General features: G+C 68.5%; 211 protein-coding genes, 2 tRNA genes and 2 riboswitches (2 of these 215 cut by a window edge). Of the genes, 88 read left to right on the top strand and 125 right to left on the bottom strand.

All coding sequences use genetic code 11. The features are described from left to right. Together AC5RUK_RS06210 and AC5RUK_RS06205 are read left to right on the top strand one after the other, a co-directional pair. Positions 1-699: the 3' portion of an amino acid ABC transporter permease gene (locus tag AC5RUK_RS06210; protein WP_493989469.1), read on the top strand. Its footprint begins 87 nt before the window's first position; only the last 699 of its 786 coding nucleotides appear in the window; the start codon falls outside the window, past its left edge; the stop codon is at positions 697-699. Positions 700-703: 4 nt separating this feature from the next. Next, the gene (locus AC5RUK_RS06205; protein WP_494151661.1) at positions 704-1459 is read left to right on the top strand and encodes an amino acid ABC transporter ATP-binding protein; all 756 of its coding nucleotides are present in this window, start codon (positions 704-706) and stop codon (positions 1457-1459) included. Positions 1460-1465: 6 nt separating this feature from the next. Here AC5RUK_RS06205 and menD read toward each other — a convergent pair whose 3' ends face one another. From menD to AC5RUK_RS06190, 3 genes are all read right to left on the bottom strand, one after another. Then, a complete protein-coding gene (gene menD, locus AC5RUK_RS06200; RefSeq protein WP_494151660.1) occupies positions 1466-3292 on the bottom strand; it encodes a 2-succinyl-5-enolpyruvyl-6-hydroxy-3-cyclohexene-1-carboxylate synthase in 1827 nt (608 codons plus the stop codon). Between the two features lie 70 nt (positions 3293-3362). Continuing rightward, the gene (locus AC5RUK_RS06195; protein ID WP_494151659.1) at positions 3363-5435 is read right to left on the bottom strand and encodes a PhoX family protein; all 2073 of its coding nucleotides are present in this window, start codon (positions 5433-5435) and stop codon (positions 3363-3365) included. A gap of 329 nt (positions 5436-5764) precedes the next feature. Continuing rightward, on the bottom strand, positions 5765-7186 hold the full coding sequence (locus AC5RUK_RS06190) for an HNH endonuclease signature motif containing protein (RefSeq protein ID WP_494151658.1): 1422 nt from the start codon (positions 7184-7186) through the stop codon (positions 5765-5767). A gap of 2 nt (positions 7187-7188) precedes the next feature. On the opposite strand from AC5RUK_RS06190, the gene AC5RUK_RS06185 reads away from it, so the two are divergent. Continuing rightward, a complete protein-coding gene (locus AC5RUK_RS06185) occupies positions 7189-7530 on the top strand; it encodes a hypothetical protein (protein WP_494151657.1) in 342 nt (113 codons plus the stop codon). 689 nt (positions 7531-8219) lie between these two features. Here the strand turns inward: AC5RUK_RS06185 and AC5RUK_RS06180 are convergent. Further along, positions 8220-9251, bottom strand: coding sequence for an o-succinylbenzoate synthase (locus AC5RUK_RS06180; RefSeq protein ID WP_494151656.1), 1032 nt, complete (start codon positions 9249-9251; stop codon positions 8220-8222). 67 nt (positions 9252-9318) lie between these two features. Between AC5RUK_RS06180 and AC5RUK_RS06175 the strand changes: the two genes are divergently transcribed. Then, positions 9319-10230: a phosphatase PAP2 family protein gene (locus AC5RUK_RS06175; RefSeq protein ID WP_494151655.1), complete on the top strand. Its 912-nt coding sequence runs from the start codon at positions 9319-9321 to the stop codon at positions 10228-10230. Between the two features lie 75 nt (positions 10231-10305). Further along, on the top strand, positions 10306-10878 hold the full coding sequence (locus tag AC5RUK_RS06170; protein WP_493989476.1) for a GNAT family N-acetyltransferase: 573 nt from the start codon (positions 10306-10308) through the stop codon (positions 10876-10878). A 52-nt stretch (positions 10879-10930) separates the two neighbouring features. Here AC5RUK_RS06170 and AC5RUK_RS06165 read toward each other — a convergent pair whose 3' ends face one another. The 5 genes from AC5RUK_RS06165 to pdhA form a co-directional block, all read right to left on the bottom strand. After that, a complete protein-coding gene (locus AC5RUK_RS06165) occupies positions 10931-11794 on the bottom strand; it encodes an MBL fold metallo-hydrolase (protein ID WP_494107570.1) in 864 nt (287 codons plus the stop codon). A gap of 143 nt (positions 11795-11937) precedes the next feature. Beyond that, complete coding sequence (locus AC5RUK_RS06160; RefSeq protein ID WP_494107569.1) at positions 11938-12153, bottom strand: hypothetical protein; 216 nt, start codon at positions 12151-12153, stop codon at positions 11938-11940. Between the two features lie 167 nt (positions 12154-12320). After that, positions 12321-13910: a dihydrolipoamide acetyltransferase family protein gene (locus tag AC5RUK_RS06155; RefSeq protein ID WP_494107568.1), complete on the bottom strand. Its 1590-nt coding sequence runs from the start codon at positions 13908-13910 to the stop codon at positions 12321-12323. Between the two features lie 2 nt (positions 13911-13912). Continuing rightward, positions 13913-14959 carry an alpha-ketoacid dehydrogenase subunit beta gene (locus AC5RUK_RS06150; protein WP_493989479.1) on the bottom strand — a complete coding sequence of 349 codons (1047 nt, stop codon included), beginning with the start codon at positions 14957-14959 and terminating at the stop codon, positions 13913-13915. Positions 14960-14987: 28 nt separating this feature from the next. Further along, positions 14988-16148 carry a pyruvate dehydrogenase (acetyl-transferring) E1 component subunit alpha gene (gene pdhA, locus AC5RUK_RS06145; RefSeq protein ID WP_494151654.1) on the bottom strand — a complete coding sequence of 387 codons (1161 nt, stop codon included), beginning with the start codon at positions 16146-16148 and terminating at the stop codon, positions 14988-14990. Positions 16149-16379: 231 nt separating this feature from the next. On the opposite strand from pdhA, the gene AC5RUK_RS06140 reads away from it, so the two are divergent. Then, on the top strand, positions 16380-16841 hold the full coding sequence (locus tag AC5RUK_RS06140) for an Lrp/AsnC family transcriptional regulator (protein ID WP_493989481.1): 462 nt from the start codon (positions 16380-16382) through the stop codon (positions 16839-16841). A gap of 58 nt (positions 16842-16899) precedes the next feature. Here AC5RUK_RS06140 and AC5RUK_RS06135 read toward each other — a convergent pair whose 3' ends face one another. From AC5RUK_RS06135 to paaA, 8 genes are all read right to left on the bottom strand, one after another. Then, positions 16900-17535 (bottom strand): dihydrofolate reductase family protein, encoded by a 636-nt coding sequence (locus AC5RUK_RS06135; RefSeq protein ID WP_494151653.1) that lies wholly within the window; start codon positions 17533-17535, stop codon positions 16900-16902. A gap of 92 nt (positions 17536-17627) precedes the next feature. Next, on the bottom strand, positions 17628-18584 hold the full coding sequence (locus AC5RUK_RS06130) for a 2-hydroxyacid dehydrogenase (RefSeq protein WP_494151652.1): 957 nt from the start codon (positions 18582-18584) through the stop codon (positions 17628-17630). Between the two features lie 98 nt (positions 18585-18682). Continuing rightward, positions 18683-19450 (bottom strand): enoyl-CoA hydratase/isomerase family protein, encoded by a 768-nt coding sequence (locus tag AC5RUK_RS06125; protein ID WP_494151916.1) that lies wholly within the window; start codon positions 19448-19450, stop codon positions 18683-18685. 86 nt (positions 19451-19536) lie between these two features. Further along, positions 19537-20691, bottom strand: a complete 1155-nt coding sequence (gene paaE, locus AC5RUK_RS06120; protein WP_494151651.1) for a 1,2-phenylacetyl-CoA epoxidase subunit PaaE — start codon at positions 20689-20691, stop codon at positions 19537-19539. After that, the gene (paaD, locus tag AC5RUK_RS06115; RefSeq protein WP_494151650.1) at positions 20692-21228 is read right to left on the bottom strand and encodes a 1,2-phenylacetyl-CoA epoxidase subunit PaaD; all 537 of its coding nucleotides are present in this window, start codon (positions 21226-21228) and stop codon (positions 20692-20694) included. Positions 21229-21260: 32 nt separating this feature from the next. Next, on the bottom strand, positions 21261-22088 hold the full coding sequence (gene paaC / locus AC5RUK_RS06110; protein ID WP_494151649.1) for a 1,2-phenylacetyl-CoA epoxidase subunit PaaC: 828 nt from the start codon (positions 22086-22088) through the stop codon (positions 21261-21263). Then, positions 22085-22414 carry a 1,2-phenylacetyl-CoA epoxidase subunit PaaB gene (gene paaB / locus AC5RUK_RS06105; protein ID WP_493989646.1) on the bottom strand — a complete coding sequence of 110 codons (330 nt, stop codon included), beginning with the start codon at positions 22412-22414 and terminating at the stop codon, positions 22085-22087. Before paaB ends, paaC begins: the two co-directional genes overlap by 4 nt. Before the next feature lie 24 nt (positions 22415-22438). Then, positions 22439-23431 (bottom strand): 1,2-phenylacetyl-CoA epoxidase subunit PaaA, encoded by a 993-nt coding sequence (gene paaA, locus AC5RUK_RS06100; protein ID WP_494151648.1) that lies wholly within the window; start codon positions 23429-23431, stop codon positions 22439-22441. Positions 23432-23682: 251 nt separating this feature from the next. Here paaA and AC5RUK_RS06095 point away from each other — a divergent pair, with 251 nt between their 5' ends. From AC5RUK_RS06095 to AC5RUK_RS06070, 6 genes are all read left to right on the top strand, one after another. Further along, a complete protein-coding gene (locus AC5RUK_RS06095) occupies positions 23683-25875 on the top strand; it encodes a S9 family peptidase (protein WP_494151647.1) in 2193 nt (730 codons plus the stop codon). A gap of 90 nt (positions 25876-25965) precedes the next feature. Beyond that, positions 25966-26469, top strand: a complete 504-nt coding sequence (locus tag AC5RUK_RS06090; RefSeq protein ID WP_494151646.1) for a hotdog fold thioesterase — start codon at positions 25966-25968, stop codon at positions 26467-26469. Positions 26470-26549: 80 nt separating this feature from the next. Further along, positions 26550-27887, top strand: coding sequence for a phenylacetate--CoA ligase PaaK (paaK, locus tag AC5RUK_RS06085; RefSeq protein ID WP_494151645.1), 1338 nt, complete (start codon positions 26550-26552; stop codon positions 27885-27887). Between the two features lie 88 nt (positions 27888-27975). Then, positions 27976-28605 carry a TetR/AcrR family transcriptional regulator gene (locus AC5RUK_RS06080; RefSeq protein WP_494107560.1) on the top strand — a complete coding sequence of 210 codons (630 nt, stop codon included), beginning with the start codon at positions 27976-27978 and terminating at the stop codon, positions 28603-28605. A 124-nt stretch (positions 28606-28729) separates the two neighbouring features. After that, positions 28730-29395: a hypothetical protein gene (locus tag AC5RUK_RS06075; RefSeq protein ID WP_494151644.1), complete on the top strand. Its 666-nt coding sequence runs from the start codon at positions 28730-28732 to the stop codon at positions 29393-29395. Between the two features lie 23 nt (positions 29396-29418). Beyond that, positions 29419-30141 (top strand): nicotinamide mononucleotide transporter, encoded by a 723-nt coding sequence (locus AC5RUK_RS06070; protein ID WP_494151643.1) that lies wholly within the window; start codon positions 29419-29421, stop codon positions 30139-30141. Here AC5RUK_RS06070 and paaZ read toward each other — a convergent pair. The 6 genes from paaZ to AC5RUK_RS06040 all read right to left on the bottom strand — a co-directional run bounded on the left by paaZ (position 30122) and on the right by AC5RUK_RS06040 (position 36803). Continuing rightward, entirely contained in the window at positions 30122-32191 is a 2070-nt protein-coding gene (gene paaZ / locus AC5RUK_RS06065; protein WP_494151642.1) for a phenylacetic acid degradation bifunctional protein PaaZ, read from the bottom strand. The genes AC5RUK_RS06070 and paaZ overlap by 20 nt on opposite strands. Before the next feature lie 137 nt (positions 32192-32328). Then, positions 32329-33069, bottom strand: coding sequence for a tyrosine-protein phosphatase (locus tag AC5RUK_RS06060; RefSeq protein WP_493989495.1), 741 nt, complete (start codon positions 33067-33069; stop codon positions 32329-32331). 142 nt (positions 33070-33211) lie between these two features. Further along, a complete protein-coding gene (locus tag AC5RUK_RS06055) occupies positions 33212-34084 on the bottom strand; it encodes a 3-hydroxyacyl-CoA dehydrogenase family protein (RefSeq protein WP_494151641.1) in 873 nt (290 codons plus the stop codon). Continuing rightward, positions 34081-34941 (bottom strand): enoyl-CoA hydratase/isomerase family protein, encoded by an 861-nt coding sequence (locus tag AC5RUK_RS06050; protein ID WP_494107556.1) that lies wholly within the window; start codon positions 34939-34941, stop codon positions 34081-34083. The genes AC5RUK_RS06055 and AC5RUK_RS06050 overlap by 4 nt, the downstream gene beginning before the upstream one ends. Further along, positions 34941-36152 (bottom strand): thiolase family protein, encoded by a 1212-nt coding sequence (locus tag AC5RUK_RS06045; RefSeq protein ID WP_493989497.1) that lies wholly within the window; start codon positions 36150-36152, stop codon positions 34941-34943. Before AC5RUK_RS06045 ends, AC5RUK_RS06050 begins: the two co-directional genes overlap by 1 nt. Before the next feature lie 177 nt (positions 36153-36329). Beyond that, positions 36330-36803 (bottom strand): SRPBCC family protein, encoded by a 474-nt coding sequence (locus AC5RUK_RS06040; RefSeq protein ID WP_494151640.1) that lies wholly within the window; start codon positions 36801-36803, stop codon positions 36330-36332. A 206-nt stretch (positions 36804-37009) separates the two neighbouring features. Between AC5RUK_RS06040 and AC5RUK_RS06035 the strand changes: the two genes are divergently transcribed. From AC5RUK_RS06035 to AC5RUK_RS06025, 3 genes are all read left to right on the top strand, one after another. Beyond that, positions 37010-37927, top strand: coding sequence for a 1,4-dihydroxy-2-naphthoyl-CoA synthase (locus tag AC5RUK_RS06035; RefSeq protein ID WP_493989648.1), 918 nt, complete (start codon positions 37010-37012; stop codon positions 37925-37927). Between the two features lie 10 nt (positions 37928-37937). Then, the gene (locus tag AC5RUK_RS06030; RefSeq protein ID WP_494151639.1) at positions 37938-39095 is read left to right on the top strand and encodes an AMP-binding protein; all 1158 of its coding nucleotides are present in this window, start codon (positions 37938-37940) and stop codon (positions 39093-39095) included. Between the two features lie 123 nt (positions 39096-39218). Further along, the gene (locus tag AC5RUK_RS06025) at positions 39219-40100 is read left to right on the top strand and encodes a 1,4-dihydroxy-2-naphthoate polyprenyltransferase (protein WP_494107553.1); all 882 of its coding nucleotides are present in this window, start codon (positions 39219-39221) and stop codon (positions 40098-40100) included. A gap of 46 nt (positions 40101-40146) precedes the next feature. Here AC5RUK_RS06025 and AC5RUK_RS06020 read toward each other — a convergent pair whose 3' ends face one another. After that, positions 40147-40494 (bottom strand): DUF4229 domain-containing protein, encoded by a 348-nt coding sequence (locus AC5RUK_RS06020; RefSeq protein WP_493989500.1) that lies wholly within the window; start codon positions 40492-40494, stop codon positions 40147-40149. 86 nt (positions 40495-40580) lie between these two features. Here AC5RUK_RS06020 and AC5RUK_RS06015 point away from each other — a divergent pair, with 86 nt between their 5' ends. Next, positions 40581-40997, top strand: coding sequence for a PLD nuclease N-terminal domain-containing protein (locus AC5RUK_RS06015; protein WP_493989501.1), 417 nt, complete (start codon positions 40581-40583; stop codon positions 40995-40997). Positions 40998-41130: 133 nt separating this feature from the next. Here AC5RUK_RS06015 and ccsB read toward each other — a convergent pair whose 3' ends face one another. The 5 genes from ccsB to AC5RUK_RS05990 all read right to left on the bottom strand — a co-directional run bounded on the left by ccsB (position 41131) and on the right by AC5RUK_RS05990 (position 46077). Then, a complete protein-coding gene (ccsB, locus tag AC5RUK_RS06010; protein WP_493989502.1) occupies positions 41131-42183 on the bottom strand; it encodes a c-type cytochrome biogenesis protein CcsB in 1053 nt (350 codons plus the stop codon). A 14-nt stretch (positions 42184-42197) separates the two neighbouring features. Next, the gene (resB, locus tag AC5RUK_RS06005) at positions 42198-43781 is read right to left on the bottom strand and encodes a cytochrome c biogenesis protein ResB (RefSeq protein ID WP_494151915.1); all 1584 of its coding nucleotides are present in this window, start codon (positions 43779-43781) and stop codon (positions 42198-42200) included. A 173-nt stretch (positions 43782-43954) separates the two neighbouring features. Then, on the bottom strand, positions 43955-44743 hold the full coding sequence (locus tag AC5RUK_RS06000; protein WP_493989504.1) for a cytochrome c biogenesis CcdA family protein: 789 nt from the start codon (positions 44741-44743) through the stop codon (positions 43955-43957). Between the two features lie 2 nt (positions 44744-44745). After that, complete coding sequence (locus tag AC5RUK_RS05995) at positions 44746-45360, bottom strand: TlpA family protein disulfide reductase (protein WP_493989505.1); 615 nt, start codon at positions 45358-45360, stop codon at positions 44746-44748. A 54-nt stretch (positions 45361-45414) separates the two neighbouring features. Further along, the gene (locus AC5RUK_RS05990) at positions 45415-46077 is read right to left on the bottom strand and encodes a histidine phosphatase family protein (protein WP_493989506.1); all 663 of its coding nucleotides are present in this window, start codon (positions 46075-46077) and stop codon (positions 45415-45417) included. Between the two features lie 292 nt (positions 46078-46369). On the opposite strand from AC5RUK_RS05990, the gene AC5RUK_RS05985 reads away from it, so the two are divergent. Beyond that, on the top strand, positions 46370-47179 hold the full coding sequence (locus tag AC5RUK_RS05985) for a hypothetical protein (protein ID WP_494151638.1): 810 nt from the start codon (positions 46370-46372) through the stop codon (positions 47177-47179). A 61-nt stretch (positions 47180-47240) separates the two neighbouring features. Here AC5RUK_RS05985 and AC5RUK_RS05980 read toward each other — a convergent pair whose 3' ends face one another. Then, positions 47241-47918, bottom strand: coding sequence for a redox-sensing transcriptional repressor Rex (locus AC5RUK_RS05980; protein WP_493989508.1), 678 nt, complete (start codon positions 47916-47918; stop codon positions 47241-47243). Between the two features lie 166 nt (positions 47919-48084). Further along, positions 48085-48345 carry a glutaredoxin family protein gene (locus AC5RUK_RS05975; protein ID WP_493989509.1) on the bottom strand — a complete coding sequence of 87 codons (261 nt, stop codon included), beginning with the start codon at positions 48343-48345 and terminating at the stop codon, positions 48085-48087. Between the two features lie 76 nt (positions 48346-48421). Between AC5RUK_RS05975 and AC5RUK_RS05970 the strand changes: the two genes are divergently transcribed. Continuing rightward, positions 48422-49240: an HAD family hydrolase gene (locus AC5RUK_RS05970; RefSeq protein WP_494151637.1), complete on the top strand. Its 819-nt coding sequence runs from the start codon at positions 48422-48424 to the stop codon at positions 49238-49240. A 128-nt stretch (positions 49241-49368) separates the two neighbouring features. Here AC5RUK_RS05970 and AC5RUK_RS05965 read toward each other — a convergent pair whose 3' ends face one another. From AC5RUK_RS05965 to AC5RUK_RS05935, 7 genes are all read right to left on the bottom strand, one after another. Next, the gene (locus AC5RUK_RS05965; RefSeq protein WP_003792170.1) at positions 49369-49467 is read right to left on the bottom strand and encodes a 30S ribosomal protein bS22; all 99 of its coding nucleotides are present in this window, start codon (positions 49465-49467) and stop codon (positions 49369-49371) included. 159 nt (positions 49468-49626) lie between these two features. Next, on the bottom strand, positions 49627-49839 hold the full coding sequence (locus AC5RUK_RS05960) for a helix-turn-helix domain-containing protein (protein ID WP_493978048.1): 213 nt from the start codon (positions 49837-49839) through the stop codon (positions 49627-49629). A gap of 153 nt (positions 49840-49992) precedes the next feature. Next, positions 49993-51159: a 3-deoxy-7-phosphoheptulonate synthase gene (locus tag AC5RUK_RS05955; RefSeq protein ID WP_494151636.1), complete on the bottom strand. Its 1167-nt coding sequence runs from the start codon at positions 51157-51159 to the stop codon at positions 49993-49995. 418 nt (positions 51160-51577) lie between these two features. Next, the gene (locus tag AC5RUK_RS05950) at positions 51578-52459 is read right to left on the bottom strand and encodes an N-acetylglucosamine kinase (RefSeq protein ID WP_494151635.1); all 882 of its coding nucleotides are present in this window, start codon (positions 52457-52459) and stop codon (positions 51578-51580) included. Positions 52460-52619: 160 nt separating this feature from the next. Further along, positions 52620-53960: an NADP-specific glutamate dehydrogenase gene (gene gdhA, locus AC5RUK_RS05945; RefSeq protein WP_493989513.1), complete on the bottom strand. Its 1341-nt coding sequence runs from the start codon at positions 53958-53960 to the stop codon at positions 52620-52622. A 364-nt stretch (positions 53961-54324) separates the two neighbouring features. Further along, positions 54325-54804, bottom strand: coding sequence for an ArsR/SmtB family transcription factor (locus tag AC5RUK_RS05940; RefSeq protein WP_494151634.1), 480 nt, complete (start codon positions 54802-54804; stop codon positions 54325-54327). A gap of 153 nt (positions 54805-54957) precedes the next feature. After that, entirely contained in the window at positions 54958-56160 is a 1203-nt protein-coding gene (locus tag AC5RUK_RS05935) for an acetoin utilization protein AcuC (RefSeq protein ID WP_494107543.1), read from the bottom strand. A 122-nt stretch (positions 56161-56282) separates the two neighbouring features. Here AC5RUK_RS05935 and AC5RUK_RS05930 point away from each other — a divergent pair, with 122 nt between their 5' ends. After that, positions 56283-57695, top strand: a complete 1413-nt coding sequence (locus tag AC5RUK_RS05930; RefSeq protein WP_494107542.1) for a TrkH family potassium uptake protein — start codon at positions 56283-56285, stop codon at positions 57693-57695. A 40-nt stretch (positions 57696-57735) separates the two neighbouring features. Further along, the gene (locus AC5RUK_RS05925) at positions 57736-58374 is read left to right on the top strand and encodes a potassium channel family protein (RefSeq protein ID WP_493989649.1); all 639 of its coding nucleotides are present in this window, start codon (positions 57736-57738) and stop codon (positions 58372-58374) included. 42 nt (positions 58375-58416) lie between these two features. On the opposite strand, the gene proC is transcribed toward AC5RUK_RS05925, so the two are convergent. The 5 genes from proC to AC5RUK_RS05900 form a co-directional block, all read right to left on the bottom strand. Next, entirely contained in the window at positions 58417-59277 is an 861-nt protein-coding gene (gene proC, locus AC5RUK_RS05920; RefSeq protein WP_494151633.1) for a pyrroline-5-carboxylate reductase, read from the bottom strand. Positions 59278-59607: 330 nt separating this feature from the next. Beyond that, entirely contained in the window at positions 59608-60624 is a 1017-nt protein-coding gene (locus tag AC5RUK_RS05915; protein WP_493989518.1) for a Ppx/GppA phosphatase family protein, read from the bottom strand. Between the two features lie 91 nt (positions 60625-60715). Then, complete coding sequence (gene topA / locus AC5RUK_RS05910; RefSeq protein ID WP_494151632.1) at positions 60716-63436, bottom strand: type I DNA topoisomerase; 2721 nt, start codon at positions 63434-63436, stop codon at positions 60716-60718. 179 nt (positions 63437-63615) lie between these two features. Beyond that, positions 63616-64269 carry an ArsR/SmtB family transcription factor gene (locus AC5RUK_RS05905; protein ID WP_493989520.1) on the bottom strand — a complete coding sequence of 218 codons (654 nt, stop codon included), beginning with the start codon at positions 64267-64269 and terminating at the stop codon, positions 63616-63618. Between the two features lie 79 nt (positions 64270-64348). Continuing rightward, entirely contained in the window at positions 64349-65959 is a 1611-nt protein-coding gene (locus AC5RUK_RS05900; RefSeq protein WP_494151631.1) for a DUF7059 domain-containing protein, read from the bottom strand. A gap of 140 nt (positions 65960-66099) precedes the next feature. Between AC5RUK_RS05900 and AC5RUK_RS05895 the strand changes: the two genes are divergently transcribed. Next, positions 66100-66678: a GNAT family N-acetyltransferase gene (locus AC5RUK_RS05895; RefSeq protein WP_494151630.1), complete on the top strand. Its 579-nt coding sequence runs from the start codon at positions 66100-66102 to the stop codon at positions 66676-66678. A gap of 165 nt (positions 66679-66843) precedes the next feature. On the opposite strand, the gene trhO is transcribed toward AC5RUK_RS05895, so the two are convergent. Next, positions 66844-67746 (bottom strand): oxygen-dependent tRNA uridine(34) hydroxylase TrhO, encoded by a 903-nt coding sequence (gene trhO, locus AC5RUK_RS05890; RefSeq protein ID WP_494151629.1) that lies wholly within the window; start codon positions 67744-67746, stop codon positions 66844-66846. 97 nt (positions 67747-67843) lie between these two features. On the opposite strand from trhO, the gene AC5RUK_RS05885 reads away from it, so the two are divergent. After that, positions 67844-68518, top strand: coding sequence for a GNAT family N-acetyltransferase (locus AC5RUK_RS05885; RefSeq protein WP_493989524.1), 675 nt, complete (start codon positions 67844-67846; stop codon positions 68516-68518). Positions 68519-68672: 154 nt separating this feature from the next. Further along, complete coding sequence (locus AC5RUK_RS05880; RefSeq protein ID WP_494151628.1) at positions 68673-71027, top strand: DEAD/DEAH box helicase; 2355 nt, start codon at positions 68673-68675, stop codon at positions 71025-71027. A 29-nt stretch (positions 71028-71056) separates the two neighbouring features. Here the strand turns inward: AC5RUK_RS05880 and AC5RUK_RS05875 are convergent, their stop codons facing one another. From AC5RUK_RS05875 to ssd, 7 genes are all read right to left on the bottom strand, one after another. Beyond that, entirely contained in the window at positions 71057-71530 is a 474-nt protein-coding gene (locus tag AC5RUK_RS05875) for an Rv3654c family TadE-like protein (RefSeq protein WP_494151627.1), read from the bottom strand. Beyond that, positions 71517-71960 (bottom strand): TadE family type IV pilus minor pilin, encoded by a 444-nt coding sequence (locus tag AC5RUK_RS05870; protein ID WP_494151626.1) that lies wholly within the window; start codon positions 71958-71960, stop codon positions 71517-71519. The genes AC5RUK_RS05875 and AC5RUK_RS05870 overlap by 14 nt, the downstream gene beginning before the upstream one ends. Positions 71961-71963: 3 nt before the next feature. Next, complete coding sequence (locus AC5RUK_RS05865) at positions 71964-72407, bottom strand: DUF4244 domain-containing protein (protein ID WP_494151625.1); 444 nt, start codon at positions 72405-72407, stop codon at positions 71964-71966. 127 nt (positions 72408-72534) lie between these two features. After that, positions 72535-73098: a type II secretion system F family protein gene (locus AC5RUK_RS05860; protein ID WP_493989528.1), complete on the bottom strand. Its 564-nt coding sequence runs from the start codon at positions 73096-73098 to the stop codon at positions 72535-72537. After that, positions 73095-73370, bottom strand: coding sequence for a hypothetical protein (locus tag AC5RUK_RS05855; protein ID WP_494151624.1), 276 nt, complete (start codon positions 73368-73370; stop codon positions 73095-73097). Before AC5RUK_RS05855 ends, AC5RUK_RS05860 begins: the two co-directional genes overlap by 4 nt. A 527-nt stretch (positions 73371-73897) precedes the next feature. Further along, on the bottom strand, positions 73898-75064 hold the full coding sequence (locus AC5RUK_RS05850) for a TadA family conjugal transfer-associated ATPase (RefSeq protein WP_494151623.1): 1167 nt from the start codon (positions 75062-75064) through the stop codon (positions 73898-73900). Next, the gene (gene ssd / locus AC5RUK_RS05845; RefSeq protein WP_494151622.1) at positions 75061-76173 is read right to left on the bottom strand and encodes a septum site-determining protein Ssd; all 1113 of its coding nucleotides are present in this window, start codon (positions 76171-76173) and stop codon (positions 75061-75063) included. Before ssd ends, AC5RUK_RS05850 begins: the two co-directional genes overlap by 4 nt. Positions 76174-76289: 116 nt before the next feature. Here ssd and AC5RUK_RS05840 point away from each other — a divergent pair, with 116 nt between their 5' ends. Further along, positions 76290-77990: a bifunctional 3'-5' exonuclease/DNA polymerase gene (locus AC5RUK_RS05840; RefSeq protein ID WP_494151914.1), complete on the top strand. Its 1701-nt coding sequence runs from the start codon at positions 76290-76292 to the stop codon at positions 77988-77990. Between the two features lie 50 nt (positions 77991-78040). On the opposite strand, the gene AC5RUK_RS05835 is transcribed toward AC5RUK_RS05840, so the two are convergent. Genes AC5RUK_RS05835 through AC5RUK_RS05825 form a run of 3 tightly spaced genes read right to left on the bottom strand, consistent with a single transcriptional unit; the run spans position 78041 to position 81118 of the window. Further along, positions 78041-78745, bottom strand: a complete 705-nt coding sequence (locus AC5RUK_RS05835) for an NUDIX hydrolase (RefSeq protein WP_494107531.1) — start codon at positions 78743-78745, stop codon at positions 78041-78043. Between the two features lie 2 nt (positions 78746-78747). Beyond that, positions 78748-79563: an endonuclease III gene (nth, locus tag AC5RUK_RS05830; RefSeq protein ID WP_494151621.1), complete on the bottom strand. Its 816-nt coding sequence runs from the start codon at positions 79561-79563 to the stop codon at positions 78748-78750. Next, positions 79556-81118, bottom strand: a complete 1563-nt coding sequence (locus tag AC5RUK_RS05825; RefSeq protein ID WP_494151620.1) for a hypothetical protein — start codon at positions 81116-81118, stop codon at positions 79556-79558. Before AC5RUK_RS05825 ends, nth begins: the two co-directional genes overlap by 8 nt. Before the next feature lie 324 nt (positions 81119-81442). Between AC5RUK_RS05825 and acs the strand changes: the two genes are divergently transcribed. The 3 genes from acs to AC5RUK_RS05810 all read left to right on the top strand — a co-directional run bounded on the left by acs (position 81443) and on the right by AC5RUK_RS05810 (position 85123). Beyond that, positions 81443-83434: an acetate--CoA ligase gene (gene acs, locus AC5RUK_RS05820; RefSeq protein ID WP_494151619.1), complete on the top strand. Its 1992-nt coding sequence runs from the start codon at positions 81443-81445 to the stop codon at positions 83432-83434. A 138-nt stretch (positions 83435-83572) separates the two neighbouring features. Then, positions 83573-84025 (top strand): type II 3-dehydroquinate dehydratase, encoded by a 453-nt coding sequence (gene aroQ, locus AC5RUK_RS05815; protein ID WP_493989536.1) that lies wholly within the window; start codon positions 83573-83575, stop codon positions 84023-84025. Positions 84026-84043: 18 nt separating this feature from the next. Further along, positions 84044-85123, top strand: a complete 1080-nt coding sequence (locus AC5RUK_RS05810) for a DUF2332 domain-containing protein (RefSeq protein WP_494151618.1) — start codon at positions 84044-84046, stop codon at positions 85121-85123. On the opposite strand, the gene AC5RUK_RS05805 is transcribed toward AC5RUK_RS05810, so the two are convergent. Next, entirely contained in the window at positions 85120-86304 is a 1185-nt protein-coding gene (locus tag AC5RUK_RS05805; RefSeq protein ID WP_494151913.1) for a MarP family serine protease, read from the bottom strand. The two genes, AC5RUK_RS05810 and AC5RUK_RS05805, sit on opposite strands and share 4 nt — an antisense overlap. A 249-nt stretch (positions 86305-86553) precedes the next feature. On the opposite strand from AC5RUK_RS05805, the gene AC5RUK_RS05800 reads away from it, so the two are divergent. Continuing rightward, on the top strand, positions 86554-87231 hold the full coding sequence (locus tag AC5RUK_RS05800) for a Crp/Fnr family transcriptional regulator (RefSeq protein ID WP_493966729.1): 678 nt from the start codon (positions 86554-86556) through the stop codon (positions 87229-87231). Between the two features lie 157 nt (positions 87232-87388). On the opposite strand, the gene AC5RUK_RS05795 is transcribed toward AC5RUK_RS05800, so the two are convergent. From AC5RUK_RS05795 to sp36, 3 genes are read right to left on the bottom strand one after another with little or no spacing between them, the layout of a single operon-like run. Further along, the gene (locus AC5RUK_RS05795) at positions 87389-88321 is read right to left on the bottom strand and encodes an NUDIX hydrolase (protein ID WP_493989538.1); all 933 of its coding nucleotides are present in this window, start codon (positions 88319-88321) and stop codon (positions 87389-87391) included. Continuing rightward, positions 88305-88799 (bottom strand): RidA family protein, encoded by a 495-nt coding sequence (locus tag AC5RUK_RS05790; RefSeq protein ID WP_493989539.1) that lies wholly within the window; start codon positions 88797-88799, stop codon positions 88305-88307. Before AC5RUK_RS05790 ends, AC5RUK_RS05795 begins: the two co-directional genes overlap by 17 nt. 2 nt (positions 88800-88801) lie before the next feature. After that, on the bottom strand, positions 88802-88957 hold the full coding sequence (gene sp36 / locus AC5RUK_RS05785; RefSeq protein ID WP_493978079.1) for a Sp36 family protein: 156 nt from the start codon (positions 88955-88957) through the stop codon (positions 88802-88804). Positions 88958-88994: 37 nt separating this feature from the next. Here sp36 and AC5RUK_RS05780 point away from each other — a divergent pair, with 37 nt between their 5' ends. Then, positions 88995-91280 (top strand): transglycosylase domain-containing protein, encoded by a 2286-nt coding sequence (locus AC5RUK_RS05780; protein WP_493989540.1) that lies wholly within the window; start codon positions 88995-88997, stop codon positions 91278-91280. Between the two features lie 2 nt (positions 91281-91282). Then, a complete protein-coding gene (locus AC5RUK_RS05775; RefSeq protein ID WP_493989541.1) occupies positions 91283-92263 on the top strand; it encodes a metallophosphoesterase in 981 nt (326 codons plus the stop codon). A gap of 300 nt (positions 92264-92563) precedes the next feature. Here the strand turns inward: AC5RUK_RS05775 and AC5RUK_RS05770 are convergent, their stop codons facing one another. Both AC5RUK_RS05770 and AC5RUK_RS05765 read right to left on the bottom strand, forming a co-directional pair. Continuing rightward, on the bottom strand, positions 92564-94315 hold the full coding sequence (locus tag AC5RUK_RS05770; RefSeq protein ID WP_494151617.1) for an HNH endonuclease signature motif containing protein: 1752 nt from the start codon (positions 94313-94315) through the stop codon (positions 92564-92566). A 321-nt stretch (positions 94316-94636) separates the two neighbouring features. Then, a complete protein-coding gene (locus tag AC5RUK_RS05765; RefSeq protein WP_494151616.1) occupies positions 94637-95269 on the bottom strand; it encodes a nicotinamide mononucleotide transporter in 633 nt (210 codons plus the stop codon). 161 nt (positions 95270-95430) lie between these two features. On the opposite strand from AC5RUK_RS05765, the gene AC5RUK_RS05760 reads away from it, so the two are divergent. The 6 genes from AC5RUK_RS05760 (at position 95431) to AC5RUK_RS05735 (ending at position 102373) form a co-directional block, all read left to right on the top strand. Continuing rightward, on the top strand, positions 95431-97227 hold the full coding sequence (locus AC5RUK_RS05760) for an ABC transporter ATP-binding protein (protein ID WP_494151615.1): 1797 nt from the start codon (positions 95431-95433) through the stop codon (positions 97225-97227). Then, positions 97224-99032 carry an ABC transporter ATP-binding protein gene (locus AC5RUK_RS05755; protein WP_494151614.1) on the top strand — a complete coding sequence of 603 codons (1809 nt, stop codon included), beginning with the start codon at positions 97224-97226 and terminating at the stop codon, positions 99030-99032. Before AC5RUK_RS05760 ends, AC5RUK_RS05755 begins: the two co-directional genes overlap by 4 nt. Positions 99033-99132: 100 nt before the next feature. Beyond that, positions 99133-99209, top strand: a tRNA-Pro gene (locus tag AC5RUK_RS05750). A 119-nt stretch (positions 99210-99328) separates the two neighbouring features. Beyond that, positions 99329-100486 carry an FAD-dependent monooxygenase gene (locus AC5RUK_RS05745; RefSeq protein ID WP_494107517.1) on the top strand — a complete coding sequence of 386 codons (1158 nt, stop codon included), beginning with the start codon at positions 99329-99331 and terminating at the stop codon, positions 100484-100486. Between the two features lie 87 nt (positions 100487-100573). After that, entirely contained in the window at positions 100574-101137 is a 564-nt protein-coding gene (locus AC5RUK_RS05740) for a hypothetical protein (protein ID WP_493989548.1), read from the top strand. Positions 101138-101239: 102 nt separating this feature from the next. After that, positions 101240-102373: an AI-2E family transporter gene (locus AC5RUK_RS05735; RefSeq protein ID WP_494151613.1), complete on the top strand. Its 1134-nt coding sequence runs from the start codon at positions 101240-101242 to the stop codon at positions 102371-102373. Positions 102374-102389: 16 nt separating this feature from the next. Here the strand turns inward: AC5RUK_RS05735 and AC5RUK_RS05730 are convergent, their stop codons facing one another. Together AC5RUK_RS05730 and purD are read right to left on the bottom strand one after the other, a co-directional pair. Beyond that, positions 102390-103346 carry a phosphoribosylaminoimidazolesuccinocarboxamide synthase gene (locus AC5RUK_RS05730; protein WP_494151612.1) on the bottom strand — a complete coding sequence of 319 codons (957 nt, stop codon included), beginning with the start codon at positions 103344-103346 and terminating at the stop codon, positions 102390-102392. Between the two features lie 13 nt (positions 103347-103359). Further along, positions 103360-104673, bottom strand: a complete 1314-nt coding sequence (gene purD, locus AC5RUK_RS05725) for a phosphoribosylamine--glycine ligase (RefSeq protein ID WP_494107513.1) — start codon at positions 104671-104673, stop codon at positions 103360-103362. Between the two features lie 67 nt (positions 104674-104740). On the opposite strand from purD, the gene AC5RUK_RS05720 reads away from it, so the two are divergent. The 10 genes from AC5RUK_RS05720 to AC5RUK_RS05675 all read left to right on the top strand — a co-directional run bounded on the left by AC5RUK_RS05720 (position 104741) and on the right by AC5RUK_RS05675 (position 113917). After that, positions 104741-105745 (top strand): asparaginase, encoded by a 1005-nt coding sequence (locus AC5RUK_RS05720; protein ID WP_494151611.1) that lies wholly within the window; start codon positions 104741-104743, stop codon positions 105743-105745. An 18-nt stretch (positions 105746-105763) separates the two neighbouring features. Then, entirely contained in the window at positions 105764-106126 is a 363-nt protein-coding gene (locus tag AC5RUK_RS05715; protein ID WP_493989553.1) for a sterol carrier family protein, read from the top strand. Positions 106127-106136: 10 nt separating this feature from the next. Further along, positions 106137-106592 (top strand): hypothetical protein, encoded by a 456-nt coding sequence (locus tag AC5RUK_RS05710; protein WP_494107511.1) that lies wholly within the window; start codon positions 106137-106139, stop codon positions 106590-106592. A 72-nt stretch (positions 106593-106664) separates the two neighbouring features. Continuing rightward, positions 106665-108218 carry an amidophosphoribosyltransferase gene (gene purF, locus AC5RUK_RS05705; RefSeq protein WP_493989555.1) on the top strand — a complete coding sequence of 518 codons (1554 nt, stop codon included), beginning with the start codon at positions 106665-106667 and terminating at the stop codon, positions 108216-108218. Then, complete coding sequence (gene purM / locus AC5RUK_RS05700; protein ID WP_494107510.1) at positions 108215-109330, top strand: phosphoribosylformylglycinamidine cyclo-ligase; 1116 nt, start codon at positions 108215-108217, stop codon at positions 109328-109330. The genes purF and purM overlap by 4 nt, the downstream gene beginning before the upstream one ends. Before the next feature lie 104 nt (positions 109331-109434). Continuing rightward, on the top strand, positions 109435-109920 hold the full coding sequence (locus AC5RUK_RS05695) for a 2'-5' RNA ligase family protein (protein WP_494107509.1): 486 nt from the start codon (positions 109435-109437) through the stop codon (positions 109918-109920). Between the two features lie 85 nt (positions 109921-110005). Further along, positions 110006-111556 carry a molybdopterin-dependent oxidoreductase gene (locus AC5RUK_RS05690; RefSeq protein ID WP_494107508.1) on the top strand — a complete coding sequence of 517 codons (1551 nt, stop codon included), beginning with the start codon at positions 110006-110008 and terminating at the stop codon, positions 111554-111556. A 135-nt stretch (positions 111557-111691) separates the two neighbouring features. Continuing rightward, entirely contained in the window at positions 111692-112381 is a 690-nt protein-coding gene (locus tag AC5RUK_RS05685; protein WP_493989559.1) for a fasciclin domain-containing protein, read from the top strand. 166 nt (positions 112382-112547) lie between these two features. Beyond that, a complete protein-coding gene (gene sigK, locus AC5RUK_RS05680) occupies positions 112548-113129 on the top strand; it encodes an ECF RNA polymerase sigma factor SigK (protein WP_493989652.1) in 582 nt (193 codons plus the stop codon). Further along, positions 113129-113917 (top strand): anti-sigma factor, encoded by a 789-nt coding sequence (locus tag AC5RUK_RS05675; protein WP_494107507.1) that lies wholly within the window; start codon positions 113129-113131, stop codon positions 113915-113917. Before sigK ends, AC5RUK_RS05675 begins: the two co-directional genes overlap by 1 nt. Positions 113918-114093: 176 nt before the next feature. Here the strand turns inward: AC5RUK_RS05675 and AC5RUK_RS05670 are convergent, their stop codons facing one another. After that, entirely contained in the window at positions 114094-114324 is a 231-nt protein-coding gene (locus AC5RUK_RS05670; RefSeq protein ID WP_494107506.1) for a DUF3073 domain-containing protein, read from the bottom strand. Between the two features lie 263 nt (positions 114325-114587). Between AC5RUK_RS05670 and AC5RUK_RS05665 the strand changes: the two genes are divergently transcribed. Beyond that, on the top strand, positions 114588-115781 hold the full coding sequence (locus tag AC5RUK_RS05665) for a septum formation family protein (protein ID WP_494107505.1): 1194 nt from the start codon (positions 114588-114590) through the stop codon (positions 115779-115781). Between the two features lie 80 nt (positions 115782-115861). Here AC5RUK_RS05665 and clpB read toward each other — a convergent pair whose 3' ends face one another. Next, complete coding sequence (clpB, locus tag AC5RUK_RS05660) at positions 115862-118486, bottom strand: ATP-dependent chaperone ClpB (protein WP_494107504.1); 2625 nt, start codon at positions 118484-118486, stop codon at positions 115862-115864. Positions 118487-118700: 214 nt separating this feature from the next. Between clpB and AC5RUK_RS05655 the strand changes: the two genes are divergently transcribed. Then, positions 118701-119237 carry a GNAT family N-acetyltransferase gene (locus AC5RUK_RS05655; RefSeq protein ID WP_494107503.1) on the top strand — a complete coding sequence of 179 codons (537 nt, stop codon included), beginning with the start codon at positions 118701-118703 and terminating at the stop codon, positions 119235-119237. Positions 119238-119256: 19 nt separating this feature from the next. Next, the gene (locus AC5RUK_RS05650) at positions 119257-119814 is read left to right on the top strand and encodes a HutD/Ves family protein (RefSeq protein ID WP_494107502.1); all 558 of its coding nucleotides are present in this window, start codon (positions 119257-119259) and stop codon (positions 119812-119814) included. A gap of 32 nt (positions 119815-119846) precedes the next feature. On the opposite strand, the gene AC5RUK_RS05645 is transcribed toward AC5RUK_RS05650, so the two are convergent. Continuing rightward, positions 119847-120413 carry a YceI family protein gene (locus tag AC5RUK_RS05645; RefSeq protein ID WP_493989566.1) on the bottom strand — a complete coding sequence of 189 codons (567 nt, stop codon included), beginning with the start codon at positions 120411-120413 and terminating at the stop codon, positions 119847-119849. A gap of 229 nt (positions 120414-120642) precedes the next feature. On the opposite strand from AC5RUK_RS05645, the gene AC5RUK_RS05640 reads away from it, so the two are divergent. Then, positions 120643-121113: a pyridoxamine 5'-phosphate oxidase family protein gene (locus tag AC5RUK_RS05640; RefSeq protein WP_494107501.1), complete on the top strand. Its 471-nt coding sequence runs from the start codon at positions 120643-120645 to the stop codon at positions 121111-121113. Positions 121114-121166: 53 nt separating this feature from the next. On the opposite strand, the gene AC5RUK_RS05635 is transcribed toward AC5RUK_RS05640, so the two are convergent. Together AC5RUK_RS05635 and AC5RUK_RS05630 are read right to left on the bottom strand one after the other, a co-directional pair. Next, positions 121167-121598: a YccF domain-containing protein gene (locus tag AC5RUK_RS05635; RefSeq protein WP_493989568.1), complete on the bottom strand. Its 432-nt coding sequence runs from the start codon at positions 121596-121598 to the stop codon at positions 121167-121169. Between the two features lie 221 nt (positions 121599-121819). After that, entirely contained in the window at positions 121820-123529 is a 1710-nt protein-coding gene (locus tag AC5RUK_RS05630) for a DEAD/DEAH box helicase (RefSeq protein WP_494107500.1), read from the bottom strand. A 237-nt stretch (positions 123530-123766) separates the two neighbouring features. On the opposite strand from AC5RUK_RS05630, the gene trmB reads away from it, so the two are divergent. Beyond that, complete coding sequence (gene trmB, locus AC5RUK_RS05625; protein WP_493989570.1) at positions 123767-124678, top strand: tRNA (guanosine(46)-N7)-methyltransferase TrmB; 912 nt, start codon at positions 123767-123769, stop codon at positions 124676-124678. Positions 124679-124711: 33 nt separating this feature from the next. Here trmB and AC5RUK_RS05620 read toward each other — a convergent pair whose 3' ends face one another. Both AC5RUK_RS05620 and AC5RUK_RS05615 read right to left on the bottom strand, forming a co-directional pair. After that, complete coding sequence (locus AC5RUK_RS05620) at positions 124712-125371, bottom strand: anti-sigma factor family protein (RefSeq protein ID WP_493989571.1); 660 nt, start codon at positions 125369-125371, stop codon at positions 124712-124714. Then, positions 125368-125865 (bottom strand): sigma-70 family RNA polymerase sigma factor, encoded by a 498-nt coding sequence (locus tag AC5RUK_RS05615; RefSeq protein WP_493989572.1) that lies wholly within the window; start codon positions 125863-125865, stop codon positions 125368-125370. Before AC5RUK_RS05615 ends, AC5RUK_RS05620 begins: the two co-directional genes overlap by 4 nt. Before the next feature lie 282 nt (positions 125866-126147). On the opposite strand from AC5RUK_RS05615, the gene AC5RUK_RS05610 reads away from it, so the two are divergent. Then, positions 126148-126708: a COG4315 family predicted lipoprotein gene (locus tag AC5RUK_RS05610; protein ID WP_494107499.1), complete on the top strand. Its 561-nt coding sequence runs from the start codon at positions 126148-126150 to the stop codon at positions 126706-126708. Positions 126709-126790: 82 nt separating this feature from the next. Here AC5RUK_RS05610 and AC5RUK_RS05605 read toward each other — a convergent pair whose 3' ends face one another. From AC5RUK_RS05605 to dnaK, 4 genes are all read right to left on the bottom strand, one after another. Continuing rightward, entirely contained in the window at positions 126791-127213 is a 423-nt protein-coding gene (locus tag AC5RUK_RS05605; protein ID WP_493978112.1) for a heat shock protein transcriptional repressor HspR, read from the bottom strand. Between the two features lie 69 nt (positions 127214-127282). Then, positions 127283-128254: a DnaJ C-terminal domain-containing protein gene (locus AC5RUK_RS05600; protein WP_493989574.1), complete on the bottom strand. Its 972-nt coding sequence runs from the start codon at positions 128252-128254 to the stop codon at positions 127283-127285. Between the two features lie 132 nt (positions 128255-128386). Next, entirely contained in the window at positions 128387-129052 is a 666-nt protein-coding gene (locus AC5RUK_RS05595) for a nucleotide exchange factor GrpE (protein WP_494151610.1), read from the bottom strand. A gap of 2 nt (positions 129053-129054) precedes the next feature. After that, positions 129055-130929: a molecular chaperone DnaK gene (dnaK, locus tag AC5RUK_RS05590; protein ID WP_493989576.1), complete on the bottom strand. Its 1875-nt coding sequence runs from the start codon at positions 130927-130929 to the stop codon at positions 129055-129057. A 346-nt stretch (positions 130930-131275) separates the two neighbouring features. On the opposite strand from dnaK, the gene AC5RUK_RS05585 reads away from it, so the two are divergent. The 6 genes from AC5RUK_RS05585 (at position 131276) to AC5RUK_RS05560 (ending at position 138306) form a co-directional block, all read left to right on the top strand. After that, the gene (locus AC5RUK_RS05585; protein WP_493989577.1) at positions 131276-132082 is read left to right on the top strand and encodes a class I SAM-dependent methyltransferase; all 807 of its coding nucleotides are present in this window, start codon (positions 131276-131278) and stop codon (positions 132080-132082) included. A gap of 27 nt (positions 132083-132109) precedes the next feature. Further along, positions 132110-133687, top strand: a complete 1578-nt coding sequence (locus tag AC5RUK_RS05580) for a phytoene desaturase family protein (RefSeq protein ID WP_494151609.1) — start codon at positions 132110-132112, stop codon at positions 133685-133687. 35 nt (positions 133688-133722) lie between these two features. Then, a complete protein-coding gene (locus AC5RUK_RS05575; protein WP_494151608.1) occupies positions 133723-134343 on the top strand; it encodes a LysE family transporter in 621 nt (206 codons plus the stop codon). Positions 134344-134473: 130 nt separating this feature from the next. Next, the gene (pabB, locus tag AC5RUK_RS05570) at positions 134474-136501 is read left to right on the top strand and encodes an aminodeoxychorismate synthase component I (protein WP_494151607.1); all 2028 of its coding nucleotides are present in this window, start codon (positions 134474-134476) and stop codon (positions 136499-136501) included. Between the two features lie 62 nt (positions 136502-136563). After that, positions 136564-137544 (top strand): GlxA family transcriptional regulator, encoded by a 981-nt coding sequence (locus tag AC5RUK_RS05565; protein ID WP_494151606.1) that lies wholly within the window; start codon positions 136564-136566, stop codon positions 137542-137544. Positions 137545-137667: 123 nt separating this feature from the next. Further along, on the top strand, positions 137668-138306 hold the full coding sequence (locus AC5RUK_RS05560; protein WP_493989582.1) for an HD domain-containing protein: 639 nt from the start codon (positions 137668-137670) through the stop codon (positions 138304-138306). Positions 138307-138395: 89 nt separating this feature from the next. Here AC5RUK_RS05560 and cls read toward each other — a convergent pair whose 3' ends face one another. Further along, positions 138396-139874, bottom strand: coding sequence for a cardiolipin synthase (gene cls / locus AC5RUK_RS05555; RefSeq protein WP_494151605.1), 1479 nt, complete (start codon positions 139872-139874; stop codon positions 138396-138398). Between the two features lie 86 nt (positions 139875-139960). Here cls and AC5RUK_RS05550 point away from each other — a divergent pair, with 86 nt between their 5' ends. Further along, positions 139961-140836 carry an aminodeoxychorismate lyase gene (locus AC5RUK_RS05550; protein WP_494151604.1) on the top strand — a complete coding sequence of 292 codons (876 nt, stop codon included), beginning with the start codon at positions 139961-139963 and terminating at the stop codon, positions 140834-140836. A gap of 215 nt (positions 140837-141051) precedes the next feature. Then, positions 141052-142227, top strand: coding sequence for a zinc-dependent alcohol dehydrogenase (locus AC5RUK_RS05545; RefSeq protein WP_494151603.1), 1176 nt, complete (start codon positions 141052-141054; stop codon positions 142225-142227). Between the two features lie 61 nt (positions 142228-142288). Here AC5RUK_RS05545 and AC5RUK_RS05540 read toward each other — a convergent pair whose 3' ends face one another. Genes AC5RUK_RS05540 through AC5RUK_RS05530 form a run of 3 tightly spaced genes read right to left on the bottom strand, consistent with a single transcriptional unit; the run spans position 142289 to position 145229 of the window. Continuing rightward, the gene (locus tag AC5RUK_RS05540) at positions 142289-143080 is read right to left on the bottom strand and encodes an energy-coupling factor transporter transmembrane component T family protein (RefSeq protein WP_494151912.1); all 792 of its coding nucleotides are present in this window, start codon (positions 143078-143080) and stop codon (positions 142289-142291) included. Between the two features lie 2 nt (positions 143081-143082). Beyond that, positions 143083-144600: an ABC transporter ATP-binding protein gene (locus AC5RUK_RS05535; protein ID WP_494151602.1), complete on the bottom strand. Its 1518-nt coding sequence runs from the start codon at positions 144598-144600 to the stop codon at positions 143083-143085. Between the two features lie 8 nt (positions 144601-144608). Further along, on the bottom strand, positions 144609-145229 hold the full coding sequence (locus AC5RUK_RS05530; RefSeq protein WP_493989588.1) for an ECF transporter S component: 621 nt from the start codon (positions 145227-145229) through the stop codon (positions 144609-144611). A gap of 43 nt (positions 145230-145272) precedes the next feature. Then, a riboswitch (TPP riboswitch) is annotated at positions 145273-145406 on the bottom strand. Between the two features lie 170 nt (positions 145407-145576). Between AC5RUK_RS05530 and AC5RUK_RS05525 the strand changes: the two genes are divergently transcribed. Further along, positions 145577-145837, top strand: coding sequence for a DUF4235 domain-containing protein (locus AC5RUK_RS05525; protein ID WP_493989589.1), 261 nt, complete (start codon positions 145577-145579; stop codon positions 145835-145837). A 150-nt stretch (positions 145838-145987) separates the two neighbouring features. Here the strand turns inward: AC5RUK_RS05525 and mnhG are convergent, their stop codons facing one another. The 6 genes from mnhG to AC5RUK_RS05495 are packed head-to-tail and all read right to left on the bottom strand — an operon-like array spanning position 145988 to position 152431. Beyond that, positions 145988-146512, bottom strand: a complete 525-nt coding sequence (mnhG, locus tag AC5RUK_RS05520) for a monovalent cation/H(+) antiporter subunit G (protein ID WP_494151601.1) — start codon at positions 146510-146512, stop codon at positions 145988-145990. Beyond that, the gene (locus tag AC5RUK_RS05515; RefSeq protein ID WP_493989591.1) at positions 146502-146786 is read right to left on the bottom strand and encodes an MrpF/PhaF family protein; all 285 of its coding nucleotides are present in this window, start codon (positions 146784-146786) and stop codon (positions 146502-146504) included. The genes mnhG and AC5RUK_RS05515 overlap by 11 nt, the downstream gene beginning before the upstream one ends. Further along, positions 146783-147343: a Na+/H+ antiporter subunit E gene (locus AC5RUK_RS05510; protein WP_493989592.1), complete on the bottom strand. Its 561-nt coding sequence runs from the start codon at positions 147341-147343 to the stop codon at positions 146783-146785. The genes AC5RUK_RS05515 and AC5RUK_RS05510 overlap by 4 nt, the downstream gene beginning before the upstream one ends. Then, positions 147340-148962, bottom strand: a complete 1623-nt coding sequence (locus AC5RUK_RS05505; protein WP_493989593.1) for a Na+/H+ antiporter subunit D — start codon at positions 148960-148962, stop codon at positions 147340-147342. The genes AC5RUK_RS05510 and AC5RUK_RS05505 overlap by 4 nt, the downstream gene beginning before the upstream one ends. Continuing rightward, complete coding sequence (locus AC5RUK_RS05500) at positions 148959-149432, bottom strand: Na(+)/H(+) antiporter subunit C (RefSeq protein ID WP_493989594.1); 474 nt, start codon at positions 149430-149432, stop codon at positions 148959-148961. The genes AC5RUK_RS05505 and AC5RUK_RS05500 overlap by 4 nt, the downstream gene beginning before the upstream one ends. Then, on the bottom strand, positions 149429-152431 hold the full coding sequence (locus AC5RUK_RS05495) for a Na+/H+ antiporter subunit A (protein ID WP_494151911.1): 3003 nt from the start codon (positions 152429-152431) through the stop codon (positions 149429-149431). The genes AC5RUK_RS05500 and AC5RUK_RS05495 overlap by 4 nt, the downstream gene beginning before the upstream one ends. A 217-nt stretch (positions 152432-152648) precedes the next feature. Between AC5RUK_RS05495 and AC5RUK_RS05490 the strand changes: the two genes are divergently transcribed. After that, positions 152649-154025 (top strand): MFS transporter, encoded by a 1377-nt coding sequence (locus AC5RUK_RS05490; RefSeq protein WP_493989595.1) that lies wholly within the window; start codon positions 152649-152651, stop codon positions 154023-154025. A gap of 25 nt (positions 154026-154050) precedes the next feature. On the opposite strand, the gene dcd is transcribed toward AC5RUK_RS05490, so the two are convergent. The 4 genes from dcd to AC5RUK_RS05470 form a co-directional block, all read right to left on the bottom strand. Then, the gene (dcd, locus tag AC5RUK_RS05485; protein ID WP_494121139.1) at positions 154051-154632 is read right to left on the bottom strand and encodes a dCTP deaminase; all 582 of its coding nucleotides are present in this window, start codon (positions 154630-154632) and stop codon (positions 154051-154053) included. A 201-nt stretch (positions 154633-154833) separates the two neighbouring features. Continuing rightward, entirely contained in the window at positions 154834-155691 is an 858-nt protein-coding gene (gene kynA, locus AC5RUK_RS05480) for a tryptophan 2,3-dioxygenase (protein WP_494151600.1), read from the bottom strand. A 94-nt stretch (positions 155692-155785) separates the two neighbouring features. Next, positions 155786-156403: a DinB family protein gene (locus AC5RUK_RS05475; RefSeq protein ID WP_494107483.1), complete on the bottom strand. Its 618-nt coding sequence runs from the start codon at positions 156401-156403 to the stop codon at positions 155786-155788. A 51-nt stretch (positions 156404-156454) separates the two neighbouring features. After that, a complete protein-coding gene (locus AC5RUK_RS05470) occupies positions 156455-157270 on the bottom strand; it encodes a DUF1684 domain-containing protein (protein WP_494107482.1) in 816 nt (271 codons plus the stop codon). Between the two features lie 221 nt (positions 157271-157491). Here AC5RUK_RS05470 and AC5RUK_RS05465 point away from each other — a divergent pair, with 221 nt between their 5' ends. The 5 genes from AC5RUK_RS05465 to AC5RUK_RS05445 all read left to right on the top strand — a co-directional run bounded on the left by AC5RUK_RS05465 (position 157492) and on the right by AC5RUK_RS05445 (position 162068). Beyond that, positions 157492-158811: an extracellular solute-binding protein gene (locus tag AC5RUK_RS05465; protein WP_493989600.1), complete on the top strand. Its 1320-nt coding sequence runs from the start codon at positions 157492-157494 to the stop codon at positions 158809-158811. A 23-nt stretch (positions 158812-158834) separates the two neighbouring features. Further along, positions 158835-159785, top strand: a complete 951-nt coding sequence (locus tag AC5RUK_RS05460; RefSeq protein WP_494121499.1) for a carbohydrate ABC transporter permease — start codon at positions 158835-158837, stop codon at positions 159783-159785. Further along, positions 159785-160627: a carbohydrate ABC transporter permease gene (locus AC5RUK_RS05455; protein WP_493989601.1), complete on the top strand. Its 843-nt coding sequence runs from the start codon at positions 159785-159787 to the stop codon at positions 160625-160627. Before AC5RUK_RS05460 ends, AC5RUK_RS05455 begins: the two co-directional genes overlap by 1 nt. Before the next feature lie 24 nt (positions 160628-160651). Beyond that, positions 160652-161920: an ABC transporter ATP-binding protein gene (locus tag AC5RUK_RS05450; protein WP_493989602.1), complete on the top strand. Its 1269-nt coding sequence runs from the start codon at positions 160652-160654 to the stop codon at positions 161918-161920. Positions 161921-161994: 74 nt separating this feature from the next. Further along, positions 161995-162068 (top strand) — tRNA-Gly (locus AC5RUK_RS05445). Between the two features lie 72 nt (positions 162069-162140). Here AC5RUK_RS05445 and AC5RUK_RS05440 read toward each other — a convergent pair. After that, positions 162141-163019, bottom strand: a complete 879-nt coding sequence (locus AC5RUK_RS05440; protein ID WP_494151599.1) for a hypothetical protein — start codon at positions 163017-163019, stop codon at positions 162141-162143. Between the two features lie 137 nt (positions 163020-163156). Here AC5RUK_RS05440 and panD point away from each other — a divergent pair, with 137 nt between their 5' ends. After that, positions 163157-163573, top strand: coding sequence for an aspartate 1-decarboxylase (panD, locus tag AC5RUK_RS05435; protein ID WP_494107479.1), 417 nt, complete (start codon positions 163157-163159; stop codon positions 163571-163573). A 9-nt stretch (positions 163574-163582) separates the two neighbouring features. On the opposite strand, the gene AC5RUK_RS05430 is transcribed toward panD, so the two are convergent. Further along, positions 163583-164062, bottom strand: coding sequence for a nucleoside deaminase (locus AC5RUK_RS05430; RefSeq protein ID WP_493989605.1), 480 nt, complete (start codon positions 164060-164062; stop codon positions 163583-163585). 114 nt (positions 164063-164176) lie between these two features. Here AC5RUK_RS05430 and AC5RUK_RS05425 point away from each other — a divergent pair, with 114 nt between their 5' ends. Beyond that, positions 164177-165163: a hypothetical protein gene (locus AC5RUK_RS05425; protein WP_494151598.1), complete on the top strand. Its 987-nt coding sequence runs from the start codon at positions 164177-164179 to the stop codon at positions 165161-165163. An 80-nt stretch (positions 165164-165243) separates the two neighbouring features. Here the strand turns inward: AC5RUK_RS05425 and AC5RUK_RS05420 are convergent, their stop codons facing one another. The 16 genes from AC5RUK_RS05420 to AC5RUK_RS05345 all read right to left on the bottom strand — a co-directional run bounded on the left by AC5RUK_RS05420 (position 165244) and on the right by AC5RUK_RS05345 (position 180095). Further along, on the bottom strand, positions 165244-167283 hold the full coding sequence (locus AC5RUK_RS05420) for an NHL domain-containing thioredoxin family protein (protein ID WP_493989607.1): 2040 nt from the start codon (positions 167281-167283) through the stop codon (positions 165244-165246). Next, positions 167280-169481 carry a bifunctional copper resistance protein CopD/cytochrome c oxidase assembly protein gene (locus AC5RUK_RS05415; RefSeq protein ID WP_493989608.1) on the bottom strand — a complete coding sequence of 734 codons (2202 nt, stop codon included), beginning with the start codon at positions 169479-169481 and terminating at the stop codon, positions 167280-167282. Before AC5RUK_RS05415 ends, AC5RUK_RS05420 begins: the two co-directional genes overlap by 4 nt. After that, the gene (locus AC5RUK_RS05410) at positions 169474-170151 is read right to left on the bottom strand and encodes a copper resistance CopC family protein (RefSeq protein ID WP_494151597.1); all 678 of its coding nucleotides are present in this window, start codon (positions 170149-170151) and stop codon (positions 169474-169476) included. The genes AC5RUK_RS05415 and AC5RUK_RS05410 overlap by 8 nt, the downstream gene beginning before the upstream one ends. 36 nt (positions 170152-170187) lie before the next feature. Continuing rightward, a complete protein-coding gene (locus AC5RUK_RS05405; RefSeq protein WP_494107476.1) occupies positions 170188-170799 on the bottom strand; it encodes a hypothetical protein in 612 nt (203 codons plus the stop codon). Between the two features lie 147 nt (positions 170800-170946). Further along, positions 170947-171231 (bottom strand): HU family DNA-binding protein, encoded by a 285-nt coding sequence (locus AC5RUK_RS05400; RefSeq protein WP_493989611.1) that lies wholly within the window; start codon positions 171229-171231, stop codon positions 170947-170949. Positions 171232-171584: 353 nt separating this feature from the next. Next, positions 171585-171890: a 30S ribosomal protein S14 gene (gene rpsN / locus AC5RUK_RS05395; protein WP_493939214.1), complete on the bottom strand. Its 306-nt coding sequence runs from the start codon at positions 171888-171890 to the stop codon at positions 171585-171587. Positions 171891-171892: 2 nt separating this feature from the next. After that, positions 171893-172060 carry a 50S ribosomal protein L33 gene (gene rpmG / locus AC5RUK_RS05390; RefSeq protein ID WP_127512989.1) on the bottom strand — a complete coding sequence of 56 codons (168 nt, stop codon included), beginning with the start codon at positions 172058-172060 and terminating at the stop codon, positions 171893-171895. Next, positions 172060-172296, bottom strand: a complete 237-nt coding sequence (gene rpmB / locus AC5RUK_RS05385) for a 50S ribosomal protein L28 (RefSeq protein WP_136785732.1) — start codon at positions 172294-172296, stop codon at positions 172060-172062. The genes rpmG and rpmB overlap by 1 nt, the downstream gene beginning before the upstream one ends. Positions 172297-172709: 413 nt before the next feature. Continuing rightward, on the bottom strand, positions 172710-173201 hold the full coding sequence (locus AC5RUK_RS05380; RefSeq protein ID WP_493989612.1) for a MarR family winged helix-turn-helix transcriptional regulator: 492 nt from the start codon (positions 173199-173201) through the stop codon (positions 172710-172712). Between the two features lie 121 nt (positions 173202-173322). After that, positions 173323-174105 (bottom strand): SGNH/GDSL hydrolase family protein, encoded by a 783-nt coding sequence (locus AC5RUK_RS05375; RefSeq protein ID WP_493989613.1) that lies wholly within the window; start codon positions 174103-174105, stop codon positions 173323-173325. Between the two features lie 96 nt (positions 174106-174201). Beyond that, entirely contained in the window at positions 174202-174537 is a 336-nt protein-coding gene (locus AC5RUK_RS05370; RefSeq protein ID WP_493989614.1) for a YnfA family protein, read from the bottom strand. A gap of 39 nt (positions 174538-174576) precedes the next feature. Then, positions 174577-175932, bottom strand: a complete 1356-nt coding sequence (locus AC5RUK_RS05365; RefSeq protein ID WP_494151596.1) for a transaminase — start codon at positions 175930-175932, stop codon at positions 174577-174579. A 32-nt stretch (positions 175933-175964) separates the two neighbouring features. Next, positions 175965-176762, bottom strand: coding sequence for an ABC transporter permease (locus tag AC5RUK_RS05360; protein WP_494151595.1), 798 nt, complete (start codon positions 176760-176762; stop codon positions 175965-175967). Positions 176763-176773: 11 nt separating this feature from the next. Further along, positions 176774-177709, bottom strand: coding sequence for an ABC transporter permease (locus AC5RUK_RS05355; protein ID WP_494151594.1), 936 nt, complete (start codon positions 177707-177709; stop codon positions 176774-176776). Further along, positions 177709-178872, bottom strand: coding sequence for an ABC transporter ATP-binding protein (locus AC5RUK_RS05350; RefSeq protein WP_494151593.1), 1164 nt, complete (start codon positions 178870-178872; stop codon positions 177709-177711). The genes AC5RUK_RS05355 and AC5RUK_RS05350 overlap by 1 nt, the downstream gene beginning before the upstream one ends. Further along, on the bottom strand, positions 178872-180095 hold the full coding sequence (locus tag AC5RUK_RS05345; protein WP_494151592.1) for an ABC transporter substrate-binding protein: 1224 nt from the start codon (positions 180093-180095) through the stop codon (positions 178872-178874). The genes AC5RUK_RS05350 and AC5RUK_RS05345 overlap by 1 nt, the downstream gene beginning before the upstream one ends. Positions 180096-180464: 369 nt before the next feature. On the opposite strand from AC5RUK_RS05345, the gene AC5RUK_RS05340 reads away from it, so the two are divergent. Next, positions 180465-180959, top strand: a complete 495-nt coding sequence (locus AC5RUK_RS05340) for an Lrp/AsnC family transcriptional regulator (RefSeq protein ID WP_493989620.1) — start codon at positions 180465-180467, stop codon at positions 180957-180959. 74 nt (positions 180960-181033) lie between these two features. Beyond that, positions 181034-182422 carry an aspartate aminotransferase family protein gene (locus tag AC5RUK_RS05335; RefSeq protein ID WP_494151910.1) on the top strand — a complete coding sequence of 463 codons (1389 nt, stop codon included), beginning with the start codon at positions 181034-181036 and terminating at the stop codon, positions 182420-182422. Positions 182423-182635: 213 nt separating this feature from the next. Here AC5RUK_RS05335 and AC5RUK_RS05330 read toward each other — a convergent pair whose 3' ends face one another. From AC5RUK_RS05330 to AC5RUK_RS05315, 4 genes are all read right to left on the bottom strand, one after another. Continuing rightward, complete coding sequence (locus tag AC5RUK_RS05330; protein ID WP_494151591.1) at positions 182636-183685, bottom strand: siderophore-interacting protein; 1050 nt, start codon at positions 183683-183685, stop codon at positions 182636-182638. Between the two features lie 99 nt (positions 183686-183784). Continuing rightward, complete coding sequence (locus AC5RUK_RS05325) at positions 183785-184654, bottom strand: ABC transporter ATP-binding protein (RefSeq protein ID WP_494151590.1); 870 nt, start codon at positions 184652-184654, stop codon at positions 183785-183787. Further along, on the bottom strand, positions 184655-185641 hold the full coding sequence (locus tag AC5RUK_RS05320) for a FecCD family ABC transporter permease (RefSeq protein WP_494151909.1): 987 nt from the start codon (positions 185639-185641) through the stop codon (positions 184655-184657). Positions 185642-185868: 227 nt separating this feature from the next. Further along, positions 185869-186984 carry a FecCD family ABC transporter permease gene (locus tag AC5RUK_RS05315; protein ID WP_494151589.1) on the bottom strand — a complete coding sequence of 372 codons (1116 nt, stop codon included), beginning with the start codon at positions 186982-186984 and terminating at the stop codon, positions 185869-185871. Positions 186985-187157: 173 nt separating this feature from the next. Here AC5RUK_RS05315 and AC5RUK_RS05310 point away from each other — a divergent pair, with 173 nt between their 5' ends. Beyond that, positions 187158-187901 carry an alpha/beta fold hydrolase gene (locus tag AC5RUK_RS05310; protein WP_494107467.1) on the top strand — a complete coding sequence of 248 codons (744 nt, stop codon included), beginning with the start codon at positions 187158-187160 and terminating at the stop codon, positions 187899-187901. A 62-nt stretch (positions 187902-187963) separates the two neighbouring features. Here AC5RUK_RS05310 and AC5RUK_RS05305 read toward each other — a convergent pair whose 3' ends face one another. Continuing rightward, positions 187964-189001, bottom strand: a complete 1038-nt coding sequence (locus AC5RUK_RS05305; RefSeq protein WP_494107466.1) for an LLM class flavin-dependent oxidoreductase — start codon at positions 188999-189001, stop codon at positions 187964-187966. Between the two features lie 164 nt (positions 189002-189165). Here AC5RUK_RS05305 and AC5RUK_RS05300 point away from each other — a divergent pair, with 164 nt between their 5' ends. Further along, on the top strand, positions 189166-191199 hold the full coding sequence (locus AC5RUK_RS05300) for an acyl-CoA dehydrogenase family protein (protein WP_494107465.1): 2034 nt from the start codon (positions 189166-189168) through the stop codon (positions 191197-191199). A gap of 13 nt (positions 191200-191212) precedes the next feature. Here the strand turns inward: AC5RUK_RS05300 and AC5RUK_RS05295 are convergent, their stop codons facing one another. Together AC5RUK_RS05295 and AC5RUK_RS05290 are read right to left on the bottom strand one after the other, a co-directional pair. Then, the gene (locus AC5RUK_RS05295; RefSeq protein ID WP_494151588.1) at positions 191213-192184 is read right to left on the bottom strand and encodes a hypothetical protein; all 972 of its coding nucleotides are present in this window, start codon (positions 192182-192184) and stop codon (positions 191213-191215) included. Between the two features lie 44 nt (positions 192185-192228). Next, positions 192229-193287, bottom strand: a complete 1059-nt coding sequence (locus AC5RUK_RS05290) for a DMT family transporter (protein WP_494107463.1) — start codon at positions 193285-193287, stop codon at positions 192229-192231. An 85-nt stretch (positions 193288-193372) separates the two neighbouring features. Between AC5RUK_RS05290 and AC5RUK_RS05285 the strand changes: the two genes are divergently transcribed. Then, on the top strand, positions 193373-194146 hold the full coding sequence (locus AC5RUK_RS05285; RefSeq protein WP_494151587.1) for a MerR family transcriptional regulator: 774 nt from the start codon (positions 193373-193375) through the stop codon (positions 194144-194146). A 120-nt stretch (positions 194147-194266) separates the two neighbouring features. Here the strand turns inward: AC5RUK_RS05285 and AC5RUK_RS05280 are convergent, their stop codons facing one another. From AC5RUK_RS05280 to AC5RUK_RS05270, 3 genes are all read right to left on the bottom strand, one after another. Continuing rightward, positions 194267-195079 carry a gamma-glutamyl-gamma-aminobutyrate hydrolase family protein gene (locus AC5RUK_RS05280; protein ID WP_494151586.1) on the bottom strand — a complete coding sequence of 271 codons (813 nt, stop codon included), beginning with the start codon at positions 195077-195079 and terminating at the stop codon, positions 194267-194269. Between the two features lie 5 nt (positions 195080-195084). Beyond that, positions 195085-196209 carry a glutathione S-transferase family protein gene (locus AC5RUK_RS05275; RefSeq protein ID WP_493989631.1) on the bottom strand — a complete coding sequence of 375 codons (1125 nt, stop codon included), beginning with the start codon at positions 196207-196209 and terminating at the stop codon, positions 195085-195087. Between the two features lie 100 nt (positions 196210-196309). After that, the gene (locus tag AC5RUK_RS05270) at positions 196310-197995 is read right to left on the bottom strand and encodes a PucR family transcriptional regulator (protein WP_494107460.1); all 1686 of its coding nucleotides are present in this window, start codon (positions 197993-197995) and stop codon (positions 196310-196312) included. A gap of 155 nt (positions 197996-198150) precedes the next feature. On the opposite strand from AC5RUK_RS05270, the gene AC5RUK_RS05265 reads away from it, so the two are divergent. The 3 genes from AC5RUK_RS05265 (at position 198151) to AC5RUK_RS05255 (ending at position 202251) form a co-directional block, all read left to right on the top strand. After that, positions 198151-199644 carry a CoA-acylating methylmalonate-semialdehyde dehydrogenase gene (locus AC5RUK_RS05265; RefSeq protein ID WP_493989633.1) on the top strand — a complete coding sequence of 498 codons (1494 nt, stop codon included), beginning with the start codon at positions 198151-198153 and terminating at the stop codon, positions 199642-199644. Positions 199645-199656: 12 nt separating this feature from the next. Continuing rightward, a complete protein-coding gene (locus AC5RUK_RS05260; RefSeq protein ID WP_493989634.1) occupies positions 199657-201027 on the top strand; it encodes an aspartate aminotransferase family protein in 1371 nt (456 codons plus the stop codon). A 132-nt stretch (positions 201028-201159) separates the two neighbouring features. After that, the gene (locus AC5RUK_RS05255; RefSeq protein WP_493989635.1) at positions 201160-202251 is read left to right on the top strand and encodes a GTP pyrophosphokinase; all 1092 of its coding nucleotides are present in this window, start codon (positions 201160-201162) and stop codon (positions 202249-202251) included. A 24-nt stretch (positions 202252-202275) separates the two neighbouring features. Here the strand turns inward: AC5RUK_RS05255 and AC5RUK_RS05250 are convergent, their stop codons facing one another. Then, a complete protein-coding gene (locus tag AC5RUK_RS05250) occupies positions 202276-203544 on the bottom strand; it encodes an MFS transporter (RefSeq protein ID WP_493989636.1) in 1269 nt (422 codons plus the stop codon). Positions 203545-203657: 113 nt separating this feature from the next. Continuing rightward, complete coding sequence (locus tag AC5RUK_RS05245; RefSeq protein WP_494151908.1) at positions 203658-204701, bottom strand: iron-siderophore ABC transporter substrate-binding protein; 1044 nt, start codon at positions 204699-204701, stop codon at positions 203658-203660. A gap of 252 nt (positions 204702-204953) precedes the next feature. Between AC5RUK_RS05245 and AC5RUK_RS05240 the strand changes: the two genes are divergently transcribed. The 10 genes from AC5RUK_RS05240 (at position 204954) to AC5RUK_RS05195 (ending at position 214162) form a co-directional block, all read left to right on the top strand. Continuing rightward, the gene (locus AC5RUK_RS05240; protein WP_494151585.1) at positions 204954-206666 is read left to right on the top strand and encodes an amidohydrolase; all 1713 of its coding nucleotides are present in this window, start codon (positions 204954-204956) and stop codon (positions 206664-206666) included. Next, positions 206663-208099, top strand: coding sequence for an NAD(P)/FAD-dependent oxidoreductase (locus tag AC5RUK_RS05235; RefSeq protein ID WP_494151584.1), 1437 nt, complete (start codon positions 206663-206665; stop codon positions 208097-208099). Before AC5RUK_RS05240 ends, AC5RUK_RS05235 begins: the two co-directional genes overlap by 4 nt. Positions 208100-208110: 11 nt before the next feature. Further along, positions 208111-209589: an aminobutyraldehyde dehydrogenase gene (locus AC5RUK_RS05230; RefSeq protein ID WP_494151583.1), complete on the top strand. Its 1479-nt coding sequence runs from the start codon at positions 208111-208113 to the stop codon at positions 209587-209589. A 123-nt stretch (positions 209590-209712) separates the two neighbouring features. Beyond that, positions 209713-210225, top strand: a complete 513-nt coding sequence (locus AC5RUK_RS05225) for a methylated-DNA--[protein]-cysteine S-methyltransferase (protein ID WP_494151582.1) — start codon at positions 209713-209715, stop codon at positions 210223-210225. 49 nt (positions 210226-210274) lie between these two features. Next, the gene (locus AC5RUK_RS05220) at positions 210275-210799 is read left to right on the top strand and encodes an RNA polymerase sigma factor (RefSeq protein ID WP_494151581.1); all 525 of its coding nucleotides are present in this window, start codon (positions 210275-210277) and stop codon (positions 210797-210799) included. Continuing rightward, positions 210796-211428: a methylated-DNA--[protein]-cysteine S-methyltransferase gene (locus tag AC5RUK_RS05215; protein WP_494107450.1), complete on the top strand. Its 633-nt coding sequence runs from the start codon at positions 210796-210798 to the stop codon at positions 211426-211428. Before AC5RUK_RS05220 ends, AC5RUK_RS05215 begins: the two co-directional genes overlap by 4 nt. After that, positions 211425-212090 (top strand): alpha-ketoglutarate-dependent dioxygenase AlkB family protein, encoded by a 666-nt coding sequence (locus AC5RUK_RS05210; protein ID WP_494151580.1) that lies wholly within the window; start codon positions 211425-211427, stop codon positions 212088-212090. Before AC5RUK_RS05215 ends, AC5RUK_RS05210 begins: the two co-directional genes overlap by 4 nt. Positions 212091-212159: 69 nt before the next feature. Beyond that, positions 212160-212762, top strand: coding sequence for a DNA-3-methyladenine glycosylase I (locus tag AC5RUK_RS05205; RefSeq protein ID WP_493989663.1), 603 nt, complete (start codon positions 212160-212162; stop codon positions 212760-212762). Positions 212763-212911: 149 nt separating this feature from the next. Then, on the top strand, positions 212912-213304 hold the full coding sequence (locus tag AC5RUK_RS05200) for a universal stress protein (protein ID WP_493989664.1): 393 nt from the start codon (positions 212912-212914) through the stop codon (positions 213302-213304). Positions 213305-213307: 3 nt separating this feature from the next. Then, complete coding sequence (locus AC5RUK_RS05195; protein ID WP_494151579.1) at positions 213308-214162, top strand: DNA-3-methyladenine glycosylase family protein; 855 nt, start codon at positions 213308-213310, stop codon at positions 214160-214162. An 82-nt stretch (positions 214163-214244) separates the two neighbouring features. Here AC5RUK_RS05195 and AC5RUK_RS05190 read toward each other — a convergent pair whose 3' ends face one another. The 3 genes from AC5RUK_RS05190 to AC5RUK_RS05180 all read right to left on the bottom strand — a co-directional run bounded on the left by AC5RUK_RS05190 (position 214245) and on the right by AC5RUK_RS05180 (position 218193). After that, positions 214245-215153 carry an aldo/keto reductase gene (locus AC5RUK_RS05190; RefSeq protein WP_494151578.1) on the bottom strand — a complete coding sequence of 303 codons (909 nt, stop codon included), beginning with the start codon at positions 215151-215153 and terminating at the stop codon, positions 214245-214247. A 57-nt stretch (positions 215154-215210) separates the two neighbouring features. Continuing rightward, complete coding sequence (locus tag AC5RUK_RS05185; RefSeq protein ID WP_493989667.1) at positions 215211-216506, bottom strand: MFS transporter; 1296 nt, start codon at positions 216504-216506, stop codon at positions 215211-215213. A gap of 340 nt (positions 216507-216846) precedes the next feature. Further along, positions 216847-218193 carry an NAD(P)/FAD-dependent oxidoreductase gene (locus AC5RUK_RS05180; protein WP_493989668.1) on the bottom strand — a complete coding sequence of 449 codons (1347 nt, stop codon included), beginning with the start codon at positions 218191-218193 and terminating at the stop codon, positions 216847-216849. A gap of 256 nt (positions 218194-218449) precedes the next feature. Between AC5RUK_RS05180 and AC5RUK_RS05175 the strand changes: the two genes are divergently transcribed. Next, a complete protein-coding gene (locus tag AC5RUK_RS05175) occupies positions 218450-219100 on the top strand; it encodes a hypothetical protein (protein WP_494151577.1) in 651 nt (216 codons plus the stop codon). Here the strand turns inward: AC5RUK_RS05175 and AC5RUK_RS05170 are convergent. The 5 genes from AC5RUK_RS05170 to AC5RUK_RS05150 all read right to left on the bottom strand — a co-directional run. Further along, a complete protein-coding gene (locus AC5RUK_RS05170) occupies positions 219097-220524 on the bottom strand; it encodes an L-serine ammonia-lyase (RefSeq protein WP_494151576.1) in 1428 nt (475 codons plus the stop codon). The two genes, AC5RUK_RS05175 and AC5RUK_RS05170, sit on opposite strands and share 4 nt — an antisense overlap. Positions 220525-220603: 79 nt before the next feature. Further along, entirely contained in the window at positions 220604-221755 is a 1152-nt protein-coding gene (gcvT, locus tag AC5RUK_RS05165; RefSeq protein ID WP_494151575.1) for a glycine cleavage system aminomethyltransferase GcvT, read from the bottom strand. Positions 221756-221770: 15 nt separating this feature from the next. Next, positions 221771-224650, bottom strand: a complete 2880-nt coding sequence (gcvP, locus tag AC5RUK_RS05160; protein WP_493989672.1) for an aminomethyl-transferring glycine dehydrogenase — start codon at positions 224648-224650, stop codon at positions 221771-221773. A 171-nt stretch (positions 224651-224821) separates the two neighbouring features. Further along, positions 224822-224921, bottom strand: a riboswitch (glycine riboswitch). Positions 224922-225022: 101 nt separating this feature from the next. After that, entirely contained in the window at positions 225023-225535 is a 513-nt protein-coding gene (locus AC5RUK_RS05155; RefSeq protein ID WP_493989673.1) for a mycothiol transferase, read from the bottom strand. Positions 225536-225634: 99 nt separating this feature from the next. After that, positions 225635-226782, bottom strand: the 3' portion of a protein-coding gene (locus AC5RUK_RS05150; RefSeq protein WP_494151574.1) for an MFS transporter. The gene runs 352 nt beyond the window's last position; 1148 of the gene's 1500 nt are visible here — the last part of the coding sequence; the start codon falls outside the window, past its right edge; its stop codon occupies positions 225635-225637.

The following is a 226782-nucleotide window of genomic DNA, read 5'->3' as shown; positions in this document are numbered from 1 at the left end:
GATTGGCAGGCGATCCGCACGAGCTTCTTCAACCCGGAAGTCTTGAGCGAGCAGTTCCCCACCATCATCGTCACGGCGGCCAAGAACACCGTCGTCTACACTGTCATCGCCTTCATTGGCGGCCTGCTTCTGGGCCTCGTTTTGGCGCTCATGAAGCTCTCGCCCGTGGCGCCCTACCGGTGGGTGGCGACGGCCTACATCGAGCTGTTCCGCGGCCTGCCTGCCCTGCTGGTGATCTTTGGCTTCGCCTTCGCGGTCCCCATCGCCTTCGGATGGCGCCCACCGGGTGGCAGCGCCGGGGCCGGACTGATCGCCCTGATCATCGTGTCGGCCGCATACATGGCGGAAACCATCCGGGCCGGCATCGAGGCCGTTCCGACAGGCCAGCGGGAGGCGGCCCGCTCGCTGGGCATGAACCCGAGCTGGACCATGGTCTCCGTGGTGCTGCCGCAGGCGGTCCGCATCGTCACGCCGCCGCTGACCAATGAGCTGGTCATCCTGATCAAGGACACCTCCCTGCTCTTCATTGCGGGCATGGCCCTGGGTGAACGCGAGCTGACCACTTTTGCGCGCGACGGCGTCTCCCAGTTCGCCAGTCCCACGCCCCTGGTCGCCGCGGCGCTCATGTACCTGATCATCACCTTGCCGCTCACCCAGCTGGTCGCCTGGCTGGAGAAGCGCAACAACAGGAGCCGGTAACCCCATGACTGAAGAATCCCTGCGCCAGGACAGGCCGGCCATCGAGGTCAAGGACCTCTGCAAGAACTTCGGCAACAACGAGGTCCTCAAGGGCATCGACTTCCATGTAAACCAGGGCGAAGTGGTGTGCGTGATCGGGCCCTCGGGCTCCGGCAAGTCCACCTTGCTGCGCTGCGTGAACCGCCTCGAGGAGCCGACCAGCGGCACCGTCCTGGTGGAAGGCGTGGACATCACCGATCCGGAAACGGACTTGGACCGGGTCCGCACCCGGATCGGCATGGTGTTCCAGCAGTTCAACCTGTTCCCGCATTTGAATGTCCTGGACAACCTCACCCTGGCCCAGCGCCGGGCCAAGAAACGCGGCAAAACCGAAGCCATGGAAGTCGCCCGGAAGAACCTGGAGAAGGTAGGGCTGGCAAACCGCGAGAACGCCTACCCCGCCCAGCTCTCCGGCGGGCAGCAGCAGCGGGTGGCCATTGCGCGCGCGTTGTCCATGAACCCGGACATGATGCTTTTCGACGAGCCCACCTCCGCGCTGGACCCCGAACTGGTGGGCGACGTGCTTGAGGTCATGCGCAAGCTGGCCGACGAAGGCATGACCATGATGGTGGTCACGCACGAGATGGGCTTCGCCCGGGAAGTGGGTGACCGCGTGGTCTTTATGGACGGCGGCGTGGTGGTGGAGCAGGGCAAACCCGAGGACGTGCTGGCCAACCCGCTGCACGAACGCACCAAGGCGTTCCTCTCGAAGGTCCTCTGAGCAGGCTCACCCCAACAGACGGGCGGTGGCGGTCGCGATGGCGGCCGCCACTTCCGCGTGCACGGCCCGCAGCCGGCTTCGGTCGGTGCGGACCTCCACCACGCTCCGCCCCGCCACCGGCTCGGAGAGGACGGCGTCCAGCTCGTCCGCGTCCTTGACCAGCCGGTGCCGGACTCCGTAGCCACCGGCCAGCGAGGCAAGGTCCGCGCGGTGCGGGGTGCCGAAGAGGCGCTCGACGGCGGAGGTGAACGCCGCGTGCTCCCCCACCTTTCCGTGCTCCAGGGTCGAGAAGATCCCGCCGCCGGAATCGTTGACCACCACGATCTGCAGGTCGGGCTCGGGCTCCCCGGGTCCGAGCAGCAGCGACCCGGCGTCGTGCAGGAAGGTCAGGTCACCCATGAGGGCCCGGGTCCCGGTCCTTGCTCCCAGCGCGATGCCCGCCGCCGTTGCCACCGTGCCGTCGATGCCGGCCACCCCTCGGTTGGCGTGCACGAAAGCGTCCGGGATGTCGATGGGCGTTCCGGCCAGGTCCACATCCCGGATCGGGTTGGACGAACCGAGCACCAGCCGGCCGCGGGTATTGAGCCAGACCGATCGCGCGATGCGCAGGCCCGTCAGCTCCGGTTCGGCGTCCAGGCGTTCAATCAGGGCCACATCGGCCGCACCGGCGGCCTGCCGCCAGAGCCGCAACCACGCGTGGGGCCCTTGGCCGGAGAAAATCGACAGGTCCCCCGGCTCGGAAATCACCCGCTCGCGGCGGCGTCCGGGCTCGAACCAGGCCACCGGTTCCGGCTGGAACAGCGCGGTCTGGACGTCCTCGCGTGCCAGCAGGGCGGACACCGGCCGCGAGAGCGTCGGCCGGCCAAAGACCACGACCCGTTCGATTTGCGTCCCGAGGTGGCCCAGCAGCAGGCGGTAGGGGCCGATGGCGTTGGGGCCGAACCTCGCGTTGGAGGACGGTTCGGCCAGCAGCGGCAGCCGGTGTGCACGCGCGAAGGCTTCGGCCCTTGCCCCGGCACCGTGGCCGGCCACGACCACCGTGCGGCGTTCCTCGGTCGCGTGGACCGGCGGTTCCGCCAGGCCCGCGGGCCAGCTGATGATCCGCTCAGGTGCCGTCGCCGCGGTTGCCGAGGCACCGCCGTCGTCCGTTGCCTCCACCGCCGCCGGGGCGGGGTCCGTATCCGTATCCGTATCCGTATCCGGGAACAGCGGATCCCGGAACGCGAGATTGATGTGCACGGGACCGACCGCGCCCTGGTGCACCACCGTTTCGGCCGCCGTTGCGGCGGCGCTTGCCGCCGACGGCGTGGCCGACAGCGCGCGCAGGTCGGCCGTCGCGGCCGCCGGGGCCGGCGGGATGCCTTTCGCGTTGAGGAGGCTGGTGCGGATGGCGTCCGTCGGGTCGTCTCCGGCCGGGATGTCGACGGCGGAGCGCACGTGGATGCCGAACAGGCCGGGCTGCACGGTGGTTTGGTTGGCGCCGGTGCCGCGCATTTCGGCCGGGCGGTCGGCGGAGAGCACCACCAGCTCCACGCCGGCGTGATTGGCTTCCATCACCGCCGGCAACAGCTCGCCCACTGCCGTTCCGGAGGTTGTGACTACCGGGACCGGGCGCAGCGAGCCCAGCGAGAGCCCGAGGGCGGTAAACGCCGCGCCCCGCTCGTCGATGCGCACATGCAGCCGCAGGTCACCGTGTGTTTCCGCCTCGGCGAGCGCGTACGCGAGCGGAGCGCTGCGCGAGCCCGGCGCGATGACGACGTCGCGCACTCCGCCCCAGACCAAGGCCTTCACGGCCAGTCGGGCGGTTTCCATCGAGCTCAGCTGCGCAGTCACCCCCTCATGGTAAGCAGACGGCCGCGCCCCGAGGGACGCGGCCGCCAGGCCTTCCGCCAGCGTTGCCCGACTAGCGCTTGATGTGCCCGTTCTTGCCCTTGAACATCTGGATCACGGCCGGTCTGGGCAGCGCGGCGTCGCCCCGCTTGGCGCGGCGCCCGTCCCCGACGTAGTCCGGGAACAGCGAGCGCTGGGCACCCCAGCTGCCGTCCTCGCCCGGGTGCTGGACGGCGACGAACACCAGGCCGTCGTCGTCGTGGATCAGCGGGCCGCAGGTCTCGGCATCGATCGGAACGGCCATGAACTGCTCCACCTTGCCGCGTTCCTGTCCTTCCAGCGTGACGCGGAAGAGTGCGTCGTTGCGCTGGATGGTGCCGGGCTGGCCATCGGTGGAGACCCACAGGTTTCCGGCCGAATCGAAGGCCAGGTTGTCCGGGCAGGAGATCGGCTGCACCTGGTCCGCCGGGTAGCCGCTGAAGTAGACCGAATCGTCCACTGCCGGATCGCCCGCCACCAGGATCAGCTGCCAGGTGAACTCGGTGGAGGTCTGGTCACCGGTCTCGGTCATTTCGACGATGTGGCCGTGGCGGTTGTTGGCCCGGGGGTTCGGCTCGTTCACCTGCGCGCGGGTCCGGGCGGTGTTGTTGGTGCAGGCCATGTAGATCTTGCCGGTCGCCGGGTTGATCTCCACGTCCTCCGGGCGGTCCATCTTGGTGGCACCCATGGCGTCGGCGGCGAGCCGGGTGTACACCAGCACCTGGTCGATCCGCATGCCCGGCACCAGCGACTCGCCGCCGCGGGTCAGCTGGATCCAGTGGCCGGTGCCGTCGAACGCGCCGTCGGAGGGCAGCACGCCGGAGCCGTCGATCTGGTTTTGCGGGGAATTGCCCTTGAAGCTGGCCACATAGAGGTCACCCTCGGTCAGCAGGGTCATGTTGTGCTTCTTGTCGCCCTCGCGGTAGGTGCCCTTGGAGACGAACTTGTACAGGTAGTCGAAGCGCTCGTCGTCGCCCGAGTAGGACACCGCGTGGCCGGAGGCGGCGATGGTCACGTTGGCGCCCTCGTGCTTGAACCGTCCCAGGGCGGTGTGCTTGCGCGGGGTGGAGGTGGGATCGAACGGGTCCACCTCCACGATCCAGCCGAACCGGTTGTCTTCGTTCCTGCCCTCGGGCCGGTCGGTGTCGAAGCGCGGTTCCGGGATGTGCCAGCCGCGCGACGGGTTGGCGCTGGTCAGGCCGTAGCGGCGCTGCTCGGCGGTCGGTGCCGACACCTTGAAGTACTGGTTGAAGTTCTCTTCGCCCGAGAGCACGGTCCCCCACGGGGTGGTGCCGCCGGCACAGTTGTTCTGCGTGCCCAGCACGATGCGGCCGGTGGGATCGGCCTGCGTCTTCAGCAGGTCCGAGCCGGCGGCCGGCCCGGTGAGTTCGTATGCTGTGTCCATCAGGAACCGGCGGTTCAGCCTGGCGCCGCGGACGTAGGTCCACGGCTGGCCCTTGCCCTTGCGCTCCAGCTCCACCACGGACAGGCCGTGCGCGGCCATGGCTACCTCGCGCTGGCGCTCGACGGGCATGTCCGGCGGGAACATGATGCCCTCGTTGGTGTACTCGTGGTTGGCGAACAGGACCGCACGCTTGCCATTGCTGCCCGGGATCTCGATGATGTCCAGGTAGTCGTTGTTGTAGCCGAACTGGCCCGACTGGGACTCCTTGGTCTGGTTCTCCGGATCGAACTCCGGGGTGTCGTGGAACAGGGGATCGCCCCAGCGGATCACCGGATCCCAGTTGTAGCCCTTGGGCACCACGACGTCGTCCACGTTGTTCGGCACGGCCTGGATGCCGTCGAACTTGAGCTTGCTTGGGTTGCCCGGCCCGCGCCCGGTCTTGGCGGCCGGGGCCAGCCCAACCTGTGCCTCCGCGGCCGCCCCGCCGCCGAACATCAGCGCCAGCGCGCCGGCGCCGCCCAACCCCATCATCCGGCGGCGGGAGTATTCGGCGGAGACGATGTCCCGGAAGTAGTTATTGTCCGAGGTGTTGCAGACGCCCTTGGCACAGGCGCTGTCACACTTGAGCGCGCAGGTCACGGCGCTGCGTTTTCCGGACACATGGCCCAGCATCGGCAGGTAGCGCTTCTTGGTTTCGGTCACGTCTTCACCCTCTGCTTAGAACTGTCGGATCGTCCTCCAGTGTGGCGATCGAAGTCGACCGGCAGGCCGAGCAGTGGTGAATTTTCGGCCAACGGCAGGCAAAACACCTTGCCGGGCGGTTCCCTGGCGGGAGGCTTCAGGTTTTCATGGCGAGGCTTCAAGTTCTTCCACGGCTCCATCCGGTGGAATCGGCCCGTGCCCGGCAAGGACCCCGGACTCCTGGTGCATCCCAGCAGCGTGGTCGTGACCAGCATGCCCGGACCCGCGACACCGTTGCCGGCTGCAGAAGTGCCACCCGAGAAGCGTTCAGGTGCAACGCAGCGCCGGTGTCAGAATGGGGGCGGCGCATTGGGATCGGTGTCCCCGTCGTCGGGCAGTTCGATGCCGCCCAACGTACGGTGGGGCTTCCGATCCCCTGCGCCGCCGGTGATGGCTCCGCCGCCGGCGGCCTCTCCGGCCGCATCTGCGGCGCCGTTGGTGTTGTTTCCGCTTTCGCTGCCGCCGTCGGTGTTGTTTCCACTTTCGCTGCCGCCGTCGGTGTTGTTTCCGCTTTCGCTGCCGCCGTTGGTGTTGTTTCCGCTTTCGCTGCCGCCGTTGGTGTTGTTTCCGCTTTCGCTGCCGCCGTTGGTGTTGTTTCCGCTTTCGCTGCCGCCGTTGGCGGCGGCTTCCGTTTCCTTTGGCCGGGGCAGGAGGGTGCCCCAGCCCTCGTCCGGATGGGTGGTCTTGCGGTGGCCGGTGCGCGTGGTCCACGTGATCTCGCCGTGTGGCCCGGCAGAGGCCCGGACGTGCCCGCCGGTCTTCGCCGCATGATGCGCGCTGCACAGGCACTGCAGGTTCTCCAGCACAGTCGGACCGCCGTCGTCCCACGCGAGGACATGGTCGATCTCGCAATACCTGGCCGCCCGGCGGCAGCCAGGGAAACGGCAGTGCCGGTCCCGGACACGGACCAGCCGTTTGAGCCATTCGGGCGGAATCCGCAGTCTCCGGGCGGCCGCGATCGCCTGACCATGGTCGTCGGTGAGCACCAACAACCAGGATTTTGCCAACTGGGCCAGCCGCCGTCCCATATCCGGTGGAATCGGCCCGCGCCCGGCCAAGTCCCCGGGCTCCTCGCTGAGTCCGAGCAGCGTAGTCAAGGGCATCGTGACCAGCATCCCCGGCCCCGCACTGGCGCGGTCACCGCTGCCGCCGGGCGCCTGTGCCGCGGCCGGCGCTGCCGGTACCGTGTCTTCCGCCTTCGCGGTGTTCGCGGCGTCAGCCAGGCCAGTGCCGTCGGCCAGCAGCAGGTCGGTGAACACGTCGGCGCGCAGCTGCGGCAGGGTCCTGGCCTCGCCGGGGCCTTGGAGGGAGCGGGCCGTGGCCTGGATCCGGTCGAAGACCAGGTGCGCCTTATCCGCGCTGGTCCGGATCCACAGTTCGGCCATCCCGTCGTCCTGGTCCGTCAACTGCACGTCCCGGGACTCGTTCGCCCGCCGGTGCCGCTCCGCCAAGGAGTCCGGGTGCAGCCTGTCCCGCATCCGCCGGGCCCGCGATCTCACTGAATCCAGCGTGACGTCCCCGGCGCCGGGCAGCACAGCGGCTTCGAAGTCCTGCAGGCATTCCGCCGGCAGGTCGGCGGAGCCGCGGGCCAGCGCTTTCGCGCGCGGCAAGTCCAGGTCACCGCGGCCCATCGCCTCGAGAGTGCCCGGCAGGTGCGAGCAGATGTGCCGGGCATCGGCCAGCATGGCCCGCGCCGCGGCATCCCCGTGCACAGATGCGCCGAAATCTCCTGCGGCGCGAACCGGGAAAAGCCTTCCGGGTCGCAGTCGGCGCCAACGCCGGGACGAAGCCGGGCGAAGCGGCCCAACGCCTTGACCTGGCAGGACTGCACCCACGCCTCCACCCGCGCCGCGGCCAAAAGATAGTCCATGGTCTGCGCGTCATCCAGATCCGCCGGCTCCACCACCGCCAACAGGCCAGCCAGCACGGCAGGCACGCCCACGCCACCCTCGGGGACCACCGGCTCGCCCCCGGTGCCCTCCGGCACCAGCGGAAGGCCTACACCGTCCTCCCCGGTCCCGGCCGATGGCAGCCCGGCGCCCAATCCCTGAGCTGATCCGGCGTCCTCGGGCAGGGATACCTGCCCGGCGCCCGTAGCTTCGTTTGGGGAAGAAATCCCTAGAGGGTGGGCGGAGTCGACGGCGGCAGACGCGCCCAGGTCAGCTGCCGCCGGAAAGAATCCGGCGCCATCAGGCCTGATGCCATAACGTCGCAGCAGCGCCGCTGCCACCACCTGCTGCAGCAGCGCTTCCAGCAGGGAACTGTCCGGACGCGAGGGCACACCAAGGTCCATCACCAGTCCCTGTCCCGGAACCGGCAACCGAAGCTCGCCGCCCTCGCCGTCCATATCCTCACGCTACCGGCCGCCTCGGACAGTTTGAGGGGCTCGTCCTGACGCCAACAGTGCACGGAATGGGCACGTCCAGACTGCGCTCACCGGACGATTAAGCCACGCATTCGACCTGGAGCGGCCTGGCGTGTGGAAACGGGCCGCGGCCCCTGAGATTGATCTGGGGCTGCGCCGCGCAGGGCCCCGCGGCACACGTCCGCACACGTCCGCACACGTCCGCACGCGTCGGCACACGTCGGCACACGTCCGCACGCGTCGGCAAACGTCCCGAGCATAGGCACGTCACCGCTCCAGCGACCCCTTAGGCGTGTGCCCACGGCACTGGCGCTCCCCCGCCCCTACTTCACGGCCCCAGCAGCCGGTGCGTCCGCGCCAGCCGTTCCCCCGTCCCTACGTCACCGCGCCAGCAGCCGGTGCGTCCGCGCCAGCCGTTCCAGCCACCACTGCCGCCGGTCCTCGGGCGCAGCAAGACGATCCAGCAGGTCCGCGTCCGGCGCCACGTCGCGCACCGGGAGGCGGCCGGCGACCGGCACCAGAGGCTCCGTCGCCACGTCGGCGTCCATCAGGGACACCGTCGCCAACCCGCAGGCATACGGAAGTTCCGGCAGCGCCGCCGCCAAGGCCACGCCGGCACGGATTCCCACGGAGGAGTCCAGGGCGGAACTGACGACGGCGGGGAGCCCGGCTTGGGCGACGATCTCCAGCGCCCGCCGCACGCCCCCGAGGGGCTGCACCTTGACCACGATCAGGTCGGCGGCGTCTTCGCGGGCCACCCGCAAGGGGTCGGCCGCCTTTCGCACGCTTTCGTCGGCCGCGATCGGGGTGGCGATGCCGCGCCGGCGCAGTTCGGTCCGCACGGCCCGCAACCCGGCGATGTCGGCGACCGGCTGCTCGGCGTACTCCAGCGAGTACCCGGACAGCCGGGTCAACGCCTCCACAGCCGTGGGAACATCCCAGCCGCCGTTGGCATCCACCCTCAGGGCAGCGTGCGGGGCTGCGGCACGCACGGCCGCAACGCGGGCCACGTCCTGGTCGATGCCTTGACCGGTCTCGGCAACCTTGATCTTCACCGTCTGCGCACCGTCGTAACGGGCCAGCACGCCGGGTACTTCCGCCGGCGCCACCGCGGGAACCGTGGCGTTGACGGGGACGCTGTCCCGGACCGAGTCCGGGAAACCCCGCCAGCCCGCCTCCACCGCGGCCGCCAGCCACGCGGCGGCTTCGGCGTCGTCGTACTCGAGAAAGGGCGAGAACTCCGCCCAGCCCGCCGGGCCCTCAAACAGCAGCACCTCACGCTGCATCACCCCGCGAAAGCGGACCTTCATCGGCAGCGACACCACGCGCGCGGTGGCCAGCAGGTCGGCGAGGTCGGGGAGCTCCGGCCGGTCGGAAAGCCCGGGAACATCGGGAATCTGGTGCGGTGTCATCAACTCCAACTGTACGGCCGGCCACCCTTCCCGGAAGCTGTCAGCATTGTGTGCGACCCTAGAACCGATGACTCCGCAGCGTTCCCGTGTCCGTTCCCGGCCCGCGTCCAGCCGTCCGGCCGCGCACGCTCCCGCCCTGTTCTGGCTGGGAGCACTGCTGTGCGCGGGAGCCTTTGTGCTGAACTACTACGCCTTCGTCCGCACGACCACCGGGCAGTTCGCCGACGAATCGGCCTGGGCGGAAGCGGACTCCGGCTGGCGGCTGGGCCGCGGCGTTTTCCTGGACTTCCTGGACCTGCTGCCGGATATCTCCGTCGCCGTGGCGGCCGTCGTGTTGCTGGTGGCAGCCTTGGTACGACGCCGGTGGGGGCCGGCCGTGGTCGGCGTGGCGGTGGTCGCGGCGTCGGCGGCGACCACGTGGATCTTGAAGAACCTCATTCTGGACCGGCCCGACCGCGGCGTGCCCACGCTGGAACACAATTCGCTGCCGTCGGGGCACACCACCATCGCGACGGCTGCCGCCCTGGCCATCTTCCTGGTGGTCTCGCCGCGGTGGCGGCCGTTCGCTGCGGCCGCGGGCGGCTTGTATGCCGTGCTGGCCGGTGCCGCTACCTTGATCAACGGCTGGCACCGCCCGGCGGACGTCGTGGCGGCTTTTTTGGTGGCCGGCTTTTGGGTGCTGGCCGCCGGCCCGGTCGTGCTGCGGCGCGGCAGCGACTGGAACATATGGTCCGGCTACGGCAGCTTCTGGGCGGCGTCCGCCTGGTGGCCCCGGCTGTGCTGGCTGCTGGCCGTGCTGGGCATCGCCGCCGCCGCGGGACTCTACCTGCTCGCGCAACAGGCCGGCGCGGCACCTGTCCCCGGCACCGGCAGGCTCCCGTTGTTCTTCTGGGCCGGCATGGGCCTGATCACCGGCACCGGCATGCTGCTCAGCGCCCTGCTGACCTGGCTGTTCGGCCTCCAGTCGCGCCGGCATTGAGTCGCCGGCGGGAACGGTAGACGCGGCGCGGCCCGGAGCATTGCCAGCGCCGGATGGTGGTGGCAGGGTGATCCCATGGCCATCGAGGTGCGTCCGGCAACGGTGTTCGGCGATGTGAAGACCGTGCTGGGGCCCAAGCGCGCCGATGCGAACGTCTGCTGGTGCCTCAGCTATCGCCTACCGTCGAAAGACAACGCCTCGTTGCGGGGGCAGGATCGAGGGGCCCTCGTCGAGCGCTTGTGCGGACAGGACCCGCCGCCCGGGGTGCTCGCCTACGACGGCGACGAGGTGGTCGGCTGGGCCGCCGTGCATCCCCGCGCCGACACAGCGTTTGCGCGCAACCGAAAGATTCCGCACGTGGACGACGTCGACGTGTGGTCGGCGTGGTGCATCCGGGTGCGGCCTGGGCATCGTGGCAAGGGGATCTCGCACCACCTGCTCGCGGGCGCCGTCGACCTTGCGCGCGGGCATGGTGCCCCCGCCGTCGAGGGATACCCGGTCGACAACGAGGGCCAGAAGGTCGACTTGACCATGGCCTACGTCGGCACCCGAAAGCTCTTCGAACAGGCCGGCTTCACGAAGGCGGCAGACACCGACTCGGTGCTGAACGGGTTCCCCCGCGTGCTCATGCGGCTGGACCTGGACTGACGCCCCACTCCCCGACGCCGCACACCCCGCCGCCACTCCCCGCCGCCGCCGCTCACCGGGTGGCGGTGAGGCGCTGCAGCAGGGCGCGGGACTGCGCGGGGCCGTAGGGCAGGATGGGGATGGCCTTGGTGGAGTCTGCGGGAGTGTCGCGGTTGGCCTGTTCGCCCATCCGGACGGCCAGGGTCATGGTCTCGCACATGTTCTTCACGAAGGCGTCGCTGACGGTCTGGCCGTGGCCGGGCACCAGCACATCGTACTCGTGCCGCAACCCGGAAATCCGGCGCAGCGTTTCCACCCAGTCGCGCGGGTAGGAATCTTCGAAGGCGGGCGGGGCGCCTTGCTCCACCAAATCGCCGGCAAAAAGCGTGGTGGGCGAACCGACCAGCAGGTCGCCGTCGGTGTGGCCGCGGCCCAGATGGAAGAGTTTGACGCTGACTTCGCCAAGATCGACGGTGGTCTCCGCATCCACCAGCTTGTTGGGCATCTTGATCCCGATATGCTCCCCGTCGGCGGCCGCCATTTCCGGTTCCGTCGCCCCGACTGCCTCACGCTGGAGCACGCCGTATTCGGCCATGTCGTGCGCGCAATTGCGGTGCGCGTAAAAGTCCTGCACGCCCTGGGCCGCGAAGTAGGCGTTGCCAAAGACGTGGTCGTAGTGGAAATGCGTGTTGACGACGACGAGCGGCAGCTTGGTCAACGCGCGTACGGCCGCGTAAATCCGCCGCGCCTGTCGCGGCCCGGCACCGGTATCCACCACCAGGGCCTTCTTCCTGCCGACGACGAGCCCGGAGTTCAGCAGGTACTCCCGCGTCCTGATCACGTAGTTGCCGGGTGCCACCTGCTCGCATTCCGCCGGCTCGCCTGACTTGTCCGCCGGCTCGTTGGCCTTGTCCACTGATCGGGCGGCATCACTCATCCGGCCGTCACCCTCCATCGCGTCGAACCCCGGCCGCGCGGACGGCGCAGCCTGATCCTGCTACGGTACCGTGCCCGCCCGTCGGCACACCCGGCCACCAGACCGCGGCCACCGGCGGCGGTCTACTGTCGAGCGTCCCGCGCTCAGGCTTCGTGGACGGAGCGAAGCACCTCGCGCACCTCGCCGAACGGCACGGAGTCGTCGACGTACGCCTGCACATGCTTGGAGCCCATGCCACGGACCAACACGCCGTGTTCCCCTTCGGCAGCCGACTCGAGGAAGGCCGGCCGCAGCGCCTCGGCATGGTGTGCAGACAAGCGGGAGAGGTACTTTTTGTACGTCTCTGGCAGAGTGACCATGCCCTAAGGGTAGCGCCGCCGGGACGGGCCAGCTAGGAGAAAATTTCGGGCCGTCCGCAGGCCGGACCCGACTCCCGGCGGCCGGTTCGGGCGCCGCCGTGCGCCTCGGCCAAAGGCCAACCCCGGACTCCCGCCGGCCGGTTCGGGCGCCGGCCGGCGGGGAGACGCTACAGGTCGGCGAGGACGCTGGCGGGGTTTTCGATGGCGTCCGCGACGTAGCGCAGGAACCCGCCGGCGGTGCCGCCGTCGCAGACGCGGTGGTCGAAGGCCAGCACCAGTTCGGTGACCTTCCGGACGGCCAGCTGTCCGTCCACCACCCACGGCTTGTCGATGATCCGGCCGACGCCGAGGATCGCCACCTCGGGGTAGTTGATGATCGCGGCGCTGCCGTCCACACCGAACACGCCGTAGTTGTTCAGCGTGAAGGTTCCGCTGGTCAGCTCGGCCGGCGTGGCCTTGCCGTCGCGGGCGACGGCGGTGAGCCGCCTGATCTCGGTGTCCAGCTGGCGGGCGCTGAGCCGGTCGGCGTTGCGCACACTCGGCACCATCAGCCCGCGGTCGGTCTGGGCGGCGAAGCCCAGGTTGACGCCGTCGAAGCCGACGATCTCTTCGCCTTCCACCCGGGTGTTCAACTCCGGATATTTGGCCAGCCCGGCCAGCACGAACCGGGCGATGAAGGCCAGCAGCCCGGGCGTGTTCTCCGGATCGCGGCGCTTGAGGTCGGCGCGCATCTGCAGCAGGGCGGTGGCGTCCACGTCCACCCACACGGTGGCCTCGGGGATCTCGCTGCGGCTGCGGGACATCGCCTGGGCCACGGTCTTCCGCACGCCCTTCATCGGTGTGCGGGTGGCGATGCCCAGGCCGGTACGGGCGTCGGTGCCGGCGGCAGCCGCCGCGCGAACCTCAGCGCGGTCGCCTGCCACCCCGCTGGCGGGGGCCGCGGCATTGGCCGCCTCGTTCGCGGGGGCCGGGGCGCCGGCCAGCGCGGCCTCCACGTCCTTGCGCAACACCATGCCGTCTGCGCCGGTGCCGGTGATGTCGGTCAAGCGGAGGCCGGCGTCGCGGGCCAGCTTGCGGACCAGGGGCGAGATGACCAGCGGGGCCCGGCCACTGCCGCCGGGCGCGGATTCCTCCCGCGTTTCCGCCGTCGCCGGGGCGGCCACGGGCGCAGCCGCCGCAGGTGCGGCCGCCGGGACGGCCGCAACCGCCGGCGGGGGCGGGAAGGTGGCCGCGGCAACGCGGCCGGTCTTCGGCTTGCGGGTGCGCTTGGACCCCGCCGACCCGCCGGGTGTGCCGTAGCCGATCAGCACGTTGCCCGACCCGGACTCCGAGGGCTCCTGGATTCCGGCCCGCTCCTCGTTCCGGTAGGCCTCGCCGGCGGGATGGGCGGCGCCTGCCCTCGCGCGGTCCGGGTCCGGAGCATCTCCCGCCGCGACCGCGGCGGCAGCCTCCCCCGCCCGGGGTGCCTGCGGCGCGGGCCCAGCGGCAGCCGGGCCGCCGTCGTCGTGCACGTAGCCCGGCGCGTCCACGGAGATGAGGGGCTTGCCCACGTCCAGGGTGTCGCCGGCGGCCCCGTGCAGCACCGCGACGGTCCCCGCGAACGGGCTGGGCACCTCCACCATGGACTTGGCGGTCTCCACCTCGGCCACCGGCTGGTCCACGCGGATCTCGTCGCCCACCTTGACCAGCCAGTTGACCAGCTCGGCCTCGGTCAGGCCTTCGCCGAGGTCGGGCAGTTTGAATACCTGTCGCGACATGGCTACGCGTCCTCCCACTGAAGTTCATCCACCGCGTCAAGGATGCGGTCCACGCTGGGCAGGTAGTGCCGCTCCAGCTTCGGCGCGGGATACGGAATATCGAAACCGGTCACGCGCCGCACCGGCGCGGCCAGCGAGTGGAAGCAGCGCTCCTGCACCCGCGCCACGATCTCGGAGGCGACGGACGCGAAGCCGGGGGCTTCCGCGACGACCACGGCGCGGCCGGTTTTGCGCACCGACGCCATCACGGTTTCATCGTCGAACGGCACGATCGACCGGATGTCGATCACCTCCAGCGAGCGCCCCTCCTCGGCGGCGGCCGCGGCGGCCTGCATGACGGTGGGGACGGACGGGCCGTACGTGATCAGCGTGGCGTCGGTTCCCTCGCGGGCGACGACGGCGCGGCCGATGCCGGACCCGGCGGTGCCGGCCTGCCCCGCCCCGGATCCCTGCACGATCTCGGGGGCGGCCCACTGCGACTGCAGCGCTTCGAGGTCCAGCTGCTCCTTCGAGAAGTAAAGCTTCTTCGGCTCCAGGAACACCACCGGATCCGGGAAGCGGATGGCCTCGCGGAGCATGGTGTAGGCGTCCTCCACCGTGGCCGGCGCCACCACGGTCAGGCCCGGCGTGTGCGCGTAGTAGGACTCCGAAGAGTCGCAGTGGTGCTCCACTCCCCCGATGCCGCCGGCGTACGGAATCCGGATGACCATCGGCAGCTTGACCCTGCCGCGGGTCCGGTTGGGCATCTTGGCCACGTGCGAGACCACCTGCTCGAACGCCGGGTAGGCGAAGGCATCGAACTGCATCTCCACCACCGGGCGGAGGCCGTTCATCGCCATGCCGATCGCCATGCCCATGATGCCGGATTCGGCCAGCGGGGTGTCGAAGCAGCGTTCCTCGCCGAACCGCTTGGTGAGGCCGTCGGTGATGCGGAAAACGCCGCCCAGCGGGCCCACGTCTTCACCGAAGACGACGACGGAACGGTCGGCTTCCATCTCGTCGGCCAGGGCCGTGTTCAGCGCCTTGGCGAACGTCATTGTTGTGCTCATGGTGTGTCCTTTTAGTCGGCGGCGGCGCTCAGGCCGACTCGCGCGAGAGCTCGTCGCGGAGCATGGCGGCCTGCTCGCGCAGCTGGCTGGTCTTTTCGGTGTAGACGAAGCGGAACAGGTCCTCCGGGTCCACCTCGGTCTCGGCGTTGAGGCCGTCGCGCATCTGCGCGGCCACGGTTTCGGCCCGCCCGGCGATCTCCTCTTCCAGCGCCTCGTCCAGGACGTTCAGCTCCTTGAGGTAGGTCCGCAGGCGCACCAGCGGGTCCTTCGGCGCCCACTCGGCCACTTCATCCTCGGTGCGGTAGCGGGTGGCGTCGTCGGCGTTGGTGTGCGACTGCATCCGGTAGGTGTGCGCCTCCACCAGGGCGGGGCCGCCGCCTTCGCGGGCGCGGGTCACGGCCTTGCCGAGCACGGCCAGCAACGCGGCAGTGTCGTTGCCGTCCACCCGCTCGCCCGGCATGCCGTAGCCGATGGCCTTGTGCGCCAGCGACGGCGCCACCGTTTGCTTGTTCAGCGGGACGGAGATGGCGTACTGGTTGTTCTGCACGAAGAACACGACCGGGAGGTGGAACACGGCGGCGAAGTTCAGTGCCTCGTGGAAGTCACCCTCGCTGGTGGCCCCGTCTCCGCAGAGCGCGACGACGACGGTGTCCTCGCCCTTGAGTTTGGCGGCGTGGGCAACGCCGACGGCGTGCAGCAGCTGGGTGGCCAGCGGTGTGGCCTGGATCGACACCTTGTGCTCGTAGGGGTCGTAGCCGCCGTGCCAGTCGCCCTGCAACAGGGTCAGGGTCTGCACGGGGTCGACGCCCTTGGCGATCACGGCGACCGTGTCGCGGTACGTCGGGAACAGCCAATCGTCCCGGCCCAGGCACAGGGCGGCCGCCACCTGGCAGGCTTCCTGGCCGTGCGATGACGGGTAGACGGCCAGCCTGCCCTGGCGGACCAGGGCGTTGGCCTGGTCGTTGACGCGGCGGCCGACCACCAGTTCGCGGTAGGCGCCCAGCAGGGCTTCGCCGTCGGGCAGCGGGTACTTGTCGTTGTGCACGTGCCGGCCGTCGGGATCCACCAACTGCACGGGCTGCCCGGAGGGCAGCATGTAGGCCTCGGCGGCGACCGGATCATCCATGCCGGCGCGGCCGGACGGGTCGGACATCGATCCCTCGATCGGGTTACCGGTTGAGATGGTCATGGTGTCTCCCTCGAATCCTTGGTCGGCGGCCGGCGGCCGGCGGCGGCGCCGTTGCCCGCCGCCCTGCACAGCGCGGGCGGCTCTGCGTGAAGAAACTGTGTAGCTTTAGTATGGATTCGGCTACTTTTCGTATCCACTTATGCAGGAAAACGTGGAATATCTGCTTTCCTGGTAGTAGTCTTGGAGACGAATTGCTAATGTGAGCTGGATAACCCCGCGAGGTGTAGACAGATGGCCAACGGTGCCGCCGTGAAAGTCCCGCAGCTGGATGAGATCGACCGCCGGATCCTGGCGGAACTGACGCGGGACGGCAGGTTGTCCGTGACTGCCGTCGCCGAAAACGTCCACATCTCCCGGGCACACGCCTACTCGCGCATTGCGCGGCTGACCGAGGCAGGGGTGCTGACCAAGTTCACGGCTTTGGTGGACCCGATTAAGGCGGGGTTGAAGGCCTCCGCCTACGTGACGCTGAAGCTGCGCCAGCACTCCTGGCGCGAGCTGCGCGAGGCCCTGCGCGCCATTCCCGAGGTGCACCACATCGCCCTGGTCGGCGGGAACTTCGATGTCATCCTGCTGGTCCGTGCCGTGGACAACGTGGACCTTCGCCGGGTCATCTTCGACCAGATCCAGTCCATGCCCGGCATCCTCGATACCCAGACCTTCCTGGTGTTCGAGGACCTGGACACCCGCTGACCGGCCGGTAGGCCACGGCAGCCGCGCCCCGCGGCACTGGAGGATCAGGCGCCGGCGCTCAGCCGCCGTCCCCGCTCCCGCGCGCCTCGACCTCGGTCATGTCGCCGGTCTCGACCTCGCCCGCACGCTCATACACCAGTGCGACCGAGCCCTTGTCAAAGGTGCGGGCAGGGCCGGCGAGGCGGAATGACGCCGGAATCGTGCCGGGGCCGAAGAGCCGCTTCCCGCTGCCAAGCGTGAGCGGATACAGCCAGAGGTTGAGGCGGTGGACCACGTCCTCGGTGAACAACGACTGCAACAGGTCGCCGCTGCCGAACACGTGCACCTCGTCGTGCCGTTCGCGAAGGTGCGCGGACGCCATGGCATCGTGCAGCACCGTCGTGCCCGCCCAGGCAGGCTCGGTGAGCGTCGTCGACACGACGTACTTCGGCGCCGCGTTGAACTTCACCGCGATCGGAGAGTCGTCGCCGGCGTCCGGCCAGTAGCCCGCGAAGATGTCGTAGGTCTTCCGCCCGAGCAGCAGCGCGTCGATGCGGTCGATGACGGCCCCGATGGCCTCGCCGGATGCTTCGTCGAAGAACGGCGCCTGCCAGCCGCCGTATGCGAAGCCGTTCTCCGGGTCCTCGTCGGCTCCGCCCGGCGCCTGGTAGACGCCGTCGAGTGTGAGGAACATGTTTGCCACGATGATGCCCATAGGTCATCCCTCCTCCGGCGTCGGCCGGCTGCCCGACGCGCCGCCTTCATCCTGCCCGCGGGGCAGGACGGTTGTCCCGACCTCGCCCCGGGTTATCGGAAGTGGCCCGGCTGCACCAGGTTCTGCGGCGCCTGGCCGGCTGCGACAGCCGCCAGTTGACGCTTCAGGAGCCGGACCATCCGCGGTTCGAACGCCGTGGTGTCGCCGCCCAGGTGCGGGGTGATCAGCGCGTTGCCGGCCCGCCACAGCGGGTGGTCCGGCGGCAGGGGTTCGGGATCGGTGACATCCAACGCGCACCCCAGCCGGCCGGAGACGACCTCCGCGGTCAGGGCATCCGTGTCGACCACCGCCCCGCGCGCGACGTTGACCACCAGCGCACCGTCCGGGAGGGCTGCCAGTACCGCGGCATCGATCAACCCGCGGGTGGCGTCCGTCAGCGGTGTGATGAGGATCAGCACCTCGTGGGACGCGGCCAGCTCCGTCAGCTCGTCCGTGCCGTGGACGTGGCCGTCGCGGTCGTCCCGGGCGCGGGTCCCCACCCGGGTTAGCTGCACTTCGAAGGGCTCCAGGCGGCGCGCGATTTCCCGGCCAATGCCGCCCACGCCGACGAGCAGCACCTTGCGGTCCGCCAGGGACGGCCGGCGCACGTGGCGCCACCGTCCCTCGGGCTGGTCACGCGCGGCGACGTCGATCCCGCGCAAGGAGGCAAGCACGAGCCCGACGGCGAGTTCGGCGGTCGCGGCGGCGTGCACCCCGGCCGCGCTGGCGATGGCGACGTCCGGTCCGACGACGGCGGCGACCCCGTCAACCCCGGTGGTTTGGGTCTGCACCAGCTTCAGGTTCTGCAGCTTCGGCAGGCTGGGCAGCGCGCCGGCCATGTCCGGATACGGCAGCACCACGGCCTCGAGCTGATCCAGCCGGGCGCCCGCGGGGTCGCCGTCGAAATCCCAATAGACGGTGCGGATCCCCGCCGGCAGGGGTTCCAGGGCGGCCATCAGGTCACGGTCGGGGCAGGCCACGGTCGTGATGACAGGCGGGGCGGCATTCATGTGACTCCTGGAGCAGAGGCCGGGAGGCCCGGCAGCGCGAACGGGCTACGCGTGGAAGCCTACCCTCCGGCTGCGCGGCACCGGCCTTGGCCCGCTCGTCAGCCCTTGAAGACCGGCTTGCGCTTCTCCTGGAAGGCCTTGAAGCCTTCGGCGTAGTCGTCGCTCTTGCACAGCCGGCCCTGCGCGGCGTTTTCCTCTTCGGTGGCGAGCCACAGGCCCAGCCGCTGGTCGCGGATGTTCGCCACCAGCTCCTTGGACGCCCGGAATGCGCCGGTGGCGCCCTGGGCCACCTTGCCCACGATGCCGCGGGTGGTCTCCAGCAGGTCCTCCGCCGGCATGGTCCGGCTGAACAGCCCGGCCTTTACCGCTTCCGCGCCGCTCATCAGCTCGGCGGTGTAGATCAGATCCAGCGTGCGGTGCGCGCCGAGCCGCTCGGTGAAAAGCCAGTGCCCGCCCGAATCCAGGGTGGCCCCCAGGTTGGCGAACGGCGAGCCGATCTTGGCGCTGTCGGCCACGTACACCACATCCGTGGCGATCAGCAGGCCGAGCCCGACGCCGAGCGCCGCCCCCTGTGCGGCGGCGAAGGTGGGCGCGGGGAACTCCGCCATCTTGCGCAGGACCGGGGTGACGACGCCGGACAGGTAGCCGTAGGCATCGTCGGTCGCCGGGTCCACGCGGGAGATGTCGCGGCCGGCGCAAAAGCCCCGGCCCTCGCCGCGGAGCAGCAGCGCCCGGACGCCGGCGGCTGCGGCGTCGTCGTACGCCTTGCCCAGATCATTGAGCGCCTGTTCGTCCAGCGCATTCATCTTGCCCGGTGCGTTGAGCACCACTTCGGCGATGTTGTCCTCGATGGACAGCTCAATCATGCTCATGCGTCAATCCTCCTGGTGGGCGCCTGGTTGTCGAAGCGTGGGCGCGAGGGGGGACGGGTGTCGCCCGCCCCTCGGCATGGCTACGCGTCGTAGTCGACGGTGATTTCGTCGCTGGTGGGGTGGGTCTGGCAGGTCAGCACGTAGCCGCGCTCGATCTCCTCCGGTTCCAGCGCGTAGTTCTCCACCATGGTGAACGTGCCGGAGACAACCTTGGCGCGGCAGGTGCCGCAAACGCCGCCGGCGCAGGCGAAGGGAACGTCCGGGCGGACGCGCAGCGCGGCGTTGAGCACCGACTCGCGGGCATGCTTGGGCGAAGCGACCGTGCCGGAGAGCCCGTCCAGCCTGAAGTTGATCTCGAAGTTGTCCGCGCTGGGGTCGAGCTGCACCGGCCGGCCAATGTTGCCCTGCGGTTTGGTCGGCTCGCCGGTGCTGAACAGCTCGAAGCGGATCTTCTCGGCGGGCACGCCGCGTTCGGCCAGGGTGTCGCGGCACAGCTGCACCAGTTCGTAGGGGCCGCAGAGGAACCATTCGTCCACATCGTCGGTGCGGAGCACGTTGTCGAACAGGCTGGTCAGCTTCTCGGCGTCGATCCTGCCGGAGAGCAGCGGCGAAATGCGCTGCTCGCGGGAGAGCACGTGGTGCAGCGCGAAGCGGGTGGGGTATTTGTCCTTCAGGTCGGCCAGTTCCTCCACGAACATCACGTCCATGGCGGCCTTGTTCGCGTAGACCAGGTCGAACCGGACGCTGTCGCTGGCAGCCAGCACGGTCCGCGCGATCGAGATCACCGGAGTGATGCCGGACCCGGCGGCGAACGCCACGAAGGTGGCCCCGGCGCCGGCATCGATCTGTTCCGGGTGGTTGATCTCCGTCATCTGGTGCTTGGAGATGAAGGCGCCGGTGGGGCTCATGACGTCCAAAACGTCCCCGGCCTTGAGGTTGTCGTTGGCCCAGTTCGAGAACAATCCGCCGATGTCGCGCTTGATCGCCACCCGGATTTCGCCCGGCTTCGGCTCGGCGCAGATGGAGTAGCTGCGGCGGATTTCCTGGCCTTCGAGCGTGGTGCGCAGGGCCACGTACTGGCCGGGCACGTAATCGTACTGGCCGTGCAGTTCCTCCGGCACCTCAAAGGTGACCTCGACGGCTTCGTCGGTGAGCTTGCGGACCTCCGCGACGGACAGCGGGTGGAAGGTGGCGCGGCGCTTGACCGCCGGGGCATCCGTGGTGGAAGTAGTCATCTAGAGCACCTTGAAGTAGTCGAAGGGTTCATGGCAGTCGTTGCACTGGTACAGCGCCTTGCACGACGTGGAGCCGTAGCGGGACAGCTCGCGGGTGTTGAGGGAATCGCAGCGCGGGCACTTTACGCTCAGGCCCAGCTTGACCGGTCCGGTGCGGACCGGCGCCATGCCCGACGGCGGGGCGATGCCGTACTCGTTCAGCTTCGCCTTGCCGTCGGCGGTCATCCAGTCCGTGGTCCAGGCCGGGGCGAGCACCAGCTTCACCCGGACGTCGGTGTACCCCTCGGACGCCAGCGCGGCGACAATGTCGTCGCGGATGGCGTCCATCGCCGGGCAGCCGGAGTAGGTCGGGGTGATGGTCACCTCGACCGCCGGCCGCCCGCCGTCGTCCGTTTCATCCAGCACCGACACGGACCGCAGGATGCCCAGGTCCTCGATGCTCAGCACCGGGATCTCCGGGTCACAGACGGTGGCCGCGACATCCCAGACGCGCGCCGCTTCGGTTCCTGCCGGCCGTTGGGCCGTATTGGTGGACATGAATAGCTCCGTTACTCCGAAAGCCGGCCTGGTTACCAGGTGGCGCCGGGATGTTCGCGGGCCAGCACCTGCAGCTCAGCCAGCAGGTAGCCCAGGTGTTCACTGTGTTTGACGCGGGTCTTGTCCGTCATGGCGGGCTGGACGTCCGGGACCTCCAGCGTCGCCTCGGCGAAGACTTCCGCGATGAAGGCGTCGAAGCCTTCGCGCAGTTCCGAGGGCCGCACCGCGATGCCGGGCAGACGGTCGATCAGCTCATCGTCCAGGAACAACTGCTCCACGTACGGCCAGATGGACAGGAAGCCGGCGGCGATGCGCCGGTGCGACTCTTCCGTGCCGTCGCCCAGGCGCAGCGTCCACTGCGCCGCGTGGTCGCGGTGGTAGTCCACTTCCTTCAGCGCCTTGGCCGCGATGGCCGCCAGGGTCTCGTCCTGCGAGTCGACCAGCCGCGAGTACAGTTCGTGCTGGTAGGTGGCGATGACCAGCTGGCGGGCGATGGTCCTGCCGAAGTCGCCGTTGGGCTGTTCGACGAGGTAGCTGGAGCGGAACTCGCTCTCCCCGCGCCAGTAAGCCAGGTCGTCTTCGGACTTGTCCCAGGCGGAGCCGGCGTAGGTCAGGAACGACCGGGCGTGGCCGATCTGGTCCAGCGCGATGTTGGCGAGCGCGACGTCCTCTTCCAGCTCGGGCGCGCGGGAAATCCACCAGCCCAGCCGCTGGGCCAGGATCAACGCGTCGTCGCCCAAACGCAACGCGTACTCGGCGACGTCGTTGCTGGCCCTGGTGCCTTCGGTCACCTGCGCGGCGATGTCCTCCGGGCGCAGGGCGTTGCCGGGCGTGATCCGGGTGGCGCTTTCGCCGCTCACAGGTGCTTCACCCCTTCGCTCTTGGTGTAGTACGTGGCATGGCGGTAATCCTTGCCCTTGGGCGATTCAAAGAATTCGCCCTTCGCGTCGGGGTCGCTGGCCACGATGGCCGATGCCGGCACCACCCAGAGCGAGACACCTTCGTTGCGCCTGGTGTAGAGATCCCGCGCGTTCCGCACGGCCATCTCGGCGTCCGGGGCGTGCAGCGACCCGGCGTGCACGTGGGACAGTCCGCGCGAGGAGCGGACGAACACCTCCCACAGCGGCCAGGGCTGCTTGTCGGACGACGCGCCTTCGGCCGTCGCCGTCTCCACGGGTCGGGCCATTGCGGTCTGGTCTCCAGTTGCCATTCAGGCCACCTGTGCTTTCTGTGCCTTCTTGTCCGCGTAGGCGGCTGCTGCTTCGCGCACCCAGGCGCCGTTCTCGTGTGCCTCGCGGCGGCGCTCCATCCGCTGCGCGTTGCAGGGGCCGCGGCCGGCGAGGACTTCGTAGAATTCGTCCCAGTTAAGTTCGCCGTGCTCCCACATGCCGGTTTCCTCGTTGTAGCGGATCTTGTCATCGGGCAGGGTCAGGCCCAGGACCTTGACCTGTTCCTGGATCATCCCCACGAACCGCGAGCGCAGCTCATCGTTGGTGAACCGCTTGATGTTCCAAGCCATCGACTGCTGGGAGTTCGGCGAGTCGGTGTCCGTGGGGCCGAACATCATCAGTGCCGGGGCGTAGAAGCGGTTGACCGCGTCCTGGGCCATCTGCTTCTGCGCCGGGGTGCCGTTGGCCAGTTCCAGCAGGATCTCGAAGCCCTGCCGCTGGTGGAAGGACTCTTCCTTGCAGATCCGAACCATCGCCCGGCCGTAGGGGCCGTAGGAGGCCCGGCAGAGGGGCACCTGGTTGGCGATCGCGGCGCCGTCGACGAGCCAGCCGATGGCCCCCATGTCTGCCCAGCTGTTGGCCGGGTAGTTGAAGATCGAGGAGTACTTGGCCTTGCCGTCGAGCAACTGCTGGTTGAGGACGTGCCGGGACGTGCCCAGGGTTTCGGTGGCGGAGTAGAGGTACAACCCGTGGCCGGCCTCGTCCTGCACCTTGGCCATCAGGATGGCCTTGCGCTTCAGGCTGGGCGCGCGGGTAATCCAGTTCGCCTCCGGCTGCATGCCGATGATCTCGGAGTGCGCGTGCTGGGACATCTGCCGGACCAGCGTCTTGCGGTACTTCTCCGGCATCCAGTCGGCCGGCTCGATCCGGGAGTCCTCGGCAATGATCTTGTCAAAGTAGGCCTTCCCGGCCTCGTCCTCAGGGGACGGCACGGCGTGCAACTGGGAGTCGCCGGCCTGGGTCTGCGTTGCCACGATGGTCACCTCACTGTACGAAATCCGGCCGCGAAATAATTACCGACCGTTCGTTCAGGATATAGCGCATTTTCCGTGGCCGTCAAGGCCATCGGCTGCCGCCCGGCCCGGCCGGAGACGAACTTCCGGTTCCCGGCGGCAGGCCGGCCCGGCCGTCGGCGGGAGCAGCGGCATCCCACGGGAGAGTTCCACTGCTTCCACCCTCAGCCGAACCCGGCCGGCGGAGGGGACGGGCTCTATATATTGGTGGCATGACGCACTCCCCCGCCGAAACCGCCCACGCCTCCTCCCCCGCAGGACTGCCGGAACCGCCGGCTGTCCGCAAGGTTCCCGTCGAGCGAGCCCACCACGGCGACGTCTTCGTTGACAACTATGAGTGGCTGCGGGACAAGGGGAATCCGGAGGTCGTTGCGCACCTGGAGGCGGAGAACGCCTACACGGCGGCGGTGACCGGGCACCAGCAGCCGTTGCGCGAGGCCATTTTCAACGAAATCAAGAACCGCACCCAGGAAACGGACCTGTCGGTTCCGGTCCGCAAGGACGGCTGGTGGTACTACGGCCGGATGGAAGAGGGCAAGCAGTACGGCATCCAGTGCCGGGTCCGGGCCGCGGACACCGGGGACCGGGCAGCCGACTGGACTCCCCCGCAGGTCGACGCCGGCCGGCCGGTGCCCGGCGAGCAGGTGCTCCTGGACGGCAATGCCGAAGCCGAGGGCAAGCCGTTCTTTTCCCTGGGCGGCTCCGCGGTGACCAAAGACGGAAGCCTCTACGCCTACGCCGCCGACTTCGCCGGCGATGAGCGCTTCACCCTGAGGATCAAGGACCTGGACACCGGCGACCTGTTGGACGACGTGGTGGAGAACGTCTTCTATTCGCTGGCGTTCGATCCCGACGGCAGCCGCGTGTTCTATACCGTGGTCGATGAGTCCTGGCGCCCGTTCCAGATCAAGGCGCACACCATCGGCACCCCGGCGGCCTCCGACGTCGTGATTTACCAGGAAGACGACCCGGCCATGTGGATGGGGTTTGAGCTTTCCTCCGACCGCCGGCACCTGGTTATCGGGATCGGCTGCTCCGAATACTCCGAGACGCGGCTGCTGGACTTCTCCGCCCCCGAAGCCGGGTTGCAGACGCTCATCCCGCGCAGCGAGCGGGTGCTCTACGACGCCGAGCCGTTCCTGCTGGACGGCAACCAAAAGGTGCTGCTGACCCACAACAAGGACGCCGTGAACTCGATGGTCTCGCTGGCCGGCCTCGCGGAGTTCTCCAAGCCCCTGGCCGAGCAGCACTGGGACACCGTGGTGGAGCACGACGACGCGGTGCGGGTCAACGGGGCGGGGGTCACCGCCACGCATGCGGTCCTGTCGATCCGCCAGGACACCATTGAACGCGTGCAGGTGCTGCCCCTGGCCGGTTTGGGGACGGCCGCGCAGGCCGCCCCGGCGGAGCCGGCGTTCGACGAGGAATTGTTCACCGCCGGCGTCGGCGGGTCCGACTACGAGGCGCCGGTGATCCGGCTGGCCTACACCTCGTTCCTGACGCCCCCGCGGATCTACGACTACGAGTTGGCCACCGGCCTGCTGCACCTGCGCAAGGAAACGCCGGTGCTCGGCGGCTACGACGCGGCGGACTACGTGGCCGAGCGGGAATGGGCGACCGCGGCGGACGGCACGAGGATCCCGCTCTCGGTGATCCACAAGGCCTCGGTGCAGCGCGACGGCAGCAATCCCGCGCTGGCCTACGCCTACGGCAGCTACGAGGTCAGCATGGATCCGGCGTTCAGCACGGCGCGACTGTCGCTGCTGGACCGCGGCGTGGTCTACCTGGTGGCCCATGTCCGCGGCGGCGGCGAGATGGGGCGGCACTGGTACGAGGACGGCAAGAAGCTGCGCAAGAAGAACACGTTCACGGACTTTGTCAGCGCCACCGAGTGGCTGGCCGCCTCGGGCTGGGCGGATCCGCAGCGGATCGCGGCCATGGGCGGCTCCGCCGGCGGCCTGCTGATGGGCGCCGTGGCCAATCTGGCGCCGGAGAAGTATGCGGCGATCGTGGCGCAGGTACCCTTCGTCGACGCGCTGACCTCGATCCTGGACCCGGACCTGCCGCTTTCGGCGCTGGAGTGGGAGGAGTGGGGCAACCCGATCACCGACCCCGAGGTCTACGCCTACATGAAGTCGTACAGCCCCTACGAGAATGTCCGGCCGGCCGCCTATCCGAAGATCGCTGCGGTCACCAGCTTCAACGACACGCGGGTGCTGTACGTGGAGCCCGCCAAGTGGGTGGCGGCCCTGCGGGAGGCCACGGCCGGCTCCGCACCGATCGTGCTCAAGACCGAGATGGATGCCGGACACGGCGGCGCATCCGGCCGGTACGAAGCCTGGAAGGACCGGGCCTGGGATTACGCCTTCGCCCTCGACGCAATCGGTGCCACCGAGCTGGCTTAGCCGCTGCTCAACGTTTCCGGCCCGCCTTGACTTGAATCACAAATCAGGATTACCTAATGAACATTCGGTAATGAACAGCAAGGGGCTTCCATGACGGACATCGACGTCGACACTTCCCGGGACACTCCGGCGGAAAGCAACGAGCTGCAGCCGGGCGAACGGCCCGTGCACCCGGCCTTCGTCAACGACCAGGCCGCGCGCTGGATGGGCGTGGACGTCGTGAAGGCGGAGTTTGGTGACGTCGTCATCGAGATGCGGCTGCGCGAGGAGATGCTCAACGGCTTCGGCATGGCGCAGGGCGGCATGGTGTTCGCGTTCGCCGACGTGGCTTTCGCCTTGGCCTGCAACGACCCCGACGGCGACGGCAGCACCATCACGGTGGCCTCCGGCGTCGACGTCAATTTCCTGAATCCGGGGCTCGTCGGCCGGCTGCTGACCGCCACCGCCCGGCTGGTCAACCAGACCGGCCGCAGCGGCCTGTACGACATCACCGTCACCCAGGAGAAGCCGAACGGCGGGGCCGACGTCCTGCTCGAATTCCGCGGCCGTTCCCGCACCGTCCCCAATCCCGCCCGCAACCGGCAAAAGCCCTGACCGCGCCGCACCTTTCGGACAGCGACGCCCCCCAGCCTTCACCGACAGCACAGCCCGACCCGCATCAAAGGACCGTTCCCATGACGACCACCACCGGTACGAAAGCCCGCAAGACCACTCCCGCCGCCGAGGACACCCTCGACCCCGAGGAGCTGATGAGCCGGGACGAACTGGAGGCCCTCCAGCTGAAGCGCCTGCAGCACACGGTTGCCTACGCGTATGAGCGCGTGCCGATGTACAAAAAGAAGTTCGACGACGCCGGCGTGCGCCCCGAGGACCTCAAGGAACTGTCCGACCTGGCCAAGTTCCCCTACACGGACAAGGAAGACCTGCGCCAGTCGTACCCCTTCGGCATGTTCGCCGTGCCGCAGGAAGAAGTGGCCCGGATCCATGCGTCCTCGGGCACGACCGGCCGGGCCACCGTGGTCGGCTACACCCGTCGCGACATCCAGAACTGGGAGACGCTGTTCGCCCGTTCCATCCGCGCTTCGGGCGTGAAGAAGGGCATGAAGGTCCACAATGCCTACGGCTACGGCCTGTTCACCGGCGGCCTGGGTGCGCATTACGGTGCGGAGAAGCTCGGCTGCACGGTGATCCCGATGTCCGGCGGGCAGACCGAGAAACAGATCCAGCTGATCCAGGACTTCGAACCGGATGCCATCCTCTGCACGCCCACCTACCTGCTGACCATCGTGGACGCGATGGAGCACGCCGGCGTCGATCCGTCCAAGACGTCGCTGAAGGTCGCGGTGCTGGGCGCCGAGCCGTGGACCGATGAGATGCGCCACGAGCTGGAGGGCAAGCTGGACATCGACGCGTGCGACATCTACGGCCTCTCCGAGGTCATGGGCCCGGGTGTCGCCGGCGAGTGCGTGGACTTCAAGGACGGCTCCACCATCTGGGAGGACCACTTCCGGCCGGAAGTCATCGATCCGCTCACCGACCGGGTGCTGGACGACGGCGAGGCCGGCGAACTGGTGTTCACCTCGCTGACCAAGGAAGCCATGCCGGTGATCCGCTACCGCACGCACGACCTCACCCGGCTGCTGCCCGGCACCGGGCGGCCGAACATGCGCCGCATCGGCCGGATCACCGGGCGTTCGGACGACATGATCATCCTGCGCGGCGTGAACCTCTTCCCCACCCAGATCGAGGAAATCGCCCTGCGCATCCCCGGACTGAGCCCGCACTTCCAGCTGGAAATCAGCCGGCCCCACCGGATGGACGAGCTGACCGTCAAGATCGAACGCCGCGAAGACTGCACGCCCGCCAAGGCGACCGAAGCGGCCCGGGAGCTGCAGCGCCAGATCAAGATCCACGTCGGCTCCAGCTGCAAGATCGTGGTCGCCGACCCCGGCACCCTCGCGCGCTCCAGCGGCAAGCTGCGCCGGGTCTACGACCTGCGCGACAACGCCTGACGGATGTGGGGACGGCGGGCGGATGCAGGCGTTGAGCACGCACCGCCCGCCGCATAACTGACCTAACGGTCGTGGGAGAATAGGACAAATGGCGAAGACAAGGACGCAGGAGACGGCCCGCCGCGGCCGCCCCGGCTACGACCAGCAGTCGGTGCTGAACGTCGCCGTCGCCGTGTTCAACAAGCACGGTTACGAGGCCACCTCCATGGGCATCCTCGCCGAAAACCTGGGCATCTCCAAGAGCGCCATCTACCACCACGTTCCGTCCAAGGGCGACCTGCTGCGCCTGGCCCTGGAAGAAGCCCTTGGCAGCCTCGAGGCCGTGCTCGAAAACCCGTCGGCTTCCACCGGCCGGGCGGATGCACGGCTGGAGTTCGTGCTCCGCGGCACCGTCCAGGTCTTGTGCGACAAACTGCCGTACGTCACCCTGCTGCTGCGCCTGCGCGGCAACACCGAGATCGAACGCGACGCGCTGGACCGCCGGCGCGCGTTCGACCACAAGGTAGCGGACCTGGTGGACGCCGCCCGTGCCGAGGGCTCCCTGCGCGGGGACATCGACCCGAGGACCACGGCGCGACTGCTGTTCGGCACGATCAACTCCATCGTCGAGTGGTACAAGCCGGGCGGATCGCTGTCCCCGCAGAAGCTCGCCGACGACCTGATCGTCATGATGTTCGACGGCCTCCACTTGCCTGCCGCGGCCCGCGTCCTCGCCTGATTCACGGCGGTACCGCCAACCCGCACCCACCGCGGATCCGGGGCCGCCCGACGGCGCTGAAGTACTTACTGAATTCACGGTCCTCCCCTGCTAGGCTGACCTCACCATTCGATGTTATGGGGACGTGATCGATATGGATGGGGAGTTCTGGTGGGTCTCGGCGCTGAGCATGGCGCTCACGATCGCCGCCATTGTTCTATTCGCCTACCGTGTGCCGTTGGCCTGGTTGCTGCCGGTGGCCGCAACCGCCGTGCTGCTGGCCACCGGGATCCCCTACGGCCGGTTGAACACGAGCACCGTGTTTGTGCTGGCCGCGGCCCTCTATGGCCTGTGGAAGTGGACCCAGTACCGGCGGGAAGGCGTCCGTGTCCCGCTCCGCTCGGCCCACGGCCGTGAGTGGGGAATCGGCGCGGGGCTGTTGTTGCTGTTGTTCCTGCTCAATGGGTTCGCCGGCGTCACCCCGGTTGCCGAGATCGGACCCCTGTACCTGTTCAACGCCCTGCTGGCCGCACTTCCGGCCGTCATGTACCTGGGCTTCGCCCACGGCATCCTGCAGTCGTGGTGGTTGGGCGTTGCGCTCTCGCTGTCCACCATGTTCCTCTCCGCCATCCAGGACGCTCCGGTCTGGGTCTCCCTGTATGGCGCGATCGCGGCGGGCCTCCAAATCTTCGGTTACCTGGGGTGGCAGGCGGCCTTGCGGCGGCCGGTGCGGAGCAAACACCGGCTGGCGTCGGTGCGGCCGGGACGTCCGGCCGCTCCCGGTCCCGGCGCAGCGGGACGGGCCGTGTAACCAGCACGACGGAGGTCGGCGGCATGGACTGGATCATGGCCTTGAAGGTCCTGGACGGTCCTGCCGGCGCGCTGGTTTCCGTGGGCTACCTGCAGGCATCGGTGGGCCTGCTGACCGTCTTCCTGTTCGGGCTCCACTCCCGCTGGGCGTGGCCTGTGCTGCTGGTCCAGGAGGCCTTGGTCTTCCTGCTGCTCCTCACGCCGGCTTTCGACGGCGGCGGCGCGTTCTTCGTCGATGCCTCGATAGGCGTGGCGCTGCTGCTGCCCTGCTACGGCGCGTGGCGCTGGCGGGCCGCGGCCTCGCCCCTTGCACCGGCCGGCCCGGCGGTGTGGGTGCACCGGGCCACGGGCCGAAACTGGGCGGTGGCCGTGCTGGTCCTCATCGCCGCCACGGTGGTTTTCATGGCCAGCGACATCCAGGCGGGCTTTCCGCTGGAGGGCGGCCTGCTGACCGTCCTCCTGCTCCAGGCGTTCTACGCCGCGGTGATGACGGTGGTGTATCTGGGTTTGGCGCACCGGATTTATGAGGCTTGGTGGCTGTGGCTGGCCTTTGCCGTGGTGCAGCTGGCCACCTCACTGGTATTTCCCAGTCAGCCGACGCCCCAACTGCTGTACGGCGCCACCGTGCTGCTGGTGCTGTTCGCCTTCTGGCGCTGGCACACGGTGGTGTTCCTGCCGGTCCCCGGGGCACGGGCCGCCGGGGACACGGCAGGAGGAGGAGCTCCGGCTACTTCTCCACCAGTGTGAGCACGTCGTAGGTCGCGACGATCTCGTCGTTCTGGTTGGTCAGCACCGCGTCCCAGGCGACCTCGCCGTACCCGTCGGTCTCGCGCGGCGTGATGCGCTTGGCGGTGAGGGTCACCCGGATGGAGTCGCCGGCAGCCACCGGAGTGATGAAGCGCAGGTTCTCCAGGCCGTAGTTCGCCAGTACCGGTCCCGGTGCCGGCTCCACGAACAGCCCTGCACCCCAGGCGAGCAGCAGGTAGCCGTGCGCCACGATGCCGGGGAAGAACGGGTTGGCGGCGGCGGCCTCCTGGTTGGTGTGGGCGTAGAAGGTGTCACCGGTTTCGTTGGCGAACGCCGTGATGTCCTCCAGCGTGACCTGGCGCAGTTCCGAGCGCACGGCGTCGCCGACCCGCAGCGTGGCCAGGTTCTTGCGGAACGGGTGGACGTCGTCGAAATGCTGGTCGGCGCCGGTATGCCACACGCCGGTCACGGCCGTGAGCATGTTCGGCGAACCCTGGATGGCGGTGCGCTGCATGTGGTGCAGGACGGAGCGGATCCCGCCCAGCTCCTCGCCGCCGCCGGCGCGGCCCGGTCCGCCGTGGACCAGGTGCGGCACCGGGGAGCCGTGGCCGGTGGAGGTCTTGGCGTCTTCGCGGTTGAGCACCAGCACCCGGCCGTGGTGGGCGGCGATCCCGGTCACCAGCACGCGGGCGGCGTCGGGGTCGTTGGTGGCGACCGTGGCTACCAGCGAACCCGCGCCCATGGCGGCCAGCCGCACGGCGTCGTCCAGATCCTCGTAGCCGATCACGGAGGAGACCGGGCCGAAGGCTTCCAGCGAATGCACGGCATCGGCTTCGGCGTCTGCCCAGGTCAGCAGCACCGGCGACATGAAGGCGCCCTCGGAGTCGCCCACGGTTCCATCGGCGCGGGTGACCTGCGGCGAATCGAGCGTGCCGTAGGCAAGCTCGCCGCCGGCGTCGACCATGGCCTGGACGGCGGCGCGGACGTCCTCAAGCTGCTCCACCGAGGCCAGCGCACCCATGGTGACGCCCTCGGCCCGCGGATCGCCGACGACAACGCGCTGCTCGATCCGGGCGCGCACGGCGTCGGCGACGTCCTGCATGCGGTCCCTGGGGACAATGGCGCGCCGGATCGAGGTGCACTTCTGGCCCGCCTTGGCCGTCATTTCGGTGACCAGCGACTTGATGTACGCGTCGAACTCCGGGGTGCCCGGCACCGCGTCGGGCCCGAGGATCGCGGCGTTGAGCGAATCCGCCTCGGCGGTGAACCGGATGCCGCCCCGGGCCACGTTCGGGTGGGACTTCAGCAGGTTGGCGGTTGAGGCGGAGCCGGTGAAGGCGACGGCGTCGCGGTAGTCCAGATGGTCCAGCAGGTCACGGGCGGAACCGGAGACCAGCTGCAGCGAACCGGCCGGCAGGATGTTGGATTCGATGATCAGCTTCACCGCGGCGGCGGCGACGTAGCCCGTGGGGGTGGCGGGCTTGACGATGGTCGGCACGCCGGCGATGAAGGCCGGAGCGAACTTCTCCAGCATGCCCCACACCGGGAAGTTGAAGGCGTTGATCTGCACGGCCACGCCCGGGATCCGGGTGTAGATGTGCTGGCCCATGAAGGAGCCGTCCTTGGAGAGCACCTCCGCGGGCCCGTCGACGACCACCTGGGAGTTCGGCAGTTCGCGCCGGCCCTTGGAGCCGAAGGTGAACAGCACGCCGATGCCGCCGTCAATATCGATCATGTTGTCGATCTTGGTGGCGCCGGTGCGGTGCGAGAGTTCGTACAGCCCCTCGCGCCGGGCGTTCAGGTACTGGGCCAGCTCTTTGAGCTTGAGCGCGCGCTGGTGGAAGGTCAGTCGGCCCAGCGAGGCCTGGCCGACGGTGCGGCCGTGCTCGACGGCTGCGGCGAGGTCCAGTCCGTCGGTACTGACCCGCGCGAGCACGGCGCCGGTGCTGGCATCGCGGACCTCGGTGCCGGAGACATCGCCCTCGGGCGTCCACCAGGCATCCTGGATGTAGCTGGGAACAATTTCGACATCAACGGCGGTAGAGGTCATCGTTGACAGCCCTTTCTTTGCCCGGCCCAGTGCTGGCGCAGATGGGGCGGGACATAAAATACTGAACGGTCGGTCGGTAACGTATCTAGCCTACATGACAGCTTCGCGCGGCACAGCCCCCTTTTCGGCCCACGCATTCATGCGAGCCGGCGACGGAGCGCCTCGATGTCGGCGCGAGTCACGCCGTGGCGCAGCAGGAACGGCTCCACCTCCAGCTGGGCCAACACGTGCAGCAGGGACCCGCGCATGTCCGCCACCCGCGCCTCCAGTTCCTCGCCGCCGACGTACCGCTCCACCGGATGCGGATAGGGGCTGATCCGGTGCCAGTCGTTGATGCCGCGGATGCCCAGTTCGTGTGCGTCCGCGATCCGCTCGGCCGGGACCCCGGCGAGCTGCAGCAGCATCATGGAGACCATGCCCGTGCGGTCCCGCCCGGCGGAGCAATGGACGACGACGGCGCCCTCCGCATGCGCCAGGGTGCGGAATACCTCGGCGATCAGGTGCGGGAAGACCCGCACGTTGTCCAGGTAGTAACGCGGGTGGTTCATGTATGGAGCGCTGTTGGCGAACCGTGCATGCCCGGGCTCTTCGGTCGGCCGGTTGAGCACCATAAACTTCTCCAGCGCCCCGGCCGGCACCACGGGATCGGTCGGGCGGCGCGAGCGCTCGCCCGGGTTCCGCAGATCCACGATGGTGCGCACGCCGTCGTCGTACGCCTGCTGCCAGCCCGCGGCAGTCAGCCATTCGGCGCGGCCCATCCGGAAGATGTCCCCCGCCACCCGGCGGGCGTTGACCGCGCCTTCCCAGGCGACGGCGCCGGCATCGGCCCCTGCGGGCGCCGGCACACCCGCGGCATCGCGGGACTGTTCGGACGACATTCCAGCAGCCTACCGCCGCCGGGCGCCGGAGTGACATGCTGCTGCCCCTGACAGCTGCAGCCCGGCACGTGGCCGGGCTGCAGCTGTCAGGGTCCATGTTTAGACGGGGCCTGTCCCACGGACGGGCCGACCGCCGCGGCGGCTAGTCCTCCCAGTCGAAGAAACCCTTGCCGGACTTGCGGCCGAGTTCGCCGCGGGCCACCTTGTCGCGAAGGATCTGCGGCGGGGCAAATCGATCCCCGATTGTGGAGTGGAGGTACTCGGCAATGCCGAGGCGGACATCCAGCCCCACGATGTCGGTGGTCTTGAGCGGGCCGACCGGGTGCTTATAGCCCAGCACCATCGCGGCGTCGATGTCCGCCGCGGATGCCACGCCCTCTTCCACCATGCGCATGGCTTCCAGCGCGATGGCCACCCCCAGCCGCGAGGAGGCGAACCCCGGCGCGTCGTTGACGACGACGGCGGTCTTCCCCAGCGCCTCGACCCAGCTTCTGGAGGCGGCGGCGAGCTCTTCCGACGTCTTCGGGGCCAGTACCACTTCGACCAGCTGCGACGCCGGAACCGGGTTGAAAAAGTGCAGGCCGCAGAAGCTCGCCGGGCGCTGCAACTGGTCGGCCAGCTTGGTGATGGACAGCGAGGACGTGTTCGTCGCCAGCCATGCCGTCGGGGACAGCTGGGCCTCGACGGCCTTCAGCGCGGTGGCCTTCAGCTCGAAGTCCTCCGGCACCGCTTCCACGACCAGCCCGCACGCGGCGAACGAACCGTAGTCGACGGAGACCGACAGCCGGGACTTGAGCGCATCCAGGGGCTCAGTGGTCGTGCCCCGCTCCACGCTCTTGGCCAGCGCCGCGGTCACGCGCCCGCGGGCCGCCTCGGCGGCGGCCTCGTCGCGCTCCACCACGACGACGTCGGCTCCGGCCGTCAGGAACGCGTGGGCGATGCCCGCGCCCATGCGCCCGCCACCGAGGACACCCACGTTGTTGGGAATGGTCTGCACGGAATTTATCTCGCTCACTTCGATCCTTCCTGCTCTACGGCCGGGCTTCGGACGGCGTCCCCGCCCGGTGCGGCGGCCGCCGGCATTGCGGTACTGCGGGCTGCGCTCTTGGCTGCGCTTTTGTCCAGGAATGACTGCATCCGGTCGAACTTCGCCTGCGACTCGAACAGGATGCCCTGGGCGATGGTATCGATCATCGGGTGCGCCTCGCGCGGGGTATGGAACACCGACTTGGTGATGCGCACGGCCAGCGGATCCTGCTTGCCGATCCGGTCGGCCAGCGCATGCGCGGCGTCGATGAGCCCGGCCGGCTCGTGGATTTCGGTGACGAGGCGGGCCGCCAGCGCTTCTTCTGCGTCCAGGATGCGGCCGGCCAACAGGATTTCCTTGGCCAGCGGCTCTCCCACCAGTTCCTTCAGGCGCCAGGTGGCGCCCGCCGCAGCCATGATTCCCAGGCCGACCTCGGGCTGCCCGATCTTCACCGAAGGCGTGGCGATGCGGAAGTCGGCCGCGTAGGCCAGCTCCGCTCCCCCGCCCAGTGCGAAGCCATCGAGGGCCGCGATGACCGGCATGGGCAGCTGTGCGATGCGGTGGAATACCGTGGAATTGATCCCGGCCAGCGCATCGTCGCGGCGGCGCTCGCGCAGCTGGGAGATGTCCGCCCCGGAGGCGAAAATCCCCTTGCCGTTGACTTCGGTGCCGGACAGGATCAAGATCCGCGGTGCGCGTTCCAGGACGGCGCACACGGCATGCAGTTCGTCGACCATGGCCTGGTCGATGGCGTTGCGGACTTCGGGACGGTTCAACGCCAGGTGGACGCGGTCCTCCCGCTCGTCCAGCCGCAGCGTGCTGAAGGAGTAGTCGTCGAAGAGCATCAGACCCGCTCAACGATCATGGAGGTGCCCTGGCCGACGCCCACGCACATGGTGGCCAGGCCGCGCTGCGCGCCTTCGCGCTCCATCCGGCCCAGGAGGGTCACCACCAGGCGGGATCCGCTGGAACCGAGCGGGTGTCCCAAGGCGATGGCACCGCCGTCGTTGTTCACGATTGACTGGTCCAGCTTCAGGTCGCGCAGCACCGCGAGCGACTGGGTGGCGAAGGCTTCGTTGAGTTCAACGGCGCCCAGGTCGTCGACGCTCCAGCCGGCGCGGTCCAGCACCTTTTGGGTGGCCGGCACCGGTCCGATGCCCATGATCTCCGGTGCGACGCCGGCCGATGCGCCGTCGACAATGCGGGCGCGCGGGGTGAGGCCGAACTTGTTGATGGCGGCCTCGGAGGCGATGACGATGGCCGAGGCCCCGTCGTTGAGTGAACTGGAGTTGCCCGCGGTGACCACGCCGTCGGGCTTGATGATGGAGCGGAGTCCGGCCAGGACCTCGAGGGTGGTGCCGGGGCGGGGTCCCTCGTCGGTGTCGACGACGGTGTCGCCCTTCCGCCCCTTGATCGTCACCGGTACGATTTCGTCCTTGAGCCGGCCGGCCTCGATGGCCGCGATGGCGCGCTCGTGGGACTGCACGGCGAACGCGTCGGCGTCCTCGCGGGAAATGCCGTAGACATCGGCGACTTCCTCGGCGGTCTCCGGCATGGAGTAGGTCATCTTGCCGCCGCGGCTGAGGTCGCCCTTGGCGAAACGCTGGTTGACGAACCGCCAGCCGATGGAGGTGTCGAAGATTTCGCCCGGCTTGGCGAAGGCCTTTGCCGGTTTTTCCTGCACCCACGGCGCGCGGCTCATGGATTCCACGCCGCCCGCGATGACGATGTCCGCTGCGCCCGCCTTGATCATGTGCGACGCCTGGATGATGGCGCTCAGGCCGGAGGCACACAGCCGGTTAACGGTGATGCCGGGGACGTGGTCGCCATAGCCGGCCAGCAGCCAAGCCATGCGGGCCACGTTGCGGTTTTCCTCGCCCGCTCCGTTGGCGTTGCCGAGGATGACCTCCTCGACGGCATCCGGATCGATGCCTGCCCGGACCACGGCTTCCTTGACGACCAGCGCCGCCAGGTCGTCGGGACGGACTGCCGACAGTGCCCCTCCGTAGCGGCCAACCGGGGTCCGCGCCCCGCCAATCAGGAATGCCTCAGCCATAGAAATAATCCCTCGCGCTTGATCGTTCAACGATGACGATGAGCGGTCGCTTCGGCTGCCGCAGACGACTGAAATTACCGACCGACCGTTCTATAAAGAATCCCACGCGGCCGGGGGCTGGTCAACTGCCATGACGTGTACGTTCACCGGCAGTGCCTCCGACGGAACCCGGCCGGCTCAACGGGCGGTTTCGTCCCGGCCCTCGGCCTTGGCGGCAATCTCTTCCAGGTCTTTGACCATCTGCTTGCGCGCCATGCGCAGTCCCAGCTTTCCGAAGAGCGCCATCATCAGCTTGGAGAGCTTTCCCGGATTCTCCAGCTCGGCACCGAAGAACATGGCCAGCCGGGTGCCGCCGTCCGCCGGCGCGAGCGTAAACCTCGTGGTGTAGTCGGCGCCGTTCGATGATGCCTTGACCGTCGTCGACGCCGGCGCATTGACCTCCGCCACCCACATCTCCTCGGTGCCTTCCTTGCCCATCATCTTGCGGGTTTCGCGCCAACGGAAGCCCTCGGCGTAGTCGCCGGGCGTCAGGATCTCAACGCGTGTGACGGAGCTCAGCGTCCGCGCGGACCCGGGGATGTCCGTGATCACGCGCCATACGGCGTCGACCGGTGCGTTGACGTGCCGGACTATTTCAAAGTGATGGCCCACAGTCGCTCTTTCGGAAGGAGTCGGTAGTCTCGAACAGCTTAGTAGAGGGGGTGCTCCCGGCCCAGCCCGCGGGACGGCAACGATAAACTCGAAGGGTGACTTCCGAGAGCCCCGCCCCAGCCAGTACCGCCAAAACCACTGCCGGCAGCACCGGCGCCCCGGCGCAGCCTGCCTTGCCGGAGAAGGTTTCCGACCTCTTCGACCCGATGCGTTGGCGCGTGGTGGAAGGCTTCGACTTCCAGGACATGACCTACCACCGCCAGGTGGAGCGCGACCTAAGCGGCAAGGTGGTCCGCGACCTGCCGGCGGTGCGCATCGCCTTCAACCGGCCGGACGTGCGCAATGCCTTCCGCCCGGGCACCGTGGACGAGCTTTACCGCGCCATGGACCACGCCAGGATGACGCCGGACGTGGCCACCGTGCTCCTGACCGGCAACGGCCCCTCGCCCAAGGACGGCGGCCACTCGTTCTGCTCCGGCGGCGACCAGCGCATCCGCGGCCGCGACGGCTACCGGTATCCGGTGGAGAACGCGGCCGGCGAGTCGGCGGAATTCATCGACCCGGCCCGCGCCGGCCGGCTGCACATTTTGGAAGTCCAGCGGTTGATGCGCACCATGCCCAAGGTGGTCATCGCCGTCGTCAATGGCTGGGCCGCGGGCGGCGGACACTCCCTGCACGTGGTGTCCGACCTGACCATCGCCTCCCGGCAGCACGGCAAGTTCAAGCAGACCGATGCCACCGTCGGCAGCTTCGACGCCGGCTACGGCTCGGCGCTGCTGGCCCGACAGATCGGCCAGAAGGCCGCCCGCGAGATCTTCTTCCTGGCGCGCGAGTACTCCGCCGAGGACATGGTCCGGATGGGCGCCGTCAACGAGGCCGTGGACCACGAGCGGCTCGAGGAGGTGGCGCTGGAATACGCGGCGGACATCGCCCGGCAGTCCCCGCAGGCCATCCGGATGTTGAAGTTCGCGTTCAACCTGGCCGACGACGGCCTGGCCGGCCAGCAGGTCTTCGCCGGCGAAGCCACCCGCCTGGCATACATGACGGACGAGGCGGTCGAAGGCAAGGAAGCTTTCCTGGCCAAGCGCGACCCGGACTGGTCGTCTTTCCCCTACTACTTCTAGGGTGGGCGGCATGGACATCCAGCCGGCGCTGACAGCGCTGACCGCGGCGCTGGGCGGCGAGGGCCCCGCCGTCGAACTCGCATCGGACGGCACCCCGCTGCCGGTGTCCTCGCCCGGGCTGGTTCCCGGGACCGCCGCCGTCGTCCGGACCTCGGGTTCCACCGGCACGCCCAAGGCCACCATGCTCGGGATCGATGCGCTGGCCGCGTCGTCGATGGGCACGGCCTTGCGGCTGGGCGGCGAGGGGCAGTGGCTGCTGACGCTCGCGCCGAACTACGTCGCCGGCCTGCAGGTACTGGTCCGCTCGCTCTACGCCGGCACCCGGCCCTGGGCCATGGATCTGTCCGGCGGGTTCACGGCCCACGCGTTCACCGATGCGGCAGCCGCCCTGACCGACCGGTTCCGGATCACCTCGCTGGTGCCTACCCAGCTGCACCGGCTGCTCACCGCCGCGGAGCCCGACACGCTCAAGGCGCTGCGCCGGTTCGATGCCATCCTGCTGGGCGGCGCCCGGATGCCGGAGGCGCTGCGGTCGGAGGCTGCCAAACATTCGCTGAAGATTGTGCGCACGTACGGCATGAGCGAGACCTGCGGCGGCTGCGTGTACGACGGCGTGCCGCTCGAAGGGGTCACCCTGCGGCTGGATCGCGGCCGGGTGCTGATCGGCGGCGACGTGGTGGCCGGCGGTTACCTGGACAACCCGCAGCTCACGGCCGCCCGTTTCAGCGCGTCCGGCGGCACCCGCTGGTTCCGCACCGAGGACCTTGGGGAGATGGACGACGCCGGTGCGCTCACCGTGATCGGGCGCGCGGACGACGTGCTGATCACCGGTGGCGTCAAGGTGTCCGCGGCGGCCGTCGCCGAGGTGATTGAAGGACTGCCGGACGTCCAGGCCGCGCTGGTGGCGGGCATCAACGATCCCGAGTGGGGCACCAAGGTGTGCGCCGCGGTCGTGGGCTCCGCCGCGGAGAAGGAGATCAGGGCCCGGGTCCACGAGGCGCTGGGCGGGCCCGCCGTCCCGCGCCACGTGGTGCGCCTGGAAGCGCTCCCGCTGCTGCCCAACGGCAAGCCGGACCGGCTGGCCGTGGCGGACATCCTGCTCCGTTCGGCGGCGGATGCCGCCGGGCAAGACGGCGTGCCCCGCGGCGGGAAACCGCCGTCCGTATGACATCCGGCACTCCTGCGCCGCCGGCTGCACGGCCCGTCCGCTTCCATGGGCGAGAATAGACCGGTGCTGCGGCTGCCCGCAGCCAACGATGCACGAAACCCCCACAGGTAAGGATTTTCCACAGTGGCTACAGCCGGGCAATGGCTCGAAGGGGCACGGCCCCGCACCCTTCCGATGGCGGTCGCTCCGGTGATCGTCGGCAGCGCGGCGGCCTACGATTTGGGGTCCTTCCGGCCGCTGCATGCCCTCCTCGCCGCGCTCATCGCGGTCCTGTTCCAGGTGGGCGTAAATTACGCGAACGACTATTCGGACGGCGTCCGCGGCACCGATGACGTGCGGGTGGGCCCGCTGCGGTTGACCGGGTCCGGGCTGGCCAAACCGAAAGCGGTGAAGGCCGCCGCGTTCGCCAGCTTTGGGCTGGCCATGGTGGCGGGGCTCGCGCTGATCATCCTGTCGCAGACCTGGCCGCTGCTGCTGGTTGGCGTGGGCTGCGTGATTGCCGCCTGGGGATACACCGGCGGCAACAACCCCTACGGCTACCGGGGGCTGGGCGAAGTGTACGTGTTCCTGTTCTTCGGCATTGTGGCCACCATGGGGACCACCTACACGCAGGCCCTGCAGGTCAGCTGGCCGTCCTTCCTCGGCGCGGTCGGGACCGGCCTGATCGCGACGGCACTGCTGATGGCCAACAACGTCCGTGACATCCCCACGGACCGCGAGGTGGGGAAACTGACGCTGGCCGTGCGGATGGGCGACGAGGCGGCGCGCGTCAGCTACGTCATGATGCTCGCGGTGGCCCTCCTGCTGCCGCTCATCATGGTCTACGACTTCCCGTGGATCCTGCTGGTGCTGCTGCTGGTACCGGCGTGCCTGACGCCGAGCTGGCTGATGCTCAAGGGCAAGAAGCGCGAGAGCCTCATCCCGGTACTCAAGCAGACCGGGCTGATCAATCTCGGGTTCGCCACCGCCTTCGCGCTGGGCGTGGTGCTGAGCCGGCTGATGTAGCCGGTCGCCGGGGCCGTGCCGCCGGGCCGCCCAGTCTGAGGCTGGGTCAGCCCTGGTCCCCGGGCCGGGTGCCGTGCGGCTTCCGCTCCGCATCCCGCGGCTTGCGGGAGGAATCCACGCTCAGTTCGCCGTGCTCGTCGACGGCCGCGTCCTCGGCCAGCGCGTCCGAAATTTCCGTGGAGGTCCTCGGTGCCTTGACGCCGCTGGAGAAACGGCGGGCCAGTGCCGCCCCCGCTTCGTCCCTCATCTTGCGGAAGAACAGGTACGTGATGCACCAACCCATGATCGCGGCGGCGATGGCCGAGTAGACAACACCCAGCCTCAAGAACAGGCAGATAACAAAGATGACGGCCATGATGCCGAGACGCAGGGCGCTGAATTTCCAAAAAGCCACGCCTCAAGTTTACGCTGCCCGCGAGATCGACCGGCCGGTACCAAGATTCATCAGCCCGGAGCTTAACGCTCACCTACAATTGATTCATGGTCCGTCTCTATGTCCTGCTCGCGGTACTGGCCCTCGCGGTGGTGATCTATGCCCTCATCGAGTGCATCCGGTCGCGGCCGCATGAGGTTCGCAGCATCTCAAAACCGGGATGGATCCTCACGATCATCCTGGTGCCCCTGATCGGAGCCCTGATGTGGTTCGTGTGGGGACGCCCCCGTGCGGGCGGCCGGCAACCCCAGCAGGCGCCCCGCCCTGCGGCCCCGGACGACGACATTGCCTTCCTGCGCACGCTTGATGCGCAGCGCCGCGCCAAGCAGCGCGAAGAGGAACTGAACCGGAAGGAACAGGAACTCAAGAAGGGCGAGGAACCCAAGCACGGCGGCGAGGACAAGCCCGCGGCCCATGACGACCGCCAGCTGAGCGAAGACGACCCGGACAACGGTCCCCGCTAAACGACCGGCGGCCTAAACGCCCGCGTCCGGCTCCCGTGAGTTCCCGGACCCGAAGAAGGCCCGCCGCCCCGATGGGGCGGCGGGCCTTCTATGATTCGCGGCTGCGCGCTTCGGTCGATCCTGCCGACCTGTCCTAGACCCCCGCGTAGCTGTGCAGGCCGGCGAAGAAGACGTTGACGATCGTGAAGTTGAAGACCACGCACAGGTAACCGACGATGGACAGCCAGGCGGCTCGGGTACCGGTCCAGCCACGGGTGGCGCGGGCGTGGAGGTAACCGGCGTACACCACCCATATGACGAAGGTCCACACTTCCTTGGTGTCCCAACCCCAGTAGCGGCCCCAGGCCTGCTCCGCCCAGATTGCCCCGAGCACGAGCGTGAAGGTCCAGAACACGAAGCCCACGGCGTTGAGCCGGTAGGCGGCATTCTCCAGCGTCAGCGCCGAGGGAGCGAGCCGCATGAACGCCAGCTTGTCCGCCTTGCCGGCGCGGCCGCGGACCTCGCGTTTCGCCTGCACGAGCTGCAGCACGGACATGGCGAAAGTCAACGTGAACAGCGCCGAGGCCAGCACGGCGACCGAGACGTGGATGATCAGCCAGTAGCTCTGCAGGGCGGGCACGAGGTGGGCCACCGGCGTCGGGAAGCCGACGGACGCGGCGATGAGCATGATGACCACAAGGCCGATCACGAACGATCCGAGGAAGCGCAGGTCCTTGCGGGTCAGCGCAATCAGGTACACCACCGCCACCATCAGCGCACCCGTGGTGCAGAACTCGTACATGTTGCCCCACGGCACGCGGTGGGCGGCTATTCCCCGGGCCACCACGCCGGCCGCCAGGATGACGGTGGCCAGCACGCTCAGAGCCACGCCGATCCGGGCGGCCGCACGGCGTTCCTTGCCGTAGTTCATCGAGTCGGCGGCCATTTCGACGCCGACTCCTGCGCTTCCTGCGCCGCCGGCGGCCTTCGCGCCGGCAGCCCCGGACGCCGCACCGGCGGCGCCGACCAACACGCCCTGGTCGGCCGCGGCGTGCCCGGCAGCCAGCCGGTCTTCTACCGCCTTGATGGTCTTGCTGGACGTGGCCAGGTCCCAGCAAAAGGCGATAAAGGCGACGGTGAAGGCCATCGCGCCGAGCAGGATGAACAGCTCGCTGTACTGGGCCATGGTCTGGTCAATCGTGGGCATGGGAAGAGATGTCCTTAGGAGTTGTCAACGCCGGCGGCGCTCTTGCTATTGTGCGCCCTGGGGGCGGCATCCGTCAGCCACTGGGTGCGGAAGAGGTTGCTGATGGCGGCCGCTTCCGGGGCCAGCCGGTGGTCCTCGCCGCGGGCCAGCAGGCCCCACTCGACCATGGTGCGGCCGTCCTCGTGGGCGCCGGCACGCACCCATACGCGGCGGCGGCCGATGAAGAGGGAGGCGCCCAGACCGGCCAGGGCCAGCGAGGAGAACACGAGGGCGCCGACCTTGCCGGGATCGTGGTGGATGTCCAGCGCGGCATAGCGGACGAGGCCGTCGAACGTGACGCTCCCCATTCCGTTGGGCAATTCCGCGGTTTCGTAGGCGGCGAGTTCGATGCCGCCGTCGTCCTGGTTGCGGTCGTTGAGGACGGTCAGCTCGGTGGTGTCCAGGACGTAGACGTTCTTGGGATCGCCGTTGTCCAGGCCGAGGTCGCCGTAGTAGGAGTTCAGGTACAGCCGGGGGTTCATGGGATCCGGGTCGCTGCCGTAGGCCACCCCGTCTTCGCCCTCCATCGCGGTCGGCAGGAAGAACCCGACGAAGCCCAGCTGTTCCGGCTGCGCGTCCGGCACCTTGATCACCAGGGTGGAGGTGTAGGCGCCGTCGTTCGGAATGGCGACGACGGGGCCCTGGTGGGCGATGTTGCCCTCGCCGTCCCGGATGGTCACCACCGGCGCATAGCCGTTGCCCATGAGGTACACGTTCGTTCCGCCGATGGTCAGCGGGTGGTTGATTTTCAGCACCTGCTGTTCCTCGGGTGCCCCCGGCTCGCCGCGCACGGTCAGCGTGGCGGTGAAATCGAGCGGCTGGCCGTAGTGGGTCGGCGATTCCCGGTCGAAGACCACCTCGAACTCGTCGAGGCGCATGGAGAAGGGCTCCAGCCGGTCCTCGGTGAACCCGGTTCCCGGATTGAAGTTGTCGTAGCCGATGAGCGAATTCACGAACGTTTCGCCCTCGACCAGGATCCGCTGGCCGGTGTAGCCGAACTGTCCGCCCACGGCGACGGACACCAGCACGCCGATCAGCGAGGTATGGAAGACCAGGTTGCCGATTTCCTTGCCGAAGCCGCGCTCCGCTCCCACGGAGGGCCGGTCGGTGGCCGCATCGCGCACATCCACCCGGTAACCGCGGCGCTTCAGCAAGCGGGCGGCGTCCTCCACGGCAGCGCGCGCGGAGACGCCGGCTTCCGCGGGGACCGCCATGGACCCGTACTCGGGCAGTCGGGACAGCCGGCGGGGAGTCCTGGGCGGCTGCGACCGCATGGCCTTGTAGTGCTGGATGGCGCGCGGGATGACGCAGCCGATCAGCGACAGGAAGAGGAGTAGGTAGATGGCGGAGAACCACACCGAGGAGTACACGTCGAAGAGCTGGAAGCGGTCCAGCCACGGCCCGACCTCCGGGTTGTCCGCAATGTACTGGGTCACGACGGCGGGGTTGGCCGGGCGCTGCGGGAACAGCGAGCCGGGCACCGCGGCCACGGCCAGCAGCAGCAGCAGGAACAGCGCGGTGCGCATGCTCGTCAGCTGGGTCCACGCCCAGCGCAGCATGCCGGCGAAACCGAGCGCGGGGACGGCGACGTCGTCCCGGTCGCGGCTGCGCTTCCGGTCTTTGGCGGACTGAGGGTCCTTCACGGCCCGGCCGCCGCCGCCCGTGCCCGGTCCGGCCGCTGCGGGGGCATCGGCTTCGTCATGGCGCCCAGCGCCGTCGGGTGTCTGACTCATCAGATCGGGAGCCTCACTTCATTTGCAAACCAGTCCTGCAATTGCGTCACCCAGTCTCCCCAGAGCCCGCTGGCCATCAGCAGGCCCAAAACCACCAGCATGGCGCCGCCGGCCCGCTGCAGGAACAACCGGTGCTGGCGGAAGAACGCCATGGCGCCCATCCCCCGCCGCACGCCGAGGGCGATCAGCAGGAACGGGATCCCCAGGCCCAGGCAGTAAACGAAGGCCAGGAACGCGCCCTTGGCCGCATCGGCGCCGCCCGAGTAGGCCAGCGCCTGCACGGCGGAAAAGGTCGGGCCGATGCAGGGCGCCCATCCCAGCCCGAACGTCATGCCGAGCACCGGCGCTCCCCACAACCCGGCCGGCGGACGCGACTGGATCTTGCGGTCCCGCTGGAAGTAGGACAGGCCGCCCATGAAGATGATGCCCATGGCGACGACGACGACGCCCAGCACCTGGGTGACCCAGCCGGCGTCGCTGCCCTTCAACCAGGCACCGAGCTGGCCGAAGATCGCCCCGATAATCACGAAGACGACGGAAAACCCCAACACGAACAGCCCAATGCCGGCGAACATCCGGCCGCGGCGCTGGCGTTCGAGGTCCACGCCCGTCAGGCCGGTGACGTAGCCCAGGTAGCCGGGAACCAGCGGCAGCACGCACGGGGACAGGAAGGAGACCAGCCCGGCCAGCATGGCCACGGGGATTGCCAGCAGCACGGAGCCGTTCAACACCGTGTCGCCAAAAGCGCCGCCCAAAGTCATCGGCAGCGCGGCCGTCGCCCACCCCATTGCTAGGCGGCCACTGAGTCTTTAATCAGGGCCCTGAGGGTGCCCTTGTCCGCAACGCCCAGGATCCGGGCGGCGACGCGGCCTTCCTTGTCCAGCACCAGCGTGGTGGGTACGGCCTGCGGTGGCACATAGGCGGTCATCGCCAGCAGGACGTCGCCGTTCTTGTCCATGAAGCTGGGATACGTCACCCCGAAGTTGCGCTCGAATGCCTCCGCCGTGGGGCGCTCGTCCCGGATGTTGACCCCGTAGAACCGGGCGCCGTCGGCGAATTCCTCGCTGAGCGCCTGCAGGTCCGGAGCTTCCAGCCGGCACGGCGCGCAGGAGGCGTACCAGAAGTTGAGAACCGTCACCTGTCCGGCCCAGTCGGCTGCATCGACGGTGGTGCCGTCGAAGAGCTTGGCGGTCAGCTGGACGGGTTCGCCGCGCGACTCGGGCGCGTACTCGGTGACCGACCCGTCGCCGGCAATGTAGTTCTTGTTGTCGCCCGCGTTGGCCTGCTGGGCCAACGGGTCCTCGGCGGAACAGGCGGCGAGCGAGAGGGCGCCCAGCAGCCCCGCACCGACTTTGAAGGCGGTACGGCGATTGAACAAACGGGGGTTATCGGCAGTCACAGTCACACTTTTCTTCGTGGGGTTGGGGGTATCCCACTTCTACAACGCGTAGTAATTCTATTATGCTCCGGGCAGGTTCGCCGCACCGGGCAGGAGGTGGGCGCACGGCTCGGCATAACGCACCGCGGTGAGGCGGCCGTCGTCGAACTCCAGGGAAGTCACCGAGGCCAGCGTGCACTGGCGGCGGCGGGGATCGTGCCAGAGCCGTTTGCCCTCGCAGGCCAGCCGGGTCACCCAGATGGGCAACTGGTGACTGACCAGGACCGCCTCGGCGCCCTCGCCGCCGCGTTCTACCGCGATCCGGCGGGCGTCGTCGATGGCCTTGCGCATCCGGGTGGCCTGCGCCGCGTACGGCTCCCCCCAGGACGGCCGGAATGGATTGTAGAGGTGCGGCCAGTGCCGGGGCTGGTTCAGGTGCGAGCGGATGTCCGCCAAGCCCTCGAAGTGATTCTCGGCTTCGATGATCCGCTCGTCGGTAACGATCTCGAGGCCGAGCGCCTTGGCGGTCGGGGCGGCGGTTTCCTGTGCCCGGGTCAGCGGCGAGGCCACCAGGTAACTGATGGTGGCGCCGTCGTCGCGGCGTTCTGAAAAGTAGCCGGCGGCACACTCGGCCATTTCCTGGCCCAGGGCGGACAGCCTGAAGCTCGGCAGCCTGCCGTAAAGCACGCGGTCGGGGTTGTGGACCTCGCCGTGGCGGAGCAGGTGGACGGTAGCTTCGGGCATGGGTACAAGTGTCTCAAACCGCCGGTGTTTGCCCAAAAGCCCCGGCATACCGCCGGCGGGCGTGCACCTCCGGCGGCTTGGCTGGCGGGGGCTGGCCGCGGGGCGGGCCGAGGCGGGCCGAGGCGGGCCGGGGCGGGCCGCGAGGCTGAAAATCATCCTTCAGGCCGACCGACACGGCGCAGGCCTGCATTGTAGTGTTGCATTAACAGCTGCCAAGCACCTCTGCGGCCGGCGCGCAGGCTGGCCGGCGCAGACGTGCGACCCGTGTGGATGAGATGAAAAGGAACCGGCCATGAGCACCCCAGAAAACGAACCGAACCAGCCCGGTGACGGGGAAGGCCGGCCCGGAGGCCAGGAGCAGCCCCGGTACGGGCAGAACCTGCCGCAGTACGGCCAGAACGCGCCCCAGCAGCCCGGCTCGGATCAGCCTCCGTACGGGCAAAACGCCCCCCAGTACGGACAGTACGGGCAGAACCCGCCGCAGTACGGACAGCCCGGACAGCAGCCCTACGGGCAGGGCCAGCAGGGCCAGTCCCCGTACGGTCAGCAGTACGGGCAACAGCCTTACGGCTACCAGAGCGCCGTGCCCGGCCAGTACGGCTACCCCGGCGGGCAGGCGCAGGCCACCGCCAAGCCCACGGCGCCGCGCGAAGTCATGATCGCCTTCTGGCTGATCATCGCTGCCGCCGTGCTGACCGCCATCGAAATGCTGACCGAACTGGCGAACCTGGACGGCACCATGGCGATGGTGCTCAACGACCCGGCGGTCCGCGAAGCCCTGGGCGAGCAGGGCGGCCAGTTCACCGACGCGGAGCTGGCGGAGATGATGAGCGGCACTGCAGGAGTGTTTATCGTCATCACCGCGGTGATCGCCGTCGGGCTGTACCTGATGGTGGCCTTCGGCGTGAAGGCAGGCAAGAACTGGGCCAGGATCACCGGCACGGTATTCGCTGCGCTGTCGCTGTTCGGACTTTTCAACATCTGGTTCGGCACCTTGTCGGTGCTGCTGGGCATCGCGGCGATCGTGCTGCTGTTCATGCCGGCGTCGAACAGGTTCTTCCAGGCCACCAAAGCGCACAAGTTCGGCATCTACGGCCGCTGAGCAGAGCGGTTCCGGCCGTTTGACGGCCGCTTGACGTCCGCCGGCGGCGGGGCGCCGCTGCTCAGCTATGCTCCGTCGCCTGCGCCCGTTGCGCGTGGTAGGCCAGGATCTGCAGTTCGGTGGCCATGTCCACCTTGCGCAGCTGCACGGATGGCGGGACCTGCAGCACCGCGGGCGCAAAGCTGAGAATGCTCGTCACGCCGGCTTCGACGAGCCGGTCGCAGAGTCCCTGCGCCGCGCCCGCTGGCACGGCCAGGACCGCCATGTTGGCGCCGGTTTGCCGCAGGACGGGTTCCAGGTCAGCGATCGGGCTGACGCGCATCCCAGCGACCTCCGACCCGATAACCTGCGGGTCTGCGTCGAAGAGCGCCACGACCCCGAAGCCCTTGGTGGTAAATCCGGAGTAGCCGGCCAACGCCCTGCCCAGGTTGCCGATGCCGACGATCGCGACTTTCCAGTCCTGGGTGAGCCCCAGAGCCGCGGCAATCTCCTGGCCGACCAGCCGTACGTCGTAGCCCACGCCGCGGGTGCCGAACGAGCCGAGGTAGGAGAGGTCCTTGCGCAGGGTGGGCGGGCTGACGCCGGCGGATTCGGCCAATTGCTCGGACGATATGCGTTCCGTGCCTTCAGACACCAGCGAATTCAGGGCCCGGAGGTAGATGGTCAGGCGTGCGAGGGCGGCCGGCGGGATCTCGTTGCCGGATGGCCTGGCCGCCTCGGTATCCGGGAGGTGGGTCACTGTTGTCGCTCCGATGCCTGCTGCGGGGCTCCGATCCTGCTGTGTCCAGCCGGTCCGGGTCCTGGGTGCCGCCGGCGGCTGTCCAACCGCAGGCTAGTGTCCCCCCAAGATTAAGCTGCCCCGCGCCGCTCTCCAACTCCGATGACGCGGGCCTGTCGGCCTCGAACTACTGTGTGAGCAGCCGTCTCAGCCGGTCCGGATCAATGTGCCAGAAGTCCCGCTGGACGCCGTCGATCATGACCACGGGGATCTCTTCGGCGAAGCGCCGCTCCAACTCGGGGTCCTCGAGGATGTTCTTCTCCTCCCAGGCGAGACCGAGCTCCCCCGCAACACTCCCGACAGTCTCTCGTGCCGCCTGGCACAGATGGCAGCCGGGTTTGGTCAGCAGCACCAGTTCGTGCGCGCGGCCGGCGTCGGATCCACTCATGCCTTCCACGGTAGCCGCCACCGGCGGCGAACGGACAATTCCCGGACAATTCCCGGCGCCTCGTTAGACTCGAAGCATGCCCAAGACCGCCGCCGGCCATGCACAGCGCGCCTCGGTCTCCGCCGACCCGGGGACGGAAGCGGCATTTTTCGACGTCGACAACACCCTGATGCGCGGGGCCAGCCTGTTCCACGTGGCCCGCAAGATGTACCAGCGCGGCGCCTTCCGGATGCGCGACGCTGCCGGCTTCGGCTTCAAACAGGCCCGCTTCCTGATGCGGGGAGAAAACCTCAAGGACATCCAGTCCATCCGTGACACGGCGCTGGCCCTGGCCACCGGCCTGATGAGCGACGACGTCAAACAACTGGGCGACGAGGTCTACGACGAAGTCATCGCCTCCAAGATCTGGCCCGGAACCAGGGCGCTGGCGGACCAGCACCTGCGGGTGGGCCGCAAGGTCTGGCTGGTGACGGCCACGCCGGTCGAAGTGGCCGCCGTCATCGCGGACCGGCTTGGCCTGACCGGCGCCTTGGGCACGGTGGGCGAAATCGAAGACGGTGCCTACACCGGACGGCTCATCGGGGACATCCTGCACGGGCCGGCCAAGGCTGTTGCGGTCGAGGAGCTGGCCATCCGCCAGGGCCTGGACCTCGCGCGCTGCTGGGCCTACAGCGACTCATACAACGACGTCCCACTGCTGACCCTGGTGGGCAACCCGGTGGGCATCAACCCGGACATGAGGCTGCGCCGGCACGCCCGGCAGAACAACTGGCCGGTCTATGACTTCAGGAGCGGCCGGCGGGCGGCCACGGTGGGCCTGAAGGCCGCCACGGGGGCCGGCGCGGCCTACGGGCTCTGGCGCGGCGTCAATTGGTTCCGCCGGCCGGCGGCGTAACGGCCGGCACAGCCCGTCCCGCCCCAACCCACGCCCAACCCGCCGAACGGCATGAACGGGCCGGTTAACGGCACAAGGCCCGCCAGTTTCCTGGCGGACCTTGGAAGCTTGGGAACCGGTTGTCGGTCCTACTTCTTGTTGCGGCGCTGGTGACGGGTCTTGCGAAGCAGCTTACGGTGCTTCTTCTTGGCCATACGCTTGCGGCGCTTCTTAATAACTGAACCCACGAGTCCCTCATTCACTGATAGTTTCGCAAGCTGCCGGCGCCCGGCGGGGCACACGCCAACTCACGGTTTTCGACGATGACGTAAAACGTTCCTTAACAGGGTACCGCCTCTGCGCCCCCGGCATTGACCGCCGGCTAGCAGCAGGCCCGCACCGGAGCGTCAGGCGGTCCCGGTCTCCCGGTCGATCACGGCGCCGCGCAGGTACTCCTCCACGGCTGATTCGGGCACCCGGTAGGAACGTCCGAAGCGCACGGCGGGCATCTCGCCCGAATGCACCAAGCGGTAAACGGTCATCTTGGACACGCGCATGACTGCGGCCACTTCCGACACCGTCAAGAAGCGCACACTCGAGAAATTATTCTCGTCAGCCATTACGCACTGTTCCTTTACTGTAAGCAACACCGGCGGCGTGCCGCCTTGCCCCGCCCCAACAACCGTCTTCCTAGATACTTTAGAGGCTGTTGTGGCAAAAGTGAAAGTGCACACTGTAGCTTAAGCGTTTTAACCAAGCACGGGCTTTCGCCCTCATGCCGCTTTCGGGGCGCGATGTCGGGCGGCCGATGCAAGCTGGGCCAGCACGTCGGCCGTCACGTCCCATTCCATGCAGGCATCCGTGACGCTCTGCCCGTACACCAACGCCCGTCCGCCGGCGTCTTGGGACACCTCCAGTTTCTGTGCCCCGCCCACCAGGAAGCTCTCCAGCATCAGGCCGGCGATGGCGCTGCCGCCTGCTTCGACCTGCGCGGCAATCTCCAGAGCCACCTCGGCCTGGCGGTGGTGGCTCTTGCCGCTGTTGGCGTGACTGGCGTCCACGATCAGCCGCGGATTCAGACCGGCTTTCGCCAGCGCCCCGGAGGCCGCCGCAACCTGGTCGGCTCCGTAGTTCGGGCCGCTCGCGCCGCCGCGCAGGATCACGTGGGTGTCGGGATTGCCGTTGGTGGACACGAGCGCGGCACGCCCCTCCCCGTCGATCCCCAGGAACACCTGTGCCGCGGACGCGGCGTGGCAGGCGTCGAGCGCGACCTGCAGCCCGCCGTCGGTGCCGTTCTTGAAACCCACCGGCATGGAGAGTCCGGACACCAACTGGCGGTGGATCTGGCTCTCGGTGGTGCGCGCGCCGATCGCGCCCCAGCTGACCAGGTCCGCCAGGTATTGCGGGCTGATCGGTTCCAGGAACTCCGTGGCCACCGGCAGGCCGAGCTCCGCCACGTCCAGCAGGAAGGTCCGCGCCAGCCGCAGGCCGGCGGCGATGTCATGGGAGCCGTCCAGCCGCGGGTCGTTGATCAGCCCCTTCCAGCCCACGGTGGTGCGCGGCTTCTCGAAGTACGTGCGCATCACGATCAGCAGCTCTTCGCGGTGTTCCCGCGCAACCTGCGCCAGGCGGCGCGCGTAGTCCAGGCCTGCCGCGGTGTCGTGGATCGAGCATGGCCCGACGATCACGAGGAGCCGGTCGTCCACCCCGTCCATGACGGCACGGATCTCCTCGCGGCCGCGGGCGACGACGGCGGCGGCTTCGGCGGTCAGGGGCTGTTCCTGCAACACGTCGCCGGGCGACGGCAGCGGGCTGAAGCCACCCACCCGCAGGTTGTTCGTGCTGCGCGGCGAGGCCGGGGCGGCCGCTTCGACCTCCGCGACGCCGTGGCCCGGCGTCGGCGCTTCGGTTTCCAGGAGGTGGTTGGCTGCTGCATTCATTGTCGGTGTCCCGTCTGTTGGCGGCGGGACTTTGTTACAGAACCCGCCGGAGAAATGGCGAAGGGCAGAGAATCATCTCTGCCCTGTTGGCTCTGAAGGTCGGTATGCGTAGGCGCTAAGCGGTTACGTCAGGCCCCTCCAGAGCCAACGCAAAATACGCATACCAACGAGTCGTCATACCCGGAACTCTACGCGGGATCGGCGGGAGAGGGAAAACGCGCGCCGGGACATGACAGATTATGACGACGTCGGGGCGCCGGCTCCCGCGGCGGCAGCGCCAGCCCGACGGCGGGGCGCCGGCTGCAGCGCAGCGTCGGCTGCGGCGCCCGCGGAGGCAGCGCCAGCCGGACGGCGCAGCGCCGGTTCCCGCGGCGGCTGAGGCCGGAGGTGCGGGAAGGGTGGCGTCCCCGGAGCGCGCTCAGGCCAGGCCGGCCAGGACATCAATGCCGAAGACGGGCTCCCGGTCCAGCGGTCGGATGTCCGCGATCCCCTGCGGTTCCAGTGCGGCAGCCAGCGACCGTTGGAACCGCGGGACGTTCATGCCGAGTCCGCCGCCGAGCACCACCGGGCCGCTCATGCCCAGCCGCCGGGAGACCAGGGCAATCTGGCCGGCCAGGTCCGCCGCGGCGCGGTCGACGATCGCCCCCGCCGGCGGGTCGCCTTCGTCGGCGGCGGCCACCACCAGGCGGGACTTGCCCGCCCAGAACCGCCGGTCGGTTTTCGGTGAGTGGAACAGCGCGATCAGTTCCACCGGGTCCTGCAGCCCGCAGTCGTCCAGCAACAAGTCCGTGAGCCGGTCCCGTGGCAGGCCCGCATCCAGGCGGGAGAGTACGTGCCGCACTGCTTCCCGCCCCAGCCAGTAGCCGCTGCCCTCATCGCCCAACAGGTGCCCCCAGCCGCCGGCGCGGGCCTCAAGTCCGGCCTCGTTGATGCCCCAAACCGACGATCCGGTGCCGGCCACCACGCCGATCCCCGTGCGGAGGTGGCCGGCGGCCAGCACCAGGCGGGTGTCGTGGACTACGTGGACGTCCGCCCCGGGTACCAGCGGGGCGATCAGCGCGCGCAACGCCGCGGCATCGCCCTCGGTGTCGATCCCGCCCGCCCCTGCGTAGACCGCGGTGATCCCGGCCGCCCCAAGCCGGCCGAAGACTTCGGACAGGGCCGCGGCGGCCTGGGCGGGGCTGGCGTTCTGGACGTTCGCGCTGCCCGCCGTCGCTTCCGCATCCAGCAAACCGTCGTCCAGCCGGATGCCGTGCGTCTTGCTGCCGCCGATATCCAGCCCGATGAGTCTTTGCACCATGGAGTGAGCTTACTTGGGGCGTCCCGCAGCCGGCGGCCTGACCGGCACGTCCGCGGGCCAGTGGACACCGCGGGGACAACCCCGTGCGCACCAAAACGAGACGGTGCCCGCCGGGGCGGGCACCGTCGTCGTGATCAGTGCTTTGGCTGTGTCCGCTGCCTTAGATGAGGCCCAGGGCGAGCATGGCGTCAGCGACCTTCTTGAAGCCGGAGATGTTCGCGCCCGCCACGTAATTGCCGGGCATGCCGTATTCCTCGGCCGTCTCGGCGCAGCGGTCGTGGATGCCGACCATGATTTCGGTCAGGCGCTGCTCGGTATAGTCAAAGCTCCAGGCGTCGCGGCTGGCGTTCTGCTGCATCTCCAGGGCCGACGTGGCCACGCCGCCGGCGTTGGCTGCCTTGCCCGGACCGAAGAGCACACCTGCGTCCTGGAAGATGGAAGCTGCTTCGCTCGTGCAGGGCATGTTGGCGCCTTCGGCGACGGCGACCAACCCGGACTCCACCAGGCGGCGGGCTGATTTTTCATCCAGTTCGTTCTGCGTGGCGCACGGGAGCGCCACGGTGCAGTTGACGTCCCAGATGTTGCCGTCGGCCACGTAGTGCACGGCCGAGCCGCGGCGTTCGGCGTACTCCGAAATGCGGCCCCGCTCAACTTCCTTGATCTGGCGCAGCAGTTCGACGTCGATTCCGGCCTCGTCGACAATGTAGCCGCCGGAGTCGGACGCGGTGACCACGGTGGCGCCGAGTTCCTGCGCCTTTTCGACGGCGTTGATGGCCACGTTGCCGGAGCCGGAGATCGCCACGCGCTGCCCGTCCAGGCTTTGCCCGCGGGTCTTGAGCATTTCCTGCGCGAACAGCACCGCGCCGTAACCGGTGGCTTCAGGGCGGACCAGCGAGCCGCCCCAGCCGGTGCCCTTGCCAGTGAGGACGCCGGACTCGTAGCGGTTGGTAATGCGCTTGTACTGGCCGAACAGGTAACCGATTTCGCGGGTCCCCACGCCCATGTCCCCGGCCGGAACGTCGGTGTATTCGCCGATGTGGCGGTAGAGCTCCGTCATGAAGGACTGGCAGAAGCGCATGACCTCGGCGTCGGACCGGCCGCGCGGATCGAAGTCGGAGCCGCCCTTGCCGCCGCCGATGGGCATGCCGGTCAAGGCATTCTTGAAGATTTGCTCGAAGCCGAGGAATTTGATGATGCCCAGGTAGACGGAGGGGTGGAAGCGCAGGCCGCCCTTGTAGGGGCCAAGCGCGGAGTTGAACTCGACGCGGAAGCCGCGGTTAATCTGGACATTGCCGGCGTCGTCCACCCACGGAACGCGGAAGATAATCTGGCGCTCGGGCTCGCAAATGCGCTGCAGGATGGCGGCGTCGGAGTATTCGGGATGCCGGGCGGACAGCGGCTCGAGGGTTTCGAAGACTTCGGTGACGGCCTGGTGGAATTCCGTTTCGCCTGGGTTGCGGCGGAAAACTTCGTCGCGGACTTCAAGCAGGTGGGCATCCATGGGTGCGTCCCTTCACTAGCTGACGTATTGGGGCACTCAGGTTGCTGCAGGCCCTCACACAGAAAACCACAAGAAGCGGAATCTAAGAAACACGCCTGACACATCGCAGAACCGCCCCGTAACGCGCCGACCGGCGGTACAGTCGGCCGTTTTGTCGCACGGATCCGAGCATATCCGGCACCGGTCGCCCCAGGGCTGGCGTGGAAAGTGCGGCCCGTCACGGGCGAACGGACCAAGCCGCCGGGGTCCGAATGTGCGGGTCATCACGTGCGGGTCATCACCGGCCCGGGTCCTCCGCCCGGCGCGGGGACTGCCGGCCGGCCGCGGCGCGGGCTGCCGCCTGCGACTGCGGCAGGCCTGCCGCTCAGCCGCGGCGGCGGCGCGGCAGCTTGGGCAGGTGCGCGAAGATGTCCGCGGCCTTGGTCGTTGCCTTGTTGGCCGCCTGCCCGAGCGATCGGCTGAGGTTGGCAGAAACCGGAACCTCGAGGCTCCGTCCGGTCACGGCATGCGCGGGCTCCTGCGGGGCGACGACGGCGGCTGCCAGGGCGGGTGCCACCGGCTCCGCCTCGGTCACGGGCAGAACATCAACACCGAAACCGATGATCCAATCGGCCACATCCTGCAGCGGCCCGGTCTGCAGCGAATAGTAGCGCTTCTGCCCCTGCGCGCGCATGGAGACGAGTCCGGCTTCGCGCAGCACCTTCAGGTGCTTGGAGACGGTCGGCTGGCTGACCTCCAGTTCTTCGACCAATTCGCCCACCGCTTTGTCGCCGTCACGAAGCGAGCCGAGTATGTCCCGGCGGGTACCTTCCGCAATCACTGCAAAGACATCATCGATGGCCATTCCATTACCCTAATCGCATATATGCTTTGCGGCACACCCTTGGCGGTGGTCCCGGGCCCAGGCACGGCAAAATCGTTATACCCCGTGCCGGCGCCAGACTGCGTGCACAGCCCGCCGAACCGGGCGGGCCCGACCGGCCGGCCTTCCAACCGCCTAGTCGAACCAGGGATCGAGCCCGTGGTAGGGGAAGATCTCCTTGCGCGTGGCCATCACGGTGCGGTCCACGCCGTCGTTCGGGTCATAGCCGACCTCCCACGAACGCCACCACAGGTCGGCGTCGTCGCCCATGTACAGCGGGGCCTGCTGTCCGTACCGCACCTCGACATAGTCCTGCCAGGACTGCGGCACCTCGCTGTGCAGCGGAATGGCCCGGCCGGACACAATGGCCAGCATGTGGGTCCAGGACCGGGGCACCACGTTGCAGACGTCGTAGCCGCCGCCGCCCGTGGCGATCCACCGGTCGCCGCAGATCTCGCGCGCCAGGTCGGCCGTGTCCAGCATCATTTGCCGCTGTGCATCCACGCTCAGCCGAAGGCTGCTCAGCAGGTCGCGGACGTGGTTGTCGCAACCGTGCTGGCTGACAATCACTTCGGGGGCGAAGGCCCTGACCAACTGCGGGACCACCGCGTGGAAGGCCCGCAGGAAGGCCGCGTCGCCCGAGCGGGGCGGCATGGAGACGTTCACGGAACTGCCCGGCGCCTCCGGACCCCCGCTCTCGTTCGCAAAACCCGTCCCCGGGAACAGGTGGGTGCCGGTTTCATGCAGGGAGATGGTCAGCACCCGCGGGTCGTTGTAGAAGATGGACTGAACGCCATCGCCATGGTGCGCGTCGACGTCGAGGTACGCGACCCTCTGCACGCCGTTATCCAGCAGGTGCTGGATGGCCAGCGCGCAATCGTTGTAGATGCAGAATCCGCTCGCCTTGCCGCGCGCGGCGTGATGCATGCCGCCTGCGAAGTTGACCGCATGCAGCGCCGAGCCGTCCAGGATCGCGGCCGCGGACTGCAGGGACGCCCCGGCGATGAGGGCACTGGCGGTGTGCATGCCCGGAAACACGGGATCGTCTTCGGTGCCCAGGCCCCGCTCTTCATCTACGGCGTTAGGGTCTTCGCTGACCGCCTTTACCGCGGCCACGTAGGCCGGGTCGTGAACGGTCTGCAACGCCGCGTCGCCGGCCATTTCGGCTGCGGCCAAGGTGACGTTCGGGCGGTGGAAAATGGCGAATTCGTCAGCCAGCCTGGCCGTCAGGTCCAACCGGATCGGCGACATGGGATGGTGCGCGCCGAAGTTGTACGCCAAGACGGATTCGCTCCACACCGCCAGGGTGGGAACCGCGGGAACTGGGGTCGCTGACATCACAGACAGGCTACGCGAAAGCACCGGTCCGCACGCATTCGTCCCGCGCCCGTGCTGTCAAATGATGATTTACTACTGCAAGGAACAAGTCAGCGATTCGGAGCCGGACAGAAGCGATCGGAATGACCAGACAACAGCCGTCATGGCTGGCCGGGCGGGAACACGAACGATTCAGCCTTTTGCGCACGCTCCGCGATTTCGTGGACAGCGTTGCCAACAGTTCCCCGGCACGGCTTGCGCTGATCGTCTACGTGGCGGTGATCCTGGTCTTCACCGGCCTGCTGTCGTTGCCGGCCGCGGCGCGGGACGGGGCCATCACGCCACTGCACGACGCCTTCTTCACGGCCGTCTCGGCCGTCTGCGTCACGGGCCTGACCGTGGTGTCCACCGCTGCCCACTGGACTTTCCTCGGCCAGGCCGTGATCCTGCTGGCCATCTTCATCGGCGGCCTGGGCACGCTGACGTTGGCCTCGCTGCTGGCGCTCATGGTGAGCAAGCGGCTGGGCGTGCGCGGCAAACTGATCGCCCAGTCTGCCATGAACAACGCAGGCCGCCTGGGCGAGGTCGGCGCGCTGCTGCGGATCGTGATCACCACCTCCGTGATCATCGAAGTGGTGCTGGCCCTGGTGCTGTTCCCCCGCTTCCTGATGCTTGGCGAATCCTTTCCCCAGGCCGCCTGGCACGGCATCTTCTATGCCATCTCGGCGTTCAACAACGCGGGATTCACCCCGCACTCGGACGGCCTGGTCCCCTACGAGACCGACGAGTGGATCCTGCTGCCGCTGATGGCCGGAGGTTTCTTGGGCAGCCTCGGATTCCCGGTGGTCATGGTGCTCCTGGAACGCGGTTGGCGCTTCAGCAAATGGAACCTGCACACCAAGCTTACGGTCGAGGTGTCGCTGATCCTGCTGGTGGTCGGTGCCCTGGTCTGGGGCGCCATGGAGTGGAGCAACCCGGAGACCCTGGGCGGCCTGAGCACCTGGGACAAGGTCCTCCACGCGACGTTCGCCTCCATCATGACGCGCTCGCTCGGCTTCAACCTGGTGGATATGAACAACCTGGAGCCGTCCACCATGCTCTTTTCCGATGCCCTGATGTTCGCCGGCGGCGGTTCCGCGTCGACTGCGGGCGGCATCAAAGTCACGACCATCGCGATCGTGTTCCTGGCCATCGTTGCCGAGGCCCGCGGGGACCGGGACGTGAAGATCCACGGCCGGACCATCCCGGAAGGCGCCATGCGGGTGGCCATCTCGGTGATCGTCATGGGTGCCACCTTGGTGGCCGTCGCCTCCGGCCTGCTGCTGGCCTTCACCGGCGAAAGCCTGGACCGGGTGTTGTTCGAGGTCATTTCCGCGTTCGCCACCTGCGGGCTGAGCACCAACCTGAGCGCCGAACTGCCGCCCGAGGGCAAATACGTGCTCTGCGCCCTGATGTTCGCCGGCCGCGTCGGCACCATCACGTTGGCCGCCGCGCTGGCGCTGCGCGAACGCCGCCAGCTGTTCCACTACCCCGAAGAGAGGCCCATCATTGGCTGAGAAGTCCGCATCGAACAGACGTCCCGCCCACAACGCGCCCGTGCTGGTGGTCGGCTTGGGCCGCTTCGGTGCCTCCACCGCGGAACAACTGGTCAAGCAGGGCCGCGAGGTGCTGGCGATCGAACGTGATCCGACACTGGTGCAGAAGTGGTCGGGGCAGCTGACCCACGTCGTGGAGGCCGACGCCACGAACATCGACGCGCTGCGCCAACTGGGCGCCCAGGAGTTCAGCTCCGCCGTCGTCGGTGTCGGCACGTCGATCGAGTCCTCGGTGCTGATCACCGTGAACCTCGTGGACCTGGGCATCGAGCACCTTTGGGTCAAGGCCATCACCCCGTCGCACGGCAAGATCCTCTCGCGCATCGGCGCCAACCACGTGATCTATCCGGAGGCCGACGCCGGCCGCCGCGCCGCCCACCTGGTGGGCGGACGGATGCTGGACTTCATCGAGTTCGACGACGGTTTCGCCATCGTCAAGATGTACCCGCCGAAGGAAACCCAGGGCTTCACGCTGGGTGAGTCTCAGGTGCGCTCCAAGTACGGCGTCACCGTGGTGGGCGTGAAGTCACCCGGCGAAGACTTCACCTATGCCCGGCCGGAAACCAAGGTCTCCAGCCGGGACATGCTGATCGTCTCCGGGCACGTGGACCTGCTGGAGCGCTTCGCGGCCCGTCCGTAGCGGAGCCCGCGCCGGTCCCGGGATCCCAGGGCCTGCCCCGCTTCACGCCAGTTCGCGCGACAGTTCGGCCGCCCGTTCGGCGGCGGCCGCGGCACCGCGCGCGATGACCTGCGGCAGCCCGTCGTCGTCGAAGGAGGCGATGGCACGCTCCGTGGTGCCGTTCGGGCTGGTGACGGCGCGGCGCATGGCCGCCGGGTCGGCATCCGGCGCGGTGAGCATGATGCCCGCGCCGGCCACGGTCTCGCGGGCCAGCGTCATCGACAGCTGCGGGTCCAGGCCCAGTTCCACGCCGGCCGCGGCCATTGCCTCGGCCAGGTAGAAGGCATAGGCGGGGCCGGAACCGCTGACCGCCGACACCGCGTCCAACTGGTTTTCCGGAACCACGACGACGGTGCCGGCGCCGGCGAACACCTCGCGGGCGGCAGCCAGCTGGGAATCGGTCACGTGGCTGCCGGCAGAGATGCCCACGGCCCCCCGGCGCACCTTGAGCGGCGTGTTGGGCATGCTGCGCACCAGCGGCTGGCCTGCCGGCAGCGCGGCTTCCATGGCGGCAACGGTGACCGCCGCGGCCACGGAAACCACCACCGTCGCCGCGTCCAAAGCCGGCGCGATGGTCCGGCACAGGTCGGCGATGCCCGTCGGCTTGACCCCCAGCACGGCAACGTCGGCACCCTGCACGGCGGTGGCGTTGGCCGCGGGGTCGTCCTGTTCCGCCAGCACCGTCAGGCCGGGATAGCGTCCGCGCAGTTCTTCGGCGCGCTCGCCGCGGCGCACCGTCGCCGTCACGTTTTCGGCGGTTGTTCCGGAGGCCAGCAGCCCGGCCAGGATGGCCTCGTTCATGGAACCGCAGCCCAGGAAAGCGATGCGGCGTGCGGTTGGCGTTCCGGTGGCGTCAGCAGTCATGTCTGCCATTGAATCACGGGGCTGTCATCGGGCGCGTGCCGCGTTCCTCCCCCTCGGCGCAGCCGGCCGGGAAGAACTCACAGGTGCCGTTCAGGTATTTCCCGGCGTCGTCCCAAAGTTGCCGCCTAGTGTCGTAAGCACCTCATCAAGGTGCGAGTGATGATGGACCGGATCTGCTGGTTCCGGTCCAGGCGCCGGCGAACAGCGGTTGACTCCCCCAACCAACCGCAACGTTCGCCGGCGTCGCCATTTAAGCCTCCCCCCGGGGACCAACAAACCTTGTAAGCCCGCACCGGGTACCGGCAACTCCGCGGCTTAGGGGGCGGGTCGCTAGCTGCCGACCTTTTCGACGGCGGGGGCCGGCTCCAGCGCCTGCTGCACCAGCATGGTGCCCACCGGACTGACCGGGGCGTCGCTGTCGTAGAGCAGGTGGTCGAAGCGTTTGAGGATCAGCCCCTCCCGCAGCGCCCAGGGGCAGATCTGCAAGGTCTCGATCTCAAACATTTCCATCGCCGCCTCGGCAACCATCGCCCCCGCCAACAGCTGCGGCGCCCGCACCATCGAGACACCGGGCAAATTAACACGGTCGCTGACCGGCATGGCGGCCAGCCTGCGGGCCCACAGGGACAGGTCCGTGCGGTGCAGTTCCCGCCGCACGTACGGGCCGGCGGCCGAGGGCGCGGCTCCGGCGATCCGTGCCAGCGAGCGGAAGGTCTTGGAAGTGCCGACCACCATGTCCGGCCGGCCCAGTGCAGAAAACTCTCCCACGACGGGAGCCAGCGTCTCGCGGATATACGCGTGCAGGTCCTTGATGCTCTTCACGCTCGGCGGGTCCTCGGGCAGCCACTGCCGGGTCAGCCGGCCGGCTCCCAGCGGCACAGATACGGCTAGTTCGGGCAGTTCATCATGGCCGATGGCCATTTCGAAGGAGCCGCCGCCGATGTCCAAGTCCAGGATGGTGCCCGACCCCCAGCCGTACCAGCGTCGGACGGCCACCAGGGTCATGCCGGCCTCCTCCGGGCCGGTCAGCTCCTGCAGCGTGACATTGGCTTCCGCCTTGACCCGGTCCAGCACCGCCCTGCCGTTGTTCGCTTCGCGGATGGCCGAGGTGCAGAAGGCCAGCATGTCTTCGGCGCCGTGCAGCCCGGCAAACCGCCAGGCCTCGCGGATAAAGCCGATGAGTTCCCGCTGGCCCTCTTCGCTGATACTGCCCTCGGCATCCAGGTAGGCCACCAGCGACAACGGCCGCTTGTGCGAGGCGAAGGGCACGGGCCGGGCACCCGGGTGGGCATCCACCAACAACAAATGCACCGTGTTGGAACCGATGTCGAGGACGCCCAGACGCATGTTCATATTATTGCAGTGTTGGGGCCCGGGCACCGCCAACGGACAACGGCTCCGGCCCCGACCGCCGCGGGCAACGGCCGGGGCACGTCCGCTACTTCTTGGCGGCGGCCTTGCGCCGTACCGGTTTCTTCGCCGCCGGCTTCGCCGGTCCCTTCGCGCGCTTCTCCGCCAGCAGCTCGATGGCCTGCTCGCGTGTCAGCTCTTCGATGCTGGTGGCGCGCGGCACCGTGATGTTCGTGACGCCGTCGGTAATGTAGGGGCCGAACCGGCCGTCCTTGACGACGATGTTCTTCTCCGACACCGGATCCACGCCGAACTCGGCCAGCGGCGCAGCCGCGGTGCGGCCGCCGCGCGTCTTCGGCTGCGAGTAGATCTCCAGCGCCTGTTCCAGCGTGATGGTGAAGATTTCCTCTTCCGAACCGATCGACCGCGAGTCGCTGCCCTTCTTCAGGTACGGGCCGAAGCGGCCGTTCTGCACGGTGATTTCGGTGCCCTCGGCATCGGTGCCCAGCACCCGCGGCAGGCTCAGCAACTTCAGCGCGTCCTCGAGGGTGACGGTGTCAACGCTCATCGACTTGAACAGGGAGCCGGTGCGCGGCCTGACCTTGGCGGGCTTTTTCGGCGGCTTGGGCTTGCCGTTCTTGTAGTACTCCACCGGCTGCGCGGCCAGCTCTTCGGCCGTCGGCTCGTGGATCACTTCGGTGACGTAGGCGCCGTAACGGCCCTCCCTGGCCACGATCGTCCGACCGGTCTCCGGGTCCGTGCCAAGCTCGCGCTCGCCCGGCCCCTGGGTTTCCATCAGCTCGACGGCTTTCTCCGGGGTCAGCTCGTCGGGAGCCAGGTCCTCGGGGACGTTGGCCCGCTCCGGCTCTTCGCCGTCGCCCTCGCCGTTGCGTTCCAGGTAGGGCCCAAACTTGCCCACCCGCAAGGTGATGCCCTCGGCAATCTCGATCGAATTGATCCGTCGCGGATCAATTTCGCCCAGGTCGTTCACCACGGTGTTCAGGCCGGTTTCCTTGCGGTCCCCGTAATAGAAGCCGGAGAGCCACTGCGTCCGGCTGGCCTCGCCGCGGGCAATGCGGTCCAGGTCCTCTTCGAGTTCCGCAGTGAAGTCATAGTCGACGTAATCGCTGAAGTACTCTTCCAGCAGCCGCACCACGGAGAACGCGATCCAGCTCGGAACCAGGGCGGAGCCGCGGGTGCGGACGTAGCCGCGGTCCATGATGGTGGAGATGGTGGCGGCGTAGGTGGACGGGCGGCCGATGCCGCGGTCTTCCAGCGTCTTGATCAGCGATGCTTCGGTGTAGCGCGGCGGTGCGGACGTCTCATGTCCGACGGCGTCGACCGCCTGCGCGTCCAGCGCGTCTCCCTTGGCGAGGTTCGGCAGGCGTCCGCCGGTGGCATCGTCATCGTCCTCGCGGCCGGCGTCCTTGCCCTCCTCATAGGCGGCCATGAAACCCGGGAACGTGATGACGGTACCGGATGCGGTGAACTCCGCGTCCCGCCCGTCCCCGGCCGTGGCGCCGAGGCGCACGGTCGACGTCGATCCCTTGGCATCGGCCATCTGCGAGGCCACCGTGCGTTTCCAGACCAGCTCGTACAGCCGGTACTCGTCGCCGGAAAGCTGGCTGCGGACCTGGCCGGGCGTGCGGAACGAGTCCCCTGCCGGCCGGATGGCTTCGTGGGCTTCCTGAGCGTTCTTGTCCTTGCCCTTGTAGACGCGGCGGGCATCCGGGACATATTCGGGTCCGTACAGCTCGGAGGCCTGGCGCCGTGCGGCGTTGACGGCCTGGTCGCTCAGCGCCGGCGAGTCGGTACGCATATAGGTGATGTAGCCGTTTTCGTACAGCTTCTGCGCCACCTGCATGGTCGAGCGGGCGGAGAACCGGAGCTTGCGGGCCGCCTCCTGCTGCAGGGTGGACGTGGTGAACGGCGCTGCCGGACGGCGGGTGTACGGCTTGTTCTCTACCGCGCGGACTGAGAACCGGGCGCTGCGCAGGGAGTCTGCCAGGCCGGTGGCGGCCGCCTCGTCCAGATGGACGGCGGAGCGGGCCTTGAGCCGGCCCAGATCGTCGAAGTCCTTGCCGACGGCGACCCGGCTGCCGTCGAGGGAGACCAGCTTGGCCTTGAACACCCCGCCCTTGGCGGCGTCCTCCGGCGCCACCGTGGCGACCAGGTCCCAGTAGGAGGCCGCCCGGAACGCCATCCGCTCGCGCTCACGCTCGACGACCAGCCGGGTGGCCACGGACTGCACGCGTCCGGCGGACAGGCCGGCCTTGACCTTGCGCCAGAGCACCGGGGAAAGTTCGTAGCCGAAAAGCCGGTCCACGATGCGGCGGGTTTCCTGGGCGTCGACCAGGTCGGTGTCCACCTCGCGGACCTCGGTCAGGGCGCGTTGCAGGGCTTCGCGGGTAATCTCGCTGAACGTCATGCGGTGCACGGGTACCTTGGGCTGCAGCACCTGCAGCAGGTGCCACGCGATGGCTTCACCCTCGCGGTCACCGTCAGTTGCCAGATAGAGTTCGTCGGCGTCCTTGAGCATCGCTTTGAGCTCGGAAACCTTCTTCTTCTTGTCCGGAGACACCACGTAGTAGGGCTCGAAATCGTTGTCGATGTCCACGGCAAACTTGCCGACCGACGTCTTTTTCAGCTCGGCCGGCAGGTCGGAGGGCTGGGGCAGGTCACGGATGTGCCCCATGGAAGCCGTGACCTCAAAGCCCTCGCCGAGGTACCCGGCGATGGTTTTGCCCTTGGCCGGGGACTCGACGATGACGAGTTTCTTGCCGGTTTTTTCGCGGGCCTTGGCTGGCACTGTGCTCCTACGTAAAGAAAGGGGTGTTGATGCGCTTGTAAATACGTCCCCCAACCCGGCGGGGTGGAGGACCGTCAGCACTAGGTTAGCCGCAACAGTACCGCGAAACAGAAAACGCCAACGGGTGCAGCCGGTTGCCTCCGGTGCCGCGGACCACTGCCGATGCCTGCGACAGGGCCCTAATCGTTGTCGATGTCGCCGGGCAGGAAGGAGAAGACATAGTAGAGCTTTTCGGCCCCTTCACCCCGGTTCTCGGGATTGGTGGTCGGGCTGTATTCCAGCAGGATCTCGCCGATCCGCCGGCCGAGGTCCTTCCGCTGTTCCTCGGTCAGGTAGAACCGTCCCGTGCTGAGGGCAGCCAGGTGTCCTTCCTGCCGCCACGTGTCAGGGTTCGGCAATTGCTTGTCCCGTTTGACGTACTTGGACAGGCGTTCGCGCAGGTCGTTCAGTTCCACGTCCACCACGCCCATGGTGGCGGCACGGCTGTCCGCCACGCTGGTCACGTCCAGGCGTCCGGCCGCGGCCTGCCAGTGCCGCTCCCGGCCGTCACCCTGGTTCACGCACCGCTTGACGAATCCCCACTTTTCCAACGCCCGGAGGTGGTAGCTCATGGCGCTGGGGGTCAGCCCGTGCCGCTGGGCCAACTCCGTGGCGGTGGCCGGCTGCTGCGTATCAAAGAGCTCTTCGATAACCTTCAACCGCACGTTATGGGCCAGGGCACGGATGGCGCGGGCGTCGGAGATATTGACCCTGTCTCCGGCTGCCGGCTCCGCCCCGGTGGCCGCCGCTGCCGCGGCCGCCCGGCCGGTCGTCGTGGTTGAACCCTTAGTCATGATCAGTAAGTGTAATGCCGGTCACCGCTCCCGGGCGGGGCTGCCGGGCAATCCCCGACTGCAATACGGCAACAATTTCCTATTCGCCGGCAGGCACCAGGAAGCCGTCTGCCACCAGGTTCCGCACTTCGGCGGACAGCTGACGGGCGAAGTCCGGCTCCTCGCGGCCCAACAGTGCCGCCAGGGCACCAATGATCTGGTCCACGCCCAGGTCGCCGTCGCTGGCGGAAACGAACCCGGCCAACTCGGTGCTCATCAGGTTGGTCCGGCGCAGCCCCGCACCCTGGCGCAGCAAGATGACGCCGGGGTGTTCGGCGCCCGGCCGCTGGTGCCGCTCCTCGGTCACGTCCTCGGCCACCCGCAGATGCTGGCGGCCGAAGTCGGCGGCGTGCTCGGCCAGCCAATCGGCCCGTTCGACCGCTGCGGCCAGGTGCGGGCCGACGGGCTGCTCGATCGGATACGTGATCTCCTCGAACCGCCGCAGCGCTCCTGCACCTGCAGCCGCCGCCGTGGTTTCGGGCAGCGGGCGGCGCAGCCAGACCAGCCCGAAGCCGAGGGCCTCCACGTCCCGGGACGCAAAATCGTCCAGGTAGGCGGCGTAAGCGGATTCGAACAGCTCCGGGTCGCGGTTCACCGAGGCGTCGCGCAGCCACGTCTGCGCATACTGCGCCGGGCTGAGCTGCTCCCGCTGGATCACCCAGGCGTCGATGTCCGGTGCCAGCCACTGTTCCAACCGTGCGTGCCAACTGCCGGCGCCGGCCGGAATTTCCCAGTTGCCCAGCATCTGCGCCACACCGCCGTCGGCCAATACTGACGGCAGCGTACGGAAGAGGGTGGCCACAATGTCGTCGCCGGGCAGTCCGCCGTCGCGGTAGGTGAATTGCTCGTCGGTCCGTTCGGCCGGGCGCCGCGGCGTGATCACGAACGGCGGGTTGGACACCACCAGGTCGAAGCGCTCCCCCGCCACCGGTTCCAACAGGCTGCCCAACCGCAGGCTGACCCGGTCCTCCAGGTTGTCCGGGTCCAGCCCGAGGGCACCGGCGTTGAGCGCGAGGTTGAACCGGGTGAAGGCCAGCGCCCGCTCCGAGATGTCGGTCGCGGCGGCGTGCCGGGCGTGGCCCAGCAGGTGGAAGAGCTGGATCCCGCAACCGGTGCCAAGGTCCAGGGCCCGTTTTACCGCGGGGCGCACGGTCAGCTGGGCCAGGGTCAGCGAGGCCTGGCCGATGCCCAGGACGTGGTCGTGCCGGAGGACGCCGGGCCGCTGGTGCGCACCGAGGTCGCTGGCCACCCACAGCTCGGTCTCGCCGAAGGCGTACGGGCGGAGGTCAACAGCTGCCCGCCACTCGCCGCCGTCGTGCTCGGCCAGACGGAGGGCGGCAAGGCCGTCCACCCCGGCGCGCGGGAACGCCCGTGCCAGCTGCGCGGGCTCCACGCCCCGGCCCAGCAACCAGAGGCGCACGACGGCGGCCAAACGGCCCTGTGCCGGATCCTCCAGCAGGCGGGCGGTGGCCAGCACGGCCGGGATTAGCTGGTCGCGGTCCAGGGCCTCCCACGCCTCGGCGCCGAGCAGCGTTGCCACCCCGTCCACGCTGTAATCGAGGTCGGTCAAGTCTGCGGCCAGGTCCGCCAGCAGCCGCGGGTCGGTGCTGGCGGGCGCGCCGGGCACGTCGGAGAAGTCTGTATTACGCACGGCCCAAGTTTAGTAACCCCGCTGGCGAGGGTGCGGCCACCCCGTGCCTGCCCGGGGCGGAGGTGTTGGCGGCTCACTAGCGACCGCGGGTTACTGCTGCCCGTGCGTCCGCGGCGGTTTCCTGATGGTTAAATGACCTCATGCTCGTCACCACCACCCACCTTGAACAAACCGATCCGGCCCAGCTGGTGCCTGGCTCGCGCCCGCTGCCTGAGGATGCCGCCGTGGTGCGGGTACCGCAGATCAGCCCCGAGTACAGCAAGTTCCTCTACCGGAGTGTGGGCAGCAGCTGGAACTGGGCTGACCGGCTGGTGCTCACACGCAGCGAATGGGAACAGGTGGTGCGTGCTCCCGGTGCGGAAACCTGGGTGCTGTACACCGCTGGCGCCCCGGCCGGCTACGTGGAACTGCTGGGCCGCCCCGGCCAAGCGGGCACCGACGTCGAAATCATGTACTTCGGCCTGTTCCCCGAGGCGATCGGCCGCGGCCTTGGCGGTGCCCTGCTGGCCGAGGGCATACGGCAGGCCTGGCAGTTGCACGGCCGTTGGGACGGGTTTCCTTCGGTGCAGCGCGTCTGGGTGCATACCTGTTCCCTGGACGGGCCGGCGGCGGTGGCCAACTACCAGGCGCGGGGCATGAGCGTGTTCAAGACCGAGGTCGAGGACCTCGAACCGCAGGATGCGACTGCGGGCCTGTGGCCGGAGACCGCGAACGCCTGACCGGCCACGGGATCGGACGTTCTTGGGACGTCACTGTCCCCGCGCCGTAACAGGTCCTAGGACGGTCCCCTGCCCGGGGAGCGACGTCCGTGTGGCCCCCGGGGACGACGTCCGTGTTGCCGCCCGGGACAGTCGGGCAGGGCAGGCGGGACAGTCAGCCGGCAGTCAGGCCGCAAGCTCCGGGCAGCCGTCCGGGCAGCGCAGGGTCTGCGGATCCGCTGCGCACGCGGAACAGTACAACGTCAGCTGGCGGCAGTCCGGGTTGGAACAGTTCTCGAACTTGTTGGTCGGCGCCTGGCAGCGGACACATTCCCCGATGGTCTTGGCGTCCGGCGTGAACTCCAGGTGCATGCGCTGATCGAAGACGTAAAGCGAACCTTCCCACAGCCCGGCGTCGCCGAAGGTTTCGCCGTAACGGACGATTCCGCCGTCGAGCTGGTAGACCTCCTGGAAGCCCCTGTTGACCATCAGGGATGACAGCACTTCGCAGCGGATGCCGCCGGTGCAATAGGTCACCACCGGCTTGTCCTTAAGCTCGTCGTACTTGCCCGAGTCCAGTTCCTTGATGAAGTCGTGGGTGGTGGCCACGTCCGGGACGATGGCGTCTTTGAACTTGCCGATTTGCGCTTCAAAGGCGTTGCGGCCGTCGAAGAAGACCACGTCTTCGCCCGCAGCCTTCTTCGCGTCGATGAGCTGGTGCAGTTCCTCCGGGCGCAGGTGCGTCCCGCCGCCGACCACGCCGCCCTGGTCCACTTTGAGCTCGCCCGGAGCGCCGAAGGACACGATCTCGTCACGGACCTTGACGCTCAGCCGCGGGAAGTCTTCCGCGCCGCCCTCGGACCACTTCACATCGAGGCCGCGGAAAGCGGGATATTCGCGCGTGGTTTTCACATACTGCTTCACCGCGTTCAGCTCGCCGCCCACGGTGCCGTTAATCCCGTCCTTGGAGATCAGGATCCGGCCGCGCAGGCCGAGTTTCTCGCACAGCGCGCGTTGCCACAGCCGGACGGCGTCCGGGTCCGGCAGCGGGGTGAAGGCGTAATAGAGCACAATCCGGTTCAAAGCCACGCATCAAGGGTACGCGGTGGTCGGAAATCAGGGATTGTGACAGGGTTGTCATCGATTTCCTGTGCCGCCCGCGGCCGCTGTTCGGTACAGTCCTGCTATGGGTCACGAATATACGACTGACGTCCCCGACGACGTCCTTGCCGCCTGGGTTGCCGGCTGGTCGGCCTGCCGGGGCTACTCCGCCGAAGAGGTCGACGGACACCCGGCCGTGCTGCTGGCCGACAAGACCGGGGACTGGGAATACTTCGCTTTTGAACCGGGCGACGAGGAATTCGCCGCCGTGGCCCGCGACACCACCAAGTCGCCGGGACGGATCTTCACCGTGCTGACGCGCGACGCGCAGCGGATCCACCGACTGGCGCCGCAGCACGGGCTGCGCGTGCACCACAACGCCCAGTCGCTGATGGTCACCGACATGTCCGGCCAGGACACCGAGGACCCGTGGTACCGCGACCCCGATTTCAAGACCGAGGTCGAGAAGCACGGGAATGTCCACCGGGTCCGGGTGGTGCACGAAGGCAACGAGGCCGCGCACGGCGTCGCCGCCGCCGTCGACAATTTCGCGGTCTTCGACCATATCGAAACGGACGTTAATTACCGGCGCCGCGGGCTGGCCACGCACGTGATGCGCGCGCTGATCGCGTCCGTGTTGGAGCACATGGTGGACACCGGGCTGCTGATCGCCTCGCACGACGGCCAGATGCTCTACAGGCACCTGGGCTGGGATACCGTCTGCGATGTGATGATTCTCAAGCCCCTGGCGGAGGGCTGACCGCCTGCTGCCCGCCACAGTGCGGGCCGGCCGGCGGCCCGGCAGGCGCCCGGCTCGCCTGACTGCGGAAGCCTGCCCGCTGCGCCCCGGGCGCCCGGCCTGCCGGGCTGCGGAGCCTGCCCGCCGCACCTCGGTCTGGTGACACAATGTTCGGGTGGCCCTGCACGATTCCCTGATCCCGCTGCTCGGCTCCGGTCCGGAGCCTGAGCAACTGGTGCACGTCCGCGAGCTTCCGGCCCGGGAGGCCGTGGCCGAGCCATGGCCGGACTGGGTCCACGAAGATATCCGTGCCGCCTATGCCGTGCTCGGGGTGCACGAGCCGTGGCGCCACCAGGTCCGCGCCGCCGAAAGCACCCACCAGGGCCGCCATACGATCATTGCCACGGGAACCGCGTCCGGGAAATCGCTGGCCTACCAAGTGCCGGCGCTGGACGCCATCCACCGGACGGGCCTGGCAGACACCGTCAGCCTCGAACCGAGCGGTGCCGCCGCCCTGTACCTGGCCCCGACCAAGGCGTTGGCGGCCGACCAACTGGCCGCCATCAAGGCGCTGAAGCTGCCCACCGTGCGGGCGGAAACCTATGACGGAGACACGGATCCGGGTGCCCGCCGCTGGATCCGGGACCATGCCAACTTCGTGCTGGCCAATCCGGACATGCTGCACTTCGGGATCCTGCCCAACCACGCCTGGTGGGCACGCTTCTTCCGCCGGCTGCGCTACGTGATCATTGACGAGGCGCACAGTTACCGCGGTGTCTTCGGCTCGAATGTCGCCAACCTGGTGCGGCGGCTGCGCCGAATCTGCGCCAGCTACGGCGCGGACCCGGTGTTCATCGGGGCCTCTGCCACCTCCGCGGACCCCGGAACCTCCTTCGGTCGGCTGATCGGCGCGGAAGCAGAGGCTGTGACCGAAGACTGCTCGCCGCACGGCTCCACGACCGTGGCGTTCTGGGAACCCCAGCTCACCGAGCTCAAAGGCGAGAACGGCGCCAAGGAACGGCGCACGGTGGTTGCAGAGACATCCGACCTGCTGGCCAACCTCGTGGCTGCGCAGGTGCGTACCATCGCGTTCATCAAGTCGCGCCGGGGTGCCGAGACGATTTCCTCCATCACCAAGCGGCTGCTGGACGACGTCCATCCCTCGCTGCCGGGGCGGGTGGCTGCCTACCGCTCCGGCTACCTGCCGGAGGAACGCCGCGAGCTGGAAGCCAAGCTCAGGTCCGGGCAGCTGCTGGGCGTCTCGAGCACCTCGGCGCTGGAACTGGGCATCGACATCTCCGGGCTGGACGCCGTCCTGGTCGCGGGCTGGCCGGGCACCCGCGCGTCGTTGTTCCAGCAGATCGGCCGTGCCGGCCGGTCCGGGCAGGCCGCGCTGGCTGCCTTCGTGGCCAGCGACGATCCGCTGGACACCTACCTGGTGCACCATCCCGAGGCTGTCTTCGACGTCTCCGTGGAGGCGACCGTTTTCGACCCGTCGAATCCCTATGTCCTGGGGCCCCACCTGTGCGCCGCCGCCCAGGAGCTTCCGTTGACGCCGGCGGATATCGGGCTGTTCGGTGCCGCAGCTCCCGGCCTGCTCGACCAGCTGACCGCCGACGGTTATCTCCGGCGGCGGCCCGCCGGCTGGTATTGGACCCATCCGGAAAGCGCAGCGGCCATGGTTAATCTGCGGGCCGACGGCGGTGGACCGATCAGCATCGTCGAAACGGAATCAGGGACGCTGCTCGGGACCATGGACTCTCCGCAGTCGCACTACCAGGCCCACAACGGCGCCGTGTACGTGCACCAAGGCACGGCGTACGTGGTGGATGAGCTCAACGAGCAGGACCACTGCGCGATGGTGACCCGGGCCAATCCGGACTACTACACACAAGCCCGCGACGTTACGCAGATCGAAGTGCTCGGCGCGCAGCGGACCGAGCAGTGGGGCGAGGTCCAGGCCTGTTTCGGCGACGTCAAGGTCACCACCAAAGTCATCTCCTTCCAGCGCAAGGCCTTCATCTCCAACGAGATCCTGGGCGAAGAGCCGCTGGACCTTGGTGCCAGGGAACTGTTCACCAAGGCCGTCTGGTTCACCATCGGCGAGCAGCAATTGACGGCCGCCGGTTTGGTCGCGGCCCGTGTGCCCGGTGCCCTGCACGCGGCCGAACATGCCGGCATCGGGCTGCTCCCGCTGGTGGCCTCCAGCGACCGGTGGGACATCGGCGGGGTGTCGACAGCACTGCATGCCGATACCGGCAAGCCGACCATCTTCGTCTACGACGGGCATCCCGGCGGTGCGGGCTTCGCTGAACGGGGCTTCGAGGCGGCAAGGATCTGGCTGGCGGCCACCCGGGACGCCATCCGGTCCTGCGAGTGCGAAACGGGCTGCCCGTCCTGTGTACAGTCCCCGAAATGCGGCAACAAGAACAATCCCCTGGACAAGTCCGGGGCGGTCACGCTGATCGAGGCCTTGCTTTCCCACGCCGGCCCTGCCCCTGCCGACCGGCACCAGACAGCCGTCGCGTAACCGCGGGGCACCGCCGCCCTGCACGGGCCTTACCGCCCCGGTGGCGGCCCCGCCCGTGACAGGCCCTCGGCATGCGTCCAATGTCCGTTAAGCCACCCCAGCACGTCGGGCAGCCGGGTCCGGGTCCGGACGTCAACCACTACACCGCCGGGTCCGGAGCGGCGGCAGGCGGACATTTCGGCCTCCTGCTTGCGTGCCACTTCCGCGGCCAGGGTGCATGGTTCGCCGGCCAGCAGGCCGCGGGCAGCATCGGCGCCGGCCAGGGCAGCCAAGTCGGCCGCCTTGCCGGCCCGCGCCGATGCCGTGGCCGTCTGCATCACCGTGACGACCACCGCGAGCATCAGGCACAGCAGCAGCACCAGGCCCACCGACAGCACCGTTCCGGCCCCGTGCTCCGTGCAGTCCTGTCCTGTTGCGCCGGCATCGGCAGCGGCACCGGCTCCAGGGGGTGCCGCACCGGGTGGTGCCGCCCCGGGCAACGGCGGACGGTTATCGGCCATCATTTCCTGCGCCTGACCGGACCACCGGTCCCCCGGTCGGCTCGACCGGCCCGGTGGCCCGGGCTTCCAGCGTCCAGCCGCCAAATTCCGGCCAGGGTCCCGGCATCTGCGCCCTGACATGCACCGTGACCCAGCCGTCGCCGCTGCCGAACGCCAAGGTGGCGCCGTCCCCCGCGATGGAGCGGACGGTATGGGCGGCGGTTGTCTCCGACTCGCCGCGGCCGAGTTGCCGAACCGCGGCCTGTGCGGCCTTCTCCACAGTCAGCTGCGTTGCGCCGGCGGCTGCCCCGGCCAGCAGGAAAGCCAGCACGACGACGACGGCGGGGAGGACGATGGCGAATTCGGCCGTGACGCTGCCGCGCTCGCCGGGGCGGCCGTGGGCGGCTGTGTCGCAGCGGCTGGCGCGGAAGTGGGCGGGGCGGCTCAGAGACACCGGTCAGACCGCCGTCAGCGCCAGTTCCACCAGGTCCGTGAGCATGCCGCGGACTTCGCCGCTGCGCAGGATCAGGACCAACAGGCCGGCGAAAGCCACCGCCGCAAGCGTCGCGATGGCATACTCGGCGGTTGCCATCCCGGCTTCAGAACCTGCCAGATGCCGCCAGTTTCGCCTGGCTAGCCTGTCCCGGCCGCCGGCCGGGAAGGCAATTACCTCTGCCCGATGGCCGGAGTCCTCATGCTCCATCCCGGGCAGTTGCAGCGGAGCGGCCCCGGGCGTCTGCGCCGCTGCGGCCCGGCGTGGTTGCGCCGCCGCGTTCCCGCGTGACTGCGCCGCCGCGTCCCCGCGTGGATGCGGCAGCACGGGATTCGGCGGCAGCGCGGGGTTCGGCGGCAGCGGGCGTGGTGCTGTCCGGTCCCGGATTTCGACCAGTGACAATGACATGTTTTCCTCCTGGATAAGGCCGCCGGATTGCGGTCATTTGAGCCTCCCCGACTACGCCAGGGTGCGGGCACCGCCGACTTGCTGCCGGTGCACAACCTGCGGCGCGGCCTGCACTGTGGAGGAGTGCTTACAGCCTGGGCACGAGGGCGACGAGCACCGGCACCACGCCCAGGGCGATGAAGGCGGGAAGGGCGCACAGCCCCAGCGGAAGTACAAGCCGGGTGCCGAGGGCAGCCGCCCGCTGCTGGTCTTCCTGCTGCCGGCTTCGCCGCAGCTGGTCTGCTTGGGCAAAGAGCACCGCCGCCGAGGGCGCACCCGTTGCGGCACCGAAGCGCAAGGAATCACGCAACACGTCCAGTCCGGAACCGGGCTCCGCGAGCGCCCAGGCCTCCTGCCATTCCACGCCCAGCAACAGCGCAGAGGCAATTTGATCCAAAGCCGTCTTGGTCATTCCCCGGGTGGTGGCGGCGAGGGCAGCCACGGCGTGGGGCAGGGGCAGTCCCGCTGCCAGCATGGCACCCAACAAATCCAGGTGCAGGGCGGGATCGTCGGCCGCTTCGTCCCCGCCGCCCTCCCGGCCTGCGTCTGGAGCCCGCGGCGACTTCGCGACGATGCAGCTCGCCCCGGACAGTCCCGGCCACAGCAGCCAGGCGGCGGCAAAGAGCAGTACACCGGTCAGCACCGGGATCACAGGCCCTCCCGTCCGGCAGCAAGGCGCACGAGGTGCCGGGACCAGAAGCGTGCGCCGACCATGAGCGCCACCCCGGTGACCAGGACCGGCCACCCCGTCGGTGACAGCAGCAGCGTGGCGACGGGGTCGGCACCCATGGCAGCGCCGAGTCCAAGTCCCAGCAGCGGCAGCCACCCGAGCAGGGCCGCGGTGGCCTTCGGCCCCGCCAGCGCGGTCCGGCGCGCAGCCCTGGCATCAAGCCGATGCTGCAGGTGCCCGGCATAATTCTCCAACAGCAATGCCAGTGGTGCCCCGGTCCTCTCGGAAACCTCCCAGCAGGCAGCCAGATCATGCCACATCCGTTGCACGGCGGCGGCCTCAGGGTGTGCCCGCCGGCCGCTCCCCGGCCCCTGCCTCCGCAGAACCGGTCCGATTCCCAGTCCCAGTTCCGCGGCCTGTGCTGCCGCCTCGAGGGTTGGGACCAGCAGCCCACGTTCTCGCGCCGCCGCACCTGATGCTGGGCCCGTTCCATCCCGCTGCCGTGCGCCCGGCGGGGACCGGTCAGGCTGTTCCGGCGCAGCGTAGACCGAGAGCATATCCGGCCAGAGCTGGGCCGGTGTGCGCCCGGAACCCAACAGCGCGGCCATCTGCCGCACGAAGAGGGGCAACTGGTCCAATTCGCTGGCGGCGGACCGCCGCCGCGCCCTGTCGCCGGCTGACCCTTGCCATGAGCGGCGGTGTGGCCCGGCTGGACGGTGCCTTGGCCTCGGCAACAGCAGCAGGCAGGCGGCCGCAGTCAGCAGGAACACCGCGAGGCCGGTCATGGGAACAACCGTCCGCGAAGTTCGTCCCAGCCCGGCGAGTACCTGAACCCTGCTCCGTCAGCGGCCAGCGCCGGGATGGTCTGCAGGCCACCCGCGGGATCGCGCCGCAGCAGGCAGATTTCCTGCACGCAACGCCCTTCCCCTGTGCGGTGCAGCGAGATCACCAGGTCCAGTGCGCTCGCCGCCTGCAGCACGACCGCTTCGGCGCTCATCCCGGCGAGCGCGCCCATGGCCGCCAGCCTGGCCGGAACCGCCGCGGCAGAGTTCGCGTGGATGGTGCCGCCGGCTCCCGCGTGACCGGTGTTCATCGCCGCGAGGAACTCGCGGACCTCCGCTCCCCGGCACTCTCCCACCACCAGCCGGTCCGGCCGCATTCGCAGGGCCTGCCGAACCAACTCCACCATTCCGATCGATCCGGTGCCCTCGACGTTGCTGGTCCGGCTCTGCAGGCCCACCACATGCGGATGGTCCGGGTCCAGTTCGGCGGCATCCTCGACCAGGACCATACGTTCCCGCGGGCCGGCGGTCCCCAGCATCGCCGAAAGCAAGGTCGTCTTGCCTGACCCGGTGGCTCCGCAGATCAGGAAGTTCAGGCGCTGCACGACGACGGCCTCGAGGTAGGGCTGCCACTGCGGTGCAGCGACGAGCAGTTCCGCGAGCGTGAAGCGGCGCGGACGGTGGAGCCGGATCGAGAGCAGTGTCCCGCCGGTCGAAACCGGTGGCAGCACCGCGTGGACCCGGTAACCCGCAAGGCGCACGTCCGCGCACGGGTTTCCATCGTCGAGCCTGCGCCCGCCGGCCGCGACCAGGCGTGCGGCCAGCGTCCGGACCTCGGCGTCGTTGGCAAAAGCGACGTGGGCGCGGCGCAGGCCGCCTTCGCCGTCGGTCCAGACGTCCTGCGGGCCATTCACCAGGATGTCCGTCGCTCCCGCGTCCGCCAGGGGTTGCAGCGGCCCCAGTCCGCGCAACTCCGCGGCCAGTGAGTCCACCGCCCGCAGCGTACCGGCCGTTCCCAGTAAACGGCCGCTCGACTGAACGGCTGCTGCCAGTCGGGCTCCCGTTACCGGCGATGGATCGGAGAGCACGGCGCGGCGGAAGGGCTCAAGGCCGATGCCGGGGGTCGCTGCCGGGGCAGCCCGGTGCCTGCGTTCCGAGCCGTTCATGACCTGTTGCCCGGCCCCGGTACGGGGTTGAGGCGCTCCAGCAGGCCGGCGCACAACGCGCGGATCCGCCTGTTCGATGCCAGGTCCAGCAGGCGGCCTGCCCGCTGTGCAGCGGGGACCGCGCGCAGGTACGGCACGTAGCCGGCCAACGGCACCCCGAGCTCGTCGGCGATCAGCTGTTCGTCGGCTCCCGCCGGCAGCGGTCCCCGGACCACCAGGTGCATGTTCGTTCCGGCGCCGGCCGCTGCCGCCGCTGCCGCGGCTGCGGCTGCCCGCAGCGAACGGCTATCCGTGCGGGCCAGCAGCACGATGTCGTCCGCCGCCGGTCCGGTCTCGGGCGGCCTTCCCAGCCGTCCGGCGTCGACGACCACCAAACCGAAGGCACCTGCCGCGGCCGACATGATCTCCGCCGCCACCTCATCCCGCGGGACGTCGTGCAGGGCGGGATCCCCCGACCCGGGCCATGACAGCAGGGAGAATCCGCCCGTCGCCGGTAGCGAGGCCGCCAGTTGGACCGGGTTCACGGTTCCCTGCACTGCTGCCAGGTCCGGCCAGGCCAGGCCCGGGACGTCGGCGGCGCCCAGGGCCGCCGAGAGCCCACCGCCGAGCGGGTCGTCGTCCACCAACACCGTGGCCGTTCCCGAACGGGCTGCCGCCCCGGCCAGCCATCCGGCCAGGGCCGAGGCTCCTACTCCACCGCTGGCTCCGTGCACGGCAACCACCTTCCCGGCCGTGTCCCGCCGCCGGGTCCGGCTCAGGTATTCCGCCAGCCACGCAGCCCCGTCGGGCAGCACTGCTACCCGGCCGGCCCCCGTGGAGGCCGCCAGGTCCCAGAGGGCTGGTGCCTCGTCGATGAATCCGACGACGATGATTTCCCCGTCGGTCCGGTGCACCCGGGGATACCCGGCGGTTCCCAGCAGCAGCGGGGTGGCTCCGCCGGCAGCGGCAGGCGTTCCCGGCGGACCGTCGGGCCGAAGTGCAAGCCCGGCCGCCGCCGCGATCCGGGCAACTTCATCGCGCAGCCGGTCGGTGCCGCCGACGAGCACTACGTCCGCCGCTTCCGCGGGCTTCCAGCGGGACCGTTCGGCGGCGGCGTGGTGTCCTGGCATGCTCCGATCGTCCCGGAGCTCCGGCCCGGCGCCGGCCGAGGGGGCGCCGGATGTGGGCCGCGGCGGACGGCTTGGCCCGTGTGGAGGACAGGTCAGTGGAGAATTGAGGTGTGTACATGGTCCTGGCCTCCGCTGCGCGGAACATTTCCGTGCCGGAGGGCACGGAACCCGTCGCGTACCTGCAGCGCACCGACGCGCACGGCACCCCCTCCGGGCCGCCCGTCGTCGTGCCCCAGGGAGAACTGGCCGCGACGGTCCGGAGCCTCGATGGCGAGGGACCCCGCTGGGTCTTCGAAGCCACGCGTGCCGTCTACCTGCCGCTGCTGGCCGCCGGCACCGACGTGGACCGCAGCCACGATCTCGCCCTGGCCCGCAACATCCTGGCCTTGTCGGTCCTTGCCCCGGACACCGGGTATATCCGCGCGCTGCGGGAGGCACCGTCCCTGCATCAGGATGAAGAGCTGCCCCGTCAACTGCCGCCGGCGCAGCAGTCCCCGGACCAGTTCACCCTCTTTGACGAACCACGGGCCGGCGGGACGGAGCTGGAGGACCTGGTGGCCGAGTTGCAGGACCAGTTGGCGGCCGTGGCCGCATCGGCCCACCGCGGCCGGCTGCAACTGCTGCTGGCCGCCGAATCGGCCGGCGCCCTGATCGCCACCGAGATGGAACATGCCGGCGTGCCCTGGCGCGAGGACGTGCACCTGCGCATCCTTTCGGACCAACTGGGTGCACGTCCGCGGGAGGACCAGCGGCCGGAAAAGCTGGAGGTCCTCGCCGTCAGGCTCGGACAGGAGCTGGCCAATCCCACGTTCAACCCCGACTCCCCGCAGCAGCTCATCCGCGCGCTGCACCGGGCCGGCATCGAGGTCAAAACCACCAGCTCCTGGGAATTGAAGCAGCATTCCCATCCGGCGATCGAGCCGCTGCTGCACTACCGGAAGCTCGCCCGCCTGTTCACGACCAATGGCTGGGCGTGGCTGGACGCCTGGGTGCAGGATGGCCGCTTCCGGCCCGAGTATGTGGTGGGCGGCGTGGTCACCGGGCGATGGGCCTCCCGCGGCGGCGGCGCCCTGCAGATACCCGGCCAAATCCGTGACGCCGTCCGCCCCGATCCCGGCCGCAAGCTCATCGTCGCGGACGCCGCCCAGCTGGAACCCCGGGTGCTGGCGGCGCTGGCGCAGGATGGGGCGCTGGCAGCGGCCGGCCGCGGCAAGGATCTCTATCAGGGCATCGCCGACACCGGATTCGGCGGCGATCGGGCCAAGGCGAAGATCGCGATGCTCGGGGCCATGTACGGTGCCACCACCGGTGAATCCGGCCGGCTGATGCCGCAGCTCACCCGGACGTATCCGCAGGCCATCGCCGTGGTGGAGCGCGCGGCCCGGGCCGGCGAAGCGGGACAGATGGTCAGCAGTTATCTGGGCCGCAGCTGCCCTCCGCCGTCGGAACGCTGGCTGGCCTCCCAGCGGACCGCCACCGCGGAAGAGCAGCGACGGGCAGATACCCTGGCGCGCAGCCGCGGCCGCTTCACGCGCAACTTCGTGGTGCAGGCCACGGCCGCCGAGTGGGCGCTGTGCTGGCTTGCGGAACTGCGACGGCGGCTGCGCGCCTGCGCTGCCGAAGGAACCTTCGTGGGGGAGATGGTGTTCTTCCTCCACGACGAGGTCATGCTGCACGTCCGCGAGGACCGGACGCAACTGGCCTGCCGGCTGGTCGAAGAGTCGGCTGCTGCCGCCACCCGTCTGGTCTTCGGCCACATCCCTGTGGCTTTCCCGGTCAGTGTGGCAGTGGTCGATTCCTACGCCTACGCCAAGTAAAGCAGCGCGCCTCCCCCGCCGGGGTGGCCGGCCGGCCGGACCATAATCCGTTAGCCGGCTGCAGGGCGCGGGGCGATCGGCGCCGGAATCTCGCGCGACCTGTCCCAGTCCAAGGACCAGCCCAGGTCGTCAAAAAGATGGCTGAGCAAAATGGCGGTAAACCCCCAGACCACCACTCCGTGGACCAGGAACGCGGGGCTGCGGAAGTCCTGTCCACCGCGGCGGAGCACCGACATGCGCCGGTTCGCAGGGTCCAGCAGGTCGGCGACCGGCACACGGAAGACCTGCGCCGACTCGGCAAAGTCGACCACGGCGACGGGAGAGGGAGCGGCCCACCAGGCCAGGACCGGCGTCACCAGGAAGTTGCTGACCGACAGCGGGATGTCCGGCAGGACCCCCAGGACTTCGACGCCGGCCGCATCCAGACCGGTCTCCTCGACCGCTTCGCGGACTGCGGCGGCGGCCGGTCCGTCGTCGTCGGGATCAATGCTGCCGCCCGGAAACGCCACCTGCCCCGGATGCGAGGAGAGGCCCGCGGCGCGTTCCACGAAGAGCACGTCAAGGTCATCCGGGACGGCCGAATCGTGGAAGTGCGCCGGCGCGTCGTCCAGGGCGCCGAAGAGCAGGAGCACCGCGGCCGGCCGGGCCGCTTCCTGATCCAGGGTGACGTCGTACCAGCGCTCCCGTTCGCGGACGGAGAGCCGCTGGTCCATCGGCAGCTCCACCAGCCGCTGCAGGTCCTTCTTGGCGCTCACCGTCAGGCTCCCAGCGGGAAGCCGGCTGCGCGAAGCTCCCGCCTCGTCTCACCGGCCATCATCCGGGCCAGCAGTTCTTCGCGCCCCGGCGCCAGTTCGTACTTCAACAGTTTCCGCGCCTTCTCCGGGTCCACCTCTCCCTCCCCGTAGGACGGGCACCATTGGGCCACGGGGCAGGCGCCGCACGCCGGCTTGCGGGCGTGGCACACCCGGCGGCCGTGAAAGACAACATGGTGGGAGAGCATGGTCCAGTCCTTGGGCTCGAACAGCTCGGCGACATCAAATTCCACCTTGACCGCGTCGGTCGACTCGCTCCAGCCGAAGCGGCGCGACAACCTGAGGAAATGCGTATCCACTGTGATCCCCGGGATGCCAAACGCATTGCCCAGCACCACATTGGCGGTCTTGCGGCCGACCCCGGCGAGCTTGACCAGGTCGTCCAGGTTTCCCGGGACCTCGCCGTCGAACTCGTCGACGATCTGGTTGGCCATCTTCAGCAGGCTCTGGGACTTGGCCCGGAAAAAACCCGTGGGCTTGATCAGCTCCTGCAGTTCGGTCTCATCCGCGGCGGCGAGCGCACGGGCATCCGGGTAGCGGTCGAAGAGCACCGGAGTGGTCATGTTGACCCGGACGTCGGTGGTCTGCGCGGAGAGGATGGTTGCCACCAGCAGCTCGAAGGGATTGGAGAAATCCAGTTCCGCCACCGCATACGGGTAGTGTTCGGCCAGCTCCTTGTTGATCCGCCGGGCCCGGCGCTTGCGTGCCAGCAGGGACTCTTCGGTTTTGCGCCGGCGGGCGGCCGGCGCCCGGTCAGGCACGCTCAATGTTTGTCAGGTCTCTCAGGACGCCCACCCGGCCGTCCGTGTGCTGCACCAGGAATTCGTCGCCGCGGTCCTGCAGCGCCAGGATCCATGACCCCGGCTCCACCGTGAACATGACCTTACCGGTGTTCTCGTCCAGCACCGGGCGGGTGCGCCCGACGGCGAACCAAAAGGCTTCGTATTCCCCTTCGGCTTCCTCGTAGTGTTCCCTGGTGGCGCTGATGGGCGAAGACGCCGAGGCAGCGTCGGCCACGGCGCGCGCGGTGCCGGTCTCCCCGACTGATGGCATGGCCGTGGTGGCTGTTGTCGCCTGGCCGGCGGCAGCGGGAGCCGCGCTGGCTCCGGCCCCGGTCGGCTTGGCGGCTGCACCGCCTACGGCCCCGCCGGCGGGAACGGCCGCCCCTGCCGCCCGGTCGGCTGCACCGTGCTCCCCTGTGCTGTGCTCCTGTGTGCCGTCGGAATGATCCCCGGCTCCGGTGTGACCCGTTTCGGCAGGCTCCTGGGACTGCCGGTCGCCGGCCGCCGCGGCGGAACCTCCCACCACCGTTCTTGCGGAGTAGCCGACATCCCGGGCCACGCCGCCCGCCGAGGACGCGGCAGCGCGCGCAGTTGCGGATCCGCTCGCATCGGCAGTCACCGGAATGCCCACGGCCTCCCCGTCTGCCGCCCCCGGCGACACGGAATCGTCCGGCTCAAGGTCTTCGGCCCGCTGAGTGCTGATCGGGCTGGCGTCGGTATCCCGTCCGGAGGCAATCGTCGCGGTACCGGCGCCGGGTGCGGACGAGTTCGTGGCCTGGGCGGCTGCGGCAGCGCCTGCCACCCCGGCTGCGCCGTTGCCGGAGGGCGCAGCGAACTGCCCGGTAGACGGTTGTTGCGCTCCGGTTTGGTGCGCGCCAGACGGAGCATGGGCTGCGGAACCGGCGCGGGCTCCAGCGCCGGCCGTTCCCGGCGTCGCCTCGTCGATCCGGACGGCACCGGCCCGCGCGCCCCCCTTGCCGGCGGCTCCCTCATGGGCGGCCGGCTGCCCGGTGGCGGGCTTGGGCTGCCTCGGCCGGGGTGCAGCCGGAACAGCGTCACGCGCCACCGGGTGGGCGACGGCTTCGGGGCGTCCCGCGAAATCGGCGGCAAGCTGCGGAATCCAGCGTGCGCATACGGTTCCCGCAAAGAGCACCAGCGCGCCAATGAATCCGATGACTCCGCTGACGCTGAAGACGGTGACGATGGTCAGGAAGTAGAAGGCCAAGGCCAGGGAGGCGACCACGGAGGCGAATTGGTCGACCGACAAAGAGCCGACCCGCAGCGGCGTCTGCGGTGCCAGCCGCCGCACGACGAACAGGACCAGCACCACCGCCGGCAGCAGGATGCCCAGCCCCAGTTGGAACAGGCCGCCCGAGTTCCATAGGTTCACGCCGATGCCTTGGAGAACTTGCAGGGGCATCACGGACGAGAGGAAAAGCAGGACGACGCCGGCGCCCACCACCGTGTCTCGCACGGTGAACGGGCCGGCCACCGCAGTTCCTGCCGTGCCGTGGGTCTGGGAGCTCTGGGACATCTTCGATCCTCCGGTTGTTACGGTTGCAGCGCGGGCCGGGCCCGCCATGGGTCGTTAGGGTCGCACCGCGGGCCGGGCCCGCCGTGCAACGTTCGGGCGCTGGTCTCAGCGTAGTCAAGGAACCCACCCTTCACTAGCCGGATTCCCGCGGGCGAAGGCGGTGCCGCGTGCCGTTCACCGCAGATTCACCTCCTTTTACATCGCACAGTGTGACGCTGCACACTGCAGTCGGCGCGCGAAGGATTAGGCTGGCAAGCAGCAGGTGCGCCCGGCCGACGAGGCCGGGTGCACGCCAATGACCCAGCAAGACGAAGGGGCCTTCACATGTCTGAAGCCAACGGAACGCAGTCGACCGCCGCCACCGGCGACGCCCTGGAAAACCTGCTTCACGAGAACCGCAGGTTTGCGCCCAGCGCTGAATTCGCCGCCGCCGCGGTGGCCAAGCAGGACGTTTACGCGGAAGCCGAGGCGGACCGTCCGGCCTTCTGGGCCAAGCAGGCCCGCGAGGTCCTGTCGTGGGACAAGGACTTCACCCAGGCGCTGGACTGGTCGGACGCCCCGTTTGCCAAGTGGTTCGTCGGCGGCGAGCTGAACGCCGCCTACAACGCGCTGGACCGGCATGTGGAGAACGGGCTGGGCGACCGGGTGGCGATCCACTTCGAAGGCGAACCCGGCGACACCCGCACCTACACCTACGCCCAGTTGACCGAGGACGTGAAAAGGTGCGCGAACGCGTTCGAGTCCCTCGGCGTGGCCAAGGGCGACCGGGTCGCCGTCTACCTGCCCATGATCCCGGAGGCCGTGATCACCATGCTGGCCTGCGCCCGGATCGGCGCCGTGCACTCGGTGGTGTTCGGCGGTTTCTCCGCCGACGCACTGCGGTCGCGCGTCGACGACGCGGAGGCCAAACTGGTCGTCACCGCCGACGGCACCTGGCGCCGCGGCAAGCCGTCCCCGCTGAAGCCGGCCGTGGACGAGGCGCTCTCCGCCCCCGGACACACGGTCTCCAACGTGGTGGTGGTCAGGCGCAACGGCGAACCGGTGGACTGGCACGAGGGCCGCGACCTGTGGTGGGCGGACACCGTGGAGACCGCGTCGGCCGAACACACGCCGGTGCCGCACGACGCCGAGCACCCGCTGTTCATCCTCTACACCTCCGGCACCACCGGAAAGCCCAAGGGCATCCTGCACACCACCGGCGGCTACCTCACGCAGTGCGCCTACACGCACAAGGTGGTGTTCGACCTGAAGCCGGAGTCCGACGTGTTCTGGTGCACCGCGGACATCGGCTGGGTAACCGGCCACTCTTACCTCACTTACGGGCCGCTGATCAACGGCGCCACCCAGGTGATGTACGAGGGCACCCCCGATTCCCCGCACCAGGGCCGCTGGTGGGAAATCGTTCAAAAGTACAAGGTCTCCATCCTCTACACCGCCCCGACGGCGATCCGCACCATGATGAAATGGGGCGAAGAGATCCCCGCCAAGTACGACCTGTCCTCCATCCGCGTGCTCGGCTCGGTGGGCGAACCCATCAACCCCGAGGCCTGGATGTGGTACCGCCGGGTGATCGGCGGCGACAAGGCACCGATCGTGGACACCTGGTGGCAGACCGAAACCGGTGCGCATATGATCGCCCCGCTGCCCGGAATCACCGCCGCCAAACCCGGTTCCGCGCAGGTCGCGATCCCGGGCATCGCCGTCGACGTCGTGGACGAACTCGGCGCCTCCGTCCCGGACGGGCACGGCGGCTACCTGGTGATCCGCGAGCCCTGGCCGGCCATGCTGCGCGGCATCTGGGGCGACCCGGAACGGTTCAAGGAAACCTACTGGTCCCGGTTCGAGAACATGTACTTCGCCGGCGACGGCGCCAAGAAGGACGAGGACGGCGACATCTGGCTGCTCGGCCGGGTGGACGACGTCATGAACGTCTCCGGCCACCGGCTCTCCACCACCGAGATCGAGTCGGCGCTGGTCTCCCACCCCGCCGTGGCGGAGGCCGCCGTCGTCGGCGCCAAGGACGAAACGACCGGCGAAGCAGTGGTCGCGTTCGTCATCCTGCGCGGCGAAGCAGCCACCCGGCACGGATCCAACGAGGACATCGTTGCCACGCTGCGCGCCCACGTCGGCAAGGAAATCGGGCCCATCGCCAAGCCGCGCACCATCCTGGTGGTGCCGGAACTGCCCAAGACCCGCTCGGGCAAGATCATGCGCCGGCTGCTCAAGGACGTGGCCGAAGGACGCGAAGTCGGCGACGCCACCACGCTGGCCGACAACACCGTCATGCAGCAGATCGCAACCTCGCTGAAGGCCTGACGCCCGGCAGCCGTCTGAATGCCGGGCCCTCCCGCCGCCCCTGGCGCGGGAGGGCCCGGCATCATGCTTCGGGGGCAGGGACGCCCCGCCTGCAACGGGTCAGCTCCACCGGAACGTGATTGAGGCATAGTAAAAGGCATGACTGCAGATATCCCCGGCACCCGCCGCGTCCTGATCCTCAACGGCCCCAACCTGAACCTGCTGGGCACGCGCGAGCCGGACGTTTACGGCACCGCCACGCTGGCCGACGTCGAGCAGCTCGCCACCGACGCCGCGGCCGCCCGCGGCTGGACCGCCGAGTGCGTCCAGTCCAACCACGAAGGGGCGCTGATCGACGCGGTCCATGCTGCCCGCGGCACGGCCGATGCGATCATCATCAACCCCGGCGGCTACAGCCACACGTCCGTGGCGCTCCGGGACGCGCTCTCCGGCGTGGCCCTCCCGGTGGTCGAGGTGCACATCTCCAACATCCACCGGCGCGAACAGTTCCGCCACCACTCCTACATCTCCGGCGTCGCGGACGCCGTCATCGCCGGCGCGGGCATCACGGGCTACCGGCTCGCGGTCGAATACCTCGCCGAGGCCCTGTAGCGGGACGGCCACGGGACGATGGGCGGACAGCGAGGGGACACCGCCGGCTGGTACCGGAACTTCGGCCTGTACGAGGCCGCAGGCCAGTCCCCGGTGTACGTCGAGTGGGCCCTGGGCATCAGCGACGATCCCGAGGTCTTGGCGCTGATCGATACCCTGCCCGCGTCGAAGCGCCAGCCCAACCTGGTTTTGGCGGCAGCCCGCTCCCTTGGCGCCGGCGCCGCCGGATACGCGGGCTTCCGCGACTTCCTGCTCTCGCGGTGGGACTCGGCCCGGGCGGTGGCACTGGCCCGCACCACGCAGACCAATGAACCCGGCCGCTGCGCCGTCTTCCTGCCGTCCCTGGCGGCCATCGCCGCCTCCGAATCCAAGCCGCTGGCGCTCATCGAGGTGGGCGCCTCGGCGGGGCTGCTGCTCTATCCCGACCTGTACCGCTACCAGTACGACGGCGGTGCGGTCTTCGCGCCGCGGCCCTCACCTGCCGCCGGGGCCGGGGCGGAAGCGCCGGAGGCTGCCCCTGCCGGCGGTGCCGCACCGGAGCCTCCGCTGCTGGAATGCTCCACCTCCGGCCGCCCGCCGCTGCCCGGGTCGCTGCCCGAAGTCTGCTGGCGCGCCGGAATCGACCTGAATCCGCCGGACATCACCGATGCCGGCGATGTCGCCTGGCTCGAGGCCTTGATCTGGCCGGGGCAGGAGTTCCGCGTCCTCCGGCTGCACCGGGCCCTCGAGGTGGCCCGCCGCACACCGGTCCGGCTCGTGGCCGGCGACCTCACCGAGCAACTGCCCGCGCTGGTGGCCCAGGCACCTGAGGATGCCGCCGTCGTCGTGTTCCATTCGGCGGTGCTTGCCTACCTGCCCGAGCGGGACCGGCGGCGGTTCCGCACCCTGGTGGAGGGGCTCATCCGGGAGCGGGGTGTGCACTGGCTCGCGCACGAAGGACCCGGGGTGATGCCGCTGCCGGAAGACGACTCCGGCATTCCGGGCCTAAACGACCGGACCCAGCGGGGCCGCTTCCTGCTCTCGCACAACGGGAAACCTGTGGCCGTCAGCGGCCCGCACGGCCAGTTCTTGGACTGGCTCCGTCAGGACAACAGCTAGCGGGTCACGCACTGGCCGGCGGAGATGGTCTCCTGATAGCCGAGGGCTTGGTCGACGACCGGCTGGACCTCATCCAAGGTCAGGGCGTAGCCCACCGGGACGTTCTCCGTGGACTTGGCGAACACCACGCCCGCCACGTTTCCGTCGGCATCCAGCAGCGGTCCGCCGGAATTGCCCTGCTGCACATTCGCCGCCAGCGTGTAGACCTCGAGCGACGACGGGTCCGCGCCGTAAATGTTCTGCACCAGCACCTGCGAACGGCCCTGCACGGTGGCCGGTTTGCTCTGGAAGGGACCGCCGGCCGGGTAGCCCTGGAACGCCGCCAGGTCGCCTTCGGACAGTTCCCCTCCCAGCGGCAGCGGCCGCACGTCCAACCCGTCCACGGCCAGGACGGCCAGGTCACGCACCGGGTCGAAGAACACTACCCGGCCGGGCAGCACCCGTCCGTCGGGGATTTCCACCACCGGTTCGTTGACGCCGGCCACCACGTGGGCGTTGGTCAGCACGCGGTCCGGTGCCACCGCAAAGCCGGACCCGGTCTGGTTCTGCCCGCATTGGAAGGCCGTCCCCGCGATCCGCAGCACGGAGGCCGCCGCCTCGTTCAGGGCCGCGGTATCGGTGCTGGCGTCGGGAACCTGCGCCGATTCCTGCGGCACCTGCGGGTCGAGGACCAGCGGGATGCCGTCCGCAACGACGATGGAGCGCACCTGCGCCGCCCACGCCTTTACCGGATCCGGGGTCAGGTTTTCGATCGAAGCGATCACCTTGGAGGCGGCGATCTGTTGCGAGATGAACGGCACGCCCATGGTGCCCAGGCTGAACGCCAGCATGGAGATTACCAGCGCGGTCACGGCCAGGTTCATCACCCCGCCCAGCAGCCGGTCCAGCGGCCGCAGCGGCGGGAAGTCCATCCGCCGTCGGATGGCTCCGCCGATTCCCGTCCCCAGGGCGTGCCCGAGCACCACGAGCAACATGGCCACGGCAATGGCTGCGGTCAGCCGCCAGGCGCTGTCCGGAACCCATTCGCTGACCAGCGGGATGGCGAAGAAGGCTGCCACCGCTCCCAGGGCGATGCCGGCTATGCCGCCGAGGGTGAGCAGGAAGCCCTTGCGCAGACCTGAGACCAGGTACGCCAAGAGGATCAGCAGCAGGACGATGTCCAAGATGGTCAGGCCGAAAATCACTCATTCTCCGTTGCGGTGGGATGTGCATAAGTCTAGGCGGTCCGACCGCGGGAATTATTAACCGCCGTTACCGGTTGTCACTTCCGGCAGCCCGTGTCGGTGCCCGATGCCGGCGCTTTCCTCCTCTGGGAGCGAAAAGCCTTGTGGAAGATGTCACAGGGGCTTTACATGCGGCAAAATGGAGAGCAGTGCCCCCACGGGCGGGCAGCTTGAACCCCAGCCGAACAGTACTAACTTGGAGAATTCATGGACGTAGAGATCCTTCGCCGCGCACCTCTTTTTGCCACCCTTGACGACGACGTTTTCGCCGCGCTGACCGACGAGCTGACCGAGGTCGATCTGTCCCGCGGCGCATCGGTGTTCCGCGAAGGTGACCAGGGCGACCAGCTCTACTTCATCGTCTCCGGCAAGATCAAGCTGGGCCGCACCGCTGCCGACGGCCGCGAGAACCTGGTGGCCATCCTCGGCCCGGGCGAGCTCTTCGGCGAGATGGCCCTCTTCGACCCGAGCCCGCGCAGCACCTCCGCCACCGCCGTGTCCGAAACCCGCCTCGCGGGGTTGAAGAACGAGAACCTGCGCGGCCTGCTGGAGACCCGTCCCGAGGTATCGGCGCAGCTGCTGCAGGCCCTGGCCCGCCGCCTCCGCCGCACCAATGACTCGCTGGCCGATCTGGTCTTCTCCGACGTTCCGGGCCGTGTGGCCAAGGCACTGCTGGATTTGGCCGACCGCTTCGGCCGCCCCGCCACGGACGGCATCCTGGTGGCGCACGAACTGACGCAGGAAGAGCTGGCCCAGCTGGTTGGCGCCTCCCGCGAAACCGTCAACAAGGCGCTGGCCGAGTTCGTCCAGCGCGGCTGGCTGCGACTGGAGGCACGCGCCGTAGTCATCCTGGACATCCAGCGGCTGCGCCAGCGTTCGCGCTGATCTTCGGCTGAAAAGTACGACGGCGGGGGCTCACCGATGGTGGGCCCCCGCCGTCGTCGTTGTGGTCGGGAGGATGGATTTAGGTCCCCGGCCACGGGTCCAACGCGGCGAGCGGGATCCATGTCGGCGGAGCGGGCTCAGTGTCGGCGGAGCGGGCTCAGCGTCCCCGTTGGGCGGCGCCGCCTTCGGTGGCGGAGTTGGCCGCGACCTGCAGCATGGGCACACCCTCAACCTGGATCAGTTCGGGGTGGTAGAGCCGCTGCGGGCGCTTGTGCGAGAGGTAGGCAATGCAGCCGCGGGCGCCGGCGATCTTTTCCACGATGATCTCCACCGCCGGCGAGGTCACTTCGCTGAACGTCAGCCCGCGGGTGTCGGGTTGGTCCACGAGATCGCCGAGCGCCGTGGTGTTCCGCCCGGCCACCAGCTCCTGCGCCGGCAGCCACGAGGCCCACACGCCCTTGCTTTCCAGCAGGGACGGCCGTTGGTTGGCCGGCTGGGCCGCAGCGAAGTAGCGCGTATCGAAGCGTCGGTGAGCGAAGTCCGGGCTGAGCCAGTGGGACACGGGTTTGAGCAAGTCCGTGCGGACGCCGAGTCCGCGCTTGCCCAGCGCTTCGCCGAAGGACTTCTCCTGGTCGGCCACGGCCTCCCGGGTCCGCATCCAGTCGGCGCCGGACGTGGATTCCGGCATGGTGGATTCGTCCGGGCCGGCCAGCAACACGCCGGTTTCCTCGAACAGCTCGCGGACGGCCGCCACCACGTGCGCGTGGGCCAGGCGGTGGTCGTCCAGCCCGAGCATCTCGGCCCATTTGGTCGGCGAGGGACCGTACCAGGTCACCGGGTCGCCGTCGGTCTCCTCCACGCTGCCGCCGGGAAAGGCCACCGTGCCCAGCGGAGAGGACCCCGTCCGGTAGCCGAGGTAGGTTTCCGTGCCGGCTGGCCCGTCCCGCACCAGGACCACGGACGACGCCAGCCGGGGCTTCCGCGGCGTGCGCTCTCCGTGTTGGAACCAGCTGTGGGCCGCGCCCAGCTGGTCCGGCGCCACGGGGAAGAGCCGCTGCTCCTCGCGAAGCGGACTAGCTGAATTCGGCAATCAGTTCTACCTCGACCGGCGAATCCAGCGGCAGCACTGCCACGCCGACGGCGGACCGGGCGTGGGCGCCGGCCTCGCCGAGGACCTGCCCCAGCAGCTCGGAGGCGCCGTTGATCACACCCGGCTGGCCGGTGAATTCCGGATCGGAGGCCACGAAACCGACGACCTTGACCACCCTGGTGATCCGGTCCAGGTCACCGATGACGCTCTTGACTGCAGCCAAGGCGTTCACGGCGGCCGTCGCGGCCAGGTTCTTGGCCTCCTCGGCACTGACCAGGCCGGCACCGTCGCCCACCTTGCCGGCGGCCGGAAGTTCGCCGTTGACGAACGGGAGCTGCCCGGAGGTGTACACATAGTTCCCCGAGACAACCGCCGGTACGTAGGCGGCCACCGGAGCTGCCACGTCCGGCAGGGACAGACCCAGACCGGCCAGCCGCTCTTCGACGCTGGACTTCCGCGCCTCTGTCGTTTCCGTCATGGCTACTGCTTCTCCCGCTTCAAATAGGCAACCGGATTGGTTCCGTTCGGTCCGGGGAACACCTGGACGAGCTCCCAGCCGTCCTCACCCCACTGGTCCAGAATCTGCTTGGTCGCGTGGATAATGAGCGGAATTGTCGCGTATTCCCATTTGGTCATAACTCAAAGGGTAGCGCTTGCTTGTAAACTGAACCCCATGGCCGCTCGCAAATCCCCCTTCTTCGACACTGCGACCACCCTGGGCAAGATCGTTGGCTTCTTGGGTATCAGTGCGCTCTGTGGCGTTCTCGCAGCCGGCCTGCTGGTTCCGGCCGCAGCCGTAGCCGGTGTCGGGGCCACCTCATCGATCGAATACTTCGACCAATTGCCGGACGAACTGCAGACGCAGCCGCTGGCCCAGCCGTCGCGGATCCTCTCCGCCGACGGCAAATTGATTGCCACGTTCTACGCCGAAAACCGCGTCCCGGTGACCTTGGACAAGGTCTCCCAGCACATGCAGGACGCCATCATCTCCATCGAGGACGTTCGTTTCTACGAGCACAACGGTGTGGACCCCCAGGGCATCATGCGCGCCGCGGTGACGAACATGGCCGGCGGGGACCTGCAGGGCGCCTCCACGCTGACCATGCAGTATGTCAACAACGTGCTGATCGACGCCGGTGCTTCCGCGGGCAAGGGCGCCGAAGAGCTGACCATCAGCGGCACCAAGGACATCGGCGACAAGCTGCGCGAGGCGAAGCTGGCCATCGCCGTCGAAAAGGAATTCAGCAAGGAAGAGATCCTGCAGGGCTACCTGAACATCGTGTTGTTCAGCGGCCAGGTCTACGGCATTGAAGCTGCGGCGAAGACCTTTTTCGGTGTTCCCGCGGCCAAGCTGAACATCCAGCAGTCGGCCATGCTGGCCGGCATGGTGCAGTCGCCCAACTACTTCAATCCGGTGAACAATCCGGAAGCGACGGTGGAGCGGCGCAATACGGTGCTGTCCGCCATGCTTAGCGCGGGCAAGATCACCCAAGAGGAGTACGACGAGGCCGTTGCCAGCGACCTGGGCTTGAACCTCAAGCCGGTGCGTTCCGGCTGTGTCGCGGCGAACTTTGCCGACTACTTCTGCAGCTACGTGCAGCACGCCATCATGCAGTCCGATGCGTTCGGCGCAGATTCCACGGAGCGGGCGAAGCTTCTGGCCCGTGGCGGCCTCACCATCAAGACCACGCTCGACTCCCGCCTCCAGAAGGAAGGCCAGAAGCAGATCGAGCAGGAAGTCCCCGTGGGCGATGAGTCCGGCGTCGGCTCGTCCATGGTTTCGGTTGAACCCGGCACCGGCAACATCCTGATGATGGCCCAGAACACCAACTACAGCCCCGAAGACGGCGTGGCCAATACGGAGCTGAACTACAACGTCGACGCGGATATGGGCGGCGGCAACGGCTGGCAGCCCGGCTCTACGATGAAGCCCTACACAATGGTCGCCTGGCTCGAAGCAGGCAAGGCGCTCAACGCATCGGTCGACGCGCGCCGGACGGAGTACCCGGCGCAGTACAACTGGAATGCCAGCTGCCTGCCTCCGGACGCGTGGTTCAGTGAGTGGGACTTCCAGAATGCGCTGCCCGGTTTCGAGCGGACCATGACCGCCAGCCAGGGCCTGACGTGGTCGATTAACTCTGCTACCGCAGCCATGGCCGCGCAGCTGGACCTCTGCGACATCCAGGATGCGGCAACCCGCCTCGGCGTTCGCACGGCGACGGACAAAGAGCCGATCAGCATTGAGCACCCGTCCTTCATCATCGGCACGACCAACGTTTCCCCGATGACGATGGCGGCTTCGTTCGCGGCGTTCGCCAACGGCGGCGTGTACTGCAAGCCGATCGCGCTGACCTCCGTCACGGATGCCCAGGGCAACGAGTACGAAGTGCCGAAGAAGTCCTGTGAACGGGCGATCTCGGAAGAAGTCGCTGCTGCCGTCAGCGTCCCGCTGGAAAACCTGGTCAACCTGCAGCTGGGCGGAATCCATCCGATTGGTGTTCCCTCCGCTGTCAAGACCGGCACGACCGACAAGTCTGAGTACACCTGGACGGTGGGCTACACCAAGGGCATCTCCACTGCTTCCTGGGTGGGCAATCCGAACGCCTACAAGTCGATCAACAACATTCCGATCAACGGCGTGACGCGCAGCTACGTGGACGGTGCGACCATTGCCGGCGGCCAGTGGACCGATTACATGGAGAAGGTCGCCGGCTTGTATAAAACGGGCGAGTTCGGCTCCGCGCCGAGCAGCATGATGTATCCGCCCCGACCGGTCCAGGCCCCGGCACCCTCCGAGTCGAACAACAACTCGAATTCCAGCAACAGCAGCGACGAAGGCGACGGGGATTCGGGCGGTGACTCCGGCGATTCCGGCAACGGAAACGGCAATGGCGGAGGCAATGGAAACGGCAACGGCAACGGTGGAGGCAACGGAAACGGCAACGGGGACGACGACTAACCGTGGACACTGACTTGCTGCGAGCACGGCTCCGTACCGCAGGCACCCTGGCCCTTGGGGCCACTGCCGCGGGCGGGGCCGCGCTCGTCTACGGCTCCGTTATCGAGCGGAACCTGTTCAAAGTACGCGAAGAAACGCTGCCCATCTTGCCTGTCGGCAGGGGCCCCCTAAAGATCCTGCATCTGTCCGACATCCACATGACACCCGGGCAGACGCTGAAGCAGAGGTGGCTGCGGCAGTTGGCCTCGCTGGAACCGGATCTGGTGGTCAACACCGGCGATAACCTCAGCCATCACCAGGCCGTAAAGCCCCTGCTGGACTCGCTTGCGCCGCTAATGGACGTTCCGGGCGTGTTCGTCCCGGGCTCCAACGATTACTACTCTCCGGTGATGAAGAACCCGTTCTCCTACCTCACCGGCCCCTCCACTCAGCCCAAGGACTATGCGGAGCGTGAACTGCCGTGGCGTGAGATGCACGCGGCGTTCGGCACCGCCGGCTGGGTCGACTTGACCAACCGGCACCAGTCGCTGGTGGTGGGCCGCGTGCGGCTGGACTTCACGGGCGTGGACGATCCGCACTTGCAGCGCGACCGTTATGCGGGGTTCCCAAACGGTTCGACTACCGCCGATGAAGCCGCATACCTGCGGATCGCGGTGGCCCACGCCCCGTACCAGCGGGTGCTGGACCGGTTTACTGCCGACGACGCCGACCTGATGCTGGCCGGGCACACCCATGGTGGCCAGGTCTGCATCCCCGGCTACGGGGCCTTGATCAGTAATTGCGATCTGCCCACTTGGCGCGCTCGTGGACTGACGTACTGGGAGCACGAGGGGCGTAGCGTCCCGTTGAATGTGTCGGCCGGGCTGGGAACGTCCCGTCTGGCTCCGGTGCGCTTCGCCTGCCGCCCGGAGGCTGTGCTGCTGACGCTGACACCGGCGGCTCCGGCCGGCGAAGTCCCGGCCGGCGCCCCCGGGCTTAGCTGAGCGCAGAAGCTCCGTCCCGGGCGAATGCCCATCGCTCAACTGCGCGCAGAAGCCCGCTCCCGGCGGAGGCATCGCTCAACTGCGCGCAGAAGCCCGCTCCCGGCGGAGGCATCGCTCAACTGCGCGCAGAAGCTCGCTCCCGGCGGAGGCCCATCAGCTAGCACAGAAGCTTATGGTGCCATTTGTCCGACAAAGGCTGTGCTTTTCCACTTAGCACGCCGCTTATGCGTTCCAACTGTCCCTGCGCGTCCACCCGCACATGCATCCAGGTTCGCCCGCGCTCCACCTGCGCCGGATTGGTCAAGGTGCGGCTTGGAGTGGTTGGGGTGGGACGTGGGTTTGCCAGTAGGAGTTGCGCAGCGGTTTGCGGCGGGGGTCGATGTAGTCCGGCGGGGTGAACCAGGGGATGCCGTCGAGGACGTTGATCTCCCAGTTGCCTTGCTCGATTAGGTCGTGGTGGAGCAGGCAGAGGCACACCCCGTTGTCGACGGTGGTGCGGCCGCCGGCCCACCACGGGATGATGTGGTGTGCTTCGGTCCAGAACGCGGGCATGCTGCACCCGGGGAAGGCGCAGCCCTTGTCCCGGGCGACCAGTGCCCGGCGGATGGCGCGGTTGAAGAACCGTTGCGACCTGCCCAGGTCCAGGATTTCGCCCTCGGAGCCGAGGACCGCCGGGATGATCTCGGCGTCGCAGGCCATCCGGCGGACCGTGGTGGCCGAGACAGGTCCGTTGAAGACCGCGCTGCCGCCGCCGGAGAGCAGCCCGGCCAGCTGGTCATACCCGGCGGTGACGATCACCTGTGTACGGTGCCCGCCCGAGTCCGGGAGCCTGCCGGTGTTCAACGCGATCCGGCAGGCCCCGACCAGGCCGGCCAGCAGCTTCTGCGCCCGGGTGGCATCGTCCATCGCCTCCACCACGGACGGATCCACCGCCCCGCGGCCATCAGCCCCTGCCGACCCAGCCCCTACAGCCGGAATCATTTCCGGGTCGGCAGCGCATGTGGCGGCTGCGGCGTTTGCCACGCCGGTCCCGGCCGCACCAGCATGATCCGTGCCTGCCGCTGTGCTGCGTGCGTCGGTTTTTTCCGCGCTGCCAGTGCCGGGGCCGGCGGACCCTGCCGTGCCACCTCCACTTCCGCCGTTGGCGGCGGTGTCGATGGCGTCGGGGCGGATCCGCGGGTTCGCGGCGCTGTTCATCACGGTGGCGAGAGCTTCGTACTGGGCATCGGTGGTGTTAATGACGAACTGGTGCAGCCCCCGCCGCCGGCCCCGGTAGAACATGCCCTGCCGGACCCGCAGTTCCTCCTCCGTCGGCTCGGCACCGTCCTGGTCGACCGCGGTTTCCCACGTCCTGGCGACCATCACCAGGGTGTCGGCATCGGCCTCTACGGCCTGCCGGACCAGCGACGCTTCCATCGCCTGCAACGCCTCCGGCGTGCCGGCGTGCCGGGCCCGGTCCAGCGAATCCACCACCACGGCCGCGGCCTGGCCGCTGACCTCACCGCCGGCCATGGCCGCCGCCAAGACCGGCAGCGCCGGGACACCGGGTTCCCCGTCGAACCGCACCGGCGCTGTGATCGCCTTGCCGACCCGCAGCCTGCGCCGCGCCTCGACAATACCGATCCCCAGCCTTGAGCGCAGATACTCCCCGGTGTTGGCAAACTCTGTCTTGCGGCGGCGCGGCGCCTGCTTGGACCCGGACAGGTCCGGGTTCGCGGCCTCCACACCGCCGGTGTTGATCGCCGCCGCCGGGTCCGCCCACTCCCCCGCATCGCCGGCCGCGGCGCCGGCTCCTGGTCCGGGTCCGGGCGCCGTCGAGTGTTCCCCGTTGGCAGCAATGTCCGCCCGCTCCACGGCTAGGGCGCCGACGGCCTGCAGGAACTCCACAAGCTTCGAAACGTCCTCCACCGCCGCGACGGTATTGGCAAGATCCCGGGTGGACAGGGACGCCGAGTCGGCGGGAAAGCAGTCAGCGACATCCTGCAGCAGGACACACGCCTGGGCCAGGGATGTTCCCATCTCCACGGTGCGGTCCAACGGTGCAAGAGCCATACCACAATTTTATTCGTACACACATTCGACGGCCATCGAAAGGAGCCATTGTGTAGGAGTAGTGCCGGCCCAGAGGCAGTGCATGCGGTAACAATGGGAGCGGCCCGGAAAATCATGCAAGCTGGGCCTCCGGGTGACGGCCACACCAGCAGCCCGCTCGCGCACGATGCAGTTGGAAAGCCACCAGCCCGCGAACGCACTGTGACAGGCGGTAGGCAGCCCGCTCACCCACGATGCCAGATGGAAGGCCAGCAGCCCGCGAACGCACAATGACAGGCGGTAAGCAGCCAGCGAGCGCACGATGCCAAGGGAAGCGCGATGCTAGGCGGAAGCTGCCGTCTCCGCGCGTCCGGCACGCCACTTGGACCAGCCGTACAGGCACAGGACCCCCAGCAGGACGGTGACGACGATGCCGTCCTGTGCAAAGAGGACCTGCGGGTTTGCGCCCGCTGCCACTGCGGCCAAACCCATCAGCGAGAGGGTGACGCCGAGCCACCAGGCTTCGATAACGCCGCGCGCGAGCCCGAGGTACAGCAGCGGTGTCAGGAGGCTGGCGACCACTACTTCAGCAATGTCCCCCGGGCTGGCCATGTGGGTCAGCATCATGGGCAGCACCTCGATACCGAAGAACACCAGGACCAGCACCGTCAGGAGGGCCGCGGCTAGCCAATCGGGCCGCTGGACCGGATGGACCGGAACCCCGCCCGCCGCTAACCGCCGGCGCCACCGCCACCATCCGTAGGCGGCCACCGCGGGCAACACCAGGACGGCAAGGCTGAAAGCGCCCGCCACGCCCATCAACACCATGGACAGAACCGGTTCCACCAGCAGCACCAGCCAGCCGGGCTGCTTCCGCAGCGCCAAGAGCAGGACGGCCACCACTTGCAGCAGCGGAAAGAGCATTGACATCCACAGGACCAACCCGAAGCCGTGCACCACGTCCGCCAGATCCATGCTCTCCCCCGTTGGTGAATGGTTCGGCCCAGACTAGCGAGCATCGGTTTCCCAACGCGTCGGCTCGCGCCGGGCCGTCGGTGATCGACGCCTCAACCCCGGTCGCTAGGATAGTTGCTGCGGTACACGAAGCCTCCGAACCACTGCGATGAATCGACCACATGACTGAGTTATCCCTCTGGCGCTCGATCGCCCGGCTCAAACACTATGTCCGGCCCATCCTCCCCCGGCTGATCCTGGGATTCTTCAGTGCCCTCGGTGCCAGCCTGGTGGCGCTGGCCATCCCCCAGGTCTTGCGCGGCCTGGTGGATACCATCCATACCGGCGGCCACCCCTCGGAAGTCTGGGGCCCCGCCGTCGTCATTGCCGTTCTGGGTTTGGCCGAGGCCGCCCTGGTGTACCTGCGGCGCGTGTTCGCGATCGCCCCCGCCACGGACGTGGAGATGGGCATGCGCACCAGCTTCTACCGGCACGTGCAGCATCTGCCGGCCGCCTTCCATGACCGGTGGGGTTCGGGCCAACTGCTCTCCCGCGCCATGGCCGACTTGGGCCTAATCCGCCGGTGGCTGGCGTTCGGGTCGCTCATGCTGGTGGTCTCCTTCGTGACGGTGGTTGCGGGGCTGGCGCTGATGTTCGCGTTGAACCAGCTGTTGGGATTGATCTTCCTGGTCGCCGCCGTACCCCTTGTCTGGCAGGGGTTCCGCTTCCGCACCGCGTTCGGCGCTTCCTCCCGGCTGAGCCAGGACCAGGCCGGGGACCTCGCCACCACGGTGGAAGAATCGGTGCACGGCATCCGGGTGCTCAAGGCCTTCGGCCGCGGCAAGTACGCGCTGGAGAACTTCCACGGCCAGGCCGAAGAACTGCGCCAGACCGAACTGGCCAAGGCCCGCACGCTGTCCAAGTTCCTGGCCACCGTTGTTTCGCTGCCCGATCTGGTGCTCGGCGCCGCGTTGGTCATCGGCATCATGCAGGTCTCCGGCGGACACATGACCGTGGGCGACCTGGTCGCCTTTTTTGCCACCGCCGCCGTGGTGGCCGGGCCGGTGGAAGCGATCGGTTCCCTGATGGGCATGACCCTGACGGCGAAGACCGCCCTGGACCGGCACTTCGACGTGATGGATACGAAGAACACCATCACCGACCCGGACGTACCGGCGCCGCCCGGCTCCGTGCGCGGGGAACTGCGCCTGTCCGACGTCGTCTTCCGCTATCCCGACGCCGCCGCGGACGCGCCCCCGGTCCTCAAAGGCGTGGACCTGCACGTGCGTGCGGGGGAAACTTTGGCGTTGGTCGGGGTCACCGGCTCGGGCAAGAGCACCCTGCTGCAGCTGATCCCCCGGCTGTACGAGGTCACCTCCGGCGCCGTGCACCTGGACGGTACGGATATCCGTCGTTTCCCGCTGGCCGAGCTGCGCGGCCATGTGTCGGTGGCCTTCGAGGATTCCACGCTGTTCTCCACCTCGGTCCGGGACAACGTGCTGCTGGGGGCCCATCGGAACGGCGAAGATCCAGAAAAACTGCTCTCCCGGGCGCTCGAGGTGGCGCAGGCCCGGTTCGCCTACGACCTGCCGCAAGGCGTGGATACGCGGATCGGCGAGGAAGGGCTGAGCCTGTCCGGCGGGCAGCGGCAGCGGATCGCGCTGGCCCGGGCCATCGCGGCCCGCCCGGCCGTGCTGGTGCTGGACGACCCGCTCTCGGCCCTGGATGTGCGGACCGAAGAAGCGGTGACGCAGCGGCTGCGGGAAGAGCTGCGCGGCACCACCACCGTGATCGTGGCGCACCGGCCCTCCACCGTGGCGCTGGCCGACCGGGTGGCGTTGCTGCAGGACGGCCGGATTGCCGCCCTCGGCAGCCACTCGGAACTGCTGCGCAGCAGCACACACTACCGGTACGTGATCGCCTCGCTGGCGGCCGAGCCCACCGTCGAAGACGTCCTGGACGCGAAGGAAGCCCGATGAGTTCCATGACCGGAGTCGCCGGCGAAGACAACATCAACCTGGACCAGGCCGACCGCAAAGCCGTCAGGCGGCGCTCGTTGCGCCTGCTCGGCGAACTTGTGTCTCCGCACAAGCGGCTGTTCGCGCTCTCGATTGTGCTGGTGGTGGCCAGCAATGCCGCCCGGGCAGCCGGTCCGGTGCTGGTGGCCTTCGGCATCAACAATGCGCTGCCGGCCTTCACCGGCGGCGACGCCACTCCCCTGGTGTTGGTCGGCGCTGCCTACGCCGCCATCGCAATTGCCGGCGGATCCCTGCTGGCGGCCTACATCTACGTCACCGCCCGGCTCAGCCAGGCCATGCTGCTGGCCCTGCGGGTCCGGGTCTTCCGGCACACCCAGCGGCTGAGCCTGGAGTTCCACGAAACCTACACGTCCGGCCGGATCATCTCCCGGCAGACCTCGGACCTGGAGGCGCTGCGGGAACTGCTGGACAACGGCGTCACCCAGCTGACCTCCGGCGTGATGTTCATGCTCTTCACGGCCGTCAGCATCGTGGGACTGGACTGGAAGAGCGGGCTGATCATCCTGGTCGCCGCCATCCCCATTGCCTTCGTCACCCGGTGGTACCAAAAGGGCTCCGAGCTGGCCAACCGGGCCTCCCGGGTGGTGTCCGCCCGGTTGATCGTGCACTTTGTGGAAACCATGACCGGCATCCGGGCGGTCAAGGCCTTCCGCCGCGAGCAGGAGAACTCCGAGCGCTACAACGAGCTGGCCGCCGACTACCGCGGCGCGACCCTGAGGAACATCAAGTACTTCGGCGTGCTCCAGCCGGTGTTGAACGGCGTCGGCAACCTGACCGTGGCCGTGGTGCTGCTGATCGGCGGCTTCCGGGTGCTCGACGGCGACCTTGCCATCGGCACCCTGGTCGCGGTGCTGCTGGCCACCAAGCAGGTCTTCCGCCCCACCGAACAGATCGCCATGTTCTACAGCTCCTTCCAGTCCGCGGCCTCCGCGCTGGAGAAGGTCTCCGGGCTGCTGGAAGAAGAGCCGACCATCGTCCCCCCGGCCCGGCCGGTTCCGCTCAAGGACGCCCGCGGCGCGATCCGGTTCCGTGATGCCGTCTTCGGCTACGGGGACGGCCGGGTGGTGCTGCCCAGGCTGAACCTGGACATTCCCGCCGGCCAGACGGTCGCCGTCGTCGGGCAAACCGGAGCCGGCAAGTCCACCGTGGCCAAACTGATCGCCCGCTTCTACGACCTGACGTCCGGATCGCTCACCCTGGACGGCATCGAGCTGCGGCAGCTGTCCAACGAAGACCTGCGCCGCGCCGTCGTGATGGTCACGCAGGAAGCGTTCCTGTTCAGCGGCAGCGTCGCGGAGAACATCGCCCTGGGCAACCCGGAGGCCAGCCGCGCACAGATCGAAGACGCGGCCCGCGCCGTCGGCGCCCACGAGTTCATCCTGTCGCTGCCCGAGGGTTACGACACCGACGTGAACAAGCGCGGCGGCCGCGTCTCGGCCGGCCAGCGGCAGCTCATCTCCTTCGCGCGCGCGTTCCTGGCCGACCCGGCCGTGCTGATCCTGGACGAAGCCACCGCGTCGCTGGACATCCCCAGCGAGCGCCAGGTCCAGGAAGGCCTGCAGACGCTGCTGGGCAACCGCACGGCGCTGATCATCGCGCACCGGCTCTCCACCGTTGAGATCGCCGACCGGGTGCTGGTCATCCACGAGGGGCGGGTAGTCGAGGATGGCTCGCCGGCGGAACTGATCGCCGGCGACGGCCGCTTCGCCCAACTGCACGCCGCGTGGAAGGACTCACTCGTCTGACACCGGCCGGGCCGCCGTCGATTTCTCCTTTGGGGGCTGTCTCCGCTATCCTTGAACAGTTGCTTTCGCGGCCGTCACGACGACGGCGGGGCAACGGTATCGGGGTGTGGCGCAGCTTGGTAGCGCGCGTCGTTCGGGACGACGAGGTCGCAGGTTCAAATCCTGTCACCCCGACCAATCACTGAGAACTCCCGCTGCTCATCGGAGCAGCGGGAGTTCTTGCTTTTCCGCTCCCGGAACCGGTTTGTACCGGAGGAAAGTTGTGAACCCGGCCCTAGAGCGGGAAGTATGGTCCCATGGGGTCATTGCAGCGCTCGGCGCTCATCGTAGGGGCCGGAATCGGCGGGCTCGCCACTGCGCGGGCCTTGCAACGAACCGGCTGGAAAGTCCACGTGGTCGAACGCGCCGGAACGCTGCAGCAGCTGGGCACCGGGTTGACGATCTGGGCCAACGGGACGCGCGCCCTGCAGCGCCTCGGCGTACTGGACGCGTTTGAAGGGGCCTCCCTCCCCGTCGGCGGCAGCTCGCACGACCAGTTCGGCAACGTGCTGTCCACTTTCAGCAGCGAAGACCTGCGGCAGCGCTACGGCCACCCGCTGCGTTCCATCCACCGCTCCGACCTCACCACGCTGCTGAACGACTCGCTCTACGTCAACACGGTGCACCTGGGTCTGCAGGCGGTGAAGTTCCGCCGCGATCCGCACGGCGGGACGGTCACGCTGAACAACGGCGGCTCCCTCCACGCCGACCTGGTGATCGGCGCGGACGGCTTGCGCTCGCTGGTCCGCCACGACCTGGTCGGAGACGGCGCCCCGCGCGCCTCCGGCATCACCGCCATGCGGGCGGTCTGCCCGATCGGCGACCTGGATCCCGACTGGCTGCCGTGGGGCGAGTCCTGGGGCAACGGGGAAGTCTTCGGCATGGTCCCGCTGCCCGGTGGCCTCATCTACTGGTACGCCACCATGCCCAATGACGCGTTGGCGCAGGACGACGAAGTCCTCTGGCGCACCCTGGCCCTGCAGCGCTTCGAGGGCTGGCACCCGGCCGTCCGGGCGGTCATCGGCGCCACGAAGAGCCAGGACATCATGGCGCACGAACTGTTCGACCGGAAACCCGCGGCTGTCTGGTCCGGCAGCCACGCCACTCTGGTGGGCGACGCCGCGCACCCCATGTTGCCGTTCCTGGGCCAAGGTGCGGGCCAGGCCCTCGAGGACGCCGTCGCGCTGGCCGACGCGCTGGCCGCCGACTGGGACATCACCACGGCCCTGCGCAACTACGAACGGGCCCGGGCCCCGCATGCCGCCAAGGTCGTCGAGCGCTCGCGCAAGATGGCAGGCATGGCACGGCAGCGGAAACCGTGGAAGCAAAAGCTCCAGCGGACGTTGATGAGCAAGGCGCCGCAGGCCCTGGTCTTCAAGCAGTTGGACGACGTCGTCGGCCGCGTCGACAAGTGACCCGGGGCGGCGCCGCAGCGCCCTCACCATTGACTCCGCCCGCGCCACGTACTGGAATGGAAGATAACTCCGTCAGCAGGGGTGTCGATGTTCCTCGCAGAGTTTGCGCAGCTGGCCGTGGCAACGGTCCTGCTTGCCGCCGTGGTTTTCCTAACCTCCTACGCGGTTGAACGCGGCCTGCGCCGCCGTCCCGATCCGGACACGGCCTTCTGGTACTGCTTCTCCGGGCTGTGCTGCGCCCTGGCCGTAGTACTCGCCGCCGCGGTCGCCTTCCCGGCCGCCGTGCCGCTCTGGCTGCTGCTCGCCGCCGGCTGCGCCGCGCCCGCCGTCTGGCGGATTAGCCGTTCAGCCGCCGCCGCCATCCGCTACCAGGACACGCGGGACTGGCATGGCGCCGCGGCGCAACACGACGCCCTCCGGGCCCGCTGGCTGGCGTACGAACTGGATCCGGCGCTGGCCATCGACTACCCGGACATGTCGGACGTCTCGCGCCCGGAAACCGCTGCCATGCTGCGTGCCCTGAAACGTGCGGACGCGCTGCGTTCCCTGGGTCCCGCTAACGACGGCGGTGCCAACGCCTATCCCGCGGCCGTCGCCGAGGCCGAGGTTCGGCTGGCGGAAGCCCAACGTGCCTCTGGCCACAGAAGGTAGCCGGAAAGCCCGTTCACCACGGTCGCCCGCACCGACAGGCGCAGTGCCATCTTTGGGTATGATCTCGCGCATGGCTTTTCGCGCGGGTCGGCAGGTTAACCAATGAGGCGCCCCCACCACCGCGCCGGTTCGCGCGGTTGGACCGGCGTCCGGCGGGGAAATCCGCCCAAACAACCGGTGGTGCCGGTAGCGCTGCGGACCAGGCCCTTCAAATGGGCATTCCTTGCCAGCCTCGGTGTCGGGGCCGGCGCAGCCGTGCTGAGCGCCCTCATGTCCTTAGGGTCTGTGTTGGTGTACATAGGACTGGCATTTTTCATTGCGCTGGCCTTCGAGCCCGTTATCCGCTGGGCCACATCGAAAGGTTTTCCCCGGTGGGCTGCTGTCCTCGGCATCATTACACTCAGCATCGCCGCCGTGATTGCGCTGTTCCTCATCATCGTCCCGGCGCTGTCCAGTCAGATCCTTTTGCTCATCAACTCGGCCCCGTCGATCGTCGACGGCTTCCTTGCCCAGCCGTGGGTTCAGGACGGCATTGAGTGGGTCGGGTCGAGCGTCGATGTGGAAGGCCTACTGGACCAAGCTGTCACGTTCATTTCCGATCCAGGCAACCTGTCTGCGCTCGGCAGCGGCCTGCTGTCCATCGGATCCACTGTGGTGAACGGCGTGACGGCGGTGATCGTGGTCACCATTCTCAGTCTGTACTTCACATCCACCCTCCCGGCGACCTTACACAAGGCATACCAGGCTGTTCCTCGGTCCAGAAGGAAGCGGACCGCCGAGCTCGCGGATGAAGTCTTTCTGACGGTGGGGCGCTACGTCGCAGGTCAGCTGGTATTGGCCCTTGTCAATGGGCTGTTCGTGTTCACCGTCCTTAGCCTCATTGGCGCGTCATTCCCGCTGTTCCTGGCCCTGTTGGCCTTCGTGGGTGCTTTGATTCCGGTGGTCGGCACCATAGCGGCCTATGCCATCATCGCGCTCTTTACGCTGATGGTTTCACCTGCCACGGCTCTCGGCGTTGGGCTCGTCCTGCTGGTCTATGCACAGATCGAGGCTTATGTTTTCACCCCTCGCGTGATGGCCCGTGCTGTTGCGGTCCCCGGCGCCTTGGTGATTATCGCCGCGATCGCGGGCGCCACGCTCGGCGGAATCCTCGGCGCTCTCGTCGCTGTCCCGGTCGCCACCGCCGCGGTGCTGATCTACGAACGGGTCCTCGTTCCCCATCAGCAACAAGCGTAGGCGGCTCCGCTGCCGGTTAGGCGAACGTCCGGCCGGTGAGCCGTTCGTAGGCCTCGACGTAGCGGGCCCGCGTCTTCTGCACGATCTCCTCCGGCAGGGCCGGCGGCGGGGTGTCAGAGTTCTTGTCCCAGCCGGAGGCCGGCGAAGTCAGCCAGTCGCGCACGAACTGCTTGTCGAACGACGGCTGCGTCTGGCCCGGCTCATAGGTTTCCGCATCCCAGAAGCGCGAGGAGTCAGGGGTCAGCACCTCGTCGCCCAAGGTGATCTCCCCCGTCGTCGGGTCGACGCCAAACTCAACCTTGGTGTCCGCCAGGATGATTCCCCGCTCCCGTGCGATGGCTTCGGCCCGCGTGTAGATCTGCAGGGTCTTCTCGCGCAGCCGGGCGGCGGTCTCCGCGCCGACGGTCTGGACCACGGCGTCGTAGGTGATGTTCTCGTCATGCTCGCCTACTTCGGCCTTGGCCGAGGGGGTGAAGATGGCGGGCTCCAGCCGGGAGCCGTCCACCAGGCCGGCGGGCAGGGGCAACCCGCACACGGTCCGGGATTGGCGGTACTCGGCCAGTCCCGACCCGGTGAGGTAGCCGCGGGCGATGCATTCCACCGGGTACATGTCCAGTTTCTTGCAGACCATGGCCCGGCCGGCCACCGCATCGGGCACCTCGGTGGACACCACGTGGTGCGCCACCGGGTTGTCCCCCTGGGCGAGCTGTTCAAACCACCACAGGCTCAGCTGGGTGAGGATCCGGCCCTTGTCCGGGATCTCGCTGGACAGCACGTGGTCGTAGGCGCTGATCCGGTCGCTCGCCACCACCAGCACGGTGTCGTTGCGCCGGTCCAACAGGCCTTCGGCGGCAATATCGTCGCTGGCCGTCTCCACCTGCTGCGGGGCGGCCGGGAAGTACAGGTCGCGGACCTTGCCGGAATAGACGTGCTTCCAGCCGGGCAGTTCGAGTACTTCGGGGGCAAAAGCCATGGTTTGACGGTCCTCAGTCTCTCTGTGCGCCGGCCCGGGAGTTCGTGCCGGCCGCGGGCACCTTGATCTTGCCCTCGGCGGCCAACAAGGCAATGTCGTTGCGGTACTGCGACCCCTCCAGGCTGATGGCTTCGATGCCTTCGTAGGCACGTTCGCGGGCTTCCACCAGGTCTTCACCCAGCGCGACGACGGCGAGCACGCGCCCGCCGGCGCTGACCACCTTGCCGTTCTCGTCCAGGGCGGTCCCGGCGTGGATCACGTGCACGTCGGTCAAGGCGTTGGCTTTCTTCAGGCCGCGGATCCGGTCCCCGGTGCGCGGAGTTCCCGGGTAATTCTCCGAGGCCAACACCACCGTTACGGCAGACCGCTTGGACCAGACCAACTGTTCGGCGTCGTCCAGTTCCCCCTTGGCGGCGGCCAGCAGCAGCCCGCCCAGCGGAGTGCGCAGCCGGGCCAGTACCGCCTGGGTTTCCGGGTCCCCGAAGCGGGCGTTGAATTCGATCACCCGCACGCCGCGGCCGGTGACGGCCAGCCCGCAGAACAGCACACCCACGAACGGGGTGCCGCGGTGAGCCATCTCGCGGATGGTCGGCAGCGCCACGCGGTCCATGACCTCGTCGACGAAGCCGGGCGGCAGCCAGGTCAGCGGGGTGTAGGCGCCCATGCCGCCGGTGTTCGGGCCCTCGTCGCCGTCGTATATCCGCTTGAAATCCTGCGCCGGTACCAGCGGAATGGCGCGTTCGCCGTCGGAAATCACAAACAGGGAGACCTCCGGGCCGTCGAGGAATTCCTCGATGACCACGGAACCGCCGGCATCGAAGCAGGCCTGGGCGTGCGCCAGAGCGGCGTCGCGGTCTTCGGTCACCACCACGCCCTTGCCGGCCGCCAGCCCGTCGTCCTTGACCACATAGGGGGCCCCGAACGAATCCAGGGCTTCGGCCGCTTCCTCGGCGTTGGTGGCCACGTGCGCCATGGCGGTGGGCACGTTCGCGGCGGCCATGACCTGCTTGGCGAAGGCCTTGGAGCCTTCGAGCCTGGCCGCTTCCTTGCTGGGGCCGAACACCGGGATCCCGGCCGCGCGCAGGGGGTCGGCCACGCCGGCGGCCAGCGGGGCCTCCGGGCCCACTACCACCAGGTCGGACTCCAGCCGCCGGGCCAGCTCGGTCACCGCCACCGGGTCGCTCGCATCCACCGGGTGCGTGGGCACGATCTGCGCGATGCCGGCGTTGCCTGGGGCTGCATGCACCTCGGTGACAAAGGGATCGGCCAGCAGGGAACGGATTATTGCGTGCTCGCGGCCGCCGGGGCCGATCACAAGTACCTTCACAAGGAACTAGCCTACTGGGCGCGGGGCGGAGCCTCGAAGTTGTTGCACCGGCCCCTAAACTAAGTCCATGCCCGAGACATTCAAAGCCGCGGACGCCGTGGAACTGGCCGTCGTTGAACGCAACGGTTTCATCGAGTCCCGCCACCTGGGCTCCGCGGTGGTCATGGCCGCGGACGGCACCGTGGTGACCGAACTCGGCGACATCACCGCACCGATCTTTCCGCGCTCAACCCTCAAGCCCTTCCAGGCCCTGGCGGCCATGCAGTCCGGCGTCCCGCTGCGCGGCGACCAGGTGGCCCTGGCCTGCGCCAGCCACGTGGGATCGCTGGAGCACATGGACGTGGTGGAGGGCATGCTCAAGGCCGCCGGCCTGACCGAAGCCGATCTTCGCTGCCCGCCGGCGTGGCCCCAGGACGAGCAGGCGCGCGGCTGGCTGGTCCGCACCGAACGCGGCCAGCAGCGGCTGTCCTTTAACTGCTCCGGCAAGCACGCCGCCTTCCTCTGGGCCTGCGTGGAGAACGGCTGGAACACCCACACCTACCTGGAACCGAACCACCCCCTCCAGCGCCGCGTGATGGAAGTGATCGAGGAGTACGCCGAGGAAAAGATCGAGCACATCGCCGTCGACGGCTGCGGCGCCCCGGCACCCGCGGTGTCGTTGACCGGCCTGGCCCGGGCCGTCGGGAAGCTGGCGAAGGCGCCGGCGGACAAGAACGCCGATGCCCGCGCCGCCACCATCGCCACCGCCATGCTGGACTACCCGTGGGCGGTGCACGGCTGGGGCCAGGAAAACACCGTAGTGATGGAGGAGTTGGGGGTCGTTGCCAAGTCCGGCGCCGAGGGCGTGATCGTGATGGGCACACCCCGCGGCGTCTCGGTGGCGGTGAAGATCCTGGACGGCAGCGGCCGTGCCGCGTCGCTGATCGCGCTGACCCTGCTGGCCGCCTGCGGCGCCGTCGACGTGGACAAGGTCGGCCCGGTGCTGGAGGACGTGGTCAAGCCGGTGCTGGGCGGCGGCCAGCCCGTCGGGCGGTTGCGGCTGGCACCGCCCATGGTCGCGCTGCTGGACTGAGCGCGGAAGGACCTTTTGATGGGAGTACGACGCCGGATCCCGGCTCAGGAGGGCACCGCCGCCCTGGGTGCGTGGCGGGGCGGGGCCACGGACCGGAAGACCACTGCCACGGCGGTGCGGTACGCCTTGGAGGAACTGGCCGAGCGTGCCCCCGGCAACAGCGTCGAGGTGCGGGTGCCGCCGTTCGGCGTCGCCCAGTGCATCGAGGGCCCCCGGCACACCCGGGGCACACCGCCGAACGTGGTGGAAACCGACCCCGCCACCTGGTTGGCCCTCGTGACGGGCGCGCTCGGGTGGGACGCCGCCGTCGCCGAGGGCAAGGTGGCGGCCTCCGGGCTGCGGGCCGAACTGGCGGACAGGCTGCCGCTCTTCGCCCGGTAGGCTGGAATGTATGACTTCTGAGCAAGAACCGGCTCGCGACCGCAGACCCATCGAGCCGGAGCGCCGCGACGTCACCGTTCGCCGGGCGCCGAAGTTTGCGCCCTTCATCTTTGTCTGGGCCGTGCTGGGCGTCGTGCTGGCCGCCGTGTCCGCTTACACCGGGCCGGAGAACGAGGAGTTCACCCGCGGCACCGTTTTCGCCTTCCTGGCCGTGCTGTTTGCCTTGGGCGGCATCCTGGTGGGATCGCTGCTGTTCCTGCTGATCGACCGTGCCAGCGTCAAGCGCGCGAAGCACGTGACGGCGGTTGCCGAACCGGGGCAGGAAGATTCGGCGGACCCCGCAGCGGATCCCTCGGGCCCCGCTGACCTTCCGGAGACGCCCGGTGACCGGGCCGGAAGCACCGCCATCACCCGCGAACGGGACGGCGAAACCGACGGCGACGCCGAGGGCGAACGCACGGCGTAGCCTGCCGGCGGGCGCCCGTAATGCCCGTCACCTCGGTGAGGCCGCGCGCCGGGCGCATGAGAGAATAGGCGGGTGGCACGCGGTGACGGAAAACTCTCCCATGAACTTCTCCCCGGCGAAAAGGGACCCCAGGACGCCTGCGGCGTTTTCGGCGTCTGGGCACCCGGAGAAGAAGTTGCAAAACTGACCTACTACGGCCTGTACGCCCTGCAACACCGCGGACAGGAGTCCGCCGGTATTGCCACCAGCGACGGCAAACGCATCAATGTCTACAAGGACATGGGCCTGGTCTCCCAGGTCTTCGACGAAACCACACTGAACACGCTGAGCGGGCACATCGCCGTCGGCCATTGCCGCTACTCCACCACCGGCGGCTCCACCTGGGCGAACGCGCAGCCGACGCTGGGCGCCACCGCCACCGGCACCGTGGCGCTGGCCCACAACGGCAACCTGACCAACTCCGCGGAACTGTACGAGAAGGTTTTGGAGAAGTTCGGCAAGCCCGACCGCGGCGAACTGGCCCAAGGCAACACCACGGACACCGCGCTGGTCACCGCGCTCATGGCCGGCGAGGAGGGACAGACCCTCGAGGAGCGTTCCCTGGAGCTGCTGCCCAAGCTGCGCGGCGCTTTCTGCTTCACCTTCATGGACGAAGGCACGCTGTACGCCGCCCGCGACCCGGCCGGGGTCCGCCCGCTGGTGCTGGGCCGGCTGGAGCGCGGCTGGGTGGTCGCTTCCGAGACTGCTGCGCTGGACATCGTGGGCGCATCCTTCGTCCGCGAAGTCGAACCCGGCGAATTCATCGCCATCGACGAGAACGGCCTGCGCTCCCAGCGCTTTGCCGAGAAAAAGCCTGCCGGGTGCGTCTTTGAATACGTCTACCTGGCCCGCCCGGACACCTCCATCAACGGCCGCAGCATCCACGCGGCCCGCGTGGAGATGGGCCGGAAGCTCGCCAAGGAGCACCCGGCCGAGGCCGACCTGGTGATTCCGACGCCGGAATCCGGAACACCGGCTGCCATCGGCTACGCCGAGGCGTCGGGCATTCCCTATGGCCAGGGGCTGGTCAAGAACGCCTATGTGGGCCGGACCTTCATCCAGCCCAGCCAGACCATCCGCAAGCTCGGCATCCGGTTGAAGCTGAACCCGCTGCGGTCAGTGGTGCAGGGCAAGCGGCTGGTGGTGATCGACGATTCGATCGTCCGCGGCAACACCCAGCGGGCCCTGGTCCGGATGCTGCGGGAAGCCGGGGCCGCCGAGGTGCATGTGCGCATCTCGTCCCCGCCCATCAAGTGGCCGTGCTTTTACGGCATCGACTTCGCCAACCGGGCCGAGCTGATCGCCAACGGCATCGGGGTCGAAGATGTCAGGGCGTCACTCGGCGCCGACAGCCTGGGGTACATCTCCGAAGAGGGCATGATCGAGGCGACCGAACAGCCCCGCGAGCGGCTGTGCACCGCGTGTTTCACCGGCGAGTACCCGATCGAGCTGCCGTCCGCGGACCGCTTGGGCAAGAACCTGCTGGAACGCAGCGACGCAGAACAGGAACACGGCTCGTGCGACCCCGGGCCGGATTCGGAACTGGAGAAGCTCCTGACCGCCGACGACAAGAAAGAGCGAGTATGACCTCCCCCGAACAGGGCCAGATCACCTACGCCAGCGCCGGCGTCGACGTAGAGGCAGGCGACAAGGCCGTCGAACTGATGAAGGGGGCCATCAAGGCCACTCACAACGCCAATGTCATCGGCGGGGTCGGCGGTTTCGCCGGCCTGTACGACGTTTCGGCACTGCTGAAGTACCGCAAGCCCCTGCTGGCCACCTCCACAGACGGGGTGGGCACCAAGGTGGCCATCGCCCAGGCCATGGACATCCACGACACCATCGGTTTCGACCTGGTCGGCATGGTGGTGGACGACATCGTGGTGGTCGGGGCAGAGCCGCTGTTCATGACCGACTACATCGCCTGCGGCAAGGTAGTTCCGGAGCGGATCGCAGACATCGTGCGCGGCATCGCCGCCGCCTGCGAGGTGGCAGGCACCGCACTGGTGGGCGGGGAGACCGCCGAGCACCCGGGCCTGCTGGGCGAACACGAGTACGACGTTGCCGGCGCCGCTACCGGCCTGGTCGAAGCCGACGACCTGCTGGGCCCGGAGCGGGTCAAGGACGGGGACGTCGTCATCGGCATGGCCTCCTCCGGCATCCATTCCAACGGGTATTCCCTGGTTCGCCGCGTGATCAACCATGCCGGCTGGGCGCTGGACCGGCAGGTCAGCGAGTTCGGCCGGACGCTGGGCGAGGAACTCCTGGAGCCCACCCGCGTCTACGCGGCGGACTGCCTGGATCTGGCCCGCTACGAAGCTGCCGGCGTCCACGGCTTCAGCCACGTTACCGGCGGCGGCCTGGCCGCGAACCTCGCGCGCGTGCTGCCGCAGGGACTCATGGCCACGGTAGACCGTTCCACCTGGGAGCTGCCGGCCATCTTCAAGCTCATCGGCGAGCTGGGCAACGTCCCGCAGGCCGACCTGGAACGGACGCTGAACCTCGGCGTCGGCATGGTTGCCATTGTGGACGGCGCCAGTGCCGATGCCGCCGTGCAGCGCCTGAACGAGCGCGGCGTGCCCGCGTGGGTGATGGGACAGGTGGGTCCCGCTGACCCGGCCCTGGGCGGCATCGACTTTGTCCAGGGCGCCAAGGGCGTCGACGGCGGTGCCGTCCACTTGGTGAACTCCTACGCCTAGGCCCGCCCGGACACCGGACCGCCCCTGCACCGCGAACGCGCCGGTGCAGGGGCGGCTTTGTTTCCCGCATACCCACCCGCCGGTCCCGGTGGCACACTGGGCGGATGGGTGCGTATGTAGTGGTGGCGTTCGTGAGGCCGGTCAGCGCCGGCTACCTGTTCCCGCGCAGCCAGTGGCCGCTGCACATCACGCTGGCCCGCTTCGATACCCGGGAGCCGGCCGAGGCCGTCGGCGGGCTCGTTGGCCCGGCGCTCTCCGGCTGCCTGGGGTTTGACGTGCGCATCGGCGCCGACGCGTTCTTCGGGCGGGGCGGATCCGTGCCGGTCTCGCTGGTAGAGCCGGAACCACGGCTGCAGTTGCTGCACGACAGCCTGCTCGACGCGTTGGGTGATGAGGTCCACCTGCTGAGTCCGCACCACCTGCGGGAGAACTTCCGCCCGCACGTCAGCCATCAGGCAGAAGGCCGCCTCCACGCCGGCGACACAGTCCACGTTGGCCAGGCGGCCCTGGTGGACATGCGCCCCGATGGAGATCCGAAGAACCGGAGGGTCGTCGCCGTTTGGGACGGACACGCTAGGCCGGCGGCCTGACACCGAGTCGGAGCAAACGCAGGATGGATCAGGGCGGTTGCGGCGCCGGACCAATACGCGCCGGCCCCGGCTCCGAATACGAGGTGTGAAGACTCTCAAACTGTTGCCCCGATCCATCCCGGCGGCCACCGCGGGAATCGTTGCCGCCAGCATCCTGCTGGGCACCGCACAGCTGGTGGGCACGTGGTTCCGCCCCGCTGCTTCTCCCTTGGTCGCCGTGGGAGCAGCGTTTATCGATTTCACGCCAACGTGGCTAAAGAATTTCGCTGTGGACACCTTTGGCACGGCTGACAAGACCGTCCTGATCGTGGCGATGGCTACCGTGATGGCCGTCCTGGCCGCCGCGGTCGGGCTGCTCGCCCGGCGCCGCTGGCGGGACGGCGCCGCCGCCGTGCTGCTGCTGGGCGGCGTGATCTCGCTGGCAGTGATCACCCGTTCGGGCGCCGAACTCCCCGATCTGCTGCCGACGGCGGCAGGAACCGTGGCCGGGCTGGCCGCGCTCCGACTGCTGGTGCACCGGCTTTCACCGCAATCCTCCGTGACTGGTCCGGGTAGCGGACTGCCGCCCTCCCGGCGCTCCTTTTTTGCCGCCGCCGCCGTCCTCAGCGTGGGCGCTGCCGTCATGGCAGCCGGCGGCGCGGCGCTCAAGGGAGTGCGCGGGGGCGTCCAGGAGATCCGCCGTGCCTTGCGCCTGCCGGCCCCTGCGCTCCCCGCGGAAGCCCTGCCGCCGGGAGTGCAGGCACCGGTGCAGGGCGTCGTCCCCTTCGTGACGCCGAACGCTGATTTCTATCGGATCGACACCGCGCTGGCGGTACCGGAAGTGGACCCGGCGGCCTGGCAGCTGCGGGTCCATGGCATGGTGGAAGAGGAGTTCACCCTGTCCTTCGCCGAACTGCTGGCCTCCCGCCTCGTCGAATCGCGGGTGACGTTGACCTGCGTCTCCAACGCGGTGGGCGGCGAGCTGGCCGGCAACGCCACGTGGCTCGGCTACCCCCTGGCTCAGCTACTGGACCGGGCACGTCCGCTGCCCGGCGCCGATATGGTGCTCTCGACCAGCGCCGATGGCTTCAGCGCCTCCACTCCGCTGGAAGCGCTGACGGACGGCCGCGATGCCCTGCTGGCCGTCGGCATGAACGGCGAGCCGCTGCCTTTGGAGCACGGTTTTCCGGTGCGCATGGTGGTCCCGGGTCTCTACGGTTTCGTGTCGGCCACCAAATGGGTTGTGGATCTGGAGGTCACCCGGTTCCAGGACAAGACCGCCTACTGGACGGACCGCGGGTGGTCCGAGCGCGCGCCGATCAAGACGGCGTCACGGATCGAGGCACCGCGGCCGTTCGCCCGTGTGCCGGCCGGCAAGGTGGCAGTGGGCGGAACGGCCTGGGCCCAACAGCGGGGCATTGACCGCGTTGAAATCCAGGTGGATGACGGACCCTGGCGGAAGGCCGTCCTCGCCGCCGAAGCCACCGTCGACACGTGGCGTCAGTGGTCCTTTAACTGGGAGGCGGTGTCCGGCCAGCATTACCTGCGGGTGCGTGCCTACGATTCCGCCGAGGGGCTGCAGACCCCGGAACGGGCAGACCCCATCCCGAACGGCGCCTCCGGCTGGCATTCCATCTCCGTCACCGTCGAGCCCTGAGCCCTGCCCTGCCGAAAACTTTTCCTCAATATCCAATCCGGCCCCGGTCCCGTTCCGAATACTTGACGACAGCCCGGAGGGTTTCACCGCCGGGACAGGGCGGCAGCTGCCGCCGACCCGGTAAGGAGAAAAGCGATGTTGAAGAACACCAACAGGACGTTTGCAGCACTGGGACTCGTAGCGGTTGCAGGCTTGGGACTGGCCGCCTGCGGCGGTTCCGGTGAGACGGATGCTCCCGGCGCCGCCAGCGAAGAGACCAACGGCCCCGACTCCATGACAACCGAGTCGATGGCGCCGGAGGATTCCGGCACCGACACGGGAGACCCGATGGCGAACCTGGTCGGACCCGGCTGCGCCGACTACGCAGCACAGGTTCCCGACGGCGCCGGCTCGGTGGAAGGAATGGCCGCCGATCCCGTCGCAGTCGCCGCCTCCAACAATCCAATCCTGACCCAACTCACGGCTGCCGTCTCCGGCAAGCTTAATCCCGACGTGGATCTGGTGGACACGCTGAACAGCGGTGAATTCACCGTCTTCGCGCCGGTGGACGCCGCCTTCGAGGAGATTCCCGCCGAAACGGTGGACACGCTCAAGGCGGATGCGGACATGTTGACCAGCATCCTGACCTACCACGTGGTGGAAGGCCAGCTGGCGCCGGAAGACATCGCCGGCGAGCACGCCACCGTGCAGGGCGGTTCCTTGGAGGTGACCGGCAGCGGCGATGAACTGATGGTCAACGACGCCATGGTGGTTTGCGGCGGCGTACAGACCGCGAACGCCACCGTCTACTTGATCGACTCGGTGCTGATGCCGCCGGCCAAGTAGGCCGATGCCCTCCCCTTAGGGGAGTGATGGGGAAGGTACGACGGCGGCCCGAAGCCGCCGTCGTACCTTGGCCAGGCAACAGCAGGCGGCTGCAGCAGGGCATAATCTGCCGAAACCAGGAGTCAGGAGGTGCACCGTGGCGGGCGGACGTGAGAACCTTGACCCCATGCGATTGCCATGGCTGCGGTCGGTGGAGTCGGCCGGACCAGCGACGGAGGAGGAACTCATCCGCCGCGTGGCACTGGGCGATGAAGCCGCTTTCGAGGCACTCTACGATGCCGTGGCGCCCACGATCTTCGGCCTGGTGCGGCGCGTGGTCCGCGACCCCGCCCAAAGCGAGGAGGTTGCCCAGGAAGTCTTCGTGGAGGTCTGGCAGCAGGCCGGACGATTCGATGCCGATCGGGGCAAGGCCCTCTCGTGGATATTGGTGATCGCACACCGGCGGGCCGTGGATCGGGTCCGCTCCAGCCAGGCCAGCGCAGACCGGGACCTGCGGCAAGGGGTCAAGGAATACCAGGCGAGCTACGATGACGTCGCCAGTACGGTGGAACTTCGGCTCGAGTCTGAACGTGTAGCCAAGGCGCTTGATGCGCTGACGGACAACCAGCGCGAAGCCATCAAGCTGGCTTACTACGGCGGCCATACGCACCGGGAGGTGGCCACCATGCTGCATATTCCGGTGGGAACAGTGAAGACGCGGATCCGGGACGGAATGATCCGCTTACGGGACAAGTTGGGAGTGGCGTGATGGACGAGCAGTTGCATCTGTTGACCGGCGCGTACGCCCTCAACGCCTTGGACGACGACGAGCGCGCGGCCTTCGAACGCCACGCGCTGTTCAACGAGGACAGCCGCGAGGAGGTGCGCGGCCTCAGCGAGACCGCGGCCCTGCTGGCCTACGGCACTCCGGCCGTGGCCCCACCGCCGGAGCTCAAGGACAAGGTCATGTCCTCCATCCGGAACACCCGGCAGCTGCCGGTAAATGAGGTCGTGACGGACCTCGGTGACCGACGGAAGGCCGGGGAAACCGGCGCCGGCCGCGAAAAGGCTGCGCCCGGGAGTACGACGGCGGTGCTCTGGCTGGGCGCAGCGGCGGGCATCCTGCTGGTCACCGCGGCTGCCCTGGGCGGCTGGGCCGTGGGCCTGGCGAATGACCAGGCACGGACCGAGCAGCACCTGCAGGCTCTCGCCGACCAGCAGGCTGAAGTCCTGTCCGTCCTGATGGCCCGGGATGCAAAGGTGATACCGGGCCGCTTGCCGGATGGTGCGGTGGTCAACATCGCGGTCTCGGCCCAGAGCGGCAAAGCAGCGGTGATCACCGAAGGCCTGCCTGCGCTGGCGGAGGACCGCACCTACGAACTGTGGCTGATTTCCGCCGAGGGGGCCATACCTGCAGGTCTTATCCAAGCCACGGGGCAAACCAGCATGAACATGCTGGAGGACATTTCAGGCGCGACCCACGTGGGCCTCACGGTAGAACCAGCCGGGGGCTCGCCCCAGCCGACCACCGATCCCATCCTGCTGCAGGAACTCTAAGGCCTGTCACCGCCAGGGTGGAAGGCTTGTCCGCCGCGCGGGCATGAGCGTGTTCCCCGTCATGGTGGAAGCATGACGGGGCGGCTTGCCATGCCGCTGTGCGGTCAACAAGGATCGGCGCACGGGACGTGCTGCAGGCGGAAGACTCCCGTTCGGGAGGAAATGACCGAAGCCGGCTAACCTACGCTGCGGCTGCCGCGACCTTCGTCGTCGTCGTATTGATCTGCGTACTTGTCCTCGTAGTCCGAGTAGTCCGGCTCATATGGCTCCTCGGAAAACGTGTCGGAGTTATGGCGTTTCGCAGCGCCGAGTTCGCGCTGGAGAGCAGTCAGGTCAGTGGCCGGGCTGAAATACTTCATGTCCCGGGCCTGCCTGGTTGCTTTTGCCTTCTGACGGCCGCGCCCCATGGCGTGACCCCCTTTGTACGTCGATCCGGAAGTGGTCGCACGACTAGCGCACGAGGCCCCGGAATAATTGATCAATTCTGTCGTACCTATAGGGTACATGGTTTTCCCGACCGCTCGTGGCAGGCGAACAGTGGCCGCGAGGCGGCCTCCCGGTCGCCGATACGACGAAATCGTGCGGCGACGCGGGATTGTTGGCTAAAGTCATCGTGGACCGGTTCTCCCCTCCCGCCGGAGGACAACACGCACGGAAGGCAAGTTTCCCCATGAGCGAACAGGACAAACGGCCTGACGACGACGGGAGGCCCCCGCTGGAGCGCCCCGAGGACCTCGAGGTATCCGATCCCAGCCTGCGCGTCAGCGCCGACGAGGTAGAGCTGGCCGAGCCGACACTGGGCCCGGCCCGCATCAGTGAGGATGCCGCGGCCGAGGCCGACCTGGCCAAGGCTGCCGCCGAAGCCGAAGAGGTGGAGAAGGAAGCCGACGCCGCCGGCCAACTGGTGGGCGGCACCCGCGAGGACCCTGCCATCAAGGCCCGCGGCACCGCGCCTGCGGGAGCACCCGCGGGCGATCACGTCCCGGCGGACAGTGCAGCAGCCGGCGACCGAGACGCGGCGTGCGGTGCGCCGGCCACCCCTGTCACCGGCCCGGCGGACACCTCGCAGCCCGACACCTCCTCGACCCCTGCCCACGACGCCGGCGCACCGAAAACCTCGGAGCCAGCGGCGCCTCGGACCCCTGCCCATGGGGCCGCCGCCGGAGCGGGGGCACCGGCGTCGCCGGCTCCAGCTGTCCCGCCGTCGGATTGGGACTCCGCGCGGCCCGGCACCGACGGCTCCGCGCCGGAGAAGAAGTGGTATACCACCGCGGCCAACGGCCTGCGCCGCAACGGCGCCGGTGGCGACGACGCCGGCGATCCCGCCGCGGGCCCGGCGCGGAAAATGGACTGGAAGCCGCTGGTCATCATCGGCGCGGTCGTCATCGTGGCCATCGTGATTATCGCCATGATCGTTTCCAGCCTGACCAGCGGCTCGCCCGCCGGCGGGGCGGCCAGTCCCGCGTCGTCGCAAACCGCCGCACAGACGCCCAACGGGGACGGCGTCGTGGCGGAGAACGTCTCGCCGTTCGATTTCCAGCAGGGCCAATGCTTCACCGAATTCGAAGCCGTGATGCGAGAAGCGACGGTCGTCACCTGCGACACGCCGCATACGGCGCAGCTGGTCGGCACCTTCTCCTACGGGGACGACGAAGAGTTCCCGGGCGCCGACGAACTGAACATCAAGGCGCAGGAGGTCTGCACCGCCGTCGCCCTGAACGACTCCGCGGCGGACCAGCCGGATCTCAAGGACTCCTACGGCATGCCTTCGAAGGAGACGTGGGCGCAGGGCGACCGCAGGATCGACTGCTTCAAGATCGCCGAGGAGGGCCAGGACATCACCGGATCGCTCGTCGACCAGTGACCCGGGGATGAAATAGTCCGGCGGCCGCCGCTGTGCGGGGCCGCCGGACTTCCTTTGGGGGACTCGGCCGAGGCTCGGGGTCAGCTGCCCCGGACCGCGCCAACCTTCGACTGGACGGTGAGGCCGCCGGCCCCGCCGTCGACGTCGATCTCCGGTACATCCACCAGCACGGTGTCGCCGTCGCTGATCGCGCCCGCGAGCAGGCCGCGGGCCAGCTTGTCGCCGATCTCGCGCTGGACCAGCCGCCGCAGCGGCCGGGCCCCGTAGGCGGGATCGAAGCCGGTCAGGGCCAGCCATTCGCGGGCCGCGTCCGTGACCTCGAGGGTCAACCGGCGTTCGGCCAGCCGCGCAGCCAGCGACGCCACCTGCAGATCCACGATGCGGGACAGTTCTTCGATGCTCAGCGGGTCGAAGACGATCACGTCATCCAGCCGGTTGAGGAACTCCGGTTTGAAGCTGGCGTTCACCACGTTCAGCACTGCTTCGCGCTTCTTGTCCGCGTCCATCGTCTGGTCCACGAGGAACTGCGAGCCGAGGTTGGAGGTCAGCACCAGGATCACATTGCGGAAGTCCACGGTGCGGCCCTGCCCGTCGGTGAGGCGTCCGTCGTCGAGCACCTGCAGGAGGATGTCGAAGGCCTCGGGATGGGCCTTTTCCACCTCGTCCAGCAGCACCACGGAGTACGGGCGGCGGCGGACGGCCTCGGTCAGCTGCCCGCCTTCTTCGTAGCCCACGTAGCCCGGAGGGGCACCGACCAGGCGCGAAACGGAATGCTTTTCCGAATACTCGCTCATGTCGATCCGGACCATGGCCCGTTCGTCGTCGAACAGGAAGTCCGCCAGCGCCTTGGCGAGCTCGGTCTTGCCCACGCCGGTGGGGCCCAGGAAGAGGAACGAGCCGGTGGGCCGGTCCGGGTCGCTGATGCCCGCCCGGGCGCGCCGTACCGCGTCGGAGACCGAGGCAACGGCTTTGGACTGGCCGACCAGCCGCGAGCCGATGAACTCCTCCATCTGCAGCAGCTTCTGGCTTTCGCCCTGCAGCATGCGGCCGGCGGGGATGCCGGTCCACGCGGAGATGACCTCGGCAATGTCGTCGGCGGTCACCTCTTCGGAAACCATCTGGTCCCGGCCGGCGCCGCCCTGCTCCTCGGCTGCCTGTGCCTGGGCCAGCTCCTTTTCCAGCGTCGGGATCTCCCCGTAGAGGATCCGGGAGGCCTCGGCCAGGTCGCCCTCGCGCTGGGACTTGTCCGCCTGCGAGCGCAGCTCGTCCAGCTTGGCCTTCAGGTCGCCCACCTTGTTCAGCCCGGCCTTCTCCGCCTCCCACCGGGTGTTCAGGGCCGCCAGCTGCTCCTTCTTGTCTGCCATGTCCGCCCGCAGCGCCTCGAGCCGTTCCCGGGAGGCTGCGTCCGTCTCGTTGGCCAGCGCCAGTTCTTCCATGGTGAGGCGGTCGACGGCGCGGCGCAGCTGGTCGATCTCCTCGGGCGCCGAATCGATCTCCATCCGCAGCCGGGAGGCGGCCTCGTCCACCAGGTCGATGGCCTTGTCCGGCAGCTGCCGGCCGGAGATGTAGCGGTTGGACAGCGTGGCGGCGGCCACCAGGGCAGAGTCCCCGATCGACACCTTGTGGTGCGCTTCGTAGCGCTCCTTGAGTCCGCGCAGGATGCCGATGGTGTCCTCGACGCTCGGCTCCCCCACATAAACCTGCTGAAAGCGCCGTTCCAGCGCCGGATCCTTTTCGATGTTCTCGCGGTACTCGTCCAGCGTGGTGGCGCCAATCAGCCGCAACTCGCCGCGGGCCAGCATCGGCTTGAGCATGTTGCCGGCATCCATCGACCCTTCGGAGGCGCCCGCGCCGACGACGGTATGCAGCTCGTCGATGAAGGTGACGATCTGCCCGTCCGAGTTCTTGATCTCTTCCAGCACGGCCTTCAGCCGTTCCTCGAACTCGCCCCGGTACTTGGCGCCGGCAACCATGGCCGCGAGGTCCAGCGACATCAGCGTCTTGCCGCGCAGCGATTCGGGCACATCGCCGGCCACCATCCGCTGGGCCAGGCCCTCCACGACGGCGGTCTTGCCGACCCCGGGTTCGCCGATCAGCACGGGGTTGTTCTTGGTGCGGCGCGAGAGCACCTGTACCACGCGGCGGATTTCCGCGTCCCGGCCGATCACCGGATCCAGCTTCCCGGCACGCGCGATGGCGGTCAGGTCGGTGCCGAACTTCTCCAGCGCCTGGAACGTGTTCTCCGGATCGGCGCTGGTGACCTTCCGGTCGCCGCGCACGCCCGGCAGGGCAGCGAGGAGCGCCTCATGGGAGGCGCCGGCGTCGCGCAAAATCTTTCCGACGGCGGCGCTGTCCGCCGCGAGGCCCAGCAGCAGAAATTCGGTGGACACATAGGTATCCCCCCACTTCTCCGACTCCTGCCGAGCGATCTGGACCGCCTTGAGGAGTCCCCGGGAGTACTGCGCCTGCGCCACGGAGGAGCCCGATGACGCCGGCAGCGCCTTGATCGCGGTGCTCGCCTGGACACTCACCGAGTCCGGATCGGCCCCGGCGGACTTCAGCACGGCAACGGCCACGCCGTCGCGCTGGTCCATCAGGGCCTTGAGCAGGTGGGCGGGCTCGATCTGCGGATTGCCCGCCGTCGAGGCGTTCATGGCCGCAGCGGACAGCGCTTCCTGGCTCTTGGTGGTGAATTTAGCGTCCAATTCTTGTCTCCGTTCGCTCCGGAATGGTTCTGGCCAGCCCCTCAGTGCTGGCCTGAAAACTAAGTTGAGTCTACCTCACTCAAGTTTGGAAGTAAAGTTATCCACAGGTTGCGGAGCCTGCTTGCCCACGAACCATCTTGTCGCTCCGGCGGCCTGCCCGGAAGGGCGTCCGGCGAATAGGCTGTATCGGGGACGTGCGGGAAGCAGGACGGAGGTGGCCACGACGGAAACCATGCTGGAGACCGCCCGGTTGCTACTGAACCAGCCGACGCCGGAGGACATCAGCGCCATGTTCCGGATCCTCTCCGACCGGCGCACCACGCGGTTCAATCCTTCCGACGCGCTGATCTGGAACGAGGAGGCCGAGGGCCTTTTCCAGCGTTGGGAAGCGCAGTGGGAGGACCACGGGGTTGGCTACTTCGCCGTCCGCCTGCCCGGCCGCGAAGACCCCATCGGCTTTGCCGGGGTCAAGCACGTGGCGCTGTACGGCCGCCCGGTGCTCAGTCTCTACTACCGTTTCGACCCCGCCTTGTGGCACCGCGGTTACGGGCGCGAGGCGGTGGCCGCCGTCGTCGCCCATGTCAACGAGTTCTTGGAACTGCCGCCGATCCTGGCGCTGGTCCATCCGGCCAACACCGCGTCGCTGCGCATCGTCCAGTCGCTGGGCTTCGAACGGAACGCGGCCGCGGCGGTCAGCGGCGCGGACGGTTACCAGGACGCTTATGTGTTGAACTGGGACCGGCAGCTTTAACATCCGGTCAAGGAGTCCCATGGAGATCATTCGCGCAGCCGCGCTGAAGGAACAGCGGTGGCGGAACGGCGGCGGCGTGACCAGGGATCTGGCGGCCGGTGACGTCGGCCCGGACGGGTTCCCCGGCTGGCGGTTGAGCCTGGCCGACATCACGTCGGACGGCAGCTTCTCCGAATACCCGGGCGTGGACCGGATATTCACCGTCGTGGACGGCGACGTCGCCTTCCTGACCGTAGACGGCAGCCAGCACCGGATGGAACGCTACCGCCCCTTCCGCTTCGACGGCGGGAGCAGCACGGACTGCAGCCTGCCCACGGGACCGTGCCGCGCGCTGAACGTCATGACCCGCCGCGGGGCCTGGGGCGCCGGCCTGCTGATCGTCGAGCTGTCCAAGAAACAGCCGCTGCAGCTGGCCGACGGACAGTTCCTGGTGCTGCTGCAGGGCCAGGCACAGGCGACGGCGGACGGCACGGCCCGGCCACTGGATACCTACGACACCGTGGTCGGCTCAGGGACTGCCGAGGTCAGCGGGCGCGGTTTCGCGGCACTGGTGTCGGTCTACCAGGCCGGGAACTGAGTGCGGGCGGATTATCCGATCGCGCCGGTTGCTTACTGCGCGGCTGTGTCCTCGACCTTGACGGCTGAGACCTCGAACTCCAGCATCACGCGGTCCGAGACCAGCATGCCGCCCGAGTCCAGTGCCGTGTTCCATTTGACGCCGAACTCCTGCCGGTCGATGCGCCGGGAGCCTTCAAAGCCGGCCCGGAGCTGCCCGCCCGGGTCCCGCTCCACGCCGATGAAGTCAATCGGAACCGCTACCTGCTTGGTGATGCCCCGGATGGTCAGGTCGCCGTTCACAATGAAGTTTGCGCTTTCCACCTGGTCGATGCGGGTGCTGACGAATGTGATCTCCGGGTAGTTCGGCGCATCGAAGAAGTCGTTGGTGCGCAGATGCTCGTCGCGTTGCGGGCTGCGGGTATCGATGCTGGCAACCTTGATCGTGACCTTGACCGACGAATTGGCCGGGTTGTCCACGTCGGCCTGGATGATGCCTTCCACGTCGTTGAACGCACCCCGGACTTTGGTCACCATGGCATGGCGGGTGGAAAATCCAATCCGCGTATGCGCCGGATCGAACCGCCACTCGCCGGATAGATCAGGAGATAGTTCGGACATGGCAGCGCTCCTCCTCTGGCACAGGCACTGCCCTCCCCAAAAGCCAGATGGATGCGCCTGGCCGTCCCCTTCAGCCGCGTGCGGCTCGTGTGGTAATTGCAACACATAATGGGACGCATTGCACCACATCGGCGCGTGTATTTCGGGCCGCTGCAGCGGCCCGCAGCGGCGCGTGGCGGGCGCGATGCGCACCCTATCCCCGCCGCTGCGGCATCAATAGACTGAAACCATGACCGCCGCGAACGAGCTGCCTTCATCGACGACACAGCTGCCTGTGGCCGATTGCTGGAAATTGTTCCGCAGCGCCGACTTCGGCCGGCTCGGGGTCGTCGTCGATTCCCACCCGGAGATCTTTCCGGTCAATTACGTCGTGGACAACGGCAGCATCGTGTTCCGCTCCGCCCCGGGCACCAAGCTCGATGCCGCCCTTGCCGGCGAAGTGGTTCTGGAGGTGGACGGCTTTGATCCGACCACGGGCGTCGCCTGGAGCGCAGTGGCGCGCGGCAGCGCCGAGCGGATGGACACCATTGAGGAAGTCCTGGAATCGGCCATGCTGCCGCTGTTCCCGTGGCAGTCGGGCGAAAAGAACAACTTCGTCCGCATCGTTCCCACGGTGGTCACCGGACGGCGTTTTGTGGTGCCGGCTTCAGCCCGCCGCATTCCGGGGCTCAGTGACAGCCGCCGCCTGCAGATCGAGTAGCCCGCCCTGGGACCGCCGGCCAACAAGCTCGGCCGGTCAACATCCTCGGCCGGTCAGCGCCACGTAACGGCGCCCGGCTGATAGCCGGGAACATACCCCGGGAACGCGCGGTCGGTGGACACGATCTCCTTGCCCAGCGGCGTCAGCGACACCGGAATCATCTTGAGGTTCGCGATCGCCAGCGGAATACCGATGATGGTGATTGCCTGCGCCACGGCGGTCAGCACATGCCCGATCGCGATCCAGATGCCGGCGACCAGCAACCAGATGATGTTCCCCACGGTGGACATGAAGTAGGTGCGCCCGCCGCGGTCCACCACCATGCGGCCGAACGGCCACAACGCGTAGCCCGCGATCCGGAACGAGGCGATGCCAAAGGGGATCGTCACGATCAGCAGGCAGCAGACGATGCCGGCCAGGAAGTAGCCCAGCGCCAGCCAGATGCCGCCGAACAGGAGCCAGATAACGTTCAGAAGTGCCTTCATCCCACCATTCTGGCCAGTGAGGCGGTCGGCCGCCATACGGGATCCCCCTGAGTGTCCCCCTGTTTGTCGTTTGGACGGAAACCGTGGACCTCGCGACCGGGGGGGGAAGGATCGCGGCAGCAGCACTACGGGACCTCGCCCTCTCCGGACGCAAAAAGGCCGCAGGGCGGCCCCTTCCGTACGGAGGGGGCCGCCCTGCGGCGTTCGGCTGTGCGCCCGGCTTAGCTTGTCCGGCGCTTTTCCTGCGAAGCCGGTGCAGTGGCGCGGCGCGGGCCACGGCGGGCCGGACGCTCGGCCGCCGGAGTCTCCGACCGGAAGACCGGCCGGGTGCCGGCCGCGGAGCGCTGCGGACCGCCGGCGGTGCGCTGTGCGCCGCCCGCTCGGGCCGGGCCGCCGGAACGTGCCGGCCCCGAGCCGCGGCCGCCTGCTGCGGTGCCCGACTGGCCGCGGCGTCCGGCGGACTCCGAACCTGCGGCGCTGCGGTGGCTGCCGTGGCTGCGGGCGGCAACGTCCCGGCCGGCCTGGCCGCGGTTTTCGCCGCGGGCCGGCTGGCGCTGGCCGTTCTCCGGGCCGCCGGCGCGGGCGGCGCCGGAGGCCTGGCGGGCCTCACCGGAACGGGCTTCACCGGAACGGGTCCGTCCGCCGCGGCCGCCGGACCGCATGGCCCGCTTGCGCTGGGCGTTGGCGCCGGTCGAGGTGCCGCCGCCGCGCTGGGGCAGGTTCGCTGCCTGCTGCTGGGCCCGCAACTGCGGATCCACGGGGGCGGCCACCTCACCCACCAGGTTCGCCAGCAGCTCAGAGGAAGCCGTGACGCTTTCGAAGGCTACGTCCACACCGGCGGCCTTCATCAGCTTGCCGACTTCCAGCCGCTGTTCCGGCAGCGCCAGGGTCACGACGGTACCGTCGGAACCGGCGCGGGCGGTACGGCCGGAACGGTGCAGATACGCCTTGTGCTCGGTGGGCGGATCCACGTGGATCACCAGTTCCACGTCGTCCACGTGCACGCCGCGGGCGGCCACGTCCGTGGCGACCAGCACGCGCACATTTCCGGAGGAGAACTCTGCGAGGTTGCGGTCGCGGGCGTTCTGCGACAGGTTGCCGTGCAGGTCCACCGCCGGGATGCCGGCGTCGGTGAGGGCCTTGGCCAGCTTGCGGGCGTGGTGCTTGGTGCGCGTGAACAGCACGCGGCGCCCGGCACCGGCGGCCAGCCGGTTGAGCACCTGCTTCTTTTCGGAGGCATCGCGGGTCACCAGCACGTGGTGTTCCATGGTGGTGACCGCGGCCTGCGGGTCGTCCACAGAGTGGGTCAGGGGGCTGGACAGGTAACGCTGCACGAGCTTGTCCACGCCGTTGTCCAAGGTCGCGGAGAACAGCATGCGCTGGCCGCCGGCCGGCGTGGTGTCCAGCAGCTTCTTCACCACGGGCAGGAAGCCCAAGTCGGCCATGTGGTCGGCCTCGTCGAGGACGGTGATTTCCACCGATTCCAGCGTGATGATCTTCTGCTTCATCAGGTCTTCGAGCCGGCCCGGGCAGGCAATCACAATGTCGACGCCGGCGCGCAGCGCCTTTTCCTGGCGTTGCTGCGACACGCCGCCGTAGATCACCGTGGTGTTCAGGCCCAGCTCGGTCGCCAGGGGCTCAATGGTGTTGTTGAGCTGGGTGGCCAGTTCGCGGGTCGGCGCCAAGACCAGGCCCAGCGGGCGTCCGGGTTTGCGGAAATGGGCGGCTTCGCGCTCGGCGAGCCTGGCCACCAGCGGCAGCGCGAACGCCAGCGTCTTGCCGGAGCCGGTGCGGCCGCGGCCCAGCACGTCCCGGCCTGCCAGCGTATCGGGCAGGGTCTCGGTCTGGATGGGGAACGGAGCTTCAATGCCATCGGCAGCGAGTTTCGAAGCAAGGGACTTGGGCACGCCAAGGGCAACAAAAGTAGTCATAAGAAAGTGCGAATGTCTTCCGGTCAGTGTCCCCGCGGCAGGTTAGCCCAGGGTCGCCGAAGAAAAATCAGACAGTGCCAACCGCCCGGATCTGTCCGGTCACGTCGTTAGACGGATAGCGGCGGTGCAATTGAAAGCGTTCATCGACGCAGGGAAACGCGTCAAACTGCGCCTCCGAGTGGTACCAGTCTAACAGCACGTCCGGGCCGCCCGCGCACGGGCGATACGCTGGTGGGGATGACCAGCGACTCCCCCACCCCTGATTTTTCCGTGAACGACGACGGTGCGCGCCTCACGCAGCCCACCCACCTCGCCCGTCCGGTCAGCTTTGTGCGCCGCGGCTCACGGCTGCAGGGCCGCCGCCAGCAGGCCTGGGACGAATACGGCCCGAAGTTCGCCGTGGACCTCCCGCGACACGGCGGCGACACCACCGTGGACCCCAACTATGTCTTTGATGCGGCGGCAGCTTACGGACGCGAGGCACCCCTGGTCGTGGAGATCGGCTCCGGCCTGGGCGAGGCCGTCTGCCATGCCGCGGAGCAGCACCCGGAGTGGAACTTCCTGGCCCTGGAGGTCTACCGGCCGGGGCTGGCGCAGACCCTGCTGCGGATCGGACAGCACGGCCTGTCCAACGTGCGTGTGGCGCAGGTCAACGCCCCGGACGCCCTCGCGACCATGCTGCCCGAGTCCTCGGTGGCCGAACTCTGGGTGTTCTTTCCCGACCCGTGGCACAAGACCCGCCACCACAAACGCCGGCTGGTGCAGGAGAGCTTCGCGGGCCTTGCCGCCCGCGTCCTGCAGCCGGGCGGGATCTGGCGGCTGGCCACCGACTGGTCCGACTACGCGATCCAGATGCGCCGCGTCGCGGATGCCTCGCCGGACTTCCGCAACCTGCATGCCGGCGAGCGCACCGGCAAGGACAGCCCGTTGACCCAGGTCTGGGAAAGCGGCGTGGAAGGCGTGGTGGGCGGCGCCCCGGTGCGTGAAGGTAAGATCCCGGTCAGTACCGGCAATGCCAGCACCGGTGAAGGCATGGACGAGCACGGCGGCTGGGCACCCCGCTTCGACGGCCGCACCATGACCAGCTTCGAGCAGAAGGCCCACGACGCAGGCCGGATGATCTTCGACCTCGCCTACCGCCGGAACTGATCCGCAGGGACCGGGTTTTCGGGCCTGCTCTGCTCAGTCCGTGGCCACGGCCGCCAGCGTTGCGTCCGCCCCGTTGCGCAGTTCCACCTGGACGATCTCGTCGGTGTCCATGGCGCAGGCTGCGGTGAGCGTGGCGCGGCCCGCCGGCGTCGCCTGCCAGGAGGCCACCTGGTAGGTGTAGCCGGTGTCTCCGGTCACCCACAGCGTGAGCAGGCCGTCCCGGGGCAGCTGCTCCCCCGCTACCTGCATCTCGGTGCCCCAGGCCTTGTGTACCAGCGCCAGCTCCAGTTGCAGGCCGCCGTCGGCAGTCATCACATAACTCTCGGTCGGCTGCTGCTGCTGCTGCTGGGTCAGCAACGGTCCGATGGCCGCCCCGGCGACCAGGCAGACGCCCGCCACGGCCGCCACCAACCCGGCCCACCGCCGTCGTTCCTTCCGCCGCCGGTTGGCCAGTTCATCCACCAGTTCCCGGGTGCGTTCCTCGACTTCATGCTGCGACGGCGCCGCCAGCTCCAACGCTGCGTCGCGCGGCAGCGCGTCCAGCAGGTCGGGCAGCGATTCCAGTTCGGCGGCTTCCCTGCGGCACGCCGCGCAGGAGGCCAGGTGTTCTTCGAAGCCCGCCCGTTCGCGGCGGTCCAGCCCACCCAGGATGTAAAGGCCGAGCAGTTGGTGCTGTTCCTCGTTGGTGTTCACGGCTGCCCCACCCCCATCTCGTCCAGTACGGCCCGCAGGGCCTTGGCCGCGTAGAACGCCCGCGACTTCACCGTGCCCAGCGGAATGCCCAGCGACCGGGCGGCTTCGGACGAGGTGAGCCGCTGGTAGTGCAGGGCGAGGATGATGTTGCGGTGGTCGGGGCTGATCCGTGCCAGGGCTTCCTCCACGACCACACGGAGCAGGAGCCGCTCCACCTGGTCTTCTTCGATGGCCGGCTCGTCCTCGCCCAGTCCGGTCTCGCCCGGCCGCCGGGTGCGGCGCCGGTAGCCGTCGATAATGACGTGCCGGGCGGTTTGGTACAGGTAGCCGCGCATGTTGTCGGTGTCCGGGCCGCGCTTCCACACCCGCAGGATCGTCTCCTGCACCACGTCCTCTACCTGGTCCGCGTCGGAGGTCGCGGCGCGCACGAACCGTCGCAGCGCCGTGGCATGGTCGCGGTAGAGGCGGGCCACGGCCTCGTCGTCCAATGCCACGGCCGCCTCCTCCCTGCCGGCGCCCCTGCCGCCTCACCGGCGGTCGGAACGTCGGCCTCCTCCCTGCCGGCGCCCCTGCCGCCTCACCGGCGGTCGGAACGTCCCCGCGCGGCTTTCTACCGGGTACGACGACGGCGGCGGCGTTCCGGTTCATCCAGCCCACGGGATTTCCTCGCCCAACGTTGAACCATTGTGGGCGCGGCCGGCGTCTTTGCCAATAGCGGGCCGCGCCCCGCGGCACCACGCTCCGGGCAGCGCCCGGGAGACGGCAAAGGAAGCCCCATGAAAATCACACAGACAGCAGCGACAGCCCTGCTGGGCGCTGCCATGCTGGGCCTCGCCGGTTGCGGAGGCGGTTCGGGTACGGAAACGCCCGCCGGCCCGGAGGCACCGCCGGCAGCCGGGACGCCGACGGCCGGCACCCCCGGAATGACCACGCCGGCGGCGCCGGAGACAGACGGCGGGCAGACCGGCGGCGCACAGGCACCCGGAGCTGCCTCCACCTTGACCACGGCCGATTCCGACCTGGGCGAAATCGTGGTGGACGGCGAAGGCATGACTGTTTACTACTTCACCAAGGACGTCCCGGACTCCGGCGAAAGCGCCTGCACGGGCGACTGCCTGGCCGCGTGGCCACCCGTACTGGCCGAGGAAGAGCCGGAACTCGACGGTGTCACCGCCGAGGTGGGCCTCATCGACACCCCCGACGGGCAGCAGCAGGTGACCCTCAACGGCATGCCCATCTACTACTGGGCCCAAGACAAGGCCCCGGGAGACACCACCGGCCAGGGCGTTAACGACGTCTGGTACGTGGTCGCCCCGGACGGCGACATGATCAAGTAGCTCAACGCCGCCATCCTGCCCGCAGCCGCCTGCTTGGGACCGGCAGCTGCGGGCGTTCGATCACGGGCGCCGGCCGAACGGATCAGCGCTGCGGACGCCAGACCATCAGCGCCTGGCTGCGCGGACGCGGCCGCTGGCCGCGGGCCAACGTCACCACGTCCCCGGCCAGGCCTGCGGCGAACACCCGGCTGGAGTCGGTGCCCCGGCGCTGCCTGGCCATCAGCTCCTCGGAGAGGTCCCGGACCTGGGCCTTGAGGGCGGCGACCTCGTTTTCCAGCTGGAGGATGCGCTTGATCCCTTCCAGCGAGACGCCTTCCTGGGAGAGCCGCTGAACCTCGCGCAGGGTGTTCACGTCCTTCTGCGAATAGCGGCGCTGCCTGCCCCGCTGGCGCGACGGAGAGACCAGGCCGAGACGGTCATACTGGCGCAGGGTCTGCGGGTGCATGTCCGCCAGTTCGGCCGCAACCGAAATCACGAAGATCGGCGCATTCATATCGATGCTCATGGTGCTCTCCCTCCTGCGCTTCGCGCGTTTCCCGTCCGGCCTGTCCCGGCCGGTTGCAACTTCCGCCCGCTACAACCTGGCCTTGGCGGCAAGATTCCCGCGCGGGTCGGACCCGGCAGTCGCCGCCGCGAAGGCGTTGACTGCTTCTTGGGCCTCTTTCCCAAGGTTCTGCGGGACCACCACGTCGATGGTCACGAGCAAATCGCCGGTGTTCTTCGAGGTCTTCACCCCGCGTCCCTTCACGCGGAGCGTCCGGCCGGAGGGTGTTCCTGCCGGCACCTTGACCTTGACGAATTCACCGGTCAGGGTCGGCACGTCGATCTGCGCGCCCAGCGCGGCCTCCGGGAACGTGACCGGGACGTGGATCCGGATGTTGTCGCCGTCGCGCTGGAAAAACGGGTGGGGCTTGACGTTAACGGTCACCATCAGGTCTCCCGCGCCGGCGGGGCCGGGCTGGCCCTTGCCGCGGACGCGGACCTTCTGGCCGTCTTTGATCCCGGCCGGGATCCGCACGTCGATCACCTCGCCGCTGGGCTCGCGCAACCCGATGGTGGTTCCATTAATGGAACCGGCGAAGGAAATGCTGGTGGTCGCGGTGCGGTCTGCTCCCCTGCGCGGCGGCTGCTGCTGCTGCGGGAAACCGCCGAACCCGCCGAACAGATCGGCGAACTCCGGCGGCACGGTGCCCCCGGAGCCGGCGCGGGTGCGAGTACTTTGGCCGAACAGGTTGCCGAAGATGTCCTCGAAGCCGCCCGCGCCCGGCCCGCCGGCGCTGCCGGGTCCCCCGGCGCTGAAGCGCGCACCGCTGCCCATGGCGCGGATCGCGTCGTACTGCTCGCGCTCCCCCGGGTCCGAGAGGACCGAGTAGGCCTCGGAGATGTCCTTGAACTTCTTTTCCGAACCTTCATCCCCCCGGTTGGTATCCGGATGGTGGGTCCGCGCGAGCTTGCGGTACGCCTTCTTGATGTCCGCATCGGATGCGTCCTTGGAGACACCGAGGATCTTGTAGAAGTCCTTCTCGACCCAGTCCTGGCTAGCCATGCAGGCGCCTCCTTTCAGTTGTCACAAAGTCTATGGGTACTGACGCCCGGACGATGACGGGTTGGCCTCCGGCGGTCCGGAGGCCAACCCGTCATCATCTGCGGCTGGGCGCCGGGGCGCCCCCTGCCGGTGTCATTCCGCCGGTACGGCTACCACTACCTGGGCCGCGCGCAGCACGCGGTCGCCGGCCTTGTAGCCCAGGCGCAGGACCTGGCTGACGGTGTCCATTTCCACCTCGGCGTCGGGCTGCTGCATCAAGGCCTCGTGGATGTTCGGGTCGAATTCGACGCCGGTCTCCTCGATGCGGGCCAGGCCGTAGGTCTTGAGCACGCCGTCCAGCTTGGCGGCAATGGCCGCGAACGGTCCGTCCGCGAGATCGCCGTGCTGGCGCGCCGCGTCGATGTCGTCCAGGACGGGCAGCAGCGAGTTCAGCACACCGATGACGGCCATCTCGCCGGCCACGGCGCGGTCGCGTTCCACCCGCTTGCGGTAGTTCACGTACTCCGCCTGCAGCCGGAGCAGATCGTTCTTCAGTTCCTCGGCTTCCTGCGACGTGGTCCCCTGGGCAACAGATTCCCCCGCCGGGACCTCGGCCCCGTTCAGGATCTGCTCCGCCTGTGCCAGCGCGTCGGCGTCGGCGCCCGGGCCGGCCGCGGAGGTTCCTCCAGCGGCCTGCCCGGCGTTCCCAGTGGCTCCAGCGGCGCCGCGGACCTGTCCGGTTTCCGGATCGATCTTGCGGTTGTCGCGGAAGTTCACCGGCTCTGCTTGGTGTTCTTCTTCGTTACCCTTTTCGGCCATGGTTACTTCTTCTCGTCTTCGTCGACCACTTCGGCGTCCACGATGTCCTCGTCGGCCGCGCCGGAGCCGGCCTCGGAGGAACCGTCACCGGCGGCTGCACCGTCACCGGCCGCGCCGGAGGCCTGCGCCTGCGAGTAGATGGCCTCGCCCAGCTTGGTCTGGGATGCCTGCAGCTTCTCGAACGCGGCCTTGACCTCGTCGTCGTTGTCCTGCTTTTCCAGTGCGGATTTCAGGGCGTCGACGTCGGCCTTGACCTCGGTCTTGACCTCTTCGGGCAGCTTGTCGTCGTTGTCGGCGAGCAGCTTGTCCACGGAGTAGGCCAGCTGCTCGGCCGAGTTGCGGACGTCGGCGGCCTCGCGGCGCTTCTTGTCCTCGGCGGCGTGCTCTTCGGCCTCCCGCACCATGCGGTCAATGTCGTCCTTGGACAGCGCGGTGCCGCCGGTGATGGTCATCGACTGCTCGGCGCCGGTGCCCTTGTCCTTGGCGGACACGTGCACGATGCCGTTGGCGTCGATGTCGAAGGTGACCTCGACCTGCGGCACGCCGCGCGGCGCCGGCGCGATGCCGGTCAGCTCGAAGGTGCCCAGCGGCTTGTTGTCGCGGGTGAACTCGCGCTCGCCCTGGAAGACCTGGATGGCCACCGACGGCTGGTTGTCATCGGCGGTGGTGAAGGTCTCGGACCGCTTGGTCGGGATCGCGGTGTTGCGCTCGATCAGCTTGGTCATCACGCCGCCCTTGGTCTCAATGCCCAGCGACAGCGGGGTGACGTCGATCAGCAGCACGTCCTTGCGCTCGCCCTTCAGGACGCCGGCCTGCAGGGCAGCACCCACGGCCACGACCTCGTCCGGGTTCACGCCCTTGTTCGGCTCCTTGCCGCCGGCCATTTCCTTGACCAGTTCGACGACGGCGGGCATGCGGGTGGAACCGCCGACCAGCACGATGTGGTCGATGTCGGAGACCTTGATGCCGGCTTCCGTGATGACGTCGTGGAACGGCTTCTTGGTGCGCTCGAGCAGGTCCGCGGTCAGTTCCTGGAACTTGGCCCGGCTCAGGTGCTCGTCCAGGTGCACCGGTCCCTCCGGCGTGACGGAGAGGTACTGCAGGGAGATGTTGGTGGAGGAAGCCGAGGACAGTTCCTTCTTGGCCTGCTCGGCCGCTTCCTTCAGTCGCTGCAGGGCGATCTTGTCCTTGGACAGGTCGGCGCCCTTGGACTTGGCCTGCTTCAGCAGGAAGTCGACCACCCGCTGGTCCCAGTCGTCGCCGCCCAGGCGGTTGTCGCCGGAGGTGGCGCGGACCTGGATGGTGGAAAATTCGTCCTCGTCCTTGCCGACTTCCAGCAGGGACACGTCGAAGGTGCCGCCGCCGAGGTCGAAGACCAGGATCAGTTCGTCTTCCTTGCCCTTGTCCAGGCCGTAGGCCAAGGCGGCTGCGGTCGGCTCGTTGACGATGCGCAGCACGTTCAGGCCAGCAATTTCGCCGGCTTCCTTGGTGGACTGGCGCTCGGCGTCGTTGAAGTAGGCCGGAACGGTGATGACCGCGTCGGTGACCTTCTCGCCCAGGTAGGACTCGGCGTCGTGCTTGAGTTTCTGCAGGATGCGGGCGGAGATTTCCTGCGCGGTGTAGTTCTTCCCGTCGATCTCGGTCTTCCAGTCGGTGCCCATGTGGCGCTTGACCGAGGCGATGGTGCGCTCGATGTTGTTGACGGCCTGGCGCTTGGCGATCTCGCCGACCAGCACCTCGCCGGACTTCGAGAACGCGACGACGGACGGCGTGGTGCGGCCACCCTCGGCGTTGGCGATGACGGTGGGTTCGCCACCCTCCAGAACAGAAACAACGGAGTTGGTGGTTCCGAGGTCGATACCTACTGCACGAGACATACGCGTGTCCTTCCTTTGCGGCCGCTTTCGCGGCCTTGATTACTGTGGCGGCCCGACACCCGGGCGTACCCGGGCGGCGCCGCATGAGCGGCAGCCGATGTGAGCCTTCTGCACTCAAGTTTACCCGCGCCTCCCGCTTTGTCAATCAAGTTGAGCGAACCGGACTCAAGTTTTGCTCGATTGGTTCCCTGGGCCCGCGGCGGGGCGGCAGCGGCGGGCGGAGATTTTGCCGGACATCATCGCCGCCACCGAAGCCGCCTGTTCCGAGGTCACCGCGGCCGACAAATAGCGCAACATTCCGGCACGGCAGCTACATGGCCGCGGGGGCGCGGAGTAGTCTCCCACTATGAAGGACGAGGTCTACTCCCACGGACACCACAAGAGCGTGGTCAAAGCCCATGCGATCCGGACCGCCGAGGACTGCGCGGCGTACCTGCTGCCGGAGCTCAAGCCCGGGATGATGCTGCTGGACGTGGGCTGCGGCCCGGGCAGCATCACCGTGGATCTGGCAGAACGGGTGGCCCCGGGACAGGTGACCGGATTGGACCGGTCCGACGACGTCCTGACCCAGGCGGCCGAACTCGCCGCCCTGCGCGGGATCGAGAACGCCACCTTCGTGGCCGGCAACATCTACGACCTCGAGTTCGACGACGACACCTTCGACGTGGTGCACGCCCACCAGGTCCTCCAGCACCTGACCGACCCGGTCGCCGCGCTCTACGAGATGCGGCGTGTGGTCAAGCCCGGCGGCATCGTGGCCGTCCGGGACGCCGACTTCCACGGCATGAGCTGGTACCCGGAACTACCCGAACTCGACGACTGGATGGACACCTACCAGCAGCTCGCCCGCGGCAACCGTGCGGAACCGGATGCCGGCCGGCGCCTCATCTCCTGGGCGCAGGCGGCAGGCTTCCACGACATCACTCCGTCGTCGTCCAACTGGCTGTACGCCACCGAGGAGCAGCGCCGCTGGCAGGGCGACGTGTGGTCCGAACGGGTCCTGCACTCCGGCTACGCGGAACAGTCGCTGGAGCGGGGGCTGATCGACCGGGCCGGGCTGGAACGGATTGCCCGCGGCTGGCTGACGTGGGCAGCTGCCCCGGATGCGTGGTTCCTGATTCCCAACGGCGAGATCCTGGCCCGCAAACCCTGATCCCGCCGGCGGGACGGAAGGACTGACATGCCCGGGCACTACGACGTGATCATCGCCGGCGGCGGCCACAACGGCCTGGTAGCGGCCGCCTACCTTGCGCGCGCCGGGCGGCGCGTGCTCGTGCTCGAACGCGAAGACCAGGTCGGCGGAGCCGCGGTTTCGGCGGAAGTCTTTCCCGGCACCGGCGCCCGCATCTCGCGCTATTCGTACCTGGTCAGCCTGCTGCCGCGGCGCATCATCGAGGATCTGCAGCTGGACCTGCGGCTGCTGCGCCGGCGCTTTTCGTCCTACACACCCCTGCCCGGGGCCGCGACAGGCCTGCTGGTGGACAACCAGGACCCGGACGCCACCCGCTCGTCCTTCGCCGCGGTGGGCGCGGCAACCGATTTCGAGCCCTTCATCGGGTTCTATCAGCGCACCAACCGGCTGGCCCGGGCCCTCTGGCCCTCGGTCACCGAACCGCTGCTGCGCCGCTCCGAGGTGCGCAGCCGGGTCGGCGACGACGAGGCCTGGCACGACTTCATCGACCGGCCGATCGGCGAGGTGGTCGAGCGCAGTTTCGGCTCGGACCTGGTCCGCGGGGTGGTGCTCACCGACGCCCTGATCAGCACCTTTGCCGGCGCCCACGACGCCTCCCTGCAGCAAAACAAATGCTTCCTCTACCACGTGATCGGCGGCGGTACCGGTGACTGGGACGTGCCCGAAGGCGGCATGGGGGCAGTCACCGCGGCGCTGGAAAAGGCGGCCCGCAGCGCCGGCGCCGAGCTGCGGACCCGGGCGCGGGTCACCTCCGTCTCCCCCGAGGGAGAGGTGAGGTACGACGACGGCGGTGCGGGCGGCGTCGTCGTCTCGGCGGAACGGGTGCTCGCCAACGTCTCCCCCGCCGTGCTCAACGGGCTGCTGGCCGCCGGCGGCGCCGGCCCGGCCACCCGGCCGGAGGCGGCGCCGGAAGGCGCGCAGGCGAAGGTGAACCTGCTGCTGTCCCGGCTGCCGAAGCTGCGGGAGGGCTCGGTGGCGCCGGAGGCGGCCTTCGGCGGCACCTTCCATATCAACGAGTTGTACTCACAGCTGGAAATGGCCGCTGCCGCAGCGGCCGCGGGCCGGGTGCCGGACCCGCTGCCCGCCGAGATCTACTGCCACTCCCTGACCGACCCGTCCATCCTCTCGCCGGAACTGCAGGCGGCCGGCGCCCACACACTCACCGTGTTCACGCTGCAGACCCCGCACCGGCTGATCACCGAGGAGAACAACGACGCGATGCGGCAGCGGCTGCAGGACGCGGTGCTGGCCTCCCTCAATTCCGTGCTCGCCGAACCGATCGAGGACTGCATCCTGCGCGATCAACGCGGCGAGCCGTGCATCGAAACCAAGACCACCCAGGACCTGCAGCAGGCGTTGAACATGACCGGCGGCAGCATCTTCCACGGCCCCCTGGACTGGCCGTTCGCCGAAGACGACGAACCGCTCGACACGCCGGCGCGGCGCTGGGGCGTGGCCACGGCGCACGAGCGGATCCTGCTGTGCGGGGCCGGTGCGCGGCGCGGCGGCGGAGTCAGCGGCCTGGGCGGCCACAACGCGGCCATGGCCGTGCTCGAGGCCCGCTGACCGAAACCGGCCGGGCCGCGCCGTAGGATCATCTGGTGCAAATCTCGTTATGGCTGGCGCTGCTCGGCGCCACCGTGGTCATCAGCTTCACCCCCGGCGCCGGTGCCATCAACACCATGAGCAACTCGCTCAATGCCGGCTTCCGCCGCTCCATCTGGGGAATCCTGGGCCAGCAGGCCGCCCTGGTCGTCCACGTGGTGATCGTGGCGCTGGGCCTGGGTTTGCTGGTCTCCAATTCGCCGATGCTGTTCGCCGCCATCAAGTACGCGGGTGCGGCGTACCTGATCTACCTGGGCCTGCGCCAGTTCTTTGCCAAGCCGACGGGCGGCGCGGAAATCGAAGAGTCGCGCCGCAACGAGCCCGGCTTCTCCATGTTCCGGCGCGGCCTCTGGGTCAACCTGCTCAACCCGAAGGCGATCGTCTTCTTCCTGGCGTTCATGCCCGGCTTCATCCGGCTGGACCAGCCCCAGCTGCCGCAATACTTGATCCTGATCGCCACCGTGGTGGTGGTGGACATCCTGGTGATGTGGTTCTTCTTCGCCGCCGCGGCCCGGTCCTTCCAGCGCTTCACCCGGACCGTGCGCGGGCTGATGTTGATGAACCGGGTCTTCGGCACGTTGTTCATCGCCGTCGGCCTCATGCTGGCGTTCCTGTAGCCGGGTTCTCATAGACTCAAGGACATGTACCGCATCATCGCCGCCAGCGCCGGCAGCCCCTGCCGCCGCGATACGGTCCGGGGGCATCTCCCGGTCCGGGCCGCCACCGTGTCCGGCCGCTGGGAAACCCGTGCGCACTAAGCCCGTCCTGATTGCCGTCGACGGGCGCTCGGGTGCCGGCAAGACCACGCTGGCGGTGGAACTGGCAGCGATGCTGCGGGTCCACCGCACGGTGTCGCTGTTCCATCTGGAGGACATCTACCCGGGCTGGCACGGCCTGGCCGGCGGGCAGCAACGGTACCTGGAGACCGTGCTGCGGCCCCTGGCCGCCGGGGATACCGCGCACTGGACCGCCTGGGACTGGGACAGGAACGACGACGGCGCCTCCCGCACCACGGAGCCGGCCGACGTGGTGGTGTTCGAGGGCGTCGGTGCCGCCCATGCCGCCGCCCGCGGGCTCCTCGACGCCGTGATCTGGCTGCAGGCACCCTCCGCCGACCGGCGCACCCGCGCCCTGTCCCGGGACGGCGCGACGTATGAACCGTTCTGGGACGTCTGGGCGGAGCAGGAAGAGGCCTGGCTGGCCGGCGACGACGTCGCGGCGGCCGCGGACGTCGTCGTCGAATCCGGTCCCTCCGGCACCGATCCCCGGCACGTGCTCCACGCGCTGGCCTCGGTGCCCGCCCTCGAACACGCCCTGGCCCCGGAGCGGGCGGCCCGCGAGGGCGTCCGCCTGGTCGCCGAACGCCTGGCAGCCTACCCGGACGCCGAAGACATCTACCGGCGCCTGTACGCCGGCTCCGGGCGCAGCGTCTGGCTGGACAGTTCCAACACCCGTGAGTCCGCCGACCGGAACCGGATCAGCGTCCTGGCCGACGACGGCGGCGGCTTCGGCGCCTGGGCGGAACACCGCGACGGCACCACCGTGGTTGGCCAGGGCAACGCCACCGCTCGGATCCGTGGCGGCTTCTTCCGCTGGCTGGACACCGTGTGGGGACGCCGCATCGTCACCCTGCCGGGCGAGGTCCCCGGAGACTTCGCCCTGGGCTGGATGGGCTACCTGGGATACGAGCTCAAGCGCGAGACCGGGGGCGCGGACATCGGCGCTGCGCCGGACGGGGCGCCGGACGCCGCACTGCTGTTCGCCGGCCGCGCCATCGTGCTGGACCACGAGCGGCGGTGCACCTGGCTGCTCGCCCTTGCCGGCCCTTCCGCGGGGGACGACGCCGCCGACTGGATCGCGGCGACCGCGGCGGTGATCCGCGGCCTGTCCGCAGCCACCGGCCCTGCTCCGGATCCCGCTGCGCGGCCAACGGCCTTGAGCTTCCGGTGCCGCGACACGCGCGAAGCCTACCTGGCCAAGATTCGGGAAGCGCAGGCCGAAATCGCCGAGGGCAACACCTACGAGGTCTGCCTGACCACCCGGCTGCACGCGACCGCGGCGGAACCGCTGGATCCGCTGGACACCTACCTGACCCTCCGCCACCGCAACCCCGCGCCCTTCGCCAGCCTCCTGCGGTTCGGGCGGCTCACGGTGGCCAGCACGTCGCCCGAGCGGTTCCTGGGCCTCGATGCCGGTGGCCGGCTGCGGGCCGAACCGATCAAGGGCACCCGGCGCCGGCTTGCCGATCCCGACGCCGATGCCGCCGTCGTCGAGGAGCTGGCCGGCAGCGCGAAGGACCGCGCCGAGAACATCATGATCGTGGACCTGCTGCGCAACGACCTGAGCCACTTTGCCGTGCCGGGCTCGCTGCAGGTCAGCAGGCTGTGCGCCATCGAGTCCTACGCGACGGTGCACCAGATGGTGTCCACGATCGACGCGCAGCTGTTGCCCGGGGCGGTGCGGGCCGAAGCCGTGGCGGCGGCGTTTCCCGCCGGGTCGATGACGGGCGCACCGAAGATCAGCACCATGGACATCTTGGACCGGCTGGAGACCGGACCGCGCGGCGTCTACTCCGGAGCCGTGGGCTACTTTTCGCTGGACGGGGCGGCAGACCTGTCCGTGGTGATCCGCACCCTCGTGATGGACGGCAACCGGCTGAGCCTGGGCGTAGGCGGCGCGATCACGGCGGACTCGGTTCCCGAGGACGAATGGGACGAGGTCCGGGCCAAGGCCTACGGGGTGCTCTCGGCGCTCGGGGCAACGTTCCCGGAGTAGCGCATACACTGTGCCGGTAGACATGGACGGCTCGTGGAACCAGTGACCAGAATCGAGGAATCGTGGCAGGAGCCGGTCGCGACATGACCGCCCGGGTGGGCATTTTGGTCTTCGACGGGGTAAAGCTGCTCGATGTCGCCGGCCCTGCGGAGGCTTTCGCCGAGGCAAACCGCCTCGGCGGCTCCTACGAGCTTATTTTCCTGTCACCGGACGGGAACGACGTCGCCTCGTCGGTGGGACTGCGGGTATCGGTGGATGCCGCGGCGGCCGGTGCCGGAAACTTCCACACGGTCCTGGTAGCCGGCGGGGATGCCCTGCCCGGGAGCCAACTTCCCGCCGGGCTGGTTGCCGCCGCCGGACATCTTGCCGACAACACCCGGCGGATGTCTTCGATCTGCACCGGCGCCTTCGTTCTGGCTGCGGCGGGACTGCTGGACGGGCGCCGTGCCACGACGCACTGGAAACACACCCGCGAGCTGGCCCGGCGTTATCCGGCAACGGAGGTGGAGCCGGACGCCATCTTCGTCAGCGACGGCCGGATCCACACCTCGGCCGGCGTCACGGCCGGCATCGACCTGGCCCTTGCGCTGATCGAAGAGGACCGCGGCCCGGATCTGGCCCGCGAGGTGGCCCGCTCCCTCGTGGTGTACATGCAGCGCTCCGGGGGACAGTCGCAGTTCTCTGCACCGCTCCAGGGGGATCCGCCCAAGTCCTCGCCCCTGCGGCCGGCGCTCGACGCCGTGCGCGCCGATCCGGCTGCGGTGCTCTCCGTTCCGGCACTCGCCCGGGACGCCAACCTGAGCGTGCGGCACCTGACGCGGCTCTTCCGTGAAGAACTGCAGACGACGCCTGCGAAGTATGTGGAGCTCGTCCGCTTCGACACCGCCAAGGCGCTGCTGGACTCGGGGTACAGCGTCACCGAGGCAGCCGAACGCTCGGGGTTCGGCAACTCCGAAGCGCTGCGGCGGACGTTCGTGGCACGGATCGGCGTGCCGCCATCGAAATACCAGCAGCGTTTCCGGTCCACGGCGAAGTACGGCTGAGCGGCAACCCCGTTGGCCGAATCCGAGGGATTGTCGTCCTTAGTGACGGTGCCCCGCTCACGGCGGCCGGGCAGTATGGGAAGCAAGGCACATTCCCATGCCTCTGGAGAAAAGGAGACAACCATGGCAGAAGTCATCGCCGGCATTACCATTCCGGACACGGAACTCGTACGGAAGGCGACCGAGTTGGTCCGCGATACCACCGACGACCTGTTGTTCGACCATTCCCGGCGGGTGTACCTCTTCGGCGCCCTTCAGGGCCGGCGGCTCGGCCTCGACGTCGACCACGAACTGCTCTACGTCGGCGCGCTGTTCCACGATCTTGGCCTCACCGACACCTACGGCACCGACACCCTGCGCTTCGAGGTCGACGGCGCCAATGCCGCGAAGTCGTTCCTGCTGGAGCAGGGGCGCCCGGAGGCAGACGCGGCCAAGGTGTGGACTGCCATCGCGCTCCACACCACGCCGGGGGTGCCCGAATTCATGGATCCGGAAATCGCGCTGGTGACTGCCGGCGTGGAGACCGATGTCCTGGGGATCGGCTACCAGGACCTGACGCGGGACGACATCGACGCGGTCACCGCGGCGCACCCGCGCCCGGACTTCAAGCGGCGGATCCTGGCCGCCTTCACGGACGGCAACAAGCACCGCCCGGAAACTACCTTCGGCAATGTCAACGCCGACGTACTCGAGCACTTCAGCCCCGGCTTCCGCCGCATCGACTTCGTGGACATCATCCAGAACTCCGCCTGGCCGGAATAGGCCCTTGCCGGATACCGGCGGTCGTGACACCCGGCGTGCCGGCGGAGCGCCTGGCCGGCACGCCGTCTCGTCGGGGCGGTGGAGCGCGGCTACTGCAGCGTGGCCGTCAGCCTGGCCACGTTGTCCACGTAGCGCTGCCAGCGGGGCCGCTGCCTCCACTCCTCCAACGTGAGCTCCCGGGAAACCACCCGATAGCTGTCCTGGATCTCCGACACACGCTCGACGATGTGGTCCCCGAGCATCATCACGGAGACTTCCATGTTCAGGGAGAAGGACCGCATGTCCATGTTGCTGGAGCCGATGACCGCGACCTCATTGTCCACGGTGAAGTGCTTGGCGTGCAGCACCAGGGGCTTCGGGTAGCGGTAGATCCGCACGCCGGCCTCCAGCAGCGCCTGATAGTAGGACTGCTGGGCGTGATGGACCAGCAGCTGGTCGCCGCGTTCGGACACGAACAATTCGACCTCGACGCCGCGCTGGGCCGCCGTCGTAATGGCATAGAGCAGCGAGTCATCCGGAACGAAGTACGGGCTGCAAATGGACAGCCGGTCCACCGCCGCATAAATGAGCGTGTTAAACAGGCGCAGGTTGTTCTCGGTTGCGAAGCCGGGGCCGCTGGGCAGGGCCTGGCAGGTCATGGGGCCGGGCTCGCGGAACGGGGCCGGGGTGAACAGTTCGCCTTCGAGCGTGTCGTCGGTTTCGCTGGACCAGTCGGTGGCGAACACAACGTTCAGCGCGGTGACGATGGGGCCTTCGTAGCGCGCCATCAGTTCCACCCATTTGCGGCCGATCTTATGGCTGGAGGTGCGGCGGTAGCCGGGCTCGATCAGGTTCTGCGATCCGGTGAACGCCACACGGCCGTCCACCACCAGGATCTTGCGGTGGTTGCGCAGGTCGATCCGGCGCCACTGGCCGCGGACCGGCAATACGGGCAGCATCCGGCGCCAGTCGATGTCGGTGGTCTCCAGCCAGCGGCGGAACTTGCGGTAGCCGGCGACGCGGAGGGTGCCGATGTGGTCGAACAACAGGCGCACGCGGACCCCCCGGGCGGCGGCTTCTTCCAGCGCCGTAAAGAGCTTGCCGGTGCTTTCGTCGCGGCTCATGATGTAGAACTCGATGTTCACGAACTCGCGCGCCTCGCGCACGGCCTCGGTCATCGCGGCAATGGACTCGTCGTAGTCCGCGTACAGCTCCGCGTGGTTGCCGTCCACCATGGGGAAGGCGCCGAGCCGCCGGTTCAACTCTGCCGCCGAATGCACCCAGGCCGGAGCTTCCTGTTCGCTGCTGGGCTCCTTGAGGTTCCGGGTGGCGGCCCACACCCGGCTGTTGATCTCCGACTGCTTGGCGATCCGGCGCTCCGAGAGGCGGTACCTGCCGAACATGAAAAAGAGCAACAGGCCGATCAGCGGGATGAAGAAGATGGCCAGCAGCCAGGCCATGGCGGTGTTGGGGCGGCGGTTCCCCGGGATCACGCCCAAGGCAATGATGCGGATGGCCATATCGACCACGCCCAGAATGGCGACGGCCCAGTCGGGGAACGTGCCCAGCCCCGCAAACGACCACAGCACGCGGCTGTTCCTCCCCTCCCGCCGTGTGCCGGCGCAATCCTCCCAGCCTACCCGGCCTTTGGGGGCAAACTAACTAAGCTGTAGCCATGACAGTTCTGGTGTTTTTGGACCCTGCCCACGAGGCGGGCCGCGTCGCAGATGCTTCCCGGCCTCAGCTGATGGCCACCGATCTCGGCGCCACCCGCGGGGACGGCATCTTCGAGTCCCTGCTGGCAGTCAACGGGGTCCCGCGCAAGCTGCAGGCGCACTTGGAGCGGCTGGCCAGCTCGGCCCGGATCATGGACCTGCAGCTTCCCGCCCCGGACGCCTGGGAGCGTGCCATCGCGACGGCGATCGCCGAGCATCCGCCCGTCGAAGAACTGGTGATCAAGCTGCTGGTGACCCGCGGCGTGGAAGGCGCTTCCGCGCCCACGGCCTGGGTCCAGGCTTCCCGGCCGCCGGCCGCCGGACGGCGCCAGCGCACCGACGGCATTTCCGTGCTGCTGCTCGACCGCGGGTACGACAGCTCGCTGGCCGAACGCGCCCCGTGGCTGCTCATGGGGGCCAAGACGCTCTCCTACGCGGTCAACATGGCCGCACTGCGTTATGCGCACAAGAACGGCGCCGACGATGCCATCTTCACGTCCAGCGACGGCCGCGTGCTCGAAGGGCCCACCTCCACCGTGCTGATGGCGCGGGTGCGCGACGGCGTGAAGACGTTGGTGACGCCGCTGCTGGAGAGCGGCATCCTGCCGGGCACGTCCCAGTCGGTGCTGTTCAAGGAGGCGGAAGCTGCCGGCTGGCAGTTGGGCTACGGTCCGCTGGAGCCGCACGATCTCTACGAAGCCGACGCCGTCTGGCTGGTTTCGAGTATCCGCCTGCTCGCCCCGGTCAAGAGCATCGACGGCAAGGAAATCCCCGTCTCGCCCGACCTGACGGAGGAGCTGACAGCGCTGCTGGCCCAGGGCAGCCAGAAGGAGTAGCCGGCCGGAGTCATCCCGCCGGAGGTTCTGCCCGCCGGGCCCCGGTCCACACGAAGATGAAGTCCAGGTCCCTGCGGCCACGGCGGCAGCGGCGGCTGCTCCGGCGACGACAGCGCCGCTTCGACCACCGCGCTACTGCGGTGTTAGGGTCGATTGGACCGAAAGATCAGCATGCTGTCGTTCCGTCCGGGGCGGCAGCCCTGAGAAGGAGGGCAATGAAGGCTCTGACATGGCAGGGGAAGCGCTCGGTCAGCGTGGAGGAGGTCCCGGATCCGCGGATCCAGGAGCCCACGGACGCGATCGTGCGGATCACCTCGACCGGCATCTGCGGCTCGGACCTGCACCTTTACGAGGTGCTCACTCCGTTCATGGACAAGGGCGACATCATCGGACACGAGCCCATGGGGATAGTGGAGGAGGTCGGCTCGGCCGTCACCCACATCAAGGCCGGGGACCGGGTGGTCATCCCGTTCAACGTCTCCTGCGGCCACTGCTTCATGTGCCGCAACGGTTTGCAGTCCCAGTGCGAGACCACCCAGGTCCGCGAGTACAACAACAATGCCCAGTTCCTGGGCTACTCGCGGCTCTACGGCTCCGTGCCCGGCGGGCAGGCCGAGTACCTGCGTGTCCCGCACGCCGACTACGGGCCCATCAAGGTGCCCCAGACCGGTGAGGACGAGCGCTATCTGTACCTCTCCGATGTGGTGCCCACCGCGTGGCAGGCCGTGCAGTACGCGGCCCCACCGGAAGGCGGTTCCCTGGCTGTGCTGGGCCTTGGCCCTATCGGCCAGATGTCCGCTCGGATCGGCCGGCACCTCGGCTACCGCGTGCTCGCGGTGGACCCCGTCGCGGAGCGGCGGGCCATGGCGGAGCGTCACGGCATCGAGACGCTGGACCTGAACGGCGACGTCGCGGACGAGCTGCGGGAGCGCACGGACGGCCGCGGGCCGGACTCGGTGGTGGATGCGGTGGGCATGGAGGCGCACGGCTCGCCCGTGGCAGGCGCGGTCCACCAGGCGGTGGGGCTGCTGCCGTCCGCTCTGGGCCGCAAGGCGATGGAGACAGCCGGGGTGGACAGGCTCGACGCGCTCTACACCGCGATCGACGCCGTCCGGCGCGGCGGCACGATCTCGATCAGTGGCGTGTACGGCGGGATGAAGGACCCCCTGCCGATGTTGACCATGTTCGACAAGCAGCTCCAGCTGCGGATGGGCCAGTGCAACGTGAAGCGGTGGACCGACGATCTGCTGCCGCTGGTCGACGAACCGTCGGACCCGCTGGGCGTGCTCGACCTGGCGACCCACCAGGTTCCGCTGGAGCAGGCGCCGGAGATGTACGAGAAGTTCCAGAAGAAGGAGGACGGCTGCATCAAGGTGGTGCTCAAGCCGTAGCCCCGAACGGGACGGCGGACCCCGGCTTTCATGGGACGGCCGGGGCCCGCCGGGCCCCGGTTCACACGAAGATGAAGTTCCAGGTCCCGGCGGCCACGGCGGCGGCGGCTGCTGCTCCGGCGATGACGGCGCCGCCCAGCAACACCCAAACATCCACCACGCTGTAGGTGGATTCCCGCGCCCAGGTCCTGGGCCCGGCGCCGAAGCCGCGGGCCTCCATGGCGACGGCCAGCCGGGTGGCACGGCGGATGGCCTGCACGATCAGGCCGAACGCCTGGCCCACGAACGCACCCGCCTTGGCCAGCGGCCGGTTCTCCGCTCCGACACCTCGGGCGCGGCGCGCCAAACCGAGAATCCGCCATTCCTCCACGAGCAGCCCCACCAACCGCATGGCGGCCAGCGCTCCCAGCACGAACCGGTGGGGCAGCTTCAGCTTCTGCGCCAGGGCGTCCGCCAGATCCGTGGGGTCGGTCGTCAGGAGCAGGAAAATGCCCGGCAGCGCCACGGCGAGCGAACGCAGGCCGATGGCAACGCCTCCGGCCACCGAGTCCTCGGTGAAGATCAGCGGACCGAACTGGAACAGCACGGCCCCGGTCTTCTCGGCCAGCAAGGCCGTTGCCCAAGCCCCGACGGCTGCCGCCGCCAGCAGTGGCCAGCCGCGCTTGAGCAGCAGCCACGGGCTGACGCCCAGCACGGGCATCAGCAACAGTTCGGCGGCCAGCACCACGGAAGCGCTGACCCAGTCCACACTGAGCATGACCACTACGGTGATCAGGGTGGCGGCGGCCAGCTTCGATACCGGGTTGGCGCGGCTGAACGGGGAGGCTGCCAACCGGGGGGTCATCAGGTCCATGCTCACGCTGCCCTCCGAAGCGGTTGGGCCGGGCGCACGCCGCCGTCTGCCACCCGTATGCCGGCACCGCCGAGCGCGGCGGTGAAGTCGGCGTCGTGCGTCACCGAGACCACGCTCCTGCCATCGGCCACAAGCTCGGCCAGCAGTGTGACCAGCTCGGCCCAGGTGTTGGCGTCCTGCCCGAACGTCGGCTCGTCCAGCAGCAGGATGTCCGGGCTGGTGGCCAGCATGGTGGCTACCGAGAGCCTGCGTTTTTCGCCGCCGGAGAGGGTGAACGGGTTGGCCTGCAGCAGGCGGGTCAGCCGGAGCCGCTCGGCGATCGTGTCCACGCGCTGCCGGACCGTCGCCTCGGGCAGCTTGGCCACGCGGCGCGGGCCGAACTCGAGTTCGTCGAGCACCGTGCCGGTGAGGAACTGGTGTTCCGGTTCCTGGAAGACGCTGCCGATGCGGGTCACCAGCTGCGCGGACTTCCATTTTGCCGGTGACAGGCCGGCGCCGCGGTGCAAGGCCGGTGTCGCTGACAGTTCCCCTCCCGCTGGCGGCACCAGCCCGGCGAGGGTGAGTGCCAGCGTGGATTTGCCGGCGCCGTTCGCGCCGGTGATGCTGAGCGCCTGCCCGGCCAACAGGTCCAGGTCCACCCCGCGCAGCACCGGTGCGGCTCTCCGGTTCCGCGACACGTCCAGCGCCGCCGCCCGCAGCAACGGCCCGCCCGGGGCCGGTGCCGCGGGCAGGTCCAGCCGCGGGGTGTGTCCGGGAACCCAGACGCCGGCCTCGATCAACCGGGCGCGGGTGGCGCTCTCGGCGAGCACCGTGCCCGGCGGCCCGTCGGCCAGCACGCCGCCGCCGGCCGCGAGCACGATCACGCGGTCCACCACGTCCGCCCAGACAGCCACCCGGTGCTCGACCACCACCAGGGTGGCGCCGGTGCGGTCCAGCACCCGGGCCACGGCGTCGCGTACTTCCTGCACGCCGTCCGGGTCCAGGTTCGCGGTCGGCTCGTCCAGCAGCAGCAGCCCCGGCCGCATGGCCAGGACGGAGGCCAGCGCCAGCCGCTGCTTCTGACCCCCGGACAGCGCCGAGGTAGGGTGATCCAGCGGTACCGCCAGGCCGACATCGGCCAGGGATTCGCGGACCCTGTCCCAGATCTGCGCGCGCGGCAGCGACAGGTTCTCCGCGCCGAAGGCCACCTCGTCGCCAACCCGGGCCAGCACCAGCTGGCTCTCCGGATCCTGCAGCACGAGGCCGGCCCGGCCGCGGGCCTCGGAGGGACGCACACCCGCCACGGTGAGCCGGCCGGTCTCCTCGCCCTCGCCCTCGTCGCCGAGCACGCCCGCCAGGGCGTGCAGCAGCGTGGACTTGCCGGCCCCGGAGGCGCCCAGCAGCAGTACCCGTTCGCCCGGGGCGATGCTGAAACTGGCCCCGCGCACCGCCGGGTCCTTGCGGCCAGCGTGCCGCCAGCCCCACCCTTCGGCGAGGACCGGCACAGGTCCGGGCACCGCCGTCGTACTCTGCTCTCCCATGGAACGGCTCAGACGTCGGCCGAGCGTCCCGCGGCGAAGGAGGACAGCACGCCCGTCTTCGCCAGCCCCCTGACCGCCAGCCACGGCAGCAGCCCGGCAATCACGACGCCGGACACGGCCGCGAAGCCCACGTAGGCCAGTTGCCACTCGGCGGCCCACAGCATGTTGTAGAGGATGTTCTCGCTGATGGACAGCGCCAGGCCTGCGCCCAGGCCGGCCAGCAGCGCCACGCCGAGGTTGAACTTGCGGTACAGGAAGAGCAGGAAGACGATCTCGGCCCCCAGCCCCTGGATCAGGCCGGAGACCAGGACGGTCATGCCGAAGCTCGTGCCCAGCAGCGCGGAGACAATGGCGGCCAGCATCTCGCAGTAGATGGCGGCGCCGGGCTTGCGGATGATCAGCCCGCCCAGCACGCCGGCCATCAGCCAGCCGCCGGTGTACAGTCCGGCCGAAGGCGGGAAGGCAAGGGTCAGGCCCTCGATCAGCGGCCAGCCCGCCGACCAGGCCCAGAAGATGACGCCGACGGCCACGGCGACCACCGAGGCCACGACGATGTCCACCACCCGCCAGCCGTAGCGCGGCTTCCGGGCAGGGGTGGGCGTGGCGGGTGCATTCGAAACGGTACTCACTGGGATCCTCCTGGTTGCAGGAGGGGAGGGCGGCCATGCGGCGCGCCCCGAGAACTCGACTCCCTTCGCCGGTACTAACCGGAGCAGGTTCGAGGGTCTGCGGTTCTTCCGCACTCTCAGCGTCCCTCCCGGTCTCCGGTGTGTACCGGCCGGTCGGACGCTCCCCTGTCGTCATAGGTGCTGTCTAGCAGCACGCACCAGTCTACACTTGCCCGCAGCGGCGGGCGATTCGGGCTTCAGACCCTTGGAAAATGCACGACGGCTTACGGCCCGGGCGGGTGCCGGGCAGTAGGCTGGGAAGCGGAACAGCAGTTGAGACGGGGCCGCGGCCCCGGAAGGGAGCGGGCATGAACGTTGTGTTGAGGCTCTTGGGCACACTGGTGAGTATCGGCGCGGGCCTGGCAGCCAGCCAGCTGCTGGGGTTCGTCTGGAAGCGAGTCACCGGAAAAGATGCGCCGAAGAGCGACGATGACCTGGAGAACAGCCTGCGGGCGGCGGTCGCCTTCGCCGTGGTGTCCGGCACCGTGGCGCGCGTGATCCAGGTGCTGACCAAACGCGCCACCGCCAAGGCGGTCATCCGCTACGACAAGACGCGGGAAATGGTCTAAGCGGTCCCTTGAGGGAGTCCGATGGGGGACGGGGCCGCGGTCCCGTCCCCCATCGCGCTTCTGGTCCCGGTCCGCCGGCAGCCGCCGCCGGACCGGCATTTTTTTGTTCGCGGGTTATTTTTTGTCCGCGGGTTATCTTTTGTCCGCGGGTTATTTTTGGTCCGCCGGCCCGGCGTCGTCCTGGTCGTTCCGCCCGGGACCAGCGGCCGCCGCCGCGGTACGCCGCTCCCCCGGCTCGCCGGCGTGCTGGCCGCCGGGAACATCACTGCTGCCGGCGTCGGCGCTGGAAGGCGCGACGTCGTCGGATGCCACCTCGGAATCCTCCTCGGCCGCTGCCTCCACCACCGCGTCGAGGTCGTCCACGCTGAGGATTTCCTTGCGCAGGTGCTTGGTTCGGTATCCGGCCCGGCCCACCATGTGGGCGGAAACCGGCACGGTAAGCAACTGGAACAGCCAGCCTATGAGGAGCAAGGGCACCGCCGTCCAGCTGCGCAACTGCAGGGCCATTGCCGTCAGCAGCAGCAGCAGGCCGAAGACCTGCGGCTTCGTGGCGGCGTGCATCCGGGATAGCAGGTCCGGAAACCGCAGCAGGCCGATGGCCGCGGCCAGGGACATCCCCGCGCCGGCGATCAGGCAGACGGCGGTCGCGATGTCGAGTATCAGGTCAGTGTTCACGGGGCCGCCCGTCCGTCACGAAACGGGCCACGGCGACCGAGCCGATGAAACCGACAAGGCAAATGACAACGACCAGCGTCAGGTTGTTCATGTGGCCGCCGGCGGCCATGTCCACGATGAGTCCGGCGCAGACAATCGCCAGCAGCACGTCAATGGCCAACAGCCGGTCCAGCAGCGAGGGGCCGCGGGCGAGGCGGATCAGCGACAGCACCGCGGCCACGCCCAGCACTGCGCTCACGACGACTTGGGCAACCGGAATGACTTCCCCGTTCACACTGCACCTCCCCTGCCGGTACCTTCGGCCTTGACCATTGCCAGTTCTTCCTTCGTGCCCATCATCCGGATCAGTCCCGCCTCGATCCGCCGCACGTCTGCCCGGAAACGTTCGGCGGCCTCCTCGGTGGCCACGTCGATCACGTGCAGGTAAAGAGTGGACGTCGAGCGGTCCACATCCACCACGAAGCTGCCGGGGATCAGCGAAATGGCATGCCCGGTGGCAGTCACCAGCAGGTCGGAATGGCTTCGCAGCCGGACCGCCACCACCGCGTTGCGCAGCGTCGGGCCGCGGGTCAGGGCCAGCCACAGGACTTCGACGCTCGCCACCGCCACCTGCCACACGAACGTGACGGCGAACACCAGCGCCGCCAGCGGATTGAAGCGTCCGCTGAGTTCGACCGGCGGCAGGTAGAACAGGTTCACGATGACCAGCGCGATCAGCAGGCCGAAAATCAGGTTGCCGGGACTGAAATCCTGCCACAGGGAGCCCCAGAGGATGACCAGCCAAGCCAGCAGCGGCAGCTCGACCCAGATGGAGATGCGCGGTTTCCTCATTGGCCCCCCTCCTGCAGGGCGCCCTCACCCAGGACGGCCTCGATGTAGGGGGTGCGCTGCAGCATCTCCCGCGCCGCCTGGTCGCTGAGCTCGAACAGGGGCCCGGCGAACAGCGTCAGGGCAAGGCCCATCGCCACCAGCCCGACCGTCGGCCAGACCATGGGCAGCGGCAGCAGTTGAACGATGCCCCGTCCAGTGAAACGCCCGTGCGGGTGGTCCTCCACATGACGGGTGGTCCGCACGGCGGATCCGTCAGGCTTGGTGGCCACCAGCACCGGGTCCGGGTGCTCGGCATCTTCGGGGCGCCGCCAGAACACGCGGTTCCAGACCCGCGCCATGGCCAGCAGGGTCAGCAGGGACGTAACCATGCTGCCCGCCACCAGTACCCAGGCGACCGGGGTGCCCAGCTCCACGCCGCCCTGCACGAGCCCGATCTTGCCCAGGAAACCGGAGAACGGCGGGATGCCGGCCAGGTTCATGGCCGGCACGAAGAACAGGATGGCCAGCAGCGGCGACAGCTTGGCCATGCCTCCCAGCCGGTCCATGTTGGTAGTTCCGCCGCGGCGTTCGATCAGGCCGGCGACCAGGAACAGGCTGGTCTGCACCGTAATATGGTGCGCCACATAATAGACCGCCGCGCCCAGGCCCACCACCGAGGACATGGCCAGGCCGAAGACCATGTAGCCGATGTGGCTGACCAGCGTGAACGAGAGCATGCGCTTGATGTCGATCTGCGCCACGGCCCCGAGGATGCCTACCACCATGGTCAGGACCGCCACGACCATCAGGAACGTGTTGAGCCGGTCGCCCGGGAACAGCAGCGTCTCGGTGCGGATCATGGCATAGACGCCGACCTTGGTGAGCAGGCCGGCAAACACCGCGGTGACCGGCGCCGGCGCCGTCGGATACGAGTCGGGCAACCAGAAGGACAGCGGGAAGACCGCCGCCTTGATGCCGAAGGCCACCAGCAGCATCAAATGCAGCGTCATCTGCGTTGCCGGATCCAGTTCGCCGAGCTTGATCGCCAGGTCGGCCATGTTAATGGTCCCGGTGGCCGCGTAGATCATCGCGATGGAGACCAGGAACAGCACCGAGGAGATGACGCTGACGACGACGTAGGTCACCCCGGCACGGATCCGCGGGCTGGTGCCGCCAAGAGTCATCAGCACGTAACTGGCCGTGAGCAGCATTTCGAACCCGACATACAGGTTGAACAGGTCGCCGGTCAGGAACGCGTTGGAAACCCCGGCCACCAGGATCAGGTACGTCGGGTGGAAGATCGAGACCGGGCCTTCCTCGTCGCTGTTCGTCATGCCCTGGCCCGAGGCATACAGCAGCACCGCCAGGCTGACGGCCGAGGAGACCACCAGCATCAGTGCGGATAGCTCATCCACCACCAGTGTGATGCCGAAGGGAGGAAGCCAGCCGCCGAGGTTCACCGCCTGCGCCCCGTTGGTCCAAGCCGAGGCCAGCATCACGGTCTCCAGTGCCAGCGTCACCGTGAGCGTGATGGCACCGGTCCGGCGCTGCGCGTTTGGGTGGCGGATCAGCACGAACGCCAGGGCAGCACCCAGCAGCGGCAGGACTACTGCCAGCGGCGCGATGGTGGCGGCGTTCACTGCTTTCTCTCCATCCGGGACCTGGTGGTGGCTGGCGTTTCTTCGGCTTCGTCCGGCGGGACGAACTCGGTGGTCTCGGCCGGGATCTCCGCGTCGTCCTCTGCATCGAAGGTGGGCTGGTTGGCCACCCGGCGGTCCTCGATATCGTCCTGGACCTCGTCCTGCCGTCCCAGCACCCAGGAGCGGTAGATGATGGCCAGCATGAAAGCGGTAACGGCGAAGGAAATCACGATGGAGGTAAGGATCAACGCCTGCGGCAACGGATCGCTGTAGGCGTCCGCGGGGATGTCGCTGCCGAAGATGGGCGCCAGGCCCGCGGGCCCGCCGGTGCTGAGCAGCAACAGGTTGGCGCCGTTGGTGATGAGCATCAGGCCGAGCATCACCCGGGTCAGGCTGCGCTCGAGGATCAGGTAAACGCCCACGGCGAACAGTACGCCCATCACCAGGAGCAGCGTCAGGTTAACAGTCACCGGGACACCTCCTCCTCGATCGCTGCGGGTACTTGCAGTTCGGCACTCTTGCGGCGGCCATGCGTGCGTTCCTCGGTGCGTTCGTCGATCTCGGCGCCGAAGCTGCGCAGCACGTCGAGCACCAGGCCCACCACCACCAGGTAGACCCCGATGTCGAAGATCGTCGACGTGACGAACTTGTGTTCGCCGAAGACCGGGAGGCTGAACTCCAGAATCGCGCTCTGGAAGACCTGGCCGCCCAGGAAGATCGGGACGACGGCGGTCAGTGCCGCGGCGCCAAGCCCCAGGCCGAGCAGCAGGCCTGCACTGATGGGCGTGGCTTCGGCCAGCTCGATCCGTCCGCCGGCCAAGTAGCGGACGGTCAGCGCGATGCCGGCCAGCAGGCCGCCCGCGAATCCGCCGCCGGGAAGGTTGTGGCCGGTCAACAGCAGGTAGACGGAGAAGATCATCACCGAGTGGAAGAGCAGGCGGGTGATCACCTCGAAGATGATGGAGCGGCGTTCCGGGGCCAGGGTCCGGCCGGCCACCAGCCAGGCGTCGCGCGGGACGACGGCGAACTTGCGGGCAGTCGCCAAGGCCGCCGCCTCGCGGTCCGAATGGGCCACCGTCTCGTAACCTCGTCCCACCGATCCGCTGGCCACGGCGTCCACGGGCTCCGGACGCTTCTCCCCGCGGCTCCGGATGAAGATCAGGCTGGCTACGCCGGTAGCTGCCAGTGCCAGCACCGCGATCTCGCCGAACGTGTCCCAGGCCCGTATGTCCACCAGGATGACGTTGACGATGTTCTCGCCGCCGCCGCCCTCATAGGCCAGCTGCGGCATGGCCAGGGACACCGGAGCTGCCGTGCGTGCCGCCATCGCCGTCATCGCGATCACGATCATCGTGAGGCCGAAAGCGGCTCCGATGACGGCGCGCAACAGTTTAAACCGTCCGGGCGTGCGCAGCCACAGCCGGGCCGGCAGCGAACGAAGTGCCAGCACGATGGCCACCAGGGAGATCGTTTCCACCAGCAGTTGGGTCAGTGCAATGTCCGGCGCCCCGTGCATGGCGAAGATGAAGGCCAACCCGTAGCCGGCTACCGAGACCATCAGCACCGCCATGAAGCGCTTGTTCGCGCGGATGGCCCCCAACGCGCCTGCCGCCACGATCAGCCCCGCGATGGCCTGCGCCGGGGTGTCGAACCACACCACGCTCTCCGGCAGCGGGGCATCCATCAGCACGATGGCGCTCAGTGGAGTCACGATCGCCACGATCAGGATCACGCACAGGTAGAAGACCAGCGAGCCTCGCTGGGTCCGTCCGGTGACCCAGATGGCCACCTCGTCCAGGACGCCGATCACGCCGCGGTAGATCCGGTCGGCGTCCGGGATGAAGCGGATCCTGGCCTGGAAGGCGGCAATCGGGGTGCGCAGCAGGAACAGGGCGACGCCGGCGGCGATGGTGATGACGGTCAGGCCGAGAGCCGGCGTGAATCCGTGCCACAGCGCCAGATGGGTGGCCGCGGTGTCCAGCGTGAAGAGGCCGGCATAGGGCGCGACGGCGGCTTCGACCGGAGCCGGCCAGAGACCGAACAACACGGTGGCCACGGCCAGCACGGCGGGTGCCGCCAGGAAGGCCCACGGAACGGCCTTGAATTCGATGGCCTCGCGGCCGGGTTTGGCCGCGAAGCCGCCCCAGACAAAGCGGGCGCTGTAGGCGAAGGTCAGGATGGAACCGGCCACGACGCCGGCTAGGAGCAGGCCCCCCACCCAGCCGGAGACGCCGGCCCGGTGGACGAAGGCTTCGTAGACCGACTCCTTGGCGACGAAACCCAGCAACGGCGGCAGGCCGGCCATGGACGCGGCACCGATCAGGGCGACCGCGAACAGTTTCGGGGCCTTGCGATACAGGTGCGACAGTTCGCGGATGTCACGCGTTCCGGCCTGATGGTCGATGATGCCCACCACCAGAAACAGGGTCGCCTTGAAGAAACCGTGGGCCAGCAGCAGGCCCATACCGGCCAGCGCGGCTTCCTGCGAGCCGAGCCCGACCACCAGGGTCAGGAACCCCAGTTGGCTGACCGTGCCGTAGGCCAGGATCAACTTCAGGTCGTTCTGGCGCATGGCCTGCCAGCCGCCCACCAGCATGGTCAGCAGCCCGAGCCCCAGCACGACGCCGTGCCAGTAGTCGGTACTGGAGAATCCGGGCGACAGCCGCGCTACCAGGTAGATGCCGGCCTTCACCATGGCGGCGGCATGCAGGTAGGCGCTGACCGGCGTCGGGGCCGCCATGGCCGCCGGGAGCCAGAAGTGGAAGGGCACCAGCGCGGACTTGCTGATGGCCCCGATGAGTACCAGCAGGATGGCTATGTCGATGATCTGCCCGTGGGCCATCAGCGTTCCGGCTGCTGCGAGGATCTCGGAGATCCGGTAGGTGCCGGCCGTTTGACCGATCATCAGCAGGCCAACCAGCATGGTCAATCCGCCGAAGGTGGTGACCATCAGGGCCTGCAGCGCGGACCGGCGCGCGGACAGGCGGTGCCTGGCGTACCCGATCAGCAGGTAGGACAGGACGGTGGTAAGTTCCCAAAAAATGTAGAGCAGGATCAGGTCGTCGGCGGTGACCAGGCCGAACATGGCGCCGCTAAAGGCCAGCAACTGCGCGCCGAAAGGACCGATGTCCGGATCGTCGGCCTTAAAGTAGCGGGCGCAGTAGAACAGCACCAGGGCGCCGACACCCAGGATCAGGATGCACAGCACCGCCGCGAGGGTGTCCATCCGAAAGGCCAGTTCCAGCTGCAGGCCCGGGACCCAGGCGAAGACCTCCGACGGCGGAGCGTTGGGAGCGCCGTCGAGCGCCTTCTGGTTCGCGCCGGTGTAGTTGTCGAACGTGGCGATCAGCCAGACAAATCCGGCGGCGGGAACCGCGGCCAGGATATAGAACGTTGACCGTCCGAGCTTCCGGAAAATTAAGGGCGCTATAAAGGCCACCGCAAATAGCAGGGTGAGCACAATCAGCACGGGATACTCCGGAACTTCCTTCAGGTTTACAAGGATTAGACGGACATGGCCAAGGTCCATTCTACCCATGGCATAAACGGTGCGGCGCCCGTGGAGAGTCACAAACAGCCGTCGGGAAGCCCCCCGCAAGCGGGCGATCTGCCTGTTCGCCAAAGATTCACGCGGTCTCCCGGCGCTGCTCAAAGTTCGCAGCAGGCGAAACGGATAGCATCGCGGTATGACTGACTCGGCCGGCATTCCGGCAACCCAAGATGCGGGCGGCGTCGCCGCGGAGCGGTTGAATAAAAAGCACGTCCTGGCCTGGGCCTCCTGGGACTGGGGCTCGGCGGCCTTCAACGCGGTCATGACAACGTTTGTGTTCACCGTTTACCTGACCAGCGATGCGTTCGGCGGCGAAGCCTTCGCGTCCGAAATCCTCGGTTACGGACTGGCCATCGCCGGGCTGGCCATCGCACTGCTGGCCCCGGTCACCGGGCAGCGTTCCGACACCGGGGGCCGCCGCAGGCTTTGGCTCGGGCTTAACAGCGTGGCTGTCGCAGTATTGACCGGCCTGTGCTTCTTCGTCTTCCCCTCCCCCGGCTTCCTCTTCCTGGGCGTGGGACTGATCGCGCTGGCCAACATTTTTTTCGAGTTCGCGAATGTGAACTACTACGCGATGCTCACCCAGATCTCCACGCCGTCGACCATTGGCAAGGTCAGCGGCTTCGGCTGGGCCATGGGTTACGTCGGCGGAGTCGTGGCCCTTGCCCTGGTGCTGATCGGGTTTGTCCTGCCGGAAACCGGATGGTTCGGGGCGACTGCGGAGAACGGACTGAACATCCGCCTGGTGGCGGTGTTCTGCGCCGTGTGGTTCATGGCCTTCGCGCTGCCGGTACTTTTCGCCGTCCCGGAGATCCCGCGCCAGCCTGCGGCCGCGTCCCTCAGTTTCTTTGCGTCCTACGGGCTGCTCTTCCGCCGCATCAAGGCAATCTTCACTTCCAGCCCGCACACGATTTTCTTCCTGATCGCCAGCGCCATTTTCCGCGACGGGCTCGCGGCGGTATTTACCTTTGGCGGGGTGATCGCCGCGGGCACCTTCGGTTTCTCGCTCAGCCAGGTGATTGTCTTCGCCATCGCCGGAAACGTTGTCGCCGCGTTCGGTGCCGTGGCGGGCGGAGTGCTGGACGACCGCATCGGCCCGAAGAACGTCATTGTGGGTTCGTTGATCGGGCTAATCGTCGCCGCCGTCGCCATTTTCGCGTTGGGCCCGGGGAACCACGTGTTCTTGGGCAACGCGTGGTCCGGTGATACCACGTTCTGGGTCTTCGGCCTGCTGCTGTGCCTGTTCGTTGGGCCGGCCCAATCGTCGTCGCGCGCCTACTTGGCCCGGCTGGCACCGCGCGGCGAGGAGGGCGAGTTCTTCGGCCTCTACGCCACCACCGGGCGCGCCGTCAGCTTCCTGGCCCCGTCCCTGTTTGCCCTGTCCATCACCGTCTTCGGCGAACAGCGTCACGGCATCCTGGGCATTTTGGTGGTGCTGCTGGCCGGCCTGCTGGCACTGCTGCCGGTCAAGACGCCGGCCCGGATCCAGCGCGCCAGCACCCCCAGCGCCTGAGCCGCCCGGCCCGGCCCGGCCCGGATCAGCGTTCGATGACCGTGCGGTGGAAGTTCTGGTAGCTGCGCGAAGCCGTGGGGCCGCGCTGGCCCTGGTAACGGTTGCCGTATTCGCCGGAACCGTACGGATGCTGCGCCGGCGAGGACAACCGGAAGAAGCACAGCTGGCCGATCTTGGAGCCCGGCCAGAGCATGATCGGCAGCGTCGCCATGTTGGAGAGCTCCAGCGTTACGTGCCCGGAGAAACCGGGATCGATAAACCCTGCCGTCGAGTGGGTCAGCAGGCCCAGCCGGCCCAGCGAGGACTTGCCCTCCAGCCGGGCTGCTATGTCATCGGGCAGCGTCACCGTCTCGTAGGTGGAGCCGAGCACGAATTCGCCGGGATGCAGGACGAACGGTTCCTCGGGGTCCACCTCCACCAGCCGGGTCAGCTCCGGCTGCTCCAGCTCCGGGTCGATGTGGGCATACTTGTGGTTGTCGAACAGCCGGAAGAACCGGTCAAGCCGCACGTCGACGCTTGAGGGCTGGATCATGTCCGGTTGGAACGGATCCAGGACGATGCGTTGGGAGTCCAGTTCGGCACGAATATCGCGGTCGGAGATCAGCACCCTTCAAAAATACACGGGACCGGCCCTCTCCCCTGACGCATGACGCGGCCGCCCCGCGGGCTCTTGAATCTGGCCCCTGTCCCGATCGATGCCGGGGTGCGACCATTGAACCAGGCGGGCCGCAGCACCTCGTTGGCCGGCCGCCGGGCCGCTGTCGGCGGGGGAACGAACGGCCTCCGCCGGCAGCTTCGAAGCCGCCGGTCAGGCCTTGCCGATTTCCGTGCGCACCGCGTACAGTTCGGGGAAGAAGGTGAGCTCCAGCGCCCGGCGAAGGAAGCCGGCGCCGGAGGATCCGCCGGTGCCATGCTTCATCCCGATGGTCCGCTCCACCGTCTTCAGGTGCCGGAAACGCCAGAGCTGGAAGTTGTCCTCCAGGTCCACCAGTTCTTCGCAGGCCTCATAGACGTCCCAGTTCGCGCGGGCGTTCTCGTAGACGGCCTTGAACGTCCCCACCAGTTGCCGGTTGAACTCGTGCGCCTCGGTCACGTCGCGGTCCAGCAGTTCCGCCGGAACCGGGTAGCCGTGCCGGTGCAGGTAGGCCAGGAATTCGTCGTACACGCTGCTTTGTTCCAGCAGCTCGCCGAGCATGGCCTGAGCGGCGGGATCGTCCGCAAAGACGGCCAGCATGCCCTTGTTCTTGTTGCCCAGCAGGAACTCCACGGCCCGGTACTGGTAGGACTGGAAGCCCGACGCCGCGCCCAAATCGCCGCGGAATTCGGCGTATTCGGACGGCGTCAGCGTGGCCAGCACCGACCATTGCTCGGTCAGCGAGCGCTGGATGTGCTTGATCCGGGCGATGCCTTTCATGGCGAACCGCAGGTCGTCGTCGCGCAGCTTCTGCCGCACGGTGCGCAGCTCGTGCAGCACCAGCTTCAACCACAGCTCGGACGTCTGGTGCTGAATGATGAACAGCATCTCGTCGTGGTGCTCCGGACTGCTGACCGGGTGCTGGGCAGAGAGCAACTGGTCCAAGGACAGATAGGAGCCGTAACTCATCTTGTCCGAGAAATCGGTCTCGATGTCTTCCTCGAGGCGTCGGGTGTTCTTGTCTACGGTCATGGCGGCTTCCGTCGGTTCTCCTGCCTCGTTGCAGGCCTGCTACCAGCCTACGGCCCCGACGCCGCGAATGCCCCGGCCGCCGCGCTGGGCGCCCTCAGCCACGGACCGAGGAGTCCCACCGCCACTTCCGGCCGCGGGTTTCGGGCGTCCTGCCGCTGGCGCCGAGCAGATCCTGCCAGGGATCGTCCGTGCGCTGCGCCGCCGGGAAGATGCGGTTCAGGACCCGCCCTATGACAGCTTCGTCGGGCCGGTATCCGACCCCGTGGACGGCCAGGATGTCGAATCCATGCAGCACGGCCTCGGCGATGCCCATCGCCGCGAAACCGGAGGCGTCCGAGGTCCCGGCCGGATGGTAGCCGCGGTGGGTGTCGGGGGCAGCGGCCGTCACCGCGTACAGCAATCCAGCGGCGGCATCGAAACAACTGGCGATGCCGGCCGTTCCCGTGGCAGGGTCGGGCCAGAACAGGATGGGCGGCCCGCCCGGGCGCCACGGCGGCGGGTCCAGCAGCACCACGTAGCCGTCCTGCGGCGGTTTCCGGCCTGAGAGCTGCAGGGCGTAGAACGCGAAGTCGTCCATGACGTGGGCCGCCGTCTCGCGGCAGCTCCACTCCAGCTCCAGCGCGGGCTTGTCCCAGGCATCGTCGGGGAGCTCCGCCAAGCGGCTGGTCAGGTCATCGGTGATGGTGCGGAAATCTTCCGCCGTTGGTTCCATCCGATGATGATGCCGTAGACCTGCCGTCGGCGCCACCGTTCCCAGCGAATGTCAGCTCACGCGGCGCTCCCCGGCTTCCACCGGTGCCGCGATGATGTTGCCCTCCACCGGCATCGGGCAGATGCCGAAGTCGGTGAAGGCGCTGGGAAAGTTGGTGGCCCGGTTGAAGTCGATCAGTACCGTGCCGTCGGGGCCGGGACGGCGGGTAACCACGGAGCGCCAGCCGGCGGTGCTGTCTCCGTTGGTTTCGTCGTGGAAGTTCAACGACAAGGCGCCCAGTTTCTCCGGTTCCGCCACCAAGGTGTGGACGGTGCCGCCCAATTCGAAGCTGACGGTCCCGACCGCGGTGGCGATCCCGCCCACGTCCGGGTTTGACGTGGCAATCTGCAGGGTGACGGGCTCCGGATACGCTTCGAACCGGCCGGATACCACCAGGTCCGGGTTGTACTCGAAAACCGGGACGCCGTCGAAATCCTGCCGGTTGGGCGAGTCATTGTCCCGGGTCCGGACCGCGTACCGGTCGCCCCGGACGGCCAATTCGACGGCGATGCTGCCGCGGCGCACCCAGAGCAGCGATTCCTCATTTCCCAGGGTTGCCGTCAAGGTGCCTATTGCCGGCTCCCCGCTTTCTGCCCGGTACAAGCCATCGTCGGCGGTCGCCGTCAACGAGGCGTGGCCGCCGCCGGATGCCGGACCGTTGGCGCTCCACAGGCCGGTGACCTGCTCCAGCCGCGCCGGTTCGGCCGGCAGCCACTGCAGCGAAGTGAGCGTGAGCCAGCCGTGCTCCGCCGCCAGCGCCTGGTTGCGGTTGTCCCTGAACCGGAGCCAGCTTTCCCGCCTGCGCGTCTCATCACGTGGATTGGTCATGCCCGCCTTCCCAAAATCATCGCCGGGCAATTGCCTGGCGTACGGGCACAACGTGCCGCCCGCCGCGCGGTATTCCCCCCGGGCCGGCAGGACGCTTGGCGTCCGGAACCATGGCGCATTCGCCTGCATGCGCATACGCTCTATTGCACAAGGCTGCGTGGCACAAAGCGCAACGGAAGCCGGGCGGCCAGTGCGTCTACCAGAATGGGAGGCTCATGCCGATGCCCAGAGACGGAATCCGGCGGCGCCGCCGGCGCGCAACAGCCCGCCTGGGGGCAGCAGTGACGCTGGCACTGGGCGCCACGCTGTTGGCTGGCTGCGGCTCCGGGGAGGGGCCCCCCACGCTGACCTGGTATATCAATCCCGACGACGGCGGGCAGGCCGCCATCGCGCAGCTGTGCACCGAGCAGGCGGGCGGCGAGTACCGGATCGAAACCTCGCTGCTGCCCAATGAAGCCGCGTCGCAGCGCGAGCAGCTGGCCCGGCGCCTGGCGGCCGGCGACGCGTCGCTGGACATCATGAGCCTGGATCCGCCGTTCATCCCGGAACTGGCCGAACCCGGCTTCCTGGCGCCGGTCCCGGACGAGGTGGCCCAGCGCACCACGCAGAATGTCGTGGAGGGCGCACTGGCAGGGGCAACCTGGAAAGACCGGTTGGTCGCCGTCCCGTTCTGGGCCAACACGCAGCTGCTGTGGTACCGGAAGTCCGTGGCCGAGGCAGCGGGGCTGGACATGACGCAGCCGGTCACCTGGCAGCAGCTGATGGATGCCGCGGCCGAGCAGGAGAAGTTTTTGGGCGTCCAGGGCCAGCGCGGAGAGTCCATGACCGTCTGGCTGAACGCGTTGGTCGAATCGGCCGGCGGCCAAATCCTGGAGAACCCCGAGGCGGACGCGGACCAGATTCAACTGGGCCTGGCCAGCGAGGCCGGTACGGAAGCGGCAGAGGTCATTTCCACCATCGGCAGGGAGGGACTGGGCGGCCCTGGCCTGCCGACCCAGGACGAGAACAATTCCATGATCCTGTTCCAGGGCGACGAGGGCTCGTTCATGGTCAACTGGCCGTTCGTCTGGCCGGCGACGAACACCGCCGCTGAAGACGGCACGGTGGATGCCTCGCTGATCGAGGACATCGGCTGGACGCTCTACCCGCAGATGAACGAAACCGACCCCACCGCTCCGCCCCTCGGCGGCATCAACCTGGGCGTCGGGGCGGCCAGCGAACACCCGGATTTGGCCTATGCGGCCATTGAATGCATCGTCGCCCCGGAGAACCAAGCCGAGTACTTCATCACCAACGGCAATCCGCCCTCGAACACCGAGGCCTACGAGGATCCGCGGATCGAGGAAGCCTTCCCGATGGCCGACGCCATCCGGGAGTCGCTGGAGATGTCCGCACCGCGGCCGCAAACCGTGTTCTACAACGAAGTTTCCACCAGCCTGCAGCAGAACTTCGCCCCGCCGTCCCAAGTGGATCCGGCCACCACGCCGCAGGAGACTTCCGACTTCATCGTCTCCGTCTTACGGGGGGAGAACCTGCTGTGAGCACCTCGACCGAAATTCCAACCCTGCCGAACGGCCGGACGGGACGGGCCGGCCGGCGCCGGGCGGTCCAGCAGTACAGCGACCGGGCCAAGGCGGAGCGGCGGCTCGGCTGGCTGCTGGCCGGGCCGGCGTTCTTCCTCATGCTGGCCGTGACGGCCTACCCGATCCTGCAGGCGCTGTTCGACTCGCTCTTCAGCTACCGGCTCACCGCGCCCGACGAACGCGAGTTCCTCGGGCTGGGCAACTACGCGGTGATCCTCACCGATATCGTGTGGTGGCGGGACCTCGGTGTGACGCTGCTGATCACTGTGGTGACCGTCGTCGTCGAACTCATCCTGGGCTTCGCCCTGGCGTTGGTCATGCACAAGGCGCTCAAGGCGGTGCGCGGCTGGCTGCGGACCGCGATCCTGGTCCCGTACGGGATTATCACCGTTGTCTCCGCGTTTGCCTGGTTCTACATGTTCGACATCAACTCCGGCTTCGTGAATGCCTGGTTCAACTGGGTGCCCGGGATCGATGAGGACCTCAACTGGTTCGCCGGCACCTGGACCTCGCTGTCCGTGATCATGGCCAGCGAAATCTGGAAGACCACCCCGTTCATCTCGCTGCTGCTGCTGGCCGGCCTCGCCCAGGTCCCCGACGAATTGACCGAGGCGGCCGAGGTTGACGGCGCTACCTGGTGGCAGCGGATGCGCCGGGTGGTCCTACCGAACATGAAGGCCGCGATCATGGTGGCCGTGCTCTTCCGGGCGCTTGACGCGTTCCGTATCTTCGACAACGTGTTCATCATGACCAACGGTGCGTTCAACACCGAGGTGCTCTCGCTGCTGGCCTACCGCACGTCCATCGGGCGGCTGGAGATCGGGCTTGGCTCGGCCGTTTCCGTGCTGCTCTTCGTGTGCGTACTGCTGATCTGTTTCATTGCCGTCAAGCTGTTCAAGGTCGACCTTGCCGGCCAGAGAGGAGGCAAGTGATGCGAGCGTTGCGGACCAAGGAGCGGGTTACGTGGACCATCATCTCCGTGCTGGTGGTGCTGTATGCCCTGTTCCCGGTGGCCTCCATCCTGGCCACCTCGTTCAAGCTGCCCAGCGACCTGACGTCCGGCAAGTTCCTCCCGGGCACGTGGACGGGCGCCAATTACGAGCAGATCCTGGTCGGCTCGGCGCAGGGGCTGTTCCTCAGCTCCCTGTGGAACTCGATCGGCATCGCGCTGATCGCTACCTTCATCGCCGTCGTGCTGGCCACGCTGTGCGCCTACGCGATCGCGCGGCTGGATTTTCCGGGCAAGAAGGTCATCCTGACCACCGCGCTGGCGGTGTCCATCTTCCCGGTCATCTCCATCGTCACCCCGCTGTTCAATGTCTGGCGGACCATCGGCCTCTATGACACCTGGCCCGGGCTGATCATCCCCTACCTCTCCCTGACCCTGCCCATCTCCATCTGGACCCTGGCCGCGTTCTTCCGCCAGATCCCGTGGGAGCTGGAACAGGCCGCACAGGTTGACGGGGCCACCACCTGGCAGGCGTTCCGCAAGGCCATCGTGCCGCTGGCCGCACCGGGCGTCTTCACGACGGCGATCATCGCCTTCTTCATCGCGTGGAACGACTTCGTCTACGGCATCTCGCTGACGTCCACCGAAGCGGCGCGGCCGGTTCCCGCGGCGCTGGCGTTTTTCACCGGCGCCTCCCAGTTCGAATCCCCCGTCGGCGCCATTTCCGCGGCGGCCATTATCGTCACCATTCCCATCGTGCTGCTGGTCCTGCTGTTCCAGCGCCAAATCGTCTCCGGCCTGACCCAAGGCGCCGTCAAGGGCTGAGCCCGCGGCAGGAAAGGAAATCCCATGGCATCGATCACGCTGCAGAACCTCGTCAAGGAGTACGGCGACGGTTTCGCGGCCGTCAACGACGTCAGCATCGACATCGCCGACGGCGAGTTCATCATCCTGGTGGGTCCGTCCGGCTGCGGCAAGTCGACCCTGCTGCGCATGATCGTGGGGCTCGAGGACATCACCTCCGGCGACCTGTTGATCGACGGCGAGCGCGTCAACGAGAAAGCCCCCCGGGACCGGAACCTGGCCATGGTTTTCCAGAATTATGCCCTCTACCCGCACCTGACCGTGTTCGAGAACATCGCGTTCCCGCTGCGCCTGGCCAAGGGTAAGTTCACCGAGGACGACATCCGGAAGCGTGTCACCGGTGCCGCGAAGACCTTGGAACTGACCGACCATCTGGAGCGCAAGCCGGGGAACCTGTCCGGCGGCCAGCGGCAGCGTGTTGCCATGGGCCGGGCGATCGTGCGCCAGGCCGATGCTTTCCTCTTCGACGAGCCGCTATCCAACCTGGACGCGAAGCTGCGGGGCCAGATGCGTTCCGAGATCTCGCAGATGCAGCGGCGGCTGGGAGTCACCAGCGTCTACGTCACGCACGACCAGACCGAGGCGATGACCCTTGGCGACCGGGTGGCGGTGCTGAAAAAGGGCTTGCTGCAGCAGATCGCTTCCCCACGGGAACTCTACGAGCAGCCCGTCAACCTGTTCGTGGCAGGCTTCATCGGATCGCCGTCCATGAACTTCCTGCCGGCCACCCTGGAGGGCAGCGTCCTGAAGACGCCGATCGGCGACATCCCCGTAGCCGGTGACAGGGCCAGGGCGGCCGAAGGCAGGAAGGTCGTGCTCGCGGGTCTGCGGCCCGAGTTCTTTGAGGACGCCTCGCTGGTGGAAGAACACAAGAAGGACCGGGGATCCACGTTCACGGCCGAACTGACCCACACCGAGTGGCTGGGGAACGAGCAGTACGGCTACATCAACTTCGACCCGGATCCCGCCGTGCGGGAGCTGCTGAATTCGCTGGCCAGCGACATGGACGCCGAAGAACTGCGGCCGCAGATCGTGGTCACGCTGGATGCCGCCAGCCGGATTCGCGGCGGACGCTCCGCCGAACTGTGGCTGGACACGCGGAAGATGCATCTGTTCGACCCCGAGACCGGTGAAAACCTGACCCGTGATGCCTCGGCCGGCGCGGCGCTGACGGAGGAGGCCAACCGTGCCCGGGCAGAGGAAATCGCCGAAGCCCGCGAACGTGAAGCCTCCACGGCCGGCCAGCCGGCCTGAATTCCGGACAGCCGCCGAACTGGGGTAAACTCGGTTTCGTTGTTGACGGATCCGGCTTCCACGGCGGATCCTGTGCGGGCGTAGCTCAATGGTAGAGCGCTAGCTTCCCAAGCTCGATACGCGGGTTCGATTCCCGTCGCCCGCTCCACTCGCACTGCGCACCCCGGCCCCTCGGACCGGGGTGCCTTTGTTTGTCCTCTGCCGGCAGGAAGCCGCCGCCCTACTCGTCGTCGTCCGGCACGAAGCCCGCACGGTCGATGGCCCGGTGGTAGTGCATACCCGCGGCACCGCCGAGGAGCGACCCGGCGAGGCTCGCTAGCAGCACCACAGCCAGCGCAATCAGGCCCGGCATCGCCAGCTGCCCGACGGGGCGGTCGATCACCGGCGCCGGTCCCGTCAGCATGCCAAGTCCACCGGCGGACAGCCCGATCACACCCGCGATGACCGCCATGACCAGGCCCCAAAGCCAGACCGCGAAGCCCTGCCGGACGCCGTCGAACCGCGCCATCCGTCCGGCCACGTAGCCCCCGCCGAAATAGGCGATCAGGATGATGGCCCCCACCGCCGCCCCGGCAATCCCGGCTGCCTGCCCGTCGCCGCCGGCGATGCTGTCCAGCCAGCCGCGCACTTCGGTATTGCTGGCGACGCCGATAGCCGCGGCAACACCGGCGGCGGCAGCCGTGAGCAACACGATCATGGCCGTGGCGGTCAGCCAGCCGAAAAACGCAGACCCCAGCCTCAGCCCGCCGTAGGCATTGTGCTGCCGCTGGTACAGCAATTCCTCGTCGAGGGTTGCCTCGGGGCGGTAGGCGCTGGTGTCCCGATAGCTCCGCTCGGCGTAGATCCCATCATCCGGGCTGCCGCCGACGGCATCCGGGTCCATGTCGTCCGCCGTGGCCTGGCTGCCGAAAACCGCCGTTTCCGGCTGGTCGCTGCGCGTGCGGTCCTGGTTTGCCACGGGCATCGCCTCGGTCGGCAGAGGTTCCGCCTGCGCGGGCTCCGTTCCAACGTCCCGCGGTTCCCGGGCAGTTGCCGGAACATCGTCTCCCGGCCGCACGCCGCCGTCGTCGCGCCTGCTGCTGCCGATTTCCGAACTCATCGCATGCCTCCTGCTTCGATCGCTCTCGCTCAGCAGGTTGTTGCCCCCTGTGGCTCCACCCTAGACCTGCCGCCGCCGCCGGGCCAGATCGGGAACCCTTTCATGGGCGGCCGGGGTGGAGACTAAACTGGTAGGCGATGATGCGCAAAATGTTCAAGTCCAAAATCCACCGCGCGACGGTCACGCATGCGGATCTGCATTATGTCGGGTCCGTGACCGTGGACCTCGACCTGCTGGACGCCGCCGACATCCTCCCCGGCGAGCTGGTTTCCATTGTGGACGTCACGAACGGCGCCCGGCTGGAGACGTACGCCATCGCTGGCGAACGCGGCTCAGGCGTGCTTGGCATCAACGGTGCGGCCGCCCACCTGATGCACGAAGGCGATCTCGTCATCCTGATCACCTACGCCGACATGACCGATGACGAGGCCAGGTCCTTCGTGCCGTCCGTGGTGCACGTGGACGCCGGCAACAGGATCGTTGAGCTGGGCTCCGATCCGGCGGAGTCAGTGGACGACGGGCTGATGCGCCCGCCGTTCGCGGTTCAGCAGTAGTCCCTGAGCTTAGAGCCGGTGGAACTGCCGGTGCAGCTCGCGGACCTCGTCCGCCAGCTCGTCGGATGGCCCGCCGACCGGGATTCCCGGCGCGACCACCTGAATCGGCAACGCGGCGACGGGCGCCGGCGCTATGCCCCACTCCGCCAGCCACCGGCCCAACTGATCCGATGACACAGCGTAGATAATCCGTCCCAGACCAACCCAGGCGTGCGCTGCCGAACACATCGGACAGTGCTCGCCCGAGGTGTAGACGGTCGCCGCACGGCGCTCCTCGGGTGGAAGGTTCCTGGCGGCCCAACGGGCAATCTCGAACTCCGGATGCCGGGTATGGTCCCCGTCCTTGACCCGGTTGCGGTCTTCGAACAGCACGTCGCCGCCGGCATCGACCAACACCGAGCCGAACGGCTCATCGCCGTCGTCCAATGCTTCGCGGGCCAGTTCGACGCAGCGCCGCAGATGCGTGAGGTCCTCCGCTGCCGTTTCCATGAGCCGATTATGGCAGAGCGGCACATTTTCCGGCGTGTTACACAGCCCACGCTGATACCTTGGAACCGCGCCGCCAACAGGTAACGCGCCCCGCCAGCAGGTAACGTAGGGCGGGTGGGAAATTCGACAGTGCTCAGGACCGTAGCCACGTGGCTGCTGTGCCTGATGCTTGCCGTGGCCGCTGCTGCCTTGACGATCATGCTGGTCAATGCGTTCGTGTTCAGCCCGCAGCACCAGGTGAAGGCGTACTTCAAGGCGCTGGAAGACGGCGACGGCGGTGCGGCGCTGGGTTTGCTCCACGCGACCGTGCCGGACGCCAACGCCGCCATGCTCGACGGCGCCGCGCTCAAGGCCTCGGTAGAGGATCTCGAAGACCTGGAAATCGGGGACCCGGTGCCGGCGGGCGAGGACAAGGTGGACCTGCCCGTCCATTACACGGTTGGCGGTGACGCGCACACCTCGACGTTCACCTTGGAAAAGACCGGCACGACGTGGCTCTTTTTCAACCAGTGGTCCTTCGTGCCCAGCACCCTTCCCACCATCAGCGTGGACGTGGTCAACGAGAACGAAGCCTCCCTCAACGGCACCCGGGTGGCCCTGCCGGATGGCAAGAATTCCTTTGCGGTGTTCTATCCCGGAACCTTCGAGGCCCACTACGCCAGCGACTACTTCGCCGCCCCGGTCGTCGAATCCGTGCTGACCGGCCCGCAAAACGCACAGGACGCCCGGCTCTCGCTGGCGACGGCAGCCACGCCCAAGCTCGTTGCGGACCTGGGCGCCCAGGTCAACGCCTTCCTTGACTCGTGCGCGGAGCAGCGCGTGCTGCAGCCCTCCGGCTGCCCGTTCAGCGCAGCGATGGACCGCGTCCAGGACAGCACCATCAACTGGTCGATCGTGAAATATCCGGACGTCAAGATAGAGCCGTTCAAGGGCAGTTGGGTCCTCAGCCCGCTGACCGGCATCGCCAAGCTGAACGTCGTGGAGATCGATTTGTTCACCGGCGCAGCCGTCGAGCGGGAAATCGAGCAGGAGTTCGGCTTCACCGGCCGGCTGTCCGTCAATGGCGGCAACGTGACCCTGACCCCCGTCGTGGAGTACTGAGTCGGCTCCACATGGGGCACCGGAGGCGGACAGGCTGTCCTGTCCGCCGCCGGCGCCGGCAGTCCTGCCCCGCGGCCGGCCTAGTTCAGTCCGCGCAGGTCCAGGGTCATCTCGCCGGTTCCGGAGCCAATGACCACGGGGATGCCCCAGTCCTGCTGGTACAGGTGGCAGGCGGCATGGTCCGGGATCTCGCCGCCGGGTTCGCCGTCGCAGGCCGCCGCCCGTGCGGTGATGTGCAGGACGCCCTCGCCGACCTCGTCGGACAGCACCAGTTCGCGCACCAGCCCCACGGAGGTGCCGGCGCCGGAAACCAGCAGGTTCTCCGGTGAAGAAGAAATTTTCAGCTGGGTCGGGTCTCCCCAGCGGTCATCCAGCTTCTGGCCGGTGGGGGCTGCGAAGCGGACAGTCAGCGCCAGCGGCCCGGCCGAGACCTCGGTCTTGGGCCGCTGCGTCTGCGAGGCCCCCTCGTCCACCTTCAGGGCTTCCTTGGGGAGTGGAAGCCGGACGAGCTGGTGCTTGTTCGTTTCCACCACCAGCAGCAGCGGCTCGCCGCCGCCGGCCACTGCAGAGGTGTCCAACAGAACGTCGGACGGCTCGGCCAAGCCGCGCGCCAGGGTGGAGACGGTCCCGCCGACCGGGTCGTAACGGCGTACCGCCCCGTTGTAGGTATCCGCCACGGCCACCGAGCCGTCCGGCAGGACTGCCACGCCCAACGGATGCTGCAGCCGCGCCTCGGCTGCCTCCCCGTCGCGGAATCCGAAGTCGAAGAGGCCAGTGCCGACGGCGGTGGAAACCTGCGCCCGGTGCCCGCCCTTGACCTCCACGAAGGAGATCTTGCGCAGGGCCGACGTTTCCGAGTCCGCAACCCAAATCGCGCCCGCCGCGTCCTCGGCCAGGCCGGACGACTGGGCGAACCAGGCCGCGGCGGCCTCGCCGTCCTGCAGGCCCTCCAGCCCGGTACCGGCAAGGATGTCGACCGCACCGGACGCCGGATCGAAGGTGAAAATCTGGTGCACGCCGGCCATGGCGATCACCACGGCCTCCAAGCGGGTCGACCACAGGACGTCCCACGGCGAACTGAGCGAGACGGCGAGCGGGTCGGCGGGAAGCTGCTCCCGGCCCGATGCGATGGCTTCTGCCAGCTCCTCCCCCAGCGCTTCCCCGGAAGCCGCTTCGTCGGCCACGGATCCGGGACCGGCTTCGGCTAGCCCGGGGGCGGTGCGCTGGGAGTCGGCATCGAGCAGCCGCTGCACTCCGCTGCCGGCAACCGTGGTCACCTCGCCGGTGGCCAGGGACAGGCCGCGGAGGCGGTGGTTCACGGAGTCCGCAACAACGACGTCGTAGCCCGCCTTTTCGCGGATCCCTTCCGGAAGCAGGGCCACTCCCTGGGGCTCGTTGAACTGCGCGGCGTCGGCCGGCCCGTCCTGCCAGCCCTTCGTGCCCGAACCGTAGGTCTTGAGCACGGTCGACAGGTCCGCGGCAAGTTCCACCAGCCGGTGGTGACCGGTGTCGCTGACCAGGAAGGACCCGCCGGCTGAGCCGACGCCGTCCGGCAGCGGAATGACCTTGCCCGGGAAGCGCAGGTCGCCGGCGGTGGTTTCTGCCGGCACGTACGGGCCGTCGCCGCGGTGCAGCGTGCCCTTGGCTTCGTGTTCGGCCACCAGTTCCTCCACCAGCGACGCCAAGCCGCCGGAGTGGCCTTCGCCGGACAGGTGCGCCACGATGTAGCCCTCGGGGTCCACGACCACCAGCGTCGGCCAGGCCCGGGCGGCGTAGGCCTGCCAGGTGTCCAGCTCCGGATCATCGAGCACCGGGTGGTGGATTTCGTACCGCTCCACGGCAGCGGCCAGCGCCACGGGGTCGGCCTCGTGCTCGAACTTCGGGGAGTGCACGCCGACGGTGACCAGCACGTCCTTGTACTTTTCCTCCAACGGCCTCAGTTCGTCCAGCACGTGCAGGCAGTTAATGCAGCAGAAGGTCCAGAAGTCCAGCAGCACGATCTTGCCGCGCAGGTCTTCCAACCCCAGCTGTTTGCCGCCGGTATTGAGCCAGTTGCGGCCCACCAGGTCGGAGGCGCGGACCCGGTAGTTGCTGCGGATGGTGTCGGCTGCCTCAGTCATCTGGTTTCTCCTTGTGCCCGGCCGGCATCATCCGGTTCCGGAACGGGCGGCTGCCCGGTGGTGGTTGTCGGAAGTTCATGGTCGCCGGAGTCCGTGCCCGGCCCGGCGGCAGGCCTTGCTGCCCCCGGCGGGACCACGCGTGCATCCTGCCGGGCCATCTTGGCAAACATATCGTTATAAGCCGCCAGTTCGGCGTCGTTATTCCTATCGGCCGAACGATCTTTACGCTTTGTTTCCCGCGCGTCGGACCGCGACCACGCAATTGCCACTCCGATGGCGATGCAGAGGGTGGGTATTTCCCCGATGCCCCACATGATGGCCCCGCCGAGTTGCTGGTCGTCCATGGCCGGCAGTCCCCACTCCCGTCCCATGCTGCCGAACCAGGAGGCCTGGATCAGGGCCGTGGAGCTGGTGAGGGCGACGCCGAAGAAAGCGTGGAAGGCCATCGTCGCGAACAGCAGCAACAGCCGCAACGGATAGGGCGCGCGCCGCGGCAGCGGATCCTGGCCGATCATCGAGAGGATGAACAGGTAGCCGGTGAGCAGGAAGTGCAGGTTCATCAGCTCGTGCCCCACGTGCTCGCGCAGGGCGAAGCCGAACAGCGGCGAGTAGTAGAAGATGATGATCGAGCCGGCGAAGTTCGCTGCCGTGAAGAGCGGATGGGTGATGACCGCGGAATACTTCGAATGCACCAGCCAGAGGATCCATTCGCGCAGGCCCTTGCTGCCGTCGCGGCGCGACGGCAGCGCCTTCAGCGCCAGGGTGACCGGCGAGCCCAGCACGAGGAACAGCGGCACCACCATGGTCAGGGCCATGTGGTCCAGCATGTGCGCGCTGAACAGCACCATCCCGTAGACCGCCGGCGCTCCCGACGTGACATAGGTGAGCAACAGGAGGCCGACAATCCAGCTAATGGTCCGCGCCACCGGCCAGCCATCGCCGCGCCGGCGCAGCCTGGCGGCTGCCACCAGGTAGGCGATGCCGGTGACCAAGGCGAACGTCACCCACAGCCAGTCCCACCGCCAGACGGTCAGCCAACTGCTCCCGACCAGTTCCGGCGGCAACTCGTAGCCGGTCAGGATGCGTGCCGGGGACGCGTCCGGCGGCAGTTCCTCGGGCGTGGGCGGCGCGGTGCGGGCCAACGCCGTGGCCACGCCGAAGACCGCCGCCATGATGAGGAGTTCCACGGTGATCAGCTGCCAGAGGACGCGCTTGCCGGACTTCGTTCCGAGTTCGGGGATGATCCACTGCCGGTGCATGAAGCCGATCGCCCCCAGCAGCAGCGTGGCGAGGGCTTTGATCACCACGAGCACCCCGTATGGGCTGGAGAGCTGGTCCAGCGAGGTGATCCGAATGGACGCGTTGATGATGCCGGAGAAGAAAACCAGGCCGAAGCTGATCAGCGCCAGCGATGAGTAGCGGCGCAGCACCTGCCCGGTGAGGTCCTTGCTGCCCAGCGTCCCGGAGATGACCGCGAGCACGATGATTCCGCCCACCCAGAGGCAGGCACCCAGCAGGTGCAGTCCGATGGAGTTCACGGCCCCGTAGTGGTCGTCGCCGCCGGCCGAGTGCCCGATCAGGGCCATCGGCAGCAGCCCGCCGATGGTGGCCAGCGCCAGGGTGGCTCCCAGCCCGGGGAGGGAGCGGAGTCCGAAGATCAGCGTGGCCACGACGGCGGCCACGATGGTGATGGACAGCCAAGCCTGGCCGGTCCCGATGTCCGTCATGAAGCCGATGAAGCCGGCGGTGTAACTGGCGTCCCCGCTCACGGGCAGCCCGGCGACGTCGGAGAAACTGAAGACCAGCACGGCCATGGCCGCCAGCGTCCAGACGACGGCGGCGCCCCCGGCCAGCCGCAGTGCGGCCGTGAAGGCGGGATGCTCGGGGCCCTCGTCGCCGTTGCCCGGCCTGCGGCCGGGACGCAACTGCTTGGGCAGGATTCCGACGGCGAAGAGCAGCGCCGCAATGACTGTCGCCAGGGCGGTGTTGTTGGCGGCCTTGGCCACCGGCAGCGCCCATCGGGTCAAGGCGCCGGGGTCTGAGAGCTGGCGGGTAGCGGCCGCCCCGGAGTAGAGCAGGGCGGCCGCCAGCGCCAGGACGAGGACAACCACACCGGCCAGGAGCCATCCCCTGCCGATCCCGTCGGCGGTGATGGCCGCAGGACGCCGGTCAGCTGCAGGGGTCAGCTTCTCAGCCACGACCGCCAGCGCCTCCGCCCCGCTTGCTCATCACGAAGGCGGCCAGCCCGGCCAGGATGGCCAGCGTGCCGGCGCCCAGCGCGAGGAACAGTCCGGCGCCGCTGGGCCCGTCCTCTTCCCCGGCCGCCTCGGCGGTGTCGCCGGATCCGCCGGCCGCGGACACGGACGCCGCGGGCGAGGCGGTGCCACCGGCCGCAAGGGAGAATTTCGTGGTTCCTTCGATCGGATGGCCGTCGCTGGAGACAACCCGCCAGCCCAGCTGGTAGTCGCCGTCGGGCATGCCGTCCTGCAGGGGAATGGTGACCTCGCGGCCGCCGAGCACCGGTGCGCCGGCGGCCCAGTCGGTGCCGGCGGTGTCCAGGACCTGGGTGGTGGTGCCGATATCCATCACATTCGCGCTGAACTCCAGCACGATGCTCTCGGGCTGGACGTCGAGGACGGCGCCGTTTTCCGGGATGGATCCGATCAGTTCGTCGTGGGCCGACGCCGGACGTGCCAGCGCCAGCGCCGCCGACAGCCACAGCAGCATGGCAACCAAGGCGGCCACGAGCAGCCGGCGCAGGGCAGCCTGCTGGGCAGTGCGTCGGGCGTCCTCGCGGCGCTGCCTGGCGGCCGAAGACCCGGAGGTGGCAACGCGGACGGGTGCAGGGGTGTTCGTTTGGGGGTTCATCACGTTCTTTCGTTGAGGGATGCGCACGTGCGCCGGTCAGAAAGCGTGATGCAGGGGTGGTCCCCGGTGGCGCAGGGAAAGCAGCGGTGCGCCAAGCGCCGCGAGTGTGCGGACAGCCCGTACCCCCGGGACGGCGAGCCTGGCCCGCGGTACCGGATGCCAGCTGTACAGCCGGCGCGGAATTGCCAGCGACATGGTTCCGGCCAGGGCCGCGGCCGCTTGCTCACCGCGGCGCAGCAACAGGACCGTGGCAACGGCTGCAGCAAGGTGGGCTGCCAGCATCGCCGGATCCTCGGCCGCAGCCGGCGGGGCTGGCACGGCCGCCACCGATTCGCCGGGAGGCAACGAGATGCCGTGTCCGGCATGGGCTCCCGGGCCCGGGGTAATTCCCGCAGGGGCGCCGTGGCCCATCCGGAAGAGCAGGTGGTAGATGGCCTGGCTGCCCCCCACCGCGGCCAACAGGCGCGGCCAGGACAGGGACTTGCCGGCCAGGCCCACGCAAACGAGCCCGGAGAGGGCGAGGGACAGTGTCCAGACGGCTAGGGCCGGCGCATGTCCTCCACCGGCAAAGTGCGACAGCGCAGCCGCGGAGGTGGCCACGGCAGCGCCGAGCCACCCGCGCAGCAGCCGCGCTTCCCGCTGGACCATGCCCTGAGTCCTCCGTCCCGATGCTTCCGGGCGTGCTCATGGCGCACGCCCCGCCCGGCTATTTTACCGCCGGTAGAAGTTAACGCGTTAAAGAGCAGGACCGCCACCGGTTGCCGGTGACGGTCCTGCGGAAGTCTGGTGGGAAAACTACTTCTTAGCGACAGCAGCCTTCAGCTTGGAACCAGCGGTCAGCTTCACGCTGTGGCCTGCCGGAATCTGGATGGATTCGCCGGTCTGCGGGTTGCGGCCGGTGCGGGCCGCACGGTCGGTGCGCTCGACGGCGAGCCAGCCCGGGATGGTGATCTTCTCGCCCTTGGAAACGGAGTTTGCGAAGATGTCGAACACGGCGTCCAGGACACCGTTCACTGCGGTCTGGCTGGTGCCGGCCTTCTCTGCAACAGCTGCAACGAGTTCACTGCGATTGATAGCCAATTTTTGTCCTCCTGGACTGCTTCGGTTTGGTCAGAGCCTCCGCAGGCTGCGGAAAAGCTACTGAGCGAAAACTTACCAGCTTGGCCGCCCGGATCCGGCAAAATCCGCGGAATCTGGCGGAATTTTTAGCGAAATACCCTGATTTTGGACCGATTTCGCCCCGCGGGGTCCGCTTTTTGCGCCGAGAGCATATGATGGGCCGTTTCCGCGCGCCCCCGGCTGCCCGGTTCCGTGTTGCACCGCCGTCGTTCTTCCCGCCGCCTGCCCGATGCATCCCGGACATGGCAAAGGGCGGCGGTCCCGAATGGACCGCCGCCCTTTGAAGCAGCTTCACCAGGAAGCCAGCCGGCTTCCTACCAGCTGGACTTCTTGATGCCCGGCAGTTCGCCGTTGTGCGCCATCGTGCGGAAACGCACGCGCGAGATCCCGAACTTCTGGAGCGTGCCGCGGGGACGGCCGTCGATCTGGTCACGGTTGCGGACGCGGACCGGGGACGCGTTGCGGGGCAGCTTCTGCAGGCCCAGCCGAGCCTCTTCGCGGGCCTCGTCGGTCGCGTTGACGTCGACCAGGGTCTTCTTCAGCTCGGCACGCTTCGCGGCGTAACGCTCGACAACGACCTTGCGCTGCTCGTTGCGAGCAATCTTGGACTTCTTGGCCATGTTTAGCGCTCCTCTCGGAATTCGACGTGCTTGCGGATAACCGGGTCGTACTTCTTCAGGACAATGCGGTCCGGGTCGTTACGACGGTTCTTCCGGGTCACGTAGGTGAAGCCGGTGCCGGCGGTGGACTTCAGCTTGATGATGGGACGTACGTCCTTGTCCTTTGCCATTAGAGCTTCACACCCTTCGCGAGGAGCTCGGCAACGACTGCGTCGATGCCGCGGACGTCGATGGTCTTGATGCCGCGGGCGGAAACCTGCAGCGTAACGTTGCGGCGCAGGGACGGAACCCAGTAGCGCTTCTTCTGAATGTTCGGATCGAACCGGCGCTTGTTGCGGCGGTGCGAGTGCGAAATGCTGTGGCCAAAGCCGGGCTCGGCTCCGGTCACCTGGCAATGTGCTGCCATGATCTCTCCTCCAGTTGTAGTAAATATTGACGGACCTGACGCAGAGACGTAAGTAAAGCGGCCTGCGAATCTGCGTGTAAGAGCGCCCGCCACCAGTTGTGACACCGTTATTACTGCGACTTTCCGGAGGTGAACCTGGCGGGGTGAGATCCAGCCGAAGTGCCTCGCCGCGGGGAAGACGGTGAAGTCAGGTGCGATAAACCGCGTACTTCCCGGGGGAAGCACGGCCTATCCGCGACCCTCAATTCTAGGTAAACACGGACGCCACGCCACGTCGCCATCCTCTGCCTGGGCAAGGGGGTGCCAAAGTTGCGTGACTTAACGCCTCTCCATCTTAGGGGCAGCGGCGGTTTGGATCAAACCAACTGCCAGCCAACGACGGCGGCGGCGAGCCGCGGTGCCGGGCGCGCGGCTCAGCTGTTCAGCCGCGGTTCGCGCAGCACCCAGCTGCTGGGCTCCAACTGCTGCACGATCTTCTTGCCGATGCGCTCCAGATCCCGGACATCCTTGCGGTCCAGTCCGTCGAAAACCGCCTGGCGCACGGTTTCGACATGTCCCGGCGCGAGGGCCACGATCGCAGCCATCCCCGCATCCGTGAGCAACGCCATGGTCACCCGGGCGTCCTCGGCGCACTGCGTCCGGGAGACCCAGCCGCGGCCCTGGAGCTTCTTGACCACGTGCGAGAGCCGGGACAGCGAGGAATAGGTGCGGGAGGCCAGCTCGCTCATGGGCAGCGACCGGTCCGGCGCCTCGGACAACATGGCCAGCACGTTGTAGTCGAAGAGCGTCAGCTTTCCTTCCCGGTACAGCGGGGCGTCAAGGTTGCCCGGCAACAGGGTGGACACCGCCAGCAAGGCCAGCCAGGCCTGGCGTTCTTCGGGGTCGAGCCAGCGTGCAGAAGTCATACCCCTATTCTGCCATAAAACTTGAGGCTTCAAGTGTTCTTGGCGGCAGGGGCGCCGGGACAAGGACCGGCCACCGGTCGCCCCCGCGACGGGCCCGCGCCGATCCGCTTCTGTGCGGCCCTTACCCCGCTCGGCCGGTGGCGTGGAGCCCCGTTAACTGCGGGTACTTCGCGGTGAGCGAGTCCCCCGAAGACGTGCCGCGCAGCCGGCGCCCCATCCACGGGCCCAGGTACTCCCGGGCCCACCGGACATTGGCGGCCATCGCGCGGCGGCGGGTCAGTGCCGCCAGGTCAGGCAGCGCCGGCAAGTCGATGATGTCCTCGGCTTGCAGCACTTCCAAAACCTTCTTGGCCATCAAGGTGTGTCCGGCGGTGGACATGTGCAGGCGGTCGTCGTCCCAGTAGCGCCAGTCACGGAACTCGCGCATCCGCCAGTAGTCAACGATTTTGGCTCCGTGCAGGTCGGCGATCTCCCGCACCCATTCGTTGTAGATGGCGGTGCGGCCGCGGGTCTTGCCGAAGACCGCCGAGGCCACCGTGTCAAAGCCGGTAAACAGCACGACGTCGGCCCCGGTGGCGGCCAGCTTGGCCACCCCGGCTTCGTACCCGGCCATCAGGGCGTCGATGTCTACCCGCGGGCGCAGGATATCGTTGCCGCCGGCATAGAGGGTCACCACGGTCGGCCGGAGCGCTACGGCGGCGTCGACCTGGTCGTTGAGAACCTGGGAGATCTTCTTGCCCCGGATGGCCAGGTTCGCGTAGCCCCAGCCGGTATCGGCGAGCATCAGCTGCTCGGCAACCCGGTCGGCCCAACCGCGCACGCCATTGGGCAGGTTGGGGTCCTTGTCCCCTACCCCTTCGGTGAACGAATCCCCCAAGGCCACAAAACGCTTCGCAAAAGTCACCGGACCAGATTAACAAAGAACCGTTCCGGCAGCGGCCCGCGCGTCGGCGGCCGTGGGCTGGCGGTCGGCAGCAGGGGCGCGGACCACGGCCGCCGCTTAGCCGCTGCGCGGTGCGTACATGATGACAGCGACCCCGGCGAGCGCGAGCCCGGCGCCGATGTAATCCCAGCGGTCCGGCTGGAATCCGTCCAGCAGCATCCCCCAGGCCAGTGACCCGGCGATGAACACTCCGCCGTACGCGGCCAGCACCCGGCCGAAGTTCGCATCCGGCTGCTGGGCGGCGATGAAACCGTACAGGCCCAGGGCCATCACGCCCAGGCCGGCGAACCACCAGTCCCGGCCTTCGCGGACTGCCTGCCAGACCAGCCAAGCGCCGCCGATCTCCGCGATGGCGGCGAGGACAAAAAGGATGGCGGATTTGGCGATCGTCATCCAGCCAGTATCCCAAGCCGACGGCCCAGCGCGGCCGCCTCAGCGGCCCGTCAGCTCCCGGACGGCTTCTTCGAAGACCTCGTGGTGCCGTTCGACGTCGGCGCTGGTGGTTTGCGGGCACATCAGGGCCATGTTGTGGAACGGAGTGAGCAGGATGCCGCGATTGGCCAGGTACAAATGCAGGAAGTCTTCCAACCCGCCGTCGTGGCTGGCCGCCGACTCCGTGCCGTTCCGGGGGGCCGGGTTGGCGAAACGGTATTCGGCACGCGCACCCAACCGGGACACCGACCACGGCAGCGAATACGTATCGATCACCCGCTGCACGCCGTCGGCGAACTCCGTGGCACGCGCGGTCATGGTGGCGAAGGCCTCATCCGTCAGCACATGTTCGAGCGTGGCCCGCATGGCGGCGACGGACAGCGGGTTTCCGGCCAGGGTGCCGCCCACACCGCCCATGTCCACCAGATCCAGGTCGGTCCGGCCCAGTGCCCGCTCGGCCAGTTCGGCGCTGAGCCCGTAGGCACCGCAGGGGATGCCGCCGCCGATCGATTTGCCGATCACCACCACGTCCGGCTCGAGCCCCCACGCCGCGGTCGCCCCGCCCGGGCCGGCGGAGAAGGTGTGCGTTTCGTCGATGATCAGCAGCGTGCCGTGCCGGCGGGTCAGTTCCCGCACGCCGTCCAGGTAGCCCGGTTCGGGCAGCACGATGCCGATGTTGGTCAGCGCCGGTTCCATCAGCACCGCCGCCACGTCTCCGTGGGCCAACTGGCGCTCCAGAGCCTCAAGATCGTTGAACTCCGCCACCCTGCTGGTCTCCGTGACGTCCACCGGCGCCCCGACGTTGCCCGGGCGGTTCATCCCCTCGCCGTCGGGTCCGGCCAGGATCAGCGATTCGTCGACCGACCCGTGGTAGCAGTACGGATTGAACAAGATCTTGCTCCGGCCGGTCAGGGCGCGGACCAGCCGGATGGCCCACCTGTTGGCATCGGTGGCGGTGAGCGAGAAGCTCCAGCGCTCCACCCCGAACCGGCGGGCGAGCTCAGCCCCCACCCACTCCGCGTCCGCGGTGGGCAGCATGGTGGCCAGTCCGCCGTCGTCGGCGGCACGCCGGATCATCGCCTCGACGGTGGGCTCCGGGGAGTGCCCGGCCATGGCGCCGGTGTCGCCCAGCGCGAAGTCCACGTATTCGAGACCGTCCACGTCCCACACCCGGCAGCCGCGGGCCCGCGCCAGATAGAGGGGGAAGCCGCCCGGCTTCTTGTTCATCCACGTCATCGGCACTTTCCCGAAAAGGTGGGAGGCGCCGTCGTACAGTGCCTTGGACTGGGGATGCTTCGCCTCAAAGTCCTGCAGTTCGCGGGCGAAGAGCACTGCCAGCCGGTTCCGGTCGATCATGAAGTACTCCTGGTCAGCAAGCCGGGCGGCGGTCAGCGTGCCGCCAACATCTTGGCGCGGCGGTGGGCGAGGAGCTGCCCGCCGATGACGATCAGCAGCGCAATGATGAACATCGCCGAGCCGATCACATTGGCCTGGGCGGGAATGCCGCGGGTGGCGGCCACGTAGATGAACTTCGGGAAGGTATCCACGTTGCCGGAGTTGAAGTTGGTAATGATGAAGTCGTCGAAGCTGATCGCGAAGCTCAGCAGGGCTGCAGCCACGATCCCCGGCAGCAGCAGCGGGAAGGTGACCCGCCAGAAAGCCTGCATCGGGGAGGCATAGAGGTCCGCCGCTGCCTCCTCCAGCTTCGGGTCGAGGCTGGACACCCGGGCCTTAACCGTGACCACGACGAACGAGATGCAGAAAACGGTGTGGGCGATGATGATGGTGCCCTTGCCCAGTTCCGCGCCCACGTTCAGAAACTGCGCCAGCAGCGAGGCGCCGAGGACCACTTCCGGAGTGGCCAGCGGGAGGAAAATCAGCATGTTGGCGGTGGAATTGAAGCGGAACCGGTAGCGGACCAGCCCGATGGCAATGGCCGTGCCCAGCAGGACGGCGATCAACGTGGCGACCGCGCCGATCTGGAGGCTGTTGCCCAGCGCCTGGCAGACTGCCGGGGCGCCGCACGGGTTGGCCCAGTTGTCCCAGGTAAAGGCGCGCCAGGTGAGGTTGGTGCGCCCGGCGTCGTTAAAGGAGAACACGAAGACGTAGGCGATCGGGACCAGCAGGAAGACGAATGCCAGTCCGCCGAACACAGGGACCAGCCAGCGGCCGAAGGAGTTTTTCACGTCAGAGCCCCCTACAGGAGTTCTTTGGTGCCGAAACGGCGGACGTAGATGAAGACCAGGGCGAGGATGGCGAGCATCAGCACAAAGGACAGTGCCGAAGCGCCCGGATAGTCGACGACGCGGAAGAACCGGGAGTCGACGACCTGGCCGATCATGGTGGTGTTCTGGTTGTTGCCCAGCAGCGAGGCATTGATGTAGTCGCCGGCAGCCGGAATGAACGTGAGCAACGTTCCGGCCATCACCCCGGGCATCGACAGCGGCAGCGTGACCGTCCTGAACGTGGTGAAGCCGTTCGCGTAGAGGTCATTGCCGGCCTCGATCAGCCGGGTGTCCAGCCGTTCCAGGTTCGCGTAGATGGGCAGCGTCATGAAGGGCAGGAAGTTGTAGGTCAGGCCGCAGACCACGGCGAAGGCGGTGGCCGTGAGCCGCCCGTCCTCCGGGAGCAAGGCAAACGTCCTGAGCACGGCGACTACCGGGCCCTCGTCGGCAAGGATCTGTTTCCAGGCCTGGGTGCGCAGGATGAAGCTGGTGAAGAACGGCGCGATGATCAGCACCAGCAGGATGCCCCGCAGCAGGCCGCGACCGCGCAGCCTGACCGCAATGAGATAGGCCATCGGATAGCCGATCAGCAGTGCAGCGGCAGTGGCGACCAGTGCGAAGCCGAAGGAACGCAGCAGCTCCGGCCAGTAACTGCCCAGCGTCCGCACGTAGTTGTTGAATTCCAGCGCCGGGACGAATTGGCCGATGTCGGCCCCCGGCGGCTTCGTGTAGAGCGAGGTCGCCAGCAGCGAGAACACCGGGAGCACGAAGAACAGCAGCAGGAAGAAGAAACCCGGCAGGATCAGCCAGTAGCCCATCCGCCCCCGGCGGCGTTCCTCCTTGAGCTCGTCGCTGCCGCGTCCCTTATCCGGAGCGGGTGGCTTGTCCGCGGTGGCCAGGGAACTCATCAGTCACCGTCCTCGGGCGCCCCGTATTGCGGTTCCTCGTCGCCGTCCAGGCCGAAGGCGTGTTCCGTGTCCCAGCTGAGCACCACGGCGTCGCCCGGCTGCGCCAGCTGCTGGCCGTGGTTTTGGCTGAAGACGCCTACCGTGCCGACCCCGGCGACCTCAACCAGGTACTCGGTGCTGACCCCGGTGAACGAGGTGTCCAGCACCGTGCCGCGCAGGATGTTGGCTGCCTCGGCCGGCGCATCGTTCGGCCACATCATCTTCAGCTTCTCCGGGCGGATGCCGATCAGCGCCTTGCCCCGGTGCACCGTCGCGCGCTCCTTGAGCACGGCCAGCCGGTTGCCATTGGCATTGACGACGACGGCGTCGCCCCGGTCCTCGATAATCTCACCGGCGACCAGGTTGGATTTGCCCAGGAAGTTGGCCACGAAGACGGTGCGCGGCAACTCATACAGTTCCCGGGGCGCACCCATCTGCTCCACCCTGCCGGCGTTCATGACGGCCACGGTGTCCGCCATGGTCATGGCTTCCTCCTGGTCGTGGGTGACGTGGACAAAGGTCAGTCCCACCTCGGTCTGGATTTTCTTCAGTTCCACCTGCATCTGCCGACGCAGCTTCATGTCCAGTGCGCCCAGCGGTTCATCCAGCAGCAGGACCGCCGGCTGGTTGACGATCGCCCGCGCCAGCGCCACCCGCTGCTGCTGCCCGCCGGAGAGCTGGGCCGGCCGGCGTGTGGCCAGGTGCGCCAGCTCCACCAGCTCCAGCGCCTTCTTCGCCTGCTCCTGGGCGTCGCGGACCTTGCGCCGGCGCAGCCCGAACGCCACATTGTCCAGCACGCTCATGTGCGGAAACAGGGCATAGTTCTGGAACACCGTGTTAACCGGCCGCTGATGCGGGCTGGTGTTGCTGATGGCCTTGCCGCCAATGCTGATGCTCCCCGACGTCGGCTGTTCCAGCCCGGCTACCATCCGCAGGGTGGTGGTTTTGCCGCAGCCGGAGGGGCCGAGCAGGGCGAAGAACTGGCCCGCCGGAATGGTCAGGTCCAGGGCATCGACGGCCACGAAGTCGCCGAACCGCTTGGTCACGGACGCCAGTACCAGATCCGCGCCGCTGTCTGCGCCGATGGCGTTGGCGTGCTCTGTCCTCAGTGGTGCCTGGGTCATCAGTTGCCGATCGCCTGCTGGAAACGGTTGCCGAAATCGGTTTCCTCATCGGCCTCCAGGCTGCGGAAGACCTTGACCTTGGCCAGGTCTTCGTCCGTCGGGAAGATCAGCGGATTGTCGACCAGTTCCGGATCGATCTTCTCCATGGCTTCCTTGGCCCCCTGCACCGGGCAGATGTAGTTCACGTAGGCCGCGACGGTCGCCGCGTTTTCCGGATCGTAGTAGAAGTCCATCAGCGCCTCCGCGTTCTTCTTGTGCGGCGAGCCGATCGGCACCAGCAGGTTGTCCGACCACAGGGTTCCGCCGGCTTCCGGGAGCGCGAATTGCCACTTGTCGCCCTCTTCGAAATTCAGCTGCGTGATGTCGCCCGACCAGCAGATCACTGCCAGCGCGTCGCCGGAGATCAGGTCTTCCTTGTAGGAGTTGCCCTTGACCTGGCGGATCTGGCCGTCGGCGATCCGCTTTTGCAGGACCTCCAGCGCAGCGTCGTATTCGCTCGTGCCCCAGTCGCCGGAAATGTCCACGCCGTTCTCCAGCATGAGCAAGCCCATGGTGTCGCGCATCTCGTCGAGCACTTCCACGCGTCCCTTGAGCTCGGGCTTCCACAAGTCGGATACCGTCCGCAGCCCGCCCGGGACCGCTTCCTTGTTCCAGGCAATGCCCGCGTATCCGGACTGCCAGGTCAGGGAGTTCTTCCGGTCCGGATCGAAGTCCACGTTCTTCAGGGTTTCCAACAGGTTGGCCGCGTTGGGTATGTTCGCGTGGTCGAGTTCCTGCGTGTAGCCGAGCCGGATCAGGCGTGCCGCCATCCAGTCGGTGAGCGTGATGATGTCCTGTCCGATGTCCTGCCCGGCGGCGAGTTGGCCCTGGATTTTCCCGAAGTACGTGTCGTTTCCGTCGATGTCCTCGGAATAGTTGGCCTGGATCCCGGTTTGCTTCGTGAAGGCCTCCAGCGACGGGTAGGTCTGGGTGGAGTCGTCATAGTCCAGGTACAGGGTCCAGTTGGCCCAGTTCACTTCCTTTTCCTGGTCAGACAGGTCTTCCGCCGGGGACAGCGCGCCTGCCGAGCCGGTGTTCGACGAGCCGCCCGTGCCGCCCGTGCCACACGCAGCGAGCAGGCCGGCCAAAGTCAGTCCGCCGGCGCCCATGAGGACGTTGCGGCGGGACATTTGCGCAGCGACCAGGCGTCGCAGGCGTGGGTCTTCAGGTAGTCGTTTCGGCATCTGGTGCTCCTGTTGACGGATCGGACCTCGCTGGTGCGTCGATAATTGCAGACGGCGGAGACCCCGACAATAGTTTCAGTTGTAAATTTTTGGTTACACGACGAAATCCGAAGCAAGCCCGCTTCCTGAACGCCGATTGCCCCCTCGCAAACGGGCACACCCGCGAAGTATGCACCCGGCGGACGAAACGGCCGCGCCAAAAAGCTGCTGTGAGCTGCTTCACAACAGATAGTAGCCTCAAGGTCTTCGTATATCGATAGCCGCTGCGGCTAATCTTTTCGAAATCAGCACTTGCGCTCTTCCCCGACAACGGATTCAATAGTCAGCAATCCTGCCGGTGGCGGGTATTCGCTTAGGAGGTGGATACGCTTGACCTTGCTGCCCAGCGCCGGCCACGGCCCCATCGGCAACGGGCACAGCCCTGCGGTTGACCAGGTCTCCAAGGCCATCATCGAGCAACTGCAGGAAGACGGCCGGCGCTCCTACGCCGCGATCGGCAAGGCTGTCGGGCTCTCCGAAGCAGCCGTCAGGCAGCGCGTGCAGAAGCTGATCGACTCCGGCATCGTACAGATCGTCGCGGTGACCGATCCATTGCAGCTGGGCTTTGCGCGGCAGGCCATGCTGGGCATCAAGACCGCTGCCGACCTGCTGGAAGTGTCGGACAAGATCGCCGAACTGGACCAGGTGGACTACTGCCTGGTCACCGCGGGCTCGTTCGACATTCTGGCCGAAGTCATTTGCGAAAACGACCAGGATTTGTTGCGGCTGGTGAACCAGATCCGCGGCATTCCCGGTGTCCTGAGCACCGAAACATTCATGTACCTCTCTCTGCGCAAGCAGGAATACAACTGGGGAACCCGATGACACAGACATCCGCATCGCCAAGCACCAGCATCCCGGGCCAAGGCACGCCCGCCGGCACGACGACCGTCGCCCCGATGCGCCGGACCTACACCACTCCGATGGGAACGGACCGCCAGCAGGCGGCCCGCGACCACCTCTGGATGCACATGGCCCGCCACTCACCGCTGGTTGCCGGCGGCAACGTACCGGTGATTACCCGCGGCGAAGGCCATCTCATCTACGACGACCAGGGCCGCGAATACATCGACGGTCTCGCGGGGCTCTTCGTGGTCCAGGTGGGCCACGGCCGCGAGGAACTCGCGCAGGCCGCCGCACGGCAGGCCAGGGAACTGGCCTTCATGCCGCTGTGGTCCTATGCCCACCCGGCGGCCATCGAGCTGGCCGAACGCCTGGCCCACCATGCCCCGGGCGATCTGAACCGGGTCTTCTTCACCACCGGCGGTGGCGAAGCCGTGGAATCTGCGTGGAAGCTGGCCAAGCAGTACTTCAAGCTGCAGGGCAAGCCCAACAAGACCAAGGTGATTTCCCGCGCCGTCGCCTATCACGGCACCCCGCAGGGAGCGCTGTCGATCACCGGCATCCCGGACATGAAGGCACCCTTCGAACCGCTGGTGCCGGGCGCTTTCCGCGTTCCCAACACCAACCAGTACCGCGCCCCGGCGGGCTTGGAAGACCCGAAGGCCTTCGGCCGCTGGGCGGCGGACCGGATCGGCGAAGCCATCGAGTTCGAGGGCCCGGACACCGTTGCCGCCGTGTTCCTGGAACCGGTGCAGAACTCCGGCGGCTGTTTCCCGCCGCCGCCCGGGTACTTCGAGCGGGTGCGCGAAATCTGCGACGAGTACGACGTTCTGCTGGTCTCCGACGAAGTCATCTGCGCGTTCGGCCGGATCGGTTCGATGTTCGCCTCCACCGACTTCGACTACGTGCCGGACATGATCACCTGCGCCAAGGGCATGACCAGCGGCTACTCACCGATCGGCGCGATGATCGCTTCCGACCGCCTGTTCGAACCGTTCAAGCACGGCGACACGACGTTCTACCACGGCTACACCTTCGGCGGGCACCCGGTCTCGGCCGCCGTTGCCATGGCCAACCTGGACATCTTCGAACGCGAGGGCCTGAACAACCACGTGAAGGAGAACGCCCCGGCCTTCCGCAAGACGCTGGAAAAGCTGCTGGACCTGCCGATCGTCGGCGATGTCCGCGGCGAGGGCTATTTCTACGGGATCGAACTGGTCAAGGACAAGGCCACCAAGGAGACGTTCAACGACGAGGAGTCGGAGCACCTGCTGCGCGGCTACCTGTCCAACGCGCTGTTCGACGCCGGCTTGTACTGCCGCGCCGACGACCGGGGCGATCCCGTGGTCCAACTGGCTCCGCCGCTGACCATCGGCCGGCGCGAATTCGACCAGATCGAGCAGATCCTGCGCTCCGTCCTCATGGAGGGGATGAACCACCTCTGACCGGCAGGACCCCCGGTGGAGGGAGCTTATCCCCGGGACGGCAAGGCGGCGGGTGGCCGGGCAGGGCACCCGCCGCCTTCATCCGGCTTCGCCGCGGACCTGCCGCAGCCACGCGCGCCGTTCGGCCAGTGGCGACCAACGGGCACGTTCACCGACTCTCATGTCCCCGGCAGCCAAGTGCGCCGCGATGGAGGACGGGCCGGTACGGAACCCCTACAGTTCGGCCTTACCGGCACGCCAATAGCCCATGAACGCCACCTGTTTGCGGTCCACTCCCACGTCCCGCACCAGGTAGCGGCGCAGCCCGCGGATGACCGCCGCCTCCCCGGCAATCCACGCATAGAAGGGCCGGGTGGAACCTGCGGTGGTTTCCCACAGGATCACCTGGTCGATATCCACGTCTTCGGGGTCCTCCCCCGTGGCCGGGGCCAGGCCTGCTCCGGGCACAACGACGGCGGCGCGCACCGCCTCGTCCAGCAACTCGCCGTGGGGGCGGCCGGCCCGCGCCAGCCAGGAGATCTGCACGTCCGCCGCAGTCCGGATGTCCTGGAAATCCGCCGGGTCGGGAACCTCGAGCACGGCGTGGCCCGTCATGTGCTCCGGGAGGCTTTCCAGAATGGCCGCGATGGCGGGAACGGCGGTTTCGTCGCCGGCGAGCAGCACGTGCGAAGCCAGCCCGGGACGCCACTCAATGCCGCCGTAGCTCTTGGCCGTCGCGCAATTGGCCGCGGCGGCGTTCGGCCCAATGATGGTGACCTCGTCGCCCGGGGCGGCAGCGGCCGCCCAGCACGACGCCGGGCCGCCCTTTCCCTCGGCGTCGAAATGCAGCACAAAGTCCACGTCCAGTTCCGCGCCCCGGCCGCCTTCCGCCGGCCGGAATCCGCGGACGGTATAGGTGCGCATGGAGCCGCGTCGGGCCGGGTCCATGGCCAGCCATTGCTGGTACCAGCCGCCGCCCAGTTCCACCGCGGTGCCGGTGGTGACCGCCGTGGCTCCCTGGGTGGCCGTGGATCCGGGGTTGGCCGCGGGCACGGGGCCGCCGAATGCCGGCAGCGGCAGCGTATGTCCGTCGGGGCCGGTGGACGGGATCATCACCTTGATCCGCAGATCCAGCGTGGGCCCGTCCACGCCGAAACGGCGGAGTGACTCCCCGGAAAACGTGACCCGCCGGTAGCTCGGCGAGAGGTCCTCTACCCGGGCGACGGCGACGCCGAAGGCCAGCACGGGCACTACGGCGGATGTCTCAGTTGCTACGGCGGTCATCGTGCTCCGTTCTCCATGTTGTTCCATCGGCTGCGCCGGCGGGTCCCTTCAGCGCAGCAGGGGCCTGTGCGGGCAGTCGGTGACGCCGTCCGGCGCCGCTCACGCCGCGGGTTCTTTGTGCTCGAGGTCCGCCGTGGAGAGGACCGGCGCGGCGGCTGGTTCTCCAGCCGGGGCGGAGGCCTCGCAGTGGTGGCGGCCCACCGGAACCACCATCGGCGTTCCGGACACCGGGTCCGGGATCACCCGTGATTCCAGTCCGAACACCGTCTGCACCAGCTCCTCGGTGACCACGTCGGCCGGTGCGCCCTCGGCCACCACCTGGCCCCCCTTCATCGCCACGAGTTGGTCGGCGTAACGGGCGGCCAGGTTCAGGTCGTGCAGCACGATGGCCACCGAGGTGCCACGGCGCCGATTCAAGTCAGTGATCAGGTCCAGCACCTCCACCTGGTGCGACACGTCCAGGAAAGTGGTCGGCTCATCCAGCAGCAGCACATCGGTCTCCTGCGCGAGCGCCATCGCAATCCACACCCGCTGGCGCTGGCCACCGGAGAGTTCGTCCACGTTCCGGTCGCCCAGCTCCAAGGTGTCGGTGGCCGTCAGAGCCGCGTCCACGGCGTCGTCGTCCTCGCGGGTCCACTGCCGGAACCAGCCCTGGTGCGGGTACCGGCCGCGGCCCACCAGTTCCGCCACCGTGATGCCGTCCGGGGCCGCCGGGCTTTGCGGGAGCAGGCCCAGCACCTTCGCGACCTCGCGGGTGGACTGCCAGTGGATGTCCTTGCCGTCCAGCAGCACGGACCCGGCAACCGGCTTGAGCAGCCGAGCCAGTCCACGCAGCAGCGTCGACTTGCCGCAGGCGTTCGCCCCGACAATGATCGTCACCTTGCCCTCAGGCAGCCGGACGGTGAGATCCTGCACCACGGTGCGCTGGTCGTATGCCAGCGTGAGGTCGCGGGATTCGAGCGTTCGCACTTAGCCTCCTTGGCCTCGGCGGTTGGTATTGACCAGCAGCCAGAGCAGGAACGGCGCGCCCAGCGCACCCGTCACTACCCCGACCGGCAGCGAGGCGCCGTCGGTCAGATACATCGGAATGAGGTTCGCCGCGGCGAAGTCGGCGGCCAGCACGATCAGGGCGCCCACCAGCGCGGCCGCCGGCAGCGATGCCGCACCGCCCAGCAACCGGCGGGCGATCGGCCCGGACAGGAACGCGATGAACGCCACCGGGCCTGCGGCCGCGGTGGCGGCGGCCGCCAACAACACGCCCACAGCCATCAGGCCCAAGCGGGCCGGCCCCACCCGGACCCCCAGCGCCGTAGCGGCGTCGTCGCCCATCTCCAGGCCGCGCAGGCTGCGCGCCAACAGCGCCACGGCGACGAACAGCGCGGCCAGGCCGGCCACCAGCACCCCCGCCCGGTCCCAATTGCTGGAGTTCAGCGACCCGTTCAGCCAGACCAGCGCGTCCTGGGCGGTGCGGATGTCCGTGCGGGTCAGCAGGTAGCTGACCAAGGCCTGCATCACGGCCGCGAAGCCGATGCCCACCAGGATCAGCCGCGAGCCGGCCGCCCCGGACACCGTGGTGGAGCGGTACGAAATCGCGTAGATTCCCCCCGCCACCACCAGCGCACCGGCCATGGCTGCGGCCGAGACCGCCGCCCCGGCCGCGCCGAACACGACGATCGCGGTCACGGCGGAGGCGCTCGCCCCGTAGCTGATGCCGATGATGTCCGGGCTGGCCAGCGGGTTCCGCAGCATGGTCTGGAAGATGCTGCCGGCCAGGCCGAACGCGAGCCCGACCAGCACGCCGATCACGGCCCGCGGCAGCTTGTGCTCCATCACGATGAAGCTGGCCCCGGGGATCTGTTCCCCTCCCAGCAGCCGGAGGAAGTCCGGAATGGTCACGGTATAGCTGCCCAGCAGGACGTCGACAAAAAACAGTACGACGACGATGCCCGCCAGAATGCCGACGGTTACCGCGCGCCGCCGGCTGCGTCGTCCGGCCCTGCCCGAAGCGGCGGCTCGCTTGTCGCTGCCTTCGCGAGGGCGGGGTATGTCTTCGAGGGCACCCTCTATAGACCCTGCCCTCGACGACAAACCCTGCCCTGGGCGATCCGGGGCCTGGGGCAGAGCGGAGTCGGCCGCCTGCTGCGCCAATTCCGGGCGATTTCCGCGCGGGGTATGCAGCCGGCTCACAGCCCGGCCGCCTTCCGCCGCCGGACCAGCCAGATGAACACGGGGGCGCCGATGACCGCGGTGGTGATGCCGGCTTCGATCTCGCCCGGCGGCGCAACGAAGCGGCCCGCCACGTCGGCACCGACCAGCAGCACGGGGGCCAGCACCATGGAGTAGGGCAGGATCCAGCGGTAGTCGGGTCCGGTCAGCGCGCGGACCATGTGCGGAATGATCAGGCCCACGAAGGCGATCGGGCCGGCGATGGCCGTGGCCGCGCCGCACAGGACCACCACCCCTAGCGCTGTCAGGGCGCGGGACAGGCCCACCTTTTGGCCCAGGCCGCGGGCAACGTCGTCACCCAGGGACAGGTTGTTCAGTATCCTTCCGGTGAACAGCGTGACGACCAGTCCGACGGCGATGAACGGGGCCACCTGCCCGATCAAGTCCCAGCCGCGGCCGGCCACCGATCCCACCTGCCAGTAGCGGAAGCCCTCCAGGGTGTCCTGGTTGGTTACCAGCACCGAGTACATCAGTGAGCTCAGCCCTGCGGACAGCGCGGCGCCGGCCAGCGCCAGCTTGATCGGCGTGGCGCCTTCCCGACCCATGCTGGCCACCCCGTAGACCAGCACGGCGGCGAGCGCGGCACCGGCGAACGCGAACCAGACGTAGCCGGACAGTTGGGTCACGCCGAACAGGAAGATGCCCGCCACCACCGCGAGCGCGGCGCCGGCGTTAACGCCCAGGATGCCCGGATCGCCCAGCGGGTTGCGCGCCACGCCCTGCATCGCGGCGCCGGCGACGCCCAAGGCCGCTCCCACCAGCAGTCCGGTGACGGTCCGAGGGATGCGCGAGTGGACCACGGCGTGGTCTCCGTTGGCGGGGTCGAAGGCGGTGAAGGCCTGGATGAACGTCTCCACGCTGATGGGGCGCGCCCCGAGGGACAGCGAGGCAAAGCAGATCAGGGCCAGCACCACCAGGGCGGCCGGGATGCCCACCAGCGCCCTGCGCGGGAGCCGCGTACCGGGAGCGGTGGAGGACGGCTTGCCGGTTCCGTTGGCGCTGCCCGACGCGCGGCCGGCGGGATGTCCGGACGCCGGATGGGAAGGCGCCGTTGCCGCCAGATCAGCTGGCATGCGCATACCCCCTCGGGCCCGAAAAAGCGACTCAAGTAAGGCTAACCTATCTTCGCTGGGAATAAGAAACGATTTCTTGCCCTATTTGCCCCCGTGCCGCACCCACGGCTCCGGGACGGCCCGCGACCTCCGCGGCATCGGCGAACGCCCGGCCCGCCGGGCATAATCGAGCCATGACGCCTCCGATCGTCCTGCTGCACGGCTGGGCCTGCTCCGCCGGCTACTGGAAGCCGCTGGCCGCCCGGCTCTCCGCCGGCGGCCGCGACGTCGCGGCCCCGGACCTTCCCGGTTACGGCGGCGGCCTGCCCGCCGGCTTCGACTGGACCGTCGAGAACGCCGCCGCGGCCCTGGTCGACCGCTTCGGCAGCGGGCCGGTGCACTGGGTCGGGCACTCCCTGGGCGGGAACATCGCCGCCACCATCGCGGCACGCTTCCCGCGGACGACGACGTCGCTGACCTTGGTGGGGATGGTTCCGGTGGCGCCGTCGGCGGCAACCGTCGACAGGCTCAGCCGCCTGTTCGGTCGGAAGCCGGCCCGCCCCGAGGAGGACCTTGCTGCGGCCGATGAGCTCATCGGGGCCTGGTTCCGAGGCGGCAGCGAACCGCAGGGTGCGGACCGCGAAACATTCCGGGCCCCCTTCAGGCGGCACCCCGACGTCGTGCGCCGGAGCCTTCCCGCGGGGCTGGCCGGCGCCGCACCCGGGGTCGCGGAGCTGGTGGCCGCGCCCACCCTGGTACTGACCGGCACGCGGGATCCCACCCGGCCGCCCGCCGCGGTCGCGGACTTCCTGGCCCGGCACCCGCACTGGCACCACGAAGCCGTGCAGGATGCCGGGCACATGGTGCACTGGGAGCAGCCTGCCGCCTGCGCCGCCGCGCTCCTGCGGCACGCGGCGTCCGCCGAGCACCGCGCCTGACCCAAGCCGCCGCGCCCAAGGTCGTCAACCCCCGGGCGCGTTACACCCCGGGCCAGGGCGCGCTAGGGCTGCTTGGCCGGATGGGTTTCCCGCTGGATCACCGGCATGATTTCGGTGGCCAGGAGTTCGATGGACCGGGCGGTGTCCGCGAACGGCAGCCCGCCCAGGCCCACCTGCGCCATGTAGCGGTCGTGGCCGAACAGCTGGTACTGCTCCATGATCTTGTCGATCACTTCCTGCGGACTGCCGGCCAGCAGGCCCCCGCCCGGGCCGGCCCAGGCTTCGAAGGTCTCGCGGGGAAAATGCCCGGCAGGCCGCGGCATGTTCTGCTCGAAGTACGCGCGGTAGTACGGGTAGAACGTGTCGCGCGCCTGCTGCGAGGTCGGAGCGACGAAAAAATGGCCGCCCGTTCCCACCGGCAGCGTGGCCGGATCGTGCCCGTGGGCTGCGGCGGATTCACGGTAGTACTCAATGTGCCGGACGAAGTGCTGCGGACCGGAGAGCAGCGCCAGGTACAGCGGCAACCCCAGGCGTCCGGCCCGCTCAAAGGAAGAAGGCGTGCCGCCCACGCCCACCCAGACCGGAAGGCTTTCCTGCAGCGGCCGCGGCGCCACGTCCATGCCCCGAATGCTGTGGTGGTACGTGCCGTTCCAGCTCAGGTTTTCCTGTCCGCGGGCGGCCAGCAACAACTGGAGCTTTTCTTCGAACAGTCCGTCGTAATCGGCCGTGTCGTACCCGAAGAGCGGATAGGACTCGGTGAAGGCGCCGCGGCCGGCAATGATCTCGGCGCGTCCTCCGGAGAGCAGGTCCAGCGTGGCAAACTGCTCGAACAAGCGCACCGGGTCCTGCGTGGACAGCACGGTCACCGCCGTGGCCAGACGCAGGTTGGTGGTCTCACGGGCAATGGCAGCCAAAACGATTTCCGGTGCCGAAATTGCGAAGTCCTTGCGGTGGTGCTCGCCGAGCCCCAAGAACGAGATGCCGGCCTGGTCGGCAATCTTGGCCAGTTGAACCAGCTCCTCCAGGCGCCGGCGGGGCGACAGCGCCTCGCCGCCCGGGCCTCGCGTCAGCTCGCCGAAGGTAAAGATGCCAAAGTCCATGGTGCTCCCGGGGTAGCGTGCAATAACTGATTACTTGAAGCTTCAGTTATTCACGGATATTCCCGGGATCCCGACTCCCCCCTCGGCAAAAGGGCTACCGGGCAGTAACATGAGGGAACAGCACAGGGCCTGGAGCCCGCAGGCCCGCGTCGAAGGGGACTGCCATGAGCGCCGAGACCGACCAGACAACTGCCGCCCGCGCCGCCGGTGCCGGAGCGAAGGCCGGGCAAGCCGGCACGGCGCCCGACGCGGGACCGTTGCCGGCCGAAGCAGGGACAGCCGGACCGGCCGAGACCGGCGAGCGGGAGGCGAGGGAACTCGCCGAGGCAGCCCGCGAAACCGAATGGAACCGGCCGAGTTTCGCGAAGGGCCTGTACATGGGCCGCTTCGAACTGGAACTGATCCATCCCCATCCGCTGCCGAAACCGTCCGAGCGCGAGGCCGGCGAGTCGTTCCTGGCAAAGCTGGAGGAGTATGCCCGCACCATGGACGGTGCGCGGATCGAGCGCGACGCGAAGATCCCGGATGAGTACCTTGCCGGCCTGGCCAAGCTCGGCGCGTTCGGCATCAAGATCCCGGTCGAATACGGCGGCCTCGGACTGTCGTTGCTCTATTACGGCCGCGCCCTGATGCTGCTGGGCTCCGTGCACCCCTCGGTCGGTGCGCTGCTCTCGGCCCACCAGTCCATTGGCGTTCCCGAACCGGTGAAGGTCTTCGGCACCGAGGAGCAGAAGCGGGAATACCTGCCCCGCTGCGCGGCCGGCGCCGTGACGGCGTTCCTGCTCACCGAGCCCGACGTCGGATCCGACCCCGCCCGGCTCGGCACCACCGCCACGCCCACCGAAGACGGCGAAGCGTACCTGCTCAACGGCAGCAAGCTGTGGACCACCAACGGGGTGATAGCGGAACTGGTAGTGGTGATGGCCAAGGTCCCGGAGCATGACGGACAGCGCGGCGGCATCTCCGCCTTTGTGGTGGAAGCGGATTCCCCCGGCATCACGGTGGAAAACCGCAACGCCTTCATGGGCCTGAGGGGCATCGAAAACGGCGTGACCCGGTTCGACAACGTCCGCGTCCCCGTGGCCAACCGCCTGGGCCGCGAAGGCCAGGGCCTGAAGATCGCCTTGACCACGCTGAATACGGGCCGCCTGTCCATCCCCGCGCTCTGCGCCGCGAACGGCAAGTGGTCCCTGAAGATCGCCCGCGAATGGTCCAATGCCCGGGTGCAGTGGGGCAAACCCGTGGGCAAGCACGAGGCGGTCGGCAAAAAGATCGCCTTCATCGCCGCAAGCTCCTTCGCCCTCAACGCCGTCTTTGAGCTGTCCGCCGGACTCGCCGATGCCGGGATGAAGGACATCCGGATTGAAGCGGCACTGGCCAAGCTGTGGTCCAGCGAATTCGCCTGCAGGATAGCCGACGAGCTGGTCCAGATCCGCGGCGGCCGCGGCTACGAGACCGCCGCATCACTCGCTGCCCGCGGCGAGCGCGCCGTTCCGGCGGAACAAGCGTTCCGCGACATGCGGATCAACCGGATCTTCGAAGGCTCTACCGAAATCATGCACCTGTTGATTGCCCGCGAGGCCGTCGACGCCCACCTGGCAGCGGCCGGAGACCTCGCCTCGCCCGACGCCGGCGCCCAAGCCAAGGCGAAGGCGGCCCTGGGCGCCAGCAGCTTCTACGCCAGATGGCTCCCCCAACTGCTCGCCGGCCGAGGCATGGACCCGCGGTCGTACAACGATTTCGGCCTGCTGGCCCGGCACCTGCGGTTCATCGAACGGTCCTCCCGCCGGCTGGCCCGGCAGACGTTCCTCGGGATGGGCCGGTGGCAGGCCGGGTTGGAGAAGCGGCAGGCCTTCTTGGGCAGGATCGTGGACATCGGTGCCGAACTCTTTGCCATGGCGGCCTGCTGCAGCCACGCCGAATTGCTGCGCAGCCAGGACGCCGCCCAGGGCAAGTCGGCCTACCAGCTGGCCGACGCCTTCTGCCTGCAGTCCAGGGAGCGGATCGGCCGGCTCTTCGGCGAACTCTGGCGTAATTCCGACTCCAGCGACGCCAGGCTGGCCTCGCATGTGCTGGCGGGCGACTACGCCTGGCTGGAAACCGGCGTGCTGGACCCATCCGAGGGCACCGGACCGTGGATTTCCGAGCACCCGGGCGGCGCCTCCGCCAAGGAAAACCTGCACCGCTCCTACCGCTGATTCCTCCCGAGGCTCAGAGCAAGGGCCACACCCGGCGTTGCGCATCGAAAACGTCCCAAGCGCGCGGCACCAGGCCCAGCGACACCTCGCACATCCGCTGCAATTGCTGCATGCTCCCGGGCCGGAACTCCTCGGTGCCGGATTCGCTGAACGGATCCGGATACCGGGATCCCTTCGCGGAGGCCCACTCCAGCCCGTGTGAATGCCCGCTGCAGAACTGCCAGACATACATCAACGACGGCGGCAGATCCTCCTCCCGCAGGTCCTTCAGGATGGAGGTTTGCGTACGGTTCTTGGTGGCGTAACCCCAGGAACCGTCGGCCTTGCGGGCGAAGACCGGCGGCAGCTGCAGCGACTCCGCGGCCTCGTTGACCGCACGGCGCCGCCCGTTGAAGTAATCCATTGCCCGGGCATGCCGTTCCGGCCGAAGATCGGCCAGATACGCATCCCAGAACGACGCGGCATTGAAGACGTCGCGGGCAATGAGTACCAGGCTGCGCCGCGCCCGCTCAGTGCCGTCGTCGGGCAGGAGCGCCCACAGCACGGTGGAGGTGCATTCGATGACCGTTCGCACCAGCGAGTACGGCGAGTGCGTGTGCACGCGGTAGGCCGCGGTCCCGTGCTGCCCCGGTGGCCCGGGCTTCCCGGGCTTCCCGGGCTTCCCGGGCTTCTCCTGCTCCGGGTGCTGCCCGTGCTCCTCTTGCTCCTGCTCCCCCTGTTCCTCGAACAGCAGCCGGCGCAGCGCCAACACATTGTCGGTCGCCGCGGCCAGGGACTGGCGCAGCAGGCTGCTCACGCTTTGGACCGTGGCGAATCGATCGTCCAGCAGCGCCAGCGGGGACCCCCGCTCGACGACGGCGTCGTCCCGCAGCAGCCATGGCTCCAGTTCGCGCAACATGTGCAGGACGGCCAGCGCCGCGCGGCTCTCCGGATCCGCGCCGAAGACCGAGCGCATCGGGCCCATCGAGGCACCGCCGTCGTCCATTGGGCCATGGTAGCGCCGCACGCCCGCCCGCCGATCTTCGGCGCTCAGCCTGCCTGCCGTGCGCGGCCGGGACGGCGGGACCGGCCGGAACGGGCAGCAATCAGCAGCCCCGCGCCCGTCAACCCGATGCCCACCAGTGTTTGCGGACCGACCGCGCTCCCCACGGACGGCCAGAAAAGATCCAACACCAGTGCACCCACCAGCTGCCCGCCGATCACCGTCAAGGTCGTCAACAGCACGCCGGTGCTGGCCACCGCGACGGTGGCGGCGGCCAGGATCAAGGTTCCGAGCGGCCCGCCCAGGTACAACCACCAGTCCCCGGTCACCAGGTCGGCCCGCCCGGTAAACACCGCCTGGACCGCCCAGACCGCCAGCAGCGCGACGGTCCCTACCCCGAAGTTCAGCAGCGTGGAAATCACCGGGCTGCCGTGTGCCGCGCCGATCTGGCCCAAGACGCCTTGCTGCACGCTCTGCATCAACCCGGCCGCCAGCGGGATCAGCATGAACAGTACGAGCAGCCCCGCGGAACTGGATGAACCCAGGTGGGCGCTGGCGGCAATGAGCGAGGCCAGGAAAGCCAGGGCGGCGCCGGCAAACCTGGCACCGCTGACCTCGATTTTCCGTCCGGCCCCGATTCCCCAGCGGTCCATCAGGAGGCCGGAAGCCATTTGTCCGGACACGATGGCGATGGTGAACAGCGACAACCCGATCGGCCCGACGGTGGCTGCTTGTGCGAACACATAGAAGGCGCCGACAACGCCGGCCGCCAAGTACCAGCGGGGGTAGGCACGCTGCTGCAGGAGCCCGGGAACGGCACGCAACTTTGCCCGCACCGACGGGTGCACCAGCGTGAAGAGCAGAACGGCCGCGAACCCGGTACCGAAACTCACCAGGGCCGCTCCCACGTGGTCCCGAAGCTCGATGCCCAACTGGCTGTTGAGGCGGCTCTGCATGGCCAGCCCGACTCCCGCGACCATCGCCAGGAACAACGCGAGCGGCCCGGCCATCCGGATGCTTTGGCGGCGCGCCGCGCTCTGCCCGCCGGGTGGGTAGGCACCGCCGCCGGTGTCGCGGGGAGAATCTGCGGGCCGGTCGGAGTGCACGTGCCGATGCTATCCCGGACGGCAAGAATCCCGTCTCTTTGACCCACTTGACCTTGCCGTTACGTCAACCTCCATAGTGGTTGTCATGGGAACAGCACCGCAGCTCGATCGGGCCGAATACTCCATCCAGGAGGTCGCCAAGGCGGCAGGAACAACCAGCAGGACCCTGCGGCATTACCAAGACATGGGCCTGCTCGAACCGAGCCGCATCGGCCACAACGGCTACCGCTACTACGACGACGGAGCCCTGCTGCGGTTGCAACGCATCCTGCTGCTGCGCCAACTCGGATTGGGGCTGCCGGAGATCACCAAAGTGTTCGAGGGCGCCCGGGACGCGTCAGCGGCCCTGCGCGGCCATCTGGAACTTCTGATGCAGGAGCGTGATCGGCTGGAAAGGCAGATTGCCTCCGTCAAGACCACCATCGACAAGACAGAAAGGGGCGAAGATCTCGTGGCCAGTGAGATGTTCGACGGATTCGACCACACGCAGTACAAGGAGGAGGTCGAAGCGCGCTGGGGCAAGGACGCCTATGCCAGGGGCGACAGGTGGTGGCGCGGCATGTCCGGCGCGGAGCGGAAGGCCTGGACGGAACGGTCCGGCCAGCTGATCGCCGACTGGGTCGCCGCCAGCCAAGCCGGGGTCGCCGCCGACAGCGCGGAGGCGCAGGCGTTGGCGCAGCGCCAGTTCGACTGGCTTTCCAGCGCCAACGGCGGCCAGCAGGTCTCCTACGGTTACTTCACCGGCCTTGGCGAGATGTACGTGGCCGACCCGCGGTTCGGCGCCAATTACGGCGGCAACGCCGGCGCGTCCTTCGTGCGGGATGCCATGAAGGCCTACGCCGAGAAGCATTTGGCTTAGGCCCCCCAGCCTCAGCGGGACGGGCTCAACTGCCGGGTTCCCACCCCGGAGCCTGTGGAGGCAAAGTCCGCAACCGCTCCGGGCCACCGCTCCGCCAACCGGCTCCGCAGCCCGCCCTGGTCAGCCCAGTCCTGCGGTCGTCTTCCGGCACGCCTCGACGAACGGCTCGAGCAATGCCCGGAACTGCCCTTCGGGTGATCCGGGTTCTTCGGGGTGCCACTGGACCGCCAGCAGCCAGCCTTCATCGGGGCGGGCGAGTTCCACGGCTTCCACCACCCCGTCGGCCGCAGTTGCCACGACGCGAAGCCGGTCACCCAACCGGCGCACCGCCTGATGATGGCCGGACTGGACCGCCACTTCTCCGGTGCCGAGCGCCGCCGCCAGCAGGCTGTCGGGGGCGATCCGCACCGGATGGCTGGCCATGGGCGGCTGAGGCCGATGGATTTTGTGGAACGATTCCGGGCCCAGGTCTTCGAAGAGGGTGCCGGCGAAAGCAACGTTGATCAGCTGGAGTCCGCGGCAGATGCCGAGGACCGGCCGGCCGTTCGCGATAGCCCCCTTGACCAGGTCAATCTCGGTCTCGTCGGCGGCGGTGTCCACGCCGTGGACGGTTTTTTCGTCGCTGTCGCCACCGTAGCGGGCGGGATCCACGTCCCCGCCGCCCAGGATGACCACGCCGTCATAGTCGAGGGCGCTGAAGACGTGGCCCGACGCCGAATTCACGACGACGGGATCCGCGCCCGCGGCTTTCAGGCCTGCGGCCGCATGCCCCGCCAGCCCGGCCAGCACGTCCGAGAACCAGGCGGGATGGGACGGGGCGTTCTGGGCGTAGCTGACGGCAATACGGGGATGGCCGGTGCGGGGGCCGGGACGCCCGACGGCGGTGCGTGGCTCGGCGCGGGCACCGCCGTCGTCATCCAGCCGGAGGGACACAGCGGCTACGCGGGGTAGAGCGGGTTGTGGCCGGCGGTGACACGTTCGGATTCGCGTACCGGGCCCGGCGCGGTGCCGTCCCCGAAGGGGCTGCCGCCGAGGGCCTCGCGGCCGTGATCGGTCAGCCAGCCGGAGAGGTCGGGGCCCTGCGGGACGATCCGGGTGGGATTGATGTCCTCGTGCACGATGTAATAGTGCTGCTTGATCTGCACGAAGTCGACGGTGTCCCCGAAGCCCGGGGTCTGGAACAGGTCTCGGGCGTAACCCCACAGCGCCGGCATTTCGTCCAGTTTGTTCCGGTTGCATTTGAAGTGGCCGTGGTAGACGGCGTCGAAGCGGACCAGCGTGGTGAAGAGGCGGACGTCTGCCTCGGTGATGGTGTCGCCCATGAGGTAGCGCCGGCTGGTCAGGCGCTCCTCCAGCCAGTCCATGGCCACCCAGAGCCGGTCGTAGGCCGCGTTGTAGGCTTCCTGCGATCCGGCGAACCCGCAGCGGTACACGCCGTTGTTGACCTCGGTGTAGATCCGCTTGATGACCGGCTGCATTTCGTCGAGCTTGTCGGCGGGCAGCAGGTCCGGCGCGCCGTCGCGGTGGTGCTCCTTCCACTCGGTGGAGAAGTCCAGCGTCATCTGCGGGTAGTCGTTGGTGACGACGGCGCCGCTCGCCTCGTCCACGACGGCCGGCACGGTAATGCCGCGCGGGTAGTCCGGGAAGCGCTTGAAGTAGTTCTCCTGCAGGCGCTCGGTGCCGAGGACCGGGTCGCGGCCGCCGGGGTCCAGGTCGAAGGTCCAGGAGCGGGCATCATGGGTGGGACCGGGCAGTCCGAGCGAGATGGCGTCCTCCAGCCCGAGCAGGCGCCGGACAATGATGGCGCGGTTGGCCCAGGGGCAGGCACGGGCCGCGACCAGCCGATATCGGCCGGCCTCCACCGGCCAGGCCGTGGCCCCGTCGCCGAGGCCGCCGTTCGGGTTGCCGATCGTGCCGCCGGTGGGACCGTTCGAGGCCCGGACTGCTTCGGGATCGGCGACAATCCGGTCCTCGATGTAGTTGGTGTCCCGGTCGAATTCCCCGCCGCCCTGGATGTAGGCGCCCTTGGTGCTGAACTCTGCCGTGTCACTGCTCTGGCTCATGCCTCCACCATATCGGCCCGTCGGCGTCCGGTGGCAAGGGGCCTGAGCCGGCGCAAGGGGCCGGGGCTCATCCTCGCCGCCCTGCGTCTGCTGCGTCGGGTTAGCTGCGCATCCTGTGCAGCAGCAGGGCCACGTGCAGCGAAGCCCGCGACTCGGCGTCGTCGAGCGGGACGCCGAGCTGCTCCTGCAGGCGGGCCAGCCTGGCATAAAGAGTTGGGCGGCTGAGGTAACCGTCGCGCGCCAGCCGGGCCTTGTTGCCGCCGGCCTCCAGGTACCGCTGCAGGAGGTCCAGCGCGTCGCGGTCGTTGGCGATGGCGGCGAGTTCGGCGTCCGCGAAGGCGGCCACGCGCGGATCGTCGCGCAGCAGGGAGAGCAGGCCGCGCATCCGGACGTCGGAAGAGCGGTAGAACCGTTTTCCGGTGCCCAGCCCGGCCGCGGATTCGGCCACATGCGCCGCTTCATCCATCCCCGCCGCAGCGGCCAGCAGCTCCGGCCGGCCGCGGCCGACCCCCACGGTCCAGTCGGGGTCGGTCTGCTCGGCCAACTGGCCGCACAGCCGTTCCAGCACCGGGTCTTCCAGCTGCCTGGCCGGCACCGAGACCAGCAGCCCGATGGAGCCGGCCTGCAGGCTCGCTGCCAGCGCCGACACCCGGGCGGCCGCGGCCACACTGTTCAGCAGGTCCAGCAGCGCCCGTTCCCGCCGCTGGAGTTCGATCGGTTCTTCGGCGGCAGGCCGGGCCAACTGGAACACCACCGGCAGGTAGACCGGGGCGGACGCCAGCCCCAGGGCTGCCGCCCTGGCCAGGGCTTCGCTCTCTTCCAGTGCACCGGGCCGGCGGAGTTCGTGCAGCAGGCCGGAGCGGGCCTGGTGGGAAAGTTCGCGCTGGTCCCGTTCCGCCATGCGGTTGATGGTCAGGGCCTGGCCCGCCCGCTCCAGCACCATGGCGGCGTCGGCGTCGGCAGTTGCGGCGGTTCCGGCATTTCCTGCCGCCCGCCCGCCGGCCGAAGGGTCCCCCGACGAGGGACCGCCGACCGAGGGTTCGCCGGCTGCCGGTCCGCCCTCTGATTCGCCAGCCACCGGCACCACCAGCCGGCCCCAGCGCTGGCCGCGCAGTCCTACCGGCGCCTGCAGCCAACCCGCCGAACCGGCCCGGACCGTCTCCTCACGATAGTGCACCAGGCGCGACCGTTCGGCCCAGCCGTCGAGCAGTTCCGAAGCGGGCACGCCGGCCGTGGCGAAGGCCAGCACCAGATGCGCCACGTCTTCGAGCACCACGGGGGCGCCGATCAGTTCGGCGGCCCGGGCCACGATCTCCTCCGGCGGGGCGTTCTCCAAGCTGAGCATGGTGAATACCTCGTGCACCTGGCGCGACCGCTCCAGCTGCGCCAGCTGCCCGGCCACCAGCATGCGGTGCACCACCTCGGTGACCTCCACGAAGCGGATGCGGCGGGTCACCAGGATGACCGGCAGGCCTGCGGTGCGGCCGGCCTCGCGCAGTGCCGCGGCGGCCTGCGGTCTCTGGGCAGTAATTTCGACGATGACGGCGGCGGCCCCTGCCGCTGCCAGCTCGGCGAGGTAGCGGGTCGCTTCGGTGGCTGAGTCCTCGAACGCCAGGCCGGTGGTCAGGACCAACTCGCCGCCCTCCAGCAGGCCGGCAAGGCTCCTCAGCTCGGCCACATGGACCCAGCGGACAGGCGTGGCCAAGGCGTCTGCGCCCGAGAGGACTTCGGGGCCGCCGGCCCGCACTACCTCGAGGTCGAGGACATCCCGCACGTTCAGCTGCATTGACACAGTGTAAGTCGCAAAGCTCTTAAACCGACAGAGTGTCAGTGGTGCCACCGCCCGAGTCGCCGGACGATAGGGGAAGACCCACGCACACCTCCTCGGTTCGCCGCAGGCTGTGTGCGTGCAATCACGAGAAGCCGCGAAGAAGGAGCATCATGCAGACCATCCAACACTGGATCGAGGGGACCTACACGGCCCCGCAGGCCGACAGCCGGCTCGGCGACGTGGCCAACCCGGCCACCGGCAAAGTTTCCTCCCGCGTCGCCCTGGCCAGCACCGCCGTCGTAGATCAAGCGGTGCAGGCGGCAGCGGCAGCGTTCCCGGCCTGGCGCGATACGTCGCTGGCCCGCCGCATGCAGATCCTGTTCAACTTCCGCGAGCTGCTGAACGCGCGCAAGGGCGAGCTGGCCGCCATCATCACCGCCGAACACGGCAAGGTGTTGGACGACGCGCTCGGCGAGGTGTCGCGCGGGCAGGAGGTCGTGGAGTTCGCCTGCGGCATCCCGCACCTGCTCAAGGGCGGCTACACCGAGAACGCCTCCACCAAGGTGGACGTGCACTCGGTCCGGCAGCCGGTGGGGCCGGCGGCGATCATCTCGCCCTTCAACTTCCCCGCGATGGTACCCATGTGGTTCTTCCCGGTGGCGATCGCCAGCGGCAACACCGTGGTGCTGAAGCCCAGCGAAAAGGACCCCACGGCCGCCAACTGGATGGCCGAGCTGTGGAAGGAAGCCGGGCTGCCCGACGGCGTGTTCAACGTGGTCCACGGCGACAAGGAAGCCGTGGATGCCCTGCTGGAGCACCCGGAGATCAAGTCCGTTTCCTTCGTCGGTTCGACGCCGATCGCCCGCTACGTGTACGAGCGCGGCACGGCCTCCGGCAAGCGGGTGCAGGCGCTGGGCGGGGCCAAGAACCACATGCTGGTGCTTCCCGATGCCGACCTGGACCTTGCCGCGGATGCGGCGGTCAACGCCGGCTACGGCGCGGCCGGCGAGCGCTGCATGGCGATCTCCGCGGTGGTGGCCGTGGAGTCGGTCGCGGACGAACTGGTGGCCAAGATCGCCGAGCGGACCGCGAAGCTGCGCGTGGGCGACGGCCTGCGCGGCACGGACATGGGGCCCCTGATCACGGCGGCTCACCGCGACAAGGTGGCCGGCTACATCGCGGCAGGTGCCGAAGCCGGCGCCGAACTGGTGCTCGACGGGCGCACGGTGGAGCCGGATGCCGAGGGCGACGGCTTCTTCCTGGCCCCGACCCTGTTCGACCGGGTGACGCCGGAGATGTCCATCTACACGGACGAGATCTTCGGACCGGTCCTGTCAGTGGTGCGGGTGCCGGGCTACGACGAAGGACTGGCGCTGATCAACGACAATCCGTACGGCAATGGCACCGCGATTTTCACCAACGACGGCGGTGCCGCCCGGCGCTTCGAGAACGAGGTGCAGGTGGGTATGGTGGGGATCAACGTGCCGATCCCGGTGCCCATGGCGTACTACTCATTCGGCGGCTGGAAGAACTCGCTGTTCGGTGACAGCCATGCACACGGTTCCGAGGGCGTGCACTTCTTCACCCGCGGCAAGGTCGTGACCACGCGCTGGCTGGATCCGAGCCACGGCGGCATCAACCTGGGCTTCCCGCAGAACATCTAAGAGGAGAGAGCGATGACCACCACCACAGGCACCCCGTTGAGCCCGGCGGAGCTGGAAGCCGGCCGCCGCGCCTATCAACTGGACCGGCAGCATGTGTTCCACTCCTGGTCCGCCCAGGAACAGATCACGCCCATGGTTATCACCCGGGCGGAAGGTTCCTGGGTCTGGGACGGCGAGGGCAACAGGCTGCTGGACTTCTCCTCGCAGCTGGTCAACACGAATATCGGCCACCAGCATCCCAAGGTGGTCTCGGCCATCCAGGAGCAGGCCGGGCTGCTGTGCACGGTGGCGCCCCAGCATGCGAACGCCGCCCGGTCCGAGGCGGCGCGGTTGATCGCCGAACTGACCCCGGGCGACCTGGACCGGATCTTCTTCACGAACGGCGGCGCGGATGCCGTGGAGCATGCGGTCCGGATGGCCCGGCTCCACACCGGTCGCTACAAGGTGCTCTCCGCCTACCGCTCCTACCACGGCGGAACGGCGTTGGCGGTCAATATCACCGGCGACCCGCGGCGGGTGGCGAACGACTACGGCAACGCCGGCACGGTCCACTTCCACGCCCCGTTCCTGTACCGCAGCCAGTTCCACTCCGCCGACGAGGCGCAGGAATGCCAACGCGCGCTGGAGCACCTGGAAACCACGATCCAGCTGGAGGGAGCGGCCAACATTGCGGCCATCGTGCTGGAATCGATTCCCGGCACCGCGGGCATCATGGTGCCCCCGCCCGGCTACCTCCGGGGCGTCCGCGAGCTGGCCACCCGGTACGGGATCGTGTTCATCGCGGACGAGGTGATGGCCGGGTTCGGCCGTGCCGGCAAGTGGTTCGCCATCCAGCACGCCGACGTGGTGCCGGACCTGCTGACCTTCGCCAAGGGCGTCAACTCCGGCTACGTGCCGCTGGGCGGCGTGGCGATCTCCGAGGAGATCTACGCGACCTTCGCCCAACGCGCCTACCCCGGCGGGCTGACCTACTCCGGGCACCCGCTGGCCTGCGCCGCGGCAGTGGCGACGATCAACGCCATGCGGGACGAAAAGATGGTCGAGCATGCGGCGGAGCTGGGCACCACGGTGTTCGGCCCGGGGCTTGCGGAGCTGGCGGCAAACCACCCGTCGGTCGGCGAGGTTCGCGGCGTCGGGGCCTTCTGGGCAGTGGAACTGGTGCGCAACCGGGCCACGCGCGAGCCCCTGGCGCCGTACGGTTCCTCCAGCCCGGAAATGAACGAGGTGGTTGCGGCCTGCCGGCAGCGGGGTCTGCTGCCGTTCGCCAACTTCAACCGGATCCACGTGGTGCCGCCGCTGAACATCAGCCCGGAGGATGCACGCACCGGCCTGGCCATCCTGGACGAGGTGCTGGAGGTGGCGGACACGCACGCCGCGGGCTGAGTGCGCGGGGCTGCGCGCGTTCGGCGCTGGCCCGCAGTTCGCTCCCTGCCTCCTGCGGATACGTTCCGCGACCGCTGTTTTGGTAGGTTGTTCATTTACCGCACGAACCTACCGCAGGAGAGCCAGGCGCGCATGGGCATTCATTGGGACCGGTTGGACGAGCGGTTGCGTGCACAGGTGGAGGCCAACACCGCGCAGTACGAGCGGGTGCGCCCGGCGCTGGCAACCGTCACGTCCCAATTGCAGTCTGGCATCCGGGACATCTTCCGCACTGCCGAACTGACGCCTCTGTTCATCACCGCCCGGACCAAAAGCGTTGAATCGTTCCGGGATAAAGCGTCGCGGATGCTGCAGCCTGCCGAACCGGGCGGTGCCCCGGCGCTGGAGTTTCCGGATCCCTTGCGAGAGATCCACGATCTGGTCGGCGTCCGGGTGATCGTGAGCCTGCCTCACGAAATCCGGGAGGCCGCAGCATTGATCAAGCGGCAGCGCAGCGACTTCGACTGCCGTGCCGACCGCGAGAAGGACATCGGCTCGATCGAGTCCGGCACCTATGGCTACGCCAGCCGCCACCTGATCATGCGCACGCTGCAGAACAACACGGTAAAGGCTTACCAGCAGGCCCTGGGCGAACCGGCCCGCGCCACCGGCAGCTACCTCTTCGAGGTCCAGATCCGTACGATCCTTTCGCACGCGTGGTCGGAACTGGAGCACGATATCCGCTTCAAGTCCTCTGACCCGCGGGCCTGGAGCCCCTACTTCGACCGGCAGTTCACGGCTACGGCCGCCATGCTGGAGGCAGTCGAATCGGCCTTCGCCGAACTCCACGAGCGCTACGAAACCGTTACCGGCTACTGGGACGAAGAGGGCGAAGGTGCGGCGCCGCTGACCCCTCGCCGGGTCCGCGAGGTCTGGCAGACCCTGCTGCCGCACGTGGACCGCAAGTCCGACGACGACTGGGGCTGGGCGGCGGAGTTGCTGGCGGCGCACGGCCTGAAAACCACGACCGAGTTGGCTGCTTTGCTGAACCCGGAAACGATCACGGATGTCCGCGCCGCCCTGGAACACCGCTACTCCCCCGGACCGGACCGTCTGCTGGACGACCTGCTGCTGTGGCGCTTCGGCCGCCGCCACATCGAGCTCACCGCGGGCGAGGACGTGCACCGGCGCGAATCGCTGCAGCGCCGGTTCCGGCAGCTGGAGACCTACCGCCAAGGCATGTAGGCGGCCCGCCGGGCTCCCGGGGGCTCACCCGGCCGGCGCTGCCGGGCTCACCGGTGCGAAGGCGAAGCGATCCCGTCCAACCAGCAGCCCGATGGCCGCCTGCCCCACGGCGATGAGGCATAGCATCGCCAGGGAGGTCTCCCAGGCGCCGGTGGCGGCGAAGAGCCCGCCGAAGATCGGCGGGCCGGCGGCGGCCAGCAGGTAGCCGATCGACTGAGCCATGCCGGAGAGGGCGCCGGCTTCGCGGTGGGTGCGGGTGCGCAGGCCGAAGAGCGAGAGCGCGGTGACCAGGGAGCTGCCGCAGCCGAAGCCCGCCACCAGCACCCAGAACAGCATGACCTGCGGCATCAGCATGATGCCCAGGCCGCCGGCCACCACCAGCAGGGGCGGCAGAGAAGCGGCCAGGCGCTGGGTCGACCCGCGCAAGGCAACGGGGGTCAGCAGGCTGGATACCACCCCGATCAGCTGGAACAGCATGAGGTCCCAGCCGGAGGCCAGGTCGCCGCGGCCGTGGAAGCGTTCCAGGGTGGGCAGCCACGTGATGAGAATGTAGAAGGTCATCGACTGCAGGCCCATGTACACCGTCACGTGCCAGGCGAGGCCGGACCTCCACACCGAACCGCGGACCAGAGCCGGCGCGGCGGCGGCGCCACGGGCCCGCTCTGCGGCCGCGTCGCTGCGCCGCAGGCGGGGCAGCCACAGCAGCACGGCCGGCACCGCCAGCACCACGAAGGCCGTCAGGGCGAAGCGCCAACCGGCCGGTCCGCCGCCGAACGGAACGAGCGCCAGCGGCACCGCGAGGCCTGCCCCGAGGGAGGCGCAGCCGCCCAGCACGGCCGAATAGGCGCCGGTGAGCGAAGCCATCCGTTCCGGAAAGTCGCGCTTGAGCAGCGCGGGCAGCATCACGTTGCAGACGGCGATGGCCGCACCGACCAGGAAGGTGCCGATCCACAGATTCGCGATGGTACCGGGAACCGGCCGCAGGAACGTCCCGGCGACCAACAGCATCAGGGCACCGAAGACCGTGCGCTCGACGCCGAACTTTTCGCTCAGTCCGTGCGCCAGCGGGGACACCGCGCCGAAGGCCAGCAGCGGGATTGCGGCCAGCACACCCAGGGCGGTGGTTCCCAGTCCGGTGTCCGCGCCGATCTGGTCCAGCAGCGGGCCGACGCTGGTCAGCACCGGGCGCAGGTTGGCTGCCACCAGCAGGATGCCGGCAATCAGCAGCCCGGCCGACATCGCCCGGCTGGACCCGCGGGTCTTCACCACCCCCACCCCTTCCGCGATAGGCAATCTCCGGCAACCTTATGCGACTGGACAGGCAGAGGGGCACCCTGCCCGCGCCGGCACTGCTCAATCCGCGCGGAGGGTGCCCCTCGCCGTCGTACCGGGGCGGCGGCCGCAGGCTACTTGGCGGCGTCGGCCGCGTCGGCGGCCTCGGCGAGCATGGGCAGGAAGGTATCCAGCGCCCACGGCAGGCTCAGCGGCGACGCGGCGGAAATGGACAGCGTCAGCGTATTGTCCGAGTCCGCCACCAGCGCACCGTCTTCGATCGCCGGGATCTGGCTCAACAGCGGGTCCGTAGTGATTTGCTCGGCGGTCTTGTCATCCGGCACCCAGGTCACGAAGACATCGGATTCCAGCTCGTTGGCCTTCTCGGCCGACCACGGAATGAAGAACTCGTCGGAGCCGGCGGTGGCCTCGGTGACCACGTCCGCCTGGACCATGCCGATGCTGGTGAGGAACTTCGGCCGGTTGTCGTTGGCAGTGTAGACGTTCACGCCGTCGCCCTTGGCCGGTTCGAGGTTGCCGTAGATGAAGCTCTTGCCAGCCAGCTGCGGGTACTCCGAGGCCTTGGCCACGATGGCCTGCTCGGTCTCGGCCACCAGGTCCTCGGCGGCCGCACTGCGGCCCAGCGCCCGACCGATCAGCCGGGTGGAATCCTGCCAGTCGGTGCCGTACGGAGTCTCCGGGTACGCGACGACCGGGGCGATCTTGCTGAGCGTGTCGTAGTCTTCCTGGGTCAGCCCGGAGTAGGCGGCCAGGATGACGTCGGGGGCCAGCTCGGCAATCTCGTCGAAGGCGATGCCGTCCGCCTCGGAATACAGCGTGGGCGCGTTCTCGCTGCCGATCGCGGCGCCCAACTCCTCCAGCTTGGCGTCCCGCCACGGGGTGGACCCGTTCTCGTTTCCGCCCCAGTCCTCCTTGGGCATGCCGACCGGAACCACGCCCAGCGCCAGCGACACGTCGGAGTTGACCCAGGACACGGTGGCCACGCGTTCGGGCTGTTCTTCGATCACGGTCTCGCCGAAGGCGTGTTCAACCGTCACCGGGAACTGATCCGACGCCGCGGCCGACGGGCCGCCCACGGAACCTCCGCCGGCGGGACCGGTGGAGCAGGCGGTCAGGGACATCAGGACGACGGCGGCGGCAGCAGCCAGCCCGCGCATGCGTGAAAGGGCCACCGGGGCCTCCTCGAATCAAGGGAAACGAACAAAAGTAAGGGTAGCCTACGCTCACACGGATTCAGCAACTACTTCGTTGCGTATTCCGACGCCGAGGCCCGGCGGGCCGGGCCGAGCGAGGCCGGGGGCCGCACCTTCCCGGGGAACTCCGGCAAAACCGTTGACAAAGGGACCGGCCGGCTGTGTCATAAGTGAAACCCATTCATTTCCGGCACCGGCCGGGTCAGAGGAGCGGCCATGGCGGCAGACTGGATATTCCACTCCGGCAGGATCTTCGATGGGCTGCGCCTGCTGCCCGGAGCCACGGCGGTTGCCGTCACGGGCGGGGTGGTCACCGCCATCGGAACCGACGCCGAAGCCCGGACAGCGGCGGGGCCGCATGCCACCGTCGTGGACCTGCGCGGAAGGCTGCTGGCGCCCGGCTTCACCGACGCCCATGTGCACGCCGTGATGGCCGGGATGGAACGGTTGGGCTGCGACCTGTCCCTCTGCACCGGGGCCGACCAAGTGCTGGCCCGGATAGCCGCGTTCGCCTCGTCCAGCACCAGCGGGTGGATCACCGGCGGCGGCTGGCACAAGTCGGACTTCCCGGGCGGCTACCCGACCCGGCAGGCGCTGGATGCGGTGGTCCCGGACCGCCCGGTCTACCTGGTCAACGCGGACCACCACAGCGCCTGGGTCAACAGCCGTGCGTTGGAGTTGGCCGGCATCGATGCCGCCACCCCCGACCCGAAGGACGGCCTGCTGGAGCGCGATGCTGCCGGAAGCCCGGACGGAACCCTGCACGAAGGCGCCATGGATCTGGTCAACCGGGTCATCCCGCGCGCGACCGCCGAGGACATGCGGGCCGGCTTGCTGGAGGCCCAGCGCTACCTCCACTCGGTAGGCGTAACCGGGTGGCAGGAGGCGATCCTGGGCGACTATGCCGGCTATCCGGAGGCCAGCGCCGCGTACCGGACGTTGTGGGACGAGGGCCTGCTGACCGGCCGCGCCGCCGGAGCCCTTTGGGTGCCGCGGAGCACCAGCCTGGCGTCGGTCCCCGACCTGGTCGCGGAGTTCATCGCCCGCCGGGAACAAAATGCGGCGGCCGGTTTCCGCACCACCAGCGCCAAGATCATGGTGGACGGGGTGCCGGAGAACAGGACCGCGGCCATGTTGGAGCCGTACCTGCAACCCTGTGCCTGTGCCGGCGCGGCAGGACACGAAAACCCTGCGGCCCGCGGCGACGCGGCGGCCAGTCCGGCGGCGAGCCGCGGGCTGACCTATCTGCCCAAGGACGTTCTGGGGGCAGTGGTGACGGCACTGGATGCCGCCGGATTCGACCTGCACCTGCACGTGATCGGCGACCGTGCCGTGCGGGAGGGACTCGACGCCGTCGAGCGGGCCAGGCACGCGAACGGCCCCGGCAGCGGCCGGCACCACATGGCGCATCTGCAGATCATCCACCCCGCCGACATCGCCCGTTTCGGCGAACTGGGCATCACCGCGAACCTGCAGGCGCTCTGGGCCTGCAACGACGCACAGATGCGCGAGCTGACGGTGCCGCTGATCGGCGAGGAACGGGCCGGCTGGCAGTACCCCTTCGCGTCCCTGGCCGCCTCCGGCGCCCGGCTCGCGATGGGCTCGGACTGGCCGGTGTCCACGCCGGATCCCTGGCAGGCCATCCACGTGGCGGTGAACCGGTGGCACCCGGACGACGGCTCGGACGGGCCGCTGCTTCCCGGCGAGGCGTTGTCCCTGCAGACGGCGCTGGCCGCCTACACCTCCGGCTCTGCGTGGCTGAACCGCCATGACGACGGCGGCCGGATTGTTCCCGGAGCGCCGGCCGACCTGGCGGTGCTGACCGCCGACCCGTTCAGCCTGCCGCCGGCGGAGCTGCACACCGTCGGCACCGACATGACCCTGGTGGCCGGCCAGCCGGTCTTCGAACGACAGGGGGTGCCGGCGTGAAAACGTTCTACGACCGTGCCGAAGAACAGATCCCGGCCGCCCGCCTCGACGCCGCCTTGGCCGGGGCGTCCCCGACGGCGTACTGGCTGGATGATCCCTCGCGCCCCGAACCGCTGCCGGCGTTGCGCGGCCCGGTGACGGCGGATTTGGCGGTGGTCGGCGGCGGCTACACCGGCTTGTGGACCGCGCTGCTGGCCAAGGAGCGGGACCCGGACCGCTCGGTGGTGCTCCTGGAGGGCAACCGCATCGGCTGGGCCGCGTCCGGGCGCAACGGCGGCTTCTGCGAGGCCAGCCTGACCCACGGGAGCGCGAACGGGCAGAGACACCTCCCCGGCGAAAACGAACTGCTGGACAAGCTGGGTCTGCAGAACCTGGACGAGATCGAAGAGAGCCTGGCCCGGTACGGGATCGACGCCGGCTTTGAACGCACCGGCACGCTGTCCGTGGCCACCGAAGAGCACCACGTCACCTGGCTGGCCGAGGAGGCCGCCGAGGACCCCGCGCTGGAGTTCCTGGACCAGGTTGCCGTCCAACAGCAGGTGGCCTCCCCCGCCTACCGGGCGGGGTTGCGGGACCGGCGGGGAACGGCGATGGTGCACCCCGCGAAACTCGCCTGGGGACTGCGCGACGCCTGCCTGGGCGCCGGCGTCGAGATCTTTGAACACACGCCGGCACGCTCCCTGTCCCAACGGGCGGGATCCATCCTGCTGCGCACCGACGCCGGCTCCGTGGCCGCCGGACGCGTCGCGCTGGCGACCAATGCCTTCCCGTCGCTGCTGGCGCGCACCCGGCTGCATACCGTCCCGGTGTACGACTACGCGCTAATGACCGAACCCCTGACGGGCGGGCAACGGGAATCGCTGGGTTGGTCGGAGCGGTTTGGCATTTCCGACAACGACAACCGGTTCCATTACTACCGGCTGACCACCGATGCCGACGGGCAGGACCGGATGCTGTTCGGCGGCTACGACGCGGTCTACCACTACGGCAGGTCGCTCCGGCACGGCCACGAACAGCGCCCGGAAACCTACCGCCGCCTCGCCGCACACTTCGCCGCCACCTTCCCGCAGCTGGCCGACGTGCGCTTCAGCCACGCCTGGGGCGGCGCCATCGATACCTGCAGCCGCTTCTTCTCCTTCTTCGACACCGCCTGCGCCGGCCGGGTGGCCTATTGCGCCGGCTTTACCGGCCTCGGCGTGGGAGCGTCGCGTTTCGGCGCCAACGTGATGCTGGACCTGCTGTCCGGCCGGCCGACCGAACGGACGGAGCTGGAGCTGGTGCGGCGGAAGCCGCTGCCGTTCCCGCCCGAGCCGCTCGCCTGGCTCGGCATCAAGCTCACCACCGCTGCCCTGATCCGCGCCGACCGCAACCGGGGACGACGCGGCCCCTGGCTGAAAGCCATGGACGCGGCCGGCATGGGCTTCGACTCGTAAAGGAGACAAGAATGCACCAGTACATCGACGGCGGACTCCGCGAAGGCCGCGGAGAGCGTGCCACACGCGTCAACCCGGCCACCGGAGAGGCCGCGGAGACCATCCGCTATGCTTCCGGGGCCGACGTGGACGACGCCGTGGCGGCCGCGAAAACCGCCTTTCCGTCCTGGGCGGGCGCGACGCCTGCCGAACGTTCCGAGGCCCTGCTAAAACTGGCGGCCGAACTGGAGCGCAGGGCGGCGGAGTTGGCGGCGGTCGAAACCGCGCAAACCGGCAAGAGCATCCGCCTGGCCACCGGGTTCGACGTTCCCGGGACCGTCGACAACGCGGCCTTCTTCGCGGGCGCGGCCCGCCAGTTGCAAGGAGTGGCGGCCGGCGAATACGGCACCGGCGGCACCTCGATGATCCGGCGCGAGCCGATCGGCGTGGTGGGCTCCGTGGCGCCGTGGAACTACCCGCTGCAAATGGCCGCGTGGAAGATCCTGCCGGCGATCGCCGCCGGCAACACCATTGTGCTCAAGCCCTCCGAACTCACGCCGGGCACCAGCCTGATTTTCGCCGAAGCAGCGGCCGCGGCGGGCATACCGGACGGCGTGGTCAACATCGTCACCGGCAGCGGCCGGGAAGCGGGCGAGGCCCTGGTGACCCACCCGGATGTGGCCATGACGTCCTTCACCGGCTCCACCGCCGTCGGACGCCGCATCATGGCGCTGGCGGCGGCGCGGGGGAACCGCGTGCACCTAGAGCTGGGCGGCAAGGCACCGTTCGTGGTGTTCGACGACGCGGACCTGGACGCCGCCGCGCACGGAGCGGTGGCCGGCTGCACCATCAACGGCGGCCAGGACTGCACCGCCGCCACGCGCGCGTACATCCAGCGGCCGCTGTTCGACGCTTTCACCGCACGGGTGGCCGAGCTGATGGAACTGGTGGTGGTGGGCGACCCGACCGACGAAGCCACCGACATGGGCTCCCTGATCAGCCGCGGGCACCGGGACAAGGTGGCGGGTTTCGTGGACCGGGCCAGGGACGCGGGGGCGAAGGTCCTGGCCGGCGGCGCGGCTCCCGGCGCCGAACTGGCGGACGGTGCGTACTACCGGCCCACGCTGGTCACCGGCATCGGGCAGGATGCGGAAATAGTCCGCGACGAGGTCTTCGGCCCGGTACTGACCGCGATTCCGTTCGACACCGACGGCGAGGGCATCGCGCTGGCCAATGACACCCAGTACGGGCTGGCTGCCTCCGCGTGGACCAGCAGCCTGGCCCGTTCCCTGCGCGCATCGGCCGACATCCAGGCCGGCTGCGTCTGGATCAACGACCACATCCCGATCGTCTCCGAAATGCCGCACGGCGGGTACAAGGCCTCCGGTTTCGGCAAGGACATGTCCGCGTATTCACTGGAGGACTACACGAACATCAAGCACGTGAGCATGGGCAGCGACCCGGCCGCGCACAAGGAATGGCAGGACACGGTGTTCCGTTACCGCGGCTGACCGGGACCCCCCGCCCCGCCACGCTGCCCCGCCCGGAGGACGTCGGAACGGTAGCGCGGGACTCACCTTAACGCGCGCCGGAACGTCTGCACAGGAGAGAATGAAAGCGGACGAAGGAGCGCCATGACCCGCATGCACACCCTCATCGACACCCCGGTCGGGGAGCTGACGGCCGTCGCCGAGGACGGGTCGCTGACCGCGCTCTACTTCCCCGGCCACAAGCGGATGCCGGCCCCCGCCACCTTCGGCGACCGCACCGCCGTCGGCTTCGACGCGGTCTTTGCAGCAGTCGCTGAGCAACTGGACGAGTTTTTCACCGGCCGGCGTACCGAGTTCGACCTGCCGTTGGCGCCGAAGGGCGACCCCCTCAAGCTGAAAGTATGGGCGCTGCTGCGGCAGATCCCCTACGGCCAGACCCGCTCCTACGGACAGGTGGCAGCCTCGCTGGGCGACCCGCATCTGGCCCAGGCCGTGGGCCACGCCAACGGCCAAAACCCGCTGTCCATCGTGGTGCCGTGCCACCGGGTGCTCGGAGCGGACGGCTCGCTGGTGGGTTATGCCGGAGGGCTGGAACGGAAGCGCTTCCTGCTGGAGCTGGAAGAGCCGGCGGACGTGAAAGCGGGCAAGCTTTTCTGATGCGCCCACCTCACGGAATGCGCCCGGCGAGCGTCTACAAGGCGTGCAGATGAAGCCCTTCGAGCAACTGGTCAGCGACCACGGCCCCACCGTGCTGCGCATCTGCCGGGTGGTGCTGGGTCCCGGGCCGGACGCCGAGGATGCCTGGTCCGAGACCTTCTTGTCTGCGCTCAGGGCCTATCCGGGGCTGCCCGCCGCCGCAAACCATGAGGCCTGGCTGGTCACCATCGCCCACCGCAAGGCCATCGACGTCGTCCGGCGGCGGGCGCGCACTCCGGTGCCGGCAGAGTACCTGCCCGAGTCACCGTCAACGCTGGGTATCCCCGGGAATGACGACGACGAACTGCGCCAGGCCGTCGCGGCCCTGCCCCTGAGGCAACGCGAAGCGGTCGCGTTGCATTACCTGGCCGGCTTGCCGTATGCCGAAGCCGCCGAAATCACCGGATCCACGACCGGAGCCGTCCGGCGCGCAGCCGCCGACGGCATCGCCAGGCTTCGGGCGTTGTACCGCAGTGGCCGGGAGCAGGCCGTGGGGGCTGCCACACATCACGCGAGTGAAGGAGTTATGCGATGACCACCGCACAATCGGCGGCCCGGGACGCCACGCCGGGCCCCGGGCTGGACGTGCTGACCCGCCTGGATCCGGCGCTGCTGGAGCGGCTGCACGCCAGGCTGGAACGCGAGGCCGCTGCCGCAGGAACCCTCGACCTGGCCTACGCTACCGCCGACACGCCGCTCGGGCAGCTGTTGCTGGCCGCGACGGACGAAGGACTGGTCCGCGTGGCCTTCGAGGGCGAAAACCACGATGCTGTGCTGGCCGGCCTGGCTGCCAGGGTCAGCCCCAGGATCCTGCATGCTCCGGCCCGGCTTGAGGCCGCCGCGCGGCAATTGGATGAATACTTCGCCGGCCTGCGGCGCTCCTTCGACCTTCGGCTGGACCGCCGGCTGTCCAAGGGATTCCGGGCGGACGTGCTCAGGCACTTGCCCGAAATCCCCTACGGCCGGACAGAAAGCTACGCGCAGGTGGCCGCCGCCGTCGGAAATCCCAAGGCGGTGCGCGCCGTGGGCAGCGCCTGCGCCACCAACCCGCTGCCCGTCGTCGTGCCCTGCCACCGTGTGCTGCGCTCGGACGGCGCCTTCGGCGGTTACCTCGGCGGGCCGGAGGCGAAGGCCTACCTGCTGGGCCTGGAGGCGGCGGCGTGAGCACGCTGTTCGACGACGCTCCAGCCGGCCCCCGCGAGATCGCTCCGGGCGCGGTGCATGTGCCGGGCTGGCTGACCGTGGCGCAGCAGCGCGAACTGGTCGAAGCCTGCCGGGAGTTCGGCCGTGGACCGGTCCCCTACCGCGCGGCCAAGCTGCCGGGCGGCCACGAGATGAGCGTGCGGACGCTGTGCCTGGGCTGGCACTGGGCACCGTACAAGTACACCCGCACCGCCGACGACGTGAACGGCGCTCGCGTGCTGGAGTTCCCCGGCTGGCTCGCCGAGTGGGGCAGGCTGGCCTTGGCCGACGCTTCGGGGGATCCCGCCGCGGGGCAAGGCTACGAGCCGGATACGGCCCTGATCAACTTCTACGACGACACCGCCAAGATGGGCATGCACCAGGACAAGGACGAACAGGCGGACTTCCCGGTGGTATCGCTCAGCGTCGGTGACGACTGCTTGTTCCGCTTCGGCAACACCGAGACGCAAACCAAACCGTATACCGACCTCCGGCTGCGCTCCGGGGATCTGTTCGTATTCGGCGGACCGGCCCGGTTTGCCTACCACGGCGTGCCCAGGATCTACCCGGGCACCGCCGATCCCGCCTGCGGGCTGACCGGCGGCCGGTTGAACCTGACCATGCGGGTGACCGGACTGGGGTGAGGGTTCGCGGTTTTCCACAGCGTGTCAGGAGCGACTGCGGGCGGCGCCACGGTAGGAGAGAATCGAACCATGGAGACAACCGCTTCCGGCGTAGTCCTCTGCGAGGACGGCCTGGCCCGGCCGGCGTGGGCCGCCACGGATCCGATGCTGCGCGAATACTACGACACCGAATGGGGCATGCCGGTCCGGGGCGAGCAAGGCGTCTATGAGCGCATCACGCTGGAAGGCTTCCAGGCCGGGCTCTCGTGGGCCACGATCCTGCGCAAACGCCCGGCCTTCCGAGAAGCGTTCCATGGCTTCCACGTGGACACCGTCGCCGCGTTCACCGAAGACGACGTCGAGGCGCTGATGCAGGACGCCGGAATCGTGCGGAACCGGGCCAAGATCCGCGCCGCCATCACCAATGCGAACGCCACCATTGAACTGCGCGCAGAAGGCGGCCTGAGCGACTTCGTCTGGTCGTTCCAGCCGGAGGAAACACCGGCCCCGCGGCACATCCAGGACGTGCCCACCACATCGCCGGAGTCCGTCGCCCTGTCCAAGGCGCTGCGCAAGCGCGGCTTCGCCTTCGTCGGCCCCACCACCATGTTCGCCCTGATGGAAGCCATCGGCATGATCGACACCCACCTGGTGGACAGCCACCGCCGCGGCTCGTCCGGCGTCTGGAACTAACGCCCGCTCGCTTTCACAATCACTTCACGCATCCGCCGCACCGTGAGATGCGTGCCACAATGAAGTGCACCCGCTGGCTTCGGGGGAACCGGACGTGCATGTTCGACCGGATGCCGGCGCCGCAGGAGTTATCCGGTAAGGAGAGCACGTTGACGATTCTTGTTGCCTACGCCCCGCGTCCCGAGGGCCGTGCCGCCCTGAGCAAGGGCATTCAGATGGCCACCCAGACCAATGAGAAGCTGGTGGTCGTCAACGCCAGCCCGGGCGGGACGCAGAAGGACGAGTCGTTCGCTGACCCCCACGACGCGGCCTGGGTGCAGCAAGAACTGTACAACTCCGGCCTGGAAGCAGAGTTCAAGCAGTTCGTCCGCGGCAAGGACGCCGTGGCCGAAATCGTGGAACTGGTCGAAGAACTCTCGGTCTCACTGCTCGTCATCGGCCTGCGCCGGCGCTCGCCGGTGGGCAAGCTGATCATGGGCAGCACCGCCCAGGAGATCCTGCTGACCGTCGACTGCCCGGTCCTGGCGGTCAAGGCCCGCTGACCCATGCAGGTTGGCCTGCCGCTGCTTCCGCCGTTCGACTCCTCCGCCGCTCTGGCTGCCCTGGCCGCCCATGCGGTCCCCGGCATCGAAACCGTCGATATGGCGGCGGGCACCTGCACCCGCCTGTTCGGTACCAGCGCCGGCCCGGTGCCGGTCACCGCCACCCTGTCGCCCGACGCCGTCGGCCTGGACATCGGCAGCGATTCCCCCGCCGCCTTGAGCGAAATCACGACGGCGGTGCGCGGCTGGCTCGACCTGGACCTGGAACCGGAGCGGGTGGCGGCGGCGTTGGGCGCCGATCCGGTCCTCGGGCCGCTGCTCGCTGACCGTCCCGGGCTGCGGATCCTGGGTTACCCGGACGGCTTCGAGGGTGCCGTCTCCACCGTGATCGGCCAGCAGGTCTCGCTGGCCGCGGCCCGCACCTTCACGGCCCGGCTGGTCTCTGCCTTCGGCTCCCGGTCCGGCACCGGCCTGGTGCTCTTCCCCACACCGGTTGCCCTGGCCGCCGCCGGCCCCGACGCCGTCCGCGATGCCGTCGGCTTGACCGGTGCCCGCGCCCGGACCGTCCAAATCCTGGCCGAAGCCTGCGCGGACGGGCTGGACCTGTCTCCGGACACGGATCACGCCGACACCCGCCGCCGCCTGCTGGCGCTGCCCGGCATCGGCCCGTGGACGGTCGAGTACCTTGCCATGCGGGCGTTGCACGACCGCGATGCCTATCCTGAGGGCGATCTGGTGCTGCGGCGGGCCCTCGGAGTGGAGACCGCCACCGAGGCCCGCGCGCTCGGCCGGTCGTGGTCTCCGGTGCGGGCGTACGCCGTCTTCCACCTCTGGACCGCCTCGGCCTACTTGCCTTAGGAAAACCGCCCTGTCCCGGCTGCCCGGCGCGGGGCGGGAGCGGTGTGCCGGTTTTCGGTCCTCCCCGCCGGGCGCCCACCCTTCATCTCCGGGCTGCAGAACCTGCCTGCTCGATCCGCTCCAACAGCTCCGCGGGCAACCGGACCTCCGGCGCCTTGAGGTTGGAGCGCAGGTGTTCCGGCTTCACGGTGCCGATCACCGCGCTGGAGACTCCGGGGTTGCCGAGCACGAAGGCCAGCGCGATCTCACTCGCGGAGAGGCCGTCGACGTCGTTGATGAACCGGTACTTCCGGCCCTGCACAAATTTGTGCCGGTGGTTCTTCAGCGCCCGCAACAGGTACCAGACGTCGCTGGGGCCGGTGATCTTGAAGATGTCGCGCGAGTAGAGGGTCTGGGCGAGCGGCGACTTGAGCTTGACGCCCACGCCGGCGTCCCGCGCCTCGGAGATCACCGCCGCCAGCGACCGGTCCACGATGTTGTATTCCACCATCAGGGCGTCGAAGATGCCCAGCTTCAGCGCTTTCCCGGCTCCGCCGCGGCCGGTGGAGACGCCGAGCGCCCCGACCTTCCCCTGTTCCTTCAGCTTCAGGACCGTGTCCATCGCGGGACCGGCCGGCTGGGGGAAACCATGGAAGTGCAGCAAGGGCAGGTGGTCCAACTGGAGCCGCCGCAGGCTGCCATGCACGCTGTTTTCGATGGCCCGGGCCGAGTAATCCTTCACATTCCGGTTGTTGATCCAGTGGGACCCGACCTTCGTGGAAATCACCAGATTCTCCGTGCGGCCTTTGAGGATCCGGCCCAACCGCTCCTCGGCATTCCCGCGGCTGTAATTCGGGCCGGTGTCAAAGGCCGTGATGCCGCCGTCGAGCGCTTGGTCGATCAGGTGCGCCGCCTGCCGCTCGGGGAAAGCCTTCATGCCCCAGTACCCGCCGGCCCCGAAACTCAATTCTGAGACGTGCAATCCCGACCGTCCGAGTGCGCGTTGTTTCACCGTGTGCCTTCCTGCAGTCCCAACATCTAACCATTCACCAAGCTACCGGAGGCGGGATCAGCGCACGACGCCGGCGCGGTTGCCGTAGGCGCGGAGGGCGACGGCGAGCAGCGAGCACAGCAGGTATCCGGCGCCAACCAGCAGCCAGCCGGTATCGAAGCTGCCGGTGGCCTCGAGCAGCAGACCCATGAGCAGCGGCCCGGCGGCGAAACCGGCATACATTCCCATCGAGACAATGCCGGAGGCTGCTCCGACCCGTTCGGCCGAAACCACGCGCATCACGCCGGCGATCACCACCACATTGGTGCCCAACACGGTGGCACCGTGCAGGACGACGCCCAGCCAGAGCAACGCGGGAATTCCGAGCGAGCCCGCGGCCAGGAACGCTCCCGCTCCGCCGAGCGCCCCGATTCCCAGCAGGATGAGCAGCGTGGAGGCCCGCACCCCCTTGGCCATCCGCCGCCCCCACAGCACCCGGGAGGTCACGCCGACGACGCCGGAGACGCCGGCTGCCACGCCGCCCATGACCAGGCTGAAGTCCAGTTCCCGGACGGTGAACAGCGGCAGGTAGACGTTGGTGGCCTGCATGCCCAGGCCCGATAGCAGTGCGTAGCCGGCGAACAGCCAGACCGAGAGCGGGAACCGGGCCGGTGCACCGGCGCCCCTGGTTCGCGCCGCGCCACCCGGCTGCGCGGCCGGGGCGCCGGCAGGAGGTGCGGCCGGGGCATCAGCCGGCGGAGTGGTGGAAGGCGCCGCGTGGGCGGGAGGCGCTTTCGCCGCCGTCGTTGCGGTGCCGGGTTCCGGGAGTTGGCGCAGTCCGTAGAGCAACAGCCCGACGGCGACGACGGCCGCCAGGGCGGTGGCGCCCTGCCAGCCGACCCACAGAGCGGCAACGGGGAAGAACAAGCCCGAGAACAGCTGGCTGCCTTGGACGCCGGACTGCTTGACACCGATCCAGCCCGGGCGCTTGGGCGCAGGAACCTGCGTCATGATGATCCGGTTTGTGGTCGGGTTGGAAATGGCCTGCGCGGGGCCGGCCAGCAGCGCTGCCATCACCAGGACCAGATAGTGCTGGGACAGGGCGGCGACCACCAGGGCCACCGCCGTGCCGGCGAAGATCAGGACGAGCTGGGCGCGGTTGGAAATCCGGTCGCTGAGTTTGCCCAGCCACATGCTGGAGACCGCGGCGCTGGCGAAAATGGCCGTGGCCAGCAGGCCGAATTGGCCCTCGCTGATGCCCAGGTCGTCGATCACCAGCGGGCTGACGGTGCTCAGGCCGTAGTTCAGCAGCGGGCCGACGCCCATGGCGCAGGTCAGGACGAAAAGCAGTGCGCCGCTGGGGTGTTTGGACATACTGCCCTCCTCGCTGCCCGGATCGGGCTCCGTCCAGCAGGCTACTCCCGGGCACAGCCTTCCGGCGGCAGGCTTCGCAGCAGAAGAGTCTCCCACCGTAACAATGGAGAGCTGGCTCACGTTCGGCGCCGCCGCGGAGCCTCCAGCCGCCATGATGGTGCCCGGGCGGGCGCGAAAGGGCGCGAATCAGGGGCGCCGGCGATGGCCGGGTGGAAGCCGCCGTGTTACCCGGACGGCCGCGGCGCCAATGTAGCCGGCCGTTCCGGGCCAGGGGCCTGCTTGCGGGTCCTGCCTGTTTGCCCGGGGCCTGCCTGGGGCGCCTTCCTGTTCGCCCTAGGGCCTACTTCCGGCCCTTCTGCGTGTCGGCATGGGCCTCGACGAAGGCGCGCCGCGGATGCTGGGTGGCCCCCATCGACGTGATGTCCCGGCCGCCAAACACCAGCGGGCTCCAGCCTGCCAGCAGGCGCCATTTGTGGATCCAGGTGGGCAGCGCCAAGCCGTGGTAACCCATGGCCACGTACCAGGCGGGCTTGCCCTTCAACTCGTAGCCAAAGACCTTCGCGGCGCCCCGGCCCACGCCGTAGGTCGCGACCGTGCCCAGCGATTTGTGCCGGTACTCGGCCGGCGGCTGGCCTTGCACGGCGTTGACCACGTTTTGGGCGAGCAGCTTGGCCTGGCGGACCGCATGCTGGGCGTTCGGCGGGCAGTAGGCCGGCTGCTTCTCCGCCTCCAGATCGGGTACCTGGGCGCAGTCGCCTGCGGCCCAGGCGCCCTGCACCACCTGACCGGCATCGTCGATCACCTGCAGCCGGGCGTTCGCGTTCACGTGCCCCTTCGGGCCGCGGGGCACGTTCGTGTCGTCCAAGACGGGGTTGGGTTTCATGCCGGCCGTCCAAATAATGAGGCCGGCCGGGATGCGCTCGCCGGTGCTGAGCTCGGCCACGGAGTCCTCGCAGGAGGGCATGGTGGTGTTCAGCCGCACATCGATACCGCGCTGGCGCAGCTGGCCCAAGGTCCACTCCGAGAGATTCGGTCCGACCTCGGGGGCTACCCGGTCCAGGGCCTCGACCAGCACCCAGCGCAGTTGCGAGCGGTCCAACTCCGGATGCGCGTCCACGGCCAGCTTGGACAAGTCGCTCAACTCGGTCAGGGCCTCGACGCCGGTATAGCCGCCGCCGACCACCACGAACGTGAGTGCCCTGGCCCGTTCCTCCGGGTCGCTGGTGCCGGCGGCCAGCGCCACGTTGTCGAGCACCTTGTCACGGCAGTAGATAGCCTCCTCCACGGTCTTGAACCCGATGCCGTGCTGTTCCAGCCCCGGCGTGGGGAAGGTCCTGGTGACCGCGCCGACGGCGAACACCACGTGGTCGTAGGCCACCGAAAATTCGTCACCGCCGAGCTCGCGCACCTGGGCGTTCCTGGCCTGGACGTCCAGCGACACCAGCTTGCCGCGGACGATGTCTACCTTCTTCAGCGCGCTGCGCAGGTTAACCGTGACGATTCTCGGTTCGATTTCCCCGCCGCCTACCTCCGGCAGCAGCGGCTGGTACGTCATGTACGAGTTGGGCTCAACAACGGTGATTCGTGCATCCGACGGTCCCAGCCGCTTGCGTATTCCCCAGGCAGTGTAGAGGCCGACGTAGCCGCCGCCCAGGATGAGTATGTGAGGCGTCGCTGAAGTGGTCATAATCCAGGTTTCCTCCCTGTTTGTCGACAGTGATTGAGTGGTCCTGGTGCATTCCTCGCCGGCAGTTTCAGGGCCAGCCTGCGGCCAGACTAGCATCGCCCCAGACGCAGCTGAACCCTCGGTCCGGCCCGGCTTCCGGCAGGGCCGCATTCACCGGCCCGTTCCTCCGGCGTGCCCTCCGCGCCCGGGGCAGGCGGCGGCCTAGAATGTGCTCAGGTGCCCCGATTCGTGGGGCTGTCGTTGGGGAGTAGGAAGCGTGGAGGCGGCTAAGCACACCGTGCGCGGGCGGTCGCTCCGTACCTATCGTCAGGCCCGCACCACGCTCTGTGGCGTCATGGTTTTCTGGCTCTGGCTGCTGCTGGGAGCCGCGGCCTTCCTCGCCGGCATGTTTGATTCCCCCGCCAAGGTCTTCCTGGCCATGTATGCCGGCGCCGTTGCCGTGCTGGTCTCCATCCCGGTCGCCTTGCTCGCCGCCATCCTGATGGTGCTCAACCGGCCCGAGGCGGATGGCCGGCGCCCGGCCGCCCAGCGGCTTTTAGCCGCGGCACGCGCGGCCGGCGCGGTGATCTCCGGGCTGCCATGGGGTGCGGCCGCCGGTCGTGCCACGGTCTTGGCCAGTCAAATCGCCCCGGCCGCCCGCCGGATTGGCGCTGCCGCCAAGTCCGGCGCCGGACAGCTGGGCGCCGGTGCCGGACAGTGGCGCGACGCCGTGGGGCGCCGGCCGGGGACGCCGCATCGGCCGCTGGCCGCACCTGCCCGGTCGCAGACCCCTGAACGTCCTGCCTCGGTCTTGTCCGGCGCCCGAAAGCCGGTCGCCACGCGCCGGCCGCCGATGCCGCCGCGGCGTCCCGCTGGCCCGCCCGCCGTCGACCGGTCGGGACAGGACCTGGAGGACGTGGCTTCCTAGCACTCCACGACGTTGACGGCGAGACCGCCGGTGGCGGTTTCCTTGTACTTGTCGCTCATGTCGCGCCCGGTCTCGCGCATGGTCACGATGACCTGGTCCAGCGACACCCGGTGCGTGCCGTCACCCATCAGCGCCATCTTGGCCGCGTTCACGGCCTTGGCCGCGCCGATGGCGTTCCGTTCGATGCACGGGATCTGCACCAGCCCCCCGATCGGATCGCAGGTGAGCCCCAGGTTGTGCTCCATCGCGATTTCGGCCGCGTTTTCCACCTGGGCCGGGGTTCCGCCGAGGATTTCGGCCAGTCCCGCGGCAGCCATCGACGACGCGGAGCCGACTTCGCCCTGGCAGCCGACCTCGGCACCGGAAATGGATGCCTGCTCCTTGTAGAGGACCCCGACGGCGGCGGCGGTCAACAGGAACTTCACGACCACCTGCTCCTTGTCCTCGCGGGTGGCCTGTTCCATGCCGGGTGCATAGTGCGTGGCGTAGAACAGCACGGCGGGGATGATGCCGGCGGCCCCATTGGTGGGCGCGGTGACCACACGCCCGCCCGAGGCGTTTTCCTCGTTAACGGCCAGCGCCACCAGGTTGACCCATTCCTGCCAGTACTTGTGGTCGCGGTCCGGGTCTTCCTTGCGCAGCCGCTCGTGCCAGGCGGGGGCCCGACGGCGGACGTTGAGTCCGCCGGGCAGGTCGCCTTCCCGCCGGATGGCCGAGTCCTTGCACTCTTCCATGACGTTGTAGATGTGCAGCAGCCCGGCCTCGATCTCCTCGCGCGGGCGTGAGGCCTCTTCGTTGAGCATCATGATGTCGCTGATGGCCAGGCCGGTGTTGCGGCAGTGCTCCAACAGCCCTGCCGCGGTGCGGAACGGATAGGGCAGCTGCTGCTTGGAGGACTCCAGTTCCTCGCGGGCGGCTTCCTCCTCGCCGCCGCGGACAATGAAGCCGCCGCCCACCGAGAAGAAGGTGGCTTCGTGCAGGAGGCGGGCATCGCCGTCGTCGGCCGATTCCAGCACTTGGAACGTCATGCCGTTGGTGTGCCTGGGCAGCACGGTCAGCGGGTGCAGCACCATGTCCTGCACGCCGTAGTCAAGCGACCGGCCGGCGGTGCCGGGCAGTTCCGCGCCCAGCCGCAGCCGGCCGGACGCGGCGATGTCCGCCAGCCGCTCTTCCACCTGGGCGGGCAGGATCTGCTCCGGGGCGAAGCCCTCGAGCCCCAGCAGCACGGCGGTGAACGTCCCGTGTCCGCGTCCGGTGGCAGCGAGCGAGCCGTACAGGTCCACGCGCAGTCCGTCCACCCTGTCGAGCAGGCCGGCCTCGGCCACCTCCCGCACGAACACGGAGGCGGCCCGCATCGGGCCCACCGTGTGCGAACTGGAGGGACCGATGCCCACCGAGAAAAGGTCGAAAACGCCTACAGCCATGTCATCCCTTTCCTTATTCACGCAGTGCTCAGGCACAACGGGTCCGCAGTGCCGCGGCTACTTGTCCGCCGGGATGCGGTTACTTGTCCCGCCGGTAGAAGGGCAGCTCGACGACGTCGAACGGCTCCGGTTTGCCGCGCAGGTCCACCTCCACCCGGGTCCCGGGCACGGCGTACTCGGCGTCCACATAGGCCAACGCGATCGGGTAGCCGAGCGTGGGGCTGGGTTGGCCGGAGGTGACTTCGCCAACGGTCCGGCCGTCTTTCAGCACCGGGTAGTGGGAGCGGCCGGCGCGCCGTCCGGCCCCCTTGAGCCCCACGAGCTTGCGGGCCGAGCCCTTCTCGTTCTGCGCCTCGAGGGCCTCTCGGCCCACGAAGTCGCCGTCCTTCTTCAGCGCCACCACGCCGCCCAGGCCGGCGTCGAACGGGCTGGTCTGGAGGTTGAGCTCGTTGCCGTAGAGCGGCATGCCCGCTTCCAGCCGGAGCGAGTCGCGGCAGGCCAGCCCGGCGGGCAGCAGGTCGGCGCCCCGCCCGGCTTCCAGCAGGGCGTTCCAGAGCGCGGCCGCGTTGGTGTTGGGAACGTAGATCTCGAAGCCGTCCTCGCCGGTGTACCCGGTCCGGGCCAGCAGAAGCTTGAGCGGCGCCCCGGACACGGTGAATTCCACCTCGTCGGCGGCGTAGTACTTCATCTCCCGCACCGTGACGTGCTGGTTGGCGGGCACCAGCTGGAGCAGGATCTCCACGGACTTCGGTCCCTGCACTGCCACCAGCGACGTCTCGGCCGTAGCGTCCTCCACCGTGGCGTCGAAGCCCCGGACCCGGGCGGCGAGTTCCGCGGCGACGGTGCGGGCGTTGCCGGCGTTGGGCACCACCAGGTAGCGGTCCCCGTTCTGGTCGGCGGGACGCCGGTAGATGATCAGGTCGTCGATGATCCCGCCGTCCGCGTTGCAGATCAGCGAATACTTGGCCCGGCCCTCGGTGACGGCGGAGAGCTTGCCGACAAGTGCAAAGTCCAGGAACTTCCCGGCTTCCGGGCCGGTGACCCAGACTTCGCCCATGTGCGAGAGGTCGAACAGGCCGGCGCTGTTGCGCACGGCGCGGTGCTCGGCCAACTCGCTGCTGTACTTCAGCGGCATCATCCAGCCGCCGAAGTCCGTGAAGGAAGCACCCAGCCGCTCGTGTTCCTCGTAGAGGGCGGTGTGACGGGGCATGGTGGTGGTCTCGGTAGTCATGCGGTGCGGACCTCTCTAGTTCTCGAAGGCTTCGGGCGGCGGGCAGCTGCAGATCAGGTTGCGGTCGCCGCCGGCGCCGTCGATCCGTCCGACCGGGGCGAAGTATTTGTCCACTTGCAGGCCCGGTACCGGGAAGGCGGCCTGTTCGCGGGTGTACGGGCGGTCCCAGTCGGAGCTGACCACGGCCGCGGCGGTGTGCGGCGCCAGACGCAGCGGGCTGGCGTCGAGCGGGAAGTCGCCGTCGATCACCTGGTCTATTTCGCCCTTGATCGCGATCATCGCGTCGATAAACCGCTCAATCTCCCCCAGGTCCTCGGACTCGGTCGGCTCCACCATCAGGGTGCCGGCCACCGGGAAGGACAGCGTGGGTGCGTGGAAGCCATAGTCGATCAGGCGCTTGGCCACGTCCTCGGCGGTCACCCCCGACTTGGCGGTGAGTTCGCGCAGGTCCAGGATGCACTCGTGCGCGACCAGCCCGTCGTTGCCGGTGTAGAGCACCGGGAAGTGCTCGTTCAGCCGGGCGGCGACGTAGTTGGCGGCCAGCAGGGCGCTCTTCGTGGCCTCGGTCAGGCCCTCGGCGCCCATCATGGCCACGTAGGCCCAGGAGATCGGCAGCACGCCGGCCGAGCCGTACTCGGTGGCCGAGACCGGCACGCCCTTGCCTTCGTGTTCGGCCAGCGCGGCGTTGCCCGGCAGGAACGGCACCAGGTGTTCGGCCACCGCGACCGGCCCGACGCCGGGGCCGCCGCCGCCGTGCGGGATGCAGAAGGTCTTGTGCAGGTTCAGGTGGGAGACGTCGCCGCCGAACTTGCCCGGCTGGGCGAGTCCGACCAGCGCGTTGAGGTTGGCCCCGTCGATGTAGACCTGGCCGCCGGCTGCGTGGACCGCCTCGCAGACGTCGCGCACGTCGGCGTCGTACACACCGTGCGTCGACGGGTAGGTGATCATGATGGCCGAAAGCGCGTCCGCGTGCTGGTCGATCTTCGCGCGCAGGTCGGCGTGGTCGATGGTGCCGTCCGGTGCCGTGGCGACCACTACAACCTTCATGCCGGCCAGCACGGCCGAGGCCGCGTTGGTGCCGTGCGCTGAGGCGGGGATCAGGCAGACGTCGCGCTTGTCGTCGCCGTTGGCCAGGTGGTAGCGGCGGATGGCGAGCAGCCCGGCGTATTCGCCCTGCGAACCGGCGTTGGGCTGGATGGAGACGCCGGCATAGCCGGTGATGGCCGCGAGGCGTTCCTCCAGATCGGTAATCAGTTCGCGCCAGCCGGCGGTCTGGCTGGCCGGGGCGAACGGGTGGATGGAGGCGAATCCCGGCCAGGTCATCGCTTCCATTTCCGCGGTCGCGTTCAGCTTCATGGTGCACGAACCCAGCGGGATCATGGTCCGGTCCAGCGCCAGGTCGCGGTCGGACAGCCGGCGCAGGTAGCGCAGCATCTGGGTCTCGGAGCGGTGGCTGTGGAACACCGGATGGTCCAGGTAGGACGAGCTGCGCAGCAGGTCCTCCGGCAGTTCGAAGCCGGCGTTCCCGGCCGTTTCCGCCGTCTTGCCGGCGGCGTCCTCCACACCGAAGGCCTCCGCGACCAGGGCGAGGTGCTCCGCCGTCGTGGTTTCGTCGGCGGAAATCCCCACGTGGTCCGCGTCAATGCGGCGCAGGTTCACGCCCTTGGCCTCGGCGGCGGCGGCGATCTCCGCGGCCTTGCCGGGAGCCTTCACCGTGAGGGTGTCGAAGAACTGGTCGGCCACCAGCGAGTAGCCGGCGCCGGTGAGCACGCCGGCCAGGGTGCGGGCGGCCTCGTTGGCGTGCTGCGCAATTGCCTTCAGCCCCTCGGGGCCGTGGTAGACGGCGTACATGCTGGCAACGACGGCCAGCAGGGCCTGCGCGGTGCAGATGTTGGAGGTGGCCTTCTCGCGGCGGATGTGCTGCTCGCGGGTCTGCAGGGCCAGGCGGTAGGCGGGCCGGCCGGCGTCGTCCTTGGACACGCCCACCAGGCGGCCGGGCAGCGAGCGCTCCAGCCCCTTGCGCACGGCCATGTAGGCGGCGTGCGGTCCGCCGAAGAAGAGCGGCACGCCGAAACGCTGGGTGTTGCCGACCGCGATGTCCGCGCCCTGCTCGCCCGGCGGGGTGATCAGGGTCAGGGCCAGCAGGTCGGCGGCCACGGTGACCAGGGCGCCGCGCTCCTTGGCCTGCGCGATCACCGGAGCGTGGTCGAACACGCGGCCGGAGGCTCCCGGCTGCTGCAGCACGATGCCCGAGATGTCGCCGTCGGGCAGGCCGGCGGAGAGGTCGGCAACCACTACGTCGAAGTCCAGCGCCTTGGCCCGGCCCTTGACGACGGCGATGGTCTGCGGCAGCAGGTCCGCGTCCAGCACGGTCTTGCCGGCGGACTTGGACTTGTTGGACCGACGCATCAGCAGCACGGCTTCGGCCACTGCGGTGGCTTCGTCCAGCAGCGAGGCGTTGGCGATCGGGAGCGCCGTGAGGTCCTGGACCATGGTCTGGAAGTTCAGCAGCGCCTCCAACCGGCCCTGCGAGATTTCCGGCTGGTACGGGGTGTAGGCGGTGTACCAGGCCGGGTCCTCCACCACATTGCGGCGGATCACCGGCGGAGTGATGGTGTCGTAGTAGCCCTGGCCGATCATTTGCACGGCCGTCACGTTCTTCGCGGCGAGGGCGCGCAGGTCCGCCAGGACCTGGGACTCGCTGCGGGCGGCGGGCAGGGCCAGCGGTTCCTGCTGGCGGATGTCGGCGGGTACGGCCGCGTCCACCAGGTCGTCGATACTGCCGTAGCCCAACTGCTTGAGCATGGTTTCCGCGTCGTTACGGCGCGGACCGATGTGGCGGTCGGTGAAGGTGGCGCTGCCGGGCCGGGTAGCGAGGTTGGACTTAGCCGTCATTTGAGGAACTCCAGTAATCCCCGGCAGGGCGGACCATGCCGGTAGTGAAGGGTTCCTCCCCGCTCTGTGACTGAACCTGAGAGATTCCGCAGTCGTCGGCCCGTGGGGCCGCCTCCTGCTTGCACCGTCGGTGAGCCGGTCCTGAACGGTCCGGCTGCTTTCCAGAGTTGCCTCTCCGCGGCGGTACAGGGGCCTGAGAGATTCCTGGGGAGGTATTGCTCCTACGGCGCCTGCTGACTGGTACCCAGCAGGACTCTCCCGCCGCATGTCGAAGGCTGTATGCAGTTGTTTCTGACTCCTTGAATGGTAGTCCAGCGGCTGGCGGGCAACAAGGCGGCGACGGCCAAGGGCCCGGTTTAGCGGCCGCGGCCGCTAGGTTTTCCCGCGCGAAAGCATGCCCTTCACGTACGCGGCCTGCCCGACGTGCTCTAGGCAGTCGTCCAGGACGCTGACCAGCCGGACCCCCAGGCTGACGTGCGGGTCCCACCGGGTGTCCACGATCCGGTCCAGGTCATCCTCGGTCAATCCGGCCAGGTACTTCAGGGTGCCCGCATGGACGTCGTCGTAATAGCCGCGCAGCAGGTCGGCCGATTCGACCCGGACGGCCGCTACCTGCTCGGACGTGTGGCCGTAGCCATGGTCTTTCCGGGGCAGCGGCAGGTCGAACTGCTCCGCCCAACCGGTCAGCCAGTACTGGTCCGTGCCGGCGACATCGGCAATGTGGTCGTCCTGGATGCGCGTCAGATGCCAGAGGAGCCAGGCGATCGAGTTGCTGTCGCCGCCTGGCCGGGCGGCCAACTGTCCGGCGTCCAGCCCGTCCAGCACGGTGTGGACGCGTTCCTGGATCCTGCCGTAGGCATCGGCGAGCAGGTCATTGAACTTCATGGCGCCTCCTCGTAGTCGACTGGGCGCCAGCCTACCGCCTGGTGCCGCAGCGAGGAATGCGTGCCACGCGTGAGGCGTGGGGCCGTGCGTCGGCAGCCGCTACCGGTCCCGGGCCGAATCCTCCAGATAGCGGGGCCGCCCCACGATGACCAGGCCCACCGCCAGGATGAGCAACGCAGCTCCCAGCAGGCCGAAGGAAGCACCCCAGCCGCCGCTGACGTCGCGCAGCAGCCCAAACATCAGCGGACCGGCGCAGGCGACGGCGTATCCGATCCCCTGCGCGAACCCGGAGAGCGCCCCCGCACCGGCCGTGGTGCGGGTCCGGAGGTTAACCAGCAGCAGCGCCATGGCGTAGGTGCCCTGGCCGAGCCCGGCCAAGGTGATCCACAGCCACGTGCCAAACGAGGGCGACAGCAGCAGCCCGGCGTATCCGGCCACATAAAAGCCGATAAACAGCAGGCCCAGGCCCAGCGGATTGCGCAGCCGCGCCGCGATCAGCGGCACCAACAGGCTGGTCGGCAGGCCCAAGATGGCGTAGTAGGCCAGCATGGTGCCGGCCGTCGGGGGCAGCATCCCGCTGTCCACCAACAACGGCGGCAACCATGTGAACATGGCAAACGTGTTGGACGAGGTCCCGGCGAACACCAGGGCCAGCCCCCAGGCGACCGGCGAGCGCCAGACGCGTACCGCCGTCGTTTCGGCCGAACCGGCCGCGGCTCCCGCCGCGGTGCCCGAGGCGTCCGCAGCGGGCGGTCCGCCGGTCCCCCCGGGGCCGGCCCCCATCCCGGAGCGGGGATCGGCGGGGCCACCTGCCGTCGCGGGACCAATGGCAGGCCCGGGCCCGGCCGCGTGCCGGGCGCTGCCGTCCTCCGGCGGGAGGATGTCCAACCCACCGGGGCGGTAGGGCTGCAGCACCAGGCGCGCGGTCCGACGGCGCCAATGTTCCGTCCATGCGGTCATCAGCCACGGCACGAGCGCGGCCACGCTCACGGCCGCCCACACTCCGATCGAGAACCGCCAGCCGGCAGCCTGCTCAAGCGGCACGGCAAGCAGCGGGCTGAACGCCGTGCTGACCGCCAGCAATGTCACGTAAAGCGCGGTGATCAGGCCGATCCGGTCCGGGAAATAGCGCTTCACCAGCGGCGGCAGCAGGATGTTGCCGATCCCGTAGCCCACCATGGTGAGGCCGGACAGGACCAGGAACGACGGCACATCGGAGACCATCGCACGGCCAAGTTGGCCGATCG

The organism is Arthrobacter sp. Y3223065 (genome assembly GCF_059090885.1).
The sequence above is the reverse complement of the archived record's forward strand: the minus strand, read 5'-3'. Positions and strand labels throughout refer to the sequence as shown.

Bases quoted from the DNA above. Each gene is read 5' to 3' on its own strand.
- AC5RUK_RS05185 (WP_493989667.1), bottom strand. From the start codon at position 216,506: ATGTCCAAACACCCCAGCGGCGCACTGCTTTTCGTCCTGACCTGCGCC.
- AC5RUK_RS05345 (WP_494151592.1), bottom strand. From the start codon at position 180,095: ATGCCGAAACGACTACCTGAAGACCCACGCCTGCGACGCCTGGTCGCT.
- panD (WP_494107479.1), top strand. From the start codon at position 163,157: ATGATGCGCAAAATGTTCAAGTCCAAAATCCACCGCGCGACGGTCACG.
- AC5RUK_RS05605 (WP_493978112.1), bottom strand. From the start codon at position 127,213: ATGAGCATCGATATGAATGCGCCGATCTTCGTGATTTCGGTTGCGGCC.
- AC5RUK_RS05730 (WP_494151612.1), bottom strand. From the start codon at position 103,346: ATGGCTTTTGCCCCCGAAGTACTCGAACTGCCCGGCTGGAAGCACGTC.
- gcvP (WP_493989672.1), bottom strand. From the start codon at position 224,650: ATGACGGCTAAGTCCAACCTCGCTACCCGGCCCGGCAGCGCCACCTTC.
- AC5RUK_RS06165 (WP_494107570.1), bottom strand. From the start codon at position 11,794: ATGAGTGATGCCGCCCGATCAGTGGACAAGGCCAACGAGCCGGCGGAC.
- AC5RUK_RS05740 (WP_493989548.1), top strand. From the start codon at position 100,574: ATGTTCCTCGCAGAGTTTGCGCAGCTGGCCGTGGCAACGGTCCTGCTT.
- AC5RUK_RS05275 (WP_493989631.1), bottom strand. From the start codon at position 196,209: ATGAGCCAGAGCAGTGACACGGCAGAGTTCAGCACCAAGGGCGCCTAC.
- AC5RUK_RS05585 (WP_493989577.1), top strand. From the start codon at position 131,276: ATGAAGGACGAGGTCTACTCCCACGGACACCACAAGAGCGTGGTCAAA.
- AC5RUK_RS05465 (WP_493989600.1), top strand. From the start codon at position 157,492: ATGCCCAGAGACGGAATCCGGCGGCGCCGCCGGCGCGCAACAGCCCGC.
- rpsN (WP_493939214.1), bottom strand. From the start codon at position 171,890: ATGGCCAAGAAGTCCAAGATTGCTCGCAACGAGCAGCGCAAGGTCGTT.
- AC5RUK_RS05470 (WP_494107482.1), bottom strand. From the start codon at position 157,270: ATGACCAATCCACGTGATGAGACGCGCAGGCGGGAAAGCTGGCTCCGG.
- AC5RUK_RS05975 (WP_493989509.1), bottom strand. From the start codon at position 48,345: ATGAGTGGATCCGACGCCGGCCGCGCGCACGAACTGGTGCTGCTGACC.
- AC5RUK_RS05440 (WP_494151599.1), bottom strand. From the start codon at position 163,019: ATGAGTTCGGAAATCGGCAGCAGCAGGCGCGACGACGGCGGCGTGCGG.
- AC5RUK_RS05710 (WP_494107511.1), top strand. From the start codon at position 106,137: ATGACTTCTGAGCAAGAACCGGCTCGCGACCGCAGACCCATCGAGCCG.
- AC5RUK_RS05950 (WP_494151635.1), bottom strand. From the start codon at position 52,459: ATGGTGCAAAGACTCATCGGGCTGGATATCGGCGGCAGCAAGACGCAC.
- AC5RUK_RS05905 (WP_493989520.1), bottom strand. From the start codon at position 64,269: ATGACTAAGGGTTCAACCACGACGACCGGCCGGGCGGCCGCGGCAGCG.
- AC5RUK_RS06140 (WP_493989481.1), top strand. From the start codon at position 16,380: ATGGCCAACGGTGCCGCCGTGAAAGTCCCGCAGCTGGATGAGATCGAC.
- AC5RUK_RS05365 (WP_494151596.1), bottom strand. From the start codon at position 175,932: ATGATCGACCGGAACCGGCTGGCAGTGCTCTTCGCCCGCGAACTGCAG.
- resB (WP_494151915.1), bottom strand. From the start codon at position 43,781: ATGCTGCGCTGGGCGTGGACCCAGCTGACGAGCATGCGCACCGCGCTG.
- AC5RUK_RS05840 (WP_494151914.1), top strand. From the start codon at position 76,290: ATGGTCCTGGCCTCCGCTGCGCGGAACATTTCCGTGCCGGAGGGCACG.
- AC5RUK_RS05335 (WP_494151910.1), top strand. From the start codon at position 181,034: ATGCGCCGGACCTACACCACTCCGATGGGAACGGACCGCCAGCAGGCG.
- AC5RUK_RS06060 (WP_493989495.1), bottom strand. From the start codon at position 33,069: ATGTCGTCCGAACAGTCCCGCGATGCCGCGGGTGTGCCGGCGCCCGCA.
- AC5RUK_RS05180 (WP_493989668.1), bottom strand. From the start codon at position 218,193: ATGACCACTTCAGCGACGCCTCACATACTCATCCTGGGCGGCGGCTAC.
- paaE (WP_494151651.1), bottom strand. From the start codon at position 20,691: ATGACTACTTCCACCACGGATGCCCCGGCGGTCAAGCGCCGCGCCACC.
- AC5RUK_RS05245 (WP_494151908.1), bottom strand. From the start codon at position 204,701: ATGCGCGGGCTGGCTGCTGCCGCCGCCGTCGTCCTGATGTCCCTGACC.
- AC5RUK_RS05450 (WP_493989602.1), top strand. From the start codon at position 160,652: ATGGCATCGATCACGCTGCAGAACCTCGTCAAGGAGTACGGCGACGGT.
- AC5RUK_RS06045 (WP_493989497.1), bottom strand. From the start codon at position 36,152: ATGGCTGAGGCATTCCTGATTGGCGGGGCGCGGACCCCGGTTGGCCGC.
- AC5RUK_RS05630 (WP_494107500.1), bottom strand. From the start codon at position 123,529: ATGACTACTTTTGTTGCCCTTGGCGTGCCCAAGTCCCTTGCTTCGAAA.
- AC5RUK_RS05765 (WP_494151616.1), bottom strand. From the start codon at position 95,269: ATGGATCTGGCGGACGTGGTGCACGGCTTCGGGTTGGTCCTGTGGATG.
- AC5RUK_RS05405 (WP_494107476.1), bottom strand. From the start codon at position 170,799: ATGGTCCAGCGGGAAGCGCGGCTGCTGCGCGGGTGGCTCGGCGCTGCC.
- AC5RUK_RS06185 (WP_494151657.1), top strand. From the start codon at position 7,189: ATGCGCCGAAATCTCCTGCGGCGCGAACCGGGAAAAGCCTTCCGGGTC.
- AC5RUK_RS05155 (WP_493989673.1), bottom strand. From the start codon at position 225,535: ATGAAGTTCAATGACCTGCTCGCCGATGCCTACGGCAGGATCCAGGAA.
- AC5RUK_RS05595 (WP_494151610.1), bottom strand. From the start codon at position 129,052: ATGGCCGAAAAGGGTAACGAAGAAGAACACCAAGCAGAGCCGGTGAAC.
- AC5RUK_RS06175 (WP_494151655.1), top strand. From the start codon at position 9,319: ATGACTCCGCAGCGTTCCCGTGTCCGTTCCCGGCCCGCGTCCAGCCGT.
- AC5RUK_RS05985 (WP_494151638.1), top strand. From the start codon at position 46,370: ATGAGCACCCCAGAAAACGAACCGAACCAGCCCGGTGACGGGGAAGGC.
- AC5RUK_RS05650 (WP_494107502.1), top strand. From the start codon at position 119,257: ATGGAGATCATTCGCGCAGCCGCGCTGAAGGAACAGCGGTGGCGGAAC.
- AC5RUK_RS05265 (WP_493989633.1), top strand. From the start codon at position 198,151: ATGCAGACCATCCAACACTGGATCGAGGGGACCTACACGGCCCCGCAG.
- AC5RUK_RS05330 (WP_494151591.1), bottom strand. From the start codon at position 183,685: ATGACCGCCGTAGCAACTGAGACATCCGCCGTAGTGCCCGTGCTGGCC.
- AC5RUK_RS05825 (WP_494151620.1), bottom strand. From the start codon at position 81,118: ATGTCCCAGAGCTCCCAGACCCACGGCACGGCAGGAACTGCGGTGGCC.
- AC5RUK_RS06095 (WP_494151647.1), top strand. From the start codon at position 23,683: ATGACGCACTCCCCCGCCGAAACCGCCCACGCCTCCTCCCCCGCAGGA.
- AC5RUK_RS05170 (WP_494151576.1), bottom strand. From the start codon at position 220,524: ATGGCTGTAGGCGTTTTCGACCTTTTCTCGGTGGGCATCGGTCCCTCC.
- AC5RUK_RS05970 (WP_494151637.1), top strand. From the start codon at position 48,422: ATGCCCAAGACCGCCGCCGGCCATGCACAGCGCGCCTCGGTCTCCGCC.
- AC5RUK_RS05895 (WP_494151630.1), top strand. From the start codon at position 66,100: ATGCTCGTCACCACCACCCACCTTGAACAAACCGATCCGGCCCAGCTG.
- AC5RUK_RS05875 (WP_494151627.1), bottom strand. From the start codon at position 71,530: ATGATGGCCGATAACCGTCCGCCGTTGCCCGGGGCGGCACCACCCGGT.
- AC5RUK_RS05350 (WP_494151593.1), bottom strand. From the start codon at position 178,872: ATGACCCAGGCACCACTGAGGACAGAGCACGCCAACGCCATCGGCGCA.
- AC5RUK_RS05490 (WP_493989595.1), top strand. From the start codon at position 152,649: ATGACTGACTCGGCCGGCATTCCGGCAACCCAAGATGCGGGCGGCGTC.
- AC5RUK_RS05525 (WP_493989589.1), top strand. From the start codon at position 145,577: ATGAACGTTGTGTTGAGGCTCTTGGGCACACTGGTGAGTATCGGCGCG.
- AC5RUK_RS06080 (WP_494107560.1), top strand. From the start codon at position 27,976: ATGGCGAAGACAAGGACGCAGGAGACGGCCCGCCGCGGCCGCCCCGGC.
- AC5RUK_RS05780 (WP_493989540.1), top strand. From the start codon at position 88,995: ATGGCCGCTCGCAAATCCCCCTTCTTCGACACTGCGACCACCCTGGGC.
- AC5RUK_RS05285 (WP_494151587.1), top strand. From the start codon at position 193,373: ATGGGAACAGCACCGCAGCTCGATCGGGCCGAATACTCCATCCAGGAG.
- AC5RUK_RS05560 (WP_493989582.1), top strand. From the start codon at position 137,668: ATGGCAGAAGTCATCGCCGGCATTACCATTCCGGACACGGAACTCGTA.
- AC5RUK_RS05850 (WP_494151623.1), bottom strand. From the start codon at position 75,064: ATGAACGGCTCGGAACGCAGGCACCGGGCTGCCCCGGCAGCGACCCCC.
- AC5RUK_RS05770 (WP_494151617.1), bottom strand. From the start codon at position 94,315: ATGGCTCTTGCACCGTTGGACCGCACCGTGGAGATGGGAACATCCCTG.
- AC5RUK_RS05510 (WP_493989592.1), bottom strand. From the start codon at position 147,343: ATGAGGAAACCGCGCATCTCCATCTGGGTCGAGCTGCCGCTGCTGGCT.
- purM (WP_494107510.1), top strand. From the start codon at position 108,215: ATGACCTCCCCCGAACAGGGCCAGATCACCTACGCCAGCGCCGGCGTC.
- AC5RUK_RS06030 (WP_494151639.1), top strand. From the start codon at position 37,938: ATGGACATCCAGCCGGCGCTGACAGCGCTGACCGCGGCGCTGGGCGGC.
- AC5RUK_RS06135 (WP_494151653.1), bottom strand. From the start codon at position 17,535: ATGGGCATCATCGTGGCAAACATGTTCCTCACACTCGACGGCGTCTAC.
- AC5RUK_RS05535 (WP_494151602.1), bottom strand. From the start codon at position 144,600: ATGGGAGAGCAGAGTACGACGGCGGTGCCCGGACCTGTGCCGGTCCTC.
- AC5RUK_RS05545 (WP_494151603.1), top strand. From the start codon at position 141,052: ATGAAGGCTCTGACATGGCAGGGGAAGCGCTCGGTCAGCGTGGAGGAG.
- AC5RUK_RS05955 (WP_494151636.1), bottom strand. From the start codon at position 51,159: ATGAATGCAGCAGCCAACCACCTCCTGGAAACCGAAGCGCCGACGCCG.
- kynA (WP_494151600.1), bottom strand. From the start codon at position 155,691: ATGACCGTAGACAAGAACACCCGACGCCTCGAGGAAGACATCGAGACC.
- AC5RUK_RS05260 (WP_493989634.1), top strand. From the start codon at position 199,657: ATGACCACCACCACAGGCACCCCGTTGAGCCCGGCGGAGCTGGAAGCC.
- AC5RUK_RS05930 (WP_494107542.1), top strand. From the start codon at position 56,283: ATGACCAGACAACAGCCGTCATGGCTGGCCGGGCGGGAACACGAACGA.
- AC5RUK_RS05300 (WP_494107465.1), top strand. From the start codon at position 189,166: ATGAGCGCCGAGACCGACCAGACAACTGCCGCCCGCGCCGCCGGTGCC.
- AC5RUK_RS05310 (WP_494107467.1), top strand. From the start codon at position 187,158: ATGACGCCTCCGATCGTCCTGCTGCACGGCTGGGCCTGCTCCGCCGGC.
- AC5RUK_RS05935 (WP_494107543.1), bottom strand. From the start codon at position 56,160: ATGTCAGCGACCCCAGTTCCCGCGGTTCCCACCCTGGCGGTGTGGAGC.
- AC5RUK_RS05915 (WP_493989518.1), bottom strand. From the start codon at position 60,624: ATGCGTCTGGGCGTCCTCGACATCGGTTCCAACACGGTGCATTTGTTG.
- ccsB (WP_493989502.1), bottom strand. From the start codon at position 42,183: ATGCCCACGATTGACCAGACCATGGCCCAGTACAGCGAGCTGTTCATC.
- AC5RUK_RS05370 (WP_493989614.1), bottom strand. From the start codon at position 174,537: ATGACGATCGCCAAATCCGCCATCCTTTTTGTCCTCGCCGCCATCGCG.
- paaB (WP_493989646.1), bottom strand. From the start codon at position 22,414: ATGGCCCGACCCGTGGAGACGGCGACGGCCGAAGGCGCGTCGTCCGAC.
- AC5RUK_RS05410 (WP_494151597.1), bottom strand. From the start codon at position 170,151: ATGAACCCCCAAACGAACACCCCTGCACCCGTCCGCGTTGCCACCTCC.
- AC5RUK_RS06070 (WP_494151643.1), top strand. From the start codon at position 29,419: ATGGACTGGATCATGGCCTTGAAGGTCCTGGACGGTCCTGCCGGCGCG.
- AC5RUK_RS05270 (WP_494107460.1), bottom strand. From the start codon at position 197,995: ATGCAGCTGAACGTGCGGGATGTCCTCGACCTCGAGGTAGTGCGGGCC.
- AC5RUK_RS05600 (WP_493989574.1), bottom strand. From the start codon at position 128,254: ATGGCTAGCCAGGACTGGGTCGAGAAGGACTTCTACAAGATCCTCGGT.
- AC5RUK_RS06015 (WP_493989501.1), top strand. From the start codon at position 40,581: ATGGTCCGTCTCTATGTCCTGCTCGCGGTACTGGCCCTCGCGGTGGTG.
- AC5RUK_RS05735 (WP_494151613.1), top strand. From the start codon at position 101,240: ATGAGGCGCCCCCACCACCGCGCCGGTTCGCGCGGTTGGACCGGCGTC.
- AC5RUK_RS06125 (WP_494151916.1), bottom strand. From the start codon at position 19,450: ATGATTGAGCTGTCCATCGAGGACAACATCGCCGAAGTGGTGCTCAAC.
- AC5RUK_RS06150 (WP_493989479.1), bottom strand. From the start codon at position 14,959: ATGAGCACAACAATGACGTTCGCCAAGGCGCTGAACACGGCCCTGGCC.
- ssd (WP_494151622.1), bottom strand. From the start codon at position 76,173: ATGCCAGGACACCACGCCGCCGCCGAACGGTCCCGCTGGAAGCCCGCG.
- paaK (WP_494151645.1), top strand. From the start codon at position 26,550: ATGACGACCACCACCGGTACGAAAGCCCGCAAGACCACTCCCGCCGCC.
- AC5RUK_RS06170 (WP_493989476.1), top strand. From the start codon at position 10,306: ATGGCCATCGAGGTGCGTCCGGCAACGGTGTTCGGCGATGTGAAGACC.
- acs (WP_494151619.1), top strand. From the start codon at position 81,443: ATGTCTGAAGCCAACGGAACGCAGTCGACCGCCGCCACCGGCGACGCC.
- AC5RUK_RS05865 (WP_494151625.1), bottom strand. From the start codon at position 72,407: ATGTCATTGTCACTGGTCGAAATCCGGGACCGGACAGCACCACGCCCG.
- AC5RUK_RS05990 (WP_493989506.1), bottom strand. From the start codon at position 46,077: ATGCCCGAAGCTACCGTCCACCTGCTCCGCCACGGCGAGGTCCACAAC.
- AC5RUK_RS05715 (WP_493989553.1), top strand. From the start codon at position 105,764: ATGGGAGTACGACGCCGGATCCCGGCTCAGGAGGGCACCGCCGCCCTG.
- rpmG (WP_127512989.1), bottom strand. From the start codon at position 172,060: ATGGCAAAGGACAAGGACGTACGTCCCATCATCAAGCTGAAGTCCACC.
- AC5RUK_RS05475 (WP_494107483.1), bottom strand. From the start codon at position 156,403: ATGGAACCAACGGCGGAAGATTTCCGCACCATCACCGATGACCTGACC.
- AC5RUK_RS05755 (WP_494151614.1), top strand. From the start codon at position 97,224: ATGAGTTCCATGACCGGAGTCGCCGGCGAAGACAACATCAACCTGGAC.
- AC5RUK_RS05645 (WP_493989566.1), bottom strand. From the start codon at position 120,413: ATGTCCGAACTATCTCCTGATCTATCCGGCGAGTGGCGGTTCGATCCG.
- AC5RUK_RS06050 (WP_494107556.1), bottom strand. From the start codon at position 34,941: ATGCTCTTCGACGACTACTCCTTCAGCACGCTGCGGCTGGACGAGCGG.
- AC5RUK_RS05380 (WP_493989612.1), bottom strand. From the start codon at position 173,201: ATGACTTCTGCACGCTGGCTCGACCCCGAAGAACGCCAGGCCTGGCTG.
- AC5RUK_RS05940 (WP_494151634.1), bottom strand. From the start codon at position 54,804: ATGGCCATCGATGATGTCTTTGCAGTGATTGCGGAAGGTACCCGCCGG.
- AC5RUK_RS05610 (WP_494107499.1), top strand. From the start codon at position 126,148: ATGAAAATCACACAGACAGCAGCGACAGCCCTGCTGGGCGCTGCCATG.
- AC5RUK_RS05255 (WP_493989635.1), top strand. From the start codon at position 201,160: ATGGGCATTCATTGGGACCGGTTGGACGAGCGGTTGCGTGCACAGGTG.
- trmB (WP_493989570.1), top strand. From the start codon at position 123,767: ATGACCAGCGACTCCCCCACCCCTGATTTTTCCGTGAACGACGACGGT.
- AC5RUK_RS05295 (WP_494151588.1), bottom strand. From the start codon at position 192,184: ATGGACGACGGCGGTGCCTCGATGGGCCCGATGCGCTCGGTCTTCGGC.
- paaZ (WP_494151642.1), bottom strand. From the start codon at position 32,191: ATGACCTCTACCGCCGTTGATGTCGAAATTGTTCCCAGCTACATCCAG.
- gdhA (WP_493989513.1), bottom strand. From the start codon at position 53,960: ATGGATGCCCACCTGCTTGAAGTCCGCGACGAAGTTTTCCGCCGCAAC.
- AC5RUK_RS05355 (WP_494151594.1), bottom strand. From the start codon at position 177,709: ATGAGTTCCCTGGCCACCGCGGACAAGCCACCCGCTCCGGATAAGGGA.
- AC5RUK_RS06000 (WP_493989504.1), bottom strand. From the start codon at position 44,743: ATGGGGTGGGCGACGGCCGCGCTGCCGATGACTTTGGGCGGCGCTTTT.
- AC5RUK_RS05455 (WP_493989601.1), top strand. From the start codon at position 159,785: ATGCGAGCGTTGCGGACCAAGGAGCGGGTTACGTGGACCATCATCTCC.
- pdhA (WP_494151654.1), bottom strand. From the start codon at position 16,148: ATGACCATCTCAACCGGTAACCCGATCGAGGGATCGATGTCCGACCCG.
- AC5RUK_RS05720 (WP_494151611.1), top strand. From the start codon at position 104,741: ATGCCCGAGACATTCAAAGCCGCGGACGCCGTGGAACTGGCCGTCGTT.
- AC5RUK_RS05885 (WP_493989524.1), top strand. From the start codon at position 67,844: ATGGGTCACGAATATACGACTGACGTCCCCGACGACGTCCTTGCCGCC.
- AC5RUK_RS05420 (WP_493989607.1), bottom strand. From the start codon at position 167,283: ATGACTGAGGCAGCCGACACCATCCGCAGCAACTACCGGGTCCGCGCC.
- AC5RUK_RS05540 (WP_494151912.1), bottom strand. From the start codon at position 143,080: ATGGACCTGATGACCCCCCGGTTGGCAGCCTCCCCGTTCAGCCGCGCC.
- proC (WP_494151633.1), bottom strand. From the start codon at position 59,277: ATGACTGCTGACGCCACCGGAACGCCAACCGCACGCCGCATCGCTTTC.
- aroQ (WP_493989536.1), top strand. From the start codon at position 83,573: ATGACTGCAGATATCCCCGGCACCCGCCGCGTCCTGATCCTCAACGGC.
- AC5RUK_RS05635 (WP_493989568.1), bottom strand. From the start codon at position 121,598: ATGAAGGCACTTCTGAACGTTATCTGGCTCCTGTTCGGCGGCATCTGG.
- rpmB (WP_136785732.1), bottom strand. From the start codon at position 172,296: ATGGCAGCACATTGCCAGGTGACCGGAGCCGAGCCCGGCTTTGGCCAC.
- sp36 (WP_493978079.1), bottom strand. From the start codon at position 88,957: ATGACCAAATGGGAATACGCGACAATTCCGCTCATTATCCACGCGACC.
- AC5RUK_RS05960 (WP_493978048.1), bottom strand. From the start codon at position 49,839: ATGGCTGACGAGAATAATTTCTCGAGTGTGCGCTTCTTGACGGTGTCG.
- AC5RUK_RS05195 (WP_494151579.1), top strand. From the start codon at position 213,308: ATGCAGGTTGGCCTGCCGCTGCTTCCGCCGTTCGACTCCTCCGCCGCT.
- AC5RUK_RS05665 (WP_494107505.1), top strand. From the start codon at position 114,588: ATGAGCGAACAGGACAAACGGCCTGACGACGACGGGAGGCCCCCGCTG.
- AC5RUK_RS05305 (WP_494107466.1), bottom strand. From the start codon at position 189,001: ATGGACTTTGGCATCTTTACCTTCGGCGAGCTGACGCGAGGCCCGGGC.
- AC5RUK_RS05800 (WP_493966729.1), top strand. From the start codon at position 86,554: ATGGACGTAGAGATCCTTCGCCGCGCACCTCTTTTTGCCACCCTTGAC.
- AC5RUK_RS05640 (WP_494107501.1), top strand. From the start codon at position 120,643: ATGACCGCCGCGAACGAGCTGCCTTCATCGACGACACAGCTGCCTGTG.
- AC5RUK_RS05225 (WP_494151582.1), top strand. From the start codon at position 209,713: ATGACCCGCATGCACACCCTCATCGACACCCCGGTCGGGGAGCTGACG.
- AC5RUK_RS05760 (WP_494151615.1), top strand. From the start codon at position 95,431: ATGACTGAGTTATCCCTCTGGCGCTCGATCGCCCGGCTCAAACACTAT.
- gcvT (WP_494151575.1), bottom strand. From the start codon at position 221,755: ATGACTACCGAGACCACCACCATGCCCCGTCACACCGCCCTCTACGAG.
- AC5RUK_RS06205 (WP_494151661.1), top strand. From the start codon at position 704: ATGACTGAAGAATCCCTGCGCCAGGACAGGCCGGCCATCGAGGTCAAG.
- AC5RUK_RS05315 (WP_494151589.1), bottom strand. From the start codon at position 186,984: ATGCCAGCTGATCTGGCGGCAACGGCGCCTTCCCATCCGGCGTCCGGA.
- AC5RUK_RS05810 (WP_494151618.1), top strand. From the start codon at position 84,044: ATGGGCGGACAGCGAGGGGACACCGCCGGCTGGTACCGGAACTTCGGC.
- AC5RUK_RS05695 (WP_494107509.1), top strand. From the start codon at position 109,435: ATGGGTGCGTATGTAGTGGTGGCGTTCGTGAGGCCGGTCAGCGCCGGC.
- AC5RUK_RS05580 (WP_494151609.1), top strand. From the start codon at position 132,110: ATGCCCGGGCACTACGACGTGATCATCGCCGGCGGCGGCCACAACGGC.
- AC5RUK_RS06155 (WP_494107568.1), bottom strand. From the start codon at position 13,910: ATGTCGCGACAGGTATTCAAACTGCCCGACCTCGGCGAAGGCCTGACC.
- AC5RUK_RS06180 (WP_494151656.1), bottom strand. From the start codon at position 9,251: ATGACACCGCACCAGATTCCCGATGTTCCCGGGCTTTCCGACCGGCCG.
- AC5RUK_RS06130 (WP_494151652.1), bottom strand. From the start codon at position 18,584: ATGAATGCCGCCCCGCCTGTCATCACGACCGTGGCCTGCCCCGACCGT.
- dnaK (WP_493989576.1), bottom strand. From the start codon at position 130,929: ATGTCTCGTGCAGTAGGTATCGACCTCGGAACCACCAACTCCGTTGTT.
- AC5RUK_RS05215 (WP_494107450.1), top strand. From the start codon at position 210,796: ATGACCACCGCACAATCGGCGGCCCGGGACGCCACGCCGGGCCCCGGG.
- AC5RUK_RS05685 (WP_493989559.1), top strand. From the start codon at position 111,692: ATGTTGAAGAACACCAACAGGACGTTTGCAGCACTGGGACTCGTAGCG.
- AC5RUK_RS05550 (WP_494151604.1), top strand. From the start codon at position 139,961: ATGACAGTTCTGGTGTTTTTGGACCCTGCCCACGAGGCGGGCCGCGTC.
- AC5RUK_RS05670 (WP_494107506.1), bottom strand. From the start codon at position 114,324: ATGGGGCGCGGCCGTCAGAAGGCAAAAGCAACCAGGCAGGCCCGGGAC.
- AC5RUK_RS06090 (WP_494151646.1), top strand. From the start codon at position 25,966: ATGACGGACATCGACGTCGACACTTCCCGGGACACTCCGGCGGAAAGC.
- AC5RUK_RS05675 (WP_494107507.1), top strand. From the start codon at position 113,129: ATGGACGAGCAGTTGCATCTGTTGACCGGCGCGTACGCCCTCAACGCC.
- sigK (WP_493989652.1), top strand. From the start codon at position 112,548: ATGCGATTGCCATGGCTGCGGTCGGTGGAGTCGGCCGGACCAGCGACG.
- AC5RUK_RS05240 (WP_494151585.1), top strand. From the start codon at position 204,954: ATGGCGGCAGACTGGATATTCCACTCCGGCAGGATCTTCGATGGGCTG.
- AC5RUK_RS06160 (WP_494107569.1), bottom strand. From the start codon at position 12,153: ATGGTCACTCTGCCAGAGACGTACAAAAAGTACCTCTCCCGCTTGTCT.
- AC5RUK_RS05230 (WP_494151583.1), top strand. From the start codon at position 208,111: ATGCACCAGTACATCGACGGCGGACTCCGCGAAGGCCGCGGAGAGCGT.
- AC5RUK_RS05745 (WP_494107517.1), top strand. From the start codon at position 99,329: ATGGGGTCATTGCAGCGCTCGGCGCTCATCGTAGGGGCCGGAATCGGC.
- AC5RUK_RS05790 (WP_493989539.1), bottom strand. From the start codon at position 88,799: ATGACGGAAACGACAGAGGCGCGGAAGTCCAGCGTCGAAGAGCGGCTG.
- AC5RUK_RS05430 (WP_493989605.1), bottom strand. From the start codon at position 164,062: ATGGAAACGGCAGCGGAGGACCTCACGCATCTGCGGCGCTGCGTCGAA.
- AC5RUK_RS06035 (WP_493989648.1), top strand. From the start codon at position 37,010: ATGCGTTGGCGCGTGGTGGAAGGCTTCGACTTCCAGGACATGACCTAC.
- paaD (WP_494151650.1), bottom strand. From the start codon at position 21,228: ATGTCCACCAATACGGCCCAACGGCCGGCAGGAACCGAAGCGGCGCGC.
- AC5RUK_RS05220 (WP_494151581.1), top strand. From the start codon at position 210,275: ATGAAGCCCTTCGAGCAACTGGTCAGCGACCACGGCCCCACCGTGCTG.
- AC5RUK_RS05205 (WP_493989663.1), top strand. From the start codon at position 212,160: ATGGAGACAACCGCTTCCGGCGTAGTCCTCTGCGAGGACGGCCTGGCC.